The following is a 171,671-nucleotide window of genomic DNA, read 5'->3' on the forward strand; positions in this document are numbered from 1 at the left end:
GGATGTTGGGGTCCCACCGGCGGCGGGTGCGCCGGTGGGAGTGGGAGACGCGGTTGCCGAAGACGGGCGCGGCGCCGGTGAGCATGCAGTGCGCCGACATCAGGCCCTCCCGTAGCGCTGCTTGAAGCGCTCGACGCGGCCGGCGGTGTCCAGCACGCGGGTCCGGCCGGTGTAGAAGGGGTGGCTGGCCGAGGAGACGTCGACGTCGACGACCGGGTAGGTGTTGCCGTCCTCCCACTCGACGGTCCTGGTGCTGGTGATCGTCGACCGGGTCAGGAACGCGAAGTCCGCGCTCGGGTCGCGGAACACGACGGGGCGGTAGTCGGGGTGGATGCCCTTCTTCATCGTTCCTCCTTGAAGAGAACGTGCTCGCGGACGACCGGGTCGTACTTGCGCAGGGTGAGCCGGTCGGGGTCGTTGCGCCGGTTCTTGCGGGTCACGTAGGTGTAGCCGGTGCCCGCGCTCGATCTGAGTTTGATCACGGGGCGGAGTTCGTTCCTGGCCATGGGGCTCCTCTCGGGCGGCCTGTGCATGTAATGATAACGGGAACGGTTTTCATTCCCGCAAGCGTGGCGGCCTCCGGACCGGCCGGGGCGGGGGAAAACCGTTCGCCTCCCGCTTGAGCCCTGCGGCACCATGGCCAGGGCGGTGTCGGCGTTCGGGAGGGCTGATGGCGGTGCTCGGATCGGTCGACGGCCTCGGTGGCGACCCCGGTGGAGGCCCTGGTGGAGGCCCTGGTGGAGGCCCTGGTGGAGGCCCTGGTGGCGGTTCCGGTGGCGGCCCCTCCGCGCGGAGGTCGGCGGTTCTGCTGGCGCTGCGCCACTACTGCGGTGAGCTGAGGCGCCAGTGGCGGGTCGCGGTGCCGGCGCTGACGTTGCCGGCGATGGGCAACATCTGCCTGTACTACCTGGCGCCGCTGGCGGTGGCCGGGCTCGTGGGGCACCTGTCCGGCGGCGGGGACGGCTCCGTCGGCGCGCTGCTGCCCTACGTGCTCGGCTTCGGCGCGCTGCTGCTGGCCGGCGAGGTGCTGTGGCGGGTGGGGCTGCACTTCCTCAACCGCACCGACGCCCGGGGCATCGAGCGGCTCGGCGTGGTGGGCATGGACGCGCTGCTCGCCAAGGACGCGGCCTTCTTCCACGACAACTTCGCCGGATCGCTGACCAAGCGGGTGCTCGGATTCTCCTCCCGGTTCGAGGAGTTCGCCGACACGCTCGCGTTCTCGATCGTGGCCAAGGTGGTCCCCCTGGCCTTCGCCTCGGTGGTGCTGTGGCGGTACCACCCGTTGCTGGTCCTCGTGCTCGTGGGCCTCATCGTCGTCACCGGCGTCCTCGTCGTCCCGCTCATCCGCCGTCGCCAGGCGCTGGTCGACGAGCGCGAGGCCGCCAAGGTGCGGGTCTCGGGCCACGTCGCCGACGTGCTGGCCAACATGGACACGGTCCGCGCGTTCGCCGCGGAGGAGCGCGAGGCCGTCGAATACCGGGCCAGGCTCGCCGAGCAGCACCGGCTGTCCCTGCGCTCCTGGGACTACGGCAACCTCCGGGTGGACACCGTCGTCGCCCCGCTGTCGGTGCTCACCAGCACCGTGGGCCTGCTCCTCGCCGTGGCGCTCCGCGGTGGCCTCGGGGTGGAGGCCATCGTGGTGACGTTCACCTACTACTCGAACGCGATCAGCATCATGTTCGAGTTCAACCAGATCTACCGGCGCATGGAGAGCGTGCTCACCGAGGCGGCGCAGTTCACCGAACTGCTCCTCGTGCCGCCGACCGTGGTGGATCCGCCCGATCCGCAGCCGCTGCGCCCGGTCGGCGCGGGCATCCGCTTCGAGGGCGTGAGGTTCGGCTACGACGGCGGCCCGCCGCTCTTCGAGGACCTGGACCTGGACATCCCCAGCGGCGCGAAGATCGGGCTGGTCGGCCGGTCGGGCGGAGGCAAGAGCACCCTCAGCCGGCTGCTGCTGCGCCTCATGGACGTGGACGGCGGCAGGATCCTGATCGGCGGCCAGGACATCGCCCGGCTGCGCCAGGCGGACCTGCGCAGCCTCATCGCCTACGTCCCCCAGGAACCGGCCATGTTCCACCGGTCCGTGCGGGACAACCTCGCGTTCGCCCGGCCGGGGGCCACCGACGCCGAGATCCTCCGGGCCGCGCGGGCGGCGCACGTCACGGAGTTCGTCGAGTCCCTGCCGGACGGATTCGACACCCTGGTCGGGGAACGCGGTGTCAAGCTCTCCGGCGGTCAGCGGCAGCGCATCGCCCTCGCGCGCGCCATCCTGCGCGACGCCCCGGTCCTGCTGCTGGACGAGGCGACCAGCGCCCTGGACTCCGAGAGCGAGATCCTCGTCCAGGAAGCCCTGTGGCGCCTGATGCAGGACCGCACCGCGCTCGTGGTCGCGCACCGCCTGAGCACGGTCGTCCGCATGGACCGGCTCGTCGTCCTCGACCGGGGGCGCATCGCCGAGCAGGGCACCCACGGTGAGCTGCTCCAGGCCCAGGGCTCCTACGCCCGGCTCTGGCACCACCAGTCCGGAGGCTTCCTGCTGGAGGACGAGATTCCGGACGCGCTCCACCGCTGACCGGCGTCCGCCCGCGGGCCCGCGCCGGTACGGCTCCGCACCGGTCCGGGCGACCACCGTTCCGCGGTGGTGCGTGTCAGTGCGTCAGTGCGTCGTGGTGGCGGTGCGCTGGCGTCAGTGCGTCGTGGTGGCGGTGCGCTGGCGTCAGTACATCGTGGTGGCGGTGCGCTGGCGTCAGTACATCGTGGTGGCGGTGCGCTGGACGACGGCGGGGGCCAGGCGGACGCGTCCCGCGGTGACCCGGTGCCCGCGGGTGTCGGTGACCCGCACGGCGAAGGGGCCCCGACCCGCGCCGGATGCGGCGATCCAGTGGTTGTGGTCGGCCCGGACCAGCCTGCGCCACGCGCCTCCGGCGGTCTTCACCTCCACGGAGACCAGCGGGTTGCCGTGGTCGATGACCAGCAGGGCCAGCCACCACCGCGACGACCCCTCCTTGACGCGGAAGGAGAGCGGCCGGCCGATCCGCGGATCACGGACCGGGCGGTAGACGACCCGCGCCGTGCCCCTGCCGGAGCCGGCCACGCGGGTGAAGGCCGTACGGCTCAGGTCGATGTGCCCCGCCGGGCACTCCGGGCACTGGTCGACGACCTTGACCCGGACGGAGCCCTTGGGCCCGGTGACGTTCAGATAGCCGCCGCAGGAGGCGGCGGCGGCGTACTCGCCGGGGGAGAGCGCGGCGTAGAGGCCGTCGGCCGGAGGCGACGGATACGAGCAGTTGCCCGCGCCGGGCTGCAGTTCGTAGAAGGTCGCCTTCCCCCGGACGGTCGTCCGGGTCGTCTTCTCCCGGAGCGCCCTCTCTCCGGCCGATCCTCCTCCGGTCGCCTCCGCCGACCCGCGGGCGGTCGCGGTGCCCTCCCCGGCCGGGACGGACCGCGCCAGGGCCGGGGACGGGAGGAGCGAGCCCGCGGCGAGCACGGCCGCGAGGACGGAGGGGAGACGCTGCATCCGGGGGTTCCTCTCACGGGGGGACGGACGCGACGCGACGACGCCCCGGCGGCGGAGCCGAGGCGGCGGCGCCGGCACCGGCTAGGCGAGGTTGCGGTGGGCGCGTGCGTGCAGGGCGATGCCCACCGACACGGAGACGTTGAGGGACTCGGCCGCGGGGTTCATCGGGATCGACACCGACTCGGTGGAGATGCCGGAGAACCCGCCCGACGCGCCGGTCTTCTCGCTGCCGAACATGAGGGCGAGGCGTTCGTCGATGCCGCCGAGGTCGCCGACCGTGAGGGCTCCGCCGGCCTCGAAGGCCACCAGGCGCATGCCGTTGTCCTGGAAGTGGCCGAGCGCCTCGGCCCGGGAGGCGAGGACGATCGGGAGCGAGAAGACGTAACCGCGGCTCGCCCGGATCAGACGCCGGTCCGCGATGCTGACGAGGTCGCTGTCCACGAGCACGATGCCCGAGGCGCCGAGGGCGAAGGAGGTCCGCACGATGGCGCCGATGTTGCCGACGATCTTCACCCCGTCCAGGAGGACGAGGTCGCCCTTCAGGCCGGCCAGGTCGGCGAAGCCGCAGGGACGCGGGACCCGGCAGATGCCGAACGCCTTGGGCTTCTTCTCGGTCTTGAAGACCTGGTTGGCGATCGCGGGGGAGAGCAGCCGGACCGGGATGCGGCGCTGCTCGCACGCGGCGAGCAGCTCGCCGGGCAGGGGGACGGTCTCCAGCCCGTAGACCTCGATGAGCTCCACCCCGGCGCGGATGCTCTGCAGGAGCGGCTCGGGGTCCTCGATCAGCGCCGTGCGGACGACGGACCGCGACGGCTTCGTGACATCGATGATCCGCTGTACGGCGGGATCGGAGCGCTCGGTGATGACGTCAAGGCTGGACACGGCGAAGAGGCTAACACGGGCGTCGTCAGGCCTTCGGGCCGGTCGCCTCCGGCCGGAAGGCCGCGGCCTTCTGCGAACCTTAAGGCCGCGGCCTTCTGCGAACCTTCGGTAAAGCGGTGGGCCGTCGCGGTGGGGATCGGCGCGTGCGCGCCTAGCATCACCGCCATGGCGACAGACCGCGACCGCAGGCGGCACGAGGACGTCGGCGAGGGCGAGAACGGCGGCGACGGGGCGGTGCACCGGTTCCTGCGCGAGTACCGGGAGGAGTTCCTGCGGGAGCTCGGCGACTGGGTGCGCATCGCCTCGGTCTCCTCGGTGCCCGAGCACGGCGCGGACCTGCTGCGCTCGGCCAACTGGCTGACCGGCCGGCTGCGGGAGATCGGGTTCCCCTCCGTGGAGCTGTGGCAGGTCGACGGCGGCATGCCCGCGGTCCACGCCGCCTGGTGCGAGGCGCCCGGTGCGCCGACCGTGCTCGTCTACAGCCACCACGACGTGCGCGCCGTACACGCCGAGACCTGGGGCGAGTCGCTGCCGTTCGAGCCGCAGGTGCGCGACGGCAGGATCTACGGCCGCGGCGCCTCCGACGCCAAGGGGCAGGTCCTGGCCCACCTGTGGGGACTGCGCGCCCACCTGGCGGCGACCGGCCGCGGCGCGCCGCCGGTCAACCTCAAACTGCTCGTCGAGGGCGAGGAGGAGATCGGCTCCCCGCACCTGGCCACGCTGCTGAAGGACCACCGCGACGAACTGGCCGCCGACCTGGTCGTGCTCTCGGACACGCTGCTGTGGTCGCTGGAGGCCCCGGCGCTCTGCACCGGGCTGCGGGGCATGCTCAGCGCCAGGCTGCAGGTGTTCGGGCCGTACCGGGACGTGCACAGCGGCGCCGTCTCCGGGGCCGCGCCCAACCCGTGCGCCGAGCTGTGCAAGCTGGTGGCGCAGCTGTACGACGGACGGGGGAGGGTGACGCTGCCCGGCTTCTACGACCGGGTGGTGGAGCCGACCGCGGAGGAACGGGAGCAGATCGGCGCCCTGCCCTACAGCGACGCCGACTGGCTGGAGCGCACCGAGACCCGCTCGGTCGGCGGCGAGGACGGCTACAGCGTGCTGGAGCGGGTGTGGATCCGCCCGGCGGTGGAGATCCTCTCCTTCATCGGCGGCGACCCGGTGGGCGCCTCCCGCGGTGCGATCCCCTCGGTGGCCTCGGTGGACATGAACCTGCGCCTGGTGCCGGACCAGAAGGTCGCCGAGGCCGCCGAGCAGCTGAAGGCCTGGGTGGCCGAGCGGATCGGCGACACGGTCGACTACCAGCTGGACGTCTCGCTGGAGGCCGCGCAGGAGCCCTACCGCACCCCGCCGGGGCACCCGGCGCTGGCCGCGCTGGGCCGGGCGATGGAACGCGGGTTCGGCGTCCCGGTGGCCGGGCGGATGCGCAACGGCGGCGGCGGTCCCGCCGACCTGCTGCAGTCGTCCCTGGACGCGCCGGTGATCTTCTTCGGGACCGGTCTGCCGACCGACCGCTGGCACGACAGTGACGAGCGGGCCGAGATCGACGCGCTGCTCAAGGGGGCGGCCACGCTGGCGTTCCTCTGGACCGAGCTCACCGGGCCTGCTCCCGCGTGACGCGGCGGCGCCGGACCGGCAGCCCGAGCGTCGGGTTGGCGACGGCCCAGGCGGCGCCCCTGCAGACCAGTTCCTTGTAGACGGCGGCGAGCCGTCCGGTCAGGGCCGCCCGCACGGCGCGGTCGTCGGCGGTGACGTACTGGATCAGACCTTCCCCGCGGCCCAGCGAGACGCACTGGTTGACGTAGCGGATCGGCGCCTTCGGGAGCCTCCCTCCGGTCAGGCGCGCCGTGATCGCGTCGGCGGCCCGCCAGGCGGCCGGAGTACCCGAGGCGCACGACATCCGCAGCGGCCTGTTCCCGGCGCCCGTCGCCAGGGCCGCGTCGCCGACGGCGTACACGTCCGGGTGCGAGACCGAGCGCATGGTCCCGTCGACCACGATCCGACCGGTGCCGGAGACCTCCAGGGTGGTCGCCTCCGCGATCGGGTGGACCGCGAAACCGGTGGTCCACACGGTGACCGCGGCCGGGATGACCCCGCCGTCGGCGGTGGTGACGCGGTCGGCGCCGACGCCGGTGACGGCGGTGTGCTCGTGCACGGTGATCCCGAGCCCGCCGAGGACCTTCCGCAGGTGCCCGCGGCCCCGGGGGGAGAGCCGTCCACCGAGGTCGCCGCGGACGGCGAGGGCGACGGCGAGGTCCGGGCGGGCCTCGGCGATCTCGGCCGCGGCCTCCAGCCCGGTGAGGCCGCCACCGACGACGACGACGGCCTGCCCGGCGTCGATCCGGGCCAGGCGCGCACGCAGCCGGAGCGCTCCGGGGCGATCGGCGATTCCGTAGGCGTGCTCGGCGGCCCCGGGGACGCCCTGGTCGTCCCAGCCGCTGCCGAGGGCGTAGACGAGCGTGTCGTAGGCCAGTTCTCCGGAGGCGGGTCCGGATGCGGTCATTGCGGCGCCGGGTCCGGATGCGGTCATTGCGGTGCCGGGCTCGGGCGCGGTCACCGCGGCGCCGTTCGCGTCGACGACGGTGACGGTCCTGCGGTCGGCGTCGACGCCGGTGACCCTCGCGATCCTCAGTTCGACACCGGTGCCCGCGAACATCTCGCGCAGCGGCCGGGGCCTGAGGTCCTGGCCGGCCGCCAGCTGGTGCATGCGGACGCGTTCGACGAAGTCGGGTTCGGCGTTGACGAGGGTGATGGAGACGTCCTCGCGGCGGAGCCGCCTGGCGAGGCGTCCGGCGGCGACGGCTCCGGCGTATCCGGCTCCGAGGACGATGATGCGGTGCTGCATGCCCTTGCTCCTGTCTTGCGCGGGTTCGCCCCTTGAACCGGACGGCCCGCCGTTTCCTGACAGGAAGGCGGTGTGAAGCGCGTCACATCGTCCTCAGAGAGGACCGACCAGGGGCTCCCCGTGGTCGACGACCGCCCAGCGCGCGGTCGCGCGGTCGAGCTTGTCGGGGTTGACCTGGCTGCGGAGTGCGGCGATGCCCTCGGCGGTGACCTCCAGGCACATGACGCCGACGACCCGGTCGCCCACCACGGCCACGACGGCGGGACCGCCGTTGGCGGTCCAGGCGTAGACCTCGGGCGTGCCGCCGACCAGGGCGCGCTTGGCCTGGCCGGGTTTGAACAGGCCGCGCAGGAACGTCGCCACCGCGACGGCGCCCTCGAACGCCTTGGCGCGGGCCGGGACCTTCCCGCCGCCGTCGGTGACCGAGACGGCGTCCTCGGTGAGCAGGCGCACGAGCGGTTCGACCCGGCCGCCGGCGGCGGCGGCCAGGAACTCCGCGATGACCCGCCGGGCCGCGGCCCCGTCGACCTCGGTGCGGGCCCTGCCGTCCGCGACGTGCTGCTTGGCGCGGTGGAGGATCTGCTGGCTGGCGGCCTCGGTGATGTCGAGGATCTCGGCGATCTCCCGGTGCGGATGGCCGAAGGCCTCCCGCAGCACGTACACCGCCCGCTCGACGGGGGAGAGGCGCTCCATGAGGGTGAGGACCGCGTACGAGACCGATTCGCGCTGCTCGGCGGTCTCGGCCGGACCGAGCATGGGATCCCCGGCGAGCAGCGGCTCCGGGAGCCACCGGCCCACGTAGGTCTCGCGGCGCGCCCGGGCGGAGGCGAGCTGGTTGAGGCACAGATTGGTGAGGACCTTCGTCAGCCAGGCCTCGAGGACCTCGATGCGGTCGGTGTCGGCGGCCTGCCAGCGCAGGAACGTCTCCTGCACGGCGTCCTCGGCCTCCCCGGCGGAGCCGAGGAGGCGGTAGGCGATGGCCTCCAGGCGCGGCCTGGCGGCCTCGAACCGGTCGACGTCGTCCTCGGTCGGGGGCATGTCCCGATCCTAGGAGGCCCGCGGGCCGGGAGGGTACGGCGGTGCGGGTGCGTCGGGCTCTGGGCCGGGAGGGTACGGCGGTGCGGGTGCGTCGGGCTCTGGGCCGGGAGGGTACGGCGGTGCGGGTCCGTCAGGCCCGGAGGTAGGCGAGGACGGCGAGCACCCGGCGGTGGTGGGCGTCGTCGGGCGGCAGGCCGAGCTTGGCGAAGACGTTGCCGATGTGCTTCTCCACGGTGCTGGCGGAGACCACCAGCCGCTCGGCGATGGCCGTGTTGGAATGGCCCTCGGCCATCAGCGCCAGGAGCTGGCGTTCCCGCGCGGTCAGCGCTCCCAGGGCGTCGTCCCGGCGCTGCCCCGCCAGCAGCTGCGCGACGACCTGCGGATCGAGCACCGTCGCGCCCCGGGCGACCCGGTCCAGGGCGTCCAGGAACTCCCCGACCCTGGCGACCCGGTTCTTCAGCAGGTACCCGACGGCACCGGAGCCGTCCGCGAGCAGATCGCCGGCGTAGGAGGCCTCCACGTACTGGCTGAGCACCAGCACGGGGGCGCCGGGCACCCGCGAGCGGACCGTGATCGCCGCGCGCAGTCCCTCGTCCGTGTAGGTCGGCGGCATCCGCACATCGACGATCGACACGTCCGGGCGGTGGGTGAGCACCGCCTCGACCAGGGCCGGGCCGTCTCCCACCGCGGCCACCACCTGGTGACCGTCCTCGGTGAGCAGGCGGACCAGGCCTTCGCGCAGCAGTACCGCGTCGTCGGCCAGGACGATCCGCAGCGGTCCGCGCGCCGCGTGATCCGGGGGCGGCCCGAGGGCGGTTCCGTCCGGGTTCACGGGGGCGGTTCCGTCCGGGTTCGCGGGGGCGGTTCCGTCCGGGTTCACGGGGGCGGTTCCGTCCGGGTTCAGCGGCACGGCAGCTCCGCGGTGACGGTCGTCGGGCCGCCGCGAGGGCTGGTGATCCGCAGCAGGCCGCCGACCGCCTGCAGCCGGTCCTCCAGTCCCCGCAGCCCGTGGCCCTTGTCCGGCGCGGCGCCGCCCACCCCGTCGTCCGTCACCCAGACCCGCAGGTTTCCCGCGTCGTGGCGCAGTCCGATCACGCACCGGCCGGCGCGGCTGTGCTTGGCGACGTTGGTCAGCGCCTCGGCGACCACGAAGTACGCGGCCGTCTCGGCGGCGGCGTCCAGCCGGCGGTCCAGGGGGCCGGCGTCGAGGTCGGCGGGGACGGTCGAGCGCGCGGCCAGGGCGGTGAGCGCCGCGTGCAGGCCGCGGTCGACGAGGATCGGCGGGGCGATGCCGCGTGACAGGGCCCGTAGCTCCTCCAGCGCCTCCTCGGTCTGGACGATCGCGTCGGCGAGCGCCGTGCGCACGGCCTCCGGTCTGCTGTCGAAGTGATGCTGGGCGCGGCCCAGTTCCATCGCCAGGCGGACCAGCCGCTGCTGGGGCCCGTCGTGGATGTCGCGTTCGAGCCGGCGCAGCGCGATCGCCTCGGCCGTCACCACGGCGACGGTCTGCGCTCGGGCGGCGTCCCGCTCCTGCTCCAGCCCGCTGATCCTGCGGTGCAGCGCGGACGTGTCCGACAGCAGCGCCTCCCCCAGCCCGGCCTGGACGGCGACGCACGCCCGGGTCACCAGCGGCAGGGTGAGCAGCAGCAGCAGACCGACCGCGGTCCCGAAGGCGAGCCGCTCGGCCGGCGACGTCAGTCCCAGGCTCAACGCGATGTGGGACCGGGCATCGCCCACGGTCAAGGTCAGGGGCCGCATCTGCCCGGTGGACGAATAGGGGTTGCGCAGGGCGGACGTGCCGCCTCCGAGGCCGGCGAACCACCACATCGCCGTGACCGCCGAGGTGACCAGGGCCACGGGGAGCACCGCCACCGCGTGCGCCAGGCCGAGCCAGAGTCCCGGATCGGACGCGGCGGCCGTCTCCCCCGGTCTTCGCCGCCGTCCCGCGTCCTCCGCCCCGGCGGTCGTGGCACGGACCTCCGCAGTCGTGCCACGGACCTCCGCAGTCGTGGCACGGACCTCCGCGGCCGTGCCACGGACCTCCGCGGCCGTGGTACGGACCTCCGCGGCCGTGGTACGGACCTCCGCGACCGGGGCACGGGCTCCGGCGGAGGAGCGGAGCCTGGTGATCCGCCACCGCTCCACGTCGGCGAACCACCGCACCGGCGCCAGCCCGCGGACCGCGACCGGTGCCGCGCCCGGCACCAGCAGGCCGACCGCTCCGACGCACAGGCCGACGAGCACCAGCAGCAGGCCGGCCGCGGCGGTCACCGGCGCGGTGAGCAGGTAAAGGGATTCCGCGATCGTGCGACGTCCCGTGCGGAGGACGGATCCGGCACCCGCCCGGAACCGGCGCCGGACCGCGGAGGGGAACGGGCCGGTCATGATCTCAGCCTAGTCGGCCGGGGATGGTGGGGCAGGCCCCACCCCCGGGTGTCCGGCGTCCCCCGATGACCGGAGGGGCGCCGCTGCGGAAGGGTGGTCGGAACGACGGCGGCGCCGCCGCTCGCCGGCACGCACGAACGGTCCCCGGCACGACCCGTCGCACGGTCCCCGACCGGCGGACCCCCGGGCCGGCGCGGCGCCCGCACCCCTGATCGAGCCGAAGGAGTCTCCTTGCGCAGTCCCGCAGCCCCGCCGCGATCCGTGGACGCCCCCGGTCGTCTGCTCGCCGTGCTCGCAGCCCTCGCCGCGGCCCTCGTCGCCGCCTTCGTCATCGCCCCGCACACGCTGGCGGCGGGCAGGGCGGACGACGGTCTCTCCGACGCGCGCGGCCTGACCGGAGCCGTCCGCGAGGCGTTCGCCGCGTACTGGCGTTCCGGCGGCCCGGATCTCCCCGCGGCCCTGGAGAGGGTCGTCGACTACTGGGCCCGCTACCACGTGGCCAAGGCCGTGATCGCCGCGAGCGCGCTGGTCGTGCTCGTCGCACTCGGCGTCCTGCTCTGGAAGGCGTTCCTGAGGGCCGGTGGCGCCGGGGCGGGCGGGAGGGCCGCCCTCGCGGCGGCCGGCGTCCTCACCACGGTGCTCGCGCTGTGCTCGCTGGCGGCGGTGATGGCCAACGTCCAGGGGGCGGCGGCACCCTTCTCCTCGCTGCTGCCGATGCTGACGGCCGGTGAGACCGGCGGCGGGATCGCCGGCACGCTCGACGACGTCAGGGGGCGGCTGGCGGACTCCCTGAGCGCGGGCGGCCCGGTCCCGCCCGCCCTGGAGGTGATGATCGACGACTTCTCCCGGTACCACGTGGTGCTGGCCGGGGCCGCCGCGGTCGCGGCGGCCGTCCTCATCGGCGTGAGCGCGGCGTCGTGGAGGGGGTTCGCGGCAGCGGGGCCGTCCGGCGGGCGGACGAGGCGCGTGCTGGGGGCGTCCGGCGTCCTGTCGGCGGCGGTGTCGCTGCTCCTGATCGTCATCGGGGTGGCGAACACGACCACCGCGGCGGACCCGGCGCCGGCGCTCCTGGCCTTCTTCGACGGCGGATGGTGAGGCGCCCGGCGGGCCTCAACCCACCGCCCGCCGTACCAGCGCGGCGATGCGCTCCTCCACCTCGGCCGTCACCTCGGTCAGGGCGAAGGCGGTCGGCCACATCGCGCCCTCGTCCAGCTTCGCCGGGTCGTTGAACCCGAGCGTCGCGTAGCGCGACGTGAACTTCGCCGCGCTCTGGAAGAAGCAGACGATCTTGCCGTCCAGGGCGTAGGCGGGCATGCCGTACCAGAGCTTCGGTGCGAGGGCCGGGGCGTTGGCCGTGACGACGGCGTGCACGCGCTCGGCCATGATCCGGTCCTCGGTCGTCATCTCGGCGATCTTCGCGAGCACGTCCCGCTCCGCCTCCGCCGCCTTGTCCGCCCGCGACGCGCGGCGCGCCGCCTTCTTCTGCTCCTGGGCGTGCTCCTTCATCGCGGCCCGCTCCTCGGCCGTGAACCCCTCGTACGTGGTGCTCTCGGTGTCGCTCATCGTTTTCTCCCTCATCGGTGCCGTGTGGGACAAGAGTGGCCGATCGGATTGATACATCCACGATGCGACGACGATGCGCCCGCGGACCCGCGGGGCCGGAGACGCGGCGGGTCGTCCGGTGACGGGCCGCGGCGCGGTGCGGGTCACCTCGCGTCGGCGGGGACCCGTTCGCCGCCCAGGGACTCTTCGGAGTCCTTGTTCCGGGTGAGGTGGACGTAGGCCAGCGCGCCCAGGAACAGGGCGACCGACGTCCACTGGTTCAGCCGCATGCCGAGGATCTCGTTGGCCGGGTCGACGCGCAGGCCCTCGATCCAGAACCGGCCCGCGGTGTAGCCCGCCACGTACAGCGCGAAGAGCCGGCCGTGCCGCAGCGCGAAGCGACCGCCGATCCAGATCAGCGCCAGTGCCAGGCTCAGGCTCCACAGCGACTCGTAGAGGAACGTGGGGTGGTAGGTGGTGACGCCCGGCACGGTCCCCGGGCGGCCCGGATCGATCTCCAGCCCCCAGGGCAGGTCGGTCGGGCCGCCGAACAGCTCCTGGTTGAAGTAGTTGCACCACCGGCCGATGGCCTGGCCGAGGGCGACGGCCGGGGCCACGGTGTCGGCGACCGCGCTCAGGGAGATGCCCCGGCGGCGGGCGGCGATCCACACGCCCACCCCGCCCAGGGCGATGCCGCCCCAGACGCCCAGACCGCGCCAGCCCGGCCCGGAATCGCTCCAGATCAGGATCGCGTCGATCGGCCGGTGCGGGGCGTCGGGCCCGAAGTACAGCTGCCAGTCGGTGACGACGTGGTACAGCCGCGCACCGACGATGCCGAACGGGAGCCCCCAGGTCGCCAGGTCCAGCATGGTCCCCGGCGCCCCGCCGCGGCTTCGCCAGCGGCGCTCGGCGAGGACGACGGCCGCCACGACGCCGAGCATGATGCAGACCGTGTAACCGCGGATGGGCAGCGGGCCCAGGTACCAGACCCCCTCGGAGGGACTGGGGATGCTGGCGAGCGACATGGCAGGCAATCTAGTGCAGCCCGCGGCGATCACACATCCCCCTGTCCTGCGCCGCCCTCGGGGATTCTTCGCCCTCGGGGATGCGGCGCCTTCCGGGATCCCCCGTCACCGCTTGGAGACGACGGTGACCGCGCGGGGTCCCGAGGGCCGGTGGCGGACGACGTCGGCGAGGAACGCCGCCAGGTCGGCGCGGTGCAGGGACTGCGACGCCCCGACCCGCCCGGTGACCTCCAGCGCCCCGGTCGCCGGCCCGTCGTCGAGCTTCGGGGGCCGCACCAGGGTCGCCGGGAGCGTCGCGCCGGTGACGAGGCGTTCCTGGCGGTCGACCTCGGCCAGCCGTTCGCGCCCCACGGCCGCAGCGTAGATCATCCGGCCGAACCAGGACAGCTGCCCGGCGCTGGCGGCGCCGCCGAGCGCGGAGACCAGCACCAGATGCGCGCCGGGCGCCGCCTCCCGGGCGGCGGAGAGCAGGACGCCGGTGGCCTGGGAGCGCACCGTGCCCGGAGCCTCCCCGCGGGGCGCGGCGACCAGGGTGACCACCGCCTCCGCGGCGGCGACGGCGTCGCGGACGGCCGCCGGGTCGGTCGCGTCGCCCCGGCGGAGCCGGGTGCCGGGCGATCCCGCGGCCACCCGGTCCGGCCGGCGCGCCAGGACCGTCACGTCGTGGTCGCGCTCCAGGAGCGGGAGGAGCAGGGCGCCGGTGGCGCCGGTGGCGCCGAGCAGGGTCACTCTCATCGGGTCTCCAGGCGACTTCCTATGTTGATAGTGTCAACATAGGACCATAGCCGTCAATCTAGACAGCGTCAACATTGAGAGGGGATGCCGGTGACCGAGCGGGCGTACCACCACGGGAACCTGCGGGAAGCGCTGGTCGACGCGGGCCTGCGGCTCCTGGACGAGGGAGGGGTCGAGGCGGTGGGCATCCGGAGCGCGGCGCGCCTGGTCGGAGTCAGCCACGCCGCCCCGGCGCGCTGCTTCCCGACGGCGACGAGCTTCCTGGCCGCCGTCGCGGCGGTCGGCTACGGACGGCTCGCCGCCGCGTTGACCGAGGCCGTGGACGCGGCCGAGGACACGCTCTCGGCCTTCCGCGCCGTGGGCCTGGCCTACGTCGGCTTCGCCCGCCGGGAACCGAACACCTTCCGGATGCTCACCCATCCGTCCCTGGCCGACAAGTCCCGGCACCCCGATCTGCTGGAGGCCTCCAACCGCGCCTTCGACGTGCTGCGGGAGGCGGTCCTGCGCGCGCAGGACGACGGTCACGTCGCCCCCGCCTCCCCGGCGGCGCTGGCGCTGACGGCGTGGTCCACCGTGCACGGGATCAGCGCGCTCATCGTCGACGACCAGCTCGCGGCGAAGGGCTACACCGGAGACCCGGACGACCTGGCCGACGAGGTGCTCGCCACGTTGTTCCTGGGCATGCGGCCCGTACCGGGCCCGCCGGCCTGACCCGTACCGGGCCCGCCGGCCTGACCCGGGCCGGCCCTCACCGTGCGGCGGCTGCCCGACGACTGAGAGATCCGCGCGGTGCTGCGTAACGTTGCTGGTGGGCACAGATACGGGACGGAGACTCTCGGGGGAGATGGGACCGTGTCGGCAACAGATCGCGTTCACGACGGGCGGCGGCTGAGGACGCTGCACGCCACCGGACTGCTGGAGGCGGACGGGGCGCCCCTGCTGGACCGGGTGACCCGGCTGGCGGTGCGATGGCTGGGAGTGCCGTCGGCGATGGTGTCGCTGATCGACGCCGACCGGCAGGTCATCGTCAGCGCGGCCGGGCCCGTCGCCTCCGGCGGCGGCCGGCGGACGCCCCCGCCGCCGTCGCTGGGCCGGCACATCGTGGCGACCGACGCGCCGCTGACCGTGCCCGACGCCCGCGCCGACGCCCGCTGGGGGGGAACCGGGGCCGCCGTCGCCGGGCTCCCGCGCTCCTACGCCGGGGTGCCGCTGCGGTCCGGGGACGGCCAGGTGCTGGGCGCGCTGTGCGTGATCGACGCCGAGCCCCGGCAGTGGAGCGGTGAGCAGATGGAGACGCTGGAGGAGCTGGCCGCGCTGGCGGAGGCGGAGATCGCGGTACGGCTGGCCCGGACCGGGACCCGCCGGGGGCCGGAGGACGGGCAGGTGGTGCTCGACCGGGTGCCGGAGGACGGGCAGGTGGTGCTCGACCGGGGGCCGGAGGACGGGCAGGCGGTGCTCGACCGGGTGCCGGAGGACGGGCAGGCGGTGCTCGACCGGGTGCCGGAGGACGGGCAGGCGGTGCTCGACCGGGTGCCGGAGGCGATCGCCCGCCTGGACGCCGCCGGCGCGGTGACCGGGTGGAACGGCGCGGCGACACGTCTGTTCGGCTGGTCCGCGGCCGAGGCCGCCGGTCGGCCGCTCAGCGAGCTGATCAGTCCTGAACGGCTGCGGGGCGACTGCGCGCGGCTCCTGCGCCGGGCGTGCGGCGAGCCGACGCCCGGCCCGGAGCCGCACCGGCTGGAGCTGACCGCCGCCGACCGGTCGGGGCGGGAGTTCCCCGCCGAGGTCGTGGTGCAGGGCCGCCCCGGACCCGGCGGGACGCGGTGCCACGTCGTCCTGCACGACATCAGCGACCGCCACGAGGCCCGGCGGCGGCTCGAAGACGAGCACAGGTTCATGCAGGCGCTGCTGGACAGCCTGGACGTCGGGGTCGACGTCTGCGACGGCGACGGCCGGGTGATCCTGACCAACCTGCCGCTGCGGCGGATCCGCCCGCGGGAGCCCCGCGCCCTGGAGGAGGGGGAGACCGTCCAGATCTTCGCCGCCGACGGGCGCACGCCGCTGCGCGGCCCCCGGGTGCCGCTGGCGCGGGCCCTGGCCGGCGAGCGGATCGACGGAGAGGAGGTCATCGTCCGCCCCCCGGACATCGAGCCGCGCCGGTTCGTCGTCAACGGCCGGCCGATCGACGCGCCCGACGGGCGCCGCCTGGGCGCGGTGGTCACCCTGCACGACATCACCGTCCGGCACCGTGCCCAGACGCTGCGCTCGGCCCAGCACGCCGTGGCCCAGGCGCTGGCCGACGCCGGCTCGACCCGGGAGGCCGCCGCCGGCGTGGCCGCCGCGGTCACCGAGGCACTGGGATGGACCTACGGCGAGTACTGGCAGGTCGACGAGGACCGGGCCGCCCTGACCCGCCTCGGCCTGTGGACCAGGCCCGGACGGGATCTGTCGTCCTTCACCCGCGAGCATCCGGACGTGTTCGCCCCGGGGGAGGAACTGCCCGGAACGGCGTGGGCGCGCGACGAGGCGGTCTGGATCGCGGACAACGCCGCGGCCCCGCACGCCTTCTCCCGGGCGCAGGCGGCGCTCCGGGCCGGTCTGCGCTCGGCCATGGCCCTGCCGGTGCGCAGCGGCGGGCAGGTGCTCGGGGTGCTCGTCTTCGCCGCCGACCACCCCCAGGAGCCCGACGACGACCTGGTGGACCTGCTGGACGGCGTCTGCGCCCACGTCGGCCGGTACATGGAACGCCGCCGCGCCGAGGAGCTCACCCTCGCCCTGGCCGCGAGCCGCCGCCGGTTCGACCAGGTCGTCTCCGGCGTCAGCGACAACGTGTGGAGCGTGGAGGTGGGCGCGGACGGCTCGCTCCACTCGATGTACCAGAGCCGGAGGGCCACCCTGTTCGGTCGCCCGCTCCCGGAGTCCGCCGACGTGCCCGACCTGATCGAGCGCCGGGCCCACCCCGAGGACCGGGCACTGTACGCCGCCTTCCTCGACACCCTGCGCGGCGGGGAACCGGCCGAGGTCGAGTTCCGCATCCTCGGCCTGGACGGCGTCACGCGGTGGCTGTGGATGCGCGCCACCCCCCGCCGCGAGGGGGAACGGATGTTCATCGACGGCATCTCCACCGACGTCACCGACCGCCACGAACTGGCCGAGCAGCGCGAACGCCTGCTGATCCAGCAGCGGCAGCAGATGGAGCGCCTGCGGCAGATCGACGAGTTGAAGAACCAGTTCCTGCGCACGGTCAACCACGAACTGCGCACCCCCCTGGCCTCGGTCCGCTCCGCGGTGCAGCTCATGCACGACGACGGCATGGACGCCGCCACCCGGGAGCGGTTCCTCGGGGTGCTCGACCGCAACAGCGTCCGGCTGGAACACCTGCTGAACGAACTGCTGCTGATGGCCAGTCTGAACGCCGGGGACGTCGCGTTCGCCCCGGCCGAGACCGATCTGAGCACGCTGGCCCGCCAGGCCGTGCGGGCGCTCGCCGTCCGAGAGGGCGCCGACCGCCTGACCGTGACGGTGCGCGCCCCCGCCGCGGTGACGGCCTGGGCCGACGCCGGACGCCTGGGCCACGCGCTGGCGCACCTGCTGGACAACGCGGTCAAGTTCACCCCGGCCGGCGGTCGCGTCGACGTCACCGTCACCGCCGACCCGGTCCCGTCGATCGAGATCGCCGACACCGGCATCGGCATCGACCCGCAGGACCTCCCGCACGTCTGCGACGACTTCTACCGCGGCGCCGCCGCCGAGCGGCAGGCGATCGGCGGCACCGGCGTGGGCCTGGCCCTGGTCCGCAAGATCGTCCGCATGCACGGCGGGGACCTGCGCATCGAGAGCGAACCCGGCGGCGGCACCCGGGTCCGCCTCGCCTTCCCGGGCCCCGCCGCCGCGCCGCCGGCGGACTGACACCGTGTGCCGGACCGGACCGGACCGGATCGGCCCGGCGCCCCGGACCGCGGCCTCCTTCCGTTTGACCTTGACACGGTGACAAGGTCTTCACTGGGGCCGAGGAGGTGGTCCCGATGACCATGCCGGAAGAGGACACGAACATGGGGCGAGCACTCCGGGGGTTGGAGGACGACAGCCCGTCGGTGCGGCTGCGGGCGGCGCTGGCCGTCGGCTCGGCCCCTGACCCGCGGTTCGTCGGCAAGCTCGTCGAACGGTGCGCGATCGAGCCCGAGTTCTCCGTACGCGACATGCTGACCTGGGCGCTCACCCGGCACCCGGCGTCCGTGACGGTTCCGGGGCTTCTCCGGGAGCTCCGCTCGGAGCGCGCGCAGGCGCGGAGCCAGGCGCTGCACACGTTGTCCAAGATCGGGGACCGGCGGGCGTGGCCGGCGATCACGCGGGCGCTGCTGACCGACGCCGACGACGAGGTGGCGCGGAGCGCCTGGCGGGCGGCGGTCGCCCTGGTGCCCGAAGGGGAGGAGCCCGAGCTGGCCGGAACACTGGCGACACAGCTCGGCCGCGGCGGGCGGGAGACGCAGGTGAGCCTCAGCCGGGCGCTGGTCGCGCTCGGCGGGGCGGTCACGGCGATCCTGCGCGCCGCGGCGGTGGACCCCGACCCGCGCGTGCGCCGGCACGCGATCGCCACGGAACGGCTGCTGCGCGATCCCGAGGCCGGATTCGCGTTCGCGATCGAGGAGGCGAAGCGCATCATGGCCCTCGGCGCGGCCGGCCGTGAGGGGTGAGGGGCGGTGCTGATCGGTGACGTGGCACGGCGGTCCGGGGTCAGCGCCCGCATGCTCCGGCACTACGACGCGCTCGGCCTGGTGCGGCCGACGGGCCGTACCGGGGCCGGCTACCGGGAGTACTCCGACGAGGACATCCGGCGGATCTTCCACATCGAGAGCCTGCGATCGCTGGGGCTGTCGCTGAGCGACGTCGGGCGCGTGCTCGACGACCCCGGCTTCGCGCCCGCGGAGCTCGTCGACGACCTCGTCCGCCGGACGCGGGAACGCATCGCGGCGGAGACGGAGCTGCTCACGCGGCTCCGCCGGGTCGCCGCCGCGGAACCCGGAAGCTGGGAGGAGGTCCTCCGGATCGTCGCCCTGCTGCGGGACCTGGGGTCGAAGAGCGCCGGCAGGCGCCAGCACGCGGCCCTGTCCTCGGTCGAGGCGGCTCCGGCACCGGTGGAGGCACTGGCCGAGGCGGTGCTGAGCGAGACGGACCCCAATGTCGCCGGAGCCCTGCGGTGGGCTCTGGCGCAGTCGGGCGACGGCGCTCTGGCACCGCTGGCGGAGGGCCTCGGCTCACCGGTGGCCGAGGTGCGCGGACGCGCCGTCCAGTCCGTCGCCGAGATTCCGGGCGCCGCGGCGACCGCACTGCTGGAGGACGCCCTCGCCGACTCCGACATCGCGGTCCGCAGGCGTGCGGCCCTGGCGCTCGGGGCGCGCGGGGTGGCCGACGCGGTCCCGACGCTCATCGACATGATCGTCGATGCGGCGCACGACGTCGACGCGGCCGACGCGCTGAGCGCGCTGGCGAGCCGTCCCGCGTCGGCGGAGCGGATCACCGCCGGGCTCGTCGACCGCCTCGCCCGCGGCGCGGTCGACGTCGAACCGGCCGCACGCCTGCGGCTGACCCAGGCGCTCGCGGACATCCCGGGAACCGCGGCGTCGCGTGCCCTCGCGGACCTGTCCCATGACGACGACCGCGCCGTCGCGCTCACCGCGGCGTACATCATCGGGATACGCGACTCCGTCGCCGATCGGGACACGCGACTCCGCCCCCGTCAGCCGAAGGCGCGCACCTCCAGCAGGCCGACCGAGGCCTGACCGCTCTTCAGCACGATCCGGAGCCTGGTGGTCGTGACGGCTTTGAACGTCACCGCGTTGTAGGCGCCGGCCTTGATCCCGTAACCGCTCGCCCCGGAGACGTTGGCGTACTTCTTGCCGTTCCAGTACTGCAGCTTCCACGAGGCCGGGACGCGCACCCCGCCGCCGTCGTCGAAGAAACGGACCTGCGCCGACCTGATCGTCCGAGCCGACGGCCAGGTCAGCTCGGCCCACTGGGTGCCGGTCTCGGGCCAGGTGCCCCAGCGCGGATCGGAGTCGCGGCCGTCGTTGATCGCCGCGACGCTCTCCCAGGGCGAGGTGTACGAGGCCGAGGCCTTCGCGGCCGTGGCCAGGTTGACCGGGGCGGTGCCGCCGCCGGTCGTGGGGGTCGGGGTCGGGGTGCCGCCGCCGGTCGTGGGGGTGGGCTTGGGGGTGGCGGTGCCGTTTCCGGCGGTGGCGGTGGGGGTGGGCTTGGGGGTGGTGGTGCCGTTTCCGGCGGTGGGGGTGGGCTTGGGGGTGGCGGTGCCGTTTCCGGCGGTGGCGGTGGGGGTGGGCTTGGGGGTGGTGGTGCCGCCGGTCGTCGGGGTCGGGGTCGGGGTCGGGGTGGTGCCGCCGGCGAAGGCGAGGTCGTCGTCGCTGAAGACCGGATGCGACGGGTTCACGTCCGACTCGCCGGCGCGGCCGTCGCAGCCCCGGTCCGGGGCGAACATCAGGTACGTCCCCGAGGCACAGGCCTCGGCGGGTTCGGCGTCGCCGCCGACGACCACGCTGCCGCTGAGCCTGGCCCCGCCCTGGACCAGGGCGTTGCCCTTGACCACCGCGTTGCCGCCGACCGTGGCGCCGCTGTTGACCCAGGCCAGGTCCTCGATGCGGGCGTTCCCGGTCACCGTGGCGTTGCCGTACACGGCGGCCCGGGGGCCGACGTAGGCGGTGGCGGCCACATTCGCCCGGTTGTCCACCCAGCCGCCGCCGTTGGAGTGCCAGTGGCCGCCTCCCGGTGCGGCGGGCCGTACGTGACCCGGTTCGAAGCCCCAGGGGACGGCCCCCTGGAGGCGGAACTGGTAGGGATGGCGGTACTGGCGGGGGTGGCCGTCCCGGAAGAAGTCGGGCTTGTGCACGGTCTTCGGCGCGCCGGTGACCACGAGGTAGACGTCCTTCTCGCCCGGCTGGGTCTGGAAGGTCACCTCGCCGTCGGGGGAGCCGTGGACGGAGCCGTAGCGGGGCTTGCCGTCCTTCACCGCGACGAACCCGTACGACCATCCCGACTGCGCCGCGGCGTTGACGTGGCCCTTGAACCGCAGCCGGATGAGGCCGCCGTCGCCGCTCGGCACGAGGCGGATCTTGTTGTAGCCGTAGTCGCCGGGGGCCAGCGCGTCGGGGATGCGGAAGTGGCCGGCCTTGGCGTTGACCGCCTCCACCGCGACGCCGTTGTAGGCCGTGACGAACGGATACAGGTCGTTGATGAACGGCATGACGTCCGCCCGGTTGGAGTAGTCCCAGGTGACGTTGCGCTGGGCGTACTCGCCGAGGCGCCGGTTGAGCTCCGCCTGGTCGATGCCCGCGACCCTGCGGTACACCTCCAGCGGGTGCTCGCTCTCCCGCGCCTCGTTCCAGATGCGGTTGACCATGGCCAGGCCGTCGCGGTCCTTGATGTACTGCAGGAGCATCCAGGCGCCGTAGTGGTGGCGGCTGCTGCTGTAGGCGAGGTTCTCCGTGCGGATGAACCGGGTGAGGTCGCCCGCGGCCGTCTTGGGATAGACCTGCATGGCCATGAACTCGGCGCTCGCCTCCCAGAACGTCCCGGCGCTCTGGTGGGTGAACCCGTAACCGGGCCTGCCGAGGAACGTGTAGTTCTGGAACACGTGGGCCAGTTCGTGGGCCAGGCCCCAGGAGCCCGGCTGCGCGGCCCCGGGGGCGACGTTGATGACGCCGACCTTGCCGTCGGTCGAGCCGCCCGTCGCCCACGCGTCGAGCGGCGCGTCGGACCAGGTCGTGGTGACGATCACAATGATCTTGTGCTGTGCCAGCAGACCGGTCTCCGGCGTGAAGCGCATGGTGTCGACGTAGAAGGAGTAGAGCTTCTCCAACTGGCCGAGCACGTCGGCGGGGTCGAACCGGTACTGCGCGGGCGCCTTCGTGGGGTCGGTGCCCGCCTTGTCGCCCCAGAGCAGGACGAAGTTGGCCGACTCCTTCGTCCGCTCCTTGACCCAGGGCACCTCGCCGGTCTTGGCCCAGCGCTCCGGGATGAAGACGGTCTTGGCCAGGGCGGAGGCGGACCTCGCCGCGGCGACGGCGGGACGGCCGTGCTCCGCGGTCGCCGGCGGTGCGGACAGGACGGACGTGCCGAGGAGCGTGAGGAACGCGGTCGTTCCCGCCCACGATCGCCGCATGCAAGGACCTCCAGGACAATGCCGAGTGTTAGCGTTAACACTTCGTGGTCGTGGTCACGGGGTGTGACGTCTTCAAGCGGACATGAGTATTGGCCCGGCTATAAACCCTGTCAAGGCCGGTCCCTGTTCCGAGAGGGGAATCCGGCCGGTGGTCTGCGGAACCCCTCCGTCGCGCCGCTGAAAGTTACACGGCCCCGCCGCAGGGCCGTCGGAGGTCGCGCGGCCTTCGCCGCTGCGCCGTCAGAGGCCGCACGGTCGTGCCGTCGTGCCGTCGCGTCGTCGCGTCGTCGTGCCGTCGCGTCGTCGCGTCGTCGTGCCGTCGGAAGGTCGCGTCGTCGCGTCGTCGCGTCGTCGGAAGGTCGCGCGGCGCGCCTCGGGCGGGGATCGGAGGCGTCAGCGGCGCCACTGGCCCGGCTGGACGAGGCCGGACTCGTAGGCGCAGATGACCGCCTGGATCCGGTCGCGCAGGCCGAGCTTGGACAGCACGTTGCTGACGTGGCTCTTCACCGTGTGCTCGCTGACCACCAGGGCCTCGGCGATCTCGGGGTTGGACAGGCCGCGGCCGAGGAGGGCCAGGGTCTCCCGCTCACGGGCGGTCAGGGCGTCCATGCCCGGCACCGCGACCGGGGGGCGGGCGCCGCGCCGGATGACGTCGTCGATGAGCCTGCGGGTCACGGCGGGGGCGAGCAGCGACTCCCCGGCCCTGACGACGCGGACGGCGTGCACCAGGTCGTCCCGCCGCACGTCCTTCAGCAGGAAGCCGCTGGCCCCCGCGTGCAGGGCCCGGTAGACGTACTCGTCGTTGTCGAACGTGGTCAGGATGATCACCCTGGCGGCGGTCTCGGCGCAGATCAGCTCGGCGGCGGCGATGCCGTCCATGACGGGCATGTGGATGTCGAGCAGGACCACGTCGGGCGCGTGGAGGCGCGCCGCCTCCACGGCCCGGGCCCCGTCGCCGGCCTCCGCCACGACCGTGATGTCCGGCTGCGTGTCGAGGATCAGGGTGAAGCCGCTGCGCACGAGCTCCTGGTCGTCGGCGACCACGACGCGGATGGTCACGCGGCGGCTCCCGGCAGGCGCACCGAGAGGGCGAAGCCGCGCCGGCCCGGCCCGTGGCCGAAGGACGCCGTCCCGCCGCAGGCCGCCGCGCGCTCGCGGACGCCCACCAGCCCGCGCCCCGCTCCGCCGGTGTGGCCGCGGCCGTCGTCGACCACGTCGATCACGAGCGCGTCCGCCCGCCAGTCGAGCCCGACCGCGACCGTGCTCGCGCGGGCGTGCTTGACGACGTTGGTGAGCGCCTCCTGGACCACCCGGTAGGCGGCGGCCTCCACGTCCGGCGGCAGCGGACGCGGGGTCCCGCTGACGGTCAGGGCGACGGGCTGCCCGGCGCGGTCCACGCTCTCGACCAATGCCCCGATGCGGGCCACCGTCGGGGCGCCCTCGGACGACTCCTCCCCCAGCAGGCCGAGCAGGCGGCGCAACTGGTCCATCGCGTTGCGCCCGGCCGCGGCGATGGCGTCGAAGGCCGCCTCGGCGCGATCGGGAGCGGGCCGTACGGCCAGCGGCCCGGCCTCGGCCTGCACCACCATCAGACTGATCGCGTGGCCGAGGATGTCGTGCATGTCCCGGGCGATCGCCGCCCGCTCCCGCTCGACGGCCCGGCGCGCCTCCATCTCCTTCTCGCGTTCGAGCTGGCGGGCGTGGGCCTGCCGGGTGGCCGCCGCCCGGCCCATCGCCCAGGCCGCGACGTACATCACCAGCCCGCGCACCGTCGTGTCCGCGCTCGGCGCGCGCAGGACCACTCCGGCGAGCTGGGCGGCGGCGGCGCCGGTGAGGAGGGCCAGCCCCCAGGCCCGCTCGCGCCGCGAGCCGTGCACGGCCACCGTGTGGACCGCGATCAGCAGCGCGTACGGGACGGGCTGCGGCGCGGTGTCGGGATCGTTCAGCAGGTACGCGCCGGTCGCTGCGGCCACCGCGAGCAGGACCGCCAGCGGTGCGCGCCGCCGCCAGACCAGCGGCAGCACCTGGCCGAGCACCGGAAGGTACTGCAGGATCGTGTAGCCCGCGACCGGGTCGGCCTCCCGGGCCGTCAGCAGGAAGGGGGCCGAGTGCGCGGCCAGGGCGGCCAGGGTGACGGCGATGTCCGTGGCGAGCGGCGGGATCCGACGGACGGCACGGACAGTGGTGCTCATAAGTGAGTGGATCATAGCTCAGGTGTGCGTGAGGCCGGCGAGGTTGTACGTGACCGCCACGACGGCGAACGCGGTCACGCCCAGGGCGACCAGCGTGTAGGCGATCCGGCCCGGCGTCCGCCACCAGCGCTTCCGCCAGGCCGCCGCAGCGCAGACCAGCAGGGCGGCGGCCAGCGGCACCGTCAGCGACGCCACCGCCAGCAGCGCGATCAGCACGGGCGCCCCCTCCAGGACCAGCGGCAGCGCCCGGGCCTCGTCGGCGAGCAGACTGCCGAATCCGGCGGTGAAGACGACCACGAGGGCGCCGGCCAGCCAGGCGAGCAGGCGCGGGAGCCGGGGCCCGGCAGGAGCCGGAGACGACCGCCGGCGGGCCGCCCGCACCGCCGACGCCACGGGGAACCCCAGCAGGGCGGCCAGCGAGGCGAGGAGCCCGGCGGCCAGCAGGGCGAGGTGCAGCGACGGGTGGTCCAGCGGGCCGATCCGGTCGAAGACGACCGTGCTGCGGCTGATCGCCAGTTGCCCCGGCTCGGGGAAGGCGATCCGGTCCCAGCCGCCCTCCTCCTGGAAGACGCCGGGCGCGAACTGCGTCCAGCGGACCTGCCGGCCCTTGAACCCGGTGGTGAGGACGCCGCCGTCGGCGGTCGCGGTGACGTGCACCGGGGAGTCCGTGAGCGCCTGCACCTTCAGGATGCTGCCGTGGCTGGTCCGGCTGCTCTGGTACCAGCCCTCGTACCGCTCCGCGGAGGCGCCGGGCAGGGCCGTGACGGCCGGCGGGCGCGCGTCCGGGAGGTAGCGATCGATGATCTTGTGGACCAGCTCGAACCCGTCCAGCCCGTGCCGCCCGGTGCCGTCGCCGTTGGACATGACGTGGACGCCGATGCCCCGCTCCGGCAGCAGGAACATGTAGGTGTGCATGCCGGGCATGTCACCGGCCTTGAAGAGCAGGCGGTGCCCCTTGTACGGCGACTCCTCCCACATGAAGCCCATGCCGGGCAGCCGGGGGTCCTCGGTGTGCTGGCGCCGCTGCATCTCGGCCGCCACCCCGGCCCCGAGCCGGGAGTCCAGCTCCAGCTGGGCCTGCAGGTACGCGGCCATGTCCGAGGAGGTCGAGGTGGGTCCCGCACCGGAGGCGGCGAAGTTCGCGCAGTCGGCCGTGGTCGTCGAGCCGTCCGCCAGGTAGGCCTTGGTGTCCCCGAGCCCGCCGCAGGCGATCGCCGAGTCCTTCATGCCGAGAGGGGCGAACACGTGGCGTTCGACGTACTCCTCGAACGGCGTCCCCGAGACCGTCTCCACCAGGTGTCCGGCCAGGGCGACGCCGTAGTTGCTGTAGGAGACGCCGGTGCCGGGCGGGCGCAGCCGGGCGGGCTGGGTCGCGGCCAGCGCCTCGCCCAGCGGCCGGACGTCCGAACCGCTGCCCAGGACGTGGTCCTCGTCGAATCCGGCCGTGTGCGTGAGCAGGTGCCGCAGGGTGACCGGACGGCCCGGGTAGGTGTCGCGGATCTCGAAGGAGGTCAGGTAGGTGTTGACGTCGGCGTCCAGGTCCAGCTTCCCCTCGTGGACCAGCTGCAGGGCCGCCTGGGCCGTGAACAGCTTCGTCTCCGACCCGATCAGGAAGCGCGTGCGCTCGGGATCCACCGGCAGGCGGCGCTCCGCGTCGGCCCAGCCGTACCCCTTGTCGACCACCCGCCGGCCGTCGGCGACCACCGTGACGGTCACGCCGGGGATCTTCTCCGCGGCCATGGCCGCGGAGACGTGCTCGTCGACGAGCGCGCCGACCTCCGGGAGATCCGAGGGCGGGGCGGCCTGCGCCGGGGTGGTCGCGAGGACCAGGGCGGTGATGAGTTCCAGCAACATGCCCCAAGACTCGCGCGGCGCCCCCCTCCGGCACATCGCCGACGCCACCCATCCCGTCGTCCCCCGCGCGGGGGAGGGGCCGCCGCAGGCGGAGGAGCGGCCCGGCCGCCATCCGGTCTTCCGGCGGGTCTCGTCCGGTCTTCCGGCGGGGTCCCCTGACCGGTGCACGGCACGAGGCCCCCGGAACCGCAGGGCGTTCCGGGGGCCTCCTCACCGGCCGGTGAGGAGCGTCTCGAAGGGCGTGGGGTCGACGAACGGGTCGGCGGCGGCGGCTCGCGGTCGCCGGGCGACCAGGTCGGCCAGCTCCCCGCCGGCCCGCCGGACGCGGTCGCCCAGCGCCGCGCCGGTCGCCTCGCCGCCGGCCCAGTCCTCCGACGCGGCGAACACGGCGGTGGGCGCGACGACGGCCCGCAGATAGGCGAACAGGGGCCGCATCCCGTGCTCCAGGGCCAGCGAGTGCCGGGCGGTCCCGGCGGTCGCGCCCATCAGCACGGGCTTTCCGGTCAGCGCCTCCTTGTCGAGCACGTCGAAGAAGGTCTTGAACAGGCCGCTGTAGGAGGCGGAGAAGATCGGCGTGACGGCGATCAGCCCGTCGGCGCCGGTCACCGTGTCGACGGCCGCCCGCAGAGCGGTGTTCGGGAAACCGGTGAGGAGGTTGTCGGCCAGGTCGCGGGCGTGCTCCCGCAGCTCGACGACCTCGACGGCGGCGTCGACGCCCCGGGCGGCCAGCGCCGCGACGCCGGCCTGCGCGAGCCGGTCCGCCAGCAGCCGGGTCGACGACGGCGCCGACAGCCCGGCGCTGACCACGGCGAGGGTGCGCGTGCTCATCAGGCCTGCACCTCCTGGCCGGACCGGCCGGTCACGTCGTCGGCGGGCGCGTACACGGTGGCGTCCTGGGCGCCGCCCCGGGCGGCGACCCGGGCGGCGTGGGTGGGCGCGTCGGGGACGTGGGCGGGCTTGAGCGCCGCGAACTCCCTGCGCAGCACCGGCACGACCTCCTCGCCGAGGAGGTCGAGCTGCTCCAGCACGGTCTTCAGCGGCAGGCCGGCGTGGTCGATGAGGAACAGCTGCCGCTGGTAGTCGCCGACGTAGTCGCGGAAGGCCAGGGTACGGTCGATGACCTGCTGCGGGCTGCCCACGGTCAGCGGCGTCTCGCGCGTGAACTCCTCCAGCGACGGGCCGTGGCCGTAGACCGGGGCGTTGTCGAAGTAGGGGCGGAACTCGCGCACCGCGTCCTGGGAGTTCCTGCGCATGAACACCTGCCCGCCGAGGCCGACGACGGCCTGGTCGGCCGAGCCGTGACCGTAGTGCTCGAAGCGCTGCCGGTACAGGGCGACCATCCGCTGGGTGTGCTCCTTGGGCCAGAAGATGTGGTTGTGGAAGAAGCCGTCGCCGTAGTAGGCGGCCTGCTCGGCGATCTCGGGGCTGCGGATCGAGCCGTGCCAGACGAACGGCGGGACGCCGTCGAGCGGCCGGGGGGTCGAGGTGAAGCCCTGCAGCGGGGTGCGGAAGCGGCCCTGCCAGTCCACCACGTCCTCGCGCCAGAGCCGGTGCAGCAGCGCGTAGTTCTCGACGGCCAGCGGGATGCCCTGCCGGATGTCCTGCCCGAACCAGGGATAGACCGGTCCGGTGTTGCCGCGGCCGAGCATGAGGTCGACGCGCCCGCCGGCCAGGTGCTGCAGCATCGCGTAGTCCTCGGCGATCTTCACCGGGTCGTTGGTGGTGATCAGCGTGGTCGCCGTCGACAGCTGCAGCCGCTGCGTCCGGGCGGCGATGTAGCCCAGGGTGGTGGTCGGCGAGGACGAGAAGAACGGCGGGTTGTGGTGCTCGCCGAGTGCGAACACGTCCAGACCGACCTCCTCGGCCTTCTCGGCGATCGTGACGATCGCCCGGATCCGCTCGGCCTCACGGGGCGTCCGCCCGGTCGTGGGGTCGGCGGTGATGTCGCTGACTGAAAAGACACCGAACTGCATGACGTTCCCCGTCCGCTCGTGGATGACATGTCGTGCTGTCTCCCGGCTGAACGTGCATGACACGTCATTTATTTCACGGCCGACGGGCGGAGGCGGGCGGGCGGAGGGCGCCGGTCGACGGGCGGAGGCGGGCGGGTGGAGGGCGCCGGTCGACGGGCGGAGGCGGGTGGAAGGCGAGGGGGCGGCGCAGGGGGCGGCCGGGGCCTCCGGCGCCGCGCGGGTCCGCGGGCTCGTCAGTCGTCGATCGCCTGGTAGAGCGTGGTCCAGAAGTCGTGGATCAGCTGCGCCGGATCCGGGACGGACATCCCGACCTGGGTGAGCAGGATCCCGGTGAGCCGGTTGTGCGGGTCGGCGTAGGCCGAGGTGCCGGTCCCGCCGTCCCAGCCGAACTGTCCGACGGGCGCGTAGTCACCGCGGTGGGTGCGCACCGCCATTCCGAAGCCCCAGCCGCCGTGCTGCCCCTGGCCGTGCGAGACGTGGACGTTGCCCGCGGCCAGGGCGTTGCGGGCGGCGTTCTGTCCGGGCGTGAGCCGGTCGGTGGTCATCAGCTCGACGGCGGGCCGCGACAGGATCCGCTCCCCCCGGTGCATCCCGCCGTTGAGCAGCATCGAGAAGTAGGCGTGGTAGTCGTCGACGGTGGAGACCAGCCCGCCGCCGCCGCCCTGGAACGCCGGAGGTTCGCTCCATCGTCCTCCCTCGGCCTCGTCCCACACGAGGAACTCGCCGCTGTGCGGGTCGGGGGCGTACAGGGTCGGCAGCCGGTCGATCGTGTCGGCGGACGCGTGGAAGGCGGTGTCGGCCATGCCCAGCGGACCGAAGATGCGCTCGCGCAGGAACGCCTCGAACGACCGGCCGGTGACCCGGGCCACCAGCACGCCGAGCAGGTCGTTGCTGATGTGGTACTGCCAGTGCTCGCCGGGCTGGTGCATCAGCGGCAGTGCGCCCAGGCGGCGCATCCACTCGTCCGGCTCGGGCATCGGCGTCGGCAGGTTGGGGGTGAGCCCCTGCTCGAAGACGGCGTTCATGATCGGGGTGCCCAGCGCCGTCAGGTCCATGCCGAGGCCGAACGTGGAGGTCAGCAGGTCCCGTACGGTGATCGGCCGCCGCGCCGGCACGGTGTCGTCCAGCGGCCCGTCGACGCGGTTGAGCACCTGCCGGTCGGCGAGCTCGGGCAGCCACCGGTCCACCACGTCGTCCAGCCGGATCCGGCACTCGTCGAGCAGGACCATCGCCGCCGCGACCGTGACCGGCTTGGAGGTGGAGGCCATCCGGAAGACCGTGTCCCGGCGCATCGGCGCACCACCGTCATGCCGCATCGTGCCGAGCGCCTCGACGTGCGTCGCGTCGCCCCGGCCGACCAGGGCGACGAGCCCGGGGATCCGTCCGGACTCGACGTGCCGCGCCAGCACCGCGCGCAGTCTGCGCAGCCCCGCCTCCGACAGGACGCTCTTGCCGTTCTCCATGCTGAATCTCCTCGCTCGCGGTGGTCGATCGGTGAGAACCGTCCAGGTCCCGGTCCCCGGCCCCGGACCCGCAGTTCCGGGATCGCGCGCCGAACCGTTCGCCGAACCGTTCATGACGTCCACGGTCGCCGACGGCCCTGATACCGGGCCGTCGCCGTCCTGACGCGGCCCCTGACGCGGCCCCTGACGCGGGCGCGGTCGGGACGCCGCCCCGTTCAGCCCGAACGCACCGACCGCATGCCGTCCGTGCGAACGGCATGCGGTCGGTGCTCGATGAGGGGGTCGGCCACCGCTGGTCCGGGGCGTCATCCTCTCGGGCCGAAGGCCGTCATGAGGACGTGCACGCCGATGAGGACGGCGACCCAGATCATGGCGCGCCGGGTCGGCCGGGGGCCGTTGCGCAGCAGCGAGACGCCCAGGGGGATGAAGGCGAGGCACAGGCCGCCCACGGCGAGGAAGGACTGCGGTTCGGTGCCCTTGAGCGTTCCGAGGGCGAGCACCGACATCAGGCCCAGGGAGATGGAGCGGCCCAGGCCCAGGGCGCCGGAGCGGTAGGCGCCGATGGCCAGCACGATCCAGCCGAAGAAGGCCGGTCCGGACATGGACCGGAACGGGTGCCAGTGCGTGTCGCGCCAGGCGTCGTAGTAGCCGTCGATGCCGTCGAGCATGGTCGGCAGGCCCAGGACGTCGGTCAGGTGGAAGGCCAGGTGGTCGGTGCCGAACTGGAAGGTGCGGGTGAACAGGCCGACGATCACCAGGCAGCCGCCCCACAGTCCCCACATCGGGCTGGTGGCGCAGATCCGCTGCGCCAGGGTGACGACCGCGGGCAGCAGCAGTACGAATCCGAGGGCGAAGCAGGTGTAGGCGGCGGTGATGAGGGCGGGGTGCTGGGTGTAGGCGGTGAGCTGGTACGGGACGAAGTAGTAGAACGGGGAGCGCAGGAGGGTCCCGGTCATGATCAGGGTGGGGCCGGCGATCAGTGAGATGGCGCTCACCCAGCGGCCGGGGAAGACGGGCGGGCGGTCCAGGTTGGCGGCGGCGTTGGCGGCCCGTCGGTCCGCGCCGGTCCGACGTCGTCGCGTGAGGCGCTCGCGAAGATCGATAGCCATGGTTTCCCGTCCCTCTTGTCCGTGATCGGTGTGCCTGGACCGGTGCGTCCGGGGCACACCGAAATGGTGCTGGACGGGGCGGGGCGTAGGCGTCTGGCTCGGGTCGCATCCTGCCGGGCGGGGTGGGGCGGGGGGTGCGACCGTGGGCGGACGCGGATGTCCGACCGTGGGCGGATGCCGGGTGATCGGGCCGACCTACCCGATCTCCGGGGGGATGCTTGAGGCGATCTCGCCGGCCGGGCCGACGCGCACCGCGCAGTCCTCGCCGCCGCCGACGGCCTCCGCGGCCGATTCCGTCTCCGCTCGGCCGTTGACCCTCTTGTCCACCGTACAATACGATCTTCTTGGCCGCTGTACAGGAAAGTGTGCCGGGGGGTGCGGGGACCGGCGGAGGCCGAATCCGGGAGAGGAGCCGAACCGTGCCCCTGCAGGGCGCATGAGGGACGTGCGCCGAGGACGACGGCCGCCGGGCCGTCGGCAACCGAAGGAGAGCAGGATGTCCGTACTGAACAGGGTCGGCGGGGCCGCGTCGACAGGACCCGCCGGGTGGCGGACGGCGTCGGCCGCCGTCCTGGCGGCGGCGCTCGCGCTGGGGACCGCGGCGGCTCCGGCCGCCGCGGCGGCACTGCCGCGGTCGGCCGCGGCGGCGGCCGTCTCCTCGGCCTCGGCCGGAGGATTCGGGCCGTCCGGATTCGGCGGGGTGCGACTCGGGATGAGCGCCAAGAAGGCCAGGTCCACCAAGAAGATCGTGTATGTTCTCGGGTCCGGCGCGTGCACGGGGTGGGACCTGAAGGCGTACCCGGGTGGCGCCGACGACGTGGGCCTGTACATCTCCAGGAGACACGGCGTGGCCGTGATCGCCGCCCCCAAGGGCGTGAAGACCCCGCAGGGGGTCACGATCGGCTCCACCGGCAAGCGACTGAAGAAGGCCTACCCCGGGATACGGCGGGCGGCCAACGGATACTCCACCGTCACCGTTCCCGGCAACCCGAAGGCCGACTACCTCTTCCAGCTGTCGCGCGGCAAGGTCAGCGAGATGATCCTGGCTCTGAAGGACCAGGACTGCGTCAACTGACGGTGCTCTGATCCCTCCGGAGGTCCGGTGGTCCGGCGGGGAGTTCCCCGCCGGATCGCCCGTCGCCCGCCGGACGGTCCGTCGCCCGCCGGACCGTCCGCCGGATCGCCCGTCGCCCGCCGGACGGTCCGTCGCCCGCCGGACCGTCCGCCGGACCGTCCGTCGCCCGCCGGGCCGCTCCTCGCCCGCCGGGCCCGGCGGAGGACGGAGGCCGCCCGGCAGGCGGGCGCCCCGTCCGGTCGGCTCCTGCTCACCCGGCCGCTCGTGCGGTCAGGCCGTCCAGGATCGCCTCGATCCCGGTCGCGAAACTCGCCTCCAGGTCGAGATCGCGGATCTCTCCGGCCAGCCGGTGGGTGGCGGGGAAATCGGCGGCGGGCAGCGCCGACAACCGGTCGAACTCGCTCTCGTCCGGCGGCCCGATGGCGGCGTTGACTTCGGCGAGCGTGAAGCCGGTGGCGTAGGAGAAGATCAGGTTGCTCGCGTGCACGATGCGCACCGGAGCGAGACCGGCCTCCTCCAGCGCGCGGTACAGCTCCTCGTAGATCCTGTACTCCTGCACGGTGCTCTCCGGATAGGAGACCAGGTAGGGGAAGAGCCGCGGATGGGCGTGCGCGACCTGCCGCAGGGCCAGGCACAGCGCCCGTATCCGGTCCCGCCAGCCGCCGGTGCGGGCCCGGGTGAGGTCCATCTCCTCCAGGACGGTCTCCACGACGCCGCGCAGCACCGCGTTCCTGGTCGGCAGGTAGTAGTACAGCGCGGTCGGGAACACGCCGAGGTCGGCGGCGAGCCGCCGGACGCTCAGTGCCTCCACTCCGGCGTCGTCGATCATTTCCAGGGCCCGTCGCAGGATCAGTTCCCGGGACAGCGGCTCTCGTTCCGGATCGGCCGCCCGGCGGGTGCGGCCTCCGGCCATCTTCTCGACCATGTTGTTCACCGTACAATAGATTTTCTGCTGTTCACCGTACAACGCCATCTACCGGGGACGATGAGGAAAGCGTGCGCTTGACCAGGAAAGAGCTGCTGGCGGGGGTGGCCGGGCTGTCCGTCGCCGCCGCCGGGACCGTCGTCGGTTACCAGGCCGGCGCGTCGTCGGTCCGGCGTCCCGCCGGAGGCAGGTGGGAGGTCGGCCGCGACGGCGGTCCCCCGCCGGGCGGCGTCGTGGGCGAGGTCACCCGCGTCATCGTGATCGGGGCGGGTCTGGCCGGTCTCGCCGCGGCCAACGCCCTGGCCTCGGCGGGGGTGGAGGTGCTGGTCCTGGAGGCGAGGGATCGGCTGGGCGGCCGGATCCGCACAGCCGAGATCGGCGGGTCCGACATCGACCTGGGCGCCGCGTGGATCCACGACCCCCGGGGCAACCCGCTGACACGGCTGTGCGAGCGGGCGGGCGTCCGGCGCCTGCCGTACGCCCTGGACGACCTGATCGCCGGGGCCGCGCTGGTGGGGGAAGGAGGCGTGCGGGTGCGCGGATCCGGCCGATCGCGCCTGGTGCGCGACGCGGCCGGCTTCGAGGACGCCGCAGCGGGACTCGCCGCCCGTGCCGCGTCCTCCGGCGGTCCCGCCGCCCGTGCCGGGTCCTCCGGCGGTCCCGCCGCCCGTGCCGGGTCCTCCGGCGGTCCCGCCGCCCCGGGCGGCGCCGCGGAGGCCGGGCGGGAGGCGACGCTCGGTGCCCTGATCGACGCCTACTGCGCCAGGGAGGCCGACGCCGACCGGCGCGAATGGACGCGGTTCATTCTCCGGACGGTCGTCGAGACGGAACTCGCCGCCTCGGCCGCCGAGCTGTCCGCGGCGGTGCTGGACGTCCCCGAGCCGTACGGCGGCGGCGACGACGTTCCGGAAGGCGGGTACCGCCGCCTGATCACGGCGCTCATCCCCGACGCGGCCGTCCGGACGGGCGCGGCCGTCCGGACGGTCCGGGCCGAGGGCTCCGGCGTCACCGTCGAGACGACCGACGGCCGCACCGAGCGCGGCTCGCACGTGCTGGTCACCGTCCCCCTCGGCGTGCTCAAGGCCGGGGCGATCGGCTTCCTGCCGGCCCTGCCCCCGCCGAAGGCGCGGGCCGTTGCGGCGCTCGGCTTCGGCGACTTCGAGAAGGTGGTGCTGCGGTACGGCTCCCGCCACTGGGACGAGGCCGTGACCGGTTTCCTGGTCCGACACGGAAACACCCCGCTGCGCGCCTGGATCGACGCCACCGGCCCGGCCGGCGCGCCCACCCTGGTCGCGCTGGCCGGCGGCCCGGCGGGGCGGGCGCTGTCCGCCCTGGCGGAGGAGGAGGTGCTGCGGCGCGCCCGGGACGTGCTCGCCACCGCGACCGGCGCGCGGCTCCCGGCTCCGGAGGCCTCGGCCGTCACCCGCTGGAGGAACGATCCGTTCGCCCGCGGCGCCTATGCCCACCTCACCCCCGGCGCCGGCGTCGCGGCGATCGAGGCGCTGGCGGCCCCGGTCGCCGGTCGCGTGCTGTTCGCCGGTGAGGCGACCTGCCCGGTGCGGTTCGGCCACGCCGACGGCGCCTTCGTCTCCGGGGTCCGCGAGGCCAAGCGCCTGCTGGGGGTCCCGGCGGTGGAGCTGAGGCTCCAGACCTGATCTCTCCGCCGCGCGGGCCCCTCGACCCGCTGCCAGGATGCGCTGCCGTTACCGCCGCCGCCGCCGCCGTCGCTGCGGCTGCGGTTGCGGCTGCGGTTGCCGTTGCCGTTGCCGCGGGGGGGAGGAACCGCGTGTCACCCGGCGGCCCGTTCCGCGCCCGCGGTCCGGGGCGGGAGCGCCGGCGGGATGCGGGAGCCCACGGTCAGGGTGTGAGTGCGGGTGACCGCGATGAGGTCGCCGTCCTCCCTGGTGGCGGCGACCAGGCCGGGAGGCCTGGGGACGAAGCCCGGCGCCGTGCCCAGGCCGTCGGTCTCGGCGATGGCGATGAGGCGGATCCGGTCCGTTCCCGGCATGCGCACGGTGATCCGGACTCCCCGGGCGGGGATGCCGCGGAAGCGGACCTCCGAGGGCCAGGTGCCGGTCCGGATGCCGGTGACGGGCACGCTCGCCGACCCGAATCCGCCGGCCGACGCGGTGACGCGCGTGATCGGCCGGTCGAACCTGAGCGTCGCCGAGCGCACGCCCTTCCCGGGGGCCACGTGCAGTTCCAGCGTGTCCGCGTCGTGGGCCAGGACGGTGGTCCGCAGGCCGTCGGCGGCGATCGCCGGCGCGGGACCGGTCCACAGGGTGCCCCGTGCGTATCCGGCGGGCAGCGCGGAGGTGTCGCGACCGGACACGTACCGCCTGGTCCACCGCGCCGGCTCCGCGTCGGCGCTGACCCAGTGGGCGGTGCGGGTGTCGGCGTCCATGACGTACGCCAGATGCGTGCGCCGCGGCCGGTCGGCGTCGAAGTCGTCCACCGCGAACCCGGCGGCGGCCAGTCCCGCCGCGAGGAGCACGGCCGTCACGGGCACCGCGAGGACGACGGTCCGTCCCGGCAGGGTGACGGGGTCGGGCAGGAACGGTTCCGCCATCGGCACCACGGCCAGCCCGAACAGTGCCAGCACCAGCGCGCTCACCCCGCCGAGCGCCAGTCCCATCCCGTCGAAGACGTCCCCGGCCAGGGACGGCAGCAGCACCGCGGCCGTGAGCGGCCCCAGCATCGCCATGACCGTCCGCGCCCAGGCGGGCGTGCGGAGCAGGATCGCGGCCGGCCAGCCGAGCGCGCCCGCCAGCGCCGGCAGGGTGAACAGGAAGGACGCGCCGGGAGCGACCTGGGCGCACAGCAGGCCCAGTCCGGCGAGCCAGGTCAGCGACCCGATCGCCAGCGCCGCCGGGCCGAGCCCGCGCCGCAGCGCCAGGTACCAGCCGAGGACCGCCGCCGCGCACAGGAACGCGATCGCCGCCCGGTACGGCTCCGGACGGTGCAGCAGCCCGCCCATCGAGTCGTAGGCGGGCCGCCAGGCCACCAGCAGCTCCCACAGCCCCTGCGCCGAGGCGGCCGACACCGCCAGGGGCACCGCGGCCGAGGCCGCCGCCGCGATCAGCCGGGGCAGGCTCAGCAGCCGCCTGACGCGGGCCAGCACCGCCAGGCCCGCCACCGCGAGGACGGCCAGCACCGCCAGCGGCCACACGAGCCGGTCCGGATACACGATCATGGTGCCGAGCGCCCGGAAGTAGGTGGCGTCGTGATCGGAGGCGGTCGTCCGCAGGTCCGCGTCCCCGAGGGCGCGCGCCAGCGCCAGCATGTTGGTGCCGTGGTGCTGCAGGCTGCCCCGGTCGAGGTTGGCGATGGAGTCGCCCGCGGTGTGGTACAGCGAGGAACGCTGGATGTAGGCGAAGTTCATGCCGGTGAAGCCGGCCTTGGTCAACGGGGTGAAGTCGGTGGTGTTGGGCAGCAGCCGATACAGCTCGACCATGGCGGAGTGCCCCCGCGGAGCGGGGACGGCGTCGGCGAAGGTCTCGACCAGGCGGGCGTTGTCCGCGGAGGTCTCGAACAGCAGCGAGGGGCCGCTGACCCCGCGGGCCTCCCAGTTCAGCAGCACGCCCCCGGCCCTGCCCAGGGGGTGGCCGCGGACGAAGGCCTCGGCGCCGAGGACGCCGTCCTCCTCGCCGTCCGACATGAGCAGCACGACGTCGTTGCGGAGACGGGGGCCCGCGCGCAGCGCCCGGACGGTCTCGATCATCGCGGCGACCGCGGCGCCGTCGTCGGAGGCGCCCGGTCCCATGGCCGCGGAGTCGTAGTGCGCGGCGATGAGCACGGTGCCGGTCGAGGCCGTGCCCGGCAGCCGGCCCACGATGTTGTCGACCCGGCCGAACGTCGCCAGTCCCGTCGCGGACCGGGCGCCGACCGAGCGCTGGATCTCGACCTGGAGCCCGGCCGCGCGCAGCCGCCCGGCCAGGTAGTCCCTGGCGCGGCCGCTCGCGGGGCTGCCGATGGGACGCGGTTCGGCGGCGAACCGCTTCAGGTGGACCAGCGCGCGTTCGGCGCTGAACCGCTCGCCGGGAGCGGAGGCGGGCAGGGGCTGCATGGTGCTGTCGGCCATGGCGGACAACATGACCACGGCGGCCAGTGCGAACAGGGCCGCCAGCCCGGCGGGCAGCCGCCGCGGGACGTCGAACAACTTTCCGATCATGGCCAGGGACGGTAGGCGGGGCCGTCCGCCCGGCGGAATGAGGCGCCTGCCCGCTCGCCCGTGTGGTTTTCCGCAACCCGGAACGGCCACGCACCTCATTCCGGGCCTATCATGGCCGCTCATAGCCTTCGAGGCATGACGGATTGGCTGATCGAACTGATGGAGATCCTCGGAGCGCCGGGTGCGGGTCTGGCGATCGCACTGGAGAACCTCTTCCCGCCCCTGCCCAGCGAGGTGATCCTCCCGCTGGCCGGCTTCACCTCCTCCGAGGGCGGGATGAACCTGCTGAGCGTGCTGGCCTGGACCACGGCGGGCTCGGTCGTGGGCGCGCTGGCGCTGTACTGGGCGGGGGCCCTGCTCGGCCGCGAGCGCACCCTGGCCCTGGCCGCCCGGATCCCGCTGCTGAAGGTCTCCGACATCACCAGGACCGAGGCGTGGTTCCTCAAGCACGGCCGCAAGACCGTGTTCTTCGGGCGCATGATCCCCATCTTCCGCAGCCTCATCTCGGTCCCGGCCGGGGTGGAGCGCATGTCCCTGGGCGTCTTCACGCTGCTGACCGCGGCCGGCAGCCTCATCTGGAACACGGTCTTCGTGCTGGCGGGCTACGTCCTGGCCGAGAACTGGTCGCTGGTCGAGGCCTACGTCGGGATGGGCACCAACACGGTGATCGGCCTGGTGCTGCTGGCCCTGCTCGTCTTCGTGGGCACCAGGCTGGCGGAACGGGGCAGAGGACGGCATGCGTTCCGTGGTTGAAGGGCTGCGCCTGCTGGGGGCGGTGATCCTCGGGACCTTCACCGCCCTGCTCGGCCTGGTCGTCCTCCTCGCGGCGCTGCCGTTCGCCCGCCGTCGCGCCGTGCGGGAGGCGGCGCGGCGGCTGGCCGTGCTGGACGCCCGCCGCCTGCGGCTGGACCCCGCGGCCCTGGGACTCGGCGCGGTCCGCGGGGACGGGCAGGAACTGCGCTACCTGGCGACCAGGGCGCCGGTGGGCGTCCTCGGCGGCCTGGTCGTCGCCTTGCTGGGCGTCGGCGTCCGGGTGGCCGGAGCCCTGGCCTGGTCGTGGGGACGGGGGCTGCCGTTCGACGGCATGGCGCCGACCGCGCCGCTGCTGGCCTACGCCGCCCTGGCGGGGACGGTGCTGCTGTTCCTGAACCTGTCGGGCCTGGCGGGCGTGCACGCGCTGGAGCGGCGGCTGGCGCGGCGCATGCTCGGCCCCGACCCCACCGAGGCGCTGCGGCGCCGCATCACCGAGCTGGCCGAGAGCCGCGCGGGTGTGCTGGAGGCCGTCGACGCCGAACGGCGCCGGATCGAACGGGACCTGCACGACGGGCTGCAGCAGCGGCTGGTGGCGCTGTCCATGCTGGCCGGGCGGGCCCGCCGGGGGCGGCCCGAACTGCTCGCCCAGATACACGAGCAGGCGCAGCAGGCGGTGGGCGAGCTGCGCGAGGTGGCCTGGCGGGTCTACCCGTCGGGACTGGACGCGCTCGGGCTCGCCGACGCGCTGGCCGGCGTGGCCGAGCGCTCCGGCATCCCGGTCAAGGTCGTGTGCGAGCTGCCCGCGCGCCCGCCGATGGCGGTGGAGACGGTGTCGTACTTCGTGGCCAGCGAGGCGGTGACGAACGCGGTCAAGCATTCCGGTGCCGGCGAAGTGACCGTCGAGGTGCGCGAACAGGGCACAATGATCGTCGTGCGCGTACACGACGACGGGATGGGCGGGGCGGATCCGGCGGGCGGCGGCCTGTCGGGGCTGGCGCGGCGGGTGGCCGCGCTGGACGGCCGGTTCACCGTGACCAGCCCGCCCGGGGGGCCCACCGTGATCACGGCGGAGCTGCCGTGCGGGTGATCCTGGCCGAGGACTCCGCCCTGCTCCGCGAGGGCCTCGTGCGGCTCCTGGAGGACGAGGGCCACGAGGTGCTCGCCGCGGTCGGCGACGGCCGGGCGCTGGTCGAGGCGGTGGAGGCGCGGGAACCGGACGCGGTCGTCGTGGACGTGCGGATGCCGCCCACGCACACCGACGAAGGACTGCGCGCGGCCCTGGAGATCAGGAGCCGCCGGCCGCGGGTGAAGGTGCTGGTGCTGTCGCAGTACGTGGAGAAGACGTACGCCACCGAGCTGATGAGCGGGGACATCGACGGCGTCGGCTACCTGCTCAAGGACCGGGTGGCGCAGGTCGGCGACTTCCTGGACGCGCTGGAGCGGGTCGGCGCCGGGGGCACGGCCTTCGACCCGGAGGTGGTGCGGCAGCTGCTGGCCCGTACCAGCCACGCCGACCCCCTGACCCGGCTGACCGCCCGGGAGCGCGAGGTGCTGGAGCTGATGGCGCAGGGCCTGACCAACGCCTCGATCGCCCAGACGCTGCACGTCTCGCAGAGCGCGGTGGAAAAGCACGTCAACGCGCTGTTCGACAAGCTGTCGCTGTCCCACACCTCCGGCTACAGCCGCCGGGTCCTGGCCGTCCTGCGTTACCTCGGCTCCTGAGGCCGTACGGCGGGCACCCCGGCCCTGGACGCCCTGGCGTCCTTCCGGCGGGCCCCCGTCCTTCCGGCGGGCCCCTGTCCTTCCGGCGGGCCCCCGGCGGGTCGGCGTTTCCACGGGGTGGGGTTTACCGCACCTTGGAACGGCCACGCGCCTCATCCCGGGTCCGGCCGGATGTCCATAGTCTCTTGGACGCGACGCGTCGGCCGGTCGAGGACGTGCCGTACAGCGTACGGGCGGAAGGAGAACACACGATGGAAGATCCCATGGACGGGACGACGGCCGACCGGCCGGTAGGTGAACCGCCGCTGGTCGGAGCGTTCCGGTTGCCGGACGGCTCCTGGGTCCGCGGTCGCGGCCTGCGCCGTCCGCTGCCGGAGGGGCCGACGCCTGACTTCGGCCTCTACCTCGGATCCGACCGGCTCCGCAGCCGCCACGAGAGCGGGCTGCGGTGGCCGCACGAGTGGATCCGGTGGCCCGACTTCCTCCTGCCCCGCGACCCCGATCTGGCGGTACGGCGGATCCGCGACCTGCACGAGAGGGCGCGGGCGGGTGCCGCGGTGGAGGTCGCGTGCGAAGGCGGCGTCGGCCGCACCGGCACGGTCGTCGCCTGCCTGGCCGTCCTGGCCGGTCTCGACCCGGCCGAGGCCGTCGCCTGGACGCGTGAGCACCACCATCGTCGGGCCGTCGAGACCCCGTGGCAGCGCCGCTGGGTGCTGCGCTTCCCGCGGCCCCTCCCTCCGGAGGCGCGTGACCAGGGCGCCGGCCCTGAGGCGGCACGCTGAGTCTGGACCGCCGTTCCCGCCGGGCCGAACGCCGGAGGGCGCGGCGGGATCACCCCCGTACGGGAGGGTGGGGCCAGCCCTACCGCGGGAAGCCTGCCGACAGGATCGATCCCCGGCCCGGCGGCTCGTAGCGTTGGCCCCATGAGATCCCTCGCGCGCCGCCTCGGCATCGACACCCGCTACCTGCTCCTCGGCCTCCCCCTGGCGGTGATCGCCTTCTGCCTGCTGGTCGCCGGTCTCTCGGTCGGCGTCTCGACGGCCATCCTGTGGATCGGGGTGCCGATCCTGGGGGCGGCCCTGCTGCTCGCCCGGGGCTTCGCCGACCTGGAGCGCCGGATGCTGCCGGAGGTGCTGGGCGGCTCGGTGGCCAGACCGCGCTACCGGCCGGCCCCGCAGGGCGCCGGTCGGTTCCGCCGGATGGTGAACCCGCTGACCAGCGGGCAGTCGTGGCTGGACCTGCTCCACGGCATCGTGAACCTCCCGGTCGCGATCGCGACGTTCTGCCTCACGGTGATCTGGTGGGCCGGGGCGGTTCTCGGGCTGACCTATCCGATCTACGGGTGGGTCCTCGAGGCGATCCCGGACAACGACGGCCTGCCCGAGCTGCTGGGCTTCGGCGACGGCGCCCTGGTCGGCGTGGTCCTCACCACCGCGGTCGGCGTGCTGTTCGCGATCACGCTGCCGCTCGTCGTCCGCGGCGCGGCGCTGGTGCAGGCCGGGTTCAGCCGGGCTCTGCTGACCGGCGTCGCCGAACTGCACGGGCACGGCGACGGTCCGGCCCGTACCGGTGAGTCCCCGCTCGTCTTCGCCGGCCGGACCGGCGAGCGCCGCGCCGCCTTCACCGCCTGAGAAAGGCCGCTCCGGTGTCCACCGTTCCCCGTACCGCGTCGAAAGTCGGCGTGGGGTGCGTGGCCCGGAGCCGTGGACCGACCCGACGCGGTGGCACGGGCAGGCTCGGCCCGTTCCGGCCTGCACCGGAGAATGCCGCTGAAGAGTCCGGAGACCCATGAACGGTTCGGACCGGCGCACCACGTCCGGCTCGTCGGATTCCCGACCACTTCGAGGGCGCCATTCTGAAGGGGCAGAGTCGTGAAGTTGGAGATCAGGCACGTGCGCCTGCTTCTGGCGCTGGTCGAGGAGCGGAGCATCCGGCGAACCGCGCAGCGGCTGGGTCTGCCGCAGCCGGCCTTGAGTTCGCAGCTGTCCAGGATCGAGGAGACCCTGGGCAGGAAACTGTTCCAGCGCAGCACGAGGGGGGTGGTGCTCACCGAGGACGGGGCGAGACTGCTGCATCACCTGCACGCCGTGGATGCCGGAATGAAAGCGCTCGAGCGGGAGATCATGGAAGCGCGGAAGGATCCGCCGGACGTGATGCGCGTGGGGGTGTCATGGTCTGGGCTGTTGGGCTACCTGGAACACGAGCTGGCGGCGGCCAAGCGGGCGGCGCAGTTCGTTCTTGTCGAGGAGCACGAAGGGCCGGCCGCGTCCGCACGGGGTGTGCTGGACTTCCTCGAGGTCATGGAGGCGTCCGACTCCCCGCTGAAGTTCCCGCACCGGTTTCGGACGGCCACCGTGGCGGAGGTCCCGATCGGCGTGATAGTGCCCTCAGGGCACCCGTTGTCCGGACATGGCCAGATCACCGGGGAGGATCTGGCGCGCGCGGGGTGGGTGTCGGCGCTTCCGGACACGTGGTGGCATCAAAAACTGATGGACTTCTGCGCCATCGTGGGATTTGTGCCGAATATTCAATATTTAACCGCCTCGCAGTCGACGCTGCCTGAGCTGCTGGCCGCACGGCCGACGCTCGCCGTAGGCAGCGCCGTGCACGCTGCCGCGGTGGGCGGCCGGCTGCTCCGGTTCGGGTGGAAGGACGGCCAACGGGTGGTTGCCGCCTGGGACCCTGCGACCTGCCCGGACGACGTGGCCCGGGACCTGCTCTCCCTGGTCCGTTCCTGGTACGGGTCGCAGGTCCCACCGGCGGGTTCGTAGCGGCTCAGGGCGACGGCGGGGATCCGGTTTCCCCTGATGCGGGGCACGGCCGAGCCGGATTTTACGACTGCGCCACCCGATCGAGGATATATCACGTTACTATTCGTTTCCGGATGAGTGTTATATCCCTTCTGTCGGAACGAGTACGTAGCATTGCCACCGGATCGCACCGATATATCCGGTCCCGGAAAACTCCATTCCGGTCATCCGCTTCAGGAGGTGTGCGATGCGCTACTACCACTGATCCGCCGTTTTCCGAATTCGCTGGGCCGGTCCGCGCCGCCGCGGCGGGCGGACCGGCTCGCAAACGGAGCTCTGCCTAGGACGAAGGAACGACGAGGTGTTCACACCCCTTGCGCCGGAAATGCTGCGCGACCCGTATCCGAGGTACGCCGAGCTGCGCCGTGAGGCGCCCGTGCAGTGGTTCGAGCCGCTGCGGGCATGGCTGGTGCTGCGGCATGCCGACTGCACACGGGTGGTCACCGACTCGACCACCTTCAGCAATGATCTGGCGGTGCTGGGCGAAGAGCCGCCCACGGCGATTCTGGGTCTGCAGAACCTGGACCCACCCGAGCACACCTCGGTGCGGCATGCGTTGGTGCGCGCCCTCAAGAGCGTGGACGTGGGCATCTGGGCACGCGAGAGCGCCGCGCATGCGGAGCGGCTGCTCGCGGATGCGGACCTGAACGGCTTCGACTTCGTATCGGAGTTCGCCGAACCGCTGTCCGCGGAGAGCATGCGCATCCTGTTCGGCGTACCCGACTTCGGCGCCCCCGATGAGTTCCACGCCGCACAGCGTGCCCTGGTTCTCAGCATGGACGCCGGGCTGGAGCCGGAGCGGGGCGCCCCGGGCGTGCGGGCTCGCGACCACCTGTCCGGTGTCCTGGAACCCTGGGTGATGCGGCCGCCGAAGAACGGCCTGCTCAGTGGGATCGACATCGCCTCCGCCGGACGCCTGCGCCGCTACCTGGTGAACTCACTGCGCCAGATACTCGTGGCCGGCTTCTCCTCGTCCAGCAGCATGCTGGGCCTGGCCCTGAAGACTCTGGCCGAGCAGGGTCTGCTCGACCGCGACGAGCCGCTGGCGGTGACACCGACCGCCTACAACGAGGTGGTCCGCCACTCGGGTGCGGTGCAGGTGGACAGCCGGGCGTGCGCGCAGGACGTCGAACTGGGCGGGCGGCTCATCCGGCGCGGTGACGAAGTGGTGGCCGTCATCGCGGCGGCCAACCGTGATCCCGACGTCTTCGAGCGGCCGGACGACCTGGTCGTGGACCGGTCTCCCAACCCGCACCTCGGCTTCGGCCGCGGTGTTCACTCGTGCCTGGGCACCGCCTTGGCGACGGCGTTGCACGCACGGGTGCTGACCACGCTCTCCGAGCGCTATCGCGTCCGGCTCGACGGGACACCGGTGATGCGCCCGACCGCCACCTTGCACGGGCTCGACCGGCTCCCGGTCGTCCTTCTCCCCCGCTAGGCCTGTTCTCCGCATCGGGGACCGTCGGGCATCTCCGATGTGACGCGTTGATCGCGGCAGGCCGGGGCGGCGGTTCCCGGGGCCGTGAGACGGCCTGCGCGGTTCGGCGGCCCGGGTGCGGAGAAGGGCGCTCGATGAGGTGCTCCGCGACCTCCGGACTCATGGCGAACCCTACGCGGGTCCGTGTCCGGAGGTCATGGGGCACCTCAGACGTGCACCGCCGGCCAGCGGCCGGCCCCGTCGCCGACGTAGCCGGACGCGAGCCTGGCCGCGGAGACGGGGATCGCCGTCTTCAACGTCGCCTTCGCCCACTGGATCACCACGCCGGGCCGATCCGGCCTCCGGGAGCTACTGCACGCGTCCCTGGAGCGGCTGAAAGGCATGATCGCGGATGGACCCGCCGGATCAACGGCCTCCCGCCGTCCGGCCGCGTCGACGCCCTGAACGGAAGGGCGTGGCGTTCCGCGGCGCGGCACCGGGCGGCGAGCACGGCGGCCGGGCCCCGCAGGCCCCGCCCCCGCAGGCCCCGCCCCCGCTCAGCTGCGCCTGCCGATAATGGCTGCTCTGGAGAAACCTCAGGTCAAGCCCTATGCGATGAGTTGTGAAGCGGTAGAGGGCTCCGCCTGACAGGCGCCGGAGGCGCGGAAGGGTTCGGCGAGCTGGACCAGATAGGCGGTGGGATAGTCGGGTTTGGCGGCCATGCCCAGTTGCTCGGAGGTGAAGCGCCGGGTCGGGTCGTAGGAGAAGGTGCCGAGCAGGTGGTCCCACGCCAGGGTGAACAGCCCGAAGTTGACGTCGCCGATGCCGGCCCACTTGAGGTGGTGGAAACGGTGGCCCTCGTTGAGCGCGAGCACGTACTTCAAGGCACCGATGCGGTAGTCGGCGTTGGAGTGCTGGAGCAGCAGCTGGACGGCGACGGCGAGGGCCAGGGCGGAGGCGACGTCGACCGGCAGGCCGATGAGGATGAGCGGGGCGACGCCGGCGCTCATCTCCAGGGCCTGGTGCAGGGGGTGCTTCATCAGGCCGTTGAAGCCGTAGAAGCGCTTGATCGAGTGGTGAACGGCGTGGAAACGCCACAGCAGGCCGATCTTGTGGCTGGCGTAGTGGGTCAGCGTGATGCCCAGGTCGGCGATCAGAACCGCGGCCAGTACCTGCAGCGCGAACGGCCAGGAGTGCGGCCACACGTCGGCGACGGTGACGGTGGCGGCCAGAGCCGGGAGGACGCCCACGCTGATGAGCAGGAGCAGCTCGTTGACGCCGGCGTGGGCGACGTCACGGCCGCCGTCTCCGGCCGGGCTGTTCCACTCCGCCTCGTACGGCAGGGCTCGTTCGGCGGCGAACGAGCAGCCGATCGCGGCCAGCAGCAGGACGATCAGCCACAGCTTGGAGGCGCCGGAGGCGGCCAGGGCGATGGCGGTGCCGTTGACACCCAGCAGCATGAACGGCACGTAGCCGTAACGGACGACGAATTTCAGCATGCGCAACAGCGTCGCGGCCGCCGGCCCCCTCGGGCTTGGATGAATCCGCTGGCCCGCGAAGCAGGCCATGCCGTTCCCGCCAGGCGACCGGGCGGGGCCGGCTGACGTCGTTTCGGGTCACGTCCCGGACGACGTCCTGGGCCGGGGTGTCGGACAGCAGGTGTCGGACAGCAGGCGTCAGGCTTCAGGCGGTGGGGCGTACGAGGTGGACCAGGTGAGAGGGGGCCAGGCCGAACATCTCGTGGCAGACGCGGGTCAGGTGAGAGCTGTCGGCGAAGCCGGCACCGTGCGCGGCCTCGGTGAGCGTGGCGCCGCCCCGCACCGCCTCGATCGCGTGCAGCAGACGGGCCCAGCGCCGCCAGGCCGGAAACGGCAGCTGCAGATGCTCGGCGAACAGGTGCCCCAGACGGCTGGCCGACACCCCGGCTCGGGCAGCCAGCTCGCCCAGCAGCAGCGGCCCGTCGATGAGCTGAGGGGCCGCCTCCAGCGCGCGGGACAGAGCGGCGGGAAATCCTCTCGTGTCGGCGGCCGGCCCGATCGAGCACCGCACGCCGGGCAGAGTCTCCGGGCCGGTGACCGCGGCGGTGACCGCGGCGGTGGCCGGCAGGCGGGCGGCGGCCTGCCAGGTGCTCACGATGTCCGCGTCTCCGGCCGTGGCGATGCGGGCGCCGGCCGCGCGCGCGGCCGGATGGGCCGGATCGAGGTAGGCCAGCAGGCCATGAGCGCCGGGGGCGGCTCGCAGTCCGTGCCGGACACCGGCCGGGATGATCGCTGCCTCGGTGCGGCACCGGTGACCGTGCCGGTCGGTCAGCATCACCTCGCCGTCGAGCACCAGCAGGACCTGCACCGCGGCGTGCGCGTGCGGTGCGGCCGACCCGATCGCGCCGGTGAAGGCGAGCAGGCCCGGGACGGCCGTGACCGTGCCCGCCCAACGCGCTGCCTGCGCCTGCTCGCCGCACGGCATTCCTGGTCCTCCACCCGGGTCCGCGTCACCAGCCGCAAAGGAGCGCTGAGCAACCGTCACCGCCCTACGTGTTCGCGAGGCCGGTCATCTCGGCGTCGAATGGCCTTCCGGTTCCCGACATCCCGCGTCACCGGCGGGGCGACGGCCGCGAAACGCCCTCTGGAACGGCATGCGCAGGACCTGCGGCTCAGTCGTGTGCCGCCGGTGTCAGGGAGGCGTTCCAGAAGCCGGCGTAGCGGCCGCCGCGGCGGAGCAGTTCATCGTGGCGTCCTTCTTCCACGATCCGGCCGCCGTCGAGAAAGGCGATGCGATCAGCGCGTCGGACCGTCCGCATCCGATGAGCGACCATCACGACCGTCCGGCCGGCCATCAGGCGTTCGATGCCCTCGTGGACGGCCGCCTCGTTCACCGGGTCCAGCGCGGAGGTCACCTCGTCCAGCAGCACGATGGGCGCGTCCTTCAGCAGCGCCCGGGCTATCGAGACGCGCTGGCGTTCGCCTCCCGACAGCAGCGCGCCGCCCTCGCCGACGTTGGCCGCCCATCCGCCGGGCAGCCGCTCGACCACCTCGTCCAGCCGCGCGGCGCTCGCCGCCGCCCGCAGCTCGGCCTCGGTGGCTTCGGGGCGGCCCAGCCGTACGTTGTCCTCGATCGTGCCGTCGAAGAGGTAGACGTCCTGGAAGACGATGGCGATCCGGGCCATCAGCTCCTCGGTGCCGATGGCGCGCACGTCCACGCCGCCCACGCGCACCGCGCCCGCGTCCACGTCGTGGAAGCGCGCGAGCAACTGCAGCAGGGTGCTCTTGCCCGCGCCTGACGGGCCGACCACGGCGAGCCGCCGTCCCTCGGGTACGGACAAGGACAGGCCGTCGAACACCGTGCGGTCGCCATGCCGGAAGGCGACGGACTCCAGATCCAAGCCGTGACCTACCGGCTGGATCGGTTCCGGTGCCTCCGGCAGCGGTTCGGTGCGCAGGACCGCGTCGAGTCTGGCCAGTTCGGAACGCGCGGCGCGGAGCTTGCCGCCGAGGTCGGCCAGTGACAGGACCGGATCGGCGCAGCGAGCGGCCAGCACCAGGATCGTCAGGACCTCCGCGACACCGATGCTCCCGCTGAGCGCGAGGTAGGCGCCCAGCACCAGCAACCCGGTGAACACCGCCTGCACCACGAGCGTCAAGCCGATCAGGCCGGGCAGCACCGACAACACGGTACGGCGGGACGCGCGCTGAAGTTCCCCCAGCGCGTCGTCGAGCAGCGCGAAGCGTTGCACGCTCCGGCCGCCGGCGCGCAGCACCGGCTGGGCCTGGAGGAACTCGATGACCCGCCCGGTGGCCTCGGTGTCACGTTCGTGGCGGTCGGCATCGCCCGCGGCCATCGAGCGGCCGGTCCAGATCTGGATCGCCGCCACGAGCGGCACGGCGACCAGCGCGGCCAGCCCCAGCTGCCAGTTGAAGGCGAGCATCACACCGACGATCGTCACAGGGGTGACGAAGGCGGAGATGTAGGGCGCCAGCAGATGCGCGATCACGCCCATCGTCTCCAGCACGCCCTGGCCGGCCAGGACGGACACCTCTCCGACGCGGCCGGTGCTGTACCAGCCGAGGGGCAGCCGGGCCAGGTGATCGCCGAGCCGGTGGTACATGCCACGCAACAACGTGGTTCCGGCGCGGAAGCCGAACAGATCGCTGACATAGCGCAGCACCGCGTAGATCGCGATCACGCCGCCGAACGCGATCAGCCAGGGCAGCGCGTCCACGGGGTCGCCGCCCAGCAGGGTCCGCAGCACGGGAACCAGCAGGGCGTAGGACAGACCCTCGACGATCGAGGTCATCGTCATCAAGGCCACGGTACGGCGCACCGGCCGGGCGTGGTCATGGCCCAGGACGCGCAGCAGCATGCGGATCATCGGTACTCCTTGGATCGCCAGAAGGCGGCGAACCTTCCGTTCTCCGCCAGGAGGTCGGCGGGTCTGCCCTGCTCGACGATCGACCCGTCGTCCAGCATCACGACGGTGTCGGCGTCGGCGACCGTCTCCAGGCGGTGGGCGATGACCAGGATCGTGCGATCGCCCTCCAGCGCCGCCAACGCCTGCCGTACCGCCTGCTCGGTCTGCGGGTCGGCGAACGCGGTCGCCTCGTCCAGCACCAGGACGGGTGTGGCGGCGAGCAGCGCACGGGCGAGTGCGATCCGCTGCGCCTCGCCACCTGACAGCCCGGCCTCCTGCCCGAGCACCGTGTCGTAGCCGCGTGGCAGCTCAAGAATCCGATCATGGATGTTCGCCATCCGGGCGGCGCGGACCACGTCGTCGAAATCGGCGTGCGGTACGGCGAGCGCGATGTTGTCCGCGACCGAGGCGCGCAGCAGGCGAACGTCCTGGAAGACGAAGGAGACCGTCCGGTAGAGGTCGGAGCCGGCGAGCTCGCGCAGATCGACGCCGCCCAGGGTGATCGAACCGTGGGTCGGGTCGAAGAAGCGCGGCAGCAACCGGACCAGTGTGGACTTGCCGCTGCCCGAGGGCCCGACGACCGCGGTGACCGTGCCCGGTTCGAGGACCAGGTCGATCCCGCGCAGCACCTCGCGGCCGTCCTCGTAGCCGAAGCGGACGTCACGCAGTTCCACCCGGTGGCCCTGCGGCGCGATCGGGTGCGCGGGCTCCGGCAGCGGCGCCACCTCGAGCACGTCCCGGATCCGGCCGATCGCGCGCCTGGCGGCCTGCAGGTCGTCGAGACCATGGGCGATGAGGGCCGCCACCGGAGCGGTCAGGCCCAGTCCCAGCAGCAGGAAAGGCAGCAGGTCGGCCGGGGGCAGGCCACCTGCCGCGATCAGGGCGGTGCCGCCGATCAGGACGACCAGCAGCACGAACGGCGGTGACAGCACCAGTTGCATTCCGGCGGCGATCACGGAGAGGCCGCGCACGAAGCGGTGGTAGATGCCGACGAAATCGTCGGTGGCCGTGCGGAACCGGCGGTGGGCGCGTCCGGAACCGCCGAACGCCTTGACCACCGAGATGCCCTGGACGAACTCGACGACGGAATCGGCGATCCGCCCCATGGCCGCATCGAACTGCTTCTCCTCACGCAGCCGGGTCGGGGTCATCATCAGCGGGAGGTGCGCCACGGCCAGCACCACCGGGATCAGCGTGATCAACGTGAGCCGCCAGTCGACGGTGAACAGGTAGACCAGGGAGAGCAGCGGCACCACGAACGCGGTGATGAGCTCGCCGGGAGCGTGGGCGATGAACGGGTGTACGGCGCTGACGTCCTCGCCCACCACCTTGGCCAGCTCGCCGGTCCGGCGCCGGGAGAACCAGCCGATCGGCACGCGCCCCAGCCGCGCGGCCAGCTGCCGGCGAAGGGCCAGTTGCACCCGGCCGTCGAGAAGGTGCCCGATTCCGGATGACGCGGCCGTGAACAGCAACCGGACGAGCAAGCCGACCGCACCGGCGATCACGACGAACCAGACACGATCATGATCGATCGGGCCGGGCGCCAGCAGGCCGCGCCCCAGTTCGATGACCGCCAGCAGCGGCGCCAGCCCCGCGACGGCGCCGATCACCTGGAAGGCGACGACGGCCGCGAAGCTCCAGGCGTACGGGCGCAGCAGCCTGCTCAGGCGGAATCCGTGCGCGGGATCGGGGCCGGGCGGCGGCGTGGGCGGCGGCGTGGGCGGCGGCCCGGCCTGGACGTGTCCGGCGTCGGAGGCGATTGTCATGCCGAATGTCCTTCCTTGTGTCGAGCGGTCAGGGGGCGATCCCCAGCGGGTGGCGGGAGCCGGCGGTGTCGCCCTGATCGAGGCCATCGCGGTGGACGGGGTACGGCCGGACGCGGTCGTCCCGGCCGACGGCCGGGTGCGGACGAGCGCGCCGGCCCATCCGGACGGCCGGGTGCGGACGAGCGCGCCGGCCCATCCGGACGGCCGGGTGCGGACGAGCGCGCCGGCCCATCCGGACGGCCGGGTGCGGACGAGCACGCCGGCCCATCCGGACGGCCGGTTCCAGGTCGCCTGCGCCGGGTGTCACTCGCCGAGGGACTCCTGGAGGAAGGCGAGGATCTCCGCCCGGGCGGGCGTCGCCTGGGGTGCCATGCCCGGCATGCTCAGGAACGCGTGCCCCGCCTCCGGGTACTCGCTGAGCCGCGCGGGCGTCCCGGCCGCCTGGAGCCGCTCGGCGTAGCGGCGGCCGTGGTCGGCGATCGGGTCGCACGTCGGCACCACCACGAGCGCCGGGGCCAGCCCGTCCAGATCGTCGGCGTACAGCGGCGACAGCGCGCGGGCGTCGGCGCCGTCGGGGACGGCCAGCCGCTGGAAGAACCGCAGCAGCGGTACGGACAGGGTGGGCGTCTCCGCGTACCGGGCCGTCGAGTCGTACGTCCAGGCCGTCGAGGTCACGTCGACCGCCGGGTTGACCAGCACCTGCGCCCGCAGCCCGAGACCGGCCCGCCTGGCCCTGATGGCCGCCAGCGCGCTGATCAGCCCGCCGCAGCTCTCGCCGAAGACGGCGACGCGGGCCGGATCGATGTCCCACGTCCCGGCGTGCTCCACCACGTGCTGGAGCACGTCCCAGCCGTCGTCGGCGGCGGCGGACAGCGGCGTCTCCCAGTCGAGGAGGCGGTGCTCGACCGAGACGACGACCGCCGGCAGGCAGGCGGCGAGGTGGCTGTTGACCCAGTCGCTCTGCGTGGCCGTACCGACGAAGGCGCCTCCGTGCACGTGGATCACGAGGGGCAGGGCGCCCGCGGCCGAGGGCCGGTACACCCGGACGGGGAGTTCGCGGCCGGGCAGCGCCACCCGCTGCCAGCCGATCGCGGCACCGGGGTCCGGCTCCCCGGTGATCACGCGTGCGGCCGTGGACGCCCGGACGCGGTTCTCGGCGTCGCGGAAGGCGATCAGTTCCTCGGCCGTCACCGTGGACCAGTCCGGCTCCGCCGGTCGCCGCATCGCGGTGATGTCGCTCATGGACCCCTCCTGAAGTTTCGATACCCAAGGTTTTGAAACCTACGGTAGCGCAACTCGGTATCGTGTGGACGTGAGCATGACTTCGAGTACACCCGCCCGGCCGCCCGGCCGCCCGCGTTCCGGCATCAACGACGTGGTCTTCGCCGCGACGCTGAGCACGGTCCACGAACTGGGCTACGCGCGTGCCACGGTGGAGCGCATCGCCGCCGCGACCGGCATCGCGAAGACGACGATCTACCGTCGCTGGCCGACGAAGGGGACGCTGATCGTGGACTGTCTGCTCGACGCGTTCGGCCCGGTGCCGCTGGAAGGCGATAGTCGGGCCGAGATCATGTCCTCGGCCATCCGCTGGATCGCGGGCAAGATCGGCGAGCCGGGGGTGGGCGACGCGTTCGCGGGCGTGTTCAGCGACGCCGTCAGCGACCCGGGGCTGCGCGAGGTCCTCTCCTCCCGGCTGCAGGACCCCTACCGGCTCGCGCTCCAGGACGCGCTCGGCGAGCCGGAGCACCGGATCCTGTTTCTCATCGACGTCGTCGTCGGGACCCTGCTCCACCGAATGGGCATGACCGGCGAGCCGATGGTCGACGATGACGTCGACGCACTGGTGGAGATGGTTCTGCCGTTCTTCCACTGAGCGGGCGTTTTGCTGCGTCTCGTGAGGTGAGGTCCTCTATGTCCTCGGCCCGACTCGCACGGTTTGCCTCGGTATCCGTATATCCGTCGCCCGGAGCATGATCCCTTCAATGCCCGTTTCGTGACGCGATGTGACCGAGATTCCGCCTGGCGTAGCCTTGCGGTGGACACGCCATTTTTCGGAGGTCGCGGGATGCCGAAGTCGTCCCCCGCAACTCAGGCATCAAGGGCTTCCACGTGCTCAAACGGCGCTGGGTCGTCGAACGTACGCTCGGCTGGCCGATGCTCCACCGCCGCCTCGCCCGGGACTGTGAAGCATTGCCGACGAGCTCCGAAGCCATGACCTACATCGCGATGATTGACAATGTCGGCAAGCGCATTACTGGCGAAACCACTCAACTTGGCGAGGGACGTACTAGGACGAACTTCTCAAATCAAACGCCCCCTGAAGCCTGCCGCCTGAAATCGGTGTTCACGTTCATGGGGGAAGCCCTGTTGTTACTCCCCCCACGAGCATGACGTGACACGGTACGCCGCCGCACACCCACCGACGCGCAAGTAGGGGAGGTGATGGTCTGCACGCTGGAAGAGGTGCCCGAAGGCGCCACCCGCTGGTCGCGGCGGGAACTGCGCGCCCGGGTGGAGGAGTCCAAGGTTCTGACCGATCCGCTGCTGATCGACAATGTCCGGGACGTGGCGGGTCCGTACCCGTCCCGCCCGAGCATGCGACGGTCTTCTCCGCCGATGACAGGCCGCACGTCCAGGCGATCGGGCAGCTCGCGCCGGTGCTGCCGATGGTGCCCGGCACTCTGCGGCGGCCCAGCCGCGACCATCACCGGCAGAGCACTGTGACCAGCGGAACCCGGAATGTACTCGGGATCCGCCAGCCCCCACCTACCAGGATGGGACGCGCTGACGGCGCTGCGGCTCAGGCGTTGTAGCCGCCGTGGGCGTCTAGCTTGGCGCCTGTGACGTACGACGCGGCGGGGCTGGCCAGGAAGGCGATTGCCGCGGCGATCTCGTCGGGGTGTCCCATGCGTTGCAGGGACAGCGAGCTGAGCAGGGCCTTGAGGGTTTCGGGATCCGGTGCGTCCATGCCGCCTTCCATCAGCCCGGCTTCCACGACGTTGGCGGTGATGCCTCGGGAGCCGAGGTCGCGGGCGACGCCCATGGTGTACCGCTCGACCCCCGCTTTGGTCGCCGCGTAGTCGGCCACGCCTGGGACGCCGACTCGGGTGCCCAGCCCGGAGCTCACCGTGATGATGCGGCCGCCCTCGCGCAGCACTCGGGAGGCGGCCCGGGTGACGGCGATCACGCCGAGGTAGTTGGTGGCGTGCATCCGGTCCAGGGCGGAGGTGTGGGCATCCGGGTCGTCCACCGTGCCGCTCACCGAGATCGCGGCGTTGTTGACGAGGATGTCCAGGGCACCGAAGTGCGCGACCACGTCGTCGATCAGTGCCGGCGCTTGGCTCACGTCCGCCTGGTCGGACTTGAACGCGGCGGCCTTCGCTCCCTTGCCGCGCACCTCGTCGACGATGGCCTGGGCCTGCTTGTCGGAGTTGACGTAGGTGAACGCGACGTCGGAGCCCTGCTCGGCAAGCAGCCGTACGGTGGCGGCTCCGAGCCCGCGGGACCCTCCGGTGACCAGGGCGACCTTGCCTGTCAGCGGCTTGTTCATTCTTCACCTCACTGGTTGACCCTCTTCGAGCTGTCGTAACAATAATAGTTACATCGCTATGTCGCAACCTTGGCTGTTACGACAGTCGTTGTCGTAACATCGGGAGTTGCGATCGGAAGGAACGGGTTCATGAGCGCCAACAGCAGGTTGACCATCGCCGCCCACGCGCTGGCCTGGATCGGCCTCTACCAGCGCCAGGGCCATGAGGTCGCCACCTCCGAGCAGATCGCGGCCAGCGCGAGCACCAATCCCGTGGTGATCCGCCGGCTTCTCGGCGACCTGCGCCAGGCGGGGCTCGTGGAGTCCCGGCGCGGGGTGGGCGCGGGCTGGTCGCTGGCACGCGACCTGGAATCGATGACCCTGCTCGACGTGTACGAGGCGGTGGAGCCCGGCCCGCTGTTCGCGCTGCACCGTGCCGCCCCCGACCCGGGATGCGTGGTGGGCCACGGCATCCAGCCGGCGATGCAGCGCATCTACGACGTCATTGAGGAGACCCTCCGGCGCGAGCTGGCCCGCGTCACGCTGAAGGACGTACTCCAGGACGTCCTGGCAGTACCTCGCTAACTACGACAACGACAGGTCGTTATGAGCGTCTTCGCTTATGGTGACTGGCTCGAGCCCGCGCTTGGCTGAGCCGGCGCCAGACCGACCAGGCAAGGACATGACCGATCGGGTGCGCGGTCGGTGCGGCGATGCGGTTGAACAGCCGCCGCACCTCCTGGACCTGCGCTTGCCGATAATGTCATCCGGCCAGGTCATGGGCTTGTTGAGGGTTGCCTGATGTGCGTGATCCCCAGCCGCTCGGAGTGCGGCATGATGATCGTTTGTGCTTTTTCGTCTGGCCTATCTCGCCGTCACGAACACCTTCGCCGCGCTGCGGCTGCTGCCGATGGGCGATCGAGAGAAGGACGCCGAGATCCTCGCTCTCCGCCACCAGATCACCGTTCTCGAACGGCAGCTCAGCATCGGCACCAGGGTGCGATTCGCCCCCGAGGACCGCGCCTTCCTCGCCGCCCTGCTGACGTCGCTGCCCCGCGAGGTCCTGCGCCGGGTGCGGCTCCTCGTCCGCCCGGACACCGTCCTGCGCTGGCACCGCGATCTGATGAGACGCCGTCATGCCCGCACGTGTCGGCCGAAGCGGCCCCGGTGCCCGCCTACGGTCCGCTCCATCCGCGCACTCATCCTGCGCCTGGTCCGGGAGAACCCGTCCTGGGGATATCGGCGGGTGCACGGTGAGCTGGCCATGCTCGGTATCACGGTCGCCGCGTCCACGGTCTGGGAGATCCTCAGCGGGCGTTTGATCCTTTATCGCGGGAAATGCGGCGGTAAGCACATGAGGCCGTGTCCACTTTTGTCCGGCTGGGCCGGCAGAGCGAGCCCCGCCCAGAGCGGGGGGAATCCACAAAACAGCAGGTCAGAGGCATGATCTTTACGTCTCATCCCAACCTGCCCCATATGTCGCCCCTCGTGGTGATCGTCAACGCTTGGGGACTGGGCAACCCGGACATCACGCGGTACGCCGGAAGCATGACGACGCGTCCCTACTCCAGCGATCTGTCTGACGCCCGGTGGGCGCCGATCGAACCCACCCTGACCACTTGGCGCGCCGACCGCCAACGCCAGGGCCTGGACATCGGCCGGCCACCCGGGCACGAACTGCGCACCATCCTCAACGCCATCCTCTACGTCGACCGCACCGGCGTCCCCTGGCGCTTCCTCCCCCATGATTTCCCGCCCTGGCAGACCGTCTACGGCTACTTCGCCGCCTGGCAGAGAGACGGCATCTTCGCCCAGCTCAACGGGCTGCTGCGCCGCCTGGTCCGCACCGCCTCCGGCCGCCGGGCCGAGCCGTCGGCCACCGTCGTGGACTCCCAGAGCATCAAGACCGCCGTCGGCGTGCCCCTGGCCACACAAGGAACCGATCCCGCAAAGAAGATCGTCGGCAGGAAGCGGACCATCGCCACCGACACCCTGGGACTGCTGCTGTCCGTGCCGGTCACCGCGGCCAGCGTGCACGACAACACCGCCGGGATGCACGTGCTGGACCAGATCGCCGCCGCTCATCCCACGATCACCAAGGCCTGGGTGGACAGCGGCTACAAGAACGCGATGGTCGAGCACGGCGCCACCCGTGGCATCGACGTCGAGGTGTTCACCAGACAACCAGGTCAACGAGGATTCAAGGTGCTTCCTCGGCGCTGGGTGGTCGAACGAACGCTGGGCTGGATCATGCTCCACCGCCGCCTGGCCCGCGACCACGAAGCGCGACCCGACCGCTCCGAAGCCATGATCCACCTCGCGATGATCGACATCATGAGCCGCCGCCTCACCAAAGAATCCGCCCCAACCTGGCGAAACGCCTGAAACCACGCAAGACGCAACCTAAAGGATCAAACGCCCACTGAGACGGCCGACCGCTGGACCTGGCTGATCGTCGCCGCCTACACCCAGCTGCGCCTGGCCCGGCAGCTGGTGGAGGACCTGCGTCGTCCGTGGGAGAGACCCGCCCTGCCCGGGCGGCTGAGTCCGGCCCGGGTACGGCGGGGGTTTCGGAACATCCGCCCGGCGATGTCGTGTCCGGCTCGTGCGCCTAAACCGGGCAGGCCCGGCCCGGGACGTCCGCCCGGCTCCCGCAACCAGCGCCGTGCTCCCCGCTACGAGCTGGGGAAAGTCAACAAGCGACCGAAGTCCCTAACCGCTGAACGCGATCTCGGAGGTTAAACAACAAGCTTAATCCGGCCACCGGTGGTGACCTCGAACTGGCCACCTATGGGGATTTTTACATGGCCACGGACAGCCCGCCCAGTTCAACGAGGTAGGGCGTCTGGGACTCGAACCCAGAACCTACGGATTAAAAGCCCACGGGTTCACTGCCGTCCAGTGCCGCGACCTGTCATCTCGTACCGTTCTGCCCGCCGGCGTCCCCGCCGGTCTGCCGGACGATGCCACCGCGTACCGGGCCGTACCGCGACAGGCGAGCAACCACCGAGCAAACATGGGCCCTTGACCATCGCCCACCCGCGGGGATGGTTCAGGCGACCTTGACGGTGTGGTCGCCGAAGTCGGCCACCACGTCCAGCGTGCCGCCCAGAGCGGTGACGTAGGAGCGCACGGACCTGGATGCCGAGGCGGAAGCCGGGGAAGTCGGCGGCGTGCTCGTGGCCGTCACGCAGGGAACCGCCTGCCAGGTCGCGGATCGTGGTGTTGAGGCGGAGGACGAATCGGGTGGCCGCTCCGAGCCGGTAGCGGTCGCGGTCGTCATCGTTGGGAAGGAGATGCCGGCTGTAGGTGCCGGTGGTCAGGGACTGGTCGTGTCCGCTGTTGTAACGGGCGCGGGCCGCCTTTCCGCTGCTTTCCAGCGCGGTGTAGAAATCGTCGCCGGAGCCGTCTTCGCGGACTCCTGCGGCGACCAGCCAGGTGGGGACCTCGGCGTCGGGGTCGTCGGTCCAGACGGCGCCGCGCCAGCGCTGCACCTTCACCTTGAACAGGACCACGTCGTCGATGGCACGGATGCGCTCGTGCGCGGTGTCGGGATCGGCGAACTGCTCGGCGGCCTTGTCCAGCAGGGGATGGCTGATCGCATCCAGAGGAGTGCGGGCGGAGGGCAGCGGCAGTTTCAGGTCATCGCGCAGGACACGGAGAGTGGGACGCACACGGGACACGGCGCTGTCTACTCCTCCCAGTCGCCGGTGCCGCCGAGCTCGTCGATGCGCTCGGGGGACAGGCCGGTGAGCAGGGACACACTGGAGCTGAGGGAGCCGTCCAGGACCTTCATCGACTCGATCATGCCGCGCCGGATCTGCTCGCGTTGTTGTTCGAGGTAGACGCGGACGGCGGCGGCGACCAGGTCCTTCTTGGTCACCCCGAGGAAGTGCGCGCCCTGGGAGATCAGCTCGTCGGTCGCCGGGTCGACTTTCAGCGGTGACTGTCGCTTGGTGGTGTGAGGTGTGGTCATCGGCTCCTCCTGGGGTCATAGTACCCAGGTACCTCTCCGCGCGGCGAGGCTTTTGCGCCTGCCGGTAACGTGTACCGCTTCAAAAGTCGTCGCAGGGCGCTTGACCTGCAGGTCGACCTGATGCCGCGTTAGGGGCAAGATCGGTTCTTGTGCTTCTCCTTGCTGGCCGTCGGCTTCTTCCACGTCGACACGATCTCCTTGAAGCGCCTGTACGTGCTGTTCGTCATGGAAGTGGCCACCCGGCGTGTTCATGTCCTCGGCGTGACCGCCAACCCGACCGGCGCCTGGACGGCCCAGCAGGCCCGCAACCTGCTCATGGACCTCGGGATGCGGGCCAGTTCCTTCCGCTTCCTCATCCGCGACCGAGATGCCAAGTTCACCAATGTCTTCGATGCGGTCTTCGCCGGCGCGGGCGTGGCGGTGGTGAAGATCCCGCCGCGCACGCCGCGGGCCAACTGCTATGCCGAGCGATGGGTGCGCACCGTACGGGCCGAGTGCACCGACCGCATGCTGATCTACGACGAACGGCACCTGCGGTCCGTTTTGGCCGAGTACGCCGATCACTACAACGGGCACCGGCCGCACCAGTCCCGCGCGCAGCGGCCACCCGATCACGATGAGCGGGCCGTCGTACCGCTGGAAGGCCGGATCGAACGCCGGAGGGTGCTCGGCGGGCTGATCAACGAGTACCACCGAGCCGCATAGCCACTCCGGAGAATTCCCAGCTCAAGCCCTATGCGATGAATTTCGAAGCGGTACAGGCCACTTGACCCGTTCGGCTATCCCTACGGTGGCCGTTTCAGGCGGTGATCACCTGGATCTGGGATTCGAGTCCGGCGAAGTCGTCGGGGTTCCGGGCGACCAGGGGAAGAGCGTTGGCCGCGGCGACCGATGCGATCGGCAGGTCGGCGAGCCGCTTGCGCGGCCGGCGGCCGAGGTCCAGCACGAGCGCGTAGATGATCCCGTAGGCGCGGGCCGCGTCGGTGTCGAAGGGGATCGGGGCGAAGGTGGACTCCGCCCATTGCAGCACCGCCTGCCGTACGGCTCGCGCGTCGGCGGTCTTGGCCGCGTGCGGACCGGCCGCGAGTTCGGCCATCGAGATGGAGCTGACCGCCGGGCGCAGGTCGCCCGGCCGGCAGCCGAGTGCGCCGGCGATGTGCTGCTCGTCGAGCCGTTCGAGATCGATGATGGCGGAGGTGTCCAGCAGGAGGTTGTGCGGGTCGCTCACCGCGTGTCCCCGAGCAGGGTGTCGAAGTCGATCGCGGCGTCGACGTCGCTGCGGAACTCGGCGTGGTCGATGCGCGGAAGGCGGGCGGCGGTGCGCCTGAGCTCGCTCCACGGCACGAAGGTCCGGCGGCCGGTGACCAGCCGGAGCGCGTGGGCGCGGACCTCGACCAATTGGTCGGGGGTCAGCTGCTCGACGAGGTGGTGCACGTCGTCGTAGTCATGGGCGGCGGTCATGTCTTCGAGTGTACGCACGGCCCCTGCCCATACGGTTGAAACTACTGTGGGCATCGGAGACGCGGTCCGGCTGTGTCGCGGATCCGGATCATGTCGTGCCGAGATCCGCCTGGCACGGTAGAGCCGCCCGCGGTGATGTCCTGGCCGATAGGGTGGCGTGTCCATGGACTCTGGACTCTCCTTCGAGATCGGGCGGTGCGGTGCGTTCGCCGCCGCACGTGAGATCTCCGTCTGGGTGGGGGACGGCCGGGCGGTCACCCCCGGTGGTGCGCTCAAGCCCGCGCTGGTACCGCAGGCGGCCGAGACGCTGGGGGCGCCGTGCCCGCCCAAGGTCCGGCGGCTCGGTGACGTTCCCGCGGTCCACCGCGCCTGGACGACCGCGGTGGCGGCCGGGCTCATCACGATCTCCGGCAGTAAGGCCGTACAGCGGCAGGCCCCGGGGGAGCCGACCGGGCAGGAATGGCTTGAGGCGCTGGAACAGGTGCTCCGCGCACAGGTGAGCGATCCGTGTGGCGCCGATCCGCGCATCGTGTGCCAGGTGACGCTGCTGGTGCTGGCCGAGCAGGAGCCGCCGTTGGGCGGTGCGCTGCGTGAGGCGGTCGCCGAGGTGATGCGCGGGCGCGGAGACTGGGACTGGCGCGCCGTCTACCTGGCCGGCGAGGGCAGGGTGCATCCCGTCGACCGGGTGGTGGAGATCCTGCGCGACTTCGGTGCGCTGGACGAGCGCATGGCACTGACAGCTCTGGGGGAGTACTCCCGGGCTGAACTGGACCGCAGGGTTCCGCCGCCGATCACTCCGGATCTGCCCGCCGCTCGTGTGCTGGATCTGCTGGCCGCGCTGCCCGAGGAGGAGGTCCGGGAGCCGGTGTGGCGCTGGATCGGCCCCTTCCCCGGCGACCGTACCGGCGACCCGTTGCGGGAGCTGCTGCACGCCGCCGCGGACGCCACTCCGGCCGGGCGGATCACCGCCGTCGAGATGGTCGGCGAACGCGGTGAGTACGCCCTGCCGCTCTGGCGCGAGATACGCGACCACCTTGTGCTGGGCGCCCACGCCCGGCGCGTCCTGGCGGATCTGGACGGCGGCCCCGCCCCCGCGGAGCGGGACATGCGCTGGGTCGCGGTCGACTACGCGCTGGCCGCTCTGGATCGCTACGGCACGACCGACGCCCGGTACGTCCTGCTGGACGCCGTCGAGGGGGATGTCCGCGAAGCCGTACAGGGCAGCGGCCACCCCGAGGCCGAGCGGCTACTGGCCGTACTACCGTCCGTGCCGCCGCCGATCCCGGCCTACCAGCTCAAGATCTCCCTGTACGGCGGGCTGTGGCGGCGCGTGCTGGTTCCCGAGAACATGACGTTGGGCGCTCTGCACGAGGTGATCCGGGTCCTGTTCGGCTGGGGCGACGATCATCTGCACGTGTTCGAGACCGCCAAGCGCAGGTACGCCGACCCGTTCTTCGGGCTGGAGGAGTGCGGTGACGAGTACGCCTGTCGCGTCAACCGGGCGATGCCGTCGCCCCGTTCGAAGATGACGTACGTCTACGATCTCGGTGACTGCTGGACGCATGAGATCCTTTTGGAGAAGGTCTGCGGCGAGGTCGCCCATCCGGTCTGCGCGGGCGGCAGGGGGGACAACCCGATCGAGCACTACGACCCTGAGTATCCCGAAGAACCGGTTCCCTTCAACCAGGACGCCGTCAACGAGCGGCTGGCGGTGCCGCCGTACCCGGCCGAGACTTGAGCGGTGTCCTGTACCGTTTTGAAAATCATTCCAGGGTGCTTGACCTGTGGGTCGACCTGGTGCGGTGGTACGGCCAAGATCGGTTCTTGTGTCTCTCCGTCTCCTGTATCTGATCGTGATCCGGGTGTTCGGCTGGCTGGCGCTCCTGGGCCGAAGCGGGGCGGTCAAGGATGCCGAGATTCCGGTGCTCCGGCATGAGGTGGCGGTGCTGCACCTGCGCTTGCCGATAATGTCGTCCGGCCAGGTCATGGGCTTGCTGGGGATCTCCTGACGCGAGTGACTCCCTGTTGCTCGGGGTGCGGCATGATGATCGTCCGTGCTGCTTCGCCTGACCTATCTCGCCGTCACGAACGCCTTCGCCGCGCTGCGGTTGCTGCCGATGAGCGATCGAGACAAGGACGTCGAGATCCTCGCTCTCCGCCACCAGATCACCGTTCTCGAACGGCAGCTCGGTGCCGGTACCAGGGTGCGATTCGCTCCCGAGGACCGTGCCTTCCTCGCCGCCCTGCTGACATCACTGCCCCGCGAGGTCCTGCGCCGGGTGCGGCTCATCGTCCGTCCGGATACGGTCCTGCGCTGGCACTGCGATCTCATTAGACGGCGGCACGCCCGCATCAGTAAGCCCAGGCGGTCGGGGCGCCCGCTCACGGTCCGCTCCATCCGAGCGCTCGTCCTGCGCCTGGTCCGGGAGAACCCGTCCTGGGGATATCGGCGAGTACACGGCGAGCTGGCCGTGCTCGGCATCACGGTCGCGCCCTCCACTGTGTGGGAGATCCTCAAGCAGGAAGGCGTTGATCCGGCACCTGAGCGGGCGTCGGTCACCTGGGCCGACTTCCTGCGCTCGCAAGCCGATGCGCTGCTGGCCTGCGACTTCATCGAGACCGTCACCCTCACCGGGCAGCGCCAGTACATCTTGGCCGTCATCGAGCACGCCAGCAGGCGCGTCCGCGTGCTGGGCGCCACCGCCCATCCGACCGCATGCTGGGTCGTCCAGGCGATGAAGAACCTCGTGATGGACCTGGAAGAGGCCGGCTGCCGGGCGGGCTACCTGATCCGGGACCGGGGCGGGAAGTTCCCCGCCCTCATGGACGAGATCCTGGCCGAGGCCGGCATCCGGACCGTGCTCACCGGTGTCCGAGTACCGCGCATGAACGCGGTCATGGAGCGGTGGGTGCAGTTATGCCGCCGTGAGCTGCTCGACCGCTGCCTGGTATGGAACGAGCGCCATCTGCGGCATGCTCTACGGGAGTACGAGCGCTTCTACAACCGGCACCGTGTCCATCAGGCCCTGGATCAAGCGGCCCCGCTACGCGCCGTTCCGGGCCCGATCACGGATCCGACGCGACTCGCCGAGCTGAGCGCACGCAGGCGGGACCGACTCGGCGGAGTCCTCCACGAGTACTCACATGCCGCTTGACCTGCACGGACGGAATTTTCGGCAGGCGCACCTTCGCCGTGTCGGCTCCCACACTCCCGGAACCGTTCCGGCGGCTCTTGGAATCCGGGTGCTGACCTGGACGGACGGGCGCGGTTCCATTCCGCGTATGTTCCGCGACCAGTGGCAGGCAGTGGCATCCGGCTGCATCCGACTGCACGTGCCGGGAGAGGTGGCCAGGAACGAAGGCCCAGGTCAGGGCCTACGTTCCTGCTCACGAGTGGTAGGGCGCCTGGGACTCGAACCCAGAACCTACGGATTAAAAGTCGACGGGTCCACTGCCGTCCGGTGCCGCGACCTGCCATCTCGTACCGTTCTGTCCGCCGGCGTCCCCGCCGGTCTGCCGGGTGCTGTCACCGTGTGCCGGGCCGTATCGCGACAGACGAGCAACCACCGAGCAAACATGGGTCCTTGACCATGGACCGTATCGGGGTAAGGCGGCCTTCACGGTGTGGTCGCCGAAGTCGGTCACGCTGATGGCTTGCCCGTGTGGGGTTGCGTCATCGAAGGGGTGGGGCTCCGGCGGAAATGTCACACTGGAGGCATGGACAGGGCGCTCAATTACGCGAACATCCGCCCGTATGCGGTTCCCCGCGCTCTGGAGGAGCTGACCGGGCCTGCGGACGGGATCGTCACGCTGCCCGGCTGGTTGGACTGGAGCCCGCGACGCTCCTACGACCTGTCCGATCCGACGGCGTTGCGGGTGATGTACGAGCAGGTGATCCAGGAAGGCCGAGAACAAGATCTCAAGGCGTACCTGAACACCGATCTGCTGGTCCGCATCTGGCCTGATCTGATCTTGCCGGTGCGGGTCCGCCGACTGTGGGAGTCACGCTTCACCTGGCTTCGTGATCAGGTCGCGTGATGGACCCCTTCCACCGACGACTGATCGAGATCGGTCTCAGCGTCGCCGATCAGTACGGCTTCGCACTGGCCGGTGGGTACGCGGTGCAGGCGTACGGGATCGTGGAGCGGCCGAGCGAGGACGTCGATCTGTTCGGTGCGCTGGACATGGACTGCCCGGCGGCGGCGGACCAGGTGGCCGAGGCGTACCGAACAGCCGGGTACCAGGCTGAGATCTTGCAGAGCACTGAACGGTATGTCCGGATGTGGATCTCTGAGCGTGGCACAGGTCATGGCTGCAAGGTCGAGGTCGTCGCGGACGTGCGCTTTCAGCCGCCGGTGCGGATGGAGATGGGCCCGGTCCTCCATCCGGATGACGTCGCGGCCGGGAAGACCGAGGCGTTGTTCAACCGCGCGCTCGCTCGTGACTTCATCGATGTGGACGCGCTCGTGGAGTCGGGCCGGTACACGCGCGATCAGCTTCTGGATCTGGCCGCTCGCCGGGATGCCGGGTTCGATCGGGAGGTGTTCGCGGAGATGCTGGCGTACGTGCGTCGCCGTACCGATGAGGAGTTCGCCGTGTACGGCGTCGATGCGGCCGGGGCTGAGGCGCTCAGGGAGCGTTTCGGCGTGTGGGAGAAAGAACTGCGGAAGGGCGGGTGACCCCGAACCTGCCGATAATGTCATCCGGCCAGGTCATGGGCTTGCTGGGGATCGCGTGATGCGCGTGATCCTCCGTCGCTCGGAGTGCAGCATGATGATCGTTCGTGCTCTTTCGTCTGGCGTATCTCGCCGTTACGAACGCCTTCGCCGCGCTGAGGTTGCTGCCGATGAGCGAGCCGCTTGAACTGCACGGATGTAATTTTCGGCAGGCGCAACCCGCCGGAACCGTCAGGCGATGGCGGCGATGTCGCCGTCGTCGAAGTAGATCGACTGATGGAGCCGGCCGCCGAGGGCGGCGGCGTAGCGGGCCAGGATGTCCTGGCCGGAGATCTTGCCCTGCTCGATCTGGGAGACGCGTCCCTTGGTGACTCCCATACGCTCGGCGACCTGCTGCTGGGTCAGGCCACGCCCGCGGCGGATCTCCGCCAGCCGGTGTCCCTGGACCTCGGCCAGGAGTTCCCGCTTGCCGGCCTGGACGGCCTCCTCGCCGCCGGCCCGCTGGACGTGCTCGGCCCGGATGTCCTTCCACCGCACGTATCCGCTCATCTGCCGTCCTCCTGTCGGGCGCGTTCCTTCACGTAGACCTCATATCGGTGCTCGGCCAGCGGAATGGCCTCCTCGTACCAGCTCTTCCACCGTCCGGCTTTGTCGCCTGCGACCAGCAGGATGTTGGAACGCCATGGGTCGAAGGCGAACAGGATGCGCACCGTGCCGGGCCGGAGCTCTTTGAGGTTCTGGATCGACGACCCGATGATCGTGTCGACCAGGGGCCGTCCCAGTCCGGGGCCGCCTTCGGCGAGCGCGTCGATGGCTTGCACCACCCGGGCATGGGTGGCGTCGTCGAGTTGCTCGATCCATTCGCGGACCTCGGTCACGACGTAGATGTCCCATTCGTCTCCGGCCACTCATGAAGTATAGCTATAGGTATACCCCGGTGTCCGGGGATGCCGAGGATGCATCCATATGGCCTGCTCACGTGTCGTGGGCATCCGGGAGGTCGAACAGCGGGCCCGCGGCCTGCAGGACCGGCTGGACCGCGTCGAGGATCAATGCCCGCTGGGCGGGTGTCTGCCGGCCGGAGTGGCCCGCGGTGGTCTGGTACGAGGCGTGTCCGGCCACCAGTTGCATCACCCCGGGGGGCACGCCGCGTCCCGGAGCATGGTGATCATCCTGTGCCGCAGGGCGTGAGGGGTGATGTGCCTGGCCAGGCCGCGTTCCCGGGCGAGCGCGAGCGTGAGTGCGGGCTGCAGGATGTCGTTGTGCTGGTTGCCGTAGTCGATGTAGCCGCCTGTCCGCTTCTGGAAGAGCGGCTCGTCGGACCTCTTGCCCTGCACCCGCCCGGACAGCAGTCCGGCCGACTCCTCGCTGATCGGTACGTCCCGGCGTTTCTTTCCCTTCGGGTACGGCTCGATGCGCCACTCCCAGCGGCCGGTGTGCTCGTTCAGCAGCCGGGCGTAGGTCTGGACGACGTGGATCACGCACCCCGCCGCGTCCAGGCCGCTCACGTGCAGGCCTGCCAGCTCACCCCAGCGAAGGCCGGTGGCCGTCATGGTGACGATGAACAGCGCGGTGTCGCGGTCGACGTCACCGACCGCGGTGAGGTAGACGGCGACCTCCGGCCCGTACAGGACCTCGCGGACACGCACCGGCGCGGGCGGCAGGCGGAACCCGTCGCAGGGCGACGAACGCAGCAGCGGTGGCTCGCCGTCCTCTCCCTGCCGCATCGCCGCCCTCAGTACCGGCCTGATAGAACCCCGGTAGATCTTCGTGACCGTGGCGGGGGAGAGTGTCCCCTGATCCGGTCGCGCCGGGCGGGGGGAACCCGCCTCGCGCCAGCGCCGCAGCACGTCGGGTGAGACACGTCCGGTCGGCTTCACGGCGGGACCGCCGGTCTGTGCCCACCGGCGTGCGGCCTGCTCGTCGGAGAGGGGCCGGTGTGGCTGGTGGGCGTTGCGGGCGGACGGCTTGGTGAGCATCTGCTGTGCCCACTCCCGCAGCACCCGGCGGGTGACCTCGTCCAGCCGGAGGTGGCCGAGGAACGGGAAGACGTGCCGTTCGGCGTCGGTCAGGTAGGTGAACCGCTGTGTCGGGGAGGCGCCCGGCCGGCCGGCGTACTCGGTGCGCGCGTAGGCCTCGAACGTCGGCATGCCCGGGGTGCGGTCATCGCGGAAACGGGGGTCCTGAAGGCCGTGGCAGCCCTTCGGGTAGCCCGGTGGCCGCCGCTCGCCGTTGTCCTCGACCAGTTCGGCGAAGGACTCGGCGATCGTCCTGTCGTAGCAGGTCTCGAAGTCCTCCTTGCCGGCTCGCCCGCCGCCGATCCGCCACTTCACCAGCCATGATTTCGCGCCGCTCTTGGCCGTGCGCTCGATGATCCGCGCCACCTGTGATCCCCTCGTCTCGATGGCCGCAGGGTGGCGCAGAATGCTCGCACGGCTCATGGAGATGATCGCGGTACCTGTCAAACCGGTTGGAACATCAAGCTACGTGCGGTGTTTGTGGTGAGGCCTCGGCTTCGGGAGCCGTTGACGGCTTGTTGATCCACACCCGGGAGGGCAGCGGCGGCGGACAGGGCCGCCGGCCGCGGAACCGTTCGGGGTGGGCCAAGAAGGCCGCGTCCAAGGTCGCGACCCGCCGGGCGTGAATCTCGACCGCGGAGCCGTCGTGCACCGACGCCGGAGTGTGCATGCCGATCCCAGAATGGCGATGCTCGTTATTGTAATACTGGAAGAACTGCCCGCAGAAGACGTTGGCATCTTCAATGGAACCGAATTCCCCGGGAAATGCCGGACAATATTTGAGTGTTTTAAACTGCGCTTCGGAATACGGGTTGTCGTTGGACACGCGCGGACGGGAATGAGACTGATCGATTCCCAGCAGTGCGAGCAGGCCGGAAACGGTGTTCGACGTCATCGAGGTACCCCGGTCGGCATGAATCGCCTCCGGGGCGATCCCGCCGTTGGCCTCGATCGCGTGCTCGATGAACTCCTTGGCGAGGATCCCGGTCTCCGTCGGCCAGATCTCCCACCAGACGGTTTTCCGCGAGAAGATGTCGATGATGACGTACAGCAGATAGTACGTACCGCGCGAGGGGCCTTTCAGCTTCGTGATGTCCCACGACCACACCTGGTTCGGGCCGTCGGCCTCCAGCTCGGGTTTCTTCTTGGCCGGGTGGACGGCCTGGGCCCGGCGCTCACCGGCCGTGCCGCGCATCCGCAGCAGCCGGTACATGGTGGCCTGCGAGCACAGGTAGACGCCCTCGTCCAGCAGCATCGCCCACGCCTGGCCCGGAGACTTGTCGGCGAAGCGGGGCGAGTCCAGCACCGCCAGCACCTGCGCCCGCTCGTCCTCGGACAGTTCGGCCGGATGGTGAAACGGGCGGCGCGGTCCCAGCCGGGGCGGGACGGGATTGCGGTGCCGGTGCAGCGTGGCCCGGGATCTCCCCAGGACCGCACATGCCCTGACCGTGCCGATCGTTTCCTCCATCGCGGGGAAATGCTCGTCGAGGATCCGGTTCAGCTCTTGTCGGAGTCCGCGCTGCTTGAGATGTCCTGCAGCAGCGCGAATGCTTTTCCCGCGATGTCCAGGGCGGTCCTGGTCTTCCCCAGCTCGCCGGCGAGTCTTTCATTGCGGGCTTCGAGTTTGGCCGCGTCGGCCTTGAGCTTCTTGTTCTCGGCGCGCAGCCGGGCCATTTCCTCGGACTCGGCGCTGCGCGCGGGCTTTCCCGTCGAGGCGGCCAGGGTGCCGCCTTCAGCCTGCTTGCGCCAGTGCTCGATGTGGGAGTGGTACAGCCGTTCCCTGCGCAGCAGGGCGCCGCGCTCGGGGCTGCCTTCGGGCAGGGCGTCGAAGGCCGCCAGGATCCGCGCCTTGTAGGCCTTGGTGAAGGTGCGCCGCTTGGGCCGGCCCGGCTGCTGGGAGGTCACGCGACCATCCTGCCCGGTCATGGCGGTCTGGTCGGCGAGTGTCATCGTCACTGTCGTGGTGGTCCTGTCTCGCCCTGCTTCATATCAGAGGGAATCGTACGTCCCATGTCTCACAGCAGTCTGACAGAGAGGGTCGGGAATCGACCGCGGCGTGGTGGAACGCGGGAACACCGAGGGAACATGATCTAGGAAACGGCCCGGCCCGACCCCGCTGACATCAACAGGATCGGGTCGATGACCTGCGTAAACATCGGTAGGGCGCCTGGGACTCGAACCCAGAACCTACGGATTAAAAGTCCGTGGCCCTACTGTCGTCCGGTGTTACGGCGTGCTGTCTTGTGTCGTCCTGTCCGGAAGCGTCCCTGCCGTTCTGCCGGGCCGTGACATCGAGTGCCACGCCGTATCAGGACACACGAGCAACCACCGAGCAAACATAGGGTCCTTGACCATTATTCACCGTCGGCCACCAAGGGAAATCCGCTTCAATGAAGTACCAGGTCAAGCCTTATGTGACGAGTTTTGACGCGGCACACACTCAGAATGATCGCCGCAATCATTGTATACTCAGCGCTTTTCAGAGTACAAATATCTTGCATGCCATGTCAAGGATCCATGTGTGCCGTTGCTTGAACTCGGCCAGGGTCCATTGAGTATACGAGCTTAGATGCCTAGTCATATTTATCCTGCTAGGCGAATAGAAGTCTTTGGATTTAGCCGGGAAATTCTTATTTCCGGCATCCGAATTATCCTTCGGACCAAAGAAGGAAAGATTTCCCAGATAATCGACATACTTGTCTAGATCTGTATCTCGATCGGAGGCTGCAGGCTTCTGTGGATAAATATGTTCGATTGTTACATGATTCAGATCAACGACATACGTCATGTCTGGAACAGGAGGCCCGCTACAGCCCTTCTGGATCCAGCCATGGTGATCCTCTATGGTTGTTAGAAGCTCGCGGATGTTCGGTTTCTGGGATCCGCGACTGTATTGGAGCTTGTTTTGGAGATCGTCTCTAAATTTTTCTGAAGGAGCCGCGTAATCGAGCAGCTTGTTTAGTTGATCTCGCAGACGAGACCAGGTTTGTCTGGTCCTGATGGAAGCCTGCTCGCGCAGAATCTTGGCTTCCTTGTAGTAAATATTGCTTGCGGACGTTGCGTGACCGCCACATACAGATTTGTATCTGAAGGCGAACTTTTCAATCATGAAGACAAGTTTCGCAAACTCTTCTTCCTTGCACGAAGAAGCGGCTGCAAGCAAGAGGGGAAGCGCGAGCTCGTGCTTAAGGGTGAGGATCAGCCTCTTGAGGCGATCCTCATGCCAATTGAACACTTTCGGTGTTTCACCCACCGACAGCTGGTTGCCAAATGGCCACTCGCCATTCGCGAGCTTTGTGAAGGTGATCATTTCACGTTGGAAGGATTCGACTTGCTCAACGATATCCACAACGGCGGGTGATTCGTTGGGCGCCTGGGGCGCGAAATACTGATCTACGAGTTTCTTGAACATTGGCGCACCAGCACGTTTCCCAGTTGTTGAGGGAAAGTACGCCTTAAAGAACGCGCTGGTGTCTTTCGTAGTAGCAGAAAGGATCTCATCCCACAGGACGGCAACCTTTTCCTGCTCAGCAGGGTGCTCTTGGAGCAAGTCCAGTGTATGGCTCCTGAGTAGGTCCGCATCCTCCAGAGATCTGCCGCGATCGTTTAGCACGCTAAAAAGCTGATACGCGCGCTCTCTATCGCTAGAGACAACTTGAATAACGTGGGATTGTTCGATTAGTCCAGTCCGAACACGATATAGCTGCTGAGCCTTTTCTGTAACCGATCCTGAGTCTTCAAGGATGGGCTTGATGATATCATCAAAGATGATTTTGTTTGCGGCTATCAGAAGTTCATGGCTTTCGCGTGAAGCGGACGGCTTGGATCCGTCAACAAGGCTCTGAAACACCGGATCGTCTACTTTGGAGAGTCTTAGACGAGGCCGACCTTCTATGCGGCCCTCGCTGACAATAGCGTGGCGCCATTTTAGAAATCGACTCTCTGTGTCGTCTGCCAAAGTCTCTGCCACAGCTTTAGCTGGATCGTCACCTCGATCCTCCGCCAACTGCTTTAGGTTTCTAGCGGCATGTGTGATTTGAGCCAAGGCAAGGACAAATGTGGCAAGTCTCTGCTGCCCGTCAATAATTTCGTAACTATGAGGGCGGGAGAGTGAATGGTCTGTATGTTCAATACAGACGAGGCCGCCGAAAAAGTGGGCATTCGGTGAGGAATTCTGGAGAAGCTCGGCCACGTCCCCAGTAAAGTCAGAAACTTGGCTGTCCCATGAGTAGGCTCGCTGGTATCTTGGAACCCAGAAAGGGTGATGCTCTTCAAGCAGCGCCCCTACGGTGATGCTTCTAGGCGTGACCGAAGCGGCTCCAGCCGGCATGTGCTACTCCTAGCGATGACGGTGAGGGGTATGTGAGTTAGTTCGGGAGGATACCCGGAGCTTGACTGACCGTCCACTAGAAATTAATCCTATTTATGTGGTTGCATGCAATATGTCCGATATGATGCCCTGTATGGCTCACCGATCTAGATCTGGGCCATGTGATGGCCGCTGGCGTGGTGGGGCGAGGATCGGAGCAAGATTTCGTAGCGGAAGAGTCGCGAGTCAAGTCAACGAGATGGTCCGCACCATGGCCATCGCGATAATCGTGGATATCGGGGACCCGGAGGGGAACTTGGAGAAGGCTGAGGAGCCTCAACCGCGGACCATCGCCACAGGATGTGTATCGCCAGGATGAAGAACTGGGGTAAGCACGGCCCGGGTGATGCGGACGATCACGCGATTTGTATGATGGTCGACTCGTGACTCTTGCAAAGCCTGGCTGAGCGAGGCAACTTCTGCGGCAGAGTAGAGCGTTAAATGGGGGACCAGCCGGCCGTAGCTTCAGCCGCCACTGCCGTGCTGGCCTTTTCCCCGTGGACGTTAGCTCTCTTGTTGCAGCCCTCGTACGCAGCTGCAGCTCGAATCAGTTCCTCACGCTGTGAGGAATCGGCGGACTCAGCAGACGTTCCCATGCAGCGTCGATCCGCATGAAATACTCTGAAGTCCGCCAAGTTTGCGGCGCAATCAAGATAGCAAGTTGGGTGAATTCCTAAATATAAGCGTGAGAGCTAGGATTGCTGAGCTATAGGTCGGAAGCTGGAAATGCGAGGCTCAGCATGTCACTCACGGTCTCTAGGTCGGTCCGCCCAGCCAGATGAGCAATCCCTCGATGGAGATGGATGGAGAAAGTCTTTTCGATCACTTCTGGGGAAGGTTCCTCTCCATCCACAACGCACCGATGCTTGATCAATGCGAGATAGACGTCGCCATATTCCCCTGAGAACGTCTTCCAAGACATCTCCAGGTTGGAATCCGGAACAATATCCCGCACCAGTGGAGTTGAAGCGTCAGAAAGAGATATAGCAAGGGCCCACCGGCACAGGATATTCCACGTCTTGATGCCGGTGATGCGCTTGAGCTTGATGAGCTGGTCTCTTGCTGGCTGGGACAGCCGAATTGTGTCAAGCGACATATTGCGTCTTTCCCCAGCCGTAGCCGTTCTCGACCTTGGTGGTAAACGTCTTGTCGTCGTGGACCAGCGTGTAGGTCCTGGCGATGGCCGGGATCAACTCCTGAAGAAGCTGGTCGTCGATCTCCTTGTCGGTGGACAGAAGAAGAACCTGCTCGCTGGCATACGGAAAGTAGCGCTGCACAAGGTTCTGGCGGTGTCGACTGTCCAAACGGCCCAGAGGAGTATCGATGACGCTCGGCAGGCGGTTGCCGGCTACCCGTGCGAGGCCCCACAGCAGAGAGACGGCGAGAAGTTGGCGTTCGCCCGCACTCAGCCGAGCGGGATTGATTTCATCCTCGTCGGCGCCGATCAGTGTCAGGGTGAACTTCTCCGTATCGATACGGAGATCCTGAACGAGCCCCTCCTTGCGCATCAGGCGTTTGAAGCTCTCCAGGACTGCGACCTCAAGCCGATTGATATGGCGCTGCAACAAGAGCTCACCGAACTTCTCCAGAGTGTTGCGCGCACGATCGGAGTAAGTGACCACACGTTCGCGATGCTCGGTTTCTGCGATGCCCTTGGCGTACTTGCTGTAGGCGCGATCTCTCGCCGCAATGAGCTGCTCGTTTTCACGACCATGGGCGTCATGGACATCCTGCGCCGCGGCGAGTTCTCTTTCGAGGTTGTTCACACGCTGTCTGGCCTTGTCCTGCTGCGTGATTAGGTCGGCGATGGCCTCTTCGGCAGGCACTCCGGCAAGCTGGCGGTCCAGGGCCTCCAGCTCTTCTTGAAGCTCTTCAACCTCAGCGAGCAGTGTCCTAGCGCGGATGGATTCAGCTTCGATCACGTGTTTCAGGGAGTTGAGCTGCTGGATCCCGGACGCTGACATGTTCAAGACTCGCACCACATCGGTCGACGCAGCACGCTTTTCGCGGTCCTCATCGAGGTACTGGACGATTCGGCTCAGCTGATCGGGTGAAGCGTCCGAACGCAGTAGAGAAAGAAGTGCATCATCCCGCTCCTTCAGAGCGTCTAGAACCCGCTTAGCTCGTGATGCCTCCTCTTCGCGAGTGACTTGGTCCTGCAGGGTCTTTAGCTGATCCGACAACAGGAGTAGAGGCAGCGGCCCTGCGGCTAGGCTGCCGGCAAGAGTCTCATTGAGAGAATCCAGCCGCTTGCTCGCCAGGGACCTCTGGCTCTCCAACTCGGCCCGTCTGCGGAAGAGCTCGCCGCCGCGCTTGGCGAACGTCGCCTCAATAGTCGCGAGTTCCTTGCGCTCTTGGTGCAGGCCTAACTTGATGGAAGCGATGCGCTGATAGGCATCAGCTCGGGCAACTTCATTCTGAACTAGCTGAGACTCGATCCGGTCGATCTCTTCCCGGGCATCCTTGTACTCCTGAGTCACCTTTTGACGTCGCTGGAGCGCGAGCAGGTCTGTCCGAAGTTGTTCGACTGTGCTCACACCCAGAAGTGACTGAACCGCGGACTCAATCACGGGAGCGGCACGTTCGGGATCGGCCAGAGACTCGATCTTTTCGCCGTCGAAGAAGAAGAGCGAGGCCACCTCCAAAGGGAGGAGATCTTCAATATAGTCCGCCCAGTTCGTACTCACGGCCTTGTCGTGCTTGCCGTCGATAAAGACTCTGAGTGTCTCTGGCACTGACTTTCCTGTGATCTTCCAGGAACGCTCGACCTCGTACTGCCGCTCTGTGCCTTCGATCATTACGGAGAAGTGCAGCGTCACGCTGGCCGCTTTGGGGTCAGCCTGGCGGTTCACACTGTCTCGGAGGAACGATTCATATGAGCGAGCGCCGCGGCCACTACAGCGCGCTCGCGATCCGTATAGAGCCAACTGGATGGCATCGAGCAGCGTCGTCTTGCCACAACCATTGAGTCCACCGATCAGAATGATCGGACGTCCAGGTTTGGGCGAGAGTGTGAGCGGGTTGGAACCCTTGTAAGCCCCGAAGTTCTCAAGCGTGATCTCATGCAGAAGCATCGGTGCTCACTTCGTCAAACCCGGGCAGCGTGGGAGCGGTCTTGTTCCGCTGATTCCGCAGCGCCATATCCACAGCGTCTTCTTTGTCGGCGTAATAGCCTTTCTTGATGGTCTTCTCTAGCGCCTCGAAGAGACCGGAACGTCGGGTCATGGTCCTGAACTTGCGCTCGACTGCGAGGAGTTCCCGCATAGTCTGGAAATGAAGCTCATCGTCGCCGCAAACTTCGCGCAGCAGCTCCACCTCATCGGTGGCGACGGCGAGATGTTGATCGAGGGCGTCGCCGGGGAAGTCCTCGCCGGTCTCCTTCTTGAAGATGCGGGGGAGTGAGTCTTCGACCTCGTGCTTCTCGAAGACCCAGATGCGTCTGATCTCGTGCAGCTCATCCATCGTGATGAGCTCGATGTCTCGAACGGATTCCGGTGCGTGGTCACGGATCCAGGTCTGAGCGTTGAGCAGCTTCGAGAGCCAGTCTTCACGTGCCTTCTGCGTGTAGGGCCCGGGCACGTTGCGGTCATGGAAAAGCTGAATGGTGCCGTTCATCTTGCGCCAGTCACGTAGGTGACTGTCATCGGCAACGTCCAGCTCGTTCCGCAACTTCAGGAGTGGGAGCATCCACTCCTTCTCCTCGTCATTCTGAATCATCGCCGACATGGACTTGTCCTTGTCCACCAGGGTACAAGTCCAGCAGCCGAATCGGCTGTCGCCGCAAGAAGGTGTGGAGCTGTCTACGACAAGCGGACACTCACCATCGCTGGAGGCGCCCTGATACATGGTCAGCAGGTCTTTGTTCGCATGACCCCAAGGGTTGGGCTGCTGCATCAGGAAGGTCCACACCTCGTCGTTGCTCCAGTCCTCGATCGGGCTGTAGACAAGGGAGTTCGGCAGGTTGCCGTTCGGAGAGAGACGGTCGCGGACACGGCGCTTCTCATGGCGTTCCATCACTCGGGCACGTGCCTGGCTCTCAGCCTTGCGAATGCCCAAGACCAGAATGGCTTCACCGTGATCATGGACAACACGGCGTATGAACGAGTTGGAAGGGCGAATCTTCAATCGTTCTGTGCACCAGCGGAACTTGGGGCGAGGTGCTGGGTAGCCCTTGCCAATGAGCCCGACCCAGAAGGTGTCCTTAATGTCTGGGGTCAGTCGATTGGGCTGAATGGGCAAGTTCTGGGCTTCTGCCGCCTTGCTCATGGTGTTGAGCGACCCCGTCACCCAGGACGCAACCACCGGGTTCTCCACCAGGGTGTCGGTACTGATCACATAGACTGGCTTAGTGCGCTGCTTGGCAGGCAACCCTTGGAGCGCTATCCATACGAGTTGAAGGACGGCGGTGGAGTCCTTGCCTCCGCTGTAGCCGACAACCCACGGCACCTGGTCCGCGGTGTAGAGCTCCCTGATCTCACTGGTGATCTCGCCGACGGCAGCAGCCAGACCACCCTTGTCCTCGAAAGGTATGGCACGTCTGGTGGGAGTGTTCAGCATGACGGCGCTACGCGGCAGGGTAGTCATCGGTCTCCTCGCTTGTACGCGGTCTCGGCCTGCTGCTCCTCAGCGCTCAGTCTGAGTCCGAGCTGTTGTCGTAGGTAATTAACGGTCAGTACGACATTTTGATGATTCTTGGAGACGCGACCACCGATGATCGCGCGGCCTTCCCAGTCCGGATTCGATCTTGACCAGTCCACCTGACCTAGCGGAGCCAGCCGCGGCTTCCAGTCTTCAGGATCAAGCGAGTCCTGCAGCAACGTGTTTCCCACCAGGCCGAGTGCATGGAGAGCGATGCCGTGGGTGTGCAGGTACTGCTTGCGTACCTCGGACGCTAGAAGCTGTCGCGATCGGACCTCCCGCCAGTCGGGGGTTAGCTCATCGATCGCGAGCCAGAAAGCTTCGGACACCGTCCGAGCTGCCTCGGTGCTATCGAGCTTCAGATCCTGCAGCAACGCCGTGGTGGCTGAGTACAGGGCGCTGAGCGTGAAGAGCTTGCGCGACTTCGCAGACAGGGTGCTGCGCTCCATCTCAACCGAGTCCTTGAAGACCGGGGACTTTAGAGCCAGAAGCCGTGTGAGCTGGGAGACCTCGTCGCGATGATCGTAAAGAACGCCGATGGATCTCGCCGGCCGTACAGCATGGCGATTGAGGTCGGCAAACATCTGCTGGCTTCGCTCGAGGCCAGCGTCATAGAAGAAGACTATGGCGATCGTCTCGTCACCCAGAGAAGGGTTCTCGCGTAGTGCGGCTTCGATGGCCGCGCGACGATGCTGGCCGTCGTTGATCAGGAAGCGTGAAGTCATTGGGATGTGTAGCTGGCCAACGCGCATGCCAGGACCCTCGTCGGCGAAGCCGACGAACTTCATCACGCCATCGACCGAGGCTGTGAGCGCTGAGAAGACGTAGTCATCTGGATTGTCCAGGATGTACCGAGTCAGGGCTGGAACTCGCCCCTTGTTCAAGATTCGCTGTGCGCGCACCTCGGGGGCAAGTTCGTCATCGTCGAACAGGAAGATCCTCGGGATGAGCCGGAGAGGGCACATCGATGCGTAGTATTCCCGTCCAGCCTGGACACCCCGGATCGCTGGGAAGATGTACTCGAACCCGGCGGTTGAGGTGTCACCGTTACGTGTAGCCAGCCCGCGTGTTTCCACTCGCAACACAGTACCCTACGTACGCATCTCTGACGTAAGAACGTCACTGTTTTAACGTTCCCAGCTGTCGACTTGGATCGAGGGTGAGTCTGTGGTCGTCTACCTTGACGCCGCCGCCACGACAAGGGTGTTCCCTGAGGTGGCTGAGATCGTCCTGCACTGGATGCGAGATGAGTTCGGCAACGCGGGATCCCGCACGCATGGGTACGGGACGCGCGCCAAGAAGGCGGTAGCACGTGCCAGAGAGGGGCTTGCGGCACACCTGATGGCTCGTCCGGATGAGCTGATCTTCACCAGCGGCGCTACAGAGTCGAACAACATCGCCATCCTCGGGCTGGCACCCTTCGGGGTAAAGTGTGACCGACGTCACATCATCAGCACTGCCATCGAACATAAGGCGGTTCTAGAGCCCCTGGAGCACCTGGCGTCTCAGGGTTTCGAAATCGACCTGATTGAACCTGGCATCTCGGGCAGGGTAGAAGCCGAGGCGGTGATAGAGCGCCTTCGACCTGACACCCTGTTGGTCTCGGTTATGCAGGTCAACAACGAGACCGGCGTGATTCAGCCGGTCGCGGAGCTGGCTGAGCATCTACGAGGCACGCCAACCTACTTCCACGTTGACGCAGCTCAGGGGTTCGGCAAGTTCCCCGACGACCTCCGAGCACCGATCGATCTCATTAGCTTCAGCGGGCACAAGCTCGGTGCTCCGAAAGGAGTGGGTGGGCTCCTGGTACGACGGCGGGGTCATGACTCGGTTCCGCTAACCCCGCTCATGTACGGCGGTGGCCAGGAACGCAAGCTCCGGCCTGGGACCCTTCCCGTCCCGCTGGTGATGGGCCTGGCAAAGGCTCTGGAGGTTTTCGAGCTTGATCGGGCTGACTGGTTCAAGGCTGCCAGTGATTTCCGAGCCCAACTCCTTACAGCGCTGGGGCGGACCAGGTTCCATCTGCACGGTGATCAGGACCATGTGGTCCCGCACATTCTCAACCTTTCCTTCGAAGGCGTCGATACCGAAGCGTTGATCCTTCAACTGAAGAATTACGCAGCTGTGGCAACCGGATCGGCATGCACAAGTGCCTCTTACACTCCCAGCCACGTCTTGGCGGCAATGGGATTGCCGGCTAAGCAGGCCTCGAACGGGCTCAGACTCTCTTGGTTCCCCGACCAGGTGCAGGAGCTGGACGTCGATGAGTTCGTCGACCTGATCGCCGGCTACCAAGCGGACGTCAGGTTCGCTTGATCAGCCGGTGACCACGTAGAACTCGACCGCAGCGGATCAACTCCGCCTCCCAGCCTTGCTCAGTGCCGATGAGGTGCGGGTTGGCGTAGAGGCCAGCCCGCACTTCGCGCTCGGTCAGCCGCCTGTACTTGGGCGCGTCTGGATCGTCCGGGGATAGGAACTCATGCTTGCGATGGAGCAGTGGGCGGTTAGACGACTCGTCATACGACGTGAACGACGTCTTTAGCGTGGTCAGATCAACCGTGTAGGAGGAACGGAGGCGTGGGTGGGGATCGGTATCAAACTCGGGATAATCCAACCAGCTCACCCCCCGTCCTTGATGACACAGCTTGATCAATGACCAGGTGGGTGGACGCCCAGTAGCAATCGATGCGCAGTGCTCGTAGAGACGCAGCACGGTCGGTATCTGGTGGATCCAGCGTCTGTGTACGTACAGGGCGGTGGGCGTTAGTTTTCCGATCTTCGACGCCTGCATGGCGCCTCTGACGTAGGCGTCGTCCCGCAGCTTCAGCAACAGTCGGTCAGCGCGTTGACAGGCCTCCTTGTATGAGGAGAAGAAGGCTCTGATGTCCACCTGCAGCGACATTGGCAAGCTGCCGTACGGGCCGCGCCCGTTGAATAACTCGACGCCGAGCACCAGGAGCGTGGAGAGCGTCGATGCTCTGGCTCCTGCCTCAATCTTCTCCGCGGCTGCAGACCTTCGAACAATCCGTTGGAGCTCTGCAGGCTGGAGGTGTGAGAGGAGTTTGGCCATGTCCTCAGGCATCTCTTCCAGCCTCGGTAAGCGTCCGCGTCGCTCGGTGTAGTCCACCACAGCCGCGATTGCTGAGCCGGTGTCCTCGGAAGCGAGCCAGGAGGCATCCGGAGTGATCTTGCGTGCTATGTATCGAAGCCGTGCATCATCTCTCTTGAAAGCGTAAACCACGCCAGGAGCAGCAGCGACACACCGGACGCCGGTTGTCTCCTCGACGTAGGAGCGAAGGTCGGCCGGGCTGAATAGGTGTTGAAACGTCCGTCGGCTCGTCAGGACGCCGTCCTCGAATTGCTGCCCGCGGACCCGTGACCGATCCCAGGTGAGGCGACTCGTCACGACGAGGAGGCGCTCCGCGAATCCCCATGCCCGCCGTAGTGCCTCACGGCGCTCCTCCGCGTTCTCGATAACGTTGATGACGTAGGTCAACAGCACCACGTCTGCTGGCGCGGGGGATGCATCGGGGGCGTAGTAAGGATCCCAGCCTTGAGCGTTAACCTGCATCTCACACAGGGCGGCGACGTCGTCGCCGCGTCCGCTGCCGTAGTCCAGGACGCTGGTGGAGGCGTTGACCTCATCATCGATGACGGCCTGTCGGGCAGCTACCGATAGCGTCGTGCGGCCGATCGCGGTGAGGCGTCGATCACTCTCCCAGTGCAGATCGGACATACTGCTCCTGTCGGCGCCAGGCTTATCCTCAGCTATTCATCCTGAGTTTCGCTGTGAAGATCGGTAGCTGAAGAAGGTGCCTCCGACCTGCGATGATCGGATTGCTGAGATCACGGAACCGCAGAGAACGGATGCAACTTCCGAGTGAACGCTACGGCATGGGACCGCCACTTGTCAGTCCGCGGCGATGGCAAGGGACTCATCAGGCACGCCGGTGCTGTGCTCTTACGTAAATGCGTTGATCAGGCCGGGTTGACCGGCGCGCTCGATGTCGTGTTCGCCCGACTGGGCGGCTCGCCGGTGTGGGACCGGGGCGTCGTCCTGGTGCAGCTCACGGTAGCGATCATCCTCGGGCCAGCAGCATGCGGCAGGTCGCATTACTCGTCTACCAAGAGTCACTCTTCGGCGCCGCTCTCGGACTCGACCGTCCGGCGAACCCTGGAAGCGGTCGGCGCCGATGAACTGCTGCGCATCAGGCTCGCCCGCGCACAGGCACGCATCCGACGACAGGCGTGGGACCTGATCGCCGTCACCGAGACCGGATTTCCCTGGCTGCGCGTCGTCGGCAAGGTCGTACGCCAACCGACATCAGAGGCCGTACGCGGACACCGTCTACCGCGACCACACCGAGGTCGAGGACCGCGTGCACCAACAAGGCGACGGGGCTGCGGAACCTGCAGCCCAAAACGTGGAAGGGTGTAGCTCTTTCTCAGGGACTGGCCTGATCAAGCGGTGAGGTCGAGTTCCTCCTGGTAGCGGGCCTGGTGAACCCGACGGTGGTCTTGAGCGAGATGGAACCGCCAGTAGGCGTCGAAGTCACCGTTCGCGATCACGGCCCGGAGCGTGAGGATCGCTTCGGCACCCGCAAGACCCCAGCGGGCACCGGTGATATCGAGGCGATCGTTGACCAGATGGCGGCAGGCTCCCTCGATGACGCCGGTGGCGATCGGCCATCCGGCCGCCAACGCCTCGTCATAGCGCAGGAACGCGGCGTTGCCACGCAGATAACGGATCGCCGCGTCCACCCCGCCGCGGCGATCACGAGCCAGACCCGCGGTAGTGGCCTGGGCGTCGATGACGGCCGCAGCATCCTCGACACGGCCGGCCAGCACGGACAGCGCATGGGTGGCGACCCAGTCCTCGGCGGCCGGATCACCGCCCGCATGCAGGCACCACGCCGCCTTCCACAGATACTCCAGGACGTGGATCACATCGATGACGACGTTGATCCGCACCCCGCGGCGCCCGGCCTCGGTATGGATGAGATCCATCTGGTGGCGGGCGCCGTCGATGAGGACCACCCAGGTCCGCGCGTGCAGCGGGTCGCGGGCCTCGGCCTGGTCGAACACCTTGGCGATCACCTCGCCGGGATCAGCGGACACCGAAGCGCACAGCCACTTGCCGCGGGCCTTGGGTCCGGGACGAGCGGGCCGGTCCCCGCTGCGGCCACCCGGGACGGCGATCACATCATGGGGCCGGCGGGGCGCGGGAGCGGCGTCGTAGACCACGCCCAGGGTGGCCATGCGCTTGCGGCAGGGCTTCTCCCCGGAGGCCAGCCGGGTGCGGAAGGTGCGCCTGCGCCGCTCGGCCGCTTTACGGGTGTCCGACCGCAAGCCCTCGGGGCGCATCACCACCCCCTTGCCGTCCACACTGATGACCAGCAGCTCCTCAGGAGTGCGCGGTAGCACGATCCGCCGGGCGTAGAAGGCGTCGATGTCGGCCGCTCCGGCCACCACCGCCTCCTCCAGCTGCCGTTTGCCGATCACCGGCCCGCACCGGGAGACGATCGCCGCCTTGGCCGCGTCGAAGCTCCCGCGCACCGCCTCACACACCGCCAGCCGGGCCAGCCCTTGGCTATGCCGTCCGGCCGGCAGCGACAGCGCCGCATCGGCCGGGTACACATTCGGCGCGCCCGCAGCGCGCCAGGCGCACCGCGTGACGGTCACCGTCCCCACCAGCGTGGACAGCAGCCGGTGATGGCCGGTCTCCAGGCGGCGCCGCGCCACCCCGTCGGTGCCGGCCACGGCGGCGCCGGCATCGTGACGGGAGCGGACCGCCGCCCGCCGCTCCCGCTCGGCCCGCAGGTCCAGGTGGGCCTGCAGCAGCAGGCGCAGCAGCTCGCGGCCCTGCTGCACGAGCATCTCCTCCAGCACGTCATGAGTGAGCGCCGCGGTCGCGGGACCGGTGAGCTGTCCGATCAGACAGTTGAAGGTGTTCTTCGCGGATGCAAAGCAGTCAGCCATCGCGGCCGTGTCGTACTGTTCCACCGGGCTCTTCCTTCTCCACCGGCTCCGGCCGGGTTCGACATGGTTGGCACCTTCGAACCTGAAGAGGAAGAGCCCTCCTGCGCAATCACCCGCCCGGTGACGCCGCGGTATCACACCCCGACGACCCGGCCGAGCCGGACCGTCCGCCGAGCCGGATGCGGACCTGCCCGGTCATCCGAGCCGGGTGCGGACCTGCCCGGTCATCGTGAACACCCCCGGGATGTCCTCGCTCAGCCAGCCCCGCTCCACCAGCCGCTTCAATTTCGAGCGCAGGCCCTCGACCTTGGCCGCCTCGACCGGCAGCCCCAGCGCCGCCACGATCTTCCCCGCCCGCATACCGCCACCGGCATCGGCCAGCACCTCCAGCACATCCTGATACGCCCGCGGCAGCACCGAGGAGTTCATGCCCGGACGCCACCGCGGCACCGTCACCACCCCGATCGGCGACCCGCCCGTCCCCGCCACCCGGTTCCCGCCGGCCGTGTCGTGATCGTCTGGTTCATCACCTGCGCCGGTCTGCGGCCGTTGCACCGGTGAAGCCGTCTCGCCCAGGATCTCCTCCACCGTCTGGCGGGTGACCACCAGCCGCGACAGCGTCTGTTCCTCGGCCGCCAGCCGCTCACGCAACCGCTCGACCCGTTCCCGGGCCGCCGCTTCCCGCCGGGCCAGCTCCTCCAGCAACGAACCCATCGCGATCGCCTCCACCACGCACGGTAGACAACCCGGGCGACCACGACCAGACCCTCAAAATCCCAGATCAACCAGTCCCTACAGAAGAGCTACACCCTTAGAAGAACTCGTCCAGCAGCCGGTAGAAGGCGATGCGGCCGGGGTCGGGCGTGATGCCGTAACGGGCCAGGAATCGTTTCGCGTAGGCGGGGCCGTACTGCGGGTTCAGGTCTTCCTCGGCCAGGCTGCGGGTGGCCAGGGCCAGGTCGGCGTAGCGGTCGGCGACCCCGAGCCGGCCGGCGTCGATCACCCCGGTGACCTCCAGCGTCTCCGGGTCCAGCAGGACGTTGGGCAGGCACAGGTCGCCGTGGCAGACGACCCGGTCCTCGACGGCGGGGACACTCGCCTCCAGGGCGGTGAGCAGCTGTTCGGCGTCCCAGCCGCGGCGCTCGTCATCGAGGTCGTCGAGGTCCACCAGACCGGCGGTCGCAGCCTGACGGGCATGCGCGAGAGTCACCGCCAAGCCCCGGTCGAACGGACAGTCGTCGATCGGGAGCGCGTGCAGCGTGCGGGCCAGGTCGGCGAGGGCATCGACCACCGCGTCCCGCTGCCCCTGCGGCCAGGGGGCCGCGGCCGATCGGCCCGGGACCACGGTCGTCACCAGCCACATCACGCCGTCGCGGGTGCCGTGCTCGACGACCTCGGGGGCGGGGATGCCTCGGTCGCGCAGCCAGATGAGGCGCTCGGCCTCGGCGCTGAGGCAGAAGCCGCTGTCGGGGTGCTCCGGCTGCGAGGCGATCTTCGCGAAGTAGGCCGGTCGGCCGTCCAGCCGCCACACGGCCGCGCCGGACATGCCTTCCTGCACCGGGTTCCACTCGTGCCGGTGGTAGCGGCGGCGCAGCAGTCCGGGTATGCCTTCCATAATGATCAGCGTGCCAGACCGGCCGCACGGTCCGGAGCCGCTTCGGCAAGGAGATCGGCTCGGTGGCGGGGGAAGGATACGGCCAAGGGCTTCCCCGCGGCCGAGCGGCTGAGAAGGGGCGTGGAATCTGCCCAGCTCATCGCTGTATATCCGGATAAGAACACCAGCTGCGGGAGAAGCGGTCCACAACCTGTGGACTACTTGCCGTTCCTGGCCGCAGAACCCGCCGTCTGGAGAAGCGGCGGCTTGGACAAGACCCGGCCGCCGTTATGGCCTTTCCGGGCGTGGCGGCCCGGTGGGGTCTTCTGCCGTGGTCTTCCGGTGCCCGTCTGCGGGGTCTGACCTGAAGAAACGGCTCTAAATGATCTTCCGTGTGCCCGGTCCGTGCCCGCGAGCAAACATGGAGCAAACATCGCCGTTCTCCGGCTCGCGCCGAGCCCGTCTGAACCGAGAAAGCGCAGGTCAGACGGGGTGCGAGTGGTAGGGCGCCTGGGACTCGAACCCAGAACCTACGGATTAAAAGCTCGGGCACGGGCTGTTCCGGGCAGTTCAATGCAGGTCAGAGAGTATGAGCGGTCTCTCCTGAACGACGTTGAACGCCCTGGAACTGCAACGGGGATTGCAACTGATCCCCGGTTCACCAAGGACGGGGAGGGATGCGTCCACCGACTATCGTCCATGCGTAGTTGCATCCCCTTCCTTCCGGGCGCCACATAGTGCAGCCAAGGAAGGGGCCGTGTTCGACGCTGAACCGCTCGATGATCGTTCCGTAACCACAGAGACAGGGCATGCCTGGCGCCGCGTCGTGCCGGGGGCGTGCTGGTTGGAATGAGTAGTTCGCCGAACGAGGCCGCCGTGATCGAGAGCGGGGGTCGCCGAAGAGGATGCGGAAGAGGCCCAATGTGATCTCCGGGGAAGTCGCTACGTCCCTTACAGAGATCCTTACTGGGATCGCCACGGTATGCAACCGCAGTGCCTCGCGGCCGTTCGGCAACCCGGCGGGCGGATGAGCGGGCCGCACGTATGGCGTTCAGTGGGCCGGTGCTGAGGAACGAAGCTCCGGACCGTCGATCGCCCCCGACCCTGGGCGGAGATCAGCCGCAGTCAGGCGATCGTGAGGGCGGTACCGGCTTCCTCGCTGGACCTGCCCGGGAGTGGCGGGGCCTGCCAAATGCCGTAGGCACCCGAAGGGCGAGTTTGGCCGGCCACGGCACGGCGGAGAGATGACCTCTGACAACAAGCCGCGATACTGAACCGATGACGATAGACGCGGCGCTGGTTGCGAGGATGTTCGACCTCGGTGAGGTCTGCTCGTCACCGCTGCTTCTTCCCGGCCACAGCCCCGCGGGTACCTGGAAGCTGCACACGACAACCGGACGGTGGGTGGTCAAGACTCTGCGGCCGTCTGAGGGCTGGGAGTTCGAGGCCATGCAGCAGGCCGGAGACCTTGAGAGGGCGGTTCTTTCGGCAGGCGTCTTGACCCCGCGCCCCGTCGAAGCGTGCGGCATCTCCGGGGGCTACTGGCTGGCCATGTCGGAAGAGCCGAAGTACGTCCGGGTCAGCGAATGGCTGGAAGGCACACAGCCGGAGATCCCGGCAAGCGAGGACCTGGCCGCCTGGCTGGGACGGAGCGTGGCGGCTATGGCGGCGGTGTCCCTGCCCGTCACCGTCGATGAGGGGCGGGGCTATCCCCTCTATCCTCTCGCCGTCTGGCATGAGTGGCTGGACAAGGCGTACGCAATGGAGATCGTCACCGCCAAGCAGCGCGCTCAACTCCTGGCGGCCGTGGCGGACGGTACGCAGCTCGTTGAAGCGGGACTTGCCACGGACTCGTCTTTCCTGCTCTGCCACCGGGACATCAACCACCGGAACATCCTGCTCACCGCGCGGGGACCGGCGCTCATCGACTTCGACCACTCGGGGCCGGAGGTGCCGTGGTGGGAGCTGGTGCACTTCGCGTTGCTGCTGGCCTGCCGCAGTCTCGGGGATGACGAGCCTGATCCTCGTTTGGTGAAGACCGCCGTGTCGGCCTTCGTCGAGAACGGCGGTGAGGTGGGGACGGATGACGAGATCGCTTTCGCGGGCCTGATCCGCGGGATGATGGAGTGGCCGGCGTGCAGACTCATGACGCTTCTCGGCAGTGCTGAGACAGCCTCGCCGACGTGGGCTGACACCGTCGCCCAGGTGCACGAAGCCGCGGAACTCCTTCCGGTGATGGTGCGCTCTGTCGGACGATGGACCGCGCTCCTTCGCTGAGAGAGTTATGAATGGGGGCATGACTGTCCTGCGCGCCGCGTGCCCGAGTGCGGCCCCGGCCGTGACCGGCCCCCAGGCCGCATGCGCGGCCGGGGTCCGCGACGAGGGCCGCGGCGGCGCGCAGCGCCGCCGCCTTGATACCCATAAGAACAATTCGGCAGTGGTAGAAGTCGCGCCGTGGAAGTCGTGCGGTGCGTGTGGCGGTCCGAGGGAACCGGGGCTGTTGCGCGTAGTAGTAGGCCATGCTTTGGTGTATGGGTTGGTTGCCAAGAGAGGGAGTCAGCGTCACACCATGCCGGAGAGCTCGGTCACTGAAGAGAACGGCCCCCAAGTCGGCAAGCCCAAGACACCTCAGGTGGAAATAGGCGATATCGATCAAATTTTGCTCGATGCGCAGAAGAATCAGCGGGCATCCCTGATCAAGGATTACCTTGCGAAGAATGTCGGTGATGACTCGTTAGACTGGATCGGGGAGCTTTGCGTTAAGGCCGTGAAGTATGGCCTGTCGATTCAGGAGATCCGATCGGTAGTTACGGACCTGGCTTGGATAAGTCGTGAAAAGGGTGAGCGGCTTCCTTCGGAAGCGGTTCCCATCCCCGTCTCGGCGCATCAGCACTATGACCTATACCGATTGGTGCGAGCGTACGCGCTGGGTCAGCGACTGAGGTTTGATTTCAAGTTCGATTCCCTCAGAGATGTGTCTCAGGGATGGCTGAATGATTTCGACAGCGACGCGCTGATCCTGAGCTTCGTTGCCTTTGCCGCGCTCGGCCTTCGTCAGCCTCATGGGCTCGATCTCTATCAGAGGGCACTCGACGCTCCGGATGCCGATCGGCGGAGTCGTCATGTCTGCCTCTCCGGCATGTGGCTGGCCTATCAGGTCGAGGGGCAAGCGGAGAAGATGCTAGAGCTCTCCGGCCAGATGATGGCGAAGGGGGAGATCGATGAAAACGTCTTCTTCCGCAGGGCCTCGGCGCTCCGGAAGCTCGGGAAGTATGAACAGGCGCTAGAAGAGATAGACCACGCAATCCACATGCTTGGAATCGGCAACAATGCTGTGCACCAAGATTATGTGCGTGAACGCGAGTCAATCATAGTCAGTATGCAGATGCGGCAGTATGCGGAATCTCTGGCTAAGTCGATCGGCAATGAGGTCGTAGAGATCGCAGAAAAAAGGATCGAGGAGGCTTCTCGATCCTTAACCCATAAAATCGAGACCGCCCAACGAGTGGTTTCGGAATCTCTGCTCAAGATCGTTGAAATCTTGGGCCTCTTTGTGACGCTCTCCGGCTTCCTGGTAGGCTCGGGAGTGGTTGTGTTCAAGGCGACTACGTTCAGTGAGCGGGCCATAGTAATGACCCTGTTCGTTGTCGGGTCGTTGATCTTCTTTACCCTGCTCCGGTTGGTGACAGGGTTCCGTAGGAGAGAGCGCCGTGAGCGACGGATCAAATAAGATTTTCTATCCCGAAATCATCTCTCCTGTTCGGAGGATCGGACAGAGGGAATTCAACTTCGATCGCCAGGTTGCGGTAATGGCGATTATTAATCGGACGCCGAACTCATTCCATGATCAAGGGCGTACGTTTGAGCTTTCAAGTGCCGTCGAAGCCGCTGAAAAGGCGGTATCCGACGGGGCGGACTGGGTCGATATCGGTGGATTCGCCTTCAGTGCGGCTCAAGCTGAGATAAGCGTTTCCGAAGAGATTGATAGAGTCGTTCCCGTCATTGAGGGGATCAGAGGTGTCACGGATGCGGTTATCTCCGTGGACACTCATCGGGCCGAAGTTGCTCGGGCGGCCTTCGCGGCCGGCGCGGATGTCCTCAACGACACGAACGGACTTCGTGATCCTGAGATCGCAGCGGCGGCGGCGGAAGCCGGGGTCAGTGTCATTGTGACTCACAGCCTGGGCGGGCCTGGCAAGATGGTCTTCCGCCCCAGCTACAACGATGTCGTCTCCGAGGTCGCCGACTTCCTGCGGCAACGGGTCTTCCATGCACTGAACGCGGGAATCCCCGCCGATCGAATCATCATCGATCCTGGGCATGATCTGAACAAGAACACGCATCACTCGTTGGAGCTGACGAGACGGCTCACTGAGATCACGTCGATCGGCTATCCGACCTTGGTTGCCATTTCAAACAAGGACTTCATCGGGGAGACGCTCGATCTTCCGCGAGACCAACGGCGAGAAGGAACGATTGCGGCCAACGTCGTTTGCATCTTGCAGGGTGCTCGGATTCTCCGTGTCCATGACGTTCGCGATACCGTCGCGGCGGTTCGCATGACTGAGGCCATGCTGGGTTGGCGGGGGCCGATGGCTCCTCGCCACAACCTGGTGTGAACATTGCGACTCAGGTCGTTGAAGCAGGGGTCAACGTCGATTCCGACCAGCTATTCAGGCTTTCGGCAATGAAGACGTGGCGTTGTCCTGCATGACCAGGGGAAGATGCCGCCTGGATTTCACTCCTTCCCCGTCCCCGCGGTCTCCTCGCTTCTCTCGCTCGGTCTCGACTCCGTCTTGGGTGGGGTGGGCGGTGTGCGTCGGGGTGAACGGACACGCGCTGACGGAGTCGGGCCTTGCTCGGATTGCGAGATCGAGCACCGCGGGGGCGGGGAAGAAGGTGATCAGGAGTCGTGACGAACTCCTGATGAGGCGTGGCGGCGCCGTCCCTCCATGGCCCACGCCGCCACGCCCGTCTATCGGGCTCGTCCGGACAATAGGTCCGCCCAGATCGCCCGCGCTTCGTTGAGCGACCACCTCGGGGACTCGTGGATCTGGTGGCCGCCATCGGATTGGATGGTCTTCCGGATGAACGCCTGTCCACCGCCCTCGCAGAGCTCGTAGACGGTGGCGAGACATTTGCATGTCCAGCTCACCGGGCGCACTCGTTCAAGCGTCCGGTACGGCTCTCGCCAGTCCAGCCGCGTGTGATTCCGCTGCGCCGTGGCTACGTGAGGGCTCAGGCACTCATCAAGAGCGATCACGCGCCGTGCTCCTGACGAGCTCGAACAAGGCGTGTTCGTCTTCCGGGTTCTTCGCGTACCGCTCCCGGCGGAGTGCTCCGTACCGGCTCGCGATGCGCTGTGCCGCGGTCAGGGGGTCCTTCGCATCGTGGTAGGCGTAGCTCCGCCGATTCGTCCTCGGGCAGTGCCGGCCGGACCACCACAGGTAGTAATCGCCGTTCGTCCACACCACGAGGTCAGCCCAGAGGGAGACCAGGGCCAGACCGTAGCCGTCGTGAACGTCGCCGATGATGCCGAGAGACCTCAGCTCGTACACGAGGGCGTCGGTGGCGAGAAGGGCCGGCGACTTCGGGGAGATGCGAGGCGGGCGCGCGTGGAACTGGGGGAGAACGAGCTCCGGGGGCGATTGGATGGTCATTTCACAGGCACCACCTGTGTGTTGTCGATCACGAACCGGTCGCACCTGAGGATGATGATCGCGGTCTCGACGGGTACCCGGCTGTAGTGCGTCCGCTCGATCTCGAACACGGGGACGCCGACAGGAACCCTCATTTCGTGGACCTCGTCCGGGGTGGGCATGCGGGAGCGGATGCGCTCGCGTACCTCGTCCACGGGAAGGCCGATGGAGTCGAACCGAGCGATGACGTCGGGCTCATCCACGAGACCGGAAGACGGCTTCTCGATCGGCGTTCCCCTGGTCAGTGAGAGCGGTTCCCACTGGGTGCTGACCTGGACGGTCTCCCCGTCGACGCGCCAGCGGTAGACCACTTCACTGACCATGTCGCCGTGGGGGATGTGCAGGCGGTCGGCCACCTCCGGAGACGCCTGGACCTGGCGGAACTCGGCGCTCACGTCGGCCTGCCACCCTCCGTCCTTCTCCTCCAGGCGGTTGGGCTTCTGGTCTCGGCTGTAGCGGGTGCCGGTGTAGCGAACGAGCTCGGCCCCTCCCCGGACGAAGCTGCCGCGCCCCTGCTGACTGACAACCAGTCCTTCAGCACGAAGTTGGGCGACGGCCTGCCTTGCCACGGGCTGGGAGACCCCGAACTCCTCGCGGATCTCACGCTCGGTCGGGACCTGGTCCCCCGGCGCGAGCTCCCCGCTCTTGATGCGTCGCCGTAGATGATCAGCGATCACGGCGTACTGCGGCGGTGTGATAGCCATCACACTTCACCTCCTTGTTGTTTAGATTAGCCGTAGTGTACTCATTAGGTTATTGTAATAAGTACACGAACCCAGCATCACGGAGGACAGATGGCTCTGCAAGGTCCGATCCCGGTCAACTTCGACCAGGTCTTCCCGCACGGCTGCTACCTCGTCGGGGAGGTGGAGCAGGTCAAGGACTTCACCGCCTCGACCAACGGCCGGACCGTCTACGCCAAGGACAAGACGACCGGCGAACTCGTCTGGCAGGTCGCGGTGATGGACGCCGACCCGGCCGTGAAGATCAGCCAGAAGACGGTTGCGGTCAAGATCCTCGCCCCGGTCCAGCCGGTTCCGCCGTCCCCGGTGCCCGGTCTACCGATCATCCCCGTCGAGTTCGACGGCATGACCGTCACGCCGTACGTCGCTCAGACCACGGGGCGGCTGGCCTACTCGATCCGGGCCACGGGCATGCGGGCTCCCCGCGCTGCTGCGGCCCCGGCGAAGGCTCCGGCCGGCAAGGACGTGGCGGCATGAAGAAGCGCAAGCCGTACACCTACGTCACTGCATCGATCGACGAGGAGGGAACCCGGTTCAGCATCGCCTTCCACACGCCTGACCTGTCGGTCGCAGCGATGGGAGCCGAGAGCGGTCGGCCCTTCCTGAACATCTCCAGCGCTGAGGCGGCCGTGGTGATCACGGTTCCGGGCTGTGAGGAGGTCACCGAGCAGGACGTGACCCTGGCGCGCGAGATCGTCAACGCGGCCACGCGCTACCTGGCCGACTGCGAGCGCCTGCACGCCGAACAGTTCGCCGTCTCCGCCGACGAGAACGCGGCCTGACATGCAAGCGGGGCCGCTGGAACTGGCATTCCGGCGGCCCCTCGGTTCTCCCCAGACACCAAATCAAGGAAGAGGACTCAAGCTTAGATGCTCCGAAGACTGCCCGGTGAAGAGGCCCGCGGCCTCGTCTCAACGACTCCTGACACGGCGGTGGTGTTCCGTCCGGCCGTCGTCCGCACTCCCGCGATCGTCACCATCGTCATCTTCCTCTGGCGGGTGCTCGCCGGCCTGGTCCGCCTGGTCTGGCGTCACCCGATCGCGGTCTCTGCCGTCGCCGTACCCGCCGCGGTGGCGTGGCTGTACGGCTGGCGCCTCGGCCTGGTCGTGCTCTGGGCTCCCTTCGCGGTCCTGGCGGTCTGGGCGCTGGTTCACCGGGACTCGTTCAAGAGCTGGGTCGGCTGGCGGCTCGTCGCCTTCTGGCGGCTGCTGTGGGTCTACCGGAGGCACTGGCAACCGGTGATGGTGGTCTCCGGCCTGAGCCGTTCCCACAAGGGCCGTGACTACATGCCGGGCCTCGTGCGGGTCCGCTGCACCTCGTGGGCCGATCTCGTCACGGTCAAGATGCTGCACGGTCAGGCGGTCAAGGACTGGGCCGACCGGATCGAACACCTCGCGCACGGCTTCGGCGCGACCTCCTGCCGGGTCACCGTGCAACGGTCGGGCCGTCTGGTGCTGACCTTCCCCCGGCATGACCCGCTGGCCGAACCGCTGCCCGCCGTCCCGCTACCTGACGTGGCCTCGGTCGGACCGGTTGAGATCGGGCGGTGCGAGGACGGCACGCCGTACCGGCTCAACGTCCACGGCACTCACGTTCTCATCGCCGGTGCGACCGGGTCGGGTAAGGGCTCCTTCCTGTGGTCGGCGGTCCGCGGTCTCATTCCGGCCATGTGGACGGGCCTGGCTGAGGTCTGGGCGCTGGACCCCAAACGGATGGAACTGTCCTTCGGCCGTGAGCTGTTCGGGAAGCGCTACGCCGCCGATCCGGCCGCTTGCGCCGATCTCCTCGATGAGGCCGTGAGGATCATGCAGGAGCGGGCCGACCGGTTCGCCGGAGTCCGGCGCAACCACATCCCCACCGTGGAAGACCCGTTCATCCTCGTCATCGTTGACGAGGTCGCGTTCCTGACCGCCTACCAGTCCGACCGGACCTTGAAACAGCGCATCTCCGCGGCCCTGGCCACCCTGACCACGCAGGGGCGGGCGGTCGGCATCGGTGTCATGGCGGCTCTCCAGGACCCGCGTAAGGACGTGCTCACGATCCGGAACCTGTTCCCCGACAAGATCGCGCTTCGGCTGGACGAGTCCGAACAGGTGGACATGGTCCTCGGCGACGGCGCTCGGGACCGCGGCGCGCTGGCCGATCACATCTCGTCCATCCCCGAGCGGGGCGCGGGTGTCGGCTACGTGCGGCGGGAGACCTCGCCCGACCCGATCCGGGTCCGCGCGGCCTACGTCTCCGACACCGACATCCGCGACATGGTCGCCCTGTTCACAGAGGACGCAGCCTGATGAAGATCACCATTCACGGCACTCAGGCCGACATCGACGCCCTGCCCTTCCGCCGGCTGCGGGCCTCCGACGGCTCCGACCTCGGTGAGGTCGTCTTGGTCATCGATCTGAACTCCGCCCAGCTTCGCAAAGACCCCTACAGCGATGCCTACCGGCTCTGCGTCGATCTGGTGGACCCTCAGGAGGTCATGTGACCGACCTGGCCCCCGTCCCTCCTACCTCCCCGATCGAGACCTTGCCGGACGCCTCTGATCGGAACCTTCCCCGCCTCGTCCGCGGCAGCCTCCCTCTGGCCCTGGACGTGGCGGTGGAGGTCGCCAAGCTCAACGGCGTGTGCATCCGCCCGATCGAGATGCGGCGGCTCGACACCCTGACCGGCAAGAGCGAACCGTTCGACATCCCCTGCGGGGCCACGCAGGAGGCGAAGTGCCCGCCGTGCGCCAAGCGGAACAAGCAGCTCCGCAAGGCCCAGTGTCGGGAGGGCTGGCACCTGGACGCCGAACCGATCAGCGAACCGAACCCCTCGACGGAGGAGCAGCGGTGGCTGATCGAGTTCCGGGCCGACGTGCAGGCCAAGCGCGATGCGGCCGAACGCGACGGCGAAGAGGTCGCCGACTGGGACGAGGCGATCCAGGCCGTTGACGCCGAGATCAACGCCGCGGGCATGCGGGGCAACGTGCTGGGCGGGCGGACGGTCCCCAAGCGCTCCCGCTCGACCCGGAGGCGGCAGGATGCCCCGGACCTGCCCAAGCGGGCCAGGGAGAACACCACGCTCGGCCGGACCTTCATCGACCAGGGCGGCAGGGTCTACCGGCCGTCGATGTTCATCACGCTGACCCTGCCCTCCTACGGGCGGATCTGGTCCGGACAAGGCGTGCCGGCAGACCCGGCGAACTACGACTACGCCCGTGCCGCGCGCGACGCCCTGCACTTCTCCAAGCTGGTGGACCGGTTCGTGCAGAACCTCCGGCGCGTGGCGGGCTATGACGTGCAGTACTTCGCCACCGTGGAGCCTCAGAAGCGGCTCGCCCCCCATCTGCACATGGCGATCCGGGGCACCCTGCCCCGTGCGGAGATCAAGCAGATCGCCGCCGCGACGTACCACCAAGTGTGGTGGCCGGCGGTTGATGAAGTCCGCTTCGAGGGTGACCACCTCCCGGTCTGGACCCCGCGGGCCGACCTGGGCGACGGCACGGTCTACCCGGACGGGCAGAGCGGCGACTACCTCGACCCTGAAACGGGGGAACTGCTGCCCACCTGGGATGACGCGCTCGACCAGCTCGACCAGGACGACGACGCCGAACCCCTGCACGTCCTGCGCTTCGGCTCGCAGGTCGATGTTCAAGGCGTGCTCGCCGGAACCCCGGATGCCGACCAGTGCATCCGCTACCTGTCCAAGTACCTGACCAAGAGCCTCGGTGACACCCTCGACCCCGACGAGCCTGGTTATAAGGCACGGCGCGACCACGCGGCCCGCATGGTGGAAGCGCTGCGCTACGAACCCTGCTCGCCGACGTGCCCGAACTGGCTGCGCTACGGCGTGCAGCCCAAGGGCGCCAAGGCCGGGATGGCTCCGGGCCGGTGCCGGGGCAAGGCGCACAAGCCCGAACACCTCGGCTACGCGGGCCGCCGCGTGCTCGTCTCCCGCAAGTGGTCGAACAAGACGCTCCGGGAGCACAAGGCCGACCGGCGGGCCTGGGTCCTCGACATGCTCGGCCTCGCCGACGACTCCGCCGAGAACGACCCGCACCGCTACATCTGGCGGCCGGTCTCCACGAAAGATCCGACCCGTACCCCGCTTGCTCTGCGGCTCCTGCGAGGTGTCGCCGACCGGCAACGCACCCGCGCGCGGCTCCTCGAACTCCAGGCCAGAGCTGAAGGAAAACCGATCGGAGATCTTTCGGCAATCGGAGAGGCGGCCTGACATGGAACCACTGTTCTACCGGGCGAAGGACGCGGCCCTCATCCTCGGCATCAGCCGTACGGCCGTCTTCCGCCTGATCAAGACGGGTGAACTCAAGTCGATCAAGAAGGAGGGATACCGCCTGGTCCCTCGGTGGGCGCTCTACGAGTTCGCCCGTGAGCTGGAGGCCAAGGCGGGCCTTTCACCGGAGGAGGAGGCGGCCTGATGGCCACGAGGAAGCCCAACAGCCGGTCCTCGATCTACCTCGGCAAGGACGGCAAGTGGCACGGCTGGGTGACGATGGGCGTCAAGGACGACGGCACCCCCGATCGCCGACACCGTGAGGGCAAGACGGAAGCCGAGGTCACCGCGAAGGTTCGGGAACTGGAGCAGAAACGCGACTCCGGGAAGACGACCAAGTCGGGGAAGGTGCCCACGGTCGGCCAGTGGATGCGGACCTACATCAACGAGATCGCTCCCATGCGGGTCAGTCAGCTCACGATCGACAGCACGTATCGGCCGAAGGTGGAACGGTGGATCATTCCCCGGCTCGGCGCGCACCGGCTGGACCGTCTCCGGCCGGAGCACCTGGACGCCTTCTATACCGGGCTCGTCAAGGAGGGTTTGGCGCCCAACACGATCGTGCAGATTCACCGCATCCTGTCGCGGGCTCTCAAGCTCGCCGTCCGGAGAGAGCTCGTCGCGCGCAACGTCTGCAGCATGATCGACGCGCCGACCGGTGAGGACACCGAGATAGAGCCGCTTCTCCGGGAGGAGGCACAAGACATCCTCGACGTGGTCAAGGAGCGGCGCAACGGCACGCGCTGGTCGGTGGCTCTGGCGCTGGGACTTCGGCAATCGGAGTCGCTGGGCATGCGCTGGAAGTATGTGGACCTGGACAAGGGCGTGATCCGGGTCTTCTGGCAGATCAAGCGACTTCGCTACCGGCACGGCTGCAAGGACCCGAACGCCTGCGGCGCTCGCCTCCACCGCTACCCGTGCCCGAAGGACTGCCCCAAGGCCAAGCGCACCTCTGGCCGGCGGCACACCTGCCTCACCGCGTGCCGCAAGAACTGCACGAAGCACGGGGGAGCGTGCCCGAAGTTCTGCGCCCCGGACTGCGCCAACCACGCCGTGGCCTGTCCGGACCGTACCGGCGGTTGGACGTTCATCAAGCCGAAGGGCAAGGGCAAGCGCTCCATCGCCCTGCCGTCTCCTCTCGTGGCGCTCCTCAAGCTCCACCGTCAGGCGCAGGACGTCGAACGTGAGGCGGCGGGGGACAAGTGGCAGGACTGGGACCTCGTGTGGTGCATGCCGGACGGGAGCCCCATCGACGCCGGGGACGACTGGGACGAGTGGAAAGAGATCCTTGGACTCGCCGAGATCGACAAGGACGCCCGCGTTCACGACGCGCGCCACACCGCGGCGACGCTCCTCCTCGAACAGGGCGTGGACATCCGGGTGGTTCAGGCGGTGCTCGGGCACTCCCAGCTCACCACGACGAAGCGGTACACCCACATCACGGAGACCCTGGCGAGTGAGGCGGCGGCTCGGATGGGGCGGGCGCTGTGGGACGCCTGACGGCAACGTGACAGCAACGAATGCAACGGGAAATGCAACTGGGCGGGCTCCCCGATCAAGAAGATTGGGGAGTCCGCCCAGTTCAGCGAGGTAGGGCGCCTGGGACTCGAACCCAGAACCTACGGATTAAAAGTCCGCAGCTCTAACCATTGAGCTAACGCCCCGCTGGAGACAGGGTACAGAGGATAGTGACCGTTGGTGTTCGTCGCCAGGCCTGCGGCAGGTCGCTCATCCGTCGGGGAAGGCGGTCGTCCGCGAAGCCGTTCGCCCGAGAAGCGGGCGAGCACCGCCGTTCTCTTCCTACAGTGGCATCTGTGACGAGATCAGGACCGGAGCTGGACCGCTCCCTCCGCCTGCCCGCGCGGGGCGGCTATGTCGTGGTGGACGTGGAGACCACGGGCTTCTCCCCGGCCAAGGGCGACCGGATCTGCGAGATCGCGCTGGTCTCCCTGGACGAGGGCGGCGCCACCGTCGACGAGTGGCACTCGCTGGTCAACCCCCTCCGGAACACCGGGGCAGCGCACGTCCACCGCATCACCGACGCGATGGTCGCCGACGCTCCGGTGATCGACGAGGTGCTGGACGAGGTCTGGCAGCGGATCGCCGGACGGGTCCTGGTCGCCCACAACGCCTCCTTCGACCTCCGCTTCCTCAAGGTCCTCCCCGGCAGCCACTGGGTGACGGAGACCCTGTGCACCCAGCGGCTCGCCCCCGGCTTCCTCCCGGACGGCAAGTGGACCCTCGCAGCCTGCTGCGAGCGGGCGGGCATCCCGCTCCGGAACGCCCACTCCGCGCTCGCGGACGCCCGGGCGACCGCCGAGCTGTTGCGCCACTTCATGAGCCGGGGCGCGTCCTGGGAGGAGCACCTGGGCCGGGCGGCGGCGCAGGCCCCCGAGTGGAGGCCGTGCGGCCTGCCCCAGCGGGCTCCGCACCGGCGGTAGGCCGGAGGCCCGGCGGAAAGGCGGGCCGGAGGCGGACCGGGAGATCAGAAGACCGAGGGCGAAGGCGCCGGCGGGGGCGCCGGTCAGCGGTAGGCGGGGATGCCGGTCAGGGCCTCGCCGAGGACGAGCGTGTGGATCTCCTGGGTCCCCTCGTAGGTCAGCACCGACTCCAGGTTGTTCATGTGCCTGATCACGGGGTACTCCAGCGTGATCCCGTTGCCGCCGAGGATCGAGCGGGCCTGGCGGGCGATGTCCAGCGCGGCGCGGACGTTGGCCAGCTTGCCGAAGCTGACCTGCTGCGGGGTGATCTTCCCCTCGTCCTTCAGCCGGCCCAGGTGCAGGGCGGTCAGCTGCGACTGGCCGAGCCCGACGTACATCCAGGCGAGCTTCTCCTGGGTCAGCTGGAAACCGCCGATGGGCCGGCCGAACTGGACGCGGCTCCCGGCGTAGTCGACGGCGGACTCCAGGCAGGCGCGGGCCGCGCCGACGACGCCCCACAGGATGCCGAACCGGGCCTCCGACAGGCAGGACAGCGGGCCCTTCAGCCCGCGCACCTCCGGCAGTACGGCGGAGGCCGGCAGCCGGACGTCGTCGAGGTACAGGGACGAGGTCACCGAGGCGCGCAGGGACATCTTCTTGTGGATCTCCGGGGCGGAGAAACCCGGCGTGTCAGTGGGCACCACGAAGCCGCGCACGCCCTCCTCGGTCTGCGCCCAGACCACGGCGACGTCGGCCACCGAGCCGTTGGTGATCCACATTTTGGCGCCGTTGAGGATCCAGTCACCGGAGGGGTCCTGCTTGGCGTGGGTGCGCATGCCGGCCGGGTCGGAGCCGTGGTCGGGCTCGGTCAGGCCGAAGCAGCCGATCGCCTCCCCGGCCGCCATCCGGGGCAGCCACTCCTCCTTCTGCTCCGCCGAGCCGTACTTCCAGATCGGGAACATGGCCAAAGACCCCTGGACCGACACGAACGAGCGCAGGCCGGAGTCGCCGGCCTCCAGTTCGCGGCAGGCCACGCCGTAGGAGACCGCGTCGAGCCCGGCGCAGCCGTACCCCTGCAGGTGCATGCCGAGCAGGCCGAGTCCGCCGAGCACGGGGGCCAGCTCGCGGGCCGGGAAGACGGCCTCCTCGAACCAGTCGCCGACGTGGGGGAGGATCCGGTCGCCGACGAACCCCTTCACGGTGTCGCGGATGAGCCGCTGCTCCTCGGAGAGCGTGTCGTCGGTGCGCAGGAGATCGTCCATGGCAGGGTCCTCTCGTCCGTGATGACCCTGCCAGGGTATTGCGGGGAGTTCAGGGTCGGGCCAGGGGGAATCCCGATGTGACGGGGAGGTCTCACCGGGCAGGCTGAAGACATGAACGAAAACGACTTCTCGGGCATCAAGCAGCTCCGCCGGACCAGGGACGGGCGCATCGTCGCGGGGGTGGCCTCGGGCCTCGGCCGCTACGTCGGAATCGATCCGAACATCATCCGCGCGGTCCTGGCCGCCTCCTGCCTCTTCGGCGGGCTCGGCCTGGGCGTCTACGCGATCGGTTGGCTCCTCCTGCCCGAGGAGGGCAAGGAGACCTCGATCCTGCAGGACCTGGTGAACAACAACAAGGACAACCCGGTCTGGCAGGACGCCAGGGCCAAGGCCGAACAGGGCTGGGCGAAGGCCGAGCGGAGCTGGAACGACAGGACCGGCGGCCGGTCGACCGGGTACGGCCCGGACTACCCGGTTCCGCCGCAGGACTCCCAGGCCTCGCCGTACGCGGGGCAGCACCCGGCGCCGTACCCGACGCACCAGGACCCGGCGCAGCCGTACCCCGCGTCGGTGCCGCCGCGGGGCGAGGACGAGTCCAAGCCGCAGGCGTGAGTCAGGCGGGCGCCTCGGCGCGCACCCTCTCGATGATCTCCCTGCGGGAGTCGGTCCAGAGTACGGCCAGCGCGGCGGCGACGAGCAGTCCCGCCGCGCCGGCCAGTGCGACGACGGGCTCGGGGCCGAGCTCGTCGGCGGCGGCGCCGCCGACGAGGATGCCGAGGCCCTGGGCGGCCAGCAGGCCCGACTGGACGAGTCCGAAGGCCTGGCCCCGCCGTTCGGCGGGCACACACCGCACGAAGGCGGCGTTGGCGGCCAGCTGGTAGGCGCCGCCGACGCCCGAGACGAACCAGAGCACCAGCACCACGGCGAGCGGCGGCCGCAGCGCGCAGAGGATCAGCGGCGCGCAGGTCAGCATCGCCATCCAGCCCATGGAGCGGAGTCTCCCGGAAGGGCTGACGTACCGGCTGAACAGGAAGGCGCCGACGACCGTCCCGGTCGGGATGGAGCCCATCAGCAGCCCGGCGACGAACGAGACCCGCTGCGGGTCGTCGGTCAGGGCGGCGGCGTACGGGGTCGCGATGCCCTCGGGGAGCACGTAGAAGCCGCACAGCCAGGCGAAGAGCACCAGGGTCCGCAACCGGGGGTCGCCGAAGACCAGCTTGGCCCCGGCGTGCGTCATCTTCCACATCGAGGGGCGGCCGGAGCCGCTGCGGGCGGGGGCGGGTCGCCGCCGGACCCCCGAGACGAGGATCAGCGCGGAGGCCATGAACGTCGCCGCGTCCAGGGCCAGCGCGCGGTACGGCCCCATCCCCATGATCAGGGCGCCGCCGATGGCGAAGCCGAGCATCTGGGCGGCCTGGTTGGTCATGTTCTGCAGGGCCGAGCCCGCGACGTACCGGTCGCCTTCGAGGAGTTCGGGCAGGAGCGCCGCGCGGGCGGCCGAGAACGGCGCGCTGAGCAGCACCACGCAGAAGACCAGCGCGCACAGGGCCGTGAACGAGGTGCCGGGGATCGCCATGAACGCGACCAGGAGGGCCCGGAGCATGTCGCAGACGATCATGATGCGCCGCCGGGCGTAGTGGTCGGCGAGGCCCGACAGCAGCGGCCCGCCGACGATCGGCGGCAGGTAGGTGAGCGCATAGACCGACGCGGTGGCCAGGGGCGACTCGGTCCGCTCGAAGACGAGGACGGACAGCGCGACCCGGGAGAGCTGGTCGCCGAGGAGGGAGAGCGCCTGGCCGGCCCAGAGCGCGCGGAACTCGCCGATGGCGAGGACCTCGCCGTAGGTGGCTTGACGTTCGGCTGGGCGACGGTGCCGACCGCCTGGCCGCCCGGGCTTGATGGCCGCCATGGGACTCCGGTGAGCTTGCAGGCGCATCTGACTGTTGGTGTTTGCTACGTGACCTACAGTGCCCGGTGAGGGGCGGCTTCGCAACCCAAAGCGACCAAGCGCATCCGGTGCGTATCGCAAATCGTGAAATGTCGTCTATCGAGCGTCCAGGAAGCCGACGGCGCTCCGGCACCGCCCCGGTCGTCGTCGCTCCGTGCCATCGCCGCTCTGGTCGTCGCCATCCCGGTCGTCGTCGTGCCGCCGCAGCGCCGTACGCCGCCCGGTTCCGGGCGTCACCAGCCGAGTTCGTGCAGCCTGTCGTCGTCGATGCCGAAATGGTGGGCGATCTCGTGGACGACGGTGATCTGGACCTCCTCCACCACGTCGTCCTCGGTCTCGCAGATCGCGCAGATGGGATTCCGGTAGATCTCGATCCGGTCGGGCAGCACGCCCGCGTACCAGTCGCCGCGCTCGGTGAGGGGGATGCCCGTGTAGAGGCCCAGCAGATCGGGCTCCGGGGGGTCGTCCACGACCGTCACCACGACGTTGTCCATGACGTTCGTCAGCTCCGGGGGAATCGTGTCCAGAGCCTCGGCCACCAGCTCCTCGAACTTCTCCCGCGAGACCTCGATCACACTGTCATTCTGCCCTGCTTTTCCGGGTAACCGACTTGTCGGGACTTCGGGTAGACAGGAAGACGCATGCATCTCACGCGCTGGACCCAGGCCATCCGCCGTGTCGCCATGGGGCGGACGATGCGGTTGATCGCGCGCGCCGTGGCGGGCTCGGTGGTCGCGGCCGTCGGCGTCTGGCTGGGCATGGCCCTGGGCGGCCCGGTGCTGGCCACCGTGGGGCCGGTGGACGTCGGGATGTCCGCGGAGCTGTCCCCGCGGGGGGAGACCGTCGTCGACGCCCACCCGCTGGGCAGCCTGCTGTTCGACACCCACGACGCCCCGGTACGGCTGCGCGTCACCCTGGAGAACATCGACTCCAACCAGGCGCGCGCCATGCTGGAGGACCCCCGCCTCTCCGACCGGCTCCCCGCACTGCTGGAGAAGGAGCTGCGGGAGGGGGTGAGCGCCCTGGCCCTGCGCTCCATCGCCTGCGGTCTGGCCGGCGCCCTGATCTTCTCCCTCATCGTCTTCCGCGGCCTCAGGGCGGCGCTGGCGGGCCTGCTGGCCGGCATCGTGATGATCGCCGGCATCGGCACGACCGCCCTGCTGACGTTCCGGCCGGACTCGGTGGTCGAGCCGGAGTACACCGGCCTGCTCGCCGGGGCGCCGTCCCTGGTCGGCGACGCCGAGTCCATCGTGACCAGGTTCGAGTCCTACCGCGGGCAGCTCGTCAAGCTGGTCGACAACGTCTCCCAGCTCTACGACGTGGTCTCCTCCCTGCCGATCTACGACGCCGACCCCACCTCGATCCGGGTCCTGCACGTCTCCGACATCCACCTCAACCCCATCGCGTGGAACCTCATCCGCTCGGTCACCGCCCAGTTCAAGATCGATGCGGTGGTCGACACCGGTGACCTGACCGACCACGGAACCGGTCCCGAGGACAACTTCGTCGAGGAGATCGGCAGGCTCGGCGTGCCGTACGTCTTCGTCCGCGGGAACCACGACTCCAAGGCCACCCAGCGGGCGGTGGCCAGGCAGAAGGGCGCGATCGTCCTGGACGACTCGGTCGAGGAGGTGGCGGGCCTGCGCGTCTACGGGCTGGGCGACCCCCGGTTCACCCCCGACAAGTCCGTGCCGGTCGACTCCGATCTGGAGTCCCTCGCCGCCCTCGGCCGCGCCCACGCCGGACGGCTGTCGCAGGCGCTCGGGCCGGTCGACCTGGTGGCGGTGCACGACCCGACGATCGCCAAGGGGTTCTCCGGCTCGGCGCCCATGGTCCTGACGGGCCACTCCCACGCCCGCTCCACCGAACTGCTCCCCTCGGGCACCCGCGTGCTGGTCCAGGGCTCGACCGGCGGCGCCGGGCTGCGCGCCCTGGAGCACGACGAGCCCACCCCGGTCATGGCCTCGGTCCTGTACTTCGACCGGGAGACGCGCCGCCTGCGGGCCTGGGACGACATCACCCTCGGAGGGCTGGGCGAGCAGTCGGTGCAGATCCAGCGTCACGTCGAGAACGACCCGGGGCGTACAATTTCACCGGAGCCGACGATCGCCCCGTCCCCGACGGGTTCGCCCGTCGGCACCGCGACGCCGTGATGACGCCGTGATCCGGGAAGCCGCTTTGGCATCAGGGGCAAACGTCCCCTATGCTTCAGAGGTCTCCAGCGGAAGACGGCGACGGAACGGGATGAGAATCCTGAGCCCCCATCGTCTAGTGGCCTAGGACACCGCCCTTTCAAGGCGGCGACACGGGTTCGAATCCCGTTGGGGGCACGGTCGAGCGAAAGCTCACCAGGGAAACGGCAGGTCGAAGACCTCCGAAGAGCTGGTAAGCTAAGCGAGGCAGAAAGAACGGAAACGCAAGTTTCCGACAAAAGCAAGGTCCTGTAGAGCAGTTTGGAGTGCTCGCCACCCTGTCAAGGTGGAGGTCGCGGGTTCAAGTCCCGTCAGGACCGCTCTGGTAGGTGTTCGATCCACCACCGAGGTCAGGTAGCTCAGTCGGTACGAGCGTCCGCCTGAAAAGCGGAAGGTCGGCGGTTCGACCCCGCCCCTGACCACATCAGCTGAGCAGCACAGAAGCCCCGAACGATCACCGTTCGGGGCTTTCCCGTTCTCTGGGGACAGCGGTGATCGGGGAGATCCGGCGTCGGGCGGCTGCCCGGGCGGACGCGGGGCCCGCGACCGGGGCCGCCGTCCGTCGTGGCGGACGGCGGCCTCCGGGCGCCGCTACCGGGTCGTGCAGACGGTTCCGTTGAGGGTGAAGACGGCGGGCAGCACGTTCGGGCCGCTGTAGTTGCCGACGAAGCCGACCGTGGTCGATCCGCCGGTGGGCAGTGAGCCGTTGCCGGAGTCGTTGACGACCCTGACGTCCCGTCCGTCCTGTGTCCAGACGGCGCTCCAGCCGCTGCCCAGGCTCTGCCACGCCCGGGGCCAGCTGAAGTCCAGGGTCCACCCGTTGATCGGCGCACCGTGGTTGGTGATCTCGATGGCGCCGACGTAGCCGCTGGCCCAGTCGGACTGCTTGGCCAGCCGTACCGAGCACGGGCCGGAGGCGGGCGTGCCGGTGGTGAACGTCAGAGGGGCGGAGGGCGGCGAGGCGCCGCCGCCGCCGTCCCGCGCGATCACGTTGACCGTGTAGTCCGTGCCCGGCTTCAGGTTGCCCACGGTGAGCGAGGTGCCGGCGGTCTCGCCGAGCTGCTCGCTGACGGCTCCGTTCTGCCGGTGGACCTCGTACTTCACCACCGGGTGCGCGCCGGCGGAGGCGGCGGGCCAGGAGATCGTGGCGGCCCTGTCCGTCACGTCCGAGACGACCGGCTGTCCCGGTGTGCCGGGCAGACCGGTCGGGGCGGTGGCGGGCCGCAGGACGATCGTGGTCATCGAGAGCGGGGGCAGCGTCCGGTCGGTCGCGCTGCCCGCGGTCGCGCTGGTGACGGCCGTGGCGCCGTTGGTGTGGGTCAGCACGGTGGGGGCCCCGGCCGCCGGGCTGAAGCCGGCGTAGTCGATCGTGACGGGGTAGGACGTGTCGGACGAGGTGTTGATCAGCAGGACGGCCAGGCCGCCGTCGGCGCGGCGCACGGCGTGCGCGGCGACCTTCGCCTGGTCGGTCGCGGCCCGGACGAACCGGTCGCCGGGGCGGGCGAACCTGCTCACCATCTGCAGCGCGTAGTACGGCGCGAAGGGCGTGTTCACCTGCGGTTCGCAGACGCTGCCGTCGGAGGTGCACGTCCCGCTCGACAGCAGTCCGAAGTCGCCGTAGTCGGTGTGCCCCTCGACCTGCGTGACGTTGCCGATGCCGTTGCGGACGTTCCACCAGTCGACGGTGAAGACCCCGTTCGCCAGCAGCGTCGCGTAGGCGTCGGCGGCGGCCAGCGCGCCGGGCTGGGTGTTCGTGCCGTTGCTGCTGCTGCCGGTGTTGAACTCGGTCATCGCGATGCCGATCCGCTCGGAGCCGGGCCCCGCGTGCTTCGCGATCTGCCGCCGGGTGAGGCGGATCATGTCGGGGATGTGCGCGGCCTTGTCGAGGGCGCCGGGGTACCAGTGCAGGATCACGAAGTCGATCTTCGATCCGGCGGCCGACAGGACGACCTCGTTCCAGGTTCCGGCGTCACCTTCGGCGACCAGTCCGTCGGGCCAGTCGGCCGGAGTGGTCAGCACCGCGCCGATCTTGATGGTCGGGTCGACGGCCTTCATCGCGTCGGCGTAGGCGACGACGTGGCGGGCGTACTCGGCCGGGCTCTTGTCGGCGTGCTCGTCCGCCTCCCAGGCGGTGCCGTAGCGGCCGTTGCCGTAGTTCTCGTTGCCGATCTCCCAGTACGTGACGCCGTAGCCCTTGGTGACGTTGGCGTACCGCACCCAGGCGGCGGCCTCCTGCGCCGTCCCGGTGCCGTAGTTGGCGGTCACCATCGGCTGCGCCCCGGTGCGCCGGACGCCGCGCATGAAGGTGTCGAAGTCGGTGTCGGGGGCCACGTACCCGCCGGGAGCGGTGTGGTCGGCCCAGTGGTAGATGTCGGAGTACGAGCCGCCGGGATAGCGCAGCAGCTTCACGCCCGCGTCCTTGAGCAGGTCGGCGGTCTCGTCGGTGCCCAGGCGGCTGTCCCAGATCGCGTGGTTGGTGCCGATGCCGGTCTCGGGGACCGGGGCCAGCGCGGCGCGGGCGTTGACGGTCACCGCGACCGGGGCGCCCTCCTCGGCGTGCGCCGCAGGGGCGTTCAGGGCGGCCAGCGTCAGCAGGACGGCGGACACGGTCCGTAACAGGGTTCTCGGCATCGGCGCACCTCGCAGTGGGAAGCGGTATTCACTCGACGCCCCCCCTGACCGGAGGCAAGATGATCGTGGACGGCCGCCTCACATCCGTCAACCGGCGCTGAAACTTTCACGCTCCGGCCCGATCCGAGGTGATCGCATGATCCGGCGCGGGCGCGGGGCGTTCCGCGTCGAGTTCGGCGGCGGCCTCACGGCGGCGTGCGAGCCTCTCCGTCCGCGTTCACTTTCCGCGTCTCAGGAGCTCTCCGGTCATCAGGTCGAGGCTGTAGACGCGTTCGCTCTCGTAGCCGCGGAGCAGGAAACGGCCCTGCTTCGACCAGCCGAGGCCGACGTCGACGAAGTCGTCACCGGGGAACTCGGGCGTGACCCGGGACAGCCGATCGCCGGTCTCCGGATCGTAGGTCTCGACGCGCCCTTCGTAATGCCGGATGACCACGAAGCGCTCGCCGTCCCGCCGGAGGTGGTAGGTGTCCTCGGAAGCGTCCTGCGGCAGCTTCCTGAGGGGGATGCTCATCCGGGTCCTGCCCCGATGGTCGAGCACGAGCACCCGGGTGGCCGTCGTGGCCACGATCCCGCTCCGGTTGAGGTCGTGGACCCGCCGGACACCGGGGACCGACACCGTCTTCCAGGTCTCGGTGTCGGTGATCCGCGTGCCGCCCTCCCCGGTCAGGGCGACGTACCTGTTCTGACCGGCGAACGTGGTCACGGGCACTTCGGTGTCGGCCAGGCGGCCGGTGAGGGGGTGGACGCCCCCGGCGTCCTGATACATCATGCGGCGGCTGTGCCTGTCCAGATAGACGACGGCCTTCTCGTCGGGGCGGACCGCGAACGGCGCCCGCCCGGGTGCTCCGCCCTTTCTGACGACGTACGGCGCGGCCTGCGGGAACGGCTCCTCGTTCACCAGCCACGATCGGCAGGGAGCGTCCATCTCGTCGAACCACGGGCAGGTGGGTCCCTTGTGGTTCTCCACCGTCGTGAACACGGCCGTGTGCTCAGGGAACGATCGGGGCATCGAGTACTCGGGCAGTTCGCGCCGGGGCGGCTGGCCGGGGGTGAGCAGCGCGCCCGCCAGCACGATCGCGGTTCCCGCGAGATAGAGCGCCCGCGTCGACCAGCGGCGGACGGCGAGTTCGGCCCGGGCGGTGTCATCCGCCGTGTCATCCGCCGTGTCGAGTGCCGTGTCGAGTGCCGTGTCATCCGTCGTGTCGGGCGCCGGTCCGGCGGCCGGGTTCCGGGCGGCGAGCGGTACGGCCACCGCCACGGCGACGACGACGGCGGCATGGGCCAGCCACGTCGGTGTGGCCCCCCTGTCCAGCAGCTGATGGGCGGCGGCCACCACGGCTCCGCCCAGACCGAGCAGCCACGCCCTCCGGTAGATCCTCATGCCGCCGTGGAGGTGCGGTGCCCGGCTCGGCGACCGTACGTCACGGAGGACGGAGACGGCACACCAGCCCACGACCAGGTAGAACGGGTCGTCGGTGAGGCAGGCCAGGGGAACGGCCGGGGCGAGGGAGACCAACCGCCACCGGCGCAGGGCGGTGAAGTGGTCGATGACCCGGCGGGCGTTGGCCGGGGTGACGGAGAGACCGGTCAGCGCGGTGAACCTGGTGAGCCGTTCGGATGTGACCGGTACGGCCGCCACGAGTATGGCGGCCGCGGCGACCGCCCAGAGGACCGCCGGGGATATCGTCACGACACGACACCATATATGGTTTTAGATCATGGATTCAGGCGACATATGGCAGCAATTCGGTGTTGCTACATGGCGTGGCAGGCATATGCGCCAGTTGTCGCTGGTCGCGGTCTCCGGTTTCCTGTCGCTGGTGATCCTGTCGGCGTTCCTGTGGTGGTCGGGGGCCGTCACTCCGTACATCCGCTGGAGTGTCGACGATTTCTTCCTCCATGCCCAGGTGGACGAGAACGGCGTGCTTTCGGCCGTGGTGCTCATCGAGCTGGAGAACGAAGGGCCGGCCTCCTTCACACTCACCGGCATCTCGATGGAAATTCCGGGTCTCCGGTTGCTGCCCGCCGACGAGAAGAAAGGCGAGCGTTCGGTGGTCACCGTGGAAAGCGGTGGCTACGAGACCCTGGAGAGGCGTGTCGTCATCACCGACTGCGCGGCCGTGCCACACGAGCCCCAGCCGGTCGGCTTCACCTACCGCACCTGGATCGGCTCGGGGTCGGCGGAGGTCACCTGGAACTCGTGGTGGGTGACGGGCCCCGAGGAGAGGCTCCCGATCGCCTGGCAGCGCGGCCTCGCCGTCAAGGTCTGCAGCGACGCGGTGAACCCGGACCTGTTCTGACGGCGGACCCGTCCCCGGACCCGCCGGACGACGACACACCTGGAAGGCCATGGCGCATGCGACCCGTCACGAAGATCGCCACCGGTTTCGTTCTCGCCTTCGGCGCCCTCCGTATCAACGGCTTCGACCTGCTGCTCGACCCCGTCGGGTGGGCTCTGTGCGCGTCGGGGGCGTCCGCGCTGCGGCGAACCGTCGATGACCCCTTCAGCCGGGTCGGGCTCGCCGCCGTCACCATGGTCTGGACCTCGCTGGTCATCATGGCCACGTATTTCGTGGATGAGGATCGTCCCCTGATGGATTCACCTGTCGGACACATGATGGGCGTCGCCGGCACGGTGGGCGCCCTGATCACCGTCTGGCTGGCGGCCGACGCCGTCATCAGGCGGATCCGCTTCTGCGGAGACGTCTCCAGGGCCGGCCTCCTCGACGTGTTGCGCTGGGCCGTGGCCGGCCTGGGAGCGCTCGGCGTGCCGGCCGGGTACGGCTACGCGGATCCAGGGGTCGTCCTGCCCATCGTCTGGTTCGCGGCCCTCGTGGCCCTGATCGTCGTGCTCTACCGCGCGGCCCGCCTGCCGTGCCTTTCTGAGGAGTGGGAACCCGCGGCGGTTTAGGCACGCGTCATCCCCGCCCGTCGCGGGCCGCCGGGTCAGCCGCCCGGCGGCGGTCCCGCTGGTCCCGGGTCCGCGACGGGGAGGACCACCCGGAAGGCGGCGCCCCGGCCGGGGGCCGTACGGAGCTCCACCCGGCCGCCGTGGGCGGTGACGACGGAGCGGGCGATGGACAGGCCCAGGCCCGTTCCACCGCCCGTGGCGCGGCTGCGCGAGGCGTCCGCGCGGTAGAAGCGGTCGAACACGCGGGCCGCCTGCTCGGCGGTCATTCCGGGGCCGGTGTCCTCGATGACGAGCACGGCCTCGTCCCCGGCCGTGCCGACGCCGATCCGCACCGGGGTGCCCGGCGGGGTGTGGGCGACCGCGTTGCCGACGAGGTTGCTCGTCACCTGCCGGAGCCGAGCCTCGTCGCCGTGGACCGGGGCCGCCGACGGAGGACCTCCGTCCGGGCCGGTCAGCGTGACCCGGCGGGCGGGGTCCAGGGCGTGCAGGTCGTGGCGGGCGTCGGCGGCGAGTGTGCGCAGGTCCATGGGTGCGAGATTCATCGGCAGGACGCTCTCGCCCTCGTCCAGCCGGGCCAGCAGGAGCAGGTCCTCGATCAGCCGGGCCAGGCGGGACGCCTCGCTCTCGATCCGGCTCATCGCCCGGTCGGTGTCGGGCAGGCCGCCCATCCGGTGCAGCTCGGAGAAGCCCTTGATGCCGAAGAGCGGTGTGCGCAGTTCATGGCTGGCGTCCGCGACGAAGCGCCGCATCCGGGCCTCCGACGCCTCCCTCTCGGCGAAGGCCGTCTCGAGCTGGCCGAGCATGCCGTTGAGCGCGGCCGACAGGCGGCCCACCTCGGTGCCCGGCGGGGCCGTGCCGGGCACCCGCCGGGACAGGTCGCCTCCGGCGATGGCCGCCGCGGTCTCCTCGATCTCGCGCAGCGGCCGCAGTCCCTTGCCCACGGCGAACCAGCCGGCACCGGTCAGCAGAGCCAGCAGCACGACCGCGGTGACCAGGCAGACCAGAGCGAGGCGGGTGATCGTGGACCGCACGCCGTTCAACGGCGCGGCCACGACGACGGCACCGTTCTCCGCAGAGGCCGGCCGTTCCGAGGCCGGCCGTCCCGGGGACGGGTGCGGTCCGGTCCGCGGCACCACGATCACCCGCCAGTTCGCGGTGCCCGTCCACCCGGGAGCGTCGAAGGGTCGTCCGGAGAGCCGGGCGACGGCTCCGGCGTCGAGCGTAGGCAGCCGAGGAGTATCGCCCGAGCCCCGGGCCGACAGGTTCCCCCGGTCCAGGACGGTCCCGTCCGGGGCGAGGTGGGCGACGTGCACCTGGTCGATCAGACCCATGCCGGGAAGCGCCGGCAGGACTCCGTCGCCCTCGTCGGCCGGGGACCGTCCGAGGAGGGCGGCGGGGAGACGCGCCAGCAGCGTCGCGAGCGGTCTCAGCTGCTCGTCCACGCGGTCGACCAGGTGGGCGCGGAGGGTGGCGATCGCGACCGTGCCGCTGACCAGCAGACCCACCGCCAGCAGAGCCGAGGCGATCAGCAGGAGGCGCCCGCGGAGTGAGAGGCCCCCGGACCGCCGTCCGGCCCGGGATCCCGCCGGTGCGCCCGTTCGGATCCTGCCCGCGTCGGCCGATGCGCTCATGTCGATCCCGTCCCGTCGAGGTCCGCGTCCGTCCCGTCGAGGTCCGCGTCCGTGCCGTTCCCGTCCGCGCCGTGCCGTTCCCGTCCGCGCCCGCGCCAGGGTCCGGCTCCGGGGACGGCGCTCACGTCCTGGGCCTGCGCAGGACGTATCCGACACCGTGCACGGTGTGGATGAGCTTGGGGTCGGTGGTGTCGGCCTTGCGCCGCACGTAGCTCACGTAGGTGTCGACGATGCTGGAGTCGCCCGCGAAGTCGTACTGCCAGACGTGCTCCAGGATCTGGGCCTTGGAGACCACCCTCCCCGTGTTCAGGATCAGATAGTGCAGCAGCCGGAACTCCGTGGGCGAGAGCCGTACCGGGCGGCCGGCCTTGAGGACCTGGTGGCCGTCGGGGTCGACCTCCAGGTCACCCGCGCGCAGCGTCCGGTCGTCGGGCGCGGGCCCGGTGCGGCGGAGCACGGCCTGGATCCGGGCGAGCAGCTCCTCCAGGTCGAACGGCTTCGTCACGTAGTCGTCGCCGCCCAGCCGGAGCCCGTTGACCTTGTCCGCCGCGGCGTCGCGGGCGGTGAGGAACAGCACGGGGATCCGGCCCGGGCGACCGGCGCCCAGCGGCCGGGGGAGCTCCCGGAGGCGGCGGACGACCTCGAAGCCGTCCATGTCCGGCAGCATCACGTCCAGCAGCACCAGGTCGGGAGGTTCGTGCCGGGCGGCGTCCAGCGCCTCGGATCCGGTGGCGGCGGAGCCGACCGTGTATCCGGCGAAGCGCAGGGTGGCCGAGAGCAGCTCCCGCACCACGGGCTCGTCGTCGACCACCAGCAACCGGTTCCCGTCCATCGGTCTCCCTCCAACGCCGGTGTTCTCTTCCGGAGGCGTTCCGCCCGGGGCGGGTGTGCCGCCTCCGAGGATAGGGAGCGGCGCGGTTCGCGGGACCCGGCATGGGCTCCGTACGGCGCCTTCCCGGTGCGGGCTCCGGGCTCCGGTACGGGCGTTCCTCCCGGTGCGGGCTCCGAACCGGCAGGGGCGCCTTCCCGGTGCGGGCGCCCCTCCCCACGCGCGCCTCCGGAGCCCGGCGGGACCCGGTGCGGGCGTCAGACGTCCCGTGCGCGGAAGAGGGCCGACGCGGCCAGCAGCAGGGCGAGCACGGTCGCGGCGAGTACGGCGAACCCGGCCCGGGGCGGGAGTCCGTCGGCGTTCAGTCCGGCCCAGAAGAGCTGGGCGCCCGCGGAGGTCGGCCAGTACGTCAGGACCGCCCGGGCCAGCCATTCGGGGAACAGGGAGGCCATCGCGGGCAGGATCAGCAGGAACGTGCCGAGGGTGACCGCTCCCGCCGTCCTGCGGAGCAGGAACCCCATGGCGACGCCGTACAGGCCGATCAGGGTGATGTACAGCCCGGCGCCGGCGATCGCGCCCGGCACGCCCGGATCCGTCAGGGCGAGGCCGGGGGCGCCCTGGGCGGTGAGCGTCGCCTGGCTGGTCAGGAAGGACGCGAGCGCGAGCAACGGCCCGCAGGGCAGCATGAGCAGGGCGACGAGGGCCGCCTTGCCCGCCAGGAGGCGCCCCCGCCGGGGCACGGCGGTCACGCTGGTCCGCATCGTCCCCGAGGCGTACTCGGAGGTGACGGTGAGCGCCCCCGCGGCGCTGACGAGCAGCTGCGCGAGCATGAGGGCGCGGAACGCGGTCTGGCGGGGGTCGAAGGAGGCCTGCTCCCCGGGCGGGGCGCCCAGGTACTCCCTGCCGTTCGCGGTGCCGAACAGCAGGCCGTAGCAGACGACGACCACGAAGGCGCCGGCCAGCGTGCCCACGGTGGCGCGGACGGTGCGGAACTTGGTCCACTCCGAGCGCAGGACGGCGGCGGGACCCGGCGTCGTCCCCGGGCGCGGGGCGACGGGACGGAGGGCCGTCATCGCTCCCCCTCCGGGCCGGACTCCGCGCCGCCGAACTCCACGCTGTCGCGGGTGAGCTCCATGTACGCCTCCTCCAGGGAGGTCCGGTGCGGCGTCAGCTCGTGCAGCACCACCCCGTGCGCCATCGCGACCTTCCCGATCACCGCGCTCTCCATCCCCGTCACCACCAGGGCGTCCGGCGCCTGTGCGACGCCGGGCCGTACGGTCCCGCCGGCGTCGCGCAGCCGGTGGGCGAGCTCCTCTGCGTCCGGGGTGCGCACCAGGACGGTCTCCCGCGAGTTCGCGCGGATGAACGCGTCGAGCCCGGCGTCGGCGAGCAGCCGACCCCGGCCGATGACGACCAGGTGGTCGGCGGTCAGCGCCGTCTCGCTCATCAGGTGGCTGGAGACCAGCACCGTCCGGCCCTCCGCGGCGAGGTCGCGCATGAGGGTGCGGATCCACACGACGCCCTCCGGGTCGAGCCCGTTGACCGGCTCGTCGAACACCAGCACGGCCGGGTCCCCGAGCAGGGCCGCGGCGATGCCGAGTCGCTGGCTCATGCCCAGGGACAGGTCGCCCGCCCGCCGGCCGGCGACCCGGGAGAGGCCGACGGCGCCGAGCACCTCGTCGACCCGGCTCCGCGCGATGCCGCTGCTCTGCGCCAGGGACAGCAGATGGGCGCGCACGCTCCGGTTCGGGTGCGCGGCGCGGGCGTCCAGCAGCGCGCCGACCTCGCGCATCGGGAAGGGGAGGTCGGCGTACCGGCGTCCGCGGATCGTGGCCGTGCCGCTCGTCGGCGCGTCCAGGCCCAGGATCATCCGCATCGTGGTGGTCTTGCCCGCGCCGTTCGGGCCGAGGAAACCGGTGACCGCACCCGGTCTGACGTCGAAGCTCAGGTCGCTCACCGCCGTGGTCCGGCCGTGGCGTTTGGTCAATCGCCGTAACTCGATCATGTGACCGATCCTGGGCCGGGCGGCTGGACGGCCCGTGAGAGGTTCTGTGAGCTCTCTGTGAGGTCCCCGGTTCGGACCGGGCGCCGCGGCGGTGCACGGGCCGGACGGCAGGCCCGGCCGTGCCGATCTCACAGGAGATTCACGCCGGACGGCGGCATTCCGGCAGGCGGAGCGCCCCCGCTCCGGGCCGACGGGGTCAGCGCTCTGCGGTCCGGGCCGACGGGGTCAGCGCTCTGCGGTCCGGGCCGACGGGGTCAGCGCTCTGCGGTCCGGGCCGACGGGGTCAGCGCTCTGCGGTCCGGGCCGACGGGGTCAGCGCTTGCGGGCGAGGGTGACGCCGTCGCGCACGGGCAGCATCACCGAGTCGACGCGGCCGTCCGCGACGACGGTCGCGTTCATCCGGCGCATGGCCGCGTCGCCCTCGTCCTGGCAGCCCGGGTCGAGCACGCGGCCCGCCCGCAGCACGTTGTCCAGGACGATCAGCCCGCCCGGCCGGAGCCGGGGGACCAGCTCCTCGTAGTAGAGCGGGTAGCCGGTCTTGTCGGCGTCGACGAACGCGAAGTCGAGGTGCGGCTCGGCGGGCAGCGCGCGGAGCGTCTCCAGTGCGGGGGCGATCCGCAGGTCGATCCGGTCGGCGACGCCGGCCCGCTTCCAGTAGCGCCGGGCGATCGACGTCCACTCCTCGCTGACGTCGCACGCCAGCAGGCGGCCGCCCTCGGACAGCCCCCGGGCGATGCAGATCGACGAGTAGCCGGTGAACACCCCCACCTCGACGGCGTGCCGTGCGCCGGTGAGCCGGACGAGCATGGTGAGCAGTTCGCCCTCGTCATGGGAGATCTGCATGCCCGCGGAGCGGGGGAACGCCTCCCGGGTCTCGGCGGCCAGCTCGCGCAGCAGGTCGTCGGCGGGGGTGCAGTGGGAGAGCAGGTAGTCGCTCACCCCGGGGTCGATGATGTCCATGCGCTGTCCGCTCCTCCGTGTCGTCCGCCGGGCGGGGACTCCTCCGTGTCGTCCGCCGGGCGGGGACGCGGTCCGGTCGGTGGTGTCCGCCCAGACGATGATCGCCGGTCGGGTGGGTACCGGCAAGCGGTTTCCCTCACCGGCGTGTTAAGCGGATCAAGCGGCTCCCCTCACCGGTGCGCGGCGTCCCGGAAGCACTCCGCGAGCCGGTGCGCCCCCGCCTCGATCCGCCCCGGCGGGATCGCCCCGCACCCGATGACGAGTCCCGTCGCGTACGGAGCGGCCGAAACGCTTCCCCGGATCGGTGTTTCGAACTAGAGTTCACATGTGAGACAAGTCCTTCTCGTGTTCGACGCCCGGCGCAGCCCGCTCCGGACGCCCGCGCCGGGGGCCGGAGCGGCGCCCGATGAGCGGTCGGCCGCGGACACGATCGCCGTGCTGCTGGAACGTGCCCGTGCCGCCGGGGCCCCCGTTGTCTTCGTCCGCGGTGACGGCTCCGCGGGTGATCCCGGCCGTTCCGGGACGCCCGGTGGGGAGCCGGTCCACGAGGCGCTGCCCGGGGAGCACGTGATCGACGGGCACGCGCCGGACGCGTTCGACGGGACCGACCTGGCCTGGGTGCTCCCGCCGGTGGCCTCGGTCGTGGTGGCCGGGATGCGGAGCGAGCGGTCCGTCCGGGAGACCTCCCTGGCGGCGCTGGCGCGCGGGCACGCCGTCACGCTCGTCCGGGGGGTCCGCGCCGCCTGCGACGGCGACGAGCCCGCCGCGGTCGTCTCCCGGAGGGTGGAGGAGGAGCTGACCGCGGCGGGAGCCATGGTGGCTACGCCGTACGAGCTGTTCTGAGTCCTCCGGATCCCGCCGCGTTCCGCTCCCGGCGCCGCGGGCGCAGGAGCAGCGCGTTGGCGGCCACCGCGACGCAGACCAGGCCGAGCAGGAAGCCCCAGCTCACGTCGCTCAGGTGGTGCATGCCGCGGTACATCCGCGAGTAGGCGATCCCGAGCGGGACGCCCAGGCCGACCAGCCACCACAGCACACTCAGGATCCTGTGGCGGTGGGTGTGCAGGGTGAGCACCAGCGCGACGCCGCAGTAGAAGGCGACCGCCGCACTGGTGTGCCCGGAGGGGAAGCTGGAGGTGGGCGGCGCGGGGTCCAGATGCTGGACCGCGGGCCGCTTGCGCTCCGCCAGGACGGTGGAGAGCAGGAAGATCAGCGACTGCGACCAGACGGCCGTCACCAGGAAGAGCGACTCGTTCCAGCGCTTGAAGGCCAGCCGGAACACGATCACGAGCACGGCGGTGGCGCCGACGATCACCGGGGTGTCCGACAGGTCGGAGACCACGTCGGTGACGTCGCTCCAGAAGGTCGTGCGCTCCCGGGCCATCTCCTCGTTGACCCCGCGGTCGTTCGCGCCGATGGTCGTCGGCTCCAGCACCTTGGTGATCAGCAGCCCGACGCCGACCGTCAGGGCGGCCATGAGGGAGAGCGGGAGCAGGATGAGCCGTACGGCGCCCCGGACATCGATCGGCAATTTCGACATGGGGCGCGGACTACCCCGAAAACGACCGCGGGAACGTCCGCGAGGCGTTCACTCCGCGCGGCCGGGACTCTCCCGGCCGTCCTCCTCCATCTCCGGCTCCACGCCCTCCTCGTACGGCACGGCGGGCCTGCGGCCCTCGTCGCGTCGCCAGGTCTCGTACCCCGCGGCCGTCGCCGCCACGGTCGCCAGCCCCAGGGTGACGCCCGCCACCACGTCGCTCACCCAGTGCACGCCGAGCGCCACCCGGCTGTAGGCCACGAACGCGGTGACGGCCGCGGCGCAGCCCCAGGCGGCCAGATGGGCGGCCCGGCTCCGCAGGAAGGGGAGCAGGAGGAGTACGGCCATGCTCGCCCCCGTCGCCGCGGCCATCGCGTGTCCGGAGGGGAAGGACGCGCCCGGCGCCCAGGAGATCGGGTCGGGCAGCGCCGGCCGGGCCCGGTCCACGAGCTCCTTGACCGCGAGGTTCAGCAGGCCGCTGACGGTGATCGTGACGATGGTCCAGACGGCCAGGCGCCGCCGCCCCCGGCGCCAGAGCCAGATCGCGGCCAGCACCATCAGGACGCGCCATGTCGTCGGGCCGAACACCTCCGTCGCCACGTTGAGGAAGTCCCCGTAGCCGGGTTGGGAGAGCGTGTGCGCGTGCGCCCGCTCGGCGATCCGCTGATCGAAGTCGTTGAGCGGGGAGAAGGACGAGACCACCAGTGCCAGCAGCAGGACGAACGGTGCCGAGAACAGCGCCACGGCCACCACCGCGACGGTGAGCCGCATGCCCAGACGGCGATCCGAGTCCTGGTGTTCGAGGAAAGCGACCATCGTCAATGGCTACCCGCTGAGACGCGTCCATGCGCGGAAACGGGGACGCGATCGGGACCCGGGCGGCGTGCCGGACCTGCCGGCGGACGGCTCCGAGCTGCCGGGTCTTCCCCGCGGGCGGCCGGATCGGCGCACCGGGCCCTCGGTGACTGCCGGGCGCGTCGTATCCCGTGGCGGGCGGCTCAGGCGGCGCGTCGTATCCCGTGGCGGGCGGCTCAGGCGGCGCGTCGTATCCCGTGGCGGGCGGCTCAGGCGGCGTGCCGTGCCTCCCGGCGGGCGGTCCAGCGCAGCACGTCGCAGTGGCGGCGCTCGGCCTCGGCGAGGGCGGGTTCACCGGCATAGGCGTCGAGCACGAGCCGCAGGTACGGCAGCTGCTCCGTCACGTCGGCCCACGCCTGCCCGGGATCCCCCGCGCCGAGTTCGATCAGCGCGTCCAGGTGCACGGCGTAGGCCGTCCACCACTGGCGGCTCAGCTCCGCCAGGAACCCGTCCAGCCCGCCGAACTCGCGTGCGATCTCGTCCTCCCACCATGGCGGGACGGTGGTGTGCCCGGTCTCCGCCAGGTCGCGCAGCACGACGTGGGCCAGGGTGCGGCGGCGGCGGACGGCGGTGGAACGTGAAGGAATGTTCATGCGAACAGCGTGCCGATCTTCACTTGCCGAATTCTTAACGCCGCATTGACGCCGGTTGCCGGATCCTCCGGCCGCTCCGAACCGGTCCCGAGCCGCTCCCCGAACCGGGCCCCGGGCCGGTCCCGAACCGGGCCTCGGGCCGGTCCCGAGCCGCCGTCCGCGGGACCGGCGGTCACGGTCCGGTGAATTCCCGCCCATGAATCCTCCGTTTCTGGGCAGCCGGGGATCCCGAGTCAGGTGGTGGGACGTCACGGCGAAAGGCGTAGCGCACATGTCGTATCTCGATCCGGAAGCATTGGTCGCGGGTCTGCGGCGGGCCCGTGCGGAGGCCCCCGAGACGGGGATCGTCCAGCAGCTCGAACGGGCCGTCGGGGTCGTGGACACGTTGCTGGGCTATTCGGGCGCGGGTCTGATGTTCGCCGAGGAGGGCAAGGAACTGCGCTACCTGGTCGCCACCGACGACCCCGGGCGCAGCCTGGAGGGAGCCCAGCTCCACCTCGGCCAGGGCCCGTGCGTGTCCGCCTACGAGCAGGACACGGCGATCACCTGCGCCGACGTGCGCACGGATCCGCGCTGGCCGGAGCTGGCCGTACGGCTCCACCCCGGGGTGCGGGCGGTCGCCGGGGTGCCCGTACGGCTCGGCGGCCGACCGGTGGGCACGCTGAACGTCTACCAGTCCACCCCCTACGCGTGGACCGGGGCCGACGTCCAGACCCTGCACGCCTACGCCGATGTGATCGAGCAGCTGCTCACCGCCGCGACGGCGGCCGAGGAGAAGAGCGTCCTGGCCGGTCAGCTCCAGCACGCCCTCGACTACCGGGTCCTCATCGAGCGCGCCATCGGCTACCTGATGGGCAAGCACGACCTCACCGCCGCCCAGGCGTTCACCGGGCTGCGCAAGCGGGCCAGGGACAGCCGCCGCAAGGTCGCCGACCTGGCGGCCGAGGTGCTCGGCGAGGGGCCGGTCGGCGCGGGCGGCGCCCGGCCGGGGGACTAACCTGGCCGGTGATGTATCGATTCCTTTTCACCCAGCTGCTCAGCCGTCTCGACCCGGAGGATGCGCACCATCTGACGGTCGGCGCGCTCCGTCTCCTCTCCGCGGCGCCGGTGGTCAAGAAGGCGGTCCACCGCCGCCTCGCCCCGCGCGACCCGGCGCTCCGCGTGCAGGCGTTCGGCGTGCACTTCCCGGGCCCCTTCGGGCTGGCGGCCGGCTTCGACAAGGACGCCGGGTGCGTGGAGGCCATGTCGGCGCTCGGCTTCGGCCACGTCGAGGTGGGCACGATCACCGCGCACGCCCAGCCGGGCAACGCCAGGCCCCGGCTCTTCCGGCTGATCCGGGAGCGGGCGATCATCAACCGGATGGGCTTCAACAACGCGGGTGCGGCCGCCGCGGCCCGGGCGCTGGGCAGGACCCGCGGCGTCCCGGCGGTCGTCGGGGTCAACATCGGCAAGACCAAGGTCGTCCCCGAGGCGGAGGCCGCGGCCGACTACGTGGCGAGTGCGAGGGAACTGGCCCCGCTCGCCGACTACCTGGTCGTCAACGTCAGCTCGCCCAACACCCCCGGCCTGCGGAACCTCCAGGCCGTCGAGCTGCTGCGCCCGCTGCTGGCGGTGGTCAAGGAGGTCGCGGACGGCACCCCGAAGCGCACCCCGCTGCTCGTCAAGATCGCCCCCGACCTGGCCGACGAGGACGTGGACGCGGTCGCCGACCTGGCCCTGGAGCTGGGGCTCGACGGCATCATCGCGACCAACACCACGATCGGGCGCGAGGGCGTCTCCAGCACCGAGACCGGCGGCCTGTCCGGGCGTCCGCTGAAGGCCCGGTCGCTGGCGGTGCTGCGCCGGCTCCGGGCGCGGGTCGGCGACCGGCTCACGCTCGTCTCCGTCGGCGGCGTCGAGGACGTCGACGACGTCTGGGAGCGCCTGCTCGCCGGGGCGACCCTGGTCCAGGGCTACACCGGCCTGATCTACCACGGGCCGCTGTGGGCGTACCGCGTCCACCGGGGGCTCGCCCGCCGCATGCGCCGGCACGGCGTCTCCGATCTGCGCGAGATCGTCGGTCGCACCGCGGGCTGATTGATACCCTGGGGGGGTAGTATCGGGCCGTTGAGATCATCGAGATCGGAGCCATCATGAGCGTCGCCACCTACACCGTCACCGGCATGACCTGCGGCCACTGCGTGAGCTCGGTCAAGGAAGAGGTCGGCGAGGTCCCCGGCGTCACCGCGGTCGAGGTCGACCTGGAGTCCGGCCGGGTGGACGTCACCGCCGACCCCCTCGACGACGCGGCCGTCCGCGCCGCGATCAAGGAGGCCGGCTACGAGGTGGCCGGCTGACGTCCGTACATCCCGCGCCCCGGCCCGGCGGCGTCCGTGCCGCCGGGGCCGGGAGTGTCACCGGGCCGGGAGCGTCACCGGCCTTCCCCGCCCGTCACGGGCGGCGCCCCTGAGGGAGAAGGCGGTCAGAGGCTCGTGCTGGGGCGGGTGGAGTCGGCGCTGCGGGTCAGCTCCTCCACGTGCTTCACGGCGTCCTCGACCCTGACGACGCCCGGCCGGTGGCGGCGCCACCCGGTCCCGCCCCGCTGCCAGGGGCGTGGGCCGGAGAGCGGCCGGTACTCCACGCCCAGCGCGTCCAGCCGTCCGAGGTGCCGCTCCAGCCGGGCGCCGAACGAGGCGTCGGCGGAGCCCGACCAGGCGACCTCCGCCAGCGCGCACCCCCGGGGCCACGCCCGGTAGTCGACGGCCCGCCCGTCGGGAAGCCGTTCGCTCCACAGCTGGAACTGCGCGCCCAGCACCCGCCCGGCCTCCTCGGGCCCCCACGCCCCCGGAACCGGGGCGAACCCCGCCACGTCCGCCACCGTGATCGCCTCCCCGATGGCGACGGGCTCGTCCTCCGACGCCGCCTCCGCATAGTCGAAGTAGAGCGGGAAGATCGGCGTCTGCACCACGTCGTGCCCGGCCGCGGCGGCCCGGCGGGCCACCTCGGGACCGCGCCAGGGCATCACGACCGTGTCCGGCCGGAGCGCGCCGCTGACGAACGCCTCGTCCCAGACGACCGCCCGGCCGCCCCGCTCCGCCAGCGCGTCCGCGAGCCGCCGCAGGAACCACGCGTGCAGCTCGCCCGGGCCGGACAGGCCCAGCTCCGCCTGGAAGGCGGTGATCCGCGCGGACGCCGCCCAGTCGTCGAGCACGCACTCGTCCCCGCCGATGTGCACGTACGGCGTCTCGCCCAGCGCGCCGAGCAGTTCGTCGAGGACGGTGGTCAGGAAGTCGATCGTCGGGGGGAGCGGGGAGAGGATCGCGGGGGAGATGCCCCAGCGGTCCAGCACCCCGAACGGTTCCGGCACCCGCCCGTCCGCGGCCCGCGCGCCGAGCTCCGGATGGGCGGCGAGGATCGCCGAGGCGTGCCCCGGCACGTCGATCTCCGGGACGACCGTCACGGCCCGGTCCCGCGCGTAGGCGGCGATCTCGGCCAGGTCCGCCAGCGTGTAGTACCCGCCGTGGGGGACGCCGTCGAAGGTCTCCTCCTCGTGGTAGTGGCTGGTGACCGTCCGCGGCCGGTGCGAGGCCACCTCGTGCAGCCGGGGGTACGCCCGGCTCTCGATCCGCCACCCCTGGTCGTCCACCAGGTGCAGGTGGAGCCGGTTCAGCTTGTGCGCGGCCATGAGGTCGATCATCCGCAACACCTCCCGCTTCGGCAGGAAGTGCCGGGCCACGTCCAGGTGCGCGCCGCGCCAGGAGAACCGCGGCGCGTCCTCGATCCGCACCGCCGGGACGCTCCCGCCGGCCGGGACGGCGCGGAAGGCCGTGTCGGGCAGGAGCTGGCGCAGGGTCTGCGCGGCGTAGAACGCCCCCGCCTGTCCGGCCACCGCGATCCGCACGCCCCGGTCCGACACCTCCAGACGGTAGGCCTCGGGGCCCAGCGCCGCGTCCCGCTCGGTCACGACCGCCGCCGTGCCCGCCGCATCGACGGCCGTTCCCGCCGCCGTGCCGCCCGCCTCCGGAGGGACTCCCCGCCCCGCCGGGCCCGTGCCGTCCCCGGCGGGGCGCAGGTCCAGGGTCGGAAGCGCCCGCCGTACGGCGGCCACCAGGTCGGCGGGCCCGCAGATCGGGTCGCCGGGGGACAGGTCGAAGGAGCCGGGGCCGTACTCGGCGGACACGGGACGGGGAAGCAGGTCGGTCATGGCCCCGATCATGCCGAACCCGCACGGAAATAGGAAGGAAACCTTCCGGATATGCCGCAGGGCGGACCGCGCCCGGGAGCGGCGCCGGTACGGGCCGGAGCCCGGCCGCGGGGCGCTCCGCGACCGGAGCCTATGTGAGGTAGTCCTGCACCCCGTTGGCGAGGGAGAGCGCGATCCTCTTCCGGAACTCCGCGTTCCGGAACTTCCGCGCCTCGGCGGCGTTGCGCATGTTCCCGCACTCGATGAAGACCTTCGGGACCGTGGAGAGGTTCAACCCGCCGAGGTCGTTGCGGAAGCTCATCGCGTTGCGTCCGATGTAGGTGGAGTACGGCAGGCCGGTGCCGCTCCTGAAGGCCTTCCGCACGGCGCGGCCGAGCCTCTCGGAGTCGTCCACGACCGGGTCCACCGGACCGTTGATCTTCTTCGGCATGATCACGTGGAAGCCGTGGTCGGCGGCGCCCGCCCCGTCGGCGTGCACCGAGATGGCCGCGTCCGCCCGCGCCCGGTTGCCGATGGCCGCCCGTTCGGTGATGCACGGGCCGACGCCCGTGTTGCTTGTGCGGGTCAGCTTCACCGTGGCGCCCCTGGACTCCAGGATCGCCTTCAGCTGCCGGGACACGTCCCAGGTGAAGGCCGCCTCGGCATAGCCGTCGTTGGTGGCGGTCCCGGTGGTGTCGCACGCCTTCTTGTGGGTCAGGACGTCGACCTGCCGGTTGATCGCCGAGGGGTTGCGGTAGTTGTGTCCGTTGTGGCCGGGGTCGATGACCACGATCTTGCCGCTCAGCGGCTTGACCGCGGAGCTCCCGGCCGGCGCGGGGACCGTCGAGTCGGAGGTCGCGGTGGTCTCGTCGGCGGGGGAACCGGTGTCCTCCTCGGCGGGAGGGGCCGACGACTCGGCGCCGGGGTCCGGGGAACCGGAGTCAGAGCCGGAGGAGTCCGGTGAACCGGCAGGTGAGGAGGGGCCGGGGTCCGCCGGGCCCGTGGCGGGTCCGGAGGCCGCCGGGCCCGCCGTCCCGTCGTCCGGGGCGCCGCCGCAGGCGGCGACGCCCAGGCAGCACAGGACGAGGGCCGTCGCGAGTGCTCTGCTGGTCACGTTCTTCCCTTCGCGCGGAACCGTCGGCACCCCAACCTACGCGGCCGGGTGCCGTGATCGGCGCCGTCTCCGGTCCTGGACGCGCTCAGGTCACCAGGCGCGCTCGCCCGTCTCCTGCCGCTGCAGGAGCGCGGCGAGCTCCTGAGCCTCCTCGGCGTCCACGCCCAGCACCACGCGCGGGCGTCCCCAGGGATGGTCGATCGAATGGGCGACGTAGCTGGCCACGGAACCCGCCGTGGCGTCGGCTCCGGCCTCCGCGCCGCGGCCCCGGGCGCTCCGCCACAGCGTCCACGCCCGCTCCAGGTCGGAGGCGGCGCGCTGGGCGCATGACACCAGTTCTGGATCACGCATGATTACCCCCTTGTCACGCCAGAGTCAACACCAGGGACGCGAGGCGGCTTCGGAGGTTTGCCCAGCCTTGGTGCCCGCCTGGGAACGGGGTGACCCTCCCGGCGGGTCTTCTCGGCGGGTCTTCCCGGCGGGGATGTTTCGCGGCGGGGATGTTTCGCGGCGGGACCCCTCCCGGCGGGCGCCCTACGCCTCCGCGGGTCCCGTGCTGCGCCGTACCACCAGTGCGGGGGTGACCTGCCGCAGGCGGGACGCCTTGCGGGGGTCGCCGATCCGGTCGCTGAGCAGTGCCGCGGCGGAGCGGCCCATGGCCCGCCGGGGCTGGCCGACGGTGGTGAGGGAGATCGCGGGCACGCCCGCCAGGTGGGTGTCGTCGTATCCGACGACGGACAGGTCCTCGGGGACCCGCAGGCCGAGCTCGGCCGCGGCGGCCAGCACGCCCATGGCCACCATGTCGTCGGCGGCGAAGATCGCGGTGGGCCGGGGGTCGCGGGTCAGCAGGCTCCGCGCGGCCCGGGCGCCGCCCTCCTCGGTGGGGTCGCTCTGCTCGACCATGATGTACGGCGCCAGCGCGTGCCGGCGCATCGCCACCAGATAGCCCTCGCACCGGAACCGGCCGGAGGAGGACCGGGTGCCCTCGATGTGGGCGATCCGGCGATGGCCCAGCTCCACGAGGTGGTCGACGGCCAGGCGCGCGCCCAGCCGGTCGTCGTCCACCACGGCGTCCACGCCGTCGAGATCGATGTCGCGCTCGCCCACCACGACCATGGGCGTGTATCCGGTGGCCTCGATGAGCGTCTCGCTGGTCGGCGGGATGCCGAGCAGGACGAGCCCGTCCACCCGCAGTTCCAGGAAGGCCTCGACGGCCTCGTCCTCGAAGGCCGGGTCCCACTGGCTGTTGCCGATGAGCAGCCGCAGCCCGTCGCCGTGCAGGCTCTCCTGCAGGCCCTCCAGGAACTCGGCGTAGAAGGGGTTGTGCAGGTCGGCGACGAGCGCCCCGACCAGGTGGGTGCGGCCCTCGACCAGGCTCCGCGCGACCGCGTTGGGCCGGTAGCCGAGGTCTCGGGCGGCCTGCAGCACGGCCTGCCTGCGGTGCTCGCTGACGTGCGGAGAGCCGCGGAGCACGAGCGAGACCAGCGATTTGGAGACACCGGCTCGTTCGGCGACGTTGCGGATGGTCGGGCGCGGGCGCGGCCCGCCGTCCGGCGGGACGGCGGCGGCGAACGCCCGGGCTCGGGTGACGGTGGTGTCGACCGGCGGTCCTGACATGGCTCTCCCCCGGAATGGTGGGTGGGCACCTGCGGAGGGTGTCCTGACGCCCTCTCACTCCAAACGATCGAGTTCCGGATGGGGTACGGCTTCCGCGGAACGGAACCGGATCCGACCTCCGCGGGGCGGAACCCGGATCCCGACGGGGCCGCCGCCGGTTCCCACTCCGATAGTGTGCGCACTGTGGGTTCGAGATCCGGGGCCGCGAGGCAGGAGAAGTCCGGCGACGCGCGACCGGCGCGGCGCAGGCTCAGCGTGGACCGGCGCCGCGAGGAGCTCATGGCCGCGGCGCTGGAGCTGTTCAGCAGGCACGACGCCGAGGACGTCTCCATCGACGACGTCGCCGCGGCGGCGGGGGCGTCACGAGCCCTGGTCTACCACTACTTCGGCGGCAAGCAGGAGCTGTACGTCGCCGCGCTGAAGAGCGCCGCCGCGCAGTTGGAGGCGCGGCTGCGCCCCCAGGGGAACGGCCGCCCGATGGATGAGCTGGCCCTGGGACTGGAGCGCTACTTCGACTTCGTCGAGGAGCACGCGGCGGGCTTCGCCGCCCTCCTCAAGGGCGGCCCGGCCGACCGCAGCGGCGAGATCGGCGAGATCGTCGACAGCGTCCGGCACCGTCTGCTCCGCCTCATCATGCGGCAGATGCGGGTCGAGGAGCCCGGCCCGGCCCTGCGCATCACGCTGCGCTCGTGGATCGCCTCGGTCGAGACGGCCGGCCTCGACTGGCTGGAGCACCGGGACATCGAGCGGCCCACACTGGAACGCATGCTGGTCGACCACATGGTGGCGCTGCTCGGGGTCGCCGCCAACCACGACCCGCAGGTCGAGGGGCTGCTTGAGGAACTGGCCCGGGACCAGCTGTTCTGACGGGACCGGTTGTTCCACCGGGACCGGTTGTCCCGTCGGGACCCGGAGGGGAGCCTCACCGACCGACGAGTGGGGCCGGCCGATCGGACGGCATTCGGCGGAGCGAGCCGCCCCTTGACGGAGCGTGATCGATCGCTCCACGTCACCGGTGACGGAGCGTCACGACCGACGGAGCGTCACCGGCCGGTGGGGCGGCGCCGGGCGGGCGGCGCCGCTCTCCACAGAGCCTGTGCGGTCCACGCGCCCACACTCCCGGTGAGCGCGCGATGTGATCCCCCGGATCCGAGTACGGCCCCCGCCCTACTCGGAGCGCTGCTGCGGAATCCCCGCGAGCAGCGCGCGAACCTCGGTCTCCCTGTAGCGGCGGTGCCCACCCAGCGTGCGGATGGACGTCAACTTGCCCGCCTTCGCCCACCGTGTGACGGTCTTGGGGTCGACGCGGAACATGGTTGCGACCTCCGCCGGGGTGAGCAGCGGCTCGGCCTCAGGTGTACGAGCTGACATTTGTGCGGCCTCTCCTCCGTGTGGACCGACGACAGCGATCCTGCGACTTGACGCTTGTCACGGATGTCCCCCTATGGTCCTTTGCGTGCGGCAGTTCGGACCATATGCGGCATCACCCGATGTGACCATACAGCCACACAGAGCGATTGGCGAGTCTTTGGGGCGACTCATCTCTCTTGTGTATGCGGCGTTGTCACGCTCGGTGATTCTAGCGACACGTTTCGTGGTATCGCAGTGAAAACGGCAAATTACTCAGTTCGCAGATGCGTCCCCGGACGTTGACAGCCTCACTTATGCAGGTCAGAGGGGTGATATGCGACTCAGTTTGCTGATTCGAGAAGTTGTATTGACCGCCAGCGGGTGATCACCCTCTGATACATGGCGAAGGCCAGCTCTTCCTGGCCGGTGTCCAGACCCGTCAGCGCGGCGGCGAGCTCGGCCACGGACTGGTCGGCCCGGAGCCTCTCGTCGTCCATCAGGTGGACGATGCCGCCGTAGTCCAGCTCCACCAGCGAGTGCGGGTGGAACTCCTCCAGCCAGCGGGCCACATCCTCCACCTCCTCGGTGATGCCGACGTCGCCGACCTGGCGGCGGAGGATCTGCAGTGCGCGGGCCACGCGGCGGCGGGCGTGCGCCATGGAGGTGACGTAGATCAGGTTTCGGGTGGTGGTCGTGCCCCCGGCCGCCGCCTCGCCGTCGAGGGCCAGCCAGCGCTCGCCCCCGTCGAAGGGCAGGAACCAGGACGTCGGGATGTGCCAGGTCGAGGTGCGGATGTGGGTGCGCAGCGCGGACGCCCCGCCGCGCCGCTTGAACCGGTCGAAGTCGTCGGCGGTCTGCTCGGCGATCGACAGCGGCACGAACCGCTCCGCCACCGTGGTCGGAGTCGTCCCGCGGAAGCGCGAGAAGGCCAGCCACGAGCGCAGCCTGCTCTGCCAGGGGCAGACGTACAGCACGTCGTCCACGCGCCTCAGGTAGGCGTTGGAGCTCTCGTGGACCGGGGCCGGGACGGGCGGGACGCCGATGAGGCGCGCGACCGCCTCGCCGTGTTCGGTGTGGAGCGCGCTCGCCCGCCGGGGCCGGTCGGACGTCTCGGCGTAGGCCTGCCAGGAGACGCGCTCGGTGGGGCTGAACGCGGTCAGAGGTTCATAGACGCGGAGGTACGCGGCATAGGGCAGCACGCTCGCATCGTGCCATGAAGAGGCGGTCCTTGTCCGGTACCGGCCCGTGCCGGGCTCCCACCTCCCGGCGCGGCCTGATGCGGCGTGACCCGCCGCGGCGTGACCCGCCGCGGTGCGGCCCGCCGCGGTGCGGCCCGCCGCGGTGCGGTCGCGGTGCGGCGCGCCGTTCCCGGCCAGTGAAGGGGCGCTCACCGGTCGTCACACTCGGGGGGTTGTGGTTACCCTGAGGCTGATCTCCGCCGCGACGGAGCGGCGGACCGGACGACGGGAGTCACCACCGTGACGGACGTCTTCGGGCTCTCCCACAAGGACAGCAGCCCGGTGAGCACCCCGATGAGCGGCCAGGCCGGACACGAGCAGGTCGTCTTCTGCTCCGACGAGCGCAGCGGCCTCCGCGCGATCATCGCGATCCACAACACCGCCCTGGGCCCGGCCCTCGGGGGGACCCGGTTCTACCCCTACGAGAGCGAGCAGGCCGCGCTGGCGGACGTGCTCAACCTCTCGCGGGCGATGGCCTACAAGAACGCCCTGGCGGGTCTCGACCTCGGCGGGGGCAAGGCCGTCATCATCGGCGATCCGGAGACGGACAAGAACGAGGCGATGCTCCGGGCCTACGGCCGGTTCGTCCAGTCCCTGGGCGGGCGCTACCTCACCGCGTGCGACGTCGGCACCTACAGCGAGGACATGGACCTCATCGCGCGCGAGACCCCCTACGTCACCGGTCGCACCCTGGCCCAGGGCGGCGCCGGCGACTCGTCCATCCTGACCGCCTTCGGCGTCTTCCAGGGCATGCGGGCCGCCTGCGAGCACGTCTTCGGCGCCTCGCCGCTGCGCGGCAGGCGGGTCGGGGTCGAGGGCGTCGGCAAGGTGGGCCACCGGCTGGTCGACCACCTCGTCGAGGACGGCGCGGAGGTGGTGGTCTGCGACGTGAACGAGCGGGCGGTCGAACTCGTCCGGCGCAGGCACCCCGGGGTGGAGGTCGTGGCCGATCGGTCCGCCCTGACCTCGGCCGACATCGACGTCTACGCGCCGTGCGCCCTCGGCGGGGCACTGGACGACGGGACGGTCGCCCGGCTGCGGGCCTCGATCGTCTGCGGCGGGGCGAACAACCAGCTCGCCCACCCCGGGGTGGAGAAGCAGCTCGCCGACCGCGGCATCCTGTACGCGCCCGACTACGTCGTCAACTCCGGCGGAGTCATCCAGGTCGCCGACGAGATCCAGGGGTTCGACATGGACCGGGCGAGGGCAAAGGCCGAGAAGATCTACGCTACGACTCTCAAGATTTTCACCACGGCGACGGAGGACGGCGTCCCACCGGCCGTCGCAGCAGATAGGCTGGCCGAGCGCAGAATGTCGGAAGTCGGGCGGATTAGGGGCATTTGGCTAGGTCGCTAGCCCTCATGCCCCCGCGGCGTACCGAGGCGGGCGCAAAACAGGTACGGTTGTAGTCGAACGAGAACTGACGCCTCAGTCAGGTGGCGTCAGTGCGTGGTGCGTTAGCGACGAGGGGTCGGGCACGACCCCACACGAGGGGGTCGAGCCAATGGGGCGCGGCCGAGCAAAGGCCAAGCAGGTCAAGGTTGCTCGCCAGCTGAAGTACAACAGCGGTGGCACTGATCTTGAGCGTCTTCGCAACGAGCTCGGAGTCAGAGACGACTCCGTCCACAAGGACGACGCTGACGACTCCTACGATGATCTCGCGGATCGGTATGCCGATTACGCCGATGACTTCGACCCCGGAGACGACCGGGACAACGGGACGTCCGGCCGCCGTTAGGCGGTCCGCACACTGAGCGGGTGGGAACGCCCGGCGGCCGACCGCCGGGCGTTCTTTCCGCGTCCGCCCCTGTCCGCCGGCTCGCCGGGCGTTCCAGGATCCGTCCGGAGCGCCTCCCGGTCCGCCCGCGGACGTCCGCCATCCCCAGGGACGGTCTCCCTCGGCGGAAAGACGGCTTCACGACGGAAAGACGGCTTCACGAAAGACGGCTTCACGGCGGGGGCCGACCCGGGGAACGCGTCGCTTCGGCGGCCCGGGAGCAGCTTCCGGCGCCGCGACCGGCCCGGGCGCGCGGGGCCCGCCGGAGCGGGGACGGCACGCCCGGGGAGCGGCTAGCGGTACCGGGCGCGGCCGGCGCCGGGGACGATCTCACCCAGGACCCACGCGGGAAGGCCCCGCTCCTTCAGCAGCGCCAGGGCCGGGTCGACCGCGTCGGCGGGGACGATCGCCGCCATGCCCACACCCAGGTTGAAGGTGCGGTCCATGTCGGCCTGCGCGACCTTGCCGTGCCCGGCGAGCACGCCGAAGACCGCGGGCGGGGTCCATGACGACCGGTCCAGCAGGGCGTCCAGCTCCGGGGGGAGCGACCGCGACAGGTTGCCCTCCAGCCCGCCGCCGGTGATGTGGGCGTAGGCGTGCACCTCGACCGAGCGGGCGAGCGCCAGGCAGTCGAGGGCGTAGATCCGGGTCGGCTCCAGCAGTTCCTCGCCGAGCGTCCGGCCGAACTCCGGGACCTGGCGCTCCAGCGAGAGCCCGGCGAGCCTGATGATGTGCCGGACCAGCGAGTAGCCGTTGGAGTGCACACCGGAGGAGGCCAGCGCCAGCACCACGTCGCCCGCGCGGACCCGGTCGCGGCCCAGCATGGCGTCGGCCTCCACCACACCGGTGGCCGCGCCCGCCAGGTCGTACTCGTCGGCGCCCATGGCCCCCGGGTGCTCGGCCGTCTCGCCGCCGATGAGCGCGGTGCCCGCCAGGCGGCAGCCCTCGGCGACCCCGCCCACGATCTCGGCGATCCGCTCCGGGACGACCTTGCCGCAGGCGATGTAGTCGGTCATGAACAGCGGCTCGGCGCCGCAGACCACCAGGTCGTCGACGACCATGCCGACCAGGTCGATGCCGATCGTGTCGTGCCTGCCCAGCTGCTGGGCCAGCATGACCTTGGTCCCGACCCCGTCGGTCGAGGTCGTCAGCAGCGGGCGGCGGTAGCCCAGCAGGGCCGAGGCGTCGAAGAGGCCGGCGAACCCGCTGGCGTCGTCGACGACCTCGGGCCGGCGCGACCGCGCGACCTTCGCCTTCATCAGCTCGACGGCGCGCTCGCCCGCGTCGATGTCCACCCCGGCCGCGGCGTAGCTCGTCACGCGTCCTCCTCCGTCGGTCGTACGGCCTCGGCGCCGCAGGTGATGGCCCGGACGCGCACGCCGCCGACGGGCCGCGTGTCCGGCGCGGCGGTGTCCCCGATGTCCCCGGCGCGGATGCTCACGCCTTGGCCTCCAGGACGTACTTGCCCACGCTGTCGCGGTCGACGGCGATGGGGTACTCCCCGGTGAAGCAGGCCCGGCAGAGCCGCTCGGAGGGGATCGTGGTGGCCTCGGTCAGGCCCTCCAGCGAGATGTACCCCAGGGAGTCGGCGCCGAGGGAGTCGCGGATCTCCTCCACGCTGAGCGAACCGGCGATCAGCTCGGCCCTCGTGGCGAAGTCGATGCCGTAGAAGCACGGCCAGGCGACCGGGGGCGAGGAGATCCGGACGTGGACCTCGCGCGCACCCGCCTCGCGCAGCATCTTGACGATCGCCCGCTGGGTGTTGCCCCGCACGATCGAGTCGTCCACGACGACCAGGCGCTTGCCGGCGACGACCTCCTTCAGCGGGTTCAGCTTGAGCCGGATGCCCAGCTGGCGGATCGTCTGGGACGGCTGGATGAAGGTCCGGCCGACGTAGGAGTTCTTCACCAGGCCCTGGCCGTACGGGATCCCGCTCTCCTCGGCGTAGCCGACGGCGGCCGGGGTGCCGGACTCGGGCGTGGGGATGACCAGGTCGGCCTCGACGGGGTGCTCGCGGGCGAGCACCCGGCCGACCTCGACCCGGGTGGTCTGCACGCCGCGCCCGGCGATGGTGGTGTCGGGGCGGGCCAGGTAGACGTACTCGAACAGGCAGCCCTTGGGCTCGGCCAGCGCGAACCTGCGGGACCGCACGCCGCGCTCGTCGATGGTCAGCAGCTCGCCCGGCTCGATCTCCCGGACGAAGGTGGCGCCCACGATGTCCAGGGCGGCCGTCTCGGAGGCGACCGCCCAGCCGCGCTCCAGCCTGCCGAGGACCAGCGGGCGGATGCCCTGCGGGTCGCGGGCGGCGTAGAGCGTCTTCTCGTCCATGAAGACGAGCGAGTAGGCGCCCTTCACCTGGGGGAGCAGCTCGGCCGCCGCGTCCTCGACCGGCTGGGTGCGGTCCTGGGCCAGCAGCGCGGCCAGCACCTCGGTGTCGGTGGTCGCCCTGGTGGTGCCCGGCGCCAGCCGCTCGGCCAGCTCCCGGGTGTTGATCAGGTTGCCGTTGTGCGCGAGCGCGAGCCCGCCGCCGTCGGTGGAGCTCAGCGTCGGCTGGGCGTTCTCCCAGACGCTCGACCCGGTGGTCGAGTAGCGGCAGTGGCCGACGGCCAGGTGGCCGCGGAGGGTGCCCAGCACCGACTCGTCGAAGACCTGGGCCACCAGGCCCATGTCCTTGTAGACGAGGATGCGGCTGCCTTCGCTGACCGCGATGCCGGCGGATTCCTGTCCGCGGTGTTGCAACGCGTACAGCCCGTAGTAGGTGAGTTTGGAGACTTCCTCCCCGGGGGCCCATACGCCGAAGACACCGCACGCGTCTTTCGGGGGTCGGTCATGGGGGTCAAGGTCATGGCTCAGATGGCCGTCGCCCTTCAGCACGTGCCTCAGTCTAGGTCGGCCTCCCGGCTGCTCGTACCCCGGGGCCGCCCATCCGGCTTGCCACACCCTGACCGAACGATCGTCCGGGGTTTGCCGGGCCGGTCCGCACCGTTGGCGGAGGCCGGGAGAAAGTGGGGTCTCCGGCATCTCTACGCGTCGGGAGAGCGGACGTGACGACACCTGTGGACCCAGACCAGCCCGAACCGCGGCGGGAACCGGGGGAGCCGAGGCCGCCGGAGGAGCCGAGGCCGCCGCATCCGGACGTGCCGGACGCGCCGGAGGTGCCGGAGCCGTTCCGGGTCGAGCCGGACCCCGCCGAGGGCCCCTCCATCGGGGCGGGCGCCTCGGGACCGTCGCGGTACGAGCCGCCGACCCCTCCTCCGGGGCTCTCCCCGGTCCCGTCCCAGGCCACCGAGCCGGTGGGCGAGGACCTCCCGCCGGGGACGCCGCCCCTGCCGGGCCGGCCGCCGGCGCCCGGCGACCCCTACGGTGGTCCGTCCGCCGGGGGGACCGGTGGTCCGTACGGCGGTCCGCCGCCGGGGACGTCCGGCGGCGCACACCCGTACACCCCCTCCGCTCCGCCGTCGGGCGGATCTCCATATGAGGCGCCGCCCGCGGGCGGGCCGTACTCCTCCGCCCCGCCGGGCTCGCCGCAGGCGTCCTGGCCGGGCGGTCCCACATATCCGGGAGGCCCGGCGCGGTATCCGGCGCCTCCCCCCGATGTCCGGGTCACGGCCGGGCGGGGCGGGGGCATCGGCACCGCCGCGCTCGTGTTCGGCGTCGTCAGCCTCTTCCTGCTGTTCGCCTGCGGGCTGGGGACGCTGACGGCGGTCGTGGGCCTGATCGTCGGTTTCGTCGCGGTCGCCAAGGACTCCAACCGGGGCCGCGCCTGGGTGGGCATCGGTCTGAGCGTCCTCACACTGATCGCGGCCGCGGCGTTCGTCGCCTGGTTCTTCAGCCGGGCGGGCGTCTGCATGGATCTGCCCCCGGGGGCCCGGGAGCGCTGCCTGGAGGAGAGGTTCGGGGTGCGCTTCGACGTGCCCTGAACCCGGGGATCCCGCGGAGGGGTGCCCCGACCGGGGCGAGGCGTCCGGGGCCGTGGGCTCCGGACGTCGGCGGGCGGGCGCCCGCCCGCCGACGCGCCCGGGCGACCGCCAGGCGGCCACGGCAGGTGGGCGGTGAGACCGGTTCAGGTGACCGGCGGGTGGCCGCGACCGGCAGGCGGGCGGTGAGACCGGTTCAGGCGACCGGCAGGTGGGCGGTGAGATCGGCCCGTGCCCCGCTCGCCGAGACCCGGCCCGCCGCCGTCGCGTCGGCCCACGTCAACCGGCCGGTGGCCAGCTCCAGCCAGGTCCGGGCGTCCGTCTCCACCACGTTCGGCGGGGTGCCCCGGGTGTGCCGGGGGCCCTCCACGCACTGCACGGCCGCGTACGGCGGGACCCGCACCTCGACGGTCCGCCCCGGGGCCGCGGCGGCGAGCCGGTCCAGCAGGTGCCGTACGGCCAGCCGCGCGGCCTCCCGCTCCGGCCGGATCCCCCGCTCGTAGGCGCGCAGGACCGCCGCCGCGCACGCGCCCAGCAGGGCGCCGAGATCCTCCGGCCCGTCGTAGGACGGCTCGTCCAGGGCGGCCAGTTGGGCGTCCAGCGCGGTGCGGACCCTCTCGGGGTCGGGCTTGTGAGGTGGCACGCCCCCATCATGCCCGCCCTCCCCGACGATCCGGCCCGTCAGTCCGCCCTTCCGGTCCGGCTCGCCGGTCGGTCCGCCCTTCCGGTCCGGCTCGCCGGTCGGTCCGCCCCGATGATCCGGCGGGGCGGCGGGGGCGGCGGGGCCGTCCGGTCGCAGGTCGATCGGTCGCAGGTCGATCGGACATCGACGACGAACGGTTCATCACTCGGGCAAACCACGTTCACCTCGGGTTCGGCCGGCACCCGTAGCGTCCCCGCTCGGAAACGCCTGTGCACAATCTTGGAGGCCCCTGTGGCGAACCCGTCGCCGCGCCGAACGCTCCCGCTGCTCAGCACCCCGCACAAGAGCGGGCGCTCTGCGCTGACCTGCGAATTCCGCTGCGGCAACGCCTGCGCGCACGATGTCCCGAACACCGGCGACAACACGTACTTCGGCGACGTGGTCACCTCGGTCCTGTCCCGCCGCGGAATGCTCCGGGCGGGGGCGCTCGGCGCCGTCGCGGTCGGGGCGGGCGCGCTCGGCGTGGCGGGAGCCGTACCCGCCGCCGCCGACCCCGGGGCGGAGGTCCAGGGTCTCGGCCACGGGAACGGCCATGGGAACGGCGGGCGGGGCGGCCTGCGCTTCGCGGCCGTCGCGCCGAACCGGGAGGACCGCGTCACGGTCCCCGACGGCTACGCGTCGGCCGCCGTCGTGCGCTGGGGCGACCCCGTCCTGCCCGACGCCCCGGCGTTCGACTACGAGAACCAGACCGCCGAGGCGCAGGCCAAGCAGTTCGGCTACAACTGCGACTTCGTGACGTTCTTCCCGATGGGCGGCCGCCGCGGCCTGCTCTGGGTGAACCACGAGTACTCCGACGAGGCGCTCATGTTCCGCGGCTACACCGGCGGGACCGCCGCGACCGAGGAGCAGATCAAGATCGCCATGGCCGCGCACGGCGGCTCGGTGGTCGAGATCGAGCGGGTGGGGAACACCGGCCAGTGGAGGCTGGTCACCCGGGGCCGCCGCCGCTACAACCGGCGGATCACCGCGCAGACCCCCATGCGGTTCACCGGCCCGGCCGCGGGCAGCGACCTGCTGAAGACCGCCGCCGACCCGTCCGGCACCGCCGTCCTCGGCATGCTGAACAACTGCGCGGGCGGCACCACCCCGTGGGGCACCGTGCTGACCGCCGAGGAGAACTTCAACCAGTACTTCGTGCTGGGCAGCGGCGCCCCCGAGGACCAGAAGGCCGGCCTCAAGCGGTACGGCATCGACATCGCCTCGACCACCCCGGGCGGGCGCCGCTTCGACCGGGTCGAGGAGCGCTTCGACCTGTCCAAGCACCCGCACGAGGCCAACCGCTTCGGCTGGATCGTGGAGATCGACCCGTTCGATCCCGACTCCACCCCGGTCAAGCGCACCGCCCTGGGCCGCTTCGCCCACGAGGGCGCCACCACCACCCTCGCCAGGGACGGCCGCCTCGTCGCCTACATGGGTGACGACTCCCGCTTCGAGTACGTCTACAAGTTCGTCTCCAAGAAGCGCTACATCCCCGGCTTCGACCGCCACAACCGCACCCTGCTCGACGAGGGCACGCTGTACGTCGCGAAGTTCACCGGCGACAGCCCCGCCGAGATCGACGGCTCCGGCAGGCTCCCCGCCGACGGCGGGTTCGACGGTTCGGGCGAGTGGCTCCCGCTGGTCACCGGGAACGTCTCGCACGTGCCGGGCATGACCGCCGCGGAGGTCCTGGTCTTCACCCGCCTGGCCGCCGACAAGGCCGGGGCGACCAAGATGGACCGCCCCGAGGACATCGAGCGCAACCCCGTCACCGGCGGCGTCTACCTGGCGCTGACCAACAACTCCAACCGGACCCCGGCGCAGGTGGACGAGGCCAACCCGCGTCCCGCCAACAAGCACGGCCACGTGCTGGAGATCACCGAGCGCCGCAACGACGCCGCGGCCACGACCTTCGCCTGGTCGCTCCCGCTGGTCTGCGGCGACCCGGCCGACGCCTCGACGTACTTCGCCGGGTTCGACAAGGGCAGGGTCTCGCCGATCTCCTGCCCGGACAACGTCACCTTCGACCGCGACGGCAACCTGTGGATCTCCACGGACGGCAACGCGCTCGGCTCCAACGACGGCCTGTTCGTCATGCCGGTCACCGGCCCCGAGCGCGGGTACCTGCGCCAGTTCCTCAGTGTGCCGATCGGCGCGGAGACCTGCGGCCCGTTCGTCACCGAGGACCAGCGCAGCGTCTTCGTCGCGGTGCAGCACCCGGGCGAGATCGACGGCGCCTCGCCCGAGGCCCCCGCCAGCCACTGGCCCGACGGCGGCGAGAGCCAGCCCCGCCCGTCGGTGGCCGTGGCCTGGCACACCCGGGGCAAGAAGATCGGCTCCTGACGCCGGGCGGCCTCCCGGCGCGGTCGGTCCCCGGTGGAGGGTCGGTCCCCGGTGGAGGGTCGGTCCCGGCCGGGTAGGCGGGCGCCTCGCCGTTATCCCACGGGGTACGGCGGGGCGCCCGTCCCGGTCTCCGCCGGGGCCGCCTGCGGCCGCGCGGTCAGCCCTCCCCGGCGGCCGGATCCCGGCGCGGTCCGGCCAGGGCGGCCAGCAGGGCGCCGGTCAGGGCGACGGCGAACAGCACGCCGTACGTCTGCCGGAAGCCGTCCATGAGCTGCTGCACGGCGACCGGGGAGACGCGGGAGAGCGTGCCCGCGTAGACCTGGTCGCGCAGCCGCGGGCTGACCGAGCCGGTGAGCACGCTCAGCGTGACGGCGACGCTGAGCACGATCCCCACATTCATGATCATGAGCCGGAAGCCGTTCACCACGCCGAGGCTCCCCGGCGGCAGGGCCTGCATGACCTGGGTGGTGTTCCCGGTGAGGAACGTCCCGCTGCCGCAGCCGCACAGGAACAGCCCCGCGCCGATCACCCAGTACGGCGTGGCGGGCGCGGTGTTGAGCAGCAGGACCCCCAGTCCGGAGGCGCTGAACAGGCAGCCGCCGACGGAGAGCGCGTAGGGGGAGATCCGGCGGCCGAGGGCGCCCGCGAGCGGGGAGGCGAGGGCCATGCCGACCGGGACCGGGAGCACGCCCAGGGCGGCGGTGACCGCGTCGACGCCCCGGGCCGCCTGGAAGTAGAGGGCGACCAGCAGGATCAGCGCCGAGCGGGCCAGCGCGTTGCAGAACGAGGCGAGGTTGGCGAAGGCCAGCACGCGTGCGCCGAACAGGCGCACGTCGAGCACCGGGTGGGCGGCGCGGCGCTCCACGACGACGAGGACCGGGACCAGCAGCACCGCCACCAGCGCGCCGGTGATCACGACCGGGCTGCCCGGACCGCGCGAACCGGCTTCGGAGAGGGCGATGAGCGCGGCGGACAGCAGCGCGAAGACCACCAGGTTGCCCGGGGCGTCGACCGTCTCGCGGGGTGCGCGGGGGTCGCGGCCGGCCTTGCGCAGGATGAACGCGCCCCAGCCGAAGGCGATCAGCCCGGCCGGCACGTTCACCCAGAAGATCCACTGCCAGCCGGCCGTCTCGGCGATCAGGCCGCCCACGGTGGGGCCGGCGAGCTGGGCGACCGAGAGCGTGCCGACGTAGACGCCCATGCCCTGGCTGAGCCGGTCGGGTGGGAAGGCGTCGGTGATGATCACGGTCCCGTTGGCCAGGATCATCGCCGCGCCGACCGCCTGGACCACCCGCATCGCGATCAGGAACCAGACGCCGGGGGAGAGCCCCGCGAGCAGCGAGGCGGCGGTGAACAGGGCGAATCCGGCGAGGTAGACCTCCCGGCGGCCGAGGAGGTCGGCGACCCTGCCGAAGAACACCAGGGTCGCCGTGTTGACGAGCATGAACGAGAGCAGGATCCAGCCGGAGGCGAAGGCGTCGGCCCGGAAGTGCCGGACCACCGCGGGGAGGGCGACGTTCAGGGTGCTTCCGGAGACGCCGATCAGCACCAGTCCGAGGCTGGTGACCGAGCAGACGCGCCAGGCGTAGCGGAGCCGGGCGGAGTATTCGGGCGAGCCGGGCAGGTCCTGGGGGATCGCGACCATACCGATCAGTCTGACGCACGCGGTGCGCCCGATTTGTCTGGGGTCGTGCGGCCGGTCACCGCGCGCGCCGGCGCAGCCCCTCCATGTCGTGGATGATCACGCGGCGGCGGCCGGTCTCGATCAGGCCCCGGTCCCGGAGCGAGCGCAGGGCCTTGCTGACCGCCTCGCGGGAGGAGCCGGTCCACCCGGCCAGCTCGTCCTGGGAGAGCGGCAGCGCCACCCGCACCCCGCCGGCCGCCGGCTCGCCGTACCGGTCGGCCAGCTCCAGGAGGCGGGTGGCGACCCGGCCGGCGGTGTCGAACGCGCCGTACTCGATCCGCTTGCGGTCGGCGTCGCGCATCCGGCCGGTCACTATCTGCAGGAGCAGGACCGCCACCCGGCCGTGCGCGCGGAGGAAGGCCGTGAAGTCACGGACGACGATCCCCTCGACCGGCTCCAGCGCGGTCACCGTGGCCGACCTCGGCAGGCCGTCGATGACCGAGAACTCGCCGAGCAGCGCGCCGGTTCCCCGTACGGCCAGCACGACCTCGGTGCCGGAGGCGGTGTGCGAGGAGACCTTGACCCGGCCGGACGTCAGCACGAGCACCCAGTCGGCCGCGTCGCCCTCGGTCATCAGCGTCGTGCCCCGGTCCCACCGCCGGGGCCGTCCGGCCGCGCGCAGCCCGGCGGCCTCCTCGGGGGTGAGGAGGGAGAGGAACTCACCGGGCTCGGACACGGACGCGGCGGGGGGTGCGGACGGATTCACGGGGGCCTCCTCGGAAAGGGGTGCGGGTGGCATGGGACGGCGGGCCGGTACGGCGCGCGGCGCGGCCGTACCGGTGCCCGGACACCCCGTCCCGGCCGGATCAGGTCAGTCCGGACAGGACGTAGGCGTGCACGGGATGCTCCTTGCCCTTGAGGCTCAGCCCGCCCAGCGGCTGGACCTTCGCCCCGGGACCGATCCGGTCGAGCGTGCTCTGGCCGATCACGACGGTACCGGGTTCGGCCACGCCCTCCAGCCGGGCGGCCACGTTCACGCAGTCGCCCATCGCGTTGAACCCGCGCAGCTGGGGGCTGCCGATGTTGCCGACCAGCGCGGGCCCGGTGTTGATCCCGATCCTGAACCGGGGGTAGCCGGGCGTCCCGGTGGCGATCTCCTCGGCGGCCTCCTGCATGGCCAGCGCCGCCCGGGCCGCGGCCTCGGCGTGGTCGGGCTGCCGGGCCGGGGCGTTGAACAGCGCCAGCATCGCGTCGCCGACGAACTGCACGATCGTGCCGCCGTTGGCGAGCACGATCGGCACGGCCGCGCCGTGGTAGCGGTTCAGCATGTCCACGATCTCCCCGGGGGCGACCCGTTCGGAGAAGCTCGTGAAGCCCTTCAGGTCGGCGAAGAGCGCGGTCAGCTCGACCAGCTCGCCGCCCAGCTCGGCCCGGCGGGGGTCGGCCAGCAGCGCCTGCGCCACGTCCGGGGACATGTAGTTGCGGAAGAGCCCCTCCAGCTCCTGGTAGAGCCGGGCGTTCTCCAGGGAGATCGAGAGCTGCGCGGCCAGGGTCGCCGCGAGCGCCTCGTCCTGCGGAGTGCGGCCCACCGGGACCGTCAGCGCCCCGGCGAGGCGGCCCTTGACGGTCAGCGGGTGCAGGACCGCGTCACCGCGCCGGACCGGCCCGCCGCCGGGGAAGTCCCGGTCGGTGTAGGCGGCGGAGCCGACCGTGACCCGCCCGTCCGCGACCAGGCTGATGCGCACGTCGCCGTAGGCCTGCCGGACCCGCTCCATCGCATGGGAGAGCAGCTCCCCCTCGGGCAGGCCCACCCGGGCCCGGTTGCCCAGGTCCACCAGGGCGGCCAGCCGTTCGGACAGCTCGCGCTCGGTGGCCAGCGCCTCGCCCGCCCGGTCGAGCACGGCGGCCTGCGCCTCGGTGAGCCCGAACCTGCCCGCGAGCCGGGTCGCGACCGGGACCCCGGCGCCGGTCCCGCCGCCCGCACCGCCGTCCCCCCGGCCGTCCTCGCGGCGGCGCAGGTGGGCGACGAGCTCCTCCAGCGCCTGGGTGTACTCGCCGCGCATCCTGCGGACGGTCGCGTTGAGCGCGACCGCGTCGAACAGCCCGGCGCCGGAGCCCTCGCGGCGGAACTGCAGGTGGGCGCTGTAGGCGACGAAGGCGAAGGCGAGGGTGAGCAGCACGTGCCAGAGCCACCAGGACAGGTGCCAGTTGTGGTGGGACATCCCCGCGACCACCGTCTCGGCGAGCAGGGCATAGGCGGTGACCAGGCTGATCAGCATCGCCGCCGGGCGCCTGCGGTGCAGCCGGAACACCATCACCGCGGCGGCGCCGTACAGGGCGACGGCGAGCAGTTCGGCCCCGCCGAGGTCCGCGCCGTGCGCGGGCGGCCTGGTGCTCAGCGGGGTGAGGCCCGGCACCAGGCAGGCCGCCGCCCAGCCGACGACCAGTACGGCGAGGCCGCCGCGCAGCAGGTTGCGCGACCGGAGCACGGCGCCGGCCGCCCGCTCGCCCAGCGGCAGCGCCGAGGCGAACGCGAAGGCGGCGGAGATCATGAGGCCGACCGGGTGGGACAGGTCGAACCCGTGGCTCGGGCCGTCGAGGACGACCTTCGGGGTGGTCAGTCCGTGCACGGAGAAGAAGCCCGCACTGCTCAGGAAGACCAGCGAGACCAGGAGCAGCCGGGCGTCCGCGCGCCGGGTGGAGGACCGGCTGACCAGCGCGCCCAGGACCAGGCTGATCCCGGCCACGGCGTTGATCAGCCAGAAGTGGGCGGGGTTGTCCTGCCATCGGGCGTTGAGATGGGGCTGGGCGAGCAGCAGCCAGAGCCCGAGCATCGGCAGGGCCAGGTGCAGCACCCAGACCACCGCGCGGACCGGCTGGGTCGCCGGAGGGAGGTACGGCTCGGGCCCGGCGCTGCCGGCGTCCGGCGCGGCCGTCGAGTGGTTCGTCGGCACAGGGGCCTCCGTGTTCGTCGGGGGTCCGGTGACCCCCTGTCGCGTCCGCCCCGCCCGCGGGCGGGTTCCCCCGAACGCCCCGATTATCCCGGCACACCGCCGTCGCCGCCAACGCCTTTCCTTCCTCGGAAATCTCCGCTCGGTCCTCGCCGGTAAGCGTCCGTACCGGATGTGACCGGCGGCCCGCGGTCCGGCGCCGGATGAATGTCATCGTCCGCCGGAAATGAGAAGGTGGACGGGCGAGGCATTCGTGGAAAGAGCTGAGATGAGCGGAGGTGCGCCGTAAAGTGACAACGGATTCGGAGGGGGACGAGATGACCGCTGAAGTGCTGCCTTCCTGGTTCTATCCGCCGGCCGACGGCTGGGTCGCGGAGGATCTGGACCGGCTCCCCCCCGAAGCGCCGCGCCGCCTCGAACTCGTCGATGGAGCCCTCATCGTGATGTCCCCGCAGACCAAGTTCCACATGAGGGTCATCGACAACCTCACCCGGGTGCTGCGGTCCTCGGCACCGGAAGGGCTCGACGTGGTGCGCGAGATGACGGTCACGCTGGGACGGCGTCAGCGGCCGGAGCCGGATGTCATGGTCGTCCGGGAACCCTCCGGGGCGGGACTGGAGCGCACGACCTACCGGCCCGAGGAGGTCGTCCTCGCGGTCGAGGTGGTCTCACCCGACTCGGAGGAGCGCGACCGGAGGGTCAAGCCGGAGCGGTACGCGCAGGCCGGTATCCGTCACTTCTGGCGGATCGAGAACGAGAACAGCCGCCCTGCCGTGCACGTGTACGAGCTGGACGACACCACCGGTGCCTACGTGCCGATCGGCATCGAGCGGGAGAAGCTCCGGCTCGCGGTGCCCTTTCCCATCACCGTCACGATGCGGGAACTGCTCTCCTGATCTCTTCGGCGCGCTCACGGGCGTCGTCCGGCGGGACACGGCGGAGGGGTACGGCTCGCGCGAGCCGTACCCCTCCGCCGTGCGTGGATCAGCCGAAGAGCGCCGGGAGCGCGCCGGTGTGGGTCTCCCGGAGCTCGGCGACCGGGATGTCCAGGACGCCCTCCACGACCAGCGCGGCGCCGCCGGTGGTGCCCAGGCCGTAGCAGGGCACCTCGTGGGCGGCGCAGAGCTCGGCGAAGGCCCCGAAGGACTCCGGCCGGACGGTCACCAGGGCCCGGGAGGCCGACTCGCTGAACAGGTCGACGAACGCGTCGTCGCCGGTGAGCGAGACCGTGCAGCCGACGCCCTGGGCCAGGCACGCCTCGGCCAGCGCGATGGCCAGGCCGCCGTCGGACAGGTCGTGGGAGCCGGTGAGCAGGCCCCGCGAGGCCGCCTCGGTGAGCACCCGCCCCAGAGCGCGCTCGGCCTCCAGGTCCACCGCGGGCGGGAGGCCGCCCAGGTGGCCGTGGGCGACGTGCGCCCACTCCGAGCCGCCGAACTCCGCGCCGGTCTCGCCGAGCAGGACGACCTTGTCGCCGTTGCCGGTGAAGCCGCTGCGCACCCGCTTGGCCACGTCCTCGATCACGCCCAGCACGCCCACGACCGGGGTCGGGTGGATCGCGGTGGAGCCCGTCTGGTTGTAGAACGAGACGTTGCCGCCGGTGACCGGGACGCCCAGGGTCTTGCAGGCGTCGGCCAGGCCGCGCACGGCCTCGGAGAACTGCCACATGACCTCGGGGTCCTCGGGAGAGCCGAAGTTGAGGCAGTTGGTGACCGCGAGCGGGACGGCGCCGGTCACGGCGACGTTCCGGTAGGCCTCGGCCAGGGCGAGCTGGGCCCCGGCGTAGGGGTCCAGCCGGGCGTAGCGGCCGTTGCCGTCGGTGGCCAGCGCGATGCCCCGGGTGGTCTCCTCGGCGCCGGGCATGACCTCGCTGATCCGGAGCATCCCGGCGTCGGCGGGCTGGGCCAGCACGGTGTTGCCCCGGACGTACCGGTCGTACTGGGAGGTCACCCACTCCTTGGAGGCCAGGTTCGGCGAGCCGAGCAGCTGCAGCAGCGCGGCGCGCAGGTCCTCGGGGCGCGGCAGGTCCGCGGGCGAGGCGGCGTTCAGCGCGGCCTGCCCGGCCGGCTCGTGGAAGGGCCGCTCGTAGACCGGGCCCTCGTCGGCCGCGGTGCCCGGCGGGATGTCCACGATGGTCTCGCCGTGCCAGGTCATGACCAGGCGGCCGGAGTCGGTGACCTCGCCGATCACGGTCGCGGGGATGTCCCACTTGGCGCAGATCGCCATGAAGGCGTCGATGTCGTCGGGGGCGACGACCGCCATCATGCGCTCCTGCGACTCGCTCATCAGGATCTCCTCGGGCCGCAGCGACGGGTCGCGCAGCGGGACGAGGTCCAGCCGGACGTCCATGCCGCCGGTGCCCTTGGCCGCGAGCTCGGTGGTGGCGCAGGAGACGCCGGCCGCGCCGAGGTCCTGGATGCCGACGACCACGTCGGCCTGGTAGAGCTCCAGGCAGCACTCGATCAGCAGCTTCTCCATGAACGGGTCGCCGACCTGCACGCTGGGGCGCTTGGCGTGGGACTCGTCCTCGAAGGTGGCGCTGGCCAGCACCGACGCGCCGCCGATGCCGTCGGGGCCGGTCAGCGCGCCGAAGAGCACGACCTTGTTGCCCGCGCCCGGCGCGATGGCCAGCTTGATCTGGTCCTTGCGGAGCAGACCGACGCACAGGGCGTTGACCAGCGGGTTGCCGAGGTAGCAGGGGTCGAAGACGACCTCGCCGCCGATGTTGGGCAGGCCCAGGCAGTTGCCGTAGTGGCTGATGCCCTCGACCACGCCGGGCAGCACCCGGCGGGTGTCGGCCGCCTCGGCGCCGCCGAAGCGCAGCGCGTCCATGACCGCGATCGGCCGGGCGCCCATCGACATGATGTCGCGGACGATGCCGCCGACGCCGGTGGCCGCGCCCTGGTGCGGCTCGACGTAGGACGGGTGGTTGTGCGACTCGATCTTGAAGGTGGCCGCCCAGCCGTCGCCGATGTCCACGACGCCGGCGTTCTCGCCCATGCCGACCAGGAGCGCGTCGGACTGCGGCGCCTTGGTGCCGAACTGCCGCAGGTGCACCTTGGAGGACTTGTAGGAGCAGTGCTCGCTCCACATGACGCTGTAGATGGCCAGCTCGGAACCGGTCGGCCGGCGGCCGAGGATCTCCTTGACCCGGTCGTACTCGTCGGGCTTCATGCCCAGCTCGGCGTACGGCTGGCGCTCGTCGGGGGTGTCCGCGGCGCGCTTGACGGTGTCGAGGTTCACGCGTTCACCAGCTTCTTGAGGATCGAGGTGAAGAAGGCGCGGCCGTCCGTGCTCGGGGCGCCGGTCAGGTCCTCGACGGCGTGCTCGGGGTGGGGCATCAGGCCGACGATGTTGCCCGCCTCGTTGCGGATGCCGGCGATGTCGTTCAGGGAGCCGTTGGGGTTGCCCCCGGTGTAGCGGAAGACGACCTGGCCGCCGGCCTCGATCGCCGCGAGGGTCGCCGGGTCGGCGACGTAGCGGCCCTCGCCGTGCTTGATCGGCAGCACGATCTCCTGGCCCTCGGTGAAGTCCGAGGTCCAGGGGGTGGCGGTGGTCTCGACCCGGATGCCCTGGTCGCGGCAGACATAGTGAAGCCCGGCGTTGCGCATCAGCGCGCCGGGCAGCAGGTGGGCCTCGCAGAGGATCTGGAAGCCGTTGCAGGTCCCCAGGACGGGGAGTCCGGCCCTGGCGGCGGGGATCAGCTCCTCCATCAGCGGGGCGAACCTGGAGATCGCCCCGCACCGGAGGTAGTCCCCGTAGGAGAACCCGCCGGGCAGGAAGACCGCGTCCACCCCCTTGAGGTCGGGGTCGGCGTGCCACAGCGGGACGGCTTCGCCGCCCGCATGGCGCACGGCACGGGCCGCGTCCTGATCGTCAAGAGTCCCGGGAAAAGTGACGACGCCCACGCGGGCAGCACTCATGGCAGCGTTCCCCTCCACAAACGAGCGCCGCGCCGACGTCTCACACATCGGACGGCGGTCTGCGGCGGTGCGCCCAGGCTATCCGCTCTGCGGGGAGAGCTCACAACGAGGTGGACGGCCCGCCCCCCGGACCCGGCGGCGACCGGCCCGGGGGCGGGACTCCGATCATGGGATCCGCGGCGCCGCGGCGGGCGGGCGCGGCCGGACGGCGGTCAGACGGCGGCCAGCTCACGGCGGCGGGCGGGCGCGGGGTCGTCGTAGCGGTGGAGCCGCTTGCGCAGGTGCACGGTGGTGCCCCGGCCGGGGGCGATGTCGAAGGAGATCTCGTCCACCACGGACTGCATGATCAGGATGCCGCGGCCGTTCTCGATGTCGCTCGGCGGGTAGTGCTCCGGCATCCGGACCAGACCGCGGCCCCGGTCGGTGATGCGGACGTCGCAGCGGTCGGAGCCGATGGCGGTCTCGACCTCGTAGCGGTTGTCCGGGCCGCCGTGGCGCACGGCGTTGGTGCACGCCTCGGTGACCGCGAGCAGGATGTCGGAGACGCAGCTCCTGGTCACGCCGCGGAAGGCCAGGGAGTCGCCGATGATCCTGCGGACCATCGGGATGCCGACGGCCTCTCTTGGCAGAGCCAATGCGAACTCGAAATCCACCGGATCCCTCCCGGGCCAGACGTCACCCAGTGAAGGTTTCCCTCGGGAATCCGGGCTAACCGCAAAATAACTGTGATGTTATCCACTGTTAGTCAGGACGTGGTGTGGGATGCCCCCAGGGGTGAATTTAACCGGCATAGAGGGATTCTGCTGACGATATCCGGCTATTTACTCTTCGATGGTGACCGTGTAGTCCTCGATCACGGTGTTGGCCAGCAGGGTCTCGGCCATCTTGCGGACGTCCGAAAGGGCGGCCTCGTCGGCCGGGCCGTCGAGCTCCACCTCGAACCGCTTGCCCTGCCGTACCGCGGAGACGCCGGAGAAGCCGAGCCGGGGGAGCGCCCGGGCGATGGCCTGCCCCTGGGCGTCGAGAATCTCGGGCTTCAGCATGACGTCGACGATGACGCGCGCCACGGTGTTCCTCCAGGGTGCAGCGGGGTCGGTTGGGCGCCTCAAGCGTAACGGTCCCCGACCGCGGCCCGTCGCCGGGTCCGTTCCGGGTCCGTTCCGGATTCGTCGCCGGGTCCGTTCCGGATTCGTCCCGGGTCCGTTCCGGGTCCGCACGGGTGCGGAGAGGGCCGGAGGGGAACGGGGACCGTATGGACGGCGGAGCAGGTCTTGCGCGCGGGTATGTGACGTCTGCCACGATGTCCCCAAGCGCCGACGAACCGCCATCAACCGGATCCGACGCGTCGCCAACCGGCCGGACGCGAGCGGTGACCCCGCTCGGACGGCCCCGAGCACACAGGAGCGGCACGTGACAGCCGACGCCTCTCGCGGTGCGCAGGCACCCCCCGAGCTCGTCCAGTTGCTGACCCCCGAGGGCGAGCGGGTCGAACACCCCGACTACGCCATCGACCTGACGCCCGAGGAGATCCGCGGCCTCTACCGCGACCTGGTCCTGGTGCGCCGGATCGACCTGGAGGCCGTCGCCCTGCAGCGCCAGGGCGAACTGGGCCTGTGGGCCTCGCTGCTCGGTCAGGAGGCCGCGCAGATCGGCTCCGGCCGGGCCCTGACGGACGCGGACATGGCGTTCCCGACCTACCGCGAGCACGGCGTGGCCTGGTGCCGCGGCGTCGACCCGGTCAACCTCCTCGGCCTGTTCCGGGGGGTCAACCACGGCGGCTGGGACCCCGCCGAGCACAACTTCCACCTCTACACGATCGTGATCGGCAGCCAGACCCTGCACGCGGTCGGCTACGCGATGGGCATGCAGCGCGACGGGGCCGTCGGTGAGGACGGCGCGGCCTCGATCGTCTACTTCGGCGACGGCGCCACCTCCCAGGGCGACGTGAACGAGGCGTTCATCTGGGCGTCGGTGTTCAACGCGCCGGTGGTGTTCTTCTGCCAGAACAACCAGTGGGCCATCTCCGAGCCGCTGGAGAAGCAGACCCGCATCCCGCTCTACCGCCGGGCCAGCGGGTTCGGCTTCCCCGGCGTCCGGGTGGACGGCAACGACGTGCTCGCCTGCCTGGCGGTCACCCGCAAGGCGCTGGCCGACGCCCGCTCCGGGCAGGGGCCGGTGCTGATCGAGGCCTACACCTACCGGATGGGCGCGCACACCACCTCCGACGACCCGACCCGCTACCGGGTGGCCGACGAACTGGAGGCGTGGAAGCTCAAGGACCCGATCGAGCGGGTCAAGGCCTACCTCGTCCGCAACCGGCTCGCCGACCAGGCGTTCTTCGAGGGGGTCGACGCCGAGGCCGACGCGCTCGGCAAGGACGTGCGCAGGCGCTGCCTGGAGATGCCCGACCCCGGGCCGATGGAGATGTTCGAGCACGTCTACGCCGAGTCGCACGGCCTGGTCGAGGCCGAGCGCGCCGAGTTCTCCGCCTACCTCGCCGGATTCGAGACCGAGGGGGTCGAGGGATGACGACGCTCACCATGGCCAAGGCCCTGAACGAGGGCATGCGCAAGGCGATGGAGGACGACCCCAAGGTCCTCGTCATGGGCGAGGACGTGGGCAAGCTCGGCGGCGTGTTCCGCGTCACCGACGGCCTGCAGAAGGACTTCGGCGAGCAGCGGGTCATCGACACCCCGCTGGCCGAGTCCGGCATCATCGGCACGGCCATCGGCCTGGCGCTCCGCGGCTACCGGCCGGTGTGCGAGATCCAGTTCGACGGGTTCGTCTTCCCCGCCGCCGACCAGATCATCACCCAGCTCGCCAAGATGCCGATGCGCTCGCTGGGCAAGCTCAGGCTCCCCGTCGTGGTCCGCATCCCCTGCGGCGGCGGCATCGGCGCGGTGGAGCACCACAGCGAGTCCCCCGAGGCGTACTTCACGCACACCGCGGGCCTGCGCGTGGTGACCTGCTCCAACCCGGCGGACGCCTACGCGATGATCCAGCAGGCGATCCGGTGCGACGACCCGGTCGTCTTCTTCGAGCCCAAGCGCCGCTACTGGGACAAGGCCGAGGTCGACACCTCCGGTTCGGCGGACTGGCTCCCCCTCGACCGGGCCCGTGTCGTGCGGTCCGGCGCGGACGCCACGCTGCTGGCCTACGGGCCGATGGTGAAGACCTGCCTGGAGGTCGCCGCGGCGGCCCAGGAGGACGGCCGCTCGCTGGAAGTGGTGGACCTGCGTTCGCTCAACCCGCTGGACCTGCCCGCGGTCGTGGAGTCGGTACGGCGCACCGGGCGGTGCGTCGTGGTGCACGAGGCGCCCGTCTTCAGCGGGTACGGCGCCGAACTGGCCGCCCGGGTCACCGAGGAGTGCTTCTACCACCTGGAGGCGCCGGTGCTGCGCGTGGGCGGGCCGTCCACGCCGTACCCGCCCTCCCGGCTGGAGGACCACTACCTGCCGGATCTGGACCGGGTCCTCGACGCGGTCGACCGCGCGTTCGCGTTCTGAGAGGGGGAGACGGTGAAGGAGTTCAAGCTCCCCGACGTGGGCGAGGGCCTGACCGAGGCGGAGATCGTCCGCTGGCACGTGAAGGCCGGCGACCCGGTCGAGGTGAACCAGACCATCGTGGAGATCGAGACCGCCAAGGCGGTCGTCGAGCTGCCCTGCCCGTTCGAGGGCGTGGTGGCCGCCCTGCTGGTGGAGGAGGGCGAGACCGTCGACGTGGGCAGGCCGATCATCGCGGTCGACGACGGCTCCGCGGACCCGGCCCCGCCGCCCCCGGCGGCGGCGGCCCCCGGGGACCGGGAGGCGCTGGCCGACGACCTGGTCCCCGCCGTGCCCGCCGTTCCCGAGGAGGCGGGCCGGAACGGGACCGCCGCGGGCGGCGGGGAGAAGCGCCGGCCCGTGCTGGTCGGCTACGGCGTCAAACCGGGCGCGGCCAAACGCCGCCCCCGCAGGCAGCCGCCCGCCGCCTCGGGCCCGCAGGGCGCCGCGCCGGGCGCCGTGCCGGACCGGTCGGCCGCCGTGCCGGGTCCGCAGGCCGCGGTGCCGGGCGGCGTGCCGGGCCCGGCGTCCGTCGCGACCGGTCCGCAGGCCGCGGCGGGACGCGCGGCGGTGCTGGCCAAGCCCCCGGTGCGCAAGCTCGCCAAGGACCTCGGGATCGACCTGGCCGCGCTCACCGGGACCGGGCCGCAGGGCTCGATCACCCGGGAGGACGTGCACGCCGCGGCGGCCGCGCCGGTACGGCCGGCGGCGCGGGCCGGGACGGCGGACGAGGAGCGGATCCCCGTCAGGGGCGTGCGCAAGGCGACCGCCCAGGCCATGGTGGCCTCGGCGTTCACCGCCCCGCACGTCACCGAGTTCCTCCAGGTGGACGTGACCGGGACCATGGAGGCGGTCGCGCGGCTGCGCGCCCTCGACGACTTCGCCGGGGTCAAGGTCTCGCCGCTGCTCCTGGTCGCCAAGGCGCTGCTCGTCGCGGTCCGTCGCCACCCGATGGTCAACTCGGCGTGGGACGAGGCGGCGCAGGAGATCGTGGTCAAGCACCGGGTGAACCTGGGCATCGCCGCCGCGACCCCCCGCGGCCTGCTCGTGCCCAACGTCAAGGACGCCCAGTCCCTGTCGCTGCCGGAGCTGGCGGCGGCCCTGACGGAGCTGGCCGAGACCGCGCGGGCCGGTCGCACCCGGCCGGCGGACATGGCGGGCGGCACGATCACGATCACCAACGTGGGCGTGTTCGGGGTGGACGCCGGGACGCCGATCCTCAACCCGGGCGAGTCCGCGATCCTGGCCCTCGGCCAGGTCAGGGACATGCCGTGGGTGGTGGACGGGCAGATCGCGGTGCGCAAGGTGTGCACGCTCGCGCTCTCCTTCGACCACCGGGTGGTGGACGGCGAGCTCGGCTCCCTGTTCCTGCGCGACGTCGGGGCCATGCTCCAGGACCCGCTGCGCATGCTCGCCTGGGGCTGAGGCCGTACGGCCGCCGGGCCGGGACCGGACCAGCACCGGAGGACCGGGACCGGCACCATAAGCCGGAGCCGGCACCATAAGCCGGAGCCGGAGCCGGAGCCGGCACCATAAGCCGGAGCCGGAGCCGGGCGGCCGGAGACCGGCGGGGCCCGCCGTGCACCGGCGGGGCCCGCCGTGCACCGGCGGGGCCCGCCGTGCACCGGCGGGGCCCGCCGTGCACCGGTGGGGCCCGCCGTACGCTGGCGGGCATCCGAACCGCGAGGGAGACAGGACCGACCATGTTCCGCCACATCGTGCTGCTCGCCTGGACCGAGGACGCCACCGACGAGCAGAAGGCCGCCGTGGCGGCCGGACTGGGCAGGCTGCCGGCCCTGATCCCGCAGCTGCGCTCCTACGTGATCGGCCCCGACGCGGGGGTGAGTCCCGGCAACCACGACTTCGCGGTGGTCGCGGACTTCGACAGCGCCGAGGACTACGCCGTCTACCGGGACCACCCCGAGCACCAGGCCGTGATCGCCGAGCGGATCAAGCCGATCCTGGCCTCCCGCGCCGCCGTGCAGTACCACGTCTAGACCGCCGGCCGGATCCGGCCCCCGGCGGAGGCGAGCAGCGCCTTGTCCGCGGCGGTCGGGCCGGAGGAGCCGAGCCACACGGGCACGCCCAGCGCCCCGGCGACCGCCTCCGGCCAGTCGTCGACCCCGTCGGCGTAGTGCGGCCGGGCCCGCGCCAGCCGGGCGGTGAGCCGGGCCTGGCCCTCCAGGTCGCCCCGGCGGCCCTGCGGCAGCTCGCCGATGTCGTAGGAGTCGCACATCCGCGAGACCGGCGCGTCCAGGTGGGTGAGGGCCAGGGCGTCCGCCCCGCCCGCCGCCGACAGCGCGTAGCGGTGCGCGACGGCGTCGAAGTGCCCGGTCCGGAACGGGCCCTGCCAGCGGCCGTCCCGGTTGTGCGGCTCGGGCAGGCGCAGTTCCGGGTCCTCGGTGACCAGCGGGCCCGGCCCGTGCCGGGTCGTGTAGGTGCGCAGCACGCCGAGCCGTACGGCCGGGGCCCCGTCGAGCAGCGCCAGCGCGTTGCCGAAGGTCGTCGTGCTCCAGGTCGTGTAGGGGTGGAAGCCGTGCCACTCGTCGAGCAGCACCCCCTGGGCGCCCTCGAAGACGACGGGCCGCCGGCGCAGCAGGCCGGTGACGTGGGAGGGGTCGACCAGGGCGACCCGCTCGGCGAACGCCCGGTAGGCCGCCACGCAGTCGGCGACCGGCGGTCCGCCGACGCCGAGCCGCTCGCGCAGCGCCTCCAGCTTGCGGGTCAGCGCCCACGGCCGCTCGCAGTCGCCGGCCTTGGGGGCCATGAAGGGGTGCTCCAGCGCGTAGGCCATCGCCTCGCCGACGCCCATCCCGCAGGACCCGTGCCGGTCCGCGCCGCGGGCGAGCTCGCGGGCCCGCCCGGCCGCCACGTGGTACGGCGTGGCGAGCAGGGCCTCCCGGTCGACGGTGAGCAGGCCGTAGGGGTCCGGGACGCCGATCCGGCGCAGGTGGTCGGCCTCGGCGGTGAGCGCGAAGGGGTCCACCACGGTGTACCGGGACAGGTGGGTCGGCACGCCGCGCAGAGTCCCCGACCCGAACTGGGAGAACGTGTGGTGCCGCCCGTCGGGCAGCACCACGTTGTGCCCCGCCTGGGCGCCTCCGTTGAACCTGACCACCGCCGAGACGTCGCCGCGGGCGCAGAGCCAGTCGACGACGGTGCCCTTGCCGGCGTCGCCGTACCCGAGGTCGACGACGATCACGTGGTCCTTCACAGCCGGGTCACCCCGCTGCCGCCGCCGAAGGCGGAGGGGTCGTCCGGGCCGTGCGGACGGAGCGCGCCGCCCGCGCCGCGGGGGCCCGAGGGACCGCCGGGACCGAGCGCGCCGCGCGGGCCGGGGGACACGCCGAGGGCCGGGGAGTCCACCACCGCCGCGTTCCGCTCCAGACCGGCCAGCGCCCGGGAGACCGGTCCCTGCGCGGTGGAGCCGAACTCGGCCAGGTCCGCCAGCCCCTCGTCGAGGCCGACCGCGTCCTCGCCCAGCCCGACGGTGAGCGCGATGGTCTCGCAGACCGCGTCCAGGTCGTCCAGCTCCAGCACGTTCTGCCCGAGCAGCCTGCGCCAGGCGGTCAGCACGTGGCCGTTGCGGGCGTGGCTCGCCCCGGCGGGGAGGATGAAGTAGACGTCGTACATCCGGGTCAGCTCGGCGACGACGTCCTCGGTGGGGATGTCCCGCCGCAGCCGGTCGCCGATCACCCCGGCGACCTCGCGCCGCTTGACCGCCGGGTACGGCAGCTCGTCGCCGATGATGAACAGGTAGCCCCGGCGGCCCCGCTTCTCGTAGCAGTCGATCGAGGTGTGCCGGGCCATGAAGTACATCGCCAGCTCGTAGGACTCGGTCATCTGGCCGCCGCCCCCGCCCTCCAGCAGGACCTTGCCGAGGTGCTCGTCCATCCGGTTGTCGGACTCGAACTGGGCGACCTGCAGCGGCGCCCGGTCGCAGGTGGCGTCGCCGATCGCGCCGAACAGGATCTGCGGGTCGGTGGCGTAGCCCTTGCGCAGCAGCAGGCCGAGCAGGTCGGGCAGCCGGGTCTGCAGGGTGCGCGGCACGCCGCCCATCGAGCCGGTCACGTCGAAGAGCACGGCCACCGCCAGGGAGGCGGGGTGCTCGGACGAGTCGCGGCTCTCCCGGGCGGCCACGCCGTGCGGGTTCAGGTCGTCGTGCACGGTGCGCGCGCCGGAGTCGCTGTAGGCGAAGGCGCTGGCGCCCTTGGCCGCCCGGAGGCGGGAGGCGGCGGAGTAGACGTCGGTGGACCAGATTCCGCTTCCCATGGGGGTTCTTCTTCCGTGAGGGGTCGGGATCGCTACAGGTGGAGGGGCCGGTACGTGCGCGGCCCGTACAGGTCGTCGAGGAGCTCGTCGAGCTCGGCCAGGAGCCGCCAGGCGTCGCGCGGCGGGGCGAGCAGGCTGCCGCGCAGGAAGGCGCGCATCGGCCCGGGGACGCGCCCGGCCGGGGCGCCGGGACCGGAGGGGGCGAGGCCGTCGGGGCGCACGCCCATGAGGGCGGCGACGCAGCGGGTGGCCAGGCGGATGTCCAGGGCCTCGGTCGCCGGCCCGCGGGCCAGGACGTCCGGCGGGTAGTCCGCGCGGCGGCGGGTGACCAGGGCGGTCAGCGGGCTGCCGACCGGCACCGACTGGCTCCAGTCGACGAGGACCAGGCCGTGCTCGACGGGGTGGACCAGGACGTGCTGCCCGAAGACGGCCCCGTGCACGACCCCGGCCCGGTGCGCGGTGCCGACCGCGACCAGCAGCCGCCGCCAGATCCAGGCCGCGTCGCGGGGGTCCAGCACGGGCCGCCGCCGCCGGACCTCCTCCAGGGTCAGGAACCCGTCGGGCGCCCGGCTGATCACGTTGACCCGCCGCTCGACCCCGTCCGCGCGGTGCCGGAAGGACTCCACCAGGCGCGGCACGTACGGCAGGAGCAGCGGGTCGCCCTCGCGTTCGAGCGTCCGGAGCGACGCGGCCTCGCGCCGCATGAGGTCGTTGTCGGCCGGGCTGAGGGGCAGTTTGAGCAGCATGTCCTGCTCGCACGCGCGGAGCGCGGCCGTGGCGCCCCGGTGGAGCGTTCCGCCGATCCGGTAGGTCCCGCCCGGGGTGGTGATCACCGTCTCCGGCTCGGCGTGCTCGCCGGCGGGGTCCCGGTGCAGCGCCGCCCAGAGCGCGGACAGCCGGGCGAAGGCCTCCGGGGCGCCGGGGGCGGTGGTCAGGTCGGGGTGCAGGCACCGGGCGAGCCGCCGGTAGGTCCGGTGCGGAGCGTCCCCGCCGAACAGGTTCTGCGGTGTCACGGCGGCGTTGACCAGGGCGATCGCCTCGGCGGTGGTGGTCACCGGACCTCCTCCTCCCGCTCGGGCCGCAGCAGGGCCGGGTGCAGGAGCCGGGCGTCGCCCGCGCGGTAGAGCCTGGCCCGGGGGCCGCCCCGGGGGCCGCCGCTCTCGGTGGTCTCCCCGGTGCTCTCCACGAACCCGGGGACCGACAGGACCTTGCGGTGGAAGTTGCCGGCGTGCAGCGGCACCCCCCAGACCGCCTCGTAGACCCCCCGCAGCTCGGAGATGGTGAACGTCTCGCCGACGAAGGCGGTGGCCAGCGGGGTGTACTCCAGCTTGGCCCGCGCCCGGTCGAGGGCGTGGTCGAGGATGCGCGCGTGGTCGAAGGCCAGCTCGGGCAGGTGGTCGACGCCGTACCAGGCGGCGTCGGCGGCGTCCGACCCCGCCCGGGGATCGGGCAGGTCGGGGGCGAAGGCCAGGTAGGAGACCGAGACGATCCGCATCCGGGGGTCGCGGTCCGGCGCCCCGTAGCTGGCGAGCTGCTCGATGTGGACGCGGTCGGCCATCCCGGTCTCCTCGGCCAGCTCCCGGGAGGCGGCCTGGTCGAGGTCCTCGCCCGGCCGGATGAAGCCGCCGGGCAGCGCCCAGCGCCCCGCGAACGGCGGCTCGCCCCGCTCGACGAGGAGCACGTGCAGCACCCCGCCGAGGATGGTGAGCGCCACCACGTCGACGGTCACGGCGACCGGCGGGAACTCCCGCGGGTCGTAGGCCGCCAGGTACTCGGTTTCACCGCTCATCACACGTCCTTCTCAATCTGAGATGGTCTCAGTATGAGAAGAACGAGAGGCGATGTCAATCCCGGGTCCTCCGCGGCGGGCCGCCCACCGGCGGACGGGCCGTACGGCGTGCGGGGCGGGCCGTACGGCGCGTGCCGGGCGCGATGGAGGGCGGCCGGGGGAACCGCCCCGGAGCATGCGGAAGGGGCGGTCCCGTGTCACGGGACCGCCCCTCATCGCCGACCTACCGCAGGAGCAGGGGGGGTGACGCCCCCCGGGGCGGCCGTCTCAGGCCCGCCCGGTGGAGGGACCGCTCAGAACGCGTCCTCCGGGAGCTCCATCAGGTCCTGGCCGGTGGCGGCGAGGATGCGGCGCTCGGCGGAGATCCGGGGCAGCACGGTCTGGGCGAAGAAGGAGGCCGCGGCCACCTTGCCGGTGTAGAAGGACTTGTCGCTCCGGTCCGCGCCCGAGGCCGGCGCGATGTCGGCCGAGCCCAGCGCGGCCAGGGCGATCTCGGCCTGGCGCAGGAGCAGCCAGCCGATCACCAGGTCGCCCAGGGCGAGCAGGAACCGGGTGGTGTTGAGGCCGACCTTGTAGACCTCCTTCGGGTCCTCCATCGAGCCGATCGCCCAGCCGGCCATCGTGTCGGCCATGGCCTTGACCTCGTCGGCGGCCTCGTCGAGCAGGGCGCGCTCCGCCTTCAGGCGGCCGTTGCCCGCCTCGGAGGCGGCGAAGGCCTTGACGTCGGCGTGCAGCGAGCCGAGCGCGGCGCCCTGGTTGCGCAGGACCTTGCGGAAGAACAGGTCCAGGCCCTGGATCGCGGTGGTGCCCTCGTAGAGGGAGTCGATCTTGGCGTCCCGGATGTACTGCTCGATCGGGTACTCCTGCAGGTAGCCGGAGCCGCCCAGGGTCTGCAGCGAACGGGAGAGCATCTCGTAGGAGCGCTCGGAGCCGACGCCCTTGACCAGCGGGAGCAGCAGGTCGTTCATCGCCTCGGCGTGCTCGTCCCGGCGGCCCTCGAACTCGGCGATCTGCACCGCGTCCTGGTAGGTGGCGGTGAGCAGGACCAGCGCCCGCATGCCCTCGGCGTACGACTTCTGGAGCATGAGCTCGCGGCGGACGTCCGGGTGGTGCGTGACGGTCACGCGCGGGGCGGTCTTGTCGGCCATCTGGGTCAGGTCGGCGCCCTGCACGCGGGCTTTGGCGTACTCCAGCGCGTTGAGGTATCCGGTGGACAAGGTGGCGATCGCCTTGGTGCCCACCATCATGCGGGCCTGCTCGATGACGAGGAACATCTGCTTGATGCCCTCGTGCACGTCGCCGATCAGCGTGCCGATCGCCGGGTGCTTGTCGCCGAAGGTGAGCTCGCAGGTCGTGGAGACCTTCAGGCCCATCTTCTTCTCGACGTTGGTGACGTAGACGCCGTTGCGCTCGCCGAGCGCGCCGGTCTCCAGGTCCACGTGGTACTTCGGCACCAGGAACATCGACAGGCCCTTGGTGCCGGGGCCGTGGCCCTCGGGGCGGGCCAGCACGAGGTGGAAGATGTTCTCGGCCATGTCGTGCTCGGCGCTGGTGATGAAGCGCTTGACGCCCTCGATGTGCCAGGTGCCGTCGGGCTGCTGCACGGCCCTGGCCCGGCCGGCGCCCACGTCGGAGCCCGCGTCGGGCTCGGTGAGCACCATGGTGGCGCCCCACTGGCGCTCGATGGCCAGCTCGGCGAAGCGCTTCTGCTCGTCGTTGCCGATGGTGTGCAGGATGTGGGCGAAGCCGGGGCCGCTGGAGTACATCCACAGCGCCGGGTTGGAGCCGAGGATGAGCTCGGCCAGGGCCCACGCCACGCTGCGGGGCACGCCGGGGCCGCCCATCTCGGCGGGCAGGTCGAGGTTGGTCCAGCCGGCGTCGCGCATGGCGAAGTAGGACTTCTTGACGCCCTCGGGCATCGTCACCGCGCTGGTCGCCGCGTCGAACACCGGAGGCGTGCGGTCGCCCTCCTCGAAGGAGTCGGCGAGCACGCCGGTGGCCATCCGGTTGAGCTCCTCCAGCATGCTGCGGACGACGTCCTCGTCCAGGTCGGCGTAGCGACCTGTGCCCAGGATCTCCCGGCGTCCGAACATCTCGAAGAGATTGAACTCCAGGTCACGGATGTTGCTCTTGTAGTGGCCCATGGGGTCTGCTCCTTGAAGCCGGGGATCCGGGGTCGCGTGTACTCGGGACGGGCATGTACTCGCCAGTAACCTTACCGAGAATGCTACCCGCCGGTAACCGATGAAAAACAGACCCGACAGGGACGTTTGTCACATGGTTATGGGGAAACAGGTGACCTTCATGGCCCTCCCCGGGTCCGGAGACCGTCCGGAGACTCCGGACGGTCTCCGGACCCGGGGAGGGCGACCGGTGGTCGTGCCGGTGGTCGTCGTGTTCTCCGGCCGCCTCGCGGTGTCGACGCTGATTGGCCGGTTCGGCGAGCTCTTCCGGGGCCGGGGCGGTCCCGGCGTAGGCTCGGCGGCATGGAGGAGCGGGAGACGCCGGACGACCTGGACGAACGCTGGCGGACGGACCTGGCGGGGTGGGGCATCCCCGCCGAGATCGCGGCCGCGGCCCGGAGCGATCCGTGGGAGCACTCGCCCGCCCGGTTCGGTGAGCGCACCGACCGCGCGCTGGCCGTGCCCGAAGGTCCGACCCTGCTCCGGGCGGCCGAGGCGCTGCCGCCGGGAGGGAGCGTGCTGGACGTGGGCGCGGGCACCGGGGCGGCCTCCCTGCCGCTGGCCCGGCTGGGCGGGCTCATCGCGGTCGACACCTCCGCGGCGATGCTGGCCGAACTGGAGGTGCGCGCGGGCAGGCTGGGCGTGCCGGTACGGCCGGTCCTGGGCCGCTGGCCCGACGTCGCCGGTGAGACTCCGCCGGCCGACGTCGCGGTGGCCGCCCACGTCGTCTACAACGTGCCGGACCTGTCCGCCTTCCTGGCCGCGCTGACCGCCCACGCCCGTCACCGGGTCGTCCTGGAGCTCACCCACCGGCACCCGATGAGCTGGCTCAGCCCTCTCTGGGCGCACTTCCACGGGCTCGTCCGGCCGACGCGGCCCACCGCCGACGACGTGGCCGCGCTCGCCCGGCGGCTGGGGTACGGCGTGCGGCAGGAGGAGCGTCCGGCCCCGCTGCCCCGTTTCCCGAGCCTGGAGGCGATGGCCGAGAGCGCCTGCCGTCGGCTCTGCCTCGACCCCGCGCGGGCGGAGGAGGTCGTCGCGGCGGCGGTCGAGCTGGACATGTGGCCGGTGCTCAGGGACCGGTGGGTCACGCTCTGGTGGGACACGGCATAACCGTCATCGGCATTTCGGTGGTTACGTAACCGCCTTGACGGTTTAGATGGTGTCGAGGTTGGCTGTGCGCATGATTGCGATCGACTACGTCACCTTCGACTGCGCCCGGCCGTACGAACTGGCGGCCTTCTGGCGCGAGGCCACGGGCTTCGAATTCTCCCCGGGGACCGGCGCGGACGACGACGAGGTCCTCCTGTGCGGCACGGTCAACCTGCTGTTCATCCGGGTCCCCGAGGGCAAGGCGGTCAAGAACCGCGTGCACCTGGACGTCACCGGCTCCGAGGGCTCCACCCGCGACCGGGAGGTCGAGCGGCTGCTCGCCCTCGGGGCCGCGGTCCAGTCCGACCGGCGCGCCCCCGACGGCTCCGGTTGGGTGACCATGCTCGACCCCGAGGGCAACGAGTTCTGCGTCTGCCGGAGCCAGGCCGAGGCCTCCGGCGCGGCCGGGGCGGAGTAGCCGCGGGGACGGGCCCGCCCGCCGCGGTCCGTCCCGCGGTCCGTCCCGCGGTCCGTCCCGCGGTCCGTCCCGCGGTCCGTCCCGCGCCGAGCGGGACGGCCTCGGGGATCGTCCCCCCGCGCGGTCCCCGGGGACCCGTTCGGCGGTCCCTCGGGGGAACGCCCGCTCAGTGGCCGCGGGGCAGGGACGCCTGCCTGCGCCCCCCGAGGACCAGGGCGAGCACCGCGGTGACCAGGTAGACCGCGACGCCGCCCTGGAGCGCGTCCAGGGCCGCGCTGAACGGGCCCTCGCGGTCGACGAGGAGCTGGACCGGGTACATCAGCACGGCGGAGCCGAGCGCGGGGTACAGCGAGAAGCGCCAGGGGTGGTTGCGCGCCCACTGGCGGGCCGACCGGGTCACCCGGTCGGCGACGTCCGGCCTGGTGACCGAGCCGACCGCCGCGACCATCGAGAACAGGCTGATCCCGAGGCACAGGGCCCAGGTCAGGCTGGCGTCGCCCGGCAGGACGGCCCCCAGGATGAGGCTGGTGGCCGTCGCCGTGCCGCCGGTCGCCGCCGCGGCCTTCCAGGGGGCGCCGCGCAGGGCCGCGCCGGACAGGGACATCTCGTCACGTCGAGTCAGTTCCTCTTTCATGCCTCCAGGCTGCCCTTCCGGCCCCCTTGCGCACATCGGGGGGCGACCCTGATTCCTCCCCTACCTGCGGACGCGTCCGGCCTCGGGATCTCCGCCGATCCGGCCCGTGCCGGGAACGTCCGGGGCCGGCCGGGAGACGCCGCCCGTGAACGTCTGGGGCCGTCCGGGAGACGCCGCCCGCTTTTTCGAAAGAATGTGCGAGTTGTCCGTGCGGGGCGGCCGGAGACGGGATAGCGTTGGGGCCGTCGGACGTCGGGCGCCCCCCTTCGGCATTCACCGAGCCTCACCGGGCTCCACCGAGCTTCACCAGGGGGATCGATGCTCGCCCTCGCTCGCTGGCAGCGGGTCGCGGTGGTCGCGCTGCTCATCCTGCCGATCCTCGTGATCGTCCTGCTCTCCGTGCCGGTCTGGATGTCCTGGCCCTGGCTGCAGGCCGAGCGCCGGGCGGACGTGCTCGCCCTGGTCGAGAAGCTCACCGCCTGCCTCCGGGCGTTCGTCCGGGCCGACCGGCTCGCCTCCGGCGAGCCCGAACGCCGCCGATAGGGTGATCACCATGCCGGTGACCTTCCGCCCCGCCCGTTCCGCCGACCTCCCCCACGTCGTGGCCATGATCGCCGACGACGCCATCGCCGCCGCCCGCACGGGCGCCTACGGCGACGAGCACCGCGCCGCCTTCGCCGCCATCGAGGCCGACCCGAACAACGAGCTGATCGTGGCCGAGCAGGACGGGGAGATCGTGGGAACCCTGCAGCTGACCTACATCCCGGGGATCTCCCGGCGCGGGGCCTGGCGCCTGCAGATCGAGGCCGTACGGATCACCGCCGCCCTGCGCGGGCGGGGGCTCGGCCGGACGATGATGGCGTGGGCGATCGAGCGGGGCCGGGCGCGCGGCTGCACGACGGTCCAGCTCACCACCGACAAGGCGCGCAAGGACGCCCACCGGTTCTACGAGTCCCTCGGCTTCGCCGCCTCCCACGAGGGCTACAAGCTCGACCTCGCGGGACGGAACGGCTAGCCGGTCCGCGGACGCGGAGCCGTGGAGACCCCGCGCTCCGCGGGCCCGGCCCCGCAGGGCGCGGCCTCACGCCGGGGCGATCTCCACCAGGTTGTCGTGGTAGGTCGCGCCCCGGCCCAGATCGGCGTCGCGTTCGGCCACCACGGCGTTGACCGTCGACCCGCCCGGACTGAGCTTGCGCCAGTGCCCCTTGACCGACGCCACCACGCCGGGCCGCACGCTCTCGGTGACCTCCACCTCGGCCTCGAAGGCGCCGCCGTCGTTGAAGACGCGGGCCCGCACGCCGTCGGCCAGGCCCCGCGCCGCCGCGTCGGCCGGGTTCACCAGGACCCGGGGGCCCTTCGAGCGCCGCCGCAGCTCGGGATTGTTGCCGAAGGTGGTGTTCAGCGAGGTGTGGGACGCCGGGGTGACCAGGGTCAGCGGATACGCCTCCCGCGGAGCCGTGGCCGTGTGCGGCGGGACGTAGGCCGTCCCCCGGGGGAAGCGCAGCCGGCCCGAGGGGGTGGGGAACCCCTCGGCGAAGGGCAGGAACGGCCGCGGCACGTTCAGCCGGACCCAGCCCTCCTTGCGGAGCCGGTCCACCGTGATCCCGTCCAGGGACGGGTGGCCGGAGGAGAGCAGCTGCTCGGCCAGCTCCAGGTCGGAGTCGAACAGCGACGGCTCGGTCAGGCCCATGTGCCGGGCCAGCCGGCGGAACGTCTCGGTGGTGGACAGGCACTCGCCCGGCGGCGGGACGGCCGGCTCGTTCCACAGCAGGTACATGTGGCCGTAGCCGGCGTGCAGGTCCGGGTGCTCGGTCTGCATCGTCGCGGGGAGCACGAGGTCGGCGTAGTCGACGGTGTCGGTCGCGAACTGCTCCATCACGACCGTGAACAGGTCCTCGCGCAGCAGCCGCTCGCGGATGCGGTTCTGGTCGGGGGAGGAGCCCACCGGGTTGGCGCCGTAGACCCACAGGCACTTGACCGACTCGTCCAGCTCGCTCGCGAGCCGGGTCATGGTGAGCGTGCGGACCGGCCGGGCCAGCAGGTCGTCGCGGGTGTCGATGTCCAGGTGGATGTGGCCGCTGGTGGAGTAGGCGATCCCGCCGCCGGGCCGGCGCCAGTCGCCGGTCACCGCGGGGATCGCCGCGAGCGCTCGCAGCGCCGCCCCGCCGCCCGCGTGCCGCTGGATCCCCATCGTGGCGCGGATGCCGGTGGGCCGGGTGCGGGCCAGGCGCAGGCCCAGGGCCCGGACGTCCTCCTCGGGCAGGCCGGTGATCTCCGCCACCCGCTCCGGGGGGTGGCGGAGGATCTCCTCGCGGAACGCCTCCCAGCCCTCGGTGTGCCGCTCCAGGTAGTCGCGGTCCTCCGCGCCCTCGGCCAGCACGACGTGGAGCAGCCCGAGCGCCAGGGCCGCGTCGGTGCCCGGCCGGATCGGCAGGTGCTCGTCGGCCTGCTCGGCGGTGCGGGTCCGGATCGGGTCGATCGCCACCACGTGGGCCCCGGCCGCGCGGGCGTCCTGGACGAACTTCCACAGGTGGTGCCCGCTGGTCAGCGTGTTGGTGCCCCAGAGCAGGATCAGCCTCGACGAGGCGAAGTCCTCGGGGTCCATGCCGCCGGGGGTGCCGTTGACCTCCGTCAGGCCCGCGTTGCCCGCCGCCGAGCAGATGTTCAGGTGGTGCCGGGACGCGCCGAGCGCGTTCCAGAACCGGCGGCCCGCCACGCCCTCGCAGCCCTGCAGGTAGCCGAGGCTCCCGGTGCCGTTGTAGGGCCAGATCGCCTCGCCGCCGTGCTCGTCGACGATCGCGCGCAGCCGTACGGAGATCTCCTCCAGGGCCTCGTCCCAGGTGATCCGCTCGAACGCGCCCGAGCCCTTGGGCCCGACGCGCCGCATCGGGTGCAGCAGGCGGTCGGCCGCCCGGGTGTGCTCCAGGTAGCGGTTGACCTTCACGCACAGCGCGCCGCGCGTGTAGGGGTGGTCGGGGTTGCCGCGCATCTTCACGGCCTGGCCGCCGGCGACCGTCACCACCCACGAGCACGTGTCCGGGCAGTCCAGCGGACACGCCCCCAGAATCTGCAGTTCACCCGACATGAGCCCGACTGTAGCCGCGGACGCCGCACGGGTGGGAAAAGGGGGTACGGCCGTCCGGCCGTACCCCCTTCCTGTGGTCGTCCGCTACGCGGGCGCGTCCGCGTGGCCGTGGCCGTGGTCGTGGCCGAGGTCGTGGTCGTGGCCGAGGTCGAGGCCGCCCCCGCCGGAGGCCGTCCGGCCGGAGCCCCCGCCCGGGGCGGCTCGGCCGGAGCGCGTGCCGCCGGGCAGGACCGGGCTGTAGGCGTAGGTGAACGCCGCGGTGGCGATGGCCCCGCTGTTCACCCGCAGGGCCTTGTCGCTGACGTTGCCGATGGTGTCGCAGGCCTTGTGGTAGCACGCGTCGTACGCGACCCCGGCCCGGCCGCCGAACTTCGCGGCCTCCGCCGCGGTCTTGACGCCCTCGGCGCCGGTGAACAGCCCGCCCGCGGGGATGCCCGCCGCGATGAAGGGGCCGTAGTCGGAGCGGCCGGTGAAGTCGGTCCCGGTGTACGGCTGGCGGACGGCCCTGAAGTACGACGCGAAGAGCTTCTCGATCGTGTCCGAGCCCGCCGGACCGGCCGGGGAGCCGGTCCGGTCCGAGTCGTCGCCGTCGTAGACGCCGAAGACGTGGTTCGGGGACGCGATCATGTCGAAGTTCAGGTAGAGCCTGATCCGGGCCTTCTCCGCGGCGGTCAGCTCCGCCATGTAGTGCTTGGAGCCGAGCAGGCCCAGCTCCTCGGCGCCCCAGAAGGCGAAGCGCAGCCGGTTCCTCGTCTGCAGGCCCCCGGCCTGGATCGCGGTCTCCAGCACGCCCGCGCTGCCCGAGCCGTTGTCGTTGATGCCGGGGCCCTCCGGGACGCTGTCCAGGTGCGCGCCGAGCATGACGACCTTGCCCGGGTCGCCCCAGCGGCTCTCGGCCAGCACGTTGTGCGTCCTGCGCTTCGGGTCGCCCTCGGTGCGCGCGGTGAGGGTCACCACCGTCCCGGCGGCGGCCAGCTCCCTGCCGACCGCGAACGTGGTCCCGACGACCGGGAGGTTCACGGTCGTCCCGCCGAGGGTGCCGCCGAGCAGGCCCCGCCGGTCGGCCGTGCCCGTGCCGGCCTGCCCCTCGTTGAAGATGATCACGGCGCGGGCCCCGGCGGCCTGCGCGTTCTCCGCCTTGACCTGGAAACTGCAGGTGCCGCGCTGCAGGAGCGCGATGTTGCCCGGAACGAAGCGGGCGAAGTCGGCGGCCTCGCAGCCGGAGGTGGAGCCGCCGGCGGTCGCGGGCGCCGGCAGCTTCACGTCCACGGCCTGGACCGCGGCGGTGACGCTGCCCGACCCGGAGTACGTCATGACCCGGAAGTGGGTCATGCGGGTGTAGGCCTTCGCGGTGGGGGCGACCCGGCGCATCGTGGTCGCGGTGATCTCACGGAAGAAGGGGAACTCGAACTCCTGCAGGGTGACCCGGTAGCCGGCCGCGCGCAGCCGGTCGGCCACGTAGCCGGCCGACGCGTCGTAGCCGGAGGTCCCCGCCGCACGGGTGCCGCCGTTCGCGTCGGCGATCTCCTGGAACCGCTGCAGATGCCGCTTGACGGCGGGGGCCTTGACCGCCTGGCTGAGCGTCCGGGGATCCGGGGCGGCGCCGGCCGGGGCGGCGGAGACGACGGGCAGGACCACGGCCGAAACCGCGGTGGCGGCGGCCAGCAGGCCCCTGTACGCGCGCGTGCGCATGCGGAACTCCTCCTCTGAACCAGTGGAGCGGGGAAATCCCCGTGATCACGATCAAGCGGGACATGTCCGGGGCGAATGGAACCTGATTAGCGTTTCTCGACTTTTGTTATCGAACCGGGTCAGATAACAGGTGATACTGCAGGTGGCAGGGCATGGGACGAGCTTTCCAGGTCGGTCCCGGAGCGGCCCGCCGATCGCGCGAACCGGCGGGTCAATTCTCCGTCTCGGACGGGTGCAGGCCGTCTCCGGCGGCCGTTCCGGGCGGGACCGTGGAGGCCGGTGGGATAGGAGCGGCCGCGTCCGTGGAGACTGGAAGGAAAGATCGGTGACGCGGATCTAGTACGAAACAGGCAGAATCGCAGGCGGTGAGAAACATCAAGGAACGCGGTGAGAGAGCTCCCGCCGTCGGCGCGCCGGGCGGCGGCCCCGCCGTGCTCGTCGTCGAACCGCTGCTGCCCCAGCGCATCCGCCGCCCTTCCGACGCGCTGCGTTTCCTGGTCACCCTGCTGGCGCTGGTGGCCGTGATCCTCCTCGCGCTGGTCGCCAAGAAGACGCTCAACGGCCTGGAGGCCGACGTCACCGAGGGCACCCGGCGCGTGCCGTTCCTGCTGAGCGGCCTGGTCGGTGTGCTGGGCGGTGGCGCCATGCTCGCGATCCCCGCCGCCTACGCGGTCGAGCGGGTGATCCACCGCGACGGCCTGCGCGTCGCCGAGGGCCTGTTCGCCGCCATCGCCGGCATGGTCCTGTCCTTCGTCCTCGGCGAGTGGATCATCGCCGCCGGCGCCGAGGACCTGCGCCTGCTGCTCACCGGCGGACGCGCCGGGGTCGAGCCGCTCAACACCCTGCTCACCTCGGTCATCGCCTACACCACCGCGGTGCGCATCTCCAACCGCCCCACCTGGCGCGCCGCCCTGTGGACGGCGGTCGCGGTGAACGCGGTCGCGCTCTTCGCCGGACTGGCCGCCACCGTGCTCGGCATCGTCGTCTCCATCCTGGTCGGCCTCTCCGTCGGCTACGCCACGCTGTACGGCGTGGGCAGCCCCAACACCCGCCCGCCCGGCAGCGCGATCGTCGCCGCGGTCCGCAAGCTCGGCTTCCACCCGGTCAAGGCCCGCAGGCTCGACGACGACCACCAGGGCAGCCGCCGGTACGCCGTGGGACTGCGGGACGGCAGCCGCCTCGACGTCACCGTCCTCGACCGCGACCGCCAGGTCGCCGGCCTGCTCTACCGCCTCTGGCGCCGCATCCGCCTCAGCTCCGAGACCCGCCGCAAGGCCATCCGCTCGCTCCGCGCCGAACTGGAGCGCGAGGCCCTGATGGCGTACGCCGCGCACGCCGCCGGGGTCGGCACCCCCCGGCTGGTCGGCACCAGCGAGATTGGCTCCGACGCCGCGCTGCTCGTCTACGAGCACATCTCGACCCGCGCGCTGGAGGACATCCCCGACGAGGAGATCAGCGACGACCTGCTTGCCCAGATCTGGGAGCAGGTCCTCCTGCTGCAGGTCCAGCGGCTCGCCCACCGGCGGCTGACCGGTGACAGCATCCACGTCGACGACGAGGGCCGGGTCGTCCTGATGGACGCCCGCAGCGGCGAGATCGCCGCCGGGGACATCCTGCTCAGCCTCGACGTCGTCCAGCTGCTCACCTACCTCAGCCTCCGGGTCGGCGCCGAGCGCGCGGTCCGCGCCGCCACGACCGTGGCGGGGCCGCACACGCTGGCCTCGGCGCTCCCGCTGCTCCAGCGGATCGCGCTCACCCGTGAGACCCGGCTGGCGCTGAGCAAGGACAAGGCACTGCTGCCCGCGATCCGGGAGCGGATCGTCGAACTGGAGCCCCGGGCCGAGGCCGAGACGGTCCGCCTGGAGCGGTTCCGCCCGAAGACCCTCTTCACGATCGTCGCCAGCGCCTTCGCCGCGTACTTCCTGGTCACCTACCTGGCCCGGACCAACCTGAACGCGATCACCTCGGCGGACTGGCGCTGGACGGGGGTGGCGTTCGCCGCCGCGATGCTGAGCTACGTCGCGGCCGCCCTGATGCTCATGGGCTTCGTGCCGGAGAGGCTCCCGCTCGGCCGGACCGTGCTCGTCCAGTTCGCCGGGTCGTTCGTCAAACTGGTCGCCCCGGCCGCGGTGAGCGGCGTCGCCATCAACACCCGCTACCTGCAGCGGCGGGGCATCCCGCCGGGCCAGGCGGTGGCCAGCGTCGGCGCCTCCCAGCTCGTCGGGCTCGCCTTCCACATCACGCTGCTGGTGCTGTTCGCCTACGTCACCGGCTCCGGCACGGCCGCCTCCTTCACCCCGTCACGCACCCTGGTCTTCGTGCTGCTGGCCGTCGCCGTGCTGGTGCTCTTCCTGATGGGCGTGCCGCGGCTGCGCCGCATGGTGACCTCGCGGGTGCGCTCGCTCTTCTCCGGGGTGGTTCCGCGCCTGCTGGACGTGCTCCAGTCCCCCCGGAAGATCGCCGAGGGTTTCACCGGCACCCTGCTGCTGACGGTCTTCTTCGTCGTCTGCCTGGACGCCTGCGTGCGCGCCTTCGGCGGCGACCTCAACTTCGCCGCCGTCGCCGTGGTCTTCCTCGCCGGCAACGCCATCGGCTCGGCCGCCCCCACCCCCGGCGGACTGGGGGCGGTGGAGCTCTCCCTGGCGACCGGCCTGACCCTCGCCAGCCTCGAACCGGGGACCGCCGCCTCCGCCGTGCTGCTGTTCCGGCTGCTCACCTTCTGGTTCCCGGTCCTGCCCGGCTGGGCCTCGTTCGCCTACCTGCAGCGGAACGAGGCCCTGTAGCCGGGCCGGACCCGGCGTCCCACACGGTCCTCCCGTACGGCCGTCCCGTACGGCCGTCCCGCACGGCCGTCCTGCCCGCGGCCGGACGTCCCCGTACGGTCAGCCGGTCCCGAGGTCGACGCCGGCCTTGACCGCGTCCTCGTCGATGGCCGCCAGCTCCTCAGGGGTGAAGGAGAGGTTCCGCACCGCCCCGAGGCTGTCCTCCAGCTGCCGCACACTGCTCGCGCCGATCAGCACCGAGGTCACCCGCCGGTCCCGCAGCGCCCAGGCCAGCGCCATCTGCGCCAGCGACTGGCCGCGCGCCGAGGCGATCTCGTTGAGCCGCCGCACGTGCCGCATGACCTGATCGGTGAGCATCTCCGGCTTCAGGAAGCGCCCCAGCGAGGCCCGCGACCCCTCCGGGATCCCGTCGAGGTAGCGGTCGGTCAGCCTGCCCTGCGCCAGCGGCGAGAACGCGATGCAGCCCGCCCCCTCGGCCTCCAGCACGTCCAGCAGGCCGCCCTCGATCCACCGGTTGAGCATCGAGTACGACGGCTGGTGGATCAGCAGCGGCGTGCCCATCTCGCGCAGGATCCGCGCCGCCTCGGCGGTCTGCTCCGGAGAGTAGGACGAGATCCCGGCGTACAGCGCCCGCCCGGACCGGACCGCGTGGTCCAGCGCGCCCATCGTCTCCTCCAGCGGCGTGTCCGGGTCGGGCCGGTGGCTGTAGAAGACGTCGACGTAGTCCAGGCCCATCCGCTTGAGCGACTGGTCCAGGCTGGCCAGCAGGTACTTGCGCGACCCCCACTCGCCGTACGGCCCGGGCCACATGTCGTAGCCCGCCTTGGTGGAGATGACCAGCTCGTCGCGGTAGGGGGCGAAGTCCTCCCGCAGGTGCCGCCCGAAGTTCGCCTCCGCCGAGCCGTACGGCGGGCCGTAGTTGTTGGCCAGGTCGAAGTGGGTCACCCCGAGGTCGAAGGCCCGGCGCAGGATGGCCCGCTGCACCTCGAACGGCTTGTCGTCGCCGAAGTTGTGCCAGAGCCCCAGCGAGACCGCGGGCAGTCTGAGCCCGCTCCGGCCGACCCGGTTGTACGGCTGCCGCCCGTCGTAGCGGTCGCCCGCGGCCGTGTAGCTCACTGCGCCGCCTTCGCGGTGTCGAGGATCCAGGAGAGGGTGAAGGCCTCCTCGCGCCAGGAGTCGTACCTGCCGCTGCGGCCGCCGTGCCCGGCGCCCATCTCCGTCTTGAGCAGGAACGGCCCGCCGCGGGCGGTGGCGCGGAGCCGGGCGACCCACTTGGCGGGCTCGTGGTAGAGCACCCGGGTGTCGTTGAGACTGGTGATCGCCAGGATCGGCGGGTAGACCCGCCCGTCCACGTTCTCGTACGGCGAGTACGACTTCATGTACGCGTACACGTCCGGGTCGTGCAGCGGGTCGCCCCACTCGTCCCACTCGATGACGGTGAGCGGGAGCGACGGGTCGAGGATCGTGTTCAGCGCGTCCACGAACGGCACCTCGGCGACCACGCCGGCGAAGGACTCGGGCGCGAGGTTGGCGACCGCGCCCATCAGCAGCCCGCCCGCCGACCCGCCGCGCGCGATGACGCCGGAGGACCAGCCGGCGGCCTTGAGGTGCTCGGCGCAGGCGACGAAGTCGGTGAAGGTGTTCTTCTTCTGCTGGAACTTGCCGTCCTCGTACCACCGGCGGCCCATCTCGCCGCCGCCCCTGATGTGCGCGACGGCGAAGACGAAGCCCCGGTCCAGCAGGCTGAGCCGGGCCACCGAGAACGACGGGTCGATCGAGGTCTCGTAGCTGCCGTAGCCGTACAGGACCGTGGGGGCCGGCCGCTCGGTGCCCTTCTTCACCGCGATCGAGATCGGCACGCGGGTGCCGTCCGGGGCCGTCGCCCACTCGCGGAACTGCTCGTAGTCGGCCGGGTCGTACCCGCCGAGCACGGGCTTGCGCTTCAGCAGGATCAGCTCCCGCGACGCCAGGTCGTAGTCGTAGACCGACGGCGGCGTGATCATGCTGGTGTAGCCGAGGCGGAGCCGCCCGGTGACGAACTCCGGGTTCCCCGAGGGCGCCACGTCGTAGATCGGCTCGGGCATGGGGATCTCGTACGGCTCGCCGCCCTCGGGCAGGACGCGGATGCCGGTGAGGCCGTCGCGGCGGAAGTGCACGACGGTGTGGCCGGAGAAGGCGTCGACGTCCAGCAGCCGGGTGTCCTCGCGGTGCGCGATCAGCGGCGTCCAGGTGCCGGGGTCGTCGAGCGGGGCCGTGGCCAGCTCGAAGTTCTCGGCGTTCTTGTTGTGCAGGACCAGGAAGCGGTCACCGGCGTGGTCGAGGCCGTACTCGACGCCGGTCTCGCGGGGCCGCACGACGCGGAACCCGCCGGTCGGGCGGTCCGCCTCCAGGATCCGGATCTCGCTGGTGATCTTGCTCCCGGCGGAGAGGATCAGGTAGCGCTCGCTGCGGGTGAGGCCGACGCCGATCCAGAACCGCTCGTCCTCCTCCTCGTGGACGAGCACGTCCTCGCCGGCCGGGGTGCCGACGGTGTGCCGGTAGACCCGGTAGGGGCGCCAGGCCTCGTCGACCGTCGTGTAGAAGAACGTGGTCCCGTCGGCGGACCAGGCACCGCCGTAGAAGATGCCGGGGATCTCGTCGGTGAGGGTCCGGCCGGTGACGAGGTTCTTCATCTTGAGGGTGAAGCGCTCGTCGCCGGTGAAGTTCACCGAGTAGGCCAGCAGGGTGCCGTCCGGGCTCACCGCGCTGGTGCCGAGGGCGAAGAAGTCGCTCTCACCGGCCAGCTCGTTGCCGTCGAGCATGACCTGCTCGCCGGGGAGCGGCTCGCCGGCCTTCAGCTCCGGAGGGGTCTCGCCCGCGGCGGCGACCCGGCACTGGATGCCGTACTGCTTGCCCTCCTCGGTGCGGGAGTAGTACCACCAGTCGCCCTTGCGGGTGGGGACGGACAGATCCGTCTCCAGGGTCCGGCCCTTGATCTCCTGGAAGATCGTCTCCTGGAGGGGCTTCAGGTGGGCGGTCATCTGCTGGGTGTAGGCGTTCTCGGCCTCGAGATAGGCGATCGTCTCGGGATCGTCCTTGGCCGTCAGCCATGCGTAGTCGTCGATCACGGTGTCCCCGTGGTGCACGCGCTCGCTGGGGACCTTCTTCGCCGTAGGCGGCATCTCGCTGCTCACCCCGTCGAGTCTATGGTTCCGGCGGCTTCGGACCCGATCAGGGAATCAGCTCGTTGCCCCGGTGCGTTGTCATGGTTCGGCCCCGCTCGAATGCGTTCATCCGAGTACGGTCGCACCCCGGGCGGGCCGGCCCGCTTCGCGGTTCCGTCCCGAGCGGTCCCCGGGACTGCTAATCTTTTGACGTCGCCAGATCCGGCGCAAACCACTCCACTCACTCCGGTGACTTCGGTGTGGTCTGCTGTGTTCTGTCGGCAATCCCCTGAAACCAACGGCTTCAGAGATCGGTTCGCAGAACCTCTCAAGGGCTGGTAAGTTTGAGGGGTTGCCCCAGAAACGGGGCGGTCTGAATTCCAGGCGGATCGGCCGGACCGGGTCAAATTGACACGGAAAAGCGGATCCGACAGAATGAAGACACAACGGAACGAACGAAACGCCCCGCGAGATGCGGCCTCCGGGCCCGTCGGACGGTGAACGCGTCCGTTTCTTGAGAACTCAACAGTGTGCTAAAAGCCAGTGCATGATGCACAACCCCGTCCCACCCGGACCTGTCATGGTCGGGGAGGACGGATTCCTTTGGTTGGATCATCCATCATGGATGCTTTCAGCCGGGATGCAACTGTTCAGACATTGTTTGGAGAGTTTGATCCTGGCTCAGGACGAACGCTGGCGGCGTGCTTAACACATGCAAGTCGAGCGGAAAGGCCCTTCGGGGTACTCGAGCGGCGAACGGGTGAGTAACACGTGAGTAACCTGCCCCTGACTCTGGGATAAGCCCGGGAAACTGGGTCTAATACCGGATACGACCCGCGGTCGCATGGCCTGCGGGTGGAAAGTTTTTTCGGTCGGGGATGGACTCGCGGCCTATCAGCTTGTTGGTGAGGTAGTGGCTCACCAAGGCGACGACGGGTAGCCGGCCTGAGAGGGCGACCGGCCACACTGGGACTGAGACACGGCCCAGACTCCTACGGGAGGCAGCAGTGGGGAATATTGCGCAATGGGCGGAAGCCTGACGCAGCGACGCCGCGTGGGGGATGACGGCCTTCGGGTTGTAAACCTCTTTCAGCAGGGACGAAGGTGACGTGTACCTGCAGAAGAAGCGCCGGCTAACTACGTGCCAGCAGCCGCGGTAATACGTAGGGCGCAAGCGTTGTCCGGAATTATTGGGCGTAAAGAGCTCGTAGGTGGCTTGTCGCGTCGGATGTGAAAGCTTGGGGCTTAACTCCAGGTCTGCATTCGATACGGGCTGGCTAGAGGTAGGTAGGGGCAAGCGGAATTCCTGGTGTAGCGGTGAAATGCGCAGATATCAGGAGGAACACCGGTGGCGAAGGCGGCTTGCTGGGCCTTACCTGACGCTGAGGAGCGAAAGCGTGGGGAGCGAACAGGATTAGATACCCTGGTAGTCCACGCTGTAAACGTTGGGCGCTAGGTGTGGGGGCCTTCCACGGTTTCCGCGCCGTAGCTAACGCATTAAGCGCCCCGCCTGGGGAGTACGGCCGCAAGGCTAAAACTCAAAGGAATTGACGGGGGCCCGCACAAGCGGCGGAGCATGTTGCTTAATTCGACGCAACGCGAAGAACCGTACCAAGGCTTGACATCGCCCGGTAACCCTCAGTGCTGGGGGCCTCTTCGGACTGGGTGGCAGGGGGTGCCTGGCTGTCGTCAGCTGGTGGCGTGAGATGTTGGGTTAAGTCCCGCAACGAGCGCAACCCTTGTTCCATGTTGCCAGCGGCGTCCTTCGGGGCGGCCGGGGACTCATGGGAGACTGCCGGGGTCAACTCGGAGGAAGGTGGGGATGACGTCAAGTCATCATGCCCCTTATGTCTTGGGCTGCAAACATGCTACAATGGCCGGTACAGAGGGTTGCGATACCGTGAGGTGGAGCGAATCCCTAAAAGCCGGTCTCAGTTCGGATTGGGGTCTGCAACTCGACCCCATGAAGTCGGAGTCGCTAGTAATCGCAGATCAGCAACGCTGCGGTGAATACGTTCCCGGGCCTTGTACACACCGCCCGTCACGTCACGAAAGTCGGCAACACCCGAAGCCCGTGGCCCAACCCACTTGTGGGGGGGAGCGGTCGAAGGTGGGGCTGGCGATTGGGACGAAGTCGTAACAAGGTAGCCGTACCGGAAGGTGCGGCTGGATCACCTCCTTTCTAAGGAGCACCGGCCGGAAGTCCGGGTGGGGGTGACCTCGCCGGGTTCTGGTCCATGTCGCGGTCATCGGCGAGTGTCCGGTGCGCGGCGCGCTCATTAGTGGAGCACTGGTTATTCGGTTCGGCGTGGTCGCCGGCCGGCTAGTACCGCCCAGCCCTCTCGAGGGGTGGGAGTGGGAACGGCGGTCCGGGGGGCGTGCGGTTCCGGGCACACTGTTGGGTCCTGAGGGAACGGACCATGTGGGGCGCGGCTCCCGCCGATGGCGGGTAGGTCGCGTTCCGGCTCGCCTCGACGTGGTCGGGGTGGGAGGGTTCGTGGTGTTCCTCGGACGGGGCCGATCTTCTGTCATACCGGTTCGCCGGGTGGAGGCTTGTGAAGTCTTCGCCGGTGCGGGTGTCTGGTGGCGGGTGGGGTCGGTGGCTGTTTGTTGTTTGAGATTTGCATAGTGGACGCGAGCATCTTTGTGGCCAAGTTTTTTAGGGCACACGGTGGATGCCTTGGCATCAGGAGCCGATGAAGGACGTGGGAGGCTGCGTTAAGCCTCGGGGAGTCGCCAACCAGACGTTGATCCGGGGATGTCCGAATGGGGAAACCTAGCACCCGTCATGGGGTGTTGCCTCCGCCTGAATGTATAGGGCGGTTGGTGGTAACGCGGGGAAGTGAAACATCTCAGTACCCGTAGGAAGAGAAAACAACATGTGATTCCGTGAGTAGTGGTGAGCGAAAGCGGATGAGGCTAAACCGTATGCGTGTGATAGCCGGCAGGCGTTGCGTGTGCGGGGTCGTGGGACCTTCTGGCGGTTTCTGCCGAGACCGCGAGCAGTGAGAAATCCAGTGGGTAGTCGAAGTCTCTGGGAAGGGACGCCGTAGACCGTGAGAGCCGGGTAGGCGAAACCTGTTGGACTGCTGGAGGGGATCCCAAGTAGCACGGGGCCCGAGAAATCCTGTGTGAATCTGCCAGGACCACCTGGTAAGCCTAAATACTCCCTGATGACCGATAGTGCACTAGTACCGTGAGGGAAAGGTGAAAAGCACCCCGGTGAGGGGTCGTGAAATAGTACCTGAAACCGTGTGCCTACAAGCCGTAGGAGCGTGCACAGCTTGCTGTGCGTGATGTGACTGCGTGCCTTTTGAAGAATGAGCCTGCGAGTTATGGTGTGTGGCGAGGTTAACCCGTGTGGGGGAGCCGTAGGGAAACCGAGTCTGAAGAGGGCGTTTGAGTCGCATGCTGTAGACCCGAAGCGGAGTGATCTAGGCATGGGCAGGTTGAAGCGTGGGTAAGACTGCGTGGAGGACCGAACCCACCAGGGTTGAAAACCTGGGGGATGACCTGTGTTTAGGGGTGAAAGGCCAATCAAACTCCGTGATAGCTGGTTCTCCCCGAAATGCATTTAGGTGCAGCGTTGCGTGTTTCTTGCCGGAGGTAGAGCACTGGATGGCCGATGGGCCCGACAAGGTTACTGACGTCAGCCAAACTCCGAATGCCGGTAAGTGAGAGCGTGGCAGTGAGACTGCGGGGGATAAGCTCCGTAGTCGAGAGGGAAACAGCCCAGACCACCGACTAAGGCCCCTAAGCGTGTGCTAAGTGGGAAAGGATGTGGAGTCGCAGTGACAACCAGGAGGTTGGCTTAGAAGCAGCCATCCTTGAAAGAGTGCGTAATAGCTCACTGGTCAAGTGATTCCGCGCCGACAATGTAGCGGGGCTCAAGTGCACCGCCGAAGTCGTGGCATTCACACGTTGAGCCTGGCAGCGCGAGCTGTCTGGGTGTGTGGATGGGTAGGGGAGCGTCGTGCGGCCGGCGAAGCAGCCGAGTGATCGAGTTGTGGAGGCCGTGCGAGTGAGAATGCAGGCATGAGTAGCGAATCAGAAGTGAGAAACTTCTGCGCCGGATGACCAAGGGTTCCTGGGCCAGGCTAATCCGCCCAGGGTAAGTCGGGACCTAAGGCGAGGCCGACAGGCGTAGTCGATGGACAACGGGTTGATATTCCCGTACCCGTGGTGATGCGCCCATATCGAATCCAGTGATACTAAGGGTCCTTAAGCCCTTCTGCCCTTCGGGGTGGGGGTGAGGCTGAACGCCTGGCCTGATCTGGTAGTAGGTAAGCGATGGGGTGACGCAGGAAGGTAGCCCATCCCAGGCGATGGTAGTCCTGGGGTAAGCGTGTAGGGAGAGAGGTAGGCAAATCCGCCTCTCATGTATCTTGAGACGTGATGCCGAGCCGATTGTGGCGAAGTGGGTGATCCTATGCTGCCGAGAAAAGCCTCTAGCGAGCATCGTTGCGGCCCGTACCCGAAACCGACTCAGGTGGTCAGGTAGAGAATACCAAGGCGATCGGGTGAACTGTGGTTAAGGAACTCGGCAAATTGCCCCCGTAACTTCGGGAGAAGGGGGGCCTTCGCTGGTGACGAGTCTTGCGCTCTGAGCTGGTGGGGGCCGCAGTGGCCAGGGGGAAGCGACTGTTTACTAAAAACACAGGTCCGTGCGAAGTCGTAAGACGATGTATACGGACTGACGCCTGCCCGGTGCTGGAACGTTAAGGGGACCGGTTAGCGGGTGCAAGCCTGCGACGCTGAGAACTTAAGCGCCAGTAAACGGCGGTGGTAACTATAACCATCCTAAGGTAGCGAAATTCCTTGTCGGGTAAGTTCCGACCTGCACGAATGGCGTAACGACTTCCCCGCTGTCTCAACCGCAGACCCGGCGAAATTGCACTACGAGTAAAGATGCTCGTTACGCGCAGCAGGACGGAAAGACCCCGGGACCTTCACTACAGCTTGACATTGGCGTTTGGAGCGTCTTGTGTAGGATAGGTGGGAGACGGTGAAGCTCGGACGCTAGTTCGGGTGGAGTCATTGGTGAAATACCACTCTGGTCGTTTTGAACGTCTAACTTCGGTCCGTGATCCGGATCAGGGACAGTGTCTGGTGGGTAGTTTAACTGGGGCGGTTGCCTCCTAAAGGGTAACGGAGGCGCCCAAAGGTTCCCTCAGCCTGGTTGGCAATCAGGTGTCGAGTGTAAGTGCACAAGGGAGCTTGACTGTGAGACCGACGGGTCGAGCAGGAGCGAAAGCTGGGACTAGTGATCCGGCGGTGGCATGTGGAAGCGCCGTCGCTCAACGGCTAAAAGGTACCCCGGGGATAACAGGCTGATCTTCCCCAAGAGTCCATATCGACGGGATGGTTTGGCACCTCGATGTCGGCTCGTCGCATCCTGGGGCTGGAGTAGGTCCCAAGGGTTGGGCTGTTCGCCCATTAAAGCGGTACGCGAGCTGGGTTTAGAACGTCGCGAGACAGTTCGGTCCCTATCCGCTGCGCGCGCAGGAGACTTGAAAGGGGCTGTCCCTAGTACGAGAGGACCGGGACGGACGAACCTCTGGTGTGCCAGTTGTTCCGCCAGGAGCACGGCTGGTTGGCTACGTTCGGAAGGGATAACCGCTGAAAGCATCTAAGCGGGAAGCTCGCCTTGAGATGAGGTCTCCCACCCTGTGAGGGGGTAAGGCTCCCGGTAGACGACCGGGTTGATAGGCCGGAGGTGGAAGCGCAGTAATGTGTGGAGCTGACCGGTACTAATAGGCCGAGGACTTGACCTCAAAG

The 171,671-nt window shown here is 70.6% G+C and carries 152 protein-coding genes, 4 tRNA genes, 2 rRNA genes and 1 pseudogene (1 of these 159 cut by a window edge); 68 read left to right on the top strand and 91 right to left on the bottom strand.

Translation table 11 applies throughout. The features are described from left to right. The 3 genes in view from rpmB to rpmG are tightly spaced (each overlapping or abutting the next) and all read right to left on the bottom strand, a layout consistent with a single transcriptional unit that may run on beyond the window. On the bottom strand, positions 1-100 hold the 5' end (the start) of the coding sequence (rpmB, locus tag HS045_RS10245) for a 50S ribosomal protein L28 (RefSeq protein WP_196450830.1). Its footprint begins 137 nt before the window's first position; the window shows 100 of its 237 coding nt (coding positions 1-100); its start codon is at positions 98-100; its stop codon lies off the left edge, out of view. Beyond that, entirely contained in the window at positions 100-345 is a 246-nt protein-coding gene (locus HS045_RS10250) for a type B 50S ribosomal protein L31 (RefSeq protein ID WP_196450831.1), read from the bottom strand. Before HS045_RS10250 ends, rpmB begins: the two co-directional genes overlap by 1 nt. Further along, positions 342-506 (bottom strand): 50S ribosomal protein L33, encoded by a 165-nt coding sequence (gene rpmG, locus HS045_RS10255; RefSeq protein WP_196450832.1) that lies wholly within the window; start codon positions 504-506, stop codon positions 342-344. The genes HS045_RS10250 and rpmG overlap by 4 nt, the downstream gene beginning before the upstream one ends. Before the next feature lie 195 nt (positions 507-701). Here rpmG and HS045_RS34395 point away from each other — a divergent pair, with 195 nt between their 5' ends. Next, positions 702-839, top strand: coding sequence for a hypothetical protein (locus tag HS045_RS34395; RefSeq protein ID WP_230883518.1), 138 nt, complete (start codon positions 702-704; stop codon positions 837-839). Then, positions 809-2,572 carry an ABC transporter ATP-binding protein gene (locus HS045_RS10260; RefSeq protein ID WP_255531795.1) on the top strand — a complete coding sequence of 588 codons (1,764 nt, stop codon included), beginning with the start codon at positions 809-811 and terminating at the stop codon, positions 2,570-2,572. The genes HS045_RS34395 and HS045_RS10260 overlap by 31 nt, the downstream gene beginning before the upstream one ends. Positions 2,573-2,746: 174 nt before the next feature. On the opposite strand, the gene HS045_RS10265 is transcribed toward HS045_RS10260, so the two are convergent. Together HS045_RS10265 and nshR are read right to left on the bottom strand one after the other, a co-directional pair. Continuing rightward, positions 2,747-3,517, bottom strand: a complete 771-nt coding sequence (locus HS045_RS10265; RefSeq protein ID WP_196450834.1) for an expansin EXLX1 family cellulose-binding protein — start codon at positions 3,515-3,517, stop codon at positions 2,747-2,749. Positions 3,518-3,598: 81 nt separating this feature from the next. Continuing rightward, positions 3,599-4,399, bottom strand: coding sequence for an NshR/TsnR family 23S rRNA methyltransferase (gene nshR / locus HS045_RS10270; protein WP_196450835.1), 801 nt, complete (start codon positions 4,397-4,399; stop codon positions 3,599-3,601). 165 nt (positions 4,400-4,564) lie between these two features. On the opposite strand from nshR, the gene HS045_RS10275 reads away from it, so the two are divergent. Further along, complete coding sequence (locus HS045_RS10275) at positions 4,565-6,016, top strand: M20/M25/M40 family metallo-hydrolase (RefSeq protein WP_196450836.1); 1,452 nt, start codon at positions 4,565-4,567, stop codon at positions 6,014-6,016. On the opposite strand, the gene HS045_RS10280 is transcribed toward HS045_RS10275, so the two are convergent. From HS045_RS10280 to HS045_RS10295, 4 genes are all read right to left on the bottom strand, one after another. Then, positions 5,994-7,244 (bottom strand): NAD(P)/FAD-dependent oxidoreductase, encoded by a 1,251-nt coding sequence (locus tag HS045_RS10280; RefSeq protein ID WP_196450837.1) that lies wholly within the window; start codon positions 7,242-7,244, stop codon positions 5,994-5,996. The two genes, HS045_RS10275 and HS045_RS10280, sit on opposite strands and share 23 nt — an antisense overlap. A gap of 93 nt (positions 7,245-7,337) precedes the next feature. Then, complete coding sequence (gene sigJ, locus HS045_RS10285) at positions 7,338-8,282, bottom strand: RNA polymerase sigma factor SigJ (protein WP_196450838.1); 945 nt, start codon at positions 8,280-8,282, stop codon at positions 7,338-7,340. Between the two features lie 130 nt (positions 8,283-8,412). After that, entirely contained in the window at positions 8,413-9,057 is a 645-nt protein-coding gene (locus HS045_RS10290) for a response regulator transcription factor (protein ID WP_196451156.1), read from the bottom strand. 125 nt (positions 9,058-9,182) lie between these two features. Further along, a complete protein-coding gene (locus HS045_RS10295) occupies positions 9,183-10,667 on the bottom strand; it encodes a sensor domain-containing protein (protein ID WP_196450839.1) in 1,485 nt (494 codons plus the stop codon). A gap of 231 nt (positions 10,668-10,898) precedes the next feature. On the opposite strand from HS045_RS10295, the gene HS045_RS10300 reads away from it, so the two are divergent. Then, on the top strand, positions 10,899-11,762 hold the full coding sequence (locus HS045_RS10300) for a hypothetical protein (RefSeq protein ID WP_196450840.1): 864 nt from the start codon (positions 10,899-10,901) through the stop codon (positions 11,760-11,762). Positions 11,763-11,777: 15 nt separating this feature from the next. Here HS045_RS10300 and HS045_RS10305 read toward each other — a convergent pair whose 3' ends face one another. The 3 genes from HS045_RS10305 to HS045_RS10315 form a co-directional block, all read right to left on the bottom strand. Continuing rightward, the gene (locus tag HS045_RS10305) at positions 11,778-12,230 is read right to left on the bottom strand and encodes an iron chaperone (protein WP_196450841.1); all 453 of its coding nucleotides are present in this window, start codon (positions 12,228-12,230) and stop codon (positions 11,778-11,780) included. Positions 12,231-12,373: 143 nt separating this feature from the next. Further along, a complete protein-coding gene (lgt, locus tag HS045_RS10310) occupies positions 12,374-13,234 on the bottom strand; it encodes a prolipoprotein diacylglyceryl transferase (RefSeq protein WP_196450842.1) in 861 nt (286 codons plus the stop codon). Positions 13,235-13,339: 105 nt separating this feature from the next. Beyond that, a complete protein-coding gene (locus HS045_RS10315) occupies positions 13,340-13,969 on the bottom strand; it encodes an NAD(P)-dependent oxidoreductase (RefSeq protein ID WP_196450843.1) in 630 nt (209 codons plus the stop codon). 90 nt (positions 13,970-14,059) lie between these two features. Here HS045_RS10315 and HS045_RS35365 point away from each other — a divergent pair, with 90 nt between their 5' ends. From HS045_RS35365 to HS045_RS10335, 4 genes are all read left to right on the top strand, one after another. Continuing rightward, positions 14,060-14,680: a TetR/AcrR family transcriptional regulator gene (locus HS045_RS35365; RefSeq protein WP_196450844.1), complete on the top strand. Its 621-nt coding sequence runs from the start codon at positions 14,060-14,062 to the stop codon at positions 14,678-14,680. 141 nt (positions 14,681-14,821) lie between these two features. Further along, on the top strand, positions 14,822-17,878 hold the full coding sequence (locus HS045_RS10325; RefSeq protein ID WP_196450845.1) for a GAF domain-containing protein: 3,057 nt from the start codon (positions 14,822-14,824) through the stop codon (positions 17,876-17,878). A 143-nt stretch (positions 17,879-18,021) separates the two neighbouring features. Further along, a complete protein-coding gene (locus HS045_RS10330; protein WP_230883520.1) occupies positions 18,022-18,663 on the top strand; it encodes a HEAT repeat domain-containing protein in 642 nt (213 codons plus the stop codon). 6 nt (positions 18,664-18,669) lie between these two features. Beyond that, on the top strand, positions 18,670-19,749 hold the full coding sequence (locus HS045_RS10335) for a MerR family transcriptional regulator (protein ID WP_196450847.1): 1,080 nt from the start codon (positions 18,670-18,672) through the stop codon (positions 19,747-19,749). Here the strand turns inward: HS045_RS10335 and HS045_RS10340 are convergent. From HS045_RS10340 to HS045_RS35370, 9 genes are all read right to left on the bottom strand, one after another. Continuing rightward, a complete protein-coding gene (locus tag HS045_RS10340; RefSeq protein WP_196450848.1) occupies positions 19,707-22,139 on the bottom strand; it encodes a DUF6055 domain-containing protein in 2,433 nt (810 codons plus the stop codon). The two genes, HS045_RS10335 and HS045_RS10340, sit on opposite strands and share 43 nt — an antisense overlap. 393 nt (positions 22,140-22,532) lie before the next feature. Then, a complete protein-coding gene (locus HS045_RS10345) occupies positions 22,533-23,198 on the bottom strand; it encodes a response regulator transcription factor (RefSeq protein ID WP_196450849.1) in 666 nt (221 codons plus the stop codon). Further along, positions 23,195-24,331: a sensor histidine kinase gene (locus HS045_RS10350; protein WP_230883521.1), complete on the bottom strand. Its 1,137-nt coding sequence runs from the start codon at positions 24,329-24,331 to the stop codon at positions 23,195-23,197. The genes HS045_RS10345 and HS045_RS10350 overlap by 4 nt, the downstream gene beginning before the upstream one ends. An 18-nt stretch (positions 24,332-24,349) precedes the next feature. Continuing rightward, a complete protein-coding gene (locus HS045_RS10355) occupies positions 24,350-26,185 on the bottom strand; it encodes a serine hydrolase (RefSeq protein WP_196450851.1) in 1,836 nt (611 codons plus the stop codon). 210 nt (positions 26,186-26,395) lie between these two features. Next, on the bottom strand, positions 26,396-27,013 hold the full coding sequence (locus tag HS045_RS10360; RefSeq protein ID WP_196450852.1) for an FMN reductase: 618 nt from the start codon (positions 27,011-27,013) through the stop codon (positions 26,396-26,398). Further along, positions 27,013-28,158: an LLM class flavin-dependent oxidoreductase gene (locus HS045_RS10365; protein ID WP_196450853.1), complete on the bottom strand. Its 1,146-nt coding sequence runs from the start codon at positions 28,156-28,158 to the stop codon at positions 27,013-27,015. Before HS045_RS10365 ends, HS045_RS10360 begins: the two co-directional genes overlap by 1 nt. Positions 28,159-28,391: 233 nt before the next feature. After that, entirely contained in the window at positions 28,392-29,621 is a 1,230-nt protein-coding gene (locus HS045_RS10370) for a serine hydrolase (protein WP_196450854.1), read from the bottom strand. A gap of 305 nt (positions 29,622-29,926) precedes the next feature. Then, positions 29,927-30,730, bottom strand: coding sequence for a hypothetical protein (locus HS045_RS10375; RefSeq protein ID WP_196450089.1), 804 nt, complete (start codon positions 30,728-30,730; stop codon positions 29,927-29,929). Between the two features lie 195 nt (positions 30,731-30,925). Next, on the bottom strand, positions 30,926-31,057 hold the full coding sequence (locus HS045_RS35370) for a hypothetical protein (RefSeq protein WP_255531708.1): 132 nt from the start codon (positions 31,055-31,057) through the stop codon (positions 30,926-30,928). A 169-nt stretch (positions 31,058-31,226) separates the two neighbouring features. On the opposite strand from HS045_RS35370, the gene HS045_RS10380 reads away from it, so the two are divergent. Further along, complete coding sequence (locus tag HS045_RS10380; protein ID WP_196450855.1) at positions 31,227-31,805, top strand: hypothetical protein; 579 nt, start codon at positions 31,227-31,229, stop codon at positions 31,803-31,805. Positions 31,806-32,055: 250 nt separating this feature from the next. Here the strand turns inward: HS045_RS10380 and HS045_RS10385 are convergent, their stop codons facing one another. Next, on the bottom strand, positions 32,056-32,730 hold the full coding sequence (locus HS045_RS10385; protein ID WP_196450856.1) for a TetR/AcrR family transcriptional regulator: 675 nt from the start codon (positions 32,728-32,730) through the stop codon (positions 32,056-32,058). A gap of 77 nt (positions 32,731-32,807) precedes the next feature. Between HS045_RS10385 and HS045_RS10390 the strand changes: the two genes are divergently transcribed. Next, positions 32,808-34,385 (top strand): NAD(P)/FAD-dependent oxidoreductase, encoded by a 1,578-nt coding sequence (locus HS045_RS10390; protein WP_196450857.1) that lies wholly within the window; start codon positions 32,808-32,810, stop codon positions 34,383-34,385. Between the two features lie 134 nt (positions 34,386-34,519). Here the strand turns inward: HS045_RS10390 and HS045_RS10395 are convergent, their stop codons facing one another. After that, the gene (locus HS045_RS10395; RefSeq protein ID WP_230883522.1) at positions 34,520-36,901 is read right to left on the bottom strand and encodes a M28 family peptidase; all 2,382 of its coding nucleotides are present in this window, start codon (positions 36,899-36,901) and stop codon (positions 34,520-34,522) included. A 135-nt stretch (positions 36,902-37,036) separates the two neighbouring features. On the opposite strand from HS045_RS10395, the gene HS045_RS10400 reads away from it, so the two are divergent. The 7 genes from HS045_RS10400 (at position 37,037) to HS045_RS36095 (ending at position 43,624) form a co-directional block, all read left to right on the top strand. Continuing rightward, positions 37,037-37,654 (top strand): DedA family protein, encoded by a 618-nt coding sequence (locus HS045_RS10400; RefSeq protein ID WP_196450859.1) that lies wholly within the window; start codon positions 37,037-37,039, stop codon positions 37,652-37,654. Beyond that, positions 37,638-38,741 (top strand): sensor histidine kinase, encoded by a 1,104-nt coding sequence (locus HS045_RS10405; RefSeq protein WP_196450860.1) that lies wholly within the window; start codon positions 37,638-37,640, stop codon positions 38,739-38,741. The genes HS045_RS10400 and HS045_RS10405 overlap by 17 nt, the downstream gene beginning before the upstream one ends. After that, positions 38,732-39,376 carry a response regulator transcription factor gene (locus HS045_RS10410; protein WP_196450861.1) on the top strand — a complete coding sequence of 215 codons (645 nt, stop codon included), beginning with the start codon at positions 38,732-38,734 and terminating at the stop codon, positions 39,374-39,376. Before HS045_RS10405 ends, HS045_RS10410 begins: the two co-directional genes overlap by 10 nt. A 251-nt stretch (positions 39,377-39,627) precedes the next feature. Continuing rightward, on the top strand, positions 39,628-40,158 hold the full coding sequence (locus HS045_RS10415) for a protein-tyrosine phosphatase family protein (RefSeq protein ID WP_196450862.1): 531 nt from the start codon (positions 39,628-39,630) through the stop codon (positions 40,156-40,158). Positions 40,159-40,299: 141 nt separating this feature from the next. Further along, positions 40,300-41,007, top strand: coding sequence for a sensor domain-containing protein (locus HS045_RS10420; RefSeq protein WP_196450863.1), 708 nt, complete (start codon positions 40,300-40,302; stop codon positions 41,005-41,007). Positions 41,008-41,247: 240 nt separating this feature from the next. Beyond that, positions 41,248-42,147: a LysR family transcriptional regulator gene (locus tag HS045_RS10425; protein ID WP_196450864.1), complete on the top strand. Its 900-nt coding sequence runs from the start codon at positions 41,248-41,250 to the stop codon at positions 42,145-42,147. A 340-nt stretch (positions 42,148-42,487) separates the two neighbouring features. Then, positions 42,488-43,624: a cytochrome P450 gene (locus HS045_RS36095; RefSeq protein WP_196450865.1), complete on the top strand. Its 1,137-nt coding sequence runs from the start codon at positions 42,488-42,490 to the stop codon at positions 43,622-43,624. Positions 43,625-44,211: 587 nt separating this feature from the next. Here HS045_RS36095 and HS045_RS10435 read toward each other — a convergent pair. From HS045_RS10435 to HS045_RS10455, 5 genes are all read right to left on the bottom strand, one after another. After that, the gene (locus HS045_RS10435) at positions 44,212-45,102 is read right to left on the bottom strand and encodes a sterol desaturase family protein (protein WP_230883523.1); all 891 of its coding nucleotides are present in this window, start codon (positions 45,100-45,102) and stop codon (positions 44,212-44,214) included. Between the two features lie 184 nt (positions 45,103-45,286). Continuing rightward, positions 45,287-46,066, bottom strand: a complete 780-nt coding sequence (locus tag HS045_RS10440) for a helix-turn-helix transcriptional regulator (protein ID WP_196450867.1) — start codon at positions 46,064-46,066, stop codon at positions 45,287-45,289. A 187-nt stretch (positions 46,067-46,253) separates the two neighbouring features. Further along, positions 46,254-47,969 carry an ABC transporter ATP-binding protein gene (locus tag HS045_RS10445; protein ID WP_196450868.1) on the bottom strand — a complete coding sequence of 572 codons (1,716 nt, stop codon included), beginning with the start codon at positions 47,967-47,969 and terminating at the stop codon, positions 46,254-46,256. Further along, complete coding sequence (locus HS045_RS10450; RefSeq protein WP_196450869.1) at positions 47,966-49,774, bottom strand: ABC transporter ATP-binding protein; 1,809 nt, start codon at positions 49,772-49,774, stop codon at positions 47,966-47,968. Before HS045_RS10450 ends, HS045_RS10445 begins: the two co-directional genes overlap by 4 nt. Before the next feature lie 303 nt (positions 49,775-50,077). Next, the gene (locus HS045_RS10455) at positions 50,078-51,016 is read right to left on the bottom strand and encodes an alpha/beta hydrolase (RefSeq protein WP_196450870.1); all 939 of its coding nucleotides are present in this window, start codon (positions 51,014-51,016) and stop codon (positions 50,078-50,080) included. 76 nt (positions 51,017-51,092) lie between these two features. Between HS045_RS10455 and HS045_RS10460 the strand changes: the two genes are divergently transcribed. Both HS045_RS10460 and HS045_RS10465 read left to right on the top strand, forming a co-directional pair. Beyond that, complete coding sequence (locus HS045_RS10460; RefSeq protein WP_196451157.1) at positions 51,093-51,650, top strand: TetR/AcrR family transcriptional regulator; 558 nt, start codon at positions 51,093-51,095, stop codon at positions 51,648-51,650. Positions 51,651-51,841: 191 nt separating this feature from the next. Then, positions 51,842-52,068: pseudogene (locus HS045_RS10465) on the top strand (IS5/IS1182 family transposase); the annotation flags it as partial. 509 nt (positions 52,069-52,577) lie between these two features. Here HS045_RS10465 and HS045_RS10470 read toward each other — a convergent pair. Continuing rightward, the gene (locus tag HS045_RS10470; protein WP_196450871.1) at positions 52,578-53,327 is read right to left on the bottom strand and encodes an SDR family NAD(P)-dependent oxidoreductase; all 750 of its coding nucleotides are present in this window, start codon (positions 53,325-53,327) and stop codon (positions 52,578-52,580) included. A 129-nt stretch (positions 53,328-53,456) separates the two neighbouring features. On the opposite strand from HS045_RS10470, the gene HS045_RS10475 reads away from it, so the two are divergent. From HS045_RS10475 to HS045_RS10485, 3 genes are all read left to right on the top strand, one after another. Next, positions 53,457-53,891 carry an Rrf2 family transcriptional regulator gene (locus tag HS045_RS10475; protein ID WP_196450872.1) on the top strand — a complete coding sequence of 145 codons (435 nt, stop codon included), beginning with the start codon at positions 53,457-53,459 and terminating at the stop codon, positions 53,889-53,891. A gap of 262 nt (positions 53,892-54,153) precedes the next feature. Next, a complete protein-coding gene (locus HS045_RS10480; RefSeq protein WP_196450873.1) occupies positions 54,154-54,753 on the top strand; it encodes a helix-turn-helix domain-containing protein in 600 nt (199 codons plus the stop codon). A 101-nt stretch (positions 54,754-54,854) separates the two neighbouring features. Then, positions 54,855-55,691, top strand: a complete 837-nt coding sequence (locus tag HS045_RS10485) for an IS5 family transposase (protein WP_196451158.1) — start codon at positions 54,855-54,857, stop codon at positions 55,689-55,691. Between the two features lie 503 nt (positions 55,692-56,194). Here the strand turns inward: HS045_RS10485 and HS045_RS10490 are convergent. After that, positions 56,195-56,989, bottom strand: coding sequence for a hypothetical protein (locus HS045_RS10490; RefSeq protein ID WP_196450874.1), 795 nt, complete (start codon positions 56,987-56,989; stop codon positions 56,195-56,197). A gap of 8 nt (positions 56,990-56,997) precedes the next feature. Further along, positions 56,998-57,282 carry a hypothetical protein gene (locus HS045_RS10495; RefSeq protein WP_196450875.1) on the bottom strand — a complete coding sequence of 95 codons (285 nt, stop codon included), beginning with the start codon at positions 57,280-57,282 and terminating at the stop codon, positions 56,998-57,000. 147 nt (positions 57,283-57,429) lie between these two features. Here HS045_RS10495 and HS045_RS10500 point away from each other — a divergent pair, with 147 nt between their 5' ends. Further along, positions 57,430-57,987: an integrase core domain-containing protein gene (locus tag HS045_RS10500; RefSeq protein WP_196450876.1), complete on the top strand. Its 558-nt coding sequence runs from the start codon at positions 57,430-57,432 to the stop codon at positions 57,985-57,987. A 94-nt stretch (positions 57,988-58,081) separates the two neighbouring features. Here HS045_RS10500 and HS045_RS10505 read toward each other — a convergent pair whose 3' ends face one another. Then, complete coding sequence (locus HS045_RS10505; RefSeq protein ID WP_196450877.1) at positions 58,082-58,510, bottom strand: type II toxin-antitoxin system VapC family toxin; 429 nt, start codon at positions 58,508-58,510, stop codon at positions 58,082-58,084. Next, positions 58,507-58,743, bottom strand: a complete 237-nt coding sequence (locus HS045_RS10510) for a hypothetical protein (RefSeq protein WP_196450878.1) — start codon at positions 58,741-58,743, stop codon at positions 58,507-58,509. The genes HS045_RS10505 and HS045_RS10510 overlap by 4 nt, the downstream gene beginning before the upstream one ends. Before the next feature lie 163 nt (positions 58,744-58,906). Between HS045_RS10510 and HS045_RS10515 the strand changes: the two genes are divergently transcribed. The 5 genes from HS045_RS10515 to HS045_RS10535 all read left to right on the top strand — a co-directional run bounded on the left by HS045_RS10515 (position 58,907) and on the right by HS045_RS10535 (position 63,422). Next, the gene (locus HS045_RS10515; protein WP_196450879.1) at positions 58,907-60,481 is read left to right on the top strand and encodes a plasmid pRiA4b ORF-3 family protein; all 1,575 of its coding nucleotides are present in this window, start codon (positions 58,907-58,909) and stop codon (positions 60,479-60,481) included. An 88-nt stretch (positions 60,482-60,569) separates the two neighbouring features. After that, positions 60,570-60,752, top strand: coding sequence for a hypothetical protein (locus tag HS045_RS10520; protein ID WP_196450880.1), 183 nt, complete (start codon positions 60,570-60,572; stop codon positions 60,750-60,752). 45 nt (positions 60,753-60,797) lie between these two features. Continuing rightward, complete coding sequence (locus HS045_RS10525) at positions 60,798-61,898, top strand: integrase core domain-containing protein (protein ID WP_196450881.1); 1,101 nt, start codon at positions 60,798-60,800, stop codon at positions 61,896-61,898. A gap of 562 nt (positions 61,899-62,460) precedes the next feature. Then, a complete protein-coding gene (locus HS045_RS10530; RefSeq protein WP_184948142.1) occupies positions 62,461-62,781 on the top strand; it encodes a hypothetical protein in 321 nt (106 codons plus the stop codon). Further along, on the top strand, positions 62,781-63,422 hold the full coding sequence (locus tag HS045_RS10535) for a nucleotidyl transferase AbiEii/AbiGii toxin family protein (RefSeq protein WP_196450882.1): 642 nt from the start codon (positions 62,781-62,783) through the stop codon (positions 63,420-63,422). Before HS045_RS10530 ends, HS045_RS10535 begins: the two co-directional genes overlap by 1 nt. A gap of 228 nt (positions 63,423-63,650) precedes the next feature. Here the strand turns inward: HS045_RS10535 and HS045_RS10540 are convergent, their stop codons facing one another. From HS045_RS10540 to dndB, 11 genes are all read right to left on the bottom strand, one after another. Further along, entirely contained in the window at positions 63,651-63,968 is a 318-nt protein-coding gene (locus HS045_RS10540) for a helix-turn-helix domain-containing protein (protein ID WP_196450883.1), read from the bottom strand. Further along, positions 63,965-64,327 (bottom strand): type II toxin-antitoxin system RelE/ParE family toxin, encoded by a 363-nt coding sequence (locus tag HS045_RS10545; RefSeq protein WP_196450884.1) that lies wholly within the window; start codon positions 64,325-64,327, stop codon positions 63,965-63,967. Before HS045_RS10545 ends, HS045_RS10540 begins: the two co-directional genes overlap by 4 nt. A 67-nt stretch (positions 64,328-64,394) precedes the next feature. Next, positions 64,395-64,565 carry a hypothetical protein gene (locus tag HS045_RS10550; protein WP_196450885.1) on the bottom strand — a complete coding sequence of 57 codons (171 nt, stop codon included), beginning with the start codon at positions 64,563-64,565 and terminating at the stop codon, positions 64,395-64,397. Then, positions 64,550-65,803: a site-specific integrase gene (locus HS045_RS36100; RefSeq protein ID WP_196450886.1), complete on the bottom strand. Its 1,254-nt coding sequence runs from the start codon at positions 65,801-65,803 to the stop codon at positions 64,550-64,552. Before HS045_RS36100 ends, HS045_RS10550 begins: the two co-directional genes overlap by 16 nt. A 94-nt stretch (positions 65,804-65,897) precedes the next feature. After that, positions 65,898-66,905, bottom strand: a complete 1,008-nt coding sequence (locus tag HS045_RS10560; protein ID WP_196450887.1) for an IS3 family transposase — start codon at positions 66,903-66,905, stop codon at positions 65,898-65,900. Between the two features lie 29 nt (positions 66,906-66,934). Beyond that, positions 66,935-67,393 carry a hypothetical protein gene (locus HS045_RS10565; RefSeq protein WP_196450888.1) on the bottom strand — a complete coding sequence of 153 codons (459 nt, stop codon included), beginning with the start codon at positions 67,391-67,393 and terminating at the stop codon, positions 66,935-66,937. 523 nt (positions 67,394-67,916) lie between these two features. Next, positions 67,917-69,767, bottom strand: a complete 1,851-nt coding sequence (locus tag HS045_RS10570; RefSeq protein ID WP_196450889.1) for a DUF262 domain-containing protein — start codon at positions 69,765-69,767, stop codon at positions 67,917-67,919. A gap of 745 nt (positions 69,768-70,512) precedes the next feature. Continuing rightward, positions 70,513-70,902 carry a DNA sulfur modification protein DndE gene (gene dndE / locus HS045_RS10575; RefSeq protein WP_196450890.1) on the bottom strand — a complete coding sequence of 130 codons (390 nt, stop codon included), beginning with the start codon at positions 70,900-70,902 and terminating at the stop codon, positions 70,513-70,515. Continuing rightward, positions 70,892-72,880, bottom strand: a complete 1,989-nt coding sequence (gene dndD / locus HS045_RS10580; RefSeq protein ID WP_196450891.1) for a DNA sulfur modification protein DndD — start codon at positions 72,878-72,880, stop codon at positions 70,892-70,894. The genes dndE and dndD overlap by 11 nt, the downstream gene beginning before the upstream one ends. Beyond that, entirely contained in the window at positions 72,867-74,390 is a 1,524-nt protein-coding gene (gene dndC, locus HS045_RS10585) for a DNA phosphorothioation system sulfurtransferase DndC (RefSeq protein ID WP_230883524.1), read from the bottom strand. Before dndC ends, dndD begins: the two co-directional genes overlap by 14 nt. Further along, positions 74,387-75,520, bottom strand: a complete 1,134-nt coding sequence (gene dndB, locus HS045_RS10590; protein WP_307827448.1) for a DNA sulfur modification protein DndB — start codon at positions 75,518-75,520, stop codon at positions 74,387-74,389. The genes dndC and dndB overlap by 4 nt, the downstream gene beginning before the upstream one ends. A gap of 91 nt (positions 75,521-75,611) precedes the next feature. On the opposite strand from dndB, the gene dndA reads away from it, so the two are divergent. Then, on the top strand, positions 75,612-76,760 hold the full coding sequence (gene dndA / locus HS045_RS10595) for a cysteine desulfurase DndA (protein ID WP_196450892.1): 1,149 nt from the start codon (positions 75,612-75,614) through the stop codon (positions 76,758-76,760). Here the strand turns inward: dndA and HS045_RS10600 are convergent. From HS045_RS10600 to HS045_RS10615, 4 genes are all read right to left on the bottom strand, one after another. Continuing rightward, positions 76,747-78,180, bottom strand: coding sequence for a DNA phosphorothioation-associated putative methyltransferase (locus HS045_RS10600; protein WP_196450893.1), 1,434 nt, complete (start codon positions 78,178-78,180; stop codon positions 76,747-76,749). The two genes, dndA and HS045_RS10600, sit on opposite strands and share 14 nt — an antisense overlap. A gap of 725 nt (positions 78,181-78,905) precedes the next feature. After that, the gene (locus tag HS045_RS10605) at positions 78,906-80,447 is read right to left on the bottom strand and encodes an ISKra4 family transposase (RefSeq protein ID WP_374191371.1); all 1,542 of its coding nucleotides are present in this window, start codon (positions 80,445-80,447) and stop codon (positions 78,906-78,908) included. A 171-nt stretch (positions 80,448-80,618) separates the two neighbouring features. After that, the gene (locus HS045_RS10610; RefSeq protein WP_196450894.1) at positions 80,619-81,155 is read right to left on the bottom strand and encodes a hypothetical protein; all 537 of its coding nucleotides are present in this window, start codon (positions 81,153-81,155) and stop codon (positions 80,619-80,621) included. A 79-nt stretch (positions 81,156-81,234) separates the two neighbouring features. After that, a complete protein-coding gene (locus HS045_RS10615) occupies positions 81,235-82,038 on the bottom strand; it encodes an APH(3') family aminoglycoside O-phosphotransferase (protein WP_196450895.1) in 804 nt (267 codons plus the stop codon). Between the two features lie 1,257 nt (positions 82,039-83,295). On the opposite strand from HS045_RS10615, the gene HS045_RS10620 reads away from it, so the two are divergent. The 3 genes from HS045_RS10620 to folP are packed head-to-tail and all read left to right on the top strand — an operon-like array spanning position 83,296 to position 86,636. Beyond that, positions 83,296-84,294, top strand: a complete 999-nt coding sequence (locus tag HS045_RS10620) for a phosphotransferase enzyme family protein (RefSeq protein ID WP_196450896.1) — start codon at positions 83,296-83,298, stop codon at positions 84,292-84,294. Between the two features lie 19 nt (positions 84,295-84,313). Then, on the top strand, positions 84,314-85,747 hold the full coding sequence (locus HS045_RS10625) for a hypothetical protein (RefSeq protein ID WP_196450897.1): 1,434 nt from the start codon (positions 84,314-84,316) through the stop codon (positions 85,745-85,747). Next, complete coding sequence (gene folP / locus HS045_RS10630; RefSeq protein ID WP_307827449.1) at positions 85,728-86,636, top strand: dihydropteroate synthase; 909 nt, start codon at positions 85,728-85,730, stop codon at positions 86,634-86,636. The genes HS045_RS10625 and folP overlap by 20 nt, the downstream gene beginning before the upstream one ends. 630 nt (positions 86,637-87,266) lie before the next feature. On the opposite strand, the gene HS045_RS10635 is transcribed toward folP, so the two are convergent. Both HS045_RS10635 and HS045_RS10640 read right to left on the bottom strand, forming a co-directional pair. Continuing rightward, complete coding sequence (locus tag HS045_RS10635) at positions 87,267-87,677, bottom strand: hypothetical protein (protein ID WP_196450898.1); 411 nt, start codon at positions 87,675-87,677, stop codon at positions 87,267-87,269. Continuing rightward, on the bottom strand, positions 87,674-88,420 hold the full coding sequence (locus HS045_RS10640) for a GntR family transcriptional regulator (protein ID WP_196450899.1): 747 nt from the start codon (positions 88,418-88,420) through the stop codon (positions 87,674-87,676). Before HS045_RS10640 ends, HS045_RS10635 begins: the two co-directional genes overlap by 4 nt. A gap of 90 nt (positions 88,421-88,510) precedes the next feature. Between HS045_RS10640 and HS045_RS10645 the strand changes: the two genes are divergently transcribed. From HS045_RS10645 to HS045_RS10675, 7 genes are all read left to right on the top strand, one after another. Then, positions 88,511-88,936, top strand: coding sequence for a plasmid replication, integration and excision activator (locus HS045_RS10645; RefSeq protein ID WP_196450900.1), 426 nt, complete (start codon positions 88,511-88,513; stop codon positions 88,934-88,936). Beyond that, on the top strand, positions 88,933-89,241 hold the full coding sequence (locus HS045_RS10650; RefSeq protein WP_196450901.1) for a hypothetical protein: 309 nt from the start codon (positions 88,933-88,935) through the stop codon (positions 89,239-89,241). Before HS045_RS10645 ends, HS045_RS10650 begins: the two co-directional genes overlap by 4 nt. Before the next feature lie 87 nt (positions 89,242-89,328). Then, positions 89,329-90,750 carry an FtsK/SpoIIIE domain-containing protein gene (locus HS045_RS10655; RefSeq protein ID WP_196450902.1) on the top strand — a complete coding sequence of 474 codons (1,422 nt, stop codon included), beginning with the start codon at positions 89,329-89,331 and terminating at the stop codon, positions 90,748-90,750. Further along, the gene (locus tag HS045_RS10660) at positions 90,750-90,944 is read left to right on the top strand and encodes a hypothetical protein (RefSeq protein ID WP_196450903.1); all 195 of its coding nucleotides are present in this window, start codon (positions 90,750-90,752) and stop codon (positions 90,942-90,944) included. Before HS045_RS10655 ends, HS045_RS10660 begins: the two co-directional genes overlap by 1 nt. Positions 90,945-90,985: 41 nt before the next feature. Next, positions 90,986-92,674 carry a replication initiator gene (locus HS045_RS10665; protein WP_196451163.1) on the top strand — a complete coding sequence of 563 codons (1,689 nt, stop codon included), beginning with the start codon at positions 90,986-90,988 and terminating at the stop codon, positions 92,672-92,674. Position 92,675: 1 nt separating this feature from the next. Continuing rightward, on the top strand, positions 92,676-92,879 hold the full coding sequence (locus HS045_RS10670) for a helix-turn-helix domain-containing protein (RefSeq protein WP_196450904.1): 204 nt from the start codon (positions 92,676-92,678) through the stop codon (positions 92,877-92,879). Beyond that, positions 92,879-94,234, top strand: a complete 1,356-nt coding sequence (locus HS045_RS10675; protein WP_196450905.1) for a site-specific integrase — start codon at positions 92,879-92,881, stop codon at positions 94,232-94,234. Before HS045_RS10670 ends, HS045_RS10675 begins: the two co-directional genes overlap by 1 nt. A gap of 91 nt (positions 94,235-94,325) precedes the next feature. On the opposite strand, the gene HS045_RS10680 is transcribed toward HS045_RS10675, so the two are convergent. Continuing rightward, positions 94,326-94,398, bottom strand: a tRNA-Lys gene (locus tag HS045_RS10680). A gap of 150 nt (positions 94,399-94,548) precedes the next feature. Here HS045_RS10680 and HS045_RS10685 point away from each other — a divergent pair. Beyond that, a complete protein-coding gene (locus tag HS045_RS10685) occupies positions 94,549-95,175 on the top strand; it encodes a 3'-5' exonuclease (RefSeq protein WP_196450906.1) in 627 nt (208 codons plus the stop codon). Between the two features lie 83 nt (positions 95,176-95,258). Here HS045_RS10685 and HS045_RS10690 read toward each other — a convergent pair whose 3' ends face one another. Then, positions 95,259-96,416, bottom strand: coding sequence for an acyl-CoA dehydrogenase family protein (locus HS045_RS10690; RefSeq protein ID WP_196450907.1), 1,158 nt, complete (start codon positions 96,414-96,416; stop codon positions 95,259-95,261). 111 nt (positions 96,417-96,527) lie between these two features. Between HS045_RS10690 and HS045_RS10695 the strand changes: the two genes are divergently transcribed. Next, positions 96,528-97,028 (top strand): PspC domain-containing protein, encoded by a 501-nt coding sequence (locus HS045_RS10695; protein ID WP_196450908.1) that lies wholly within the window; start codon positions 96,528-96,530, stop codon positions 97,026-97,028. Between the two features lies 1 nt (position 97,029). Here HS045_RS10695 and HS045_RS10700 read toward each other — a convergent pair whose 3' ends face one another. After that, the gene (locus HS045_RS10700; protein ID WP_196450909.1) at positions 97,030-98,325 is read right to left on the bottom strand and encodes an MFS transporter; all 1,296 of its coding nucleotides are present in this window, start codon (positions 98,323-98,325) and stop codon (positions 97,030-97,032) included. A gap of 272 nt (positions 98,326-98,597) precedes the next feature. Continuing rightward, positions 98,598-98,939 carry a metallopeptidase family protein gene (locus HS045_RS10705; protein ID WP_196450910.1) on the bottom strand — a complete coding sequence of 114 codons (342 nt, stop codon included), beginning with the start codon at positions 98,937-98,939 and terminating at the stop codon, positions 98,598-98,600. Between the two features lie 66 nt (positions 98,940-99,005). Between HS045_RS10705 and HS045_RS10710 the strand changes: the two genes are divergently transcribed. From HS045_RS10710 to HS045_RS10725, 4 genes are all read left to right on the top strand, one after another. After that, the gene (locus tag HS045_RS10710; RefSeq protein WP_196450911.1) at positions 99,006-100,517 is read left to right on the top strand and encodes a metallophosphoesterase; all 1,512 of its coding nucleotides are present in this window, start codon (positions 99,006-99,008) and stop codon (positions 100,515-100,517) included. Between the two features lie 104 nt (positions 100,518-100,621). Beyond that, positions 100,622-100,694: transfer RNA gene (locus tag HS045_RS10715), tRNA-Glu, on the top strand. A gap of 107 nt (positions 100,695-100,801) precedes the next feature. Then, a tRNA-Asp gene (locus tag HS045_RS10720) sits at positions 100,802-100,876 on the top strand. A 28-nt stretch (positions 100,877-100,904) separates the two neighbouring features. Then, a tRNA-Phe gene (locus HS045_RS10725) sits at positions 100,905-100,978 on the top strand. 169 nt (positions 100,979-101,147) lie between these two features. Here HS045_RS10725 and HS045_RS10730 read toward each other — a convergent pair. Together HS045_RS10730 and HS045_RS10735 are read right to left on the bottom strand one after the other, a co-directional pair. Next, the gene (locus HS045_RS10730; RefSeq protein ID WP_196450912.1) at positions 101,148-103,187 is read right to left on the bottom strand and encodes a cellulose binding domain-containing protein; all 2,040 of its coding nucleotides are present in this window, start codon (positions 103,185-103,187) and stop codon (positions 101,148-101,150) included. Between the two features lie 217 nt (positions 103,188-103,404). Then, a complete protein-coding gene (locus HS045_RS10735; RefSeq protein WP_196450913.1) occupies positions 103,405-104,877 on the bottom strand; it encodes a hypothetical protein in 1,473 nt (490 codons plus the stop codon). 28 nt (positions 104,878-104,905) lie between these two features. Here HS045_RS10735 and HS045_RS10740 point away from each other — a divergent pair, with 28 nt between their 5' ends. Continuing rightward, positions 104,906-105,487 (top strand): hypothetical protein, encoded by a 582-nt coding sequence (locus HS045_RS10740; protein ID WP_196450914.1) that lies wholly within the window; start codon positions 104,906-104,908, stop codon positions 105,485-105,487. A gap of 56 nt (positions 105,488-105,543) precedes the next feature. Next, entirely contained in the window at positions 105,544-106,098 is a 555-nt protein-coding gene (locus HS045_RS10745; protein ID WP_196450915.1) for a hypothetical protein, read from the top strand. Positions 106,099-106,133: 35 nt separating this feature from the next. On the opposite strand, the gene HS045_RS10750 is transcribed toward HS045_RS10745, so the two are convergent. The 5 genes from HS045_RS10750 to HS045_RS10770 all read right to left on the bottom strand — a co-directional run bounded on the left by HS045_RS10750 (position 106,134) and on the right by HS045_RS10770 (position 111,523). Then, positions 106,134-107,729 (bottom strand): cell wall metabolism sensor histidine kinase WalK, encoded by a 1,596-nt coding sequence (locus HS045_RS10750; RefSeq protein WP_196450916.1) that lies wholly within the window; start codon positions 107,727-107,729, stop codon positions 106,134-106,136. A 121-nt stretch (positions 107,730-107,850) separates the two neighbouring features. Continuing rightward, positions 107,851-108,561 carry a response regulator transcription factor gene (locus tag HS045_RS10755; protein ID WP_196450917.1) on the bottom strand — a complete coding sequence of 237 codons (711 nt, stop codon included), beginning with the start codon at positions 108,559-108,561 and terminating at the stop codon, positions 107,851-107,853. Positions 108,562-108,815: 254 nt separating this feature from the next. Beyond that, complete coding sequence (locus tag HS045_RS10760) at positions 108,816-109,631, bottom strand: hypothetical protein (protein WP_196450918.1); 816 nt, start codon at positions 109,629-109,631, stop codon at positions 108,816-108,818. Continuing rightward, a complete protein-coding gene (locus HS045_RS10765) occupies positions 109,628-110,563 on the bottom strand; it encodes an ATP-binding cassette domain-containing protein (protein ID WP_196450919.1) in 936 nt (311 codons plus the stop codon). Before HS045_RS10765 ends, HS045_RS10760 begins: the two co-directional genes overlap by 4 nt. A 312-nt stretch (positions 110,564-110,875) precedes the next feature. Beyond that, positions 110,876-111,523: an O-methyltransferase gene (locus HS045_RS10770; protein WP_196450920.1), complete on the bottom strand. Its 648-nt coding sequence runs from the start codon at positions 111,521-111,523 to the stop codon at positions 110,876-110,878. A gap of 327 nt (positions 111,524-111,850) precedes the next feature. On the opposite strand from HS045_RS10770, the gene HS045_RS10775 reads away from it, so the two are divergent. Next, a complete protein-coding gene (locus HS045_RS10775) occupies positions 111,851-112,366 on the top strand; it encodes an isochorismatase family protein (protein ID WP_196450921.1) in 516 nt (171 codons plus the stop codon). Here the strand turns inward: HS045_RS10775 and HS045_RS10780 are convergent. The 3 genes from HS045_RS10780 to HS045_RS10790 all read right to left on the bottom strand — a co-directional run bounded on the left by HS045_RS10780 (position 112,344) and on the right by HS045_RS10790 (position 114,505). Beyond that, positions 112,344-113,060: a phosphatase PAP2 family protein gene (locus tag HS045_RS10780; RefSeq protein ID WP_196450922.1), complete on the bottom strand. Its 717-nt coding sequence runs from the start codon at positions 113,058-113,060 to the stop codon at positions 112,344-112,346. The two genes, HS045_RS10775 and HS045_RS10780, sit on opposite strands and share 23 nt — an antisense overlap. 48 nt (positions 113,061-113,108) lie before the next feature. Beyond that, entirely contained in the window at positions 113,109-113,873 is a 765-nt protein-coding gene (locus HS045_RS10785) for a phosphatase PAP2 family protein (RefSeq protein WP_230883525.1), read from the bottom strand. Between the two features lie 248 nt (positions 113,874-114,121). After that, positions 114,122-114,505 (bottom strand): hypothetical protein, encoded by a 384-nt coding sequence (locus tag HS045_RS10790; protein WP_196450923.1) that lies wholly within the window; start codon positions 114,503-114,505, stop codon positions 114,122-114,124. A 271-nt stretch (positions 114,506-114,776) separates the two neighbouring features. On the opposite strand from HS045_RS10790, the gene HS045_RS10795 reads away from it, so the two are divergent. The 3 genes from HS045_RS10795 to HS045_RS10805 are packed head-to-tail and all read left to right on the top strand — an operon-like array spanning position 114,777 to position 116,841. Continuing rightward, the gene (locus HS045_RS10795) at positions 114,777-115,502 is read left to right on the top strand and encodes a GAF and ANTAR domain-containing protein (RefSeq protein WP_196450924.1); all 726 of its coding nucleotides are present in this window, start codon (positions 114,777-114,779) and stop codon (positions 115,500-115,502) included. An 11-nt stretch (positions 115,503-115,513) separates the two neighbouring features. After that, complete coding sequence (locus HS045_RS10800) at positions 115,514-116,581, top strand: quinone-dependent dihydroorotate dehydrogenase (RefSeq protein ID WP_196450925.1); 1,068 nt, start codon at positions 115,514-115,516, stop codon at positions 116,579-116,581. A 56-nt stretch (positions 116,582-116,637) separates the two neighbouring features. Then, positions 116,638-116,841 (top strand): heavy-metal-associated domain-containing protein, encoded by a 204-nt coding sequence (locus tag HS045_RS10805; protein ID WP_196450926.1) that lies wholly within the window; start codon positions 116,638-116,640, stop codon positions 116,839-116,841. A gap of 125 nt (positions 116,842-116,966) precedes the next feature. Here HS045_RS10805 and HS045_RS10810 read toward each other — a convergent pair whose 3' ends face one another. The 4 genes from HS045_RS10810 to HS045_RS10825 all read right to left on the bottom strand — a co-directional run bounded on the left by HS045_RS10810 (position 116,967) and on the right by HS045_RS10825 (position 121,398). Then, positions 116,967-118,688: a beta-N-acetylhexosaminidase gene (locus HS045_RS10810; protein WP_196450927.1), complete on the bottom strand. Its 1,722-nt coding sequence runs from the start codon at positions 118,686-118,688 to the stop codon at positions 116,967-116,969. Positions 118,689-118,818: 130 nt separating this feature from the next. After that, on the bottom strand, positions 118,819-119,781 hold the full coding sequence (locus HS045_RS10815) for an N-acetylmuramoyl-L-alanine amidase (protein WP_196450928.1): 963 nt from the start codon (positions 119,779-119,781) through the stop codon (positions 118,819-118,821). A 90-nt stretch (positions 119,782-119,871) separates the two neighbouring features. Further along, the gene (locus tag HS045_RS10820; protein WP_196450929.1) at positions 119,872-120,132 is read right to left on the bottom strand and encodes a hypothetical protein; all 261 of its coding nucleotides are present in this window, start codon (positions 120,130-120,132) and stop codon (positions 119,872-119,874) included. A gap of 183 nt (positions 120,133-120,315) precedes the next feature. Further along, the gene (locus HS045_RS10825) at positions 120,316-121,398 is read right to left on the bottom strand and encodes a LacI family DNA-binding transcriptional regulator (protein WP_196450930.1); all 1,083 of its coding nucleotides are present in this window, start codon (positions 121,396-121,398) and stop codon (positions 120,316-120,318) included. 183 nt (positions 121,399-121,581) lie between these two features. Here HS045_RS10825 and HS045_RS10830 point away from each other — a divergent pair, with 183 nt between their 5' ends. Then, entirely contained in the window at positions 121,582-122,265 is a 684-nt protein-coding gene (locus tag HS045_RS10830) for a TetR/AcrR family transcriptional regulator (protein WP_307827450.1), read from the top strand. Between the two features lie 300 nt (positions 122,266-122,565). Here the strand turns inward: HS045_RS10830 and bldC are convergent, their stop codons facing one another. Next, complete coding sequence (gene bldC / locus HS045_RS10835; RefSeq protein ID WP_013133571.1) at positions 122,566-122,769, bottom strand: developmental transcriptional regulator BldC; 204 nt, start codon at positions 122,767-122,769, stop codon at positions 122,566-122,568. A gap of 320 nt (positions 122,770-123,089) precedes the next feature. Next, positions 123,090-123,947, bottom strand: a complete 858-nt coding sequence (locus tag HS045_RS10840) for a hypothetical protein (protein WP_196450931.1) — start codon at positions 123,945-123,947, stop codon at positions 123,090-123,092. Positions 123,948-124,226: 279 nt separating this feature from the next. Here HS045_RS10840 and HS045_RS10845 point away from each other — a divergent pair, with 279 nt between their 5' ends. Then, positions 124,227-125,342 (top strand): Glu/Leu/Phe/Val dehydrogenase dimerization domain-containing protein, encoded by a 1,116-nt coding sequence (locus HS045_RS10845; protein WP_307827451.1) that lies wholly within the window; start codon positions 124,227-124,229, stop codon positions 125,340-125,342. A 148-nt stretch (positions 125,343-125,490) separates the two neighbouring features. Next, complete coding sequence (locus tag HS045_RS10850; protein WP_068902805.1) at positions 125,491-125,724, top strand: DUF3073 domain-containing protein; 234 nt, start codon at positions 125,491-125,493, stop codon at positions 125,722-125,724. Positions 125,725-126,056: 332 nt separating this feature from the next. Here the strand turns inward: HS045_RS10850 and purM are convergent, their stop codons facing one another. The 3 genes from purM to purF are packed head-to-tail and all read right to left on the bottom strand — an operon-like array spanning position 126,057 to position 128,637. Beyond that, positions 126,057-127,082: a phosphoribosylformylglycinamidine cyclo-ligase gene (purM, locus tag HS045_RS10855; protein ID WP_196450932.1), complete on the bottom strand. Its 1,026-nt coding sequence runs from the start codon at positions 127,080-127,082 to the stop codon at positions 126,057-126,059. Next, on the bottom strand, positions 127,079-127,204 hold the full coding sequence (locus tag HS045_RS35375) for a hypothetical protein (RefSeq protein WP_255531713.1): 126 nt from the start codon (positions 127,202-127,204) through the stop codon (positions 127,079-127,081). The genes purM and HS045_RS35375 overlap by 4 nt, the downstream gene beginning before the upstream one ends. After that, positions 127,201-128,637: an amidophosphoribosyltransferase gene (purF, locus tag HS045_RS10860; protein ID WP_196450933.1), complete on the bottom strand. Its 1,437-nt coding sequence runs from the start codon at positions 128,635-128,637 to the stop codon at positions 127,201-127,203. Before purF ends, HS045_RS35375 begins: the two co-directional genes overlap by 4 nt. A gap of 263 nt (positions 128,638-128,900) precedes the next feature. Between purF and HS045_RS10865 the strand changes: the two genes are divergently transcribed. Continuing rightward, entirely contained in the window at positions 128,901-129,683 is a 783-nt protein-coding gene (locus HS045_RS10865) for a DUF4190 domain-containing protein (RefSeq protein ID WP_196450934.1), read from the top strand. Between the two features lie 193 nt (positions 129,684-129,876). On the opposite strand, the gene HS045_RS10870 is transcribed toward HS045_RS10865, so the two are convergent. Then, entirely contained in the window at positions 129,877-130,323 is a 447-nt protein-coding gene (locus HS045_RS10870) for a sterol carrier family protein (protein WP_196450935.1), read from the bottom strand. Between the two features lie 291 nt (positions 130,324-130,614). On the opposite strand from HS045_RS10870, the gene HS045_RS10875 reads away from it, so the two are divergent. Continuing rightward, positions 130,615-132,705, top strand: coding sequence for a PhoX family phosphatase (locus tag HS045_RS10875; RefSeq protein ID WP_307827452.1), 2,091 nt, complete (start codon positions 130,615-130,617; stop codon positions 132,703-132,705). A gap of 157 nt (positions 132,706-132,862) precedes the next feature. On the opposite strand, the gene HS045_RS10880 is transcribed toward HS045_RS10875, so the two are convergent. The 3 genes from HS045_RS10880 to HS045_RS36105 form a co-directional block, all read right to left on the bottom strand. Further along, positions 132,863-134,350: an MFS transporter gene (locus HS045_RS10880; protein ID WP_196450937.1), complete on the bottom strand. Its 1,488-nt coding sequence runs from the start codon at positions 134,348-134,350 to the stop codon at positions 132,863-132,865. Positions 134,351-134,405: 55 nt separating this feature from the next. Then, on the bottom strand, positions 134,406-135,095 hold the full coding sequence (locus tag HS045_RS10885; protein WP_307827453.1) for a Crp/Fnr family transcriptional regulator: 690 nt from the start codon (positions 135,093-135,095) through the stop codon (positions 134,406-134,408). A 100-nt stretch (positions 135,096-135,195) separates the two neighbouring features. Continuing rightward, complete coding sequence (locus tag HS045_RS36105) at positions 135,196-137,283, bottom strand: adenylate/guanylate cyclase domain-containing protein (RefSeq protein WP_307827454.1); 2,088 nt, start codon at positions 137,281-137,283, stop codon at positions 135,196-135,198. Between the two features lie 314 nt (positions 137,284-137,597). Between HS045_RS36105 and HS045_RS10895 the strand changes: the two genes are divergently transcribed. Next, complete coding sequence (locus HS045_RS10895) at positions 137,598-138,176, top strand: Uma2 family endonuclease (protein ID WP_196450939.1); 579 nt, start codon at positions 137,598-137,600, stop codon at positions 138,174-138,176. A gap of 88 nt (positions 138,177-138,264) precedes the next feature. Here the strand turns inward: HS045_RS10895 and purL are convergent, their stop codons facing one another. The 4 genes from purL to purS form a co-directional block, all read right to left on the bottom strand. Continuing rightward, positions 138,265-140,520: a phosphoribosylformylglycinamidine synthase subunit PurL gene (gene purL / locus HS045_RS10900; RefSeq protein ID WP_196450940.1), complete on the bottom strand. Its 2,256-nt coding sequence runs from the start codon at positions 140,518-140,520 to the stop codon at positions 138,265-138,267. After that, complete coding sequence (gene purQ / locus HS045_RS10905; protein ID WP_196450941.1) at positions 140,517-141,200, bottom strand: phosphoribosylformylglycinamidine synthase subunit PurQ; 684 nt, start codon at positions 141,198-141,200, stop codon at positions 140,517-140,519. Before purQ ends, purL begins: the two co-directional genes overlap by 4 nt. A 212-nt stretch (positions 141,201-141,412) precedes the next feature. Then, positions 141,413-141,853 (bottom strand): ATP-binding protein, encoded by a 441-nt coding sequence (locus HS045_RS10910; protein WP_196450942.1) that lies wholly within the window; start codon positions 141,851-141,853, stop codon positions 141,413-141,415. A gap of 168 nt (positions 141,854-142,021) precedes the next feature. Further along, a complete protein-coding gene (gene purS / locus HS045_RS10915; RefSeq protein WP_196450943.1) occupies positions 142,022-142,267 on the bottom strand; it encodes a phosphoribosylformylglycinamidine synthase subunit PurS in 246 nt (81 codons plus the stop codon). Positions 142,268-142,610: 343 nt separating this feature from the next. Between purS and pdhA the strand changes: the two genes are divergently transcribed. The 4 genes from pdhA to HS045_RS10935 all read left to right on the top strand — a co-directional run bounded on the left by pdhA (position 142,611) and on the right by HS045_RS10935 (position 146,739). After that, entirely contained in the window at positions 142,611-143,729 is a 1,119-nt protein-coding gene (gene pdhA / locus HS045_RS10920) for a pyruvate dehydrogenase (acetyl-transferring) E1 component subunit alpha (RefSeq protein WP_196450944.1), read from the top strand. Then, on the top strand, positions 143,726-144,706 hold the full coding sequence (locus HS045_RS10925) for an alpha-ketoacid dehydrogenase subunit beta (RefSeq protein ID WP_196450945.1): 981 nt from the start codon (positions 143,726-143,728) through the stop codon (positions 144,704-144,706). Before pdhA ends, HS045_RS10925 begins: the two co-directional genes overlap by 4 nt. A gap of 12 nt (positions 144,707-144,718) precedes the next feature. After that, positions 144,719-146,167 (top strand): dihydrolipoamide acetyltransferase family protein, encoded by a 1,449-nt coding sequence (locus HS045_RS10930; protein WP_196450946.1) that lies wholly within the window; start codon positions 144,719-144,721, stop codon positions 146,165-146,167. Positions 146,168-146,445: 278 nt separating this feature from the next. After that, entirely contained in the window at positions 146,446-146,739 is a 294-nt protein-coding gene (locus HS045_RS10935) for a Dabb family protein (RefSeq protein WP_196450947.1), read from the top strand. Here the strand turns inward: HS045_RS10935 and HS045_RS10940 are convergent. The 5 genes from HS045_RS10940 to HS045_RS10960 form a co-directional block, all read right to left on the bottom strand. Then, positions 146,736-147,956, bottom strand: a complete 1,221-nt coding sequence (locus tag HS045_RS10940; protein ID WP_196450948.1) for an adenylosuccinate synthetase — start codon at positions 147,954-147,956, stop codon at positions 146,736-146,738. The genes HS045_RS10935 and HS045_RS10940 overlap by 4 nt on opposite strands. Next, the gene (locus HS045_RS10945; protein WP_230883526.1) at positions 147,953-149,014 is read right to left on the bottom strand and encodes a hypothetical protein; all 1,062 of its coding nucleotides are present in this window, start codon (positions 149,012-149,014) and stop codon (positions 147,953-147,955) included. Before HS045_RS10945 ends, HS045_RS10940 begins: the two co-directional genes overlap by 4 nt. A 32-nt stretch (positions 149,015-149,046) precedes the next feature. Then, positions 149,047-150,069: a lipopolysaccharide kinase InaA family protein gene (locus HS045_RS10950; protein ID WP_196450949.1), complete on the bottom strand. Its 1,023-nt coding sequence runs from the start codon at positions 150,067-150,069 to the stop codon at positions 149,047-149,049. Next, the gene (locus HS045_RS10955; protein ID WP_196450950.1) at positions 150,066-150,803 is read right to left on the bottom strand and encodes an NUDIX hydrolase; all 738 of its coding nucleotides are present in this window, start codon (positions 150,801-150,803) and stop codon (positions 150,066-150,068) included. Before HS045_RS10955 ends, HS045_RS10950 begins: the two co-directional genes overlap by 4 nt. A 293-nt stretch (positions 150,804-151,096) precedes the next feature. Then, positions 151,097-152,947, bottom strand: a complete 1,851-nt coding sequence (locus HS045_RS10960; RefSeq protein ID WP_196450951.1) for an acyl-CoA dehydrogenase — start codon at positions 152,945-152,947, stop codon at positions 151,097-151,099. 342 nt (positions 152,948-153,289) lie between these two features. Between HS045_RS10960 and HS045_RS10965 the strand changes: the two genes are divergently transcribed. After that, positions 153,290-154,099: a class I SAM-dependent methyltransferase gene (locus HS045_RS10965; protein ID WP_230883527.1), complete on the top strand. Its 810-nt coding sequence runs from the start codon at positions 153,290-153,292 to the stop codon at positions 154,097-154,099. A 70-nt stretch (positions 154,100-154,169) separates the two neighbouring features. After that, positions 154,170-154,556 (top strand): VOC family protein, encoded by a 387-nt coding sequence (locus HS045_RS10970; RefSeq protein ID WP_196450952.1) that lies wholly within the window; start codon positions 154,170-154,172, stop codon positions 154,554-154,556. Between the two features lie 166 nt (positions 154,557-154,722). Here HS045_RS10970 and HS045_RS10975 read toward each other — a convergent pair whose 3' ends face one another. Then, positions 154,723-155,190, bottom strand: coding sequence for a hypothetical protein (locus HS045_RS10975; protein ID WP_196450953.1), 468 nt, complete (start codon positions 155,188-155,190; stop codon positions 154,723-154,725). A 318-nt stretch (positions 155,191-155,508) separates the two neighbouring features. On the opposite strand from HS045_RS10975, the gene HS045_RS10980 reads away from it, so the two are divergent. Both HS045_RS10980 and HS045_RS10985 read left to right on the top strand, forming a co-directional pair. After that, positions 155,509-155,733, top strand: coding sequence for a hypothetical protein (locus HS045_RS10980; RefSeq protein ID WP_196450954.1), 225 nt, complete (start codon positions 155,509-155,511; stop codon positions 155,731-155,733). Positions 155,734-155,743: 10 nt separating this feature from the next. Then, complete coding sequence (locus HS045_RS10985; RefSeq protein ID WP_196450955.1) at positions 155,744-156,205, top strand: GNAT family N-acetyltransferase; 462 nt, start codon at positions 155,744-155,746, stop codon at positions 156,203-156,205. Between the two features lie 66 nt (positions 156,206-156,271). Here the strand turns inward: HS045_RS10985 and HS045_RS10990 are convergent, their stop codons facing one another. Then, positions 156,272-158,275: a molybdopterin-dependent oxidoreductase gene (locus tag HS045_RS10990; protein ID WP_196450956.1), complete on the bottom strand. Its 2,004-nt coding sequence runs from the start codon at positions 158,273-158,275 to the stop codon at positions 156,272-156,274. Positions 158,276-158,359: 84 nt separating this feature from the next. Further along, entirely contained in the window at positions 158,360-159,967 is a 1,608-nt protein-coding gene (locus HS045_RS10995; protein ID WP_196450957.1) for a M28 family metallopeptidase, read from the bottom strand. A gap of 365 nt (positions 159,968-160,332) precedes the next feature. Here HS045_RS10995 and HS045_RS11000 point away from each other — a divergent pair, with 365 nt between their 5' ends. Further along, a complete protein-coding gene (locus tag HS045_RS11000) occupies positions 160,333-162,750 on the top strand; it encodes a lysylphosphatidylglycerol synthase transmembrane domain-containing protein (protein ID WP_307827455.1) in 2,418 nt (805 codons plus the stop codon). A 99-nt stretch (positions 162,751-162,849) separates the two neighbouring features. On the opposite strand, the gene mgrA is transcribed toward HS045_RS11000, so the two are convergent. Continuing rightward, positions 162,850-163,866 carry an L-glyceraldehyde 3-phosphate reductase gene (gene mgrA, locus HS045_RS11005; RefSeq protein ID WP_196450958.1) on the bottom strand — a complete coding sequence of 339 codons (1,017 nt, stop codon included), beginning with the start codon at positions 163,864-163,866 and terminating at the stop codon, positions 162,850-162,852. Beyond that, the gene (locus tag HS045_RS11010; RefSeq protein WP_307827456.1) at positions 163,863-165,923 is read right to left on the bottom strand and encodes a S9 family peptidase; all 2,061 of its coding nucleotides are present in this window, start codon (positions 165,921-165,923) and stop codon (positions 163,863-163,865) included. Before HS045_RS11010 ends, mgrA begins: the two co-directional genes overlap by 4 nt. 628 nt (positions 165,924-166,551) lie before the next feature. Here HS045_RS11010 and HS045_RS11015 point away from each other — a divergent pair. Further along, a 16S ribosomal RNA gene (locus tag HS045_RS11015) occupies positions 166,552-168,075 on the top strand. A 466-nt stretch (positions 168,076-168,541) separates the two neighbouring features. Next, a 23S ribosomal RNA gene (locus HS045_RS11020) occupies positions 168,542-171,667 on the top strand. The 16S and 23S rRNA genes sit together here, the layout of an rRNA operon. The last annotated feature ends 4 nt before the right edge of the window (positions 171,668-171,671 follow it).

The organism is Planomonospora sp. ID82291 (assembly GCF_015711645.1).
In the GTDB taxonomy this organism is placed as follows: Bacteria; Actinomycetota; Actinomycetes; order Streptosporangiales; family Streptosporangiaceae; genus Planomonospora.

Excerpts from the sequence above, each read along its gene's own strand:
- HS045_RS10250 (WP_196450831.1), bottom strand. The coding sequence starts at position 345 with ATGAAGAAGGGCATCCACCCCGACTACCGCCCCGTCGTGTTCCGCGAC.
- rpmG (WP_196450832.1), bottom strand. The coding sequence starts at position 506 with ATGGCCAGGAACGAACTCCGCCCCGTGATCAAACTCAGATCGAGCGCG.
- HS045_RS10265 (WP_196450834.1), bottom strand. The coding sequence starts at position 3,517 with ATGCAGCGTCTCCCCTCCGTCCTCGCGGCCGTGCTCGCCGCGGGCTCG.
- HS045_RS10275 (WP_196450836.1), top strand. The coding sequence starts at position 4,565 with ATGGCGACAGACCGCGACCGCAGGCGGCACGAGGACGTCGGCGAGGGC.
- HS045_RS10280 (WP_196450837.1), bottom strand. The coding sequence starts at position 7,244 with ATGCAGCACCGCATCATCGTCCTCGGAGCCGGATACGCCGGAGCCGTC.
- sigJ (WP_196450838.1), bottom strand. The coding sequence starts at position 8,282 with ATGCCCCCGACCGAGGACGACGTCGACCGGTTCGAGGCCGCCAGGCCG.
- HS045_RS10295 (WP_196450839.1), bottom strand. The coding sequence starts at position 10,667 with ATGACCGGCCCGTTCCCCTCCGCGGTCCGGCGCCGGTTCCGGGCGGGT.
- HS045_RS10305 (WP_196450841.1), bottom strand. The coding sequence starts at position 12,230 with ATGAGCGACACCGAGAGCACCACGTACGAGGGGTTCACGGCCGAGGAG.
- lgt (WP_196450842.1), bottom strand. The coding sequence starts at position 13,234 with ATGTCGCTCGCCAGCATCCCCAGTCCCTCCGAGGGGGTCTGGTACCTG.
- HS045_RS10315 (WP_196450843.1), bottom strand. The coding sequence starts at position 13,969 with ATGAGAGTGACCCTGCTCGGCGCCACCGGCGCCACCGGCGCCCTGCTC.
- HS045_RS10330 (WP_230883520.1), top strand. The coding sequence starts at position 18,022 with ATGGGGCGAGCACTCCGGGGGTTGGAGGACGACAGCCCGTCGGTGCGG.
- HS045_RS10340 (WP_196450848.1), bottom strand. The coding sequence starts at position 22,139 with ATGCGGCGATCGTGGGCGGGAACGACCGCGTTCCTCACGCTCCTCGGC.
- HS045_RS10350 (WP_230883521.1), bottom strand. The coding sequence starts at position 24,331 with ATGAGCACCACTGTCCGTGCCGTCCGTCGGATCCCGCCGCTCGCCACG.
- HS045_RS10355 (WP_196450851.1), bottom strand. The coding sequence starts at position 26,185 with ATGTTGCTGGAACTCATCACCGCCCTGGTCCTCGCGACCACCCCGGCG.
- HS045_RS10360 (WP_196450852.1), bottom strand. The coding sequence starts at position 27,013 with ATGAGCACGCGCACCCTCGCCGTGGTCAGCGCCGGGCTGTCGGCGCCG.
- HS045_RS10365 (WP_196450853.1), bottom strand. The coding sequence starts at position 28,158 with ATGCAGTTCGGTGTCTTTTCAGTCAGCGACATCACCGCCGACCCCACG.
- HS045_RS10370 (WP_196450854.1), bottom strand. The coding sequence starts at position 29,621 with ATGGAGAACGGCAAGAGCGTCCTGTCGGAGGCGGGGCTGCGCAGACTG.
- HS045_RS10375 (WP_196450089.1), bottom strand. The coding sequence starts at position 30,730 with ATGGCTATCGATCTTCGCGAGCGCCTCACGCGACGACGTCGGACCGGC.
- HS045_RS10380 (WP_196450855.1), top strand. The coding sequence starts at position 31,227 with ATGTCCGTACTGAACAGGGTCGGCGGGGCCGCGTCGACAGGACCCGCC.
- HS045_RS10385 (WP_196450856.1), bottom strand. The coding sequence starts at position 32,730 with ATGGTCGAGAAGATGGCCGGAGGCCGCACCCGCCGGGCGGCCGATCCG.
- HS045_RS10395 (WP_230883522.1), bottom strand. The coding sequence starts at position 36,901 with ATGATCGGAAAGTTGTTCGACGTCCCGCGGCGGCTGCCCGCCGGGCTG.
- HS045_RS10400 (WP_196450859.1), top strand. The coding sequence starts at position 37,037 with ATGACGGATTGGCTGATCGAACTGATGGAGATCCTCGGAGCGCCGGGT.
- HS045_RS10405 (WP_196450860.1), top strand. The coding sequence starts at position 37,638 with ATGCGTTCCGTGGTTGAAGGGCTGCGCCTGCTGGGGGCGGTGATCCTC.
- HS045_RS10415 (WP_196450862.1), top strand. The coding sequence starts at position 39,628 with ATGGAAGATCCCATGGACGGGACGACGGCCGACCGGCCGGTAGGTGAA.
- HS045_RS10420 (WP_196450863.1), top strand. The coding sequence starts at position 40,300 with ATGAGATCCCTCGCGCGCCGCCTCGGCATCGACACCCGCTACCTGCTC.
- HS045_RS10435 (WP_230883523.1), bottom strand. The coding sequence starts at position 45,102 with ATGCTGAAATTCGTCGTCCGTTACGGCTACGTGCCGTTCATGCTGCTG.
- HS045_RS10440 (WP_196450867.1), bottom strand. The coding sequence starts at position 46,066 with ATGCCGTGCGGCGAGCAGGCGCAGGCAGCGCGTTGGGCGGGCACGGTC.
- HS045_RS10445 (WP_196450868.1), bottom strand. The coding sequence starts at position 47,969 with ATGATCCGCATGCTGCTGCGCGTCCTGGGCCATGACCACGCCCGGCCG.
- HS045_RS10450 (WP_196450869.1), bottom strand. The coding sequence starts at position 49,774 with ATGACAATCGCCTCCGACGCCGGACACGTCCAGGCCGGGCCGCCGCCC.
- HS045_RS10455 (WP_196450870.1), bottom strand. The coding sequence starts at position 51,016 with ATGAGCGACATCACCGCGATGCGGCGACCGGCGGAGCCGGACTGGTCC.
- HS045_RS10460 (WP_196451157.1), top strand. The coding sequence starts at position 51,093 with ATGACTTCGAGTACACCCGCCCGGCCGCCCGGCCGCCCGCGTTCCGGC.
- HS045_RS10470 (WP_196450871.1), bottom strand. The coding sequence starts at position 53,327 with ATGAACAAGCCGCTGACAGGCAAGGTCGCCCTGGTCACCGGAGGGTCC.
- HS045_RS10475 (WP_196450872.1), top strand. The coding sequence starts at position 53,457 with ATGAGCGCCAACAGCAGGTTGACCATCGCCGCCCACGCGCTGGCCTGG.
- HS045_RS10485 (WP_196451158.1), top strand. The coding sequence starts at position 54,855 with ATGACGACGCGTCCCTACTCCAGCGATCTGTCTGACGCCCGGTGGGCG.
- HS045_RS10495 (WP_196450875.1), bottom strand. The coding sequence starts at position 57,282 with ATGACCACACCTCACACCACCAAGCGACAGTCACCGCTGAAAGTCGAC.
- HS045_RS10510 (WP_196450878.1), bottom strand. The coding sequence starts at position 58,743 with ATGACCGCCGCCCATGACTACGACGACGTGCACCACCTCGTCGAGCAG.
- HS045_RS10515 (WP_196450879.1), top strand. The coding sequence starts at position 58,907 with ATGGACTCTGGACTCTCCTTCGAGATCGGGCGGTGCGGTGCGTTCGCC.
- HS045_RS10530 (WP_184948142.1), top strand. The coding sequence starts at position 62,461 with ATGGACAGGGCGCTCAATTACGCGAACATCCGCCCGTATGCGGTTCCC.
- HS045_RS10535 (WP_196450882.1), top strand. The coding sequence starts at position 62,781 with ATGGACCCCTTCCACCGACGACTGATCGAGATCGGTCTCAGCGTCGCC.
- HS045_RS10540 (WP_196450883.1), bottom strand. The coding sequence starts at position 63,968 with ATGAGCGGATACGTGCGGTGGAAGGACATCCGGGCCGAGCACGTCCAG.
- HS045_RS10560 (WP_196450887.1), bottom strand. The coding sequence starts at position 66,905 with ATGGAGGAAACGATCGGCACGGTCAGGGCATGTGCGGTCCTGGGGAGA.
- HS045_RS10570 (WP_196450889.1), bottom strand. The coding sequence starts at position 69,767 with ATGCCGGCTGGAGCCGCTTCGGTCACGCCTAGAAGCATCACCGTAGGG.
- dndE (WP_196450890.1), bottom strand. The coding sequence starts at position 70,902 with ATGTCGCTTGACACAATTCGGCTGTCCCAGCCAGCAAGAGACCAGCTC.
- dndD (WP_196450891.1), bottom strand. The coding sequence starts at position 72,880 with ATGCTTCTGCATGAGATCACGCTTGAGAACTTCGGGGCTTACAAGGGT.
- dndC (WP_230883524.1), bottom strand. The coding sequence starts at position 74,390 with ATGACTACCCTGCCGCGTAGCGCCGTCATGCTGAACACTCCCACCAGA.
- HS045_RS10600 (WP_196450893.1), bottom strand. The coding sequence starts at position 78,180 with ATGTCCGATCTGCACTGGGAGAGTGATCGACGCCTCACCGCGATCGGC.
- HS045_RS10615 (WP_196450895.1), bottom strand. The coding sequence starts at position 82,038 with ATGGAAGGCATACCCGGACTGCTGCGCCGCCGCTACCACCGGCACGAG.
- HS045_RS10620 (WP_196450896.1), top strand. The coding sequence starts at position 83,296 with ATGACGATAGACGCGGCGCTGGTTGCGAGGATGTTCGACCTCGGTGAG.
- HS045_RS10625 (WP_196450897.1), top strand. The coding sequence starts at position 84,314 with ATGACTGTCCTGCGCGCCGCGTGCCCGAGTGCGGCCCCGGCCGTGACC.
- HS045_RS10635 (WP_196450898.1), bottom strand. The coding sequence starts at position 87,677 with ATGACCATCCAATCGCCCCCGGAGCTCGTTCTCCCCCAGTTCCACGCG.
- HS045_RS10640 (WP_196450899.1), bottom strand. The coding sequence starts at position 88,420 with ATGGCTATCACACCGCCGCAGTACGCCGTGATCGCTGATCATCTACGG.
- HS045_RS10645 (WP_196450900.1), top strand. The coding sequence starts at position 88,511 with ATGGCTCTGCAAGGTCCGATCCCGGTCAACTTCGACCAGGTCTTCCCG.
- HS045_RS10650 (WP_196450901.1), top strand. The coding sequence starts at position 88,933 with ATGAAGAAGCGCAAGCCGTACACCTACGTCACTGCATCGATCGACGAG.
- HS045_RS10655 (WP_196450902.1), top strand. The coding sequence starts at position 89,329 with ATGCTCCGAAGACTGCCCGGTGAAGAGGCCCGCGGCCTCGTCTCAACG.
- HS045_RS10660 (WP_196450903.1), top strand. The coding sequence starts at position 90,750 with ATGAAGATCACCATTCACGGCACTCAGGCCGACATCGACGCCCTGCCC.
- HS045_RS10670 (WP_196450904.1), top strand. The coding sequence starts at position 92,676 with ATGGAACCACTGTTCTACCGGGCGAAGGACGCGGCCCTCATCCTCGGC.
- HS045_RS10675 (WP_196450905.1), top strand. The coding sequence starts at position 92,879 with ATGGCCACGAGGAAGCCCAACAGCCGGTCCTCGATCTACCTCGGCAAG.
- HS045_RS10690 (WP_196450907.1), bottom strand. The coding sequence starts at position 96,416 with ATGGACGATCTCCTGCGCACCGACGACACGCTCTCCGAGGAGCAGCGG.
- HS045_RS10695 (WP_196450908.1), top strand. The coding sequence starts at position 96,528 with ATGAACGAAAACGACTTCTCGGGCATCAAGCAGCTCCGCCGGACCAGG.
- HS045_RS10700 (WP_196450909.1), bottom strand. The coding sequence starts at position 98,325 with ATGGCGGCCATCAAGCCCGGGCGGCCAGGCGGTCGGCACCGTCGCCCA.
- HS045_RS10710 (WP_196450911.1), top strand. The coding sequence starts at position 99,006 with ATGCATCTCACGCGCTGGACCCAGGCCATCCGCCGTGTCGCCATGGGG.
- HS045_RS10730 (WP_196450912.1), bottom strand. The coding sequence starts at position 103,187 with ATGCCGAGAACCCTGTTACGGACCGTGTCCGCCGTCCTGCTGACGCTG.
- HS045_RS10740 (WP_196450914.1), top strand. The coding sequence starts at position 104,906 with ATGGATTCAGGCGACATATGGCAGCAATTCGGTGTTGCTACATGGCGT.
- HS045_RS10745 (WP_196450915.1), top strand. The coding sequence starts at position 105,544 with ATGCGACCCGTCACGAAGATCGCCACCGGTTTCGTTCTCGCCTTCGGC.
- HS045_RS10750 (WP_196450916.1), bottom strand. The coding sequence starts at position 107,729 with ATGAGCGCATCGGCCGACGCGGGCAGGATCCGAACGGGCGCACCGGCG.
- HS045_RS10755 (WP_196450917.1), bottom strand. The coding sequence starts at position 108,561 with ATGGACGGGAACCGGTTGCTGGTGGTCGACGACGAGCCCGTGGTGCGG.
- HS045_RS10760 (WP_196450918.1), bottom strand. The coding sequence starts at position 109,631 with ATGACGGCCCTCCGTCCCGTCGCCCCGCGCCCGGGGACGACGCCGGGT.
- HS045_RS10765 (WP_196450919.1), bottom strand. The coding sequence starts at position 110,563 with ATGATCGAGTTACGGCGATTGACCAAACGCCACGGCCGGACCACGGCG.
- HS045_RS10770 (WP_196450920.1), bottom strand. The coding sequence starts at position 111,523 with ATGGACATCATCGACCCCGGGGTGAGCGACTACCTGCTCTCCCACTGC.
- HS045_RS10780 (WP_196450922.1), bottom strand. The coding sequence starts at position 113,060 with ATGTCGAAATTGCCGATCGATGTCCGGGGCGCCGTACGGCTCATCCTG.
- HS045_RS10785 (WP_230883525.1), bottom strand. The coding sequence starts at position 113,873 with ATGGTCGCTTTCCTCGAACACCAGGACTCGGATCGCCGTCTGGGCATG.
- HS045_RS10790 (WP_196450923.1), bottom strand. The coding sequence starts at position 114,505 with ATGAACATTCCTTCACGTTCCACCGCCGTCCGCCGCCGCCGCACCCTG.
- HS045_RS10795 (WP_196450924.1), top strand. The coding sequence starts at position 114,777 with ATGTCGTATCTCGATCCGGAAGCATTGGTCGCGGGTCTGCGGCGGGCC.
- HS045_RS10800 (WP_196450925.1), top strand. The coding sequence starts at position 115,514 with ATGTATCGATTCCTTTTCACCCAGCTGCTCAGCCGTCTCGACCCGGAG.
- HS045_RS10805 (WP_196450926.1), top strand. The coding sequence starts at position 116,638 with ATGAGCGTCGCCACCTACACCGTCACCGGCATGACCTGCGGCCACTGC.
- HS045_RS10810 (WP_196450927.1), bottom strand. The coding sequence starts at position 118,688 with ATGACCGACCTGCTTCCCCGTCCCGTGTCCGCCGAGTACGGCCCCGGC.
- HS045_RS10820 (WP_196450929.1), bottom strand. The coding sequence starts at position 120,132 with ATGCGTGATCCAGAACTGGTGTCATGCGCCCAGCGCGCCGCCTCCGAC.
- HS045_RS10825 (WP_196450930.1), bottom strand. The coding sequence starts at position 121,398 with ATGTCAGGACCGCCGGTCGACACCACCGTCACCCGAGCCCGGGCGTTC.
- bldC (WP_013133571.1), bottom strand. The coding sequence starts at position 122,769 with ATGTCAGCTCGTACACCTGAGGCCGAGCCGCTGCTCACCCCGGCGGAG.
- HS045_RS10850 (WP_068902805.1), top strand. The coding sequence starts at position 125,491 with ATGGGGCGCGGCCGAGCAAAGGCCAAGCAGGTCAAGGTTGCTCGCCAG.
- HS045_RS10880 (WP_196450937.1), bottom strand. The coding sequence starts at position 134,350 with ATGGTCGCGATCCCCCAGGACCTGCCCGGCTCGCCCGAATACTCCGCC.
- HS045_RS10895 (WP_196450939.1), top strand. The coding sequence starts at position 137,598 with ATGACCGCTGAAGTGCTGCCTTCCTGGTTCTATCCGCCGGCCGACGGC.
- purQ (WP_196450941.1), bottom strand. The coding sequence starts at position 141,200 with ATGAGTGCTGCCCGCGTGGGCGTCGTCACTTTTCCCGGGACTCTTGAC.
- HS045_RS10925 (WP_196450945.1), top strand. The coding sequence starts at position 143,726 with ATGACGACGCTCACCATGGCCAAGGCCCTGAACGAGGGCATGCGCAAG.
- HS045_RS10935 (WP_196450947.1), top strand. The coding sequence starts at position 146,446 with ATGTTCCGCCACATCGTGCTGCTCGCCTGGACCGAGGACGCCACCGAC.
- HS045_RS10945 (WP_230883526.1), bottom strand. The coding sequence starts at position 149,014 with ATGGGAAGCGGAATCTGGTCCACCGACGTCTACTCCGCCGCCTCCCGC.
- HS045_RS10955 (WP_196450950.1), bottom strand. The coding sequence starts at position 150,803 with ATGAGCGGTGAAACCGAGTACCTGGCGGCCTACGACCCGCGGGAGTTC.
- HS045_RS10960 (WP_196450951.1), bottom strand. The coding sequence starts at position 152,947 with ATGGGCCACTACAAGAGCAACATCCGTGACCTGGAGTTCAATCTCTTC.
- HS045_RS10965 (WP_230883527.1), top strand. The coding sequence starts at position 153,290 with ATGGAGGAGCGGGAGACGCCGGACGACCTGGACGAACGCTGGCGGACG.
- HS045_RS10970 (WP_196450952.1), top strand. The coding sequence starts at position 154,170 with ATGATTGCGATCGACTACGTCACCTTCGACTGCGCCCGGCCGTACGAA.
- HS045_RS10975 (WP_196450953.1), bottom strand. The coding sequence starts at position 155,190 with ATGAAAGAGGAACTGACTCGACGTGACGAGATGTCCCTGTCCGGCGCG.
- HS045_RS10980 (WP_196450954.1), top strand. The coding sequence starts at position 155,509 with ATGCTCGCCCTCGCTCGCTGGCAGCGGGTCGCGGTGGTCGCGCTGCTC.
- HS045_RS10985 (WP_196450955.1), top strand. The coding sequence starts at position 155,744 with ATGCCGGTGACCTTCCGCCCCGCCCGTTCCGCCGACCTCCCCCACGTC.
- HS045_RS10990 (WP_196450956.1), bottom strand. The coding sequence starts at position 158,275 with ATGTCGGGTGAACTGCAGATTCTGGGGGCGTGTCCGCTGGACTGCCCG.
- HS045_RS10995 (WP_196450957.1), bottom strand. The coding sequence starts at position 159,967 with ATGCGCACGCGCGCGTACAGGGGCCTGCTGGCCGCCGCCACCGCGGTT.